The sequence below is a fragment of the Planococcus sp. YIM B11945 genome (assembly GCF_050864155.1).
Taxonomy (GTDB): Bacteria; Bacillota; Bacilli; order Bacillales_A; family Planococcaceae; genus Planococcus.
Map to the genome: position 1 here is coordinate 461,374 of NZ_JBOZWR010000004.1, position 206,329 is coordinate 667,702.

Consider the following 206,329-nt stretch of genomic DNA (forward strand, 5'->3'; position numbering starts at 1 on the left):
GAGTATTCAAACTATTCTGGTTCTGCATAATAAGAAACCTCACATGTTAAGCATACAAAAAAATAAAAAAGCTTATATGAAAAGAAATCTCTTCATACAAGCTCATAAAATTTTCATTCGATTAGTTTTTAGCCCTGCTGGCTTTCAGCCGTTCTTCTTTGTCGGCATTTGCTTTAATCTTTCGTCTCCACCATTCTTCCGCTGTTCCGGAACCGAAGAAGACCCCAGCCACAATCAAGATCAATCCCGTCAAATGGTGAGAGGTCAAAACTTCGCCCAGGAAAAATACGGATCCTAAAAGTCCGAACAACGTATTTAAATTCATAAAGATAGCGGTTTTCGACGGGCCTGCTTCTCCGACCGCATAATTGTAAATCATATGGCCAATCCCAGTAGCAACAACCCCGGATGCCAGAATCAGCAGCCAGAATGCCGAACTCATCTCCCCGAACGCTCTCCATTCCCCTGGCTCCAATACGAGGCTTATCATAAATAAGCCAATTGAGCCGAACATCAGCATGTAGGCAGTTAAAAGCCGAGGATCCAGTGTTTTGGCGGCTTTCGATATAACGATGAAACTCAACACTTGGCTAAGAATCGCAATCAGCACATAGACATCACCAAGCGATACTTTTGCAGGTCCGGTATTGCCCGCCATCACCGTGGCAGCCACACCGAACAAGCCGAGAAACAAACCAAGCCATTGCCATTTGGAAGGAATGGTACGGAGAAGAAGCAAACTGAAAATCGCAGTAAGAATCGGCCCAGTCCCAAGAATCAAACCGGCATTTGTTCCGGTCGTCAGCGATAAGCCGAGCGAGATAAAGCAATGGTGTGCCACCACATTCAGCAAAGAGCCGCCAATAATATAGCCCCACTCTTTTTTCATCGGTTTTCTGACAAGCCCCATCATAAACAAAATTGCAAAGACGGTAACCGCAGCTAGAAAAATGCGCAGCGATGTCATCGTCACTGGCCCCATTTGAGCGGTTAAGTATTTCAAGGCAGGAAGATTCATGCCCCATACAAACATGACAACAACCAAGACCATATACAATTTGAAGCGGCTCATAAAATTCCTTCTTTCTCTTCATCCCAGTTTTTGTTTATATGGAAGATTCAACAGCAAGCGGCGAACAAAAAACAAAAAAAGTTGCCGGCGAGGACAACTTCAAGTTCGTTCTTATCCATCTATCCATTCAGTTGGTTCAGTTATAGTTTTGCCGTCAGCTTTGTGTTCAGCTGCTCTTTTGGCGCCTTTGCTGATGTACGGTTTAGCGCTTTTGGCTTTGTTGGCCCCGACTTTCCACCGATTCCATCCTTTTTTCCCAGTTCCTTGGCCGATTCCACTCTTTACTTTTTTAGCCATCATTATCACTCCATTGTTTTTCCAACCTTGTGCGTTTGGAAATCCCCTCTATCATAACAGGTTTTCGGGTGGAATTAGAACTTTCACTTCTTATTTTCCTCATCAATCATCTATTAGAGCTCCATTAGACTCCCCAATTGTTATTTAAATATAGATAAGCCTTTTATTTTACCCGTATTATTTCATTTTAAACCTCTTGATTTTTGTTAGAAATAGCAAATAAACATTCTAAAAAGAAAATTAATTGATATTTTCATTGGCTTTTATAGGTTCAAAGTATTATAAAATAGAAAGAAATGGATCTCTTAGCCTATTTACGAATCGGCCTTTGTAATAAAATGATACGTAACTGTAATAAAAGTAAGGTTTTTAGATGTTATAATACTATTTGTGAGTTTTCATAAGGAAATGATTTCTACTCAGAAGTTCATTTGGTAAATATAGGAATCTTGTTTCCAGCGTTTTTAATCGATCTATTTTTTTACGAACCCACCTACTTCACAATAGTGTGAAATAAAAGAAACAGTGCCAGCCGGCAAATTTGAAAGGGGAACACGAAATTGAATTTAAAGTCTAAATGGATGTTATCAGGGATTTCTTCTGTATTGGCGTTGACGATTTTATTGCCATCAGGAGCAAATGCAAGCAAATTAAGCGAGCTTGAACAAAAAAAGCAAGAAGCACAGCAACAACAAAACCAGTTAAACTCTGGAATTAACGATAAATCCCAAAAAATCAGCAACAACGCTTCTAAATTAGAGAAGCTTGCTGCTAAAATTGATGAGTTGAACAAAAAGATCGGCGAAACGGAAGCGAAAATTTCCAGTGTCCAAGCTGAAATTGACCAAACAAAAACAGAAATCGATGAGTTGAAAAAATCGATTGAAGAATTGGAACACAAAATTGCAGAACGCGAAGAATTGTTGAAAGAACGTGCACGCGCTATTCAATTAAGCGGCGGTTCTGTTGATTACGTGGACGTACTTCTTGGAGCGAACAGCTTTATCGATTTTATCGACCGTTTTTCTGCAGTGAATACGTTGATCGATGCTGACCGTGAAATCATGCGCGAACAAGCAGCCGACAAAAAATTGCTGGCTGAACAAAAAGCTCAAGTGGAAGAAAAGCTTGCTAAACAAGAAGAACGCCGTGCTGAATTGGTCACATTGAAATCTTCACTTGATGGCCAGAAGAAAGAACAAGCCGGCTTGGTAAAACAATTAAAAGCTGAACAAAACCGTTTGTCAAAAGAAAAATCAAACTTAGAAGGCGAACTTGATGAAACAATGAACCTAAGCGCCGAACTTGAAAAAGAAATTGTAAAAGAACAAGCTCGCCTTTTTGAAATTGCACGCAAAGCGGAAGAAGAACGCCAACGCAAACTAGCAGCTGAAAAAGCGGCAGCCGAAAAAGCAGCCTCTGAAAGAGCAGCGGCTGAAAAAGCGGCAGCACAAGCAGCAGCGAAAGTAAAAAGCAGCGTGAAATCATCAAGTACTAAAAAAGCTGAAAGCACTTATAAAGCACCAACACCAGCTCCAGCTCCTAAAGCAAGTTCAGGATTCATCAATCCAGCTCCGGGCAGATTGACATCAAACTTTGGTGGACGCAATATCGGAGCAGGAAATGAAAACCACCGCGGTGTAGACGTAGCTGTCGGCACGGGCACATCCGTTTCAGCTTCTGCTTCTGGACAAGTATCTTACGCAGGTCCTAGAGGAACATACGGCAACGTCGTCATGATTACGCATTCGATGAATGGTCAAATGTATACCACAGTTTATGCACACTTGAGCCGAATTGATGTATCAGTCGGTCAATCGGTATCTCAAGGCCAGCATATTGCAGCTTCAGGAAGCACAGGACGCTCTACGGGTCCTCACCTTCACTTTGAAATCCATATTGGGCCATGGAACGGCGCGCGTTCAAACGCTGTTAACCCAATGAATTATATTTCTAATTAAAAAAAATCGAACCAGCGGGCGCTTTAAGATGCCCGCTGGTTTTTTCTGTAGATAGCCGTAATATCTGTAGGACTATTTTCTGTACATTTTGATAAAAACTTATTAAAATAATCTTAAATGAACAAGAATTGACTTTCCAACTTCACAACTAAATTTTTTTGGTTAGGTGTTGCAGATCGAAGCGCTGTGAACAAAGCCGGAAAGAATCCTGTCGCTTAGGTCTCTTTTCGGCTTTTCGTCTCTCTACGATATAGATGCTTTATCCACTACCGAGGGAAAGAGGAGTGCATTATGCTGCTTAGATATAAAAAATCAGCTGAAAAAATTGCAATGGGAATGTTGGCTTTCATGCCAGAAGAACGTGATTTGAAAAAGCTGAAACAAACAATGCTTTTGTATCAGGAAAATCCCGATTGGCAGTTATTCCTTTGGAAAGATGAAGAGGATTTTATCGGCTTGGTCGGTGTTGAAGTTGGAGAAGATTCTTTTATGGTCCATCACCTTGCATTATGCCCTTCTTTTAGAGGAGAAGGTGTTGGCCACAAAATGATTGCGAAGATCCAGCAAATTATGGAGCCGCGTGAAATGCGCGGCACTCACGAAACGCAAGCCTTTCTCAATAAGTGCCTGAACATCAAAACCGAAGTCCCGGCCCCCGCAACAAAACATATTTCTTAAAAAAAGAGCGAACTCAGCCTATGAGTTCGCTCTTTTGCTTGCGTATTGATTTATTTTACAACTGTTCTGCTTTCCAACTCGTGTTGAAGGCCCCGTAATTGGGCAAGCGGCACAGGCTTGCTGAAATAATAGCCTTGCAGATAGGATTCGCTTTCACTTTCTGAGAACAGGCATTGCTCGACCGTTTCGACGCCTTCTGTCACGACCTGAATATTCAGCTCCGCCAATGCGCGGTAAATGCCTTTTAGAAGAATGGTATCTTTTTCGCTGGCAGGCACTTGCTGCAAGAAGCTTCGATCGATTTTCACGATGTCTACATTCAGCTTGATTAAATAGAACAATGACGACGTCCCGACGCCAAAATCATCCAAGGCGACTAAAATATTGCGCATCTTTAATTCTTTCGTGAAGTCGGCTATTTCGTCGTCTTCTGCAACGGTGTCGCTTTCGGTTATTTCAATTTGCAGCAATTGTGCAGAAAAGTCATATTCAGCTAATACGCTATCAATTACAGCAAGGAGTTCGGCTTTGTTTTTCAACTGTGCTTTAGAAACGTTTACAGCTACTGTCAGCGTTTCGCCGTGCTCACTGTTCCAGTGCTTGATATGCTTCACTGCGTTGCGTATGACCCATTCCCCAATGCTTCTGATAGCACCAATTTCTTCAGCCAATGGAATAAATTGCAGCGGGCCTATGACGCCATACTGCGGATGGTTCCAGCGAACCAACGCTTCTACCCCGCGCATTCGTCCTCCTGCATTTTCCATGATTGGCTGGTATTCCAGATATAATTGGCCATTATCGGCAGCATTAGCCAAGTCGTTCTTAAGCTTCACGATATGCTTGTATTGTTTCTTGTTGTTCAAGTCCTCGTAAAACACAAAGCTGTTTTTGCCATTCTTTTTGGCTTCGTACATGGCGCTGTCCGCATATTGCAAAAGATCGTCCAAGGTTCCGGCATCTGAAGGGTAGAAAGAGATGCCGACGCTTGTCGATAAAGCAGTGGTCACTTTGCTTAATATGAAATCCTGCCGGAGTGCCTGCATCATTTCCCGAATTTGTTTTTCAAGCTCTATACGTTCCGTGTGAATACTTAATAAAATAAATTCATCTCCGCCTATCCGAAACAATCGGCTTCCTGATTTAGCCGCAATGCCTGTCAGGCGCTCGCCGATTTGCTTCAGCAATTCGTCTCCGCTGCTATGGCCATGCAAATCATTTACTTGTTTAAATCCGTCCAAGTCAAAAAACAAGACGGTAAACGCAGAGTTTCCGGTTTCAATGCGCCGTTCAAATTCCTTATACAAATGAAAGCGGTTCGGCAAACTCGTTAGTTGATCATAAAAAGCCAAATTGGATACTTTTGCATGGGCTTTTTCAAGGCTGTTAAGCATCTCTTGTATCGAATTTTCCAAATCGGTAATTTCATCTTTCGCTGTTTTAGACTTTTGAATTTCCAACGACAGCTGTTTTTCAAAGTTGATGTCTTTCATTTGAAGCGACAAATAGGAAATGCGCGACAGCACGAATAAGTCGAGCAAATAATAAACTAAAAAAACCAGCAGCAGCGTCGCGAGCGATAATACCAAAAACAAATTGTTGATGCTGCTTAACTTTTCTTTATAATATTTTCTGTCTCGTTGTACTTTTATGTCCAAGTCGTTTCTAATTTGGATGGTGCTGACTATTTTATCTTCATTTATTTCTTTTATCTTTGCTCCACTTTCTTCAGCATGAGGAACTACTTTCATATCTAGTGCCAAGTCTTCTTTCATTGCATCAAAAAAAGCATCGTCCAAGATTTTCCCCATGATTAAATAGCCAGCGGCCGGCCCTTCACCTTCACTTGTCAAAACTTCTTCATTTGTAATAAGGAGATGGCCGTATTTTTCATTGTCTAAAATAGCAATGCCGTCCCCTTCGGACGCACGGGAAATCATCACAGGAATTGGTGGAAGGTCTGCCCCAATATCAAGCGGAGTCTCCTCCTTCAAATCGTAGCCTTCTGCAAAAATGATTTTATCGGAGTTATCAATAAACACCATAAAATTAGTTGCGTTGTTTACAAAGGTATCTAACATTAAATTAGATTTAATGTAACCTTCATTTTGGTCTTGCATAAATTGATACGTATCATCCCAAATAGCCCAATCTCGATTGATTTGCTGCAGGTCTACCGATTCGGAATCTATGTAGCTTTCAATGCGGGCACGATCGGTTTTGAGCGATTCTTCATCCATCAATTTCGCATCATCTATTATGAGCGGTCGAATAAACAAGAAAAGCACAATAATGAAGGCTCCCATTGTTATTCCAATCATTCCTGCTGTTTTCATTTTCAGCTTCATCTGGCATCTCCCATACTTCTCGTATCTTAAATAATTCATCACTTCAGTAATTTTAGCAGAGAAAACAACGTTAGCCTATTTCTATTTAGCTAGTGCAGCCATTCTTTTTTCCTTTGCCCTTGATAAAATAATCGGCCGTCCTTACTAGTTAATCGGCATGTTAAGTCAAATTCTTTAGTTAAAAAGTTGTTGAATTTTTCTGAAATAAAAAACTATAATAAGAGGATGGCAAAACGAAAAAGGAGCAGTGTGATGATTCAAAAAGTGGGACAGATCATGTTATACGTAAATGACCAAGACGCAGCAGCAACATTTTGGACCGAAAAATTAGGATTTACTGTTGTTTCCGAAGAAACAAATGGGTCGGGTATGCGCTGGATTGAAATTGCTCCTTCCTTAAACGCAGAAACCTGCATCATCCTGCACGACAAAGCGTTAATCGCCGAAATGTCGCCCGAGCTCAATTTGGGCACGCCGTCTTTAATGTTCTTTGCTGAAAATCTTGAAGAACTTTATCAAGACCTTTCGAACAACCATGTAACAGTCGGTGAAATGGTAACAATGCCCACTGGCAAAGTGTTCAATTTTGCAGATGCTGAGGATAATTATTTTGCTGTCATGGAGAGCCGCTAAGAAAAAGTACCCTTACAACTTATGGCCGCAACTTTTTCGATAATAAACCAAAGTGGCCAAATGATTGAGTTTTTCGTATTTCCCTGTTTTGGAAAAGCCCATTTTTTCATACAAATAGCAGTTTCCCCGCTCCTCAAGCAAAGTCGCGAGTTCCCATGACTTTGCTTGAGGATGCTGTACTTCTGCTTGACGCATCGCTTCTTGGGCAATTCCTTTTCCTTGATATTCAGGAAGGACAAACAAAGGGCCGATCCAAAACCGCTCGTCCTCTTTCCATTTTATATTGATTGCCCCAGCCAGCTTGCCATCTGCCCATATTTTACAAAAAACACCCTCACGATGCGTTATCCTTGATGTCACTCGTTCCAGCGTCTCGGCTGCCGGGCTCGTTTCAACGTCTTTGTATTTTTCAAGCAACGGCCAAAACGCCGCTTTTTGCATTTCGTGCAGCACCGGTGAGTCCGATGCGTCTGCTTTTTCCAACTTTACGTCCATGTTTTCACCTCGATCCTTCCATCCATTCCGGCTTTAATATGCTGAACAGCAACGAATCGCGCCAGCCATCCTTCATTAATATATCTTCTCGCATCAGGCCTTCTTTTTGCATACCGATTTTCTCCAGCACTTTATGAGAAGGCGCGTTCTTGGGATCACATGTGGCGAAAATGCGGTGCATCCCCCGTTCAGCAAAACCGAAGTCGAGCAAAAAGCGGGCCGCTTCCGTGGCGATCCCTTTTCCCCAATATTCTGGATTGACGATATAGCCAATTTCCCCGGTTTTGTTTGTCGCATCGCGGATATTGAATTCTCCCGCTCCGATCGTTTTTCCGGTTGCCTTTAAGACAATGGCAAAGACAAAACGGATTCTTGGCTTGCGCTTAGCTTCCTTAATCACTTCTTCCACAAAAGCTTGAGACTCCTTCTGCGTATTCGGCCCCCACGGCTGGTACTTGGAAACGATTTCCTGCGAGGCATATTCATGAACGTGCCGCCAATCTTCCCCAATCATTTCTCGATAATAAACAGTTTGAGTTTGCATGGTTATTTTCATTGAAACCCTCCGTTCTTTATCTGCCGCATGATTGTCCGGATTTGCCCCCGGTGGTTGATTTCATCTTCCAGCACATGGAACCACAAATAATAGTGGTTATAAGGCGTTCCGTTCGGCCAGGCGCTTTCCTCGTAAAGCCAGCTGTCATCGAACTTGCGAAATTGATTTAACGTAGCCGTTCTCACTTCTCTCAGCTGCTCAACGTAAAAATCAAGATCGTTTCCTTGAATAACGGTTTTTGCCTCTTCACCCAATTCAAGCACAGTCCGCCATTCTGCGTATTCCAGTGGAGTAAAATTCCGCTTTTTAAATGAGATCAGCTGATGGGCTTTTTCGATAGCCGCCATGTGGGAAAGCAGCGCACCGATAGAGTTTCCTCCTGCTTCCCCCGCTGTGTCCAGCGCGTTTCGGCTCAATTTGCTGACTTCCTGCACGGTCACGCTGCGTACATGTTCGAGCATAAAAACCAATTCCCCTATTTTTTCAGTGAATCCTTCTAGTGGCGCCACACGGTAATCAATCATCGTTTCCTCCTTTTGTTGCTTTCTCTAACCTTACCAACTTTCCGGGAAAATAAAAGACTGAAAATTCTTTGCTGTAAGTGGTATAATTGAACTATGCAAAAAAGGCGGATTCTGAAAGAATCCGCCTTTTCGCATTTTATTTATTCTTCTTCCAAACTGCTGATTTCAACCAACATCGCGGTAAAGACGATAAAGATAACCATCATGGACAATAAGGTAATTAACATTCTGCTCAACTCCTACCATGTTTTAAATCCTTCTGCCCCCGGAGGCGCATGGTGAATCATGTCGCTCAGCGGAATTGCATAGGCAATGAAGATTAGTGCGAACGCAATGCCGATCCAAATCCACCAGTTTTCAAGAAACTTCGGCGTGTGGGCTTTACCGCTTTCCGCCATCGGAAATTCAACGATGTCTTTTTCACGGACAGCTTTTGGCGACAAGAACATCGTCATGACCACGATGTAAATGAGCAGCATTGCTGACAGGAACAAAATGCTCCCGCCGATCGCCATCGTTACATGATTGGTCAAGATGCCGTCAAACCATTCCAATGTAGACGGATGATTGTTGTAGCTGGAGTAAGCGGTACGCCGTGGTGCACCGAGAAGGCCCAAGACGTGCTGCGCGGTCGACATCAACAGCATGCCGATCGACCACGTGATGATTTGGACAAATCCTAATCGCTGCATCGCCTTCGTGAATTTGCGGCCGGTCAAATACGGAACGAGCCAAAACGTCAGACCCATGAATGTCATTGCGACTGGCGTCCCGACGGTGATGTGGAAATGGCCGACGATCCAGAGCGTATTGTGGACCACTTCGTTCAACTGGAAACTGGCGTTGATAATTCCACCCGCGCCTCCTGGAATAAAGAACGCCATGGCGATGAAAATGGACGTGAACCGGACGTCTTTCCACGGAAGTTTGGTGAACCAGCCGAACAAGCCTTTTCCACCTTTTTTGCGCCCTGAAATTTCAAATGTCGCAAACATGGAAAATGCGGTCATGAGCGAGGGAATGATGACCATAAAGGTTAAGACGACCTGCAGGAATTTCCAGAAATTCGAGATGCCGGGTTCTGTCAATTGATGATGGAAACCGACGGGAATGGAAAAGAGAATAAACAAGACAAATGATAAACGCGCCAGTGAATCACTGAACACAGTCGTGCCAAGCAGTTTCGGCACAATGACATACCAAGCCATATAGGCAGGCAGCAGCCAGAAATAAACGAGTGGGTGGCCGAAATACCAGAACAGCGAACGGCTCAATTCCACATTGATGGTGTCCGCCCAGCCGAAAGCCCACGGAATAAATTGAATCAATACCGTAGCGACCACCCCTAAACAAGCGATGATCCACAAAATGATGGTCGTCACCGTCATAAAGGCGAACAGCGGGCTTAGCTGGCCTTTGTTTTTCTTCCGCCAGACGAGATAATGGGCAGCCAATGCAAAGCTGCTGATCCACGTCCCAACGACAAACAGCGCCAATCCGACATAATACCAGCCGCTCGCTTTAAGCGGCGCATAAAACGTATACATGACCGATGCTTCGCCTGAAACGATCATCACTGTAGCTAAAACGGTACCGATCAATGTGACGGCGAAGCCGATCCATGAAAACAGCAAGACTTTCGGTCCAAAGTTTCCAAGACTCTTGCTCATGCCAGTTGTAAAAAAGCCAAAAATAAAGAAAGTCGTAAAAATAAGTGCTAATAAAACGCCGTGCGCCGTTAAAATTTGATAATAATCGAGCCATGCTGGCAGCTTGATGGCATCATTGCGGATAAAAACTTGCAGCAGCCCGCATAACGTGCCGATGAGAAAGGCCGTGTAGGCGACGCCGATATTCCATAACGCTAATTTTCGATCTTGTGCAGCAATCATGATCAGTACACCTCAATTTCGTTAAACATCATGTGATGCCCGGATCCGCAGTATTCATTGCAAAGAATCAAGTACTTGCCGGGTTTATCAAACGTATAGGATTTGGTTGTAATCTGGCCTGGAACGACCATCATATTGACTTTCGTGTTATCGATTGTAAAACTGTGGACCACATCGGTGCTGGTCACTTTGAAAATGATTTCTTTGCCGGCGGGCACTTTCATGTCGGGTGCGTTATAGCCAAACGCCATGGCGACAATCGTCACTTGGTACGTATCGTCATCCAATTGCGCAACTCCCGGCTTATCGAACGGTGCCGTTTCGTTCACTTTTTTCGGATCGATTGTCTCCATTCCGCCTGCTGGCGTGTGGTCGTGTGCAAAGGCGCTTATCCCCACCACGCTCAAAAAGATTACGAGCGAAACGATGCCAAAAACAAGCCAAATTTTTTCGTATTTGTGAAAATGCATGATTACCTACTCCTTCTTTTCCATCTTGTCCAAACTCCGTTTATCTTCCGGTGTATAACAAGTACACGGTGACCCACATGACAATGATAATTATGCCAACTGCCATGACACTGACGAGCGTGCCTTTCAAATTCACGTCCGGCGTTTCGTCTTTTCTTTCCATTTTGTTCACCTCTTCTGTTTGTGGTTCTTGTCTTTAGCGTAGTCCATCAGGGCTTTCGACATTGTGACATAAATCACACCTGGCATATTTTTCTTTCCGACTGTCAAATTTCAGACAAAAAGCGTCCAAATAGAAAAAGCCTGCACCGGATTATCCGGTGCAGGCTTGCTGTATAAGGCTTTCAATCAATCTTGCATAACGAAATTGGGCAGTTTTCGCAATTGATTTCAGTTTTCAAATAGGAAAGATCGTGGATGGTCATTTTTCCTTCGGCAAAGGAAATGATGTCCCGTTTTTTCAACTCGCTCAACATGCGGTTGACGACTTCCCGCGTCATGCCGCAAAAATTAGCCAGCTCTTGATTGGTCAAATGCATATCGATTAAAATGCTGTCTTGTTTTGGCACGCCGTAGCTATTGCTCAAGCGGATCAATGTGGAATACAATGCGCCTTTTTTTCCGTGAAGCAGCAGATCGCGGAATTTCGTCTGCGTTTTTTGCTGGTCGATGCCCATCCACTTCATGAAAGCAGCCGCAAGTTTAGCGTTATGCAACAGTTCTTCTTCTAAATCGGTTAAGGCAATCTTGGCACAGGACACCGCTTCAATTGCCTTGGCGTCGAGCATATACTTTACCGGAGCTGAAAAAACGGTAGCTTCTCCGACGAGTTGATTGGCTCCGCAGATTTTCAAGGTCAGTTCGCGGCCATCCGGCGTCACTTTTCCGATTTGAACTTTTCCTTTGCGGACCATGTAAATCCCGTCGATCGCATCGCCTTCCTGAAACAAATAAGCGCCTTTCGGAAAGTCTTTGACAATATGGCGAACGGAAAGCAGCTCTTTCAATTCAGAAGACAAATTTAAGCTTGCCGTTTCTTCATTCAAAATGAGTCATCCTTCCCTAAAATAAATTCTCGTTTCCTTATCCTACAGAGTACCACATTCTTTTCCTTTTAGATGATAATTTTTTTCTGCAGAGTTCATAGATTTTTTTAATATTCAGTAAATAGAAGGAGTGGACCTCTTCTTTATCGAATTAACCATGTATAGGATAAGGAGGAATACGCCATGACATTGAAGTATTCAAACATTATCGTAGCAGTAGATGGCTCTGACCAAGCCGCTGATGCTTTCAAAAAATCGGTTGCGATTGCGGCACGCAATAACGCTACATTGAATTTGGTAAGCATCATTGACAACCGATCTTTTGGATCCATTGAAGCCTATGGACAAGCCTTTGCTACAGAGGCTAAAAAAGCAGCTGAGGATTTAATGAAAATCTATAAAGAATATGCAGCTGATGCTGGTTTGGACCATGTGAACGTCATTGTTGAAACGGGTTCACCTAAGACGAAAATTCCTGTAGAGTTGACAAAACGGTTGAATGCCGACTTGATCGTTTGCGGAGCGACAGGATTGAACTCAGCCGAACGCATTTTGATGGGCAGCGTTTCCGAACGCATTGTCCGCTCCGCCAAATGCGATGTGCTGATTGTCCGAACCTCACCGGATGCCGCTAAAGACACCATCGTATAAACCATAGCGCCTTTCCTTTTCACAAGGGAAAGGCGTTTTGTCTTTTATTCCCTAACAGAAAAATACGACATTTCCCAACCATCTTGTAGAACCGGCCAGGCAAGTTCATAATTAACAGTGATAAAAATTATGGGAGTCCTTAATGATGACAATTGCTGCACACCTTTCCAAACAAATTACCCCGGATTACGATCCATGGGAAGCTTATATGGATATACAAGAACATGGAAAACTAACCTTATCGAGCATTGAATTCACCACGACTTATTTATGCAATATGCGATGTGAACATTGTGCGGTCGGCTATATGCTGGCGCCGAAAGATCCAGAAGCGCTGCCGATCGACTTGCTGCTAGCCCGTTTGGATGAAATTCCGCATCTGCGGACCATCAGCCTGACAGGCGGCGAGCCGATGTTTTCCAAAAAATCGGTTGAACGCTACGTGTTGCCTTTGTTGAAATACGCGCACGAACGCGGCGTACGAACGCAAATGAATTCCAATTTGACGATGCCGCTTGAGCGGTATATGCTCATTGCGCCTTATTTGGACGTACTGCACATCTCGCATAACTGGGGAACGATCGACGACTTTGTCGACGGCGGCTTCGCCAATATGGAACGGCAGCCTTCAAGAGAACGGCGGGCCGAACAATTCCAGCGGATGATCGATAACAGCCGGGCGCTTGCTGAAGCCGGTGTGATGGTGTCAGCGGAAACGATGCTCAACAAACGGACATTGCCGCACCTTGCCAAAATCCATAAACAAATCATCGAAGAAATGAAATGTGCTAGGCACGAGGTGCATCCGATGTACCCGAGCGATTTCGCTTCGCTGCTGGAAGTGCTGTCGCTCGACGAGACGCGGAAAGCCATACACGACTTGCTCGACCACCGCGATGAAAATACATGGATGTTGTTTGGCACCTTGCCGTTTTATCCGTGCAGCTCCAATGAAGAAGATGTGAAATTGCTGCAGCGCATCCGTGCAAGCAAAAACGTGACGGTCCGCAACGATCCAGATGGGCGGTCGCGTTTGAACGTTAATATTTTTACAGGCGATGTAATCGTCACGGATTTCGGCGATACGCCGCCTATGGGCAATATCAAAACCGATTCGCTTCCGGCGATGCTGGACAGCTGGCTCAACCGCCCGCTCGCAAAAACCATCAGCTGCCACTGCCCTGCGGCTTCCTGCCTCGGACCGAATTTGTTGGTCAAAGACGCTTATTACCCGGAACAAGATTTTACAACACGAAAAGCGCATGCCTCGTTCAAATAAAATATTGCAAAAAGCCTTTCCCATTGTTTTGCGGGAAAGGCTTTTCTTTATAGAAAGTTATTTATTTTTAACCGCATTCCAAATCAACGCGCCGACGCTTGCCAACGCGACCGCTGTTAGCATTGGGCGTTTCGTCGCCTGGACGTAATAGCTTTTCCCGCGGACGAGGCCTTTATTGGTTCCGCGTTCATGCATGCCGTAGCCCGCTTTGTATAACGCGCTGTCTTCTTTTGGACGAGAAGGCCGGTTGTCCAATTGCGTCGGATAAATCAAGACTTCCATCAATTTATCGGTAAAGCGAGGCGCTCCGCGGCCAAGCAATGCCGTCATCTTCGCTTGCGAGCCGACGTACATATCCCGCTTCGAATGTTCGGCGCAAAACAAAATAGCATCCGCTACGGCTTCCGGCTTGTAAATCATGCCGATATGCGCCGGCTGCCGTTCCGCATAGCTGTGGGCATGTTCGTTGTATGGCGTATCGATGCGCCCAGGATGAATCAATGAAATGGAAACCGGCGCGTTGTCTTTTTCCATTTCCATCCGGACATTTTCTGTCATGCCGTGAACCGCAAATTTCGCAGACGAATACGTCGACTGCAATACGACGCCCCGGTCTCCGTAGAGGCTTCCGACATTGACGATGGCTCCAGGTTCGCCGCGATCGATGTAATGCTTCGCCGCTGCGCGCATGCCGTAAACAACGCCCCAGAACGTGGTATCAAACATACGGCGCATGTCTTCAATGCTTACTTCCAACATATGGCCGAAAATGGAGACGGCTGCGTTGTTGACCCACGTGTCAAAACGGCCAAACTCCTGGATTGCCGCATTGGCGATTTTGTTGACGTCTTCTTCTTTTCCAACATCCGCCACGACAAACGTCGCTTCATGCCCTTGGCTTCTCAGTTCGTTCACCAATTCCCGCAGCGCTTCTTCATTTCGAGCTGCCGCCACAACTTTGGCGCCTTTTTTGGCTGCCATTCTGGCCGTGGCCAATCCGATTCCACTAGAGGCTCCTGTAACTATAACAACTTGGTCTTTGAGGTTTTTCAATTTTAGGCCCATAATTCCAATGATTCCCTCCTTGAACGCGTTTATTCAGTCTTTACCCGATGGTTTAGGGGCTTAACCGTTTAAACCCGCTGCATTCAAGAATTGTTTGCGCGGGATTGGTGCTTCAGTTGATCGCCATGAAAAACGGTTAATATGAATTCCCGTTCCGGCACTTTTAGTTTTTCATACGACTGTAAAAACTCCTTATTGTCGTATGCGGCTTCTTTTAATTCAACTTTAATTTCTTCTTCAACACTAACGATAGCGTAGGGTGCCAGCGGTTTATGAGTGCAGCCCAATGCACCGGGATTCAGAAAAACGGTTTCCTCATTTTTGAAGAACTGAAGCGGGTGGTGGTGCCCGAAACAGATTAAGTCTTCCGTTCTCCCATTAAACAGTTGCTCCAAATTCGGCAGATTTGGCTCGACAATAACCGCAAACGGATCATTGGCAATGGATACGTGCATTTTTTTGTCTTCAATTTGGTAATGCGTAAATAAAACCTGCTTGTTATTGATTGTTTTCTGTATAACGCGTGGCAATCCGGCCAGTTTCTCCACGAAGGCTGCATCTATTCTTTCCGCAATCCATTGATGATGCTCTTTCACATGCCGATGGCTCAGTGGATGCTCTTGCCCTTTTGCCAATGCCAAAACGGCTTCGTCGTGGTTTCCTGTCATCATTGAGACGTCATCTCGCGCAAACAGCATTTCCAACACCTGGTTCGTATCCGGGCCAATTCCAATCATGTCACCCAAGCAAAAAATATGTTCAATGTCCGCCAGTCCGTCAATTTCCGCCAATACTGCTTTCAGCGCCGGCGCGTTGCCATGAACATCTGTAATTACTGCAAATTTCATATACACCATTCTTTCTGCAGTTAGTTGGAAATCTTGATAACGCCTCCGCAATGTGAAACTGGAGAAAACTCGCACTTGCAAATCTTTTCGAGCATCGCAGCCAGTTCTTCGTAAACAAAATAGAATTCGTCCTCATCCCAATAGCCGATGCTTTTTTGCCGGCATGTCTCTAATTGCTGCCGAGTTCTAAACGCGATGTCCCCGATGTAAATAGTTCCATCCTTTTTTAACAAAGACAGCAGTTCTTTGATGAAGACCACTTTTTGTTCATCTTCTAAATGATGCAATGCGTATGTGCTGATGATGGAATCATAGCTTTTTTCTTTTATGGCTTCAGGCAATCCATTGGTAATGTCCCACTCCATCAAATTAGCAGCTGGCATTTTCACTTGGGCCAACGCAATCATTTCGGCAGAAAAATCTACTCCATCTATATGATGGCCATGATCATAAAGGTTGCTCGTTAAAATACCGGTTCCAAATCCGATGTCGAAAATATACGATTTCTCTTTTTGCATCGTTTCATTGAAAATTAAATTCAAAATTGCTTTATACCCAGCAAACGGGTACAAATTATTTTCTTCACTAATCTGTACCGTTTCGTCATAGTTGTTTGCCCATAAATCAAAGCCTTGCTTGTTTAACATACTGTTCCTCCTGTTTTCTTTTCTTCTCTTCTCTTCTCTTCTTTTGAAAGCAGCCTTATGCATTTCCCGGGAAATATGCAAGCTACTTTGTCTCTTTCTTACTGATAAACGACTTTCTTCCAAGTTGCTTGCCAGTTTTTCCGTTTTTCCCGGTCTTTATAAGTTTGCATGATCTTTTCGTTTTTATAAAAATAAGGAGTCGGCTTTATGGCCATATTCAAGGCATCGTCCAATCCATGAGGCGCCGTTAGCATCAAGGTTCCTTCCCCATCCACTTTCATCCCAAGCGCCGTGGCGGTCTCGGGAAATTTCGAAATGGCGTCAACCGCCGAAGTATAAGGCTCCAATTCGTTTGCAATATGCATCCGTGCTTGGTTTTTCACCGACCAGGGAAGGCCGGGCATTATTCGATGCAGCCTCTCTTCCACGCGTTTTTCCGCATGCTCTGAAAGATTTTCCGGATCGAAATAAATGACATCGATATCGGAAAGCGGAGTTCGTTCGTTAAAGCCATGGAGTGCATCCCATATTTTTGAACGGACAAACCCGGCGCAAATCCACCAATCCGGCAAGTCCAACGACCGGGCAGCAGCCAAGACCGCGAGCATCCATGCATCTTTTTCAACCAATGCCAACACATCTTCTTCTGTTTTCATGGTTTTGCTCCTTAGCTTTTAAAAGTTCTCGACAATGCCTAAAAATTTGGTCGGAAGCTCTGCTTCCTTTATTTCTCCATCAAAAGAAACACGGTACGCCTTAGCATTCGATCGCGAACTGACGATTTCCGTTAATTCCTGATCCACATAGTGAAGCGCAACACCATCATCTGCGGCAATGCCCGCTTGCAGCTTCTGTTCTTCCACAAGACGACGATACGTAGGCCTTCTGTTTTCTTCTCCGTCATAGTGGGGGCAATTGCTGCCTGCTAAAAAACCCAGGGCTTTAATCGGCTCAAGATCTTCGCTAAACGAATCGGTTACGCCTTCTTCAAACCAGCAAATCGATCCCGCACTGATGCCGGCTAAGACCACACCTTGCTCCCAAGCTTTTCGGATGATGCCATCCAGTCCCCATTCCCGCCATAAAGCCAACAAGTTTTTCGTATTGCCGCCGCCTACATAAAGAATGTCTTGCTCCAAAACAAAACGTTCCAAATCCTTCACTGGCGGCTTGAATAATGACAAATGGGTCGGTTCGCAGTTTTGCTGGTTGAAGAACTCATAAAATTGTTCGGTATAACTTTGCGAATCGCCGCTCGCTGTTGGGATAAAGCAAATTTTCGGCAGCTCTTTTAAAGACTGCTTTAAAATATAAAGGTCCAATAACGGATTTTCCGGCTCCATCGAAAATCCACCGCCTCCAAGTGCTATAATCTGTTTCATACTCCACCTTCTCCTCGCTTATTTTCCATAACTACTTCTCACACTTAAAAACAAGCTCCTCTTTTTTCTTCTTTCAACAATCTAAATTTTACAAAATTTCCTTATAATTGTATGTTACCATAAAGAAAAGGCAGGTGTTTTTTTATGGAACGTAGCCGCGTACTCGATTTTATTTTTGAAAAGGACAGCTATAGGGGGGTAAAAATGTCGCTCAGCATTTTATTCATTATCGGTATTTTCGCCATCTCCCGAATGATTTCCTCCCCTCTTTTTGTTTGGTGTGTCATTACTCCTGTATTGCTTTTAACGCTCGCCCACCTCTTGGTAAAACTGCTCTGGTACAACAAGAAAATACAGAAAAAAGGTTCGCCGCTTGATGTTTTCTGGCTGGTTATTTGTGCCGGCTTGCTGGTATGGGCGTGGTTTTCCATTTAGAGCCTAAAAAAGCCGCTAATCCCCATGTGGATTAGCGGCTTTTTCATATAAACTTATTCTTCTATGCTCTCCAGCTTTTGATACAGCCGTTCGATTTCCTCAGGCGGCACCGGACGGTTGAAATAATAGCCTTGCGCTTGGTTGCATTCTCTGAGTTTTAGAAATTCCAGCTGGTCGTTGGTTTCGACCCCTTCTGCGATGACGTTTAAGCCTAGGTTATGAGCCATTTTGATAATCGTGTCGACCAGTGCTGCATCTTTGACGTCGGCATTGATGTTGCGCGTGAAATATTGGTCGATTTTCAACGTATCAATCGGGAACAGCTTCAAGTAGCTGAGCGACGAATATCCAGTGCCGAAATCGTCTATGGACAAATGAATACCCATTTCTTTCAATTCCTGCATCGTGGAGATGGCGGTTTTAGAACCTTGGATGATGCTTTCGGTCAATTCAAGCTCCAAATATTTTGGTTCGAGCCCGGATTCGTCCAAAGCTTCCCTGACAATTTGGCACAAATTGCTTTGTGAAAATTGGCGCGCAGATATATTAATGGCTACGCGGAAAGGGGGAAGCCCTGCTTCTTGCCAATCTTTGTTTTGCTGGCATGCCTGGCGCAGCACTAACTCGCCAATTTGGACAATAATGCCTGTTTCTTCTGCAACCGGAATAAATTCAGCAGGGGACACACTGCCCCATTTTGGATGCGTCCAGCGGAGAAGCGCTTCAACGCCAATGGCTTCTCCTGTTTTTAAATCAATTTGCGGCTGGTAATGGATCGTAAACTCGTCCTGTTCCAACGCTTTGCGCAAGCTGATGGCGATACTCGATTTCCTGGAAACCATTTGGTTCATTTCCTGGGTAAAAAATTGGAAATTGTTTTTCCCTTCTTCTTTTACCCGGTACATCGCAATATCGGCATTTTTCATTAACATTTCCTGATCTTCCCCATCCGAAGGGTACATGCTGATACCGATTGACGGAGTAATAAACATTCCTTCTTTCATAAAGGAAAAAGGTTCGTTTAATACTTGAAGAATGCTTTTGGCACAATCAGCAGCTTTTCCATAATCTGTGTTGGGAAGCAACAAGACGAATTCATCTCCGCCAAAACGCGAAACGGTATCCGATTTGGCGGCACAGCCTTCCAAACGGCTGGCCACTTCTTTCAATAACTGGTCTCCAATATGATGGCCGAACGTATCATTGATCATTTTAAAGTGGTCCAAGTCGATATTCAAAATCGCAAAAATTTGGCCGGCCGCTTTTGCTTGATCCAACGCAGAAGCCAGCCGGTCCGTGAACAATCGCCGGTTCGGCAATCCGGTCAACGGGTCCAAATACACCAAACTGCTTATTTTTTCCTCGCTGTTTTTCCGCTCTGTGATGTCCCGGATGATGCTGCTGAAAAAAGCCCCTTTTTCCGTTTCCCATGAGCCCAATGACATCTCCAGAGGAAATTCGCTGCCGTCTTTACGCCGGCCCGACAATTCAACGGTTTTTCCGAGGACATTCGATGGCTTTTCGGAATAATAATGGTTGATGCCTTTTCGGTGTGCCTCTTTATAGCGGTCCGGCACAATTAAATCGACATCCATGCCCAACACTTCGTCAGACGAATAGCCAAAAATATTTTGGGCTCCTTGGTTCCACTGCAAAATAGCGCCTTCTTTATCGGCCACAATAATGGCATCTGTCGCAGACTCGATGACCGATTGAAATTTTCTTTCCGATTCATCGGATTGCGATTGCAGCCTTCTGTCGGCCCGTATGCTGCTGTAGATTACGACTAATAATACGAGCACCCCAAGCCCGATGGCATATCCCATCAATACATTGTCAGTAGAAGAAGCTGCTGTATGCCCATGGCTATGAACCGGCTCAAAAATAGCCGCTGCCATACCGGTGTAATGCATGCCGGAAACCGCTATACCCATAAGGATAGCGCTGCCCAACTTTCTCCACTGGAATCCTGAAAATTCACGAAGCTGAATGAGCAAATACAAAGCGACCAATGACGTGACAAACGCAATCATCGCTGAAAGCAGCCATAGAATAGGCGAATAACTAATGGCCGTTTCCATCTCCATTGCTTCCATGCCTAAATAATGCATCGATATGATGCCGGTTCCTATAAATACAGCACCTAACACAAGCCGCAGCTTACTAACTGCTTGGCGGCTGATCAAATAAAAAGCAATCCCGCATGAAATCAACGCTGGCAAAATGGATAGTAGAACAACCGGCAAGTTATACGTAACTTTTATGGAGAAATGAAAAGCAAGCATCGCGATAAAATGCATGGCCCAAATGCCCACTCCCATAACAACCGCACCCGATACGATCCATCTGGTCCGGTTTGCTCCTTTTGCAGCAGCAAGCCTGCTGCTGATGTCCAAAGCCACGAATGAAGAAAAAACCGCGACGATGATCGAAAGAAGAATAAGAGGCAAATTATATTCTGTTGTGACATTTTCCATTAGTCCACTACACCTTTGAGGATGGGTTGACACCCAATTTTATATATTTTTATAAATTTCACTAATAGCCCGAATTAGACTAATTACTCATATACAATACCATGGAATCACTCATTAATCAGTATTTTTTCCTATATCCGGCATATATATTCATAGTTTTTTTAAAAAATTGTAAATCGGAATAGGCAATTAAAACCAATCAGACTAGTAAAGATTTATCTCTTCAGTAGTTTATCGGCATAATTAAATTAAATTGAAGTGAAATTTTCGAGTTAAATTGCTATATAAGTTGAACTAATAAGTCCAACTTGTCGATATTCCGCAAAACAGCTGCGAAGATATTGGCCAAAGGTAGTTTGGCCAATATCTTTGCGACGAGCTTGCGCAGGAGCACAAGGGGTTATTGCCGCGGGCTCATGGGCCAAACAGCATTTGGCCCATGCTTTGCGACGAAGCAGCGAAGCGATGCAGGAGCAACGCTCTTTCATGTTTCGAAGCTAGCGATGCGATGCAGAAACAGTATGGGTTTCTCCGCTGTTTTGCTCCATATCTTCTAGCCTGCTAGCAGTAATAGAACAATTCTGCTGGTCATCTCTTCTGCTAGTAAGAAATCTTTTAGCTTCGGCGCGTCCACTGGCGGCAGGCGTAAGCCGACGAAGCAATAAAACGAGTGATCTTCTCGGCTTATTGTGAGAGCCAAGGAGGGACCAAAAACTTGGGGCACCTCCTTGGCGACGAAGTGCAGAGCGCTGCAAGAGCAATATTCTTTGCACTGCTCAAAGCATTCGAAGCGGGTTTTAAAAAAGCACATTCTTTAGTTCAACTTATTATAGATAGTAATAAAAAGGCAGCTGAAGTGAAAACTCTTCACTCCAGCTGCCTTTCATCAATTTTTCAAGAATGTGCCTGTATACGATTGGGGATAGGCCATAATTTCTTCAGGCGTCCCTTCCACTATCAAGTAGCCTCCCGCCGCTCCGCCTTCCGGACCTAAATCGATGACCCAGTCGGAAGCGCGTATGATATCGGTGTTGTGTTCTACAACAATTACCGTATTGTCTGCGTCCACCAGTTTATTGATCAGAAGCAGCAGTTTTTTCACGTCATTTGGATGCAAACCGGTCGACGGTTCATCCAAAATATAAAGCGTATGGCCTTTTACTGTTTTGCTCAGTTCACGCGCCAGCTTTAATCGTTGGCCTTCGCCGCCGGATAACGTCGTCAAGGTTTGTCCCCATTTCAAATACCCAAGCCCGACCTCACAAAGCAACTCGATAATGCCTGTTATTTTTTTGTGGTCGTGAAACAATTGTCTGGTTTCTTCAATGCTCATATCCAAAATAGCTGAAATGGACTGCCCTTTATACGTCACTGCCAAGACTTCCTCTTTGAACCGCTTGCCATGGCATACCGGACATTCCACTTCAAAGTCCGGTAAAAAATACATTTTGGTCAGCACAAACCCAAGCCCTTGGCAGTTTTCACACCTTCCGCCTTCTGTATTAAACGAAAAATGCTTGGCGGTCAAGTTGTTTTCTGCTGAAGCAGGCAGCTTGGCAAACAGCGTCCGAAGCAGCGTGAACACATCCGTATACGTGGCGACATTGGAACGCTGCATGCGGCTTAATGCCGATTGGGTCACCGTAACCATTTTGTCAATCGCCTCAAGCCCAGCAATGTGTCCAAATTCTCCACTGCCGGGAAGCTCTTCATCGCTTGCTGCCAAAATGTCAAACAATAGGGAAGATTTTCCGGAACCCGAAACTCCGGTAACGGTGATGAAACTGCCAAGCGGAAACGCCACAGTAATGTTTTTCAAATTGTTTTTTGTGGCGTTGTGAACGGTAATAAATTGGCCGTTTCCAGCTCTTCTTTTAGCCGGCATTGAAAGCGGTTCTTTCAGGTAAGCACCGGTTATAGAAGCCGGCTGCTCCTGCAGCTGTTCCAAGGTTCCTTCTCCGACAATTTCACCTCCTAAACTTCCGGCTCCCGGACCCAAATCAATAATATGGTCTGCTTGCTCCATAACTGATACATCGTGTTCAATGACCAACACGGTGTTGCCGATATCCCGCAGCTGTTTGATGATTTTCACGAGTCCTGCTGTGTCTTTCGGATGCAGCCCCGCTGTCGGTTCATCCAAAATGTACAAAACACCAGTCAGGCCCGACCCTAGAATTGTTGCCAGCCGCAGCCGCTGTGATTCCCCTCCTGAAAGCGAAATCGCTTCGCGGTCCATGGACAAATAAGAAAGTCCTACATTAATGATACGGGTGATTTTGGTCGTTAAATCTTGGAGAATCATCAGAGTGACGGTTTCTTCCTCTTTCTGTTTCAGCCTTTTTAGCCAATCCACCATTTCTTCAAGAGGCCAGCGGGAAACTTCTGAAATTGAATGGCCCCCTACTGCAACAAGTCGGCTTTCCCGTTTCAGCTTTTCCCCTTTGCATTCGGGGCATGTATGGCTGAAAAAGAATTTCCCTTCACTCGAACTTCCGCCTTTTTCCTGATACCGTCTCCACATGCCAGTAAGGACGCCTTCAAATTTTCCTTTTGAAACGGTTTTGGGCGGTTGATGGGTTGGAAAATGCCGCTTAAATCGCTCGCTTTCCGCTCCGTAATACAAAAAGTCCCGCTGCACTTCGTTGTAGTCTCTCAGCGGCAGCTTTATGTCGAATTTAAAGCCGTAATGCTTTGCTCCTTCTTCAATAATTCTTCCATAGTATTCGTGGACGTTTGTAAACCATATCGCGACAGCTCCGTCCCTTAAACTTAATTCCTGGTTGAATATCAGGTCTGACCGGATGTCGACCGTCTTCCCCAATCCTGAACACGTTGGACATGCGCCTTCTACGGTGTTGAACGAAAAATGCGCTCTTGTTAAATTCGCCAATTGAACACCGCAATGCGGGCATGGCATCGTGGAAGCCGGATCGTCCCCACTCGAAGCCTTTACGGTTTGGAGGCAATTCGGACATGGCCGCTCACCCATTTTTTCGTAAATCGCCCGCACGTACGTGTACATATCGGTGACTGTTCCCACAGTTGAACGGGGATTCCGGTTGGTGACTTGCTGGCCGACGCCAATTGACGGCGACAGACCGGTTACAGAATCCACTTTCGGCTTGTTTACTAAACTGGTGATAATTCCGTTGGCCTCCATATACTGCCTTTGGCTTTCGCGCTGTAGAATATCCAGAGCGAGCGTAGACTTCCCTGAACCGGACGGACCCGTTATGACGACAAAACGATATTTGGGAATGTCGACGGAAACGTTTTTCAAATTGTTTTCTGCAGCCTTGGTGATGCGAATCAATTGATCCAACGTTAACACCTCCTTACTTTCCATCATACAACATTCATGCAAGTGCGAAACTAGCGACTCCTGAGCTGTTTCTTTCTTCATTGATCAAACGGAAACCTTCTCAAGGAGCTTGAATCTTTTTCTTGAAGGTTTGTTTTCGGCCATTAACTTTGTTATAGTAAAAACCCCTAACAACTTCAAAGGAGGAGGCAACCGATGAAGTCTTACAAGCCGATTGAAATTGCCCGAGAACTGAACATCAGCACAAGTGCATTGCGCCATTACGAATCGTGGGGCGTCGTGCCGAAGCCGCTGCGTGCGGAAAACGGCTACCGGCTGTACAGCCCTATTCATTTGGCATATTTTCGCTGCCTGCGCGCTATGTTTCCGGGTTTCGGTTACAAAACGACGTGCGAAGTCTTGATTCAGCTGCAAAAAGGAGAGTTTGACGCTGCCTTTTGGCTTGTCAGCGAAGAACAGGCAAAATTGCAGCACGAAAAAGAAGTGGCGGACCAAACTTTGGTTTTGCTCCAGGATCCCAACTTGCCCTTAATTGCCAATAAAAAATTAAAAAGCCAGCTGACCATCGGTGAAGCGGCCAAATTTACGGATGTTCCCGCTTCAGCCATTCGCCATTGGGAAAAAGAAGGGCTGCTGAATCCGGTGCGCGATCCGGAAAATGGCTACCGGCTTTTTACGCCGCTTCACATCCGCCAAATTTTGCTGATCCGCACATTGCGGAGAACCGTCTACTTTTTGGATAGCATGAGAGAAATTGTCCAAGCAGTCGGAACGCAAAATATCGACAAAGTGCGAAACTTGGCCGAAGACGCTTTGAAAAGCATCCACGAGCGAAACCGCCAGCAATTTATCGGCGTCCACCAGCTTGTTGAACTGTGTGCGGAGCTTGGGTTCATGAAAAAGTAATTATTGAAAAGACAAAAGCCGCTCCAGCAGTTTGTTGCTGAAGCGGCTTTTGTCTTTATCCACGGATCCCTCCGCTTTTCTTATTGTCCAGACTCTAGTGCCTAGCTCTTCGGGACATAAGCCATCCCGGCTGCGTGGCAAAGAACTCCACTTCACCGGCTTGGCTTATGCCTGTCAGAGCTAAACAGGCACTTCAGCTTTTCTTTTTACGATTTCCCGCCATATAGTTGCTGAAGTTCATCTTCTTTCATCGTGAAGCGATGTTCTTCAGCAGGGAAGGCTCCAGATTTTACTTCAGATACGTATTCGGCGATGCCTGCCTTCATAATTTCACCGGTTTCCGCATAAGAGCGGACAAATTTCGGCAAATGATGCGAGCCGTATTTTAATGTGTCATGGTATACCAGCACTTGGCCATCGGTTTCACTGCCGGCGCCGATTCCGATGACCGGAATGGAAACCGCCGCGGTCACTTCTTTCGCGAGCTGATAAGGAATGCATTCAAGCACAAGCATGAATGCGCCAGCCGCTTCGCATGCTTTGGCATCTTCGATGAGTTTTTGTGCAGCGTCTGCTGTTTTCCCTTGGACTTTGAAGCCACCTAGGACTCCAGCGCTTTGCGGCAGCAAGCCCAAGTGCGAGACAACCGGAATTCCCGTGCGTGTCAATATGCGCGTAACATCCAGTACTTCATCGGCCCCTTCCAGTTTCAGCGCTTCTGCCCCTGTTTCCTGAAAAATTTGGATGGCATTCTCCAATGACCGTTCCAAACTTCCGTGGAATGAACCAAACGGCATGTCCACCACCAAAAAGGTATCCGGTGCTCCTCGGCGTGCTGCTTTTCCATGGTGGATCATGTCATTAATTGTGACTTTCACGGTAGAATCGTATCCAAGAACGACCATGCCCAGTGAATCCCCAACTAAAATTACGTCTACTCCTGCTTCTTCAGCGAGCTTTGCCGAAGGAAAATCGTACGCTGTCAGCATCGCGATTTTTTCCCCTTCTGTTTTCATTTTGCGGAATGATGCGGTGTTCTTCATTTTTGCTCCTCCTTTTGAGGAGAAAACCAAACGTAAAAAGCCTTCTGTTCCAAAAGTGGACAGAAGGACAGAATTTTAGGCAGCAGGTTTCCTCCGTCCCTGTCGTATTCAGATCAAGGCAGAAATATTCAATTGCAATTAGATGCAGTGCCGGTGCGGCTCAATTTTGATGCCGCCCTCCCCTTTACTATAGCAGAACTGGAAATATAGTAACAATCTTCAGTTTTCTAACTTACTGACTTATGGATTTTCTATGTATGCACTTATAATTTTTTGATTGACTCGTGTATCGCCAGTTCTTTTTCACTGTCCCAGCTTTTATAGATTTCGAAAGTGCCATCTTCAAAAAATAACGGAAACCGCTGCTTGAACCATGGCTGCATCGGCAGTGCTAACGCTTCTGCAATTGGCACCCAAGCCAGTTCGCCTTCAGGTGGATTTTCCAGCAATGTTCCTTCGAAATCGGTCGCCAAATAGTTAAAGACCATGTACCGATACCGTTCACCCGGGTCCGTATATTCGTCCAAGCCTTTGTAAATCAAATTTTTCACCGTCAATCCGGTTTCTTCCAGCACTTCGCGCGCCGCTCCGTCCGTCAAGCTCTCCGGGAAATCCACTTTGCCGCCGGGGCCGATAAAGCCTGGAAACCCTTTTTCTTCCGGCCGGTTGATCAATAACACCTGATCCCCGTCTTGCACCAAACACATCGTCATAAGTTGTACTTCCACATTTTCCTCCATGTAGTTGAATCCTCTCCTTAGCGCACTTTCTCTTGCCATTCAGGCTTCAACAATGAAAAAATCAAAGCATCATGCGATTGGTGGTTTTGGTATAAATAGCCGCGCAGCCGCCCTTCTTCCACAAAACCGAGCTTTTTCAAGACGCTGCTTGATGCCTTGTTTTCAGGAAACGTTACAGCTCCCATTCGGAATAAATCAAGTTCGTTGAACGCATATGCCAATACGGCTTTGTTGGCTTCCCGAACGATTCGCTTGCCCCAAAAATCCGGATGCAGTTCATACCCGACTTCCGCTTTTTTGCCTTTTACATTTAAATTGTTCAATCCGATGGTGCCGATAAATTCACCGGTTTCTTTCAACACCATTCCCCAGCGGATTCCCCGGTTAAGCTCAAAACCCGTCTGAAACGAATCAATGATTCTCACCGCTTCTTCGGGACTTGCCAAACTGTCCATGCCGTAGTACCGGGTCACTTCATCCCGAGACATAATGTCAAAAAACGGTTTTGCATATTCTTGCCCGATTTGCACCAATCGAAGCCTGTCTGTTTCAAGCGTTGGAAATTCCATGAAGTTCCTCCTGTTCAATTGAATACACGTAAACTTCTCTGCCAGCGAGCAGGATTTCTTCTTCAAGCACCATGCCAATCCGTTCCGCCACTTTTCTGGAAGCTAGATTTCCCGGCTGAATTAATGAGATAAACCGCTCTTTGCCTAAGCGCCGGGTCCCATACTCTTTCAGCGCTTTTGCCGCTTCCGTCGCATAGCCCTGTCCCCAATAGTCTTTTGCAATCCAGTAGCCAATCTCCAATTCCTCGGCACCGTTAATGGTTTGCTTGACCAGTCCGGCATGTCCAACCAATTTCCGGTCTTTTTTGCGCACCAAGACGCGCAGCCCGAGGTTCGGATCGGTTTTGTAAGACCGGTAAATCCAATACAAAAATTCCATCGCCCCTTCCCGGTCTCGCGTTTGGCCATTGCCGATAAAGCGGACGACATCCGGATCTGAAAAAAGGGAGTAGAGAAACTCAAAATCTTCGTCTTTGTATGGCCGCAGTTCAAGCCTGTCCGTTTGAATAATCATCCGCAACATCCTTTCCGCTTTTTCTCAGGGAACTCATTTCTTTTCGCCACTTTTGCGTTGTTTTCCTTCTTATTGCCAGTTTTTTTATAAAAAAAATCCCCGGTATGCGCACAGCATATCGAGGATGATTCTTTTAAATAAAACGTGTTACTTCTTCAATTGGCAAACGGGAAGTCCCAAACGCTGGCGCTGCCGCTTTTCCAATGGCAATCAGTACAATCGGGAAAAGGTGGGCCGGAACATTAAAACGTTCTGCAAACTTCACTTTGTCAAAACCGCCCATTGGAATGGTGTCGTAGCCGCGGTCTTTGGCGATGAGCATTAATTGCATGGAAACAAGACCTGCATCAAAGGCCGCGATGTTCATCCGCGCTTCAACTGGAGCGTTCGGATACACGGCATACGTATTGGCAATTGTCCGTTCTTTGATGGATTCATCCATATGGCCTTCTTCTACGTTTTGCGTATAAATTTTTTCTACGTTTTTATAGGCATCGATATTGCCCAGCACGGCAATAACAGCAGATGACTGTTCGACTTGCGCCTGGTTGTTGGCGATTCCCCGCAATTCTTGTTTTGTTTCCTCGTCTTGGATGACGATAAAGTTCCAAGACTGCAAATTGCTTGATGAAGGAGCGGTCGTGGCAAGCTTCAGCATGTCTTCCAATTCTTCTTTTGAAATGTTAAAATTCGGATCGTAAATTCGAACCGATTTGCGTTCCTGCATTACTTTTGTTACGGGCGATTCTGCTTTGACTGACATGATATGTCCTCCTTGAATGGGCTTACTATTAGTAAGGTAATAAAACCAACTTACCATTCGTAAGTTCAAGTGTCAATGAAGGCGAATCATGCTATGATGAAAAAAAGGAGGAGGTTCAATGAATACCCCTGAAACACATACGCCAGTTTGCAGCAACTTCCACAACACCATTGAATTTATCGGCAGAAGATGGATGGGCATCATCATTTATACCTTGATGTCAGGGCCGATGCGCTTCCATGAGATCGCAGCAAGCATTCCGGGGATTTCCGACCGCCTCTTGACGGAACGGCTGAATGAATTGGTTAAAGAAGGGCTTGCCACTAAAACGCAGCTCGACTCTTCCTCGAAAAAAGTGGAGTATGAATTGACGCCAAAAGGAATGTCGCTGAAGGATGTCGTCGTAGCCATTCGCAAATGGACCGAACAATGCCAGAATCTATAAAAACTGCTTCGCCAGTTAATCTTTTGGATTGATAATCGCCAGCACTTGATGGTCCTCCCATTTGCCATTGATTTGGACATTTTTTACGGCTATGCCTTCCTTGTGAAAGCCTGCTTTTTCAAGCACTCGGATAGACGGAATATTGTTGGGCATGACGCCCGCTTCAATGCGATGCAATTCGAGTTTTCGGAAGGCGTAGTCGACTACTAGTTTAACCGCTTCCGTTGTATACCCTTTATTGGTGTGTGCCTTATCCAGCGCATACCCAAGAAATGCCTTTTGAAGCGCACCGCGCATAATGTGAAAAAGTGAAATGGTTCCAATCAATCGATCATCATCATTCGCAAAAATGCCGAAAGTGTATTCGTTTCCTTCTTCTCGTTGTTCAATGCCAATTTCAATGATTTCTTTTTGGATGATTTCGGTGTAAAAATCCGGATAGCGGGTCATGGATACTTTTTCAAACAATTTCCGATTGTCTTTCTCCAACTCGAGCTTCGCTTTAGCATCACTTGTTTGCAGAGGCCGTAAGTAAATGGATTTTCCTCTCATAGTTGTTCCCTCCTCTCTGCAATTCGCTACTACTTATAATAAATTCCATATTGATGAAACGTATCCCTTCCCACACTCGTATAAAAGATGGAGGTGAACGATTATGTACATACAAATTGACGAACCAAAGCAAAAGATCTCTCCCGATGCTATTCGCGTTTGGCGCATGGTTAACGCCATTATGGAAATTACCGCATTTATGGTGATTAGCGGATTGCTTTTTGCTGGTTATGCCTTTGATTGGAAATCGTGGATCGTTTGGATTTTTTGGGCTCTTCTCGTTTTAAACGTGTGTTCTGCCATCTATTCAATCGGTATCGAGCCGGTATTCATCCAAAAAACGTGGCGGTACGAAATTGATGAAGATCACATCCAATTGCAGCACGGACGATTCGAGAAACATCATACGCTGATTCCGATGGCCAAAGTCGAATATGTGTCAACGAACCAGGGGCCTTTTTTAAGAAAATACGGGCTTTATGACCTGACTATCGGCACCGTGACATCGTCACACAAAATTCCCGCCATTCCGAAAGAAGAAGCGCTCGCTCTTCGTGCCAAAATCGGTTTTCTTGCCAAAATCAAAGACAGCGACGAAGAAATGGATGCGGTGAACGATGGAAACTAACAAACAGCGCTATCCCATCGCTTCTATCTTGTTCCAATTCGTGTCTCTGGTGAAAGGCAGCTTTTTCCCCATCTTGTACTTATTCGTTTTGAGAAACGATACCGGCTCCTATTTTTGGCTGACCATTAAAGTGCTGTTTTCCATATTTTTTGTAGGCGCTACTGTAAAAATGGTCTTGAACTGGTTTTTTAACCAGTACGAGGTTTCAGATAAAAGCATCGCCATATACAACGGTGTTTTTGTTAAAAAACAGCAGAATATCGGGATGGGCCGCATTCAAAACGTGCAGCAAACCACTAATTTCCTGCACCGCCTTTTGAAACTGACATCGCTGACATTGGAAACAGGAACGAGCGGCGATGAAGCTTCAATAAAATTCCCCGTTTTGACTTATCAGGAAGCGGACCGAATAAAAGCGATTGTGGAACAAGCCAAATTGCCAGATTTGCATAGTAAAGAACCAGACGAAAAAACAGAAGCGAAGGAAATCCAAGAACAACCGTCTCCTTTGCGAGTCTATTTTACCCCGACCAATCGGGATCTCATCAAAGCCGCTTTTACGTCTTTTAGCGTTTTGGCCATTTTTCCGATTCTTTTTTCACTCTATTCCCAAGTAGACGATTTTTTCAACTTGGATGAATCCTCGAAATCTATTTTTTCTTATTTGCTGAGCCATATTTGGCTGGTGGTGCCGATCGTTCTGGTTGCTCTGGTTATTTCCGTATTGATTGGCTTGCTCACGACGTATTTAAAATACGGGAAGTTTGAAATTTCCGCGGACAACGACCGGATTTACATTAAGAAAGGGATTTCCACGGAATCCCGTTTTTCCATTCAAAAAAACAAAGTCCAAGCCATCAAACTTGAGCAGTCGATCCTAAAAAAATGGCTCGGCATGGTGGAAGTCAGTTTGCTGAGCGCGGGAAGCGTCGGCGATGAAGACGTTCAAACAAATTCCTTGTTTCCGTTTCTTCCGGTGAAAAAAGCGTATGGGCTGATTGGGGAATTGTTGCCCGACTATGAAATTTCAGAGAACATGAAACCTCTTTCTAAAAATGTTCTTTGGCTCCGCCTTATCCGTCCGTATTATTTCTGGGCCGCAGCGACTGCCGCGCTCCTTTATTTTAAAATTGAATGGGCATGGCTTTCGGGGGTTTTGCTGCTTGTCATCGTTGCAGCGAGAGTGATAGATTTTCATTTTACACGGTATTTTTTCGACGACCGTTTTGTGCAAATTCGAAAAGGCGCGCTTGTCGTCGAAACCTTTGTGACAAAACGCGTGAAGATCCAGGAAATCGAAGTTACGCATGGCTGGCTGCAGCGGAAATTCAATGTGGCAAGTCTGCATTTCCATAATCGCGGCAAACCGCTGATTGTTTCCGAGCTGCGAGACGTCCCGCGTGAAACCGGTGAACAGTTTTATAGCTGGTTTAAAAAGCGAGTAAACATGGTGAAACCGTAAAAGACAAAAAACCGTCCATGAAAAATGGCGGTTTTTTTTCATTCTTCAATTATTTTGCGAAACCCATAAAACGGCCGGAAGCTGTTGGATTCATAGAACGTTTTTGAAGTCTGGCTGGCCAGCAGTTCCATCCGCGCCTTTGGAAAGAGCTCGTGGACATAGTTCAGGAGTTTTTTTCCGACGCCTTGGCCCCGGCAGTGTTGATCGACTATTAGCTCACAGATGTAAAGACTGATAAAACCATCAGTCAGTCCGCGGATGCATCCGACGAATTCTCCGTTCACTTCAGCTACAAACGCAACCGTCGAATTGGCCCACGCCTGTTTCGCATCTTGTTGTTTTTCAACCAAATTGGTCCACGACTCGGCCTGGCTTAACGCGTTGATTTTGGAGAAATCGCCTTCCTCGTAGGGGCGTATGTATATGTCCATTACATGTACTCCTTAAACAAAATCTATAATTTTAATGCCATTCTGACCGTTTTCAATACGTGGCCATCGAAATCATCGTCAAACTCGGAAACTAATTCAAACCCTTTCGCTTGGTAAAAGTTCATGCCGATTTTATTGTCTTTTTCAACTTTGATCAGTATCTTTTCTGCGTTTTCCAATTGTGCAATTCCTGAACGGAGAAGCACTGTGCCTAGCCCTTTCCCTTGAGAGGACGGGTCGAGGTAAATGGCGCCAAGCTCCGCTTCACCGTTTTCTTTGACTGGCGAGAAGTTGGCAAACCCAACAACTTTGCCTTCGACTTCTGCGACCAAAAGAAACGATTGCTCCATTCTTTTTTTCATCATGCTGTCATTATAAGCAGTGGCCAAAAAGCTTTCCTGAATGGCAAATGGGATGATGCCTTCGTATGTCGCGTTCCAGCTTGTTTTTGCCACTTGCTGGACTTGCGGTATGTCTTCGGTTTTCATGTTGCGGATTGTGTAATTCAATGTTATCCCTCTTTCTTTGCGATTGATAAACTTAACGATTTAATCGATATGTCCTTTCTCTTTCATCCTGGCTCCTGACTTTAGCAGCGTGATGATTTCTTGATTTTGCTCGACTTGTTTTTCGGAGTTGATTCGTATTATGCGGAGCCAGCGCAAAACAAGCGCTCCTAAAAGGAATGGAAACAAAACCACTCCGCCTGCTAGTATATCGCCCATTTTAAACCTCCCCGCCAGCATCCAGCTCTTCTTCAAAAACAGGACGCGTTTCCCGTGCTTTTTCATTCAACAGGAAATAAAAAAAAGTCGCAATCGTCAATAAAAAACCTGCGCCTAATAATAAACTTCCCATCAGGAGAAATTTTGTGATTGCTGTTTCCACAATGAGGTCATAAGAGCTCGTATCTCCCATTCCTCCTTGGCTTTGGAGCCAGCTATTGCCCCGTGCAACACCAAAAGAAGTGCTCGTAAAAATCAATACCAATCCTCCAATTGCGGCAAATGCCGCAGTCCAAAACATTCCTATTACGTGTGCTGCCATCAACTTTCTCCCCTTTCTGCTACTGCTCTTCCCGCCACTCTTCCTGAAAACAAACAGCCGCCGAGAAACGTCCCTTCGAGCGAACGATAGCCGTGGACTCCGCCTCCGCCAAATCCGGCTACTTCTCCTGCTGCATACAAGCCTTGAATCGCTTCTCCGGATTCATTCAGCACCCGCGCCGATAAGTCCGTCTGCAAACCGCCCAATGTTTTCCGGCTGACGATATTTAGGCGCACCGCGATAAGCGGCCCTTTTTTTGGATCCAGCAGTTTGTGTGGAGGCGCTACACGGATTAGCCGGTCGCCCCGGTAATTGCGCGCTCCGCGGAGGGCCGTGATTTGCAGGTCTTTCGTGAAGGTGTTGTCGAGCTGCCGGTCACGCGCCTTTACTTGCCGTTCAATATTGGCAAAGTCGAGAAGGTTTTCTCCTGTCAGTTTGTTCATGCCGGCAACCAGTTCTTCGAGTGTCTGTGCAATGACAAAATCCTCGCCTTTGTCCATGAACGCCTGGACAGGCGCTGTTGCCCCGGCACGGACCCGCGACAGCACTTGCGGAATGCTTTTGCCGGTCAAATCAGGATTTTGCTCAGAACCCGACAACGCAAATTCTTTTTCAATGATTTTTTGCGTCAAAATAAACCACGAGTAGCTGAAGCCGGTTTTTTGGATGGCTTCAAGCGTGCCAAGCGTATCGAACCCCGGAAAGTTGGGAGACGGGAACCGGTTGCCTTTGGCATCAAGCCACATCGACGACGGCCCCGGTAAAATGCGGATGCCATGCTTGCTCCATACCGGATTCCAGTTTTTGATGCCTTCGGTATAATGCCACATGCGGTCGCGGTTGACGATGCGCCCGCCAGCTTGTTCCGTGATGGCAAGCATCCGGCCATCGACATGCGCCGGCACACCGGACAGCATCTCTTCCGGCGCTTTTCCGAGGCGGCTTGGCCAGTTTTGCCGGATCAGTTCGTGGTTGCCGCCGATGCCGCCGCTCGTCACTACCACTGCGTTTGCCTCGTAACTAAATTCCCCAATCACTTCCCGGGAACTCGCTTCCCCGCGTTCTGCGTCACTTGGTGCCAAAACAGCACCCATCACTCCAGTTACGGAAGAGTTGTTGCCGATCAAACCGTCTACGCGATGGCGCGGACGGTAGTCGACTAAGCCGTTTTTCATGTGCTCCCGAACACGGCGTTCAAATGGCGCCACGATTCCTGGTCCCGTGCCCCACACAATATGAAAGCGCGGAACGGAATTGCCGTGCCCTTCCGCCAAATAGCCGCCGCGCTCCGCCCAGCCAACTACCGGAAAAAATTTCACGCCCATCGATGACAGCCAAGCCCGTTTTTCTCCCGCAGCAAAATCCACATAGGCTTTGGCCCATTGTTTGCCCCAGTAATCTTCATCATCTTCTTTATCAAAGCCCGCCGCGCCCAGCCAATCCTGCCAAGCAAGCTCTTTGGAATCGTTGATGCCCATGCGCCGCTGTTCAGGCGAATCCACTAAAAACAACCCGCCAAACGACCACCACGCTTGCCCTCCAAACGAAGTTTCCGGTTCCTGATCTAGCAGCAGCACTTTCTTGCCCGCATCTGCGATTTCTGCCGTTGCCACCAGCCCTGCTAGCCCTGCCCCTACTACGATTGCATCAAAACTCATCCCTACATCCCCTTTGCCCGGCTTCTCTCCATCTTTCTTTATCGTAGCAGAAGCAATTGGAATATTATAGGTATTTTTCATTTATTCTGAAAACAGGATTTAAGAATTTTTTAAGACTTTCATTATAGAGAGCTAAGGTTTAACGTATACAATAAGAGCAGTTGATAAGGCGGTGATTGTTTGTCGATAAAAAAGCGGTTGATTATATCCAATATCGCCATGATTGTGGTTCCTGTAGCGGCATTTTTTCTAATTGATATTTTTCTCGGCATCGGGGTATTCGGCCTCAATAGCCCAAATCCCAACCAAAGTGATCTTCAAAATTTCATGAAATGGCGGTTTGGCGGCTTGCTGCTCGTTTTGGCTGTGACGAACGGCTTGTTGACCTACATCGTTTCAAAAAGCTTGATCCAGCCTGTCCAGCAATTAAACAAAGCAGCGCGGGAAATCAGCCAAGGCAATTTAGACCACCCTGTCCGAAAAACAGGCAATGACGAACTCGGCGAACTGTCCGAAACCTTTGAGCGGATGCGCGTCCAATTAAAAAAAGCGGAAGAACTGCAAAAGCAATACGAAGACAACCGGAAAGAATTGATTGCGAGCATTTCCCACGATTTGAAAACACCGATGACCTCCATTCAAGGATACGTCAAAGGGTTGCTTGACGGCGTCGCCAACACACCCGAAAAAACTGCCCGTTATTTGCAGACGATTGGCCAGAAAACGAGTGATCTTGATGCATTGATCGATGAATTGTTTTTGTATTCGAAATTGGATTTGGATCGTGAACCGTTCCACTTTGAAAATGTGGATCTGCATGCCTATTTCAGCGATTATATTGAAGAACGGCGGTTTGATTTGAACAAAGGAGAAATTTCTTTTGAAGCAGATGCCGATGAAAACTACGTAGTTATGGCGGACCGTGAAAAATTGAAACGCGTCATTTCAAATATTGTGGAGAATGCTTTGAAGTACACGGATTGCAGCGACCCTGATATTCGGATTCAGCTTCTTGAACAAGGGGATGCCGTCGCGGTGCAAATCCGCGACAACGGAAGCGGCATCGAGGAAGATGCTCTTCCCCACATTTTCGACAGCTTTTTCCGGACGGACAGTTCCCGAAATTCGAACACTGGCGGCAGTGGATTAGGCCTCGCTATTGCTAAGCGGATTATCGAGGGACATGGCGGAACAATTGAAGCGGAGAGCCAACCAAATGCCGGTACGACCATTCGGTTCACATTAAAAAAACTATAGAAAGGATAGGTCGAGCCATGCAGACAATTTTAATCATTGAAGACGAGCAAAGCATTGCCGAATTGATGCGGGATTACTTGGAGGTAAATGGCTTTAGCAGCGACATTGCAGCTACCGGCACAGAAGGGTTTGAAAAAGCGATGGCAAATCCGTATGACTTGATCTTGCTCGATTTGATGCTTCCAGGCATCGATGGGCTGGAGTTGTGCAAAGCGCTCCGGGAAAAATTAGATATTCCGATTTTGATGGTGACGGCCAGAAAAGAGGATATCGACAAAATACGCGGATTTGACCGAGGCGCCGATGATTACATCGAAAAGCCCTTCAATCCGAACGAATTGGTGGCACGCGTCAAAGCCCATATTGCCCGGTTCAACCGGCTTGTAAACCGTGATCGCCCGTCTTCGGCCATCCGCATAAAAGGGCTGGAAATCGATCCACTTTCACGGCGCGTCACGGTGGAAGGCGTTGAAAAACCGTTGACTGCCAAAGAATTTGACCTGCTGCTGTTTTTAGCATCGCACCCAAACCACGTGTTCACCAAAGAAGATTTGTTCGATAGGCTTTGGGGGATGGAGTCGTTCGGCGATTTGACAACTGTCACCGTCCATATCCGGAAAATCCGCGAAAAAATCGAAACAGTTCCTTCAACTCCTGAATATATCGAAACCATTTGGGGTGTCGGCTATCGGTTTAAGAAATAGTAACAGTGAAAATTCTATGGAAGCTGGAGGGATGATTGTGTCCGCTTCATTTTTTCTTCGCTTTAAGGCATTTTTGCTCGACTATATTCTTATTTTTGCTTATTTGGCGCTGCTGTTAATCGTGAATCTTTTTATCTTTCCATCCTTGCAGCGATTCTTTACCGGCTCGCTCGTTGTTGCCCAGTTTGCTGGATTTTTGATGGTGACGCTGCCAGTTTCGCTTTATTTTATTTTCAGTGACTCCAGGCTTAGCGGACAATCTTTCGGCAAAACGAAAATGGGTATTCGAGTGATCGATCAAGATAGCAAGCCGCTTTCTGTTATGCATGCCGCTTTCCGCACACTTCTAAAGTTTTTGCCATGGGAACTATCCCATTTTCTTGTTTACCGATTAGTCGAAATTGGAGAGGGACAAGTGCCGATTCGTTTCTATTTTTTAGGCGGCCTCATTTATTTGCTCATGGTTGCCTATATTGTGCCTGCTATTTTTACCAAGAAGCATCAGTCTTTATATGATCTCATTACGAATACGTACGTCATAAAAAAATAAAAACCGGCATGCCAAACCGCTGATAAGCGCTGCAATGCCAGTTATTATTCCAAATTATAAAGCAGTTAATTACATACTTTAAAGACACCTTTTATCTGCAATTAGAATAAAAAATTTTATTCTCTAACGCATCATTTCTGCGCAATCAGCACATACAAATGTTCAGTCGGAAAGAATTTTTTCGTAATCCGCAACCCCGCCTCTGTGAATTCTTTTTCCATGCCAGCCATAGAAATTCTTGGAGCTTTTTGAGCCGATTCCCCTTTTGGCTCCAATTCGATGCAGGCCAAGTGTCCGCCCTCTTTTAGCACTCGATTGATTTGATTCAACGCAGCAGCCAACGGATTAATTTCATGCAAAACCAGTGAAGCGACAACAACGTCAACCAATGCGTCGGGCAACGGAATCCCTGTATTGCCTCCATGAATGGCCACAAGATTGGAAATGCGTTCCTCCTGCGCTTTGGAGTTGATGATTTTTAGCATGCTTTCATCAATATCCAGTGCATAAACGGTTCCTGCCACGCGCTTAGCTAAAGGAATTGAAAAATAACCGGTACCTGCGCCAAAGTCCAAAACAGTATCCGTTTCTTTAATTGGCATCATGCCTAATAGCTTCTCTGGCGGCAGTTCCGCTCTTCTTTCGGGGCTTTCCAAGTACGAAATTTTTCCGTGATGGGATCCGTGTAGTTTGTGTTGTTCATGAGGCATTGGTGCATCTCCTTTTCTTTTCAAGTCAGTTTTTTATTTTGAAAATTTTTCTTCGACCCAATCAGCCATAACACCAAATGCTGCCATACTGCCTTCTCCAGCTGCAAGAATCAATTGAGTGGGACCACCAATCAATGTATCTCCGCAAGCGAAAACTCCATCCACGTTCGTCCGTTTTGAAAAATCCGTTTCAACCCCGCCTCTTTCGTTCAAGCTGCAGCCCAACGATAACGCAATGGAAGAGGCTTGTTTCCAGTCCGGCGTGATAAAGCCGCCTTTTCGCAAAACTTGCGTGCCGTCGACAAACTCAATGCGCTCCAGCGATCCATTTTCCCCAAGCAACGACAGAATTTTTTCCTCGTAAACTTTTATTCCGTTGCTTTCCAAGAGCCTTTTTTCACTTTCGGAAAGAATGGGTTTGCCGTTTGTGCAAACGATCAAATCGTCTGTCCAGTTGGACACCAGTTTAACCATATGAAGAGCCCCGGGATTTTCCGAGATGACCGCCAGTGGCCGGTCTCTTAATTCCCAGCCATCACAGAACGGGCAGCTAAACAGGCTTGTTCCGTAAAACTCTCCCACTCGCTCGACGTCGGGCAGAATTTCCTTTAAACCGGTAGCCAAAATTATTTTTTTGGCGCTGAAAATCTCACCAGTTTCGGTTTCAATCTCAAACACATCACTTTCCTTACTTACGCGCACCACCCGCTGTTTTTTAATTGTGACGTCCGGATACTGGCCTATCTCTTCCTGTCCGAGTCGCTTTAATTCTTGAGGATCAATCCCGTCGCGCGTCAAAAATCCATGGGCCTCCGACGTCACCGCGTTTCTCGGTTTGTTGTCATCAAATAGCATCGTTTTTCTTCTTGATCTTCCAAGAACAAGCGACGCATTTAATCCCGCTGGCCCTCCGCCAATTACTGCACAATCCAGTATCATCTCATCATCTCCATCCCTCTTTGATCAGTTTGCTTCTCTCCGATTGTAGCTATCCGCTTTTTTCGCAATATCAATCAGAAGTTTATTGCCAAGCTCTTCTTTCATGTGTTCTTCAGCTTGTCTCATGACATTTTCGATTAAGCAGCCTTCGTGGTGAATGGAACAATCGAATAAATTGGTGTCTCCTTCAATTGCTTTGATGACATCAAAAAAAGAAATGTCGTTTTTGGATCGAGGGCTCTTGTAGCCGCCCTTAACGCCTGGAGTTGATTCAATCAAACCGGCTTTCGTAAGTTTCGTTAAGATTTTCGACAAATACGTTGGCGAAAGCTTTTGCATCTCAGCCAATTCCTGCACGCCAATTGTGCTGCCTTCAGGCAAACGAATTAAATGAATCATTGTATGCAATGCATAGTTCGTTGCGTTTGAATATTTCATGGTGTCCTCCTAAAATTTATTAAAGATATTAAAGACTATATTTATCCTTAATTAAACTTAACATGCTTAAAAAATTAAGTCAATGAGGAGGAACTTCTGAATGCAGATAAATGCACTTGCTAAATGAAAATTATATTCCGGCCATCGCCTCTCAACAAGCAAGACTGCCGAATCCCTTCCGCAGGATTCGGCAGCAAGTGCTCTGATGATCTGGCTTTTAGTGGTGGTGATTTGGCACAGCTGACCCATAAATACCGTAAGAGATTCTCCATTCATGCTAATGATCACTTCGCTGGAACGCATTTCATCTTCCCCTGGCCGATATTTCGTAACGGCCGCTTCTGGATACAGCCGCCTTACTTCTTCCAGTTGATCTGACACAGAGGCTGTTTCTTCTTGTGGCTCAGTGAGGACAACTATAAAAGAGACCAAATATCTTTACAAAAAAAGAGAAATATAAAAATAGTTAATTTAGTATTTTTTCAAAAACAGCCAAGTTCTTTTCCATCAGCGTAAAATACGTTTCTCCTTGCTCGATGTCTTCTTGGGTCAAAACGCTTAAATTGTGCATGTGGACAGCCTCTGCTCCAATTTCGTTTTGAATCACTTCAGCTATTTTAGAAGAAACGTTTTGTTCGAACGCAATATAGTGAATATCTTTTTCTTTCGCCAGTTCCACAATTTGCGTCAATTCTTTTTGAGAAGGTTCATCTTCGCTGTTTAATCCGGCGACTGCCACTTGGTCGAAGCCGTAAGTGTTGGCAATATATCCAAAAGCTTCATGGGAGACAAAAAAAGATTTTTGGTCGGCGTTTTCCGCAACGGTTTTAAATGATTGATCCAGTTCTTCCAGCTCTGCAACCAGCTTCTCATAATTTCCTTCATATTCCGCAGCATGTTCTTCGTCCCGCTCTACCAGCTCGTTTTTTATGGTTTCAGCAAGTTTTTGGCTGAGTACTGGCGAAATCCAAATGTGTGGATCCACAGTATCGTGTGCGTGGCCATGTTCTCCGATCTCTTCTTCGTGTGCGTGACTGTGCTCTTCCGTTTCTTCTGTATGCTCGTGATCATGATTATGTTCTTCTGTTGCCTCTTCTTGCTCATGGTCGTGTTCTTCTGTTTCGTGGCCATGAGAATGCCCTTCTCCTAGGTCACTTTCAGAAATGCTCTCAGATGTTGCAATAAATTCAACATTTTCATTTTTTAAAGTTTCTTTTGCATTATCGACAAAGCCTTCCAGTTCTAATCCTATGTAAAATAATGCATCCGCTTCAGCTAACGCAATCATGTCTTTCTGTGTCGGTTCAAACGTATGTTCATTGGAGCCGGGGGGATAAATCGACTGGACATTTACGTAGTTGCCGCCTATTTCCTCAGTGAAATAGGCAAGTGGATAAACGGTGGTAAACACCTCAAGCTGCTCGGTTGAATCCGCCGTTTGAGCTGCTGATTCTGAAGAGCTGGTTTCTTTATTTCCGCCGCATCCTGCAAGCAACAGCAAAGCAGAAACTGGAATTATTATTTTTTTCATAAAAATCCTCCTCAAACTTTTTTAAACGCAGATATTTCTTAAAGTGTTTACCAACTGGCTTTTCTCACACCTGGCACTTGTCCTTTATGCGCAAATTCCCGAAAAGCAATTCGTGACATATTGAATTTGCGCATATAGCCTCTTGGCCTGCCGGTTACGGCACATCGGCTATTTAAACGGGTCGGGGAAGAATTCCGCGGCAGCTTGTTTAATGACGCATAGTCGCCTTTGTCTTTCAACTCCTGACGCAATGCTGCATAACGTGCTACTAATTGTTGCTGCTTTTGATGTTTTGCCACTTTTGATTTTTTCGCCATTTTAATCCTCCCTTCACAACTGTAATCATTACGTTTTATAAATATGTAAAAATTTTTATTTCGTTTCTCTGTGCAATGTAACTTTCTGGAGTCGGGGACAGTATTTCTTTAATTCAATTCGTTCAGGATTATTGCGCTTGTTTTTTGTAGTTGTATAATTGCGATCGCCTGTTTCGGCGCATGCCAATATAATGTTTATTCGCATTTTTAATTCCTCCTTGTTCAGTTAAATTGCAACTTGAAATGCAGGCAGAGGATCAGGGAATGTTTTCCAATCCTGCACCATTTCTTTTTCTGTCAGTTCACAGCACTCCAATCCCTCCGCAATGGCAAGCTGGTCCATTCCAATACCGATTAAAACAAGTTCCGTCATTTTCTCCCTGTAATCCGTATCCCATTCTCCAGCTTCTTCAATGCTTAAAGACGGACCCGCTTGGGATAAGAGAACAGCGACTTCATCTCTTGTTGAAATCCACAGAAAGCCTTTCGCCCGAATCACTTCGACCGGCCATTCTCTAACCCAATCCATCAAACGCTCCGGATGAAAGGGCCTTTGGCTGCGGTAGACAAAAGAACCAATGCCATATTCTTCTGTTTCAGGTGTATGTTCTTCATTTAACTCTTTGATCCACACAGCGCTTTGGCTGGATTTTTCAAAATCAAACAGCTCGGTATTCAATACTTCCCTTATTTCGAGTTGTGCTTGTTCGGTTCCGATAATCTTCGCATCAGGGTTTAAGCTTTTTAGCAGGGCTTTTAATTGTACGGCTTTTTCTTCAGCAATCAAATCCTGCTTGTTCAAAACCAAAACGTTGGCAAATTCGATTTGGTCAATCAATAAATCTGCAATTTCCCGCTCATCATCGGCTGTTGCCGCTTCCTTCCGTTCGAGCAGCGTTTCTCCTGATGCAAAATCCAGCCAAAACCTAGCAGCGTCAACGACCGTTACCAGCGTATCCAGCCGGCAAAGTTCAGACAAGTTAATCCCTAGACTCTCATCTATATAAGCAAACGTCTGCGCTACAGGAACTGGCTCGCTGATTCCGGAAGATTCGATAACCATGTAATCAATGTCTCCAAACTTGGCCAATTTCTCCACTTCAACGATTAAATCTTCCCGAAGCGTACAACAAATGCAGCCATTTTGCATTTCCACCAATTTTTCTTCAGTTTGGGAAAACCCGCTTTGTTTGACTAAAGAAGCATCAATATTCACTTCGCTCATGTCATTAACAATAACTGCCACTTTCAGTCCTTGCCGGTTATGCAAAATATGGTTTAATAATGTGGTTTTGCCGGAACCCAAATAGCCGCTCAATACGGTTACAGGAATTCTGTTTTCCATTAGCTTGTCCTCCTAAAATAAAAAGTTTTTACAAAACGTAATGATTACGTTTTAAAGCATATAGTTTTCAGAAACAAACTGCAAGCGTTTTTTTGAATCAATTAATTTTTATCAATGAAAAATTTGTCGATCAGATGGCAAGTTTTTTAAAATTTATTCAAATCTCACTAAAAACCATAACGTTCAACTGTAGGGTTTTCCGGTGGTTATGTTACGATATCCGTAACTAAAAAGGAGGCGTGTGCATTGGGAAGGGATTAATGAAAATAGGCGAAGTCGCAAAGTTAAGCGGAGTTTCAACTAGAACCATCGATTACTACACAAATCTCGGGCTGTTGTCTGCGGAGCGATCGGAAGCCAATTACCGGCTTTATCCCCCTGCTTCCCTGCAGACGCTCGAACGGATTCAAATATTGAAAAAACAGCGGATGTCCATGGCAGAAATTCAAGAAGTTCTTGGTTCAGGCGTTCTTCCTGAAACGGAAAAATTGGCTGAAGACATTTACGAAGAATTCGATTGCCTGCAAAAGAAGATTACCCGTTTGGAAGAACAGCTGAAAGATGCGCCCGTTCACGTAAAGGCGCAAATCAGCAAAGCGCTTGAGAGCAAAATGGTCGCCATCGTTTCCTTGCTTGCTTTGCTGTAACTAATTTTGGAGGTGAATCCCTTTTACAGGGAACATAAGTGGAGATAATTACGATACTGAATTTAGCGTTATTGGTCCTATTGCTCGCTTTGACCGCCTTTTTCGTCGGATCGGAGTTCGCAGTCGTCAAAATCCGCATGTCGCGGCTTGATCAATTGATTGCAGAAGGAAACAAAAAAGCAATAACGGCGAAAAAAGTGGCCGGCGACTTGGATTATTACTTGTCGGCCTGCCAGCTTGGGATTACGGTAACGGCACTTGGTCTCGGGGCGCTCGGGAAACCGACCGTTGAACGCTTGATGTACCCCATTTTCGAATTCTTTGCAGTTTCGGATGCGGTTGCATCGGCGGCTTCCTATGCCATTGCCTTCTTGCTCGTCACATACTTGCACGTGGTAGTTGGCGAAATGGCGCCTAAAACATTGGCAATTGAATACGCTGAAAAAATGTCGCTGCTTCTCGCTCCCCCTCTTTACGTCTTTGGCAAAGTCATGAAACCTTTTATATGGGCTTTAAATGGAGCGGCCCGGATTTTGTTGAGAACTTTCGGCGTGCAGCCGGCTGGGCATGAGCAAGCGTATTCAGAAGAAGAACTAAAAATTGTCATGGCGCAAAGTTTTGAAGGCGGAGCCATTAACCAAACCGAATTATCGTTTATGGAAAATGTCTTCACGTTTGACGAACGATCCGCAAAGGACATCATGGTTCCCCGGACGGAACTGTTGACTCTTGATAAAGATATGCCTTTAGAAGAGATCGTCCAAGTATTGGATGAAAATAATTACACGCGCTACCCCGTAACCGAAGAAGGCGACAAAGACCGGATTATCGGTTTTGTCAGCGCAAAAAAAATGCTGCCCCATATTGTAGCGGGACGCCCGTGGCAGCTTCAGGAGTTTGTTCGGGAACTGCCGGTCATCTTTGAAATGACAGGTCTGCAGGATGCTTTGCTGAAAATGCAGCAAGCGCGGGTCCACATCGCCGTAGTGGCGGATGAATACGGCGGAACTGCCGGCATGATCACGTTAGAAGACATCTTGGAAGAAATCGTCGGCGAAATCCGCGATGAATTTGATGCGGACGAAAAGCCGGATATCAGCAAAATGAGTCAAAACCAATATTTAATCAATGGCCGTGTTTTATTAAAAGATTTGGAAGAGCGCTTCGGTTTAACCTTTGACGAAAGCGAAGACATTGATACCATCGGCGGTTGGATCCACTACAAGAGCCTAGGCGAAATTCAAGTCGGCGATACGCTGACGAAGGAAAATACGCTATGGACCGTTACCGAGATGGACCATCAGCAAATCAAACAAGTCATGTTCCACCAAGAACCTTAACCAACAGAAAATAAACAACTAAATGAAACGACTACTAAACGGAGGTGAATCCCCCATTTCGGGGGAACCCATATTGGATGGACAAATAATTATCAACTTACTGCTCGTCGCGTTAATGATCCTTGCGACTGCATTCTTCGTCGGCGCTGAATTTGCCATCTTAAAAGTGCGCATGTCCAGAATCGACCAACTCATTTCAGAAGGCAATAAAAAAGCCATACGCGCTAAAGAAGTGGCGAATGAACTGGATTACTACTTGTCTGCCTGTCAGCTTGGGATTACTGTAACCGCCTTGATTCTCGGGGCATTAGGGGAACCGACAGTGGAAAAGATACTGCATCCGGCATTTGAATATTTTGCCGTACCTGAAGCCGTGGCAACGGCATTATCTTATGCCATTGCCTTGGGCATCGTGACGTTCCTCCACGTGGTAATCGGAGAATTGGCCCCAAAGACCTTGGCAATCCAGTATGCCGAAAAAATGACATTGTGGCTGGCACCCCCGCTCTACTGGTTCGGGAAAGTGATGAATCCGTTTATCTGGCTGATGAACGGTTCTGCCCGCTTGTTCTTAAAACTTTTTAAAGTGGAACCGGCCGGGCATGAGGAAGCTCATTCGGCAGAAGAACTAAAGCTAATCATGGCGGAAAGTTATAAAAGCGGTGAGATCAATCAAACCGAGTTGACGTACTTAAAAAATATTTTTGATTTTGATGAGCGGATCGTTAAAAGCATCATGATTCCTCGAGACAAAATTATTGCCCTGGATAACAACTTAACCCGCACTGAGTTTTTTAATGCGCTTGATGAATACAACTTTACCCGCTATCCTGTCGCTGAAGGCGGGAACAAAGATCGGCTTCTCGGTTTTATTAATACAAAAGAGATGCTGACTAGCATGGCAGTGGGAAGAACGCAGGAGCCAGAGTCGTTCCTCCACAAAATGCCGAGTTTTCCGGAAACCACCCCGATTCAAAAAGTGCTAACCAAAATGCAGCAAAGCCGGATTCACATGGCCATAGTAACTGCACAAGATGGCCAGACAGCGGGCCTTGTCACCATGGAGGATATTTTAGAGGAAATCGTCGGTGAAATCAGCGATGAATCTTTTGAAACAGATCTTACTTAATCGGCAAGTTAATAAAAAGCAAAAGAAGAGAAGCCAAATTTGGCATTCTCTTCTTTTTAAATGGAGGTGATTCTCTTTCCCGGTCACGCTTAACCAAGAAAACTTATTTCATGTAGCGATGCTTTCTCAAGCTGTTCAAACTTGTGATTTCCTGCAATAGCACTTCGCCGATATTCGTTTCTCTTACCTTTTTCCGCTCCAACTCTTCGTCCACCAAGCGTTTGACTGACAATACATCAGTTTCTTTGCTCAAAACGTCTTCCTTTGAATTAAACCGCTGATGGGCAACAAGCTGCATGCCATAGGAATTATATAAGAGCGTGTAGCCGGCGATTCCCGTCGTAGATTGATAGGCTTTTGAGAACCCGCCGTCGATGACGATCATTTTCCCGTTCGCTTTGATCGGATTTTCACCATTAATTTCTTTTACCGGCGTATGTCCATTGATAATACGTCCCGTATCGGGATTCAAATCAAATTCAGCAAGCATTTTGCGGCAGACTTCTTCGTCTTCGCGCAAATAGTAGTAAGGATTTTTCCGTTCTTTGTGTGTTGCTTTATCTTTAATAAAATAACGCTCGAACGTGGTCATTTCCCGTTTTCCAAAAAGGGAAGAATTTTCTCCTGTCCATAAATACCACACCATATCGGTTGCAAAATCATCGGTTTCTTCCGGGTGGGCAAAGGCATAGCGGACGTAGCTTTCAAAAACATCCAGCAGCTCACGGCCGGCATAGTCTTTCCCTTCAATCTCCATTTTTTTCATATCGCCGTTTTCTTCTAGCGGAATGCAGCCATGAATCAGCAAGTTTCCGTTATATTTCAAGTAAAGGCTTCCTTTTTTCATGAGGAAATTCATGTGTCTGGCCAGTTTTTCGGAATGCTGGACCGAAAACAGCAGTTTGTCGATCACTTGCTGTTCTTCTTCCAACAATTCATCCGGCTGATCCGGGTTGATCGTTGCAAAACAAACGTTTTCAAGCGGATAGGTTTTTCCGTGAATGGTCGCTTCGTTTTTATCGTAATCGACTTTCTCCAGCAACAGCCTGTCCTCCATTTTAAAGCACGGGCGCCGTTTGATGATCGGGCTTTCCAGTTTAAATTGGATGACGGAAATGGCTTGGTGAATTTTCGTGATTTGCAGTTGTTCCTGCTCAGTCAGGGTCTCCTCGGAAATTCGTTTCGGGCGGAACACAGGATTGTCGTCATAGTATTTTTCCGCCAAATTCAAAAGCGGACGCAAGTTGATCCCGTAGACGTCTTCAATAATGTCTAAATTATTGTAGCGTGCGCATATCCGGACAATATTTGCCAAACAAACTTTAGATCCGGCAAAAGCACCCAGCCAAAGAACATCATGGTTGCCCCATTGAATGTCGACGGAATGGTAATTGATGAGCGTATCGACAATTTTATGTGGATCGGGTCCACGATCGTAAATATCTCCCACTACATGTACATGGTCCACGACCAATCGCTGCGTAGTGTAGGCAAGCCCGATAATCAGTTTATCGGCTTGGCCAAGCGAAATAAGCCGTTCGCTTATTTTGGCGTAATAGTCCTTCTTGTTTTTAAACTCATCCGTTTTGTAGAGAAGCTCTTCAATGATGTAGACAAATTGTTTTGGCAGCGCTTTCCGCAATTTCGAACGGGTGTATTTTGATGACGCATAAGAGACAAGTTTCAGCATGCGCTCAATCATCTCTATATACCAGTCTTGCAATTCCTTCTTGGTGCTGAACTGGCTTTTGATCAACTTCAATTTTTCTTCTGGATAATAAACCAACGTCGCAAACTCATTGAGTTCTTTTTCCTGCAATTCATTTTTGAACAGGTCGCGAATTTTCACTTTCACATTTCCGGATCCGTTTCGCAGCACGTGTTGAAACGCTTGATACTCGCCATGCAAGTCGCTGACAAAATGTTCCGTTCCTTTAGGCAGATCAAGAATGGCTTCAAGATTAATGATTTCAGTGGCTACTTTTTCTTCGCTGTCGTATTTCTGTGCCAATAAATCCAAATACTTTAAATTCAACATTGTTTATCCCCCTTCATACTGTAACTTCCGATCAAGGAAAGCATTTCAATTGAATGAAACCGCCACACCCCATTCACCAAAAGAAATTTTCTCTATAGCTTTAGTGTATAGCAGATGTCATGGAGGCTCTAGTGAAATTCGACAGTCTCCATGCAAAATTATTAAAAAGTTTGGGGTTATGGATAGGAATTAACCCCTACATGGGGATTATCTAAAGAAATTCAGCCTGCTGTATAAGGAAAATAAACAAAAAAGCTTACTCAGCTGATTTAATCTAACCATCCGCTGAGTAAGCTTTTATTCATTAATTTTTTTGCACTATGCTCGTTAGCAAGCCTTTAAGGTTGCCTTTTCCTGTTGATTTTAATTCATCATGCCACCAATAGGCTTTTTCCGGATTTTTTAGGACGTCTTTGATTTCGCTTGCATGTTCAACAACTGGAGCCGAACCGCGAAGTGATTTACCTGCAGTTTCTTTAACAAACAAGGTAACGACCACAATTCCGAATACGCACATCCCTATCAAGTAATAGGCAGGCATCATAGTATTATTGGTTGCGCTCACCATCCAGGCAACAAGAAGTGGAGTTGTTCCTCCAAAGAGCGACGTCGCCGTGTTATACGTGATGGCCAGGCCGCCATAACGGACTTTTGTATAAAACAGTGAGGGCAGCGTAGCTGGCAAGGACCCTTGCATCGTGGACAAGAGCGCCCCCAGAATCAGCAACCCCAAAAATGTAGAAACGGTATCGCCCGAACGAACCAGCATAAATGCAGGAATGCTCAGCACAATCGTACCGATCAAGCCCGCTTTTAATATACGGTTCCGGCCAAATCGGTCACTCAAACGGCCCATTGTCAACACCATTGGAATCATGGCAATCATTACGAGTACAAGCAGCAAAAGCCCTTTTTCATCGCTATAGCCAAGTTCTTCTGACATATAAGAAGGCATATAGGTTAAGACAGAATAGCTCATGACATTATAAAAAATAACGATAGCCGTACACACCAATAATGCCTTCCAATGCCCTGTAAAAATTTCTTTTAACGACGAATTTTCTTTTCTTTCTTCTATTGTTTGATTCATCGCTTCAAATGCAGGCGTCTCATCCAAATGATTACGGAAATAAAAGCCGATAATCCCTAGTGGCGCAGCAACAAAGAATGGAATTCTCCAGCCCCACGCGGCCATTGTTTCACTTCCAAGCATATATGTAAGAGCAGTTACAAGACCGGCGCCGGCAATAAAGCCGACCAGTGTTCCTACCTCCAAGCCGCTTGTCATGAAGCTGCGTTTTTTATCAGGAGTCGTTTCCGCAAGGTACGTCATCGCGCCTGCATATTCCCCGCCCGTTGAAAAGCCTTGGACGAGCCGAGCTGTCAGCAATAAGATTTGTGCAGTAATCCCGATTGATGCAAAACTCGGAATTAATCCAATGCTGAGCGTAGCAACCGACATCAAAATCATCGTGATGGCCAACACGCTTTTGCGGCCGATGCGGTCTCCGAGCATCCCAAAGAACATTCCGCCGATAGGACGAGCGATAAACGCGACGGCAAAAGTAGCAAAAGCATATATTAATTGAAAAGCTGGATCGATTTCAGGAAAAAAAACTTTTCCGATAATTACGGCAAGGAAAGAATAAATACCAAAATCAAACCATTCCATGGCGTTTCCGACAGATGTCCCAAACATTGATTTTTTAGCGATTGCGCTATCCATCACGGAAACATCTTTTTTCTCAAGTACATCTTGTTGTTTTCCCATTTCTTTCCTCCCACACGGTTTTTCAGGTTAAATATCGCATAATTATTATTTCCCAATTCCATTTCCCCTGAAACATCATTATTCATCTACTGTTTAGAAAGGAATTACCAACAGGAATTTCCCCCTTCTTATGATTGGAGAATAATATTATTCCATAAAAAAAAGTTAGGCTGCCTGACCCCGTCGCCGGGAATCAAGCAGCCTAACTTGCAAGATTTAACTTAACTTTGTTTTGGTTAACTAACCAATTTAACTGTTCACTAAATTTTTGGCAGGTTTTTTGATATCAAACGCTTTCTTGATGTTTAATTTTTCTCCTTCTTTCAGACGCTTCTTGTATTCAGCTGTTGCTGTAAAAAGAACATCTGTTGAAGAGTTAAGCGCTGTTTCAAATGAATCTTGCAACACGCCAATAACGAAGCCAACGCCAACTACTTGCATAGCGACATCAGCTGGAATTCCAAACAAGCTGCACGCTAAAGGAATCAGCAACAGTGAACCGCCCGCAACGCCAGAGGCGCCGCACGCACAGACAGCCGCCAAGACGCTGAGGATAATGGCTGTCGGAATGTCTACTTGGATGCCAAGCGTATTCACTGCAGCAAGTGTCAGAACAGAAATCGTAACTGCCGCTCCCGCCATATTAACGGTTGCGCCCAGTGGAATCGATACCGAATACGTGTCTTTATCCAAACCGAGCTTTTCGCATAACGTCATGTTTACAGGAATATTGGCTGCAGAACTTCGGGTAAAGAATGCTGTTATGCCGCTTTCTCTTAAACACTTAAATACGAGCGGATACGGGTTTTGACGTATGTTTACATAAACGATAAGCGGATTGACGACAAGAGCCACAAAGAGCATACAGCCGATCAACAGAGCCAGCAATTTCCCATAGCTTACCAACGATCCAATTCCATTTGAAGTAATCGACTCAATCACTAGACCCATGATACCGAATGGCGCGAACTTAATGACCCAGCCGACCATTTTGGCAACAGCGTCCGAGAAATTCGTGATCAACACTTTTGTTGAATCAGCCGCGTTTCTTAGTGCCAACCCAAGGACAATCGCCCAAGCCAAAATACCGATGTAGTTGGCATTGTATAAAGCGCTGACCGGATTGTCGACAACGTTTAATACCAAGGTTTTGATCACTTCAATGGCATTCCCAGGAGCCGTCAAATCTTCGGCGCCTGTGGTAAGCGTCATGCTTACCGGGAAAATAAAACTAGCAATAACAGCGATTAATCCAGCCAAAAACGTTCCTAACAAGTAAAGGAAGATGATGGATTTCATATTCGTTTGCTGGCCTTTTTTGTGCTGGGCGATTGACGCCATAACTAAGAACAATACCAATACAGGAGCGATGGCTTTTAATGCGCCTACAAACAAAGAACCAAAAATGGTTAGAGATTTTGCTGCTTCCGGAATTAAAAGAGCCAAGATAATCCCAACGGCCAAGCCGATCATTATTTGCTTAACGAGACTGATCCGGTTCCACTTTTTCAATAGCTTCATATTTATTCCCCCTATTATTTTCCAATAATATTACAAGATAGCCGAGATCCTGCTATTCACTTCTTTTTTGCAATTAGCCTCCTTGAACGGCAGGAATTATTCAATCTAACCCTATTCTATACAAAGAGAAGAAAGAATTAAACAAATTTTTTATAAAATCAAATATTATGCCAGAAGAATGATGTTATCGATTTGCTGCTTCGTCCTTTGTTCCTGCTGTTTTAAGCAGCACCCCCTCCTATTTATCCCCTAAAGTTATTCCTGGAATAATAATACGAGTTAAGCTGCCAAACAGAAACCGACTTTTATTTTCCGTTTAAGGATTTGTTAAGAATTCGCTAACAGTCTGTTTAGAACTCTTTTGTATGCTGTTTTTAAGTTAATTAATTAGGAGGCGTCATTAGTGGAAAAGCAAAAAACGAGAATCCGCATTGGAAGAATCATTTATTTTGTCCTGGCTTGCCTATTTGCTGCATGTGTTCTTGTCCAATTGTTTGTGGCCGGCATGGGGACGTTCGTGAATCCCGCCAACTGGGCAAAGCATGTGCTGTTTATTCATTTGTTTGGCTTGAACTTGCCGCTGTTGCTGCTGGTATCTGCATTGATCGGTTCCATGCCTCGCTGGGCTTACCGGAACATCTTCGCCTTGTTCTTCTTGATCTTTACGATGTATTTTACAGCGAATATGGCTGGCGCCTCTCCTTGGATTGGTGCCTTACATCCTGTCATTGCCGTATTGTTGGCAGCAGTTTCCTGCGCCAACGTCAATAAAGTCAATAAACTCATTTTTAACAAGAAAGGAGTGAATCATTCATGAGAACATGTTTAGCAATCGTCGCTGGATTGATCGGCGGGTTTCTCCTTGGCATTGCCTTATCGAGTTTTATCGGAGTCATTGGCTTGTATGTCTTCCATGAACCGATGGGCATTAAATTCCTGCCTTTTTATACGGCCGCAATCGGCGCCCTCTTGGCGCCCATAATCGACTCCCAAGTCACAAAAAGCTCATAAAAAACCGGCAAAGAAAAGCATCTCTTTTCTTTGCCGGTTTTATATTACGTAGTTATGAGACAGCCCCTTTTGCTAGTTACTGCTGCTTCAACGGGATCCAAATTTCCGAATAATAATCTGCGCTGTAGGCATCGCCCGCTGGATACACTTCCAGTTCTGCAGTCCCTGCCGGTTCGTAAGGGTTTGATGGAAACCATTCGGAAAAAATTTGTTTCCATACTTTCGGCATCGCTTGCGGCATGGCGCCATGGACTTCAAATACGCCCCATTTGGAGGCAGGGATTTCCAACTGCAAAAACTCTTCCGGAACTTCCCCTTGATGTTCTGCCGCAATCCAGTAATCCATCGTCTGTTCACCGCCAAAATCAGCACATACACCAAGCAATGCTTTCAGTTCCCCGTTGTTTAACTTGGCTAATGCATCACTAGTGCCATCCGCATTCGCTTCCATCCACATCTTTGGAATTCCCGGGATGTTTTCTTCGGTCTTCATGGAGAATGCGCGTTTGATCCCTATTACTCGAAATGCATCTTTTTCTACAATTTTGTACTTCATCGGTTCTGCTCCTTTCAAATTTACTTGGATGACCAAGCGGTTGTATGACTGCAGGTTCCCTATATTTTTTCGTGCTTCACTCGGCGTGACCCCGTGCTGCCTGCGAAAAGCTTTTGAAAACGCTTCTGGAGTGTCATAGCCATATTTATACGCCAGGTCAATAATTTTGGTGTCCGTAGTAACCATTTCGTGTGCCGCTAATGTCAATCTTCTGCCTCTCAAATAATCACCAACCGTCATATCTGTCAGGACGGTAAACATCCGTTGAAAATGAAAAACCGACGAATTTGCTTGTTTGGCAATCTCTTCAATAGATACCACCTCCAGTAAATTTTCTTCCATGTAATCAATCGCATGCTGCAACGCTTCTGTCCATCCCATCGACCTCACTCCTTATTTTTATCTTACGGCCTTTACTGACTGATTTCCTGTCTTTTTGTGCTTTACGCAGCCTGTTTATCTCTTTTGTTTTTAAGATAAGTAAATTTTTGGCGTTTAATTTAAAAGTATTACAATTATTCACTTAATTTAGTATGATAAAGTAAGAAAATATTCCTGTTTAAACACAGATTAATATGGCAAATGGAATAGAAAATAAGGAGTTTACAGCTATGGATGTGAAAAAAAGAAATTTGTGTTGGCTTGTTTTTATTCTGATTTATACCATTTTCTACTATAGCTGGCTCCTTTTTTGGCAGGAAAATACTGTCGTTTTAACCTGGGGCGGCAATATTTTTGCAATTCTTGGCTGTTTAGCCGCCACTTGCTGGCTATTGTCAGCCGCTAAAGAAAAGCCGCCAAGCGAAAAGCCTTTTTGGTTTCTTTTGGCGTTCGGCACCATCAGCTATTGTTTTGCCGAAATCATTTGGATGATTTATGAAAGCTTTTTGCGGCTTGAAGTGCCTTTTCCAGGACCCAATGACTTTTTTTACTTAGCCCTTATTGGATTTTATTTGGCTGCGTTCACTTATAGAATTATCAAAGAAAAAAGAAAACACCATCTTATCAAGTTTCTTTTTGACGTTCTGATTATTATGACTGTAGCGTCTACTTTTAGCTGGCACTTTCTGATTCAGCCCATTGTGGCCCAAGGCAATGTTTCCCTTCTCACTTTGCTTGTTTCTGTCGCCTACCCAATTGGCGATCTGGCGCTTTTTCTGGGAGCTGTTACCATTTGTTTTGCACTGCCAGATAACTTCTCCAAAAAAATTAAATTTTTTCTTTTCTTGGGACTGACTACTCAAATTTTTGCGGATTCTGCTTATTTATATTTTATTTCTATTGAACAATACCCTTCTGGAAGTTTAGTAGATCCGTTATTCATTGCAGCCATTTTGTTTGTCGGCTTTACCGGCCTTCTTTCTCAAGAAGCAAGCAAAGAAACGCCCCTTGTACACAATCAAACGATTCCAACTCAGCCATTAAATTTCCTCAAGCTCATTATTCCCTACTTGACCGTCATGTTGCTGTTTGTATTCATGAGTTTACGTTCTACAGGTATGGATGCGGTGACGGTAGGTTCTGGAATTTCTGTTTTGCTTGTTATTATTCGGCAAATTTTAATCCTTCGTGAAAATCAGCGATTGCTTCGCCAATTTCAGGCTCAGCAAGAAAAATTAGCAGTTACGGAACGATGCTACCGGTCAACTTTAAACCCTGCTGGAAAATTAGCGAATGTTGCTGAAAACGGAGGTATTTCCATTCCCGTCTTTTATGGACCGGATAAAAATAAAGAGCGAATCCAATTTTTGGCTTTTCACGATTCGTTGACCGGATTAGCGAATCGTGCCTTATTCAACGATTTGCTTCAGCAAGCTGTCGAAAATGCCGAAAACCATCAACAATCTTTTGCTGTTATGTTCTTGGATATGGATAATTTTAAAGCGATTAACGACACTTTGGGCCATGACGGAGGAGACCAGCTGCTCGTAATGATCGCCAACCGTTTGAAAAAAAACATTCGCCAAAACGATTTGGTAGCCCGCCAAGGCGGAGATGAATTCACTTTTTTAATAAGAGATATTTTCAATAGAGAAGAAGCGATTCAAGTAGCCGAAAATGTGATTCGTTCGTTAGCACAGCCTTATAGCATTTCCGGAAAAGAAGTGAGAAGTTCCCCGAGCATTGGCATTGCACTTTATCCAGACGATGCCAAAACGCCAGCCGATTTGTTGAAAAAAGCGGATACGGCAATGTATCAAGTAAAAGAAAATGGCAAAGGGCATTATCGATTATTTGATCAAGAAAAGCCATCTTTTAACTGATCAAAATCCTTACTAAACCCATGGGATATATGAGTTTTCAGAAAACAACAAGAAGTTGAAATTTTTTATATACATTTTTTTATTTTTGATGTATGCTATCGAAATTACAGGCAATAGAGGTAAAGAAGTTAGTTATTCTACTTGGAAATAGTGTGGAAAAGAATAGCTGTTAGGGGACTTTATCTTTGTAATCTATGCTATTTAGGGGAATAGCAGACTATGGCATCGGTAGTGAGGAATTTCAACCAGAAAAATTTTGAACATGGGAGAGAACAGAAATGGCAACTAATTCTTTATTCAGAACAACCAGCATCCCACAAATGCAGGCAACTGCAGCAAAAAGCAGTGCATTGTCAAAAGAACTCGGAACATTTGATTTAACAATGCTTGGAATCGGGGCCATCATCGGAACAGGGATTTTTGTTTTGACAGGAACCGGCGCATTGACTGCAGGACCAGCACTTACCGTATCTTTCATCATTGCAGCACTTGCTTGTTTCTTTGCCGCTCTATCGTATGCTGAATTTGCATCGACTGTACCAGTTTCCGGATCCGTTTATACCTATACTTACGCCACGCTTGGCGAATTTGTTGCTTTTATCATCGGATGGGATTTAATACTTGAATATTTATTGGCAGTTAGTGCAGTTTCAGTTGGTTGGTCGGGTTACTTCCAATCGCTTTTAGGAGGTTTCGGCATCCATTTCCCTACCTTTTTAACAGCCGCTCCTGGAGCAGTTGAAGGTTCTACTACTTACTTTAATCTTCCGGCCTTTCTTATTATTATGATCATTACTTTCTTGCTGGCACTTGGCATTAAAGAATCGAAACGAGTAAACAACGTAATGGTTGTTTTAAAAGTTTCAGTCGTCCTTATTTTTATCGCCGTTGCCGTTACGTATGTAAAACCTGAGAATTGGCAGCCATTTACACCATTTGGTTTTGATGGCGTATTTGCCGCAGCCGCCCTTGTTTTCTTTGCATTTATCGGGTTTGATGCCGTTGCATCAGCTGCTGAAGAAACCAAAAACCCTAAGCGCGACTTGCCGCGCGGCATTATTTTTTCGCTATTGATTTGTACTTTCCTTTACGTGGTTGTATCCGCCATCATGACCGGCGTTGTTCCTTTTGGCCAATTTGCACAAGCAATCGATCACCCGATTTCTCTCGTGCTACAATTGTCTGGCCAAAACTGGGTTGCCGGAATTATCGACTTGGGCGCTATTTTAGGTATGACAACTGTTATGTTGGTCATGTTGTATGGTCAGACGCGTGTTATGCTTGCCATGTCACGCGACGGGTTAATGCCAAAAGTCTTTTCGAAAGTCAGCATGAAAACTCATACACCATACCAGTCAACTTGGATCTTTGGAATCATTGCAGGTTTGCTTGGCGGATTGATCCGTTTAGACGAACTTGCCAAATTGGTAAACATCGGTACCCTCTCAGCATTTATATTAATTTCAGTTGCTGTTATCGTCCTTCGTGTAAAACAACCGGACTTGCCTCGCGCTTTCCGCTGCCCGGCAGTTCCGCTTGTGCCAATCTTGGCTATTTTGTTCTGCGGCTTCCTGATTTTCCAATTAGGCCAAGCCACAATCATCCGCTTCATCATTTGGCTGTTGATCGGATTTGTCATCTACTTTGCGTATTCGAGAAAACATTCCAACTTGAATCCGGATAAGAAATAATAAACGAATTGAAAGAACGCCGGCGCTGAAATTAGCGCTGGCGTTCTTTTATTTACCAATAAGATATTCACTTTTTAATAAAGAATAAAACGCCAAATCAACAAATTCACCTTTAATAATCATATGCTGGCGAGCAATGCCTTCAAACTTCATCCCCAATTTTTCAAGAACGCGCCGGGATTGAACATTATCCAACATAATCGGTGCTTCTACTTTGTTTAGCTCCATATCACCAAAGCCATAAGCTAAGAGCGCTTTCCCCGCTTCTGCTGTAAAACCGTTTCCCCAGTAGTGATGAGACAGTACATACGCAAGTTCCGCTTTAAAACGCTTTGGCATCCAATTGACAAAATCGATAGTTCCAATCATCTTCCCTTCGCTTTTCAGCTCTATCGCCCACGTCAGTTTTTTCTTTTGTTCATAGGACTGCAAGATAAAAGATAAAAATCCCTTTGTTTCTTCCACTGATTTATGTACTTCCCAGGGCATAAAACGGGATACAGATGCGACAGAAGCATATTCAAACATATCTTTCGCATCCTCCATCTTCAGTTTCCGAAGAATCAACCGTTCGGTTTCCAAAACAGGCAAATTGTTATTTGTTGAGGACGTCTTCAGCATATTTTGTTCCTCCCAAGTTCCATAATTATTTTCTAATATATTCCATGCGCATTGAAATAAATCCTTCAATCACTTACTATTTTCTATATGTTTAGAAAAAGGAGATGGCTTTTATGACTACAATCGGATTGGTTCGGCACGGCATCACCGAGTGGAACTTGCTCGGCATTGCCCAGGGAAATGCTGATATCCCATTAAATGAAACAGGCCGAAAGCAAGCTGAGGCTCTTGCCGAAAGGCTGGCATTTGAAGAGTCTTGGGACATGATTGTTTCGAGCGATTTGGTGCGCGCTAAAGAAACTGCAGAGATTATTGCAGAGCGTTTAACGGTGCCAGTCAGCTTTTTTGACAAGCGGCTCCGTGAAATGAGCGGCGGCCAAATCGAAGGCACCACTGAGGAACAGCGCCTTGAAAAATGGGGAGAAACATGGAGGGAATTGGACCTTGGCATGGAAACCCAAGAATCAGCCGCCAAGCGCGGAGTGGAACTGTTGGAAGATATGCTGTCAAGCTTTCCCGGAAAGCGCATCTTGCTGGTCAGCCACGGAGGATTGATCGGTGTCACTTTTAAAAAACTGCTTCCTGAGCGCTACGAAGAAACCCATATGGGCAACACATCGATCACTATTCTCGAGAATTTAGAAAGTAGATGGAATTGCACGCTTTATAACTGCACAAAACACTTAGTTGCCACTACATAAAACAAGTCATCTGCTAGAGATGACTTGTTTTTTCTATGTGCAAGGTGCATAAAAATCGTTCGCGCCCGGGATATTTTTCTCCTAAGCTTTCAACATCAAATCCTCTTTTTTGATAAAATCCAACTGCTTCTTGATCGGTTTCCGCAAAAATAGAAGTCAAGTTAAACCGTTTGCATACAAACTGAACCATTTGGCTGCCGATTTTCTGGCCCCTTTCTTCAGGAGATACCACTATGTGTTTAATCTCACAGAGGTTTCCACTTATTAACTCAATGCCGATGCAGCCGACTATTTTATTTTCCAGCTTATACGCAAAAAGTTTTCGCTGGTTTAACCCCATGTATTTTTCATATTCTTCATTGCTTTTTTGAGTGACAAAGGACAGCAGTTCTGCCATTTCCTTCAAAATGGTTTTAGCCTGAATTTCTTGCATTTTATATTGCCCCCTTCTAAGGACTCTTTTCCTAATAATAGCTTCATAAAATAGAAAAACAGACTCACTTTTTAGCGAGTCTGTTTCCATCATCTATTAAAAGATAATACAGCTGACAATACGATCAATCCAGTGCCAGCACCTAAAGAATACGTTGCGATTTTGGTTGTAAAGCTGCGTTTCCAATCTCTAAAAGCTACATCTGATTGAACAAGGCCATCCAATTGTTTCATCAAAGCCGGATTTTTAATCGCCATGCACTTTAACGTCTTAAAACCTTGGAAAAACAATTCAAAAAACCCTGTTTTTAGTACCCATATGCCGGCTCCAGCCATTAACGCAATCAGGCCCAGAAGGAATAACAGATTTATATCTTCCACTGATTCAAGGCGAACCCCTTGGAACCAAGCAAAGCAATATACCCCTAAGCACACAGCACCCATCGAATAAACATATTGTTTCAGCATCGGCTTGTCTCCTTTGATTATTCAGCGATCTTTTGAGCAAACCGAAGATCCGGCTGCGTCAACACGTCCAAACGAACCCCTTCAATTTTTTTGCTGATAAGAGCGTTTTGTGCAGAAAACAGAAGTGGAATGACCGGCATTTCTTCCATCAAGACCGTTTCTGCTTCATGCAGCAATTCATATCGTTTTTCTTCATTTTGTTCCACCAATGATGCAGCCAGCAACTTATCAAATTCTTTATTGCTCCAGTTGGTAAAATTGCTTGAACTTTTCGTGTTGTATAAGTTTAATACCGGGTATGGATCAAGAAAGTCTCCTACCCAGCCCATACGCGCCAACTGGAAGTTTTTTTGCTTGAACGTATCAATGTAGGTTTTCCATTCCTGATTTTCGATCTTCACGTCCACGCCAAGGTTTTGTTTGAACATTTCCTGCAGCACTTCCGCTACTTTCTTGTGGTTGCCTTCCGAATTGTACTTCAGTGTGAACTCGGGAAGCTTGTCCCAGCCTTCTTCTTTTAATCCTTCCGCCAATAGCGCCTTCGCTTTTTCAGGATCGAATGCGTAGTATTCTGGCGCTTCATCTCTAAAATCTTTTCCTGAAGGCGCTTCAACTCCATAAGGCAAGTAGCCGTAAGCCGGTTTTTCTCCGCCTTTTAGTACATTTCCAGTCAAAGCTTCCCGGTCAATCGCAAATGACAATGCTCTTCTGATTTTGGCATTTGTAAACGGTTCTTCTTCCACATTAAAAGTGTATGTGTAGACACTAAATGAGGGGAAATTAACGTATTCTTCACTGCTCTTTTCTTGTTCCACAGCTTCTGCCGGCAGTGCGGTCACCATATCCAGCTCGCCGGATTTAAACATTTGGTATTCCGTTGTTGCATCCGCGACCATTTTAAAGTGAACCGCATTCATGGTCACTTTGTCTGCATTCCAAAAACTTTCGCTTTTTTGAATCGTCAATTGCTCGTTATGCTGCCATTCTGAAACTGTGTAAGCTCCGTTGGTAACAATTCCTTCTGCTTCTGCTGCCCATTCTTCATCGGCTTCAGCCACTTTTTGGTTCACCGGCAAGAAACCAGTCCCCAAAAGAACCGTCGGGAAAAATTTCACAGGATTATTTAGTTCAACAACGAGAGTTTTGTCGTCTTTGGCCGTAATAGCCACATCTTCCGCTTTCCCTTTTCCTGTATTGTATTCTTCAGCGCCTTTAATATAATAAAATTGCGAAGGGTCATAAGCTGCTGTTTCCGGATTCAAAATTCGTTTCCATGAATACTCAAAGTCTTTTGCTGTCAAAGGATCTCCATTCGACCATTCCGCTTCTTCACGGATTGTAAACGTGTACGTGGCGCCATCTTCTGAGACGTCGACTTTGCTGGCGGCGCCTTCAACGATTTTGCCTTCTTCATCGTATGTGTACAGGCCTTCATACAAGTGATTGATTACCCAATACGAAGTGGTATCTGAGGCAAAGGCTGGATCCAATGTGTATGGTTCGCCTCCAAGATTCGCAGTAATCTCTTGTTTAATATCTTTTACTGCAGCTCCTCCAGAAGCGTCTTCTTGTTTTCCGCACCCAGCCAGTGCTGTTGCGGCCAATAATAAAAGAACGATAAATGCTAATGACAGTTTTTTCATTTTCTTTCCTCCGTTTTCCACTAATTTTATGAATGCAAATGGCAGGCAACCCAATGATTTTCTTTTACTTCTTTCCAATCAGGCATGGCCACGGCACACCGTTCCATAGCGGACGGGCATCGGGCCTGAAACGGACAGCCAACCGGCGGGTTGATTGGGCTCGGCAAGTCTCCCTCAAGAACAATTCGATCCCGGGTTCTTCTAAATTTTGGTTCCGAAACCGGAATGGCGGAAAGAAGCGCATGCGTATATGGATGCAAAGGATCTTGGAACAGTGTTTCACTATCGGCCAATTCCATCATTTTCCCCAAATACATGACGCCAATCCGGTCGCTGATGTGTTTGACCATAGCCAAATCATGGGCGATAAACAAATAAGTGAGGCCTTCTTCTTTTTGCAGATCTTCCAATAAATTCACTACTTGCGCCTGGATTGAAACATCGAGCGCTGAAATCGGTTCGTCCGCAACAATGAAGGAAGGCTCCACTGCCAACGCTCTTGCTATGCCGATTCTTTGCCTTTGGCCCCCGCTGAATTCATGGGGAAATCGGGTAGCATGATCAGGATTGAGACCCACTCTTTCCAGCAGATGAAACACTCGTTCTTGCTTGGCTTTTCCTTTGGCCAAGCCATAAGCTTCGATCCCTTCTGCTATGATGTCTCCGACGCGCATCCGGGGATTGAGTGAAGCATGGGGATCTTGGAAGATCATTTGCATTTTGCGGTTAAATTCCCGCTTGCCTTTGCGGTCCAGCCCCGAAATATCTTTCCCTTCAAACTCCACCTTTCCCGCAGTTGCTTCATAAAGACCGACAATGGTTCTGCCGATTGTCGATTTTCCGCTTCCGCTTTCTCCTACAATGCCAAGCGTCTCTCCTTTTTTTATGGAAAAAGAAATGCCATCAACTGATTTAACCACTTGGTTTTTCCCTGCGTTAAAATGTTTTTTTAGATCGTGAATCTGTAATACAGTCTCAGACAAGTTGCTCCTCCCTTTCTTTAATGTTCTCTTTGCCTTTTGCCGCCCGTTTGTCATTTAACCAGCATTTGGCCTGGTGAGTCACCGAAAACTGTTCAGCCTCGGGCATGTGGGATACACATACTTCCATGGCAAATGGGCACCTTGCAGCAAATGGACAGCCTGCTGGCGGCGCAAACAAATCAGGCGGTGTCCCATTAATCGGAATAAGGCGTTCTTTTACAAGCGCATCCAATTTAGGAACGGACTTGAGAAGCCCCCATGTATAAGGATGTTTTGGGTTTTCAAAAATTTCTTCAGCCGTCCCGCTTTCAACTATGATTCCGGCATACATCACTGCGACCCGGTCAGCCACTTCAGCTACTACACCCAAATCATGGGTGATTAAAATAATAGAAGCATTGCGTTTTTTCTGGATGTCTTTCAATAAGTCCAATATTTGCGCCTGTATCGTCACATCAAGGGCAGTTGTCGGTTCATCTGCAATAATCAGTTTCGGATCACAAGCAAGTGCAATGGCAATCACCACCCGCTGGCGCATCCCTCCGCTGAATTCATGCGGATACTGCGAATAGCGCTTTTCAGCATCCGGAATGCCCACGAGCTTCAGCATTTCAACCGCTTTTTTCTTAGCTTCATTTTTCGGAAGTTTTTGGTGCTTTATAATGCCTTCTCGAATTTGGCTGCCTACTTTCATCGTCGGATTCAGGGACGTCATCGGGTCTTGAAAAATCATGCCAATTTCAGATCCTCGGACTTGCTGCAGCTTTCCAGGGGAAAGTTTGGAAATATCTCGATTGCCGAATAAGATTTCTCCGTTTTTCACTTTTCCACTCGGCCTAGGGATCATTCCCATGATGGCTTGCGCAGTGACGCTCTTGCCGCATCCGCTTTCTCCAACAATCGCCAACGTTTCCCCTTCTTCAACATGGAAAGAAACGCCTCTTACAGCCTGAATTTCTCCGCCATATGTCCGGAAAGATACTTTTAAATCGTTCACTTCCAATAGCTGGTTCATCAAAACCAAACCTCCTTAATTTTTCGAACGGGGGTCCAACGCGTCCTGCAAGCCATCACCAAACGCATTAAAGGCAAACATCGTCAATGAAATCATAAGACCCGGAAAAAACAGCCTCCACCATTGCCCGCTTAAAATCACACCAAGCGAATCGTTTGCCATTGTTCCCCAGCTTGCGGTCGGCGCTTGCACACCCAATCCCAGGAAACTTAAAAAAGATTCAGCAAAAATAGCTTGAGGAATTGTAAAAGTCAACGTCACGATAATAATCCCCATCATATTCGGCAGCAAATGCTTAACAATGATTTTGCTATGTGAAGTCCCTAACTTTTCAGCTGCTAACACATATTCCTGCTGTTTTAGTTGGAGGATCTGGCCTCGCACAATTCTTGCCATCCCGACCCAGCCGGTGATGGACAACGCAATAATCATCGTAACCAATCCGGGCTCCATGACGACCATGAGCAAAATGACCACCAACAGATAAGGAATGCCGTACAAAACCTCAACGATTCGCATTAAAATGCTGTCAATTCGGTCCCCAAGTTTGCCTCTTCCGGCCATATATCCAGAAACCCCTCCAACGGCTATCCCGATCACCAGGTCGATCAGTGCCGCTGCAATCCCGATCACAAGCGAAATTCTGGCTCCTGCCCATATTCTGGCCCACATATCCCGGCCAAGATCGTCGGTGCCGAACCAATGTTCACTGGACAACGGAAGATTTCCTTCGGTCAATGACTGTTCGCTTGCGCTATACGGCACAAGATAAGGACCGATCACAGACAGCAGACCGATCGCCGCCAGTAAAACAAAGCCGACCACCGCCATTTTGTTTTTCAGTATTTTCAAGACGGCGTCTTTCCAAAAACTTAACGCCGGCCGTGAAATCGCGTTATTGTCGAACTGCGCGGGATCTGCCGGCCGAAACAACGCATCTATTTCCGGTAAAGCATTTGCCATTTTATTCACCTCTGCTTGTAAGTTTGATTCTAGGATCGACGAATCGATAAGCTAGATCGATGATAAACAATGTAAAAATCAAAATTGCGCTATAAAAAATAGTAGTGCCCAAAATCACCGGATAATCCCGATTAAAAATGCTGTCTACAAAGTATTTTCCAATACCGGGGATGGCAAATATTTTTTCGATGACAAAAGTTCCCGTAATGATGGCTGCAAACAAAGGGCCGATAAAAGAAATAACGGGAAGGATCGCATTTCGAATTCCATGATTGACGATAATGGACAAAGTGGACAACCCTTTAGCTTCAGCGGTTTTGATGTAATTCTGATTGTATACTTCGAGCATGCTGGTTCGGACAAACCTCGCAATGATTGCTAATGGTCCAAGCGCTAAAGCGAACGAAGGCAAAATGGTGTGTTGCCACGTTCCCCATGAAGCCACCGGAAGCAGCCCCCATTCAACGCCAAAATATTTGATCAACAACGGTGCTAAAATAAAGCTTGGCACGGAAATGCCGACAATCGCGATAAACATCGACAAATAATCAAGCAAGCGGTTGTGGTTCAAAGCAGCGATGACCCCTAACCCAATTCCTAATACAAGCGCCATTGCCAGCGATTGAATGCCCAGCAACGCGGATGGTCCAAAGCCTTCTGCAATCAGCGTATTTACATCTCTTGTTTTCGATTGGATAGACGGGCCTAAATCGAATTGCGCAAGGTCTTTTAAATACAATAAATATTGTTCCGCTAACGGTTTATCCAAATTGTATTTAGCCCGCATATTCTCTAACACTTCTTCGGGCAGCATTTTTGCATCGCTGGCAAAAGGATCGCCAGGGATAAAATGCATCATGACAAAAGTCAAAGTGGCGATAATCCATAAAGTAACGACCATGGTCAACAAACGTTTGATGATATACACTTACAAGCCTCCATTCAACATTTTCAGCAGATACTCCATTAACCAAACAGAAATAGTAGGTTATCCATATAAATTTTTTTGCCATAACAAAACCCCTCAACTAAGATAAGTTGAGAGGCATATTTAACCGTTAACTTATCTTATCTGCGCAGAGATTTCTGCTGGAATTGGCACAGTATTCTACTAGAGAACCCGCTGCCGAGGTATCAAAGGGCCATGTCCCTCCACCTCTCTGGATAAGATGTGTATTAAATTTTTTATGAAAAAATAAAAAAACCTCTTCTTGAGCACAAGAAGAGGCATTATCTGTCGATACCGACCAGCTCTTCTTATCTCTCAAGCAATTGCTTGATGGAATTGGCACAGTGTTCTGCTAAAGAATCTGCTGCCGAGGTATCAAAGGGCCATGTCCCTCCACCTCTCTGGATAAGAAATACTATTGAGTTAATTTCTGCTAAAGACAACTATATTGCTATAACTAAAATTTGTCAATGAAATTTTTTAATTTTTTTCAAAAGATAATTTTATCCATTGCTCGGCCTTGTCGCTTTTTCTTTAACCACAACTTGCCACGAAACAATCGTCGTACTATCCCGTACGTTGTATTTTTGAATGGTTTCCAGCAGCGACTCCACAGCTGCCGCATGGGGAGCTCTATCAAATGCTCCGGCTAATTGCTCCGGATCCGTAAACGGTTCTCCCGGGCATTCGATTAAGCCATCCGTTGTCACAAACAATTGATTTTTGCCGGTTCTCAATTCCGCCGTGCCGGTGCTAAAACAAGGAACTAGTTGGTCGAAAGTGTTCACTTGACCGACCCATTCGTAAAAATGGCGCTGGTTCAACTCATATTGACCCATTTCTGCCAGTTCTTTATGAAATAAATACAGCAGGCAATCCCCAACCGATAACCACCAGACATATTTGCCTTTTCGCACCACAATCATGCATGCCGTTTCACCTTGGGTCTGCCGGCAAACTTGCAGGAATTCCTCGCTTTGAAAAATGGCAAGCACCTGCTCTTCCAACTTGCGAAAAAAGGCTGAATGAAGCGGTTCATTCAACAGATTTTTCACTTCCGCTCCATATTGTTCAAACTGGCCCACTACTTTCTCAGCGCTTTCAGCTGTATTGTGGGCGTCCAGCACCATGGCGAATTCCCAGTCATTTTCTTCATCCAGCCAAATGAGGCAGCCGTCTTCGTTTTTGGATTGCCCTGCCGACGAATTGCCACCGAAACGTCCTATAACAATGTTATGGATTTGTTGAATATCAGCCTGATCCACAAAAAGCTCTTGGCTTCCCACCCAACTGAATGCTTTTTCGTTTTTTCCCATTTCGGATCTTCTCCCTTAAGAGCTTTTTAAAAATTATAGTTGCCGCTAGCAGGAAATGGAAGCTTTTTCTAAATCTGCGGACTACTTGATAAAAAGCGATGAACTTCCTCCAATTTTCCGCACAAAAAAACTCCCCTTACAGGAGAGTTTTCCACTTTCCATTTAACATTATCGTTTAAAATGCTTTCTTCCAACACAGAAAACTTGTCGCCATAAACTTTGGTAATATGGCCATCGCCCCATGTGCAAAGGGCGTTTAAAATACTTTCCAAACTCACGCCGTACTCGCTTAGCTCATACTCCACTTTCGGTGGCACTTGGCTGTAGACGATGCGATTAATCACGCTGTCATCTTCTAGTTCCCGCAATTGCTGAGTCAACATCTTTTGGGTGATGTCTGGCATTAACCGCTTTAATTCGCTTGTCCGCTTTTTTCCGCGCATCAAATGGCAAAGGATTACGCACTTCCATTTCCCGCCGATCACTTCCAAGGTCGCTTCTACCGATATGTTGTATTTCTTTTGCTTGATCATTGTTTCTCTCCATTCTGATGGGCACTAAAAAGTACCTATAGCACTCTTAGGTATCTATCGCACTTTAAAGTGCGTACTTCTCATTATCAACACTAGGATCCATACTAACATTTATCGGCAGATATGAAACGAAAAGTTTCTTAATTGAGGAGGAGAAAAAAATGACTGCAGATAAAAAAAGAAGCACCTTCGCACTTTTAGCATTGGCACTCAGTGCTTTTGCCATCGGCACCACTGAATTTATCAGTGTTGGGCTATTGCCCATGATTGCTGAAGATTTATCCATTTCCGTAACAACCGCAGGATTGACGGTTTCCTTATACGCTTTAGGAGTAATGTTCGGTGCGCCTATCCTGACATCCTTAACATCCAATATGCCGCGCAAATCTCTGCTGCTTTGGATTATGGTGGTGTTTGTTATCGGCAACACCATTGCAGCGGTGGCTGCTTCGGTTAGCATATTATTGATTGCACGCATCGTTTCTGCACTGGCGCATGGGGTTTTCATGTCCGTCGGCGCGACCATCGCAGCGGACTTGGTGCCTCCTAATAAACGGGCAAGCGCCATTGCGATCATGTTTACCGGTCTTACGGTAGCGACGGTCACAGGCGTCCCGTTTGGCACGTTCTTGGGCCAACTTTTCGGCTGGCGGTTTGCTTTTGCCGCAATTGTGGTAATTGGCATTATAGCTTTTATCGGCAACAGCCTGCTCGTCCCTTCCGATCTTCAAAAAGCGGCTCGCACCACGTTCCGAGATCAGTTTAAATTAGTCTCGAATGGCCGGCTTTTGCTGGTTTTTATCACTACTGCATTAGGGTATGGAGGAACATTCGTTGTCTTTACGTATTTATCTCCGCTGCTTCAAGAAGTGACGGGTTTCCAGGCAGGAACGGTCACCCTCATTTTGCTTGTTTACGGCATTGCAATTGCCATTGGCAACACGATTGGCGGCAAGCTGGCGAACCGCAATCCGATCAATGCCCTGTTTTACATGTTTTTGATCCAAGCCGTAATTTTAGTGGCATTGACATTTACTGCGCCGTTCAAAATTGCCGGTCTGCTTACCATTATTCTGATGGGCCTGTTTGCTTTCATGAACGTTCCCGGTCTGCAAGTTTACGTGGTGATGCTAGCGGAACGTTTTGTTCCAAGTGCGGTGGATGTGGCATCCGCCATCAACATTGCGGCATTTAATGCCGGAATAGCCATCGGAGCGTATCTTGGAGGTGCCGTCGCAGATTCATTTGGTTTTATTCATACCGCCTGGGTAGGTGCCTTGATGGTATTCGGCGCTGTACTGTTAACCGCATGGAGCCGGGCACTTGAACGGAAAGACCCCAAAAGCGGTTCTACCGAATTCTATGCTCAAAACAGCGAAGCGATTTAACAACATAGATTTTTGGCAATTCATTTCTACAAAAACAAGGAGGCGTTGAAAAATGGTGAAAAATTTGCAAGACACAACCACTTTACACAATGGAGTCGAAATGCCGTGGTTCGGATTGGGCGTATTTCGGGTTGAACAAGGTCCGGATGCGGTAAACTCAGTTCGCTGGGCAATCAAGCATGGCTACCGCAGCATTGATACGGCTGCTATTTACGGCAATGAAGTAGCAGTAGGGCAAGGAATCCGGGAAGGATTGGAAGAAACCGGTTTGACGCGGGAAGACTTGTTTATTACGTCAAAAGTCTGGAATTCCGAACTTGCTTTTGATGATGCTCTAGCGGCGTATGATGCCAGTTTGGAGCGCCTCGGCTTGGATTACTTGGACTTGTATTTGGTTCACTGGCCAAAGCCAGGAAAATACAAAGAGGGCTGGAAAGCACTCGAGAAACTATACAAAGACGGCCGGGTAAAATCGATTGGCGTCAGCAATTTCCAGATTCATCATCTTGAAGACGTACTTGAGGACGCTGAAATTGTGCCAATGGTCAACCAAATCGAATACCATCCGTATTTGACGCAAAAAGAGCTCCATGCATTTTGCAACGAACACAATATTCAAGTCGAAGCGTGGTCTCCTTTGATGGCCGGTGAGTTATTGGATCAACCGGTCTTAAAAGAAATTGCTGACCGCCACAACAAATCGATTGCCCAAGTTATTTTGCGCTGGGATCTGCAAAACGGCGTAGTGACGATTCCAAAGTCGATTAAAGAGCATCGTATTATTGAAAACGCCAATATTTACGATTTTGAATTATCGGATGAAGAAGTGCAGCGCATTTTTGATTTAAACCAAAACCGCCGCTGCGGTGCTGATCCGGATAATTTTGATTTTTAAACCAAAACAAGCACCTCCCTCAGATGAGGAAGGTGCTTGTTTTTAGTTGTTGTTAGGTAAGACGTACTCTCTCGCCTCTACCCGGTTTCTTCCGAGCAGTTTTGCTTTGTAAAGCGCCATATCAGCTTCTTCTTTTAAAGCTTCGATTTCATTGGCATTTTCAACTTCTCCTGAAATCACTCCGACACTCACCGTAACAAATTCCGAAACCGGTGAAAACCCATGGGGAATTTGCATGTCGGATACCGATTTGCAAATGCATTTTGCGGCTTTTACGGCTACAGAATTAGGGTGATCGAAAATGGCAATGATAAATTCTTCGCCGCCAAAACGCGACAGAAAGGTATTCGAAGACTCTAAGCAGCCGCCGATTTGCTGGGCTACTGTGCGGAGGACTTTGTCCCCTTCGAAGTGCCCGTAATTGTCGTTAAACAATTTAAAAGCATCGAGATCCAACATGATAAAAGACAACTTCCGCTTGCCGATTGACTCCAACATCATTTCATCAATGTATTGCTGAAGCCCTCTTCGGTTCGGAATTTTGGTTAAGTCGTCTAATACCGTTAATTTTCTTAGCTGTTCATTCGCTTCTTCCAGTTCACGGTTTATTTCTTCGTTCTCTTCAATTTTTCCGGCAAGGTTTTCATTCGTTTCCATCAACAGCAATTTGTTGTAGAAATTTGTTTCATTGATTTGGTACAGCATCCGGGATGCCAGCCAACAGAAAAACAAAAAGACCGAGAGATTGGTGTAATGTCCCATTAATACGTCTTGTGATGGTTGAACGACCGGCAAGCCACCGAACAAGAATGCAATAGGAAGAATGTACAAAAGGAGAATCCGCTTATTGGATGCATGAAACAAAATAGAGACAGACATAAAGTTCACGGCAAAGGCCATAATATGGCCGTATTCTGCCTGATCAATCAGCGTTACTACCGCTCCCCAAATTAGAAAGAAAATCACAAAAGCCATCAATCCTTGATGGAATCGTTTTCCTTGTTGTTCTGTAAGAGTTTCTTCTTTTTCAAATTTGTGCAAAAACAAAAGCATGCCTAAGCTGGCACTTAATAATAGTGCATACATGATCAAATAAATGTTCACTATTACTTGCTGATCCGCCATAATGCCTGAAGCAAGATTGACAATGATGAGAACGGATTCAAAAAGAATGACAATTTCAGCAAACAGCTTGCATCGCTGAACGTTGTCCTTTAATAAATACTGTCGAAACAACTTTTCTTTTTCAAGTGTAGCGGCTGGATTTTTGCTGAGTAGAGAAAGAACTTTCATGGTTAACATCTCATTTCGTATTAACTATAAACAGTATACAAAACAAGACTAAAGTAGTATATAGTTTCCAGATATTATTTCTTGCTTTAGTACAATAATTTTTTTATCTCGTTTTACCTTCGAAGTTCAACTTTTCCACCTTTCCCCGCTACTTGATTAATTCTTTAACCAGTTCTTTATTCCGCTTATTAAATATATCGTTGTGAGAAGATACCATGGCCATGCCATAAGCTTCGGGTTCGATAAACTGCTTTGCCTTGTTGACGGCATTTGCCGCATCCTGAAACGTTCCGGCAATCAAATTCAGTTTACCCGAATGCTGAAGAATATCCCCTGCTGCATATAGTCCTGGAATGGACGATTCACTGGTGGCATTGCCGGCAATATAATAGCCATCAGCAATCTCAACTCGAATGCTGCTTTGTTCAAGCATGGAAATATCGCGTTCATATCCGTGATTGATAATCAATTCATCAATTGGCACCAATAGAGCTTCTCCGCTTTCTTGATGCGTAAGCTCAACAAGTTCAATTGCATTCCGTCCATCCGAAGCGATCAATTTTGTGATGGTTGTATTCAAGTAACAATGGACTGAGCTGTTCATCAGCTGCTTTACTTGCGCTTCATGCCCCGCCAATTCATTTTTCCGGTATGTAATCAGCACTTGTTTGGCAATCGGTTCAAGTTCGTTAGCCCAATCGATGGCAGAATTTCCGCCGCCTGAAATCAAAACGGTTTTGCCTTTAAAGCGCCCCAACGACTTTACGGTGTAATTCAAGTTGGAAACTTCGAAGCGTTCGGCGCCATCGATCTCCAGTTTTTGCGGATTTAAAATTCCACCCCCAACAGCTACAATAACTGCCTTGGATAAGTGCATTTGACCAGATGAACCAAGCAGCTCGAACAGGCCGTCTTCATTTTTGGAAATGCTTTCGACTTTCTCATTTAACACAACTTCTGGATTGAAGGTCAGGCCTTGAGTCACCACTTGTTCAATGAACTTTTCTCCTTGAATCGGCGGCTGACCTCCGACATCCCAAATGATTTTCTCCGGATAAACATGAATTTTTCCGCCTAACTGCGGCTGATATTCAATCAATTTTGTTTTCATTTCCCGAAGCCCGCTGTAAAAAGCCGAATACAATCCAGCTGGTCCTCCACCGATAATCGTTACATCAAATATGTCCATTTCCGCCATAACTCTTCACTCCTTTTATTTTTATTCCGCCGTTGACAATCGAAAAGATTCAACTTATAGTGTTCATTATAGTGAAAATGATAATCATTATCAATTATATTATCAATTAATTTAGGAAGGGCGTGTTACAAATGGTTCGCCTCTTTACAGAAAATCTGGATGTCAGTTACGGCGAACGGTTGATCGTCAAAGATTTAAGCATTGAAATTCCCGATAAGCAAATTACGACGATTATCGGCTCCAATGGCTGTGGTAAATCCACTCTCTTAAAAGCGATGACCCGCATTATTTCCCATGACTCCGGGTCAGTTGTATTGGATGGCGGCAATATCGCGAAAGAAAGCACCAAAGCCTTAGCCAAGAAAATGGCCATCTTGCCGCAAACACCGGAAAGTGCCAGCGGACTGACGGTCGGTGAGCTGGTTTCTTACGGAAGGTTCCCTTACCAAAAAGGGTTTGGGCGCTTGACGCAAAAAGACGTGGAAATTATCAACTGGGCACTTGATGTAACCGGCACGCAATTTTTCAAGTACCACCCAGTCGATGCGTTATCCGGCGGCCAGCGCCAGCGGGTATGGATTGCAATGGCGTTGGCGCAAGAAACCGAAATGATTTTCCTCGATGAGCCAACCACTTATTTGGACATGGCCCATCAATTGGAGATTTTGGAATTGCTTCAGCAATTGAACAAAGAACAAGGCCGTACCATCGTCATGGTGCTTCATGATTTAAACCAAGCCGCCCGTTTTGCCGATCACATCATTGCCATGAAAGACGGCACCGTCATTAAAGCAGGCACTTGCCACGAAGTCATTACCCAACCGGTTTTGAAAAAAGTGTTCCGGATCGATGCCGATATCGGCGTTGACCCAAGAACCCAAAAACCGATGTGCATCACTTATAACTTAATCAAAGGAGCGTAATCCCATGAAAAAATACTTATTGCCGATTCTCTTATTCGCCGTTTTGCTTCTTGCTGCGTGCAACAGTGATTCAACAGAATCCAAAGCCGAGGCCAAAGATACGAAAGCAAAATCCGATACCATTACATATGAATCCGAAAATGGCCCGATTGAAGTCCCTGCCGATCCACAGCGCGTTGTGATGCTAACCGGCAACACAGGAGATTTGTTGTCCCTAGACATTCCTATCATTGGCGTTGACTCTTGGGCGAAAACGAATCCTCGTTTTGAAAAAGAGCTTGCCAATGTGGAAGAAGTAACAGATGAAAGTTTGGAAAAAATCATTGAACTTGAGCCCGACTTGATCATCGGTGCATCGACCAGCAACAATATCGACAAATTAAAAGAAATTGCCCCGACTGTTACGTTCACGTATGGCAAAGTGGATTATTTGACGCAGCACCTGGAAATCGGGAAATTGGTAAACAAAGAAAAAGAAGCACAAGCGTGGATTGATGATTTCAAGCAGCGTTCGAAAGAAGCAGGAGATGAAATCCGTGCCAAAATTGGAGAAGATGCGACCGTTTCTGTCATCGAGAGCTATGATAAACAGATTTCTGTATTCGGAGATAATTGGGGACGCGGAACTGAAATTCTCTATCAGGAAATGAAATTGAAAATGCCGGAAAAAGTGAAAGAAATGGCGTTGGCTGATGGCTATTACACGTTGTCTCAAGAAGTTCTTCCGGAATACATGGGCGATTACGTTATCTTCAGCAAAGACAGTGACCAAGACAACTCGTTCCAAGAAACCGATTTGTACAAAAACACAGAAGCTGTAAAAAACGGCCATGTTTTTGAAGCGAATGCAAAAGAATTCTACTTTAACGATCCGGTAACGCTGGAATACCAGCTGTCGTTCTTTATCGATAAATTTTTAGGCAAATAAAAAAACCGAGAGGAATTCTGATTCGAGAATTCCTCTTTATTCTTACGAAAAAAGAGATGATGGACGGTGTTAAATAAAATTTCAGTTCCCCTTAAATTAACGGCTAGCTTAGTATTGTTAGTTGCTATGTTTTTTGCTTCCATGATTTTGGGAGCAGCAGACATTTCAGTGAAAGACGTCTGGCTTTCCTTGTTTTCTGCCACGGCAGCCAATAGCGCCGATGTGATCCGGGAAATCCGCTTGCCGCGTGAAGCGGCAGCCATTTTTGTCGGAGCGGCTCTCGCTGTAGCCGGAGCAATGATGCAGGGCATGACGCGAAATCCATTGGCCGATCCGGGCTTATTGGGGCTGACCGCTGGGGCTAACGCAGCGTTAGCCTTGACGCTGGCGTTTATTCCTTCAGCCAATTACTTCGGCATTATGATCGCTTGTTTTGTAGGAGCCGCCATTGGGGGTGCTTTGGTCTTCGGGCTGGGCGCTGTGAGAAAAGGCGGGTTCTCCCCTTTTCGCCTTGTATTGGCAGGAGCCGCGGTGACGGCTTTTTTGTCAGCAATCGCGGAAGGAATCGGCCTCTATTTTAATATTTCCAAAAATGTTTCCATGTGGACAGCCGGCGGCTTGATCGGAACTTCGTGGGGGCAGCTGCAAATTGTTGTTCCGTTTATCACTATTGGCTTGTTTGCAGCTCTTTTCTTGTCCAGGCAGCTGACAATCCTCAGCTTGAACGAAGAAGCGGCAGTAGGGCTTGGGCAAAACATTGCACGCGTTAAAGCGATCCTGTTTTTAGCCATCACCATTCTCGCCGGAGCTGCAGTTGCCTTGGCTGGCAATATGGCGTTTCTCGGCTTAATGGTTCCGCATGTAGTTCGCTCGATTGTCGGAACCGATTACCGGGTGGTCATCCCCATGTCCGCCATTTTAGGTGCGGTTTTCATGCTGTTTGCCGATTTGCTGGGACGGACAATCAATGCGCCTTTTGAAACACCGGTTGCAGCGATTGTCGCCATGCTAGGCTTGCCTTTCTTCTTGCTGATTGTCCGTAAAGGAGGCAAAGCATTCGCATGATTCATCCCACTATACTAAAAAAACAGCGGCTCATTTTCAGTTTGCTGCTCGCGTTAATTGCAGCTACCATCATTACAAGCTTAGGGCTGGGTTATTCTCCCCTTTCTTATGACCGCTTGGTTCCAGCATTTCTTGGCCAAGGAACGTTCAAAGAAGAATTTATTTTGTTTTCAGTCCGGCTGCCACGCATTTTAATTACGCTGCTTGCTGGGATGGGGCTTGCGTTATCGGGGGCGATTTTGCAAGGGGTGACGCGCAACGACTTGGCTGATCCGGGCATCATCGGCATCAATTCGGGGGCAGGTGTAGCGATTTCGGTGTTCTTTTTGTTTATGCCGATCCAGGCGGGGGCATTCGTTTACTTGTTGCCAATTGTGGCATTTTTAGGCGCGCTGCTGACCGCGCTTTTGATTTATGCCCTTTCCTATAACCGCAAGACCGGGCTCCAGCCGATCCGCCTCGTGTTAATCGGCATCGGATTTTCGATGGCGTTATCTGGTGTCATGATTGTGTTGATTTCCTCTGCCGAACCGGAGAAAGTGGATTTTATCGCCACTTGGCTTGCCGGCAATATTTGGGGAGCGGATTGGCCGTTTGTCGCCGCACTGTTGCCATGGCTCATTGTCTTGATCCCCTTTACGCTGTACAAAGCGAATCGTTTGAATATGTTGGCATTGAGCGAAACGGCAGCAATCGGGATTGGCGTTTCCATTGAAAAAGAACGTGTGGTTCTGCTGCTTACGGCTGTTGCGTTGGCCGCTTCTGCTGTTTCAGTGACCGGCGGCATCGCGTTTGTCGGCTTGATGGCGCCGCATATTGCAAAAAGCCTGGTAGGGCCGCGCAACCAATTGTTCTTGCCACTGGCAATTTTAATCGGCGGCTGGCTTTTGCTGCTTGCCGATACCATTGGCCGGAATTTGCTGGAACCGAACGGCATTCCCGCAGGCATCATGGTCGCTTTAATCGGCGCTCCGTACTTCATGCATTTGTTATTGAAAAAATAAAACCCGATGCGAATGAATCATTCGCATCGGGTTTTTAGGCTGTCGAGAAAGTATGGTTAGTCTTCTCATTGCGCTTCAGGCGGACGCGTTCCGCTTCATTCGAAGAGAGAGCTGGCTTGTAGTGTTTTGTAAATAAAATAAAAAGGGTGTGCACAAGAGGAGAATGCACTTATGCACACCCTTTTTTCAATTGGATACTAACTAGCTCTACTTGAAGCTATGGAGCTAACCAGCGAAGAAAACCGTACTGTTTCTGCATCGCTACGCTAGCTTCGAAACATGAAAGAACGTTGCTCCTGTCTCTGCATCGCTGCGCTAGCTTCGAGACATGAAAAAGCGTTGCAGTGCTGCGCACTTCGTCGCAAAGTATCGGCCTCACTTCCTTCGGCCAATACTTGCCTGCCTTTTTAAAATGGTTTTTCAACAAGCTGTTCCGTTAATCAGGGCGTTTCATTGAAAATACCTCGCCAAGTTTTGCGTAATTCGTTCCGGCTAACCGGCTGATCGGTTTTAACAGATCGTGGTTGATGCGGCCGTTTTCGTAAATGGATTCGTCTATGTGGAAACGGACCACTTTGCCGATGACCAAGCGGGTTCCGCCAAGTTCTACGATTTGCGCTAATTGGCATTCAAAACGCACCTTCGCTTCTCGCACGCCCGGTATGGCAATAACGTCGCTGTCCGCTAAGGTCAAATCGGTCAAATCCAGCTCGCTTTCTTCCGGAGGCAAGGAAGCGGCAGTTCGGTTGACTTGTTCCACGTTGGATTCGTCCACAATGTGCACAACAAATTCTTTCGTTTCGGCAATATTTCGCGCCGTATCTTTTGGCGTTCCGCTCCGGCTTTGCACGGAAACCGAAACCATCGGCGGATTTGACGACACGATGTTAAAGTAGCTGAAAGGCGCCGCATTCAGCACGCCATTTTCCGATCGGCTAGTCACAAACGCAATCGGCCTTGGAATGACGCTGCCGATCAGCAATTTATAATTTTCACGTTCTGTCAGTTCGTTCGGGTCCAAAGACAACAAAGCCCTTCCTCCTCTTTAGCGTTCTGCTTGTTTGTTGCGCATTTGCATCGATACTTTCACGATCAGTCCAAGCATCACGCCAATTCCTGAAATCATGTAAACAATGGTGAAGATTTTGCCGAAATCGGAACTTGGCTCCAAATTGGCTGAGCCGACCGTGGTCAATGTCGCGACACTGAAGTAAAGCGCATCAATAATCGAAAATCCTTCCACGCTGGAATAAAAAATGGTGCCCGATATCAAAATTACGGCAGTCAAAAAGAAAAGCACTTGAAATTCCTTGTCTTTCATTAGTTGGAAAAAAGCTTTCAGCATCCGCCGCAGCGTTAAAATAAAAGAAATCATGTTGCTCGGTTCATCTCCAATTTCCAAAGTGCATTTCTGCCATTCTTTTATTATAGCGGAATAGTGAAGAAGTTTCGGCTACTCTACTGGCGAAACAGAAACTTTCACTCGCTCTCCGCTTGCAATCGATTCGTAGCAAGCGTCAATCACACGCATATTTTGGATGGAAGATGCACCTGAATAAACCGGCTCCCGATCTTCTAAAACCGCTTTTGAAAAATGCTCTACTTCCATTCGGTAAATGTCTCCGTAGATTTTTTCTTCTCGTTTGAAATGGTCTGTTTGAACCATGATGAGCCCAATTCCACCATTATTGTCTGGACGAAACGCAAATGGCACTTTAATGGAACCTTTCGTACCAATCACTTCGTATTCGTTGCGATCCACCATGTCAAAACTGCAATCAAGAATGGCTTTTGTCCCGTTTTCCAGCTTTAGAAAACTATAGGCAGATAAATCGACTTGTGTTTCTGGGTCGAGTTCCGCATAAGCATAGACTTCCACGGGTTCCGACTGCATGATTGTCCGCAAGGCGTGGATAGAATAGCAGCCGACGTCGTAAATGCTTCCGCCTCCCATTTCTTTTGCCATGCGAATATTTCCTTCCCGGTCTGAGAAGAAAAAAGAATGGCTCGACTTAAATAACATAACGTCTCCAATTTCACCGGACGCAATAATTTCGCGTACCCGCTGATGCTGGGGATGAAATTGGTACATGAACGCTTCCATGAATTTCACGTTGTTTTCCTGGCAAATCCGGACCATCTCCACCGCTTCTTCGGCCGTCAACGAAACCGGCTTTTCGCAAAGCACGTGCTTGCCTTTTCTCGCTGCTTTGAAGACCCACTCCTTATGAAGATGATTGGGCAGCGGCAAGTACACTACATCAATATCCGGGTCATCCAACAGCTCTTCATACGACTCATAAGCTTGTTCAATATCAAACTCTAGAGCCGTTTCATAAACTTTCATTCCTCTGCTGGCAATTGCCGCTAATTCAGCATTTTCTGCCCGTAATATCGCCGGAATCATTTCGGCCCGAGCAATCCCCGCTGTACTGACAATGCCCCATTTGGTTGTTTTCATTTCCATGCCTCCCGCCGGAATGATGAAAATTTTAATATTCAGATAAATTTGGTTATGTAAAGAATATGCCGTCTCTCGGCAATAGTCAATGATGCACGTTAATCGACAAAACAAAAAGCCGGTTGCCCGGCTTTCCTTTACACTGATATTGTTTCAAGCGGCTGAGCGGCTGGCTTGCCGAAGAAATAGCCTTGGAACAGCTCATACCCCTGCTCTTTCAGCCATTCAAAGTCTTCCCGTGTTTCAATGCCTTCAGCTAAGGGAACTGAACCAACTTCTTTGGCTTTTGCGAGGAATTTATGGGCCGTTTTTTGCTTTTCCTGATTCTCTGCCACCCCTTGAACATATTGCATATCCAGCTTCATGTAATGCGGCTTTAAATCGGCCAGCATTTCAATCGTGCTGTAGCCTTCGCCGACATCATCCAATGCATATTGGAAACCTTTTTCTTTATAGAAAGCTAAGATTTTTTTCAAGTGATCCAGATCATCCACTTTTTCCGTTTCCACCACTTCAAAAACAAGCTGCTTTGGATCAACTCCAAGCTTGTCTGCTAAGCTAGTGGTTGAACGCAGGCAAAATTCCGGAGAATAAATCGACGTTGGAATAAAATTGATGAACGCTTTTTTATCTTTTAATGGGACGGCATATCTTACAGCGGTCATGCGGCAAACCCGGTCCAATGCATACAAGCGCCCGCGGGCTTTGGCAGCCGGAAAAATTTCGTTTGGATAAATGGTCGAGCCGTCTTCGTTGTTAAAGCGGGACAGGAGCTCATAAGCAAAAATCTCTTCGGCTGCTGTCATAATCGGCTGGTAATGGCACGTCAATAATTCTTTTTTAATGACTTCGTCAATCCATTGCACGTCAAAAACTTGCTCGATTTCTGCTAACGGCCGCCATTCCTGCTTGTTTACCCGAAAGGTAATGTTCTCTGGCTGCATAAAATGAAGGCAGAAGTCCAAAAATTCTCTTGCACCTGATTCCGGAATGGTAAAATACCGCTCCTTTTGCTGCACTTCAATTTCTCTTCTAACCAAATGATCCACTACTCCTGGAAGCATGGACACGTTTTCTTCGCCTTCTACCTTGATATCAAATTTAAGCTCCTGAACTGAACAGCTAGTGCACTCCATATGTATAATCCTCCTCTTTCTAGTAAGATCAGTCTACTACATTTTACCTAAATTTAATATAATTTGGTTTATGCATTGAATATTTTTTTGCTGCACTTTCTCTTTTTACAGCAAAGGGGCTGTCCCATAACTAAAAAAGATAAAACCGGCAAAGAAAAGGAGTGCTTTTCTTTGCCGGTTTTTTAGCTAGCTGACGGGAATGGAAGCGGCGACTCCTCCGGGATAGCGAAGTGCCGAAATCCACTCGGGCTTTTCGCCCGAGTTAGTTCGGCGCGAGCCCGCGGAAAGCGTCCGCTGGAATGGACGTCAGCCCCTTTTGGGACAGCCCCTTTGAAACTAAACACGATTTTCATTTTCTAGATTCTGGAAGACATTCACTAGAAAGACCAAAGTGGCAATAATGACAAGAATGGCGCCAGGAATTGCCAATGGAAGTGCTATCGCTTCATTTTCGTTTGCAAAAAAGACCATTCCAAGTATTAATGCCAGCGTTCCAATATTATGGAGCCAAAAATGAATTTTGCCTAGTTTACTGTTTCCTGCTCTTGGGAAAAAGTGATAAATCAATCCGAACAATGCCATTGTTGCCCAGCCAAGCAAATTGATATGGGCATGAGGAGCTGTATATTCGAATTTTTCAGCGATTCCCATATAAAGACCTAGGCAAACACCCACCAACAAATAAACAGCGGCCACTTTGATGAAAGCGATTCCCATTTTCATCACTTCTCCTTTTAGAACTCCGTTTCTGGTCCTTTTTGCAGATTTTTGGCTTGCCAGCGCTACTAAACCCCTCATTAGCCCTTTTTCGAAAGATGCTTACATCTATCTCCTCCCTTACGTTTTATATCCGAACTTATTCTTTACACTAACTATTCTTGATTTAATTGCAGTATCCTTCTTCTGCATATAGAAAATGAAGTTAACTTCAGGTTTAAAGCCTCTCAAAAAGAAAGGCTTTAATAGAATTTATTAACTTATGGAAACACCCAATAAACCAGCGATATTTTCCCGGTAGTCCGGATAAAGGATTCCCCGCTCCGTAATAATTGCCGTGATCAAATGGTTTGGTGTGACATCAAAAGCCGGATTGTATACTTTGGTGTTCAACGGTGTTACCGGTGCCCCGTTAATATAGATGATTTCGTCCGGGTGCCGTTCTTCGATTAAGATGTTTTTTCCGTCTTCGATTGACAAATCAAACGTTGAGGCCGGGGCAGCAACATAAAACGGAATTTGATAAGCAGCAGCAAGCAACGCCAAATTCAATGTGCCGATTTTATTGGCTGTATCCCCGTTTGCCGCTATGCGATCTGCCCCCACAATGATTGCTTCCACGCCTTTGACTCCAATGGTATGGGCAGCCATGCTGTCAGTGATTAATGTGACATCCACACCAGACTGCTGGAGTTCCCAAACCGTCAGGCGTGCGCCTTGGAACACCGGCCGGGTTTCACAAGCAAACACTTCAAACTGTTTGCCTCGTTCGCTGCCTAAGTGAAACGGGGCCAACGCAGTTCCGTATTTCGCCGTTGCAATGGAACCGGCGTTGCAAATCGTCATGACTTTTGTCTGTTCTTCTAACAAAGACAATGCATATTCTCCAATGCGGCGGCATGATGCTTCGTCTTCTTTATGAATGCTGATAGCTTCTTTTATTAGCTGCACTTTCGCTTCTTCGACGCTTTTCGCCTGTTGAATAGCTAAAAGCAGACGGTCAAGCGCCCAGACAAGATTGACGGCAGTCGGCCGCGATTCACCCAGATAAGCAGCGTCATTTTTCACGAGCAGTTGAAACGTATTTAAGCTACCCGTTGCATGGTGCTGTGCTGCTTGCGCTAAACCATACGCGGCGGCAATTCCGATAGCTGGCGCCCCGCGTACTTTTAATGTGATAATGGCCTCGTAAACGTCCTCGATGGTTTCCAATTCCACATAGTCGATCAGGTGGGGCAGCTTTTGCTGGTCCAGTATCGTCAATTGCTGGTTTTCCCATTTGATGGATAATGGAATCGTCATTGGCTTTTCTCCTCAAGCAGTGCAAGAACTGCAGAAATTGATAAAAGTTCACTGCGCTGCAAAATCAACGCTTCGCCAATCCTCAATGTTTGTTTTTTTAACTCGATGCGCCGTTCAGCATCTTCAATGCCATCCAAATCTTTTACATGCGCCAACCCGATGGTGCGGCGGATCATCTCACAGCCTGCAAAACCAATGGCATCCCGGAATATTTTCTCCACTACGCACTCCTTATATCCTGCTGTATCTTTAAACGACTGGGCAGCTTGTTCATCCCAAAGCTCTGAAAAACGGTCCACAAACACCGTCCACGTCTGTTTGATATGGTTGAGGATTATGCTTCGCCCTTCACCTTCTCGCGTCACCGATTGAACCATTAAATTCGCCAAAAACAACCCGATATCAAAGCCAATCGGACCATAAAAAGCAAATTCGGGATCGATGACTTTCGTCTCCGTTTCACTGGCGAAAATGCTTCCCGTGTGAAGATCCCCGTGCAAAAGCGCTTCCGCTTCTGTCAAAAAGCTAGTCTTTAATTTTGCGGCTTCCAATTTAAGCGGCCCGTTGTTCCAGATCGCTTCCACTTCTCCTCGAATTTTCGGTTCGAAATCATTGGTCTCATGATCGAAGAAAGGATCGGTAAAAATGAGATCTTCTGTGATTTTGCACAGTTCCGGGTTGGAAAATTCAACGGCCAGCCGCTTTTTGTCAAAAGGGTGCAACGCGAAATCCGAAGTGTGAAACAACGTTTGCGCTAAATATATTCCGATGTCTTTGGCTAGATGTGGATAAGTTTCCCCTTGGATGAGCCCTTCTCGCACAATCGTCAAATGCGACAGATCTTCCATGACAGTGACCGCCAGTTCGTCGTTCGTTGCGTACACAACCGGCACTAATCCCGGCGCCAATTCGCCGTGTTTTGCAAGGGCGTTTGCTTCAATGGCTGCGCGTTTTAACGTCAGCGGCCAACTTTCGCCGACAACTTTGGCATAAGGCAATGCTTGCTTAATGATCAGCCCATTGCCGTTCTCGCTATCGGTAATTTTGAATACGTAATTTAAATTGCCGTCGCCGATTTCCCGGCTTGTTAGTTCGGCTCCTTCTGGAAAAAAGGTTAATTTTTGCGCCAATGCGATTGCGCTTGTATCGGTTAACGCTTTATATGAATTGGTTAATAAAGTGGTCATCGTCATCTCCCTTTCATGGACAAAATAAAAAGCCTCTTTCATAAGAAAGAGGCGCAGAATAAGAGATTCTTTACCTCTTATCTTTCAGAGAATGTCGTCTCTGATGGAATTAGCACCGTGCCTTGCGGGATTTTCATCCCGGCGCAAAAGCGCCCCGTCTCACAACGGTATTACGGTCGGTTGCTGGGCGTCATCGGGCCAATATCCCTCTGCCAGCTCTTGATAAGAGTATGCATTGCATGAATTTTTAGTGGTTATGGTTCGAATTGAATACTAGCACGATTCAAAATAGCGTGTCAACTTCTTTTTTTCTGTAAATAGCCAATTGACAGATTTCCCGATGCGTGGAATAATCGAACTACTTTGTTGCAAGCCAATTGAATATTTTCTTATTTAGAGCAGGTGGAGGGACAAGCCCTATGATGCCCGGCAACCGGTCCAACAGTGGACACGGTGCTAATTCTTGCAGCCAATCGGCTGAGAAATAAGAAGTTGTTAAGTTTTTAACCTCTTCTTATTTGAAGAGGTTTTTATTTTTTTGTAGGAGTGTGAAAGGGATGGGCGGAGCAATTGCTACGTATCAGCTTTATGGGCAAGCAGGATCGTTTGAGAAAAAAGCGGAAGGCATCGCATTAGGTCTCACGGTTGGATCTTGGACCGATTTGCCTTTGCTTGAACAGCAGCAGCTAAGACAACACAAAGGATCCGTCATTTCCGTGGCGGAGTTTGAAAATATCCGGCATCCAGAAAAGCCGGAACAAATGAAAGCCGAAGTGAAGATCGCGTACCCAAGCGCCAATTTTTCTCCAGATATTCCGGCTATTTTAACGACTGTTTTCGGCAAATTGTCGCTTGACGGTGAAGTGAAGCTGCTGGATTTGGAATTTGAGGAAGAGCTTCTCTCCCACTTTCCGGGTCCGCGATTTGGCATTAAAGGCATACGGGGCTTGCTTGGGGTTGAAGGGCGCCCGCTCGTGATGAGCATTTTCAAAGGCGTCATCGGCCGCGACCTCGAGTATTTGTCCACGCAGCTCCGCCAGCAAGCACTCGGCGGCGTCGACCTTGTCAAAGACGATGAAATTCTGTTTGAAAATCTATTGACGCCTTTTGAAAAAAGAATTGCCGCCGGAAAAGAAGTGCTTCGCCAAGTATACGAAGAGACCGGGCACCGCACGCTATACGCTGCCAATTTAACCGGGAGGACTTCCGGTTTGAGAGAAAAAGCCCAAAGAGCGCGCGAACTTGGCGCGGATGCTTTGTTATTTAATGTCCACGCATACGGGTTTGACGTATTGCAGGAGTTGGCCGAAGATGACAGCATCGGCTTGCCGCTTATGGCCCATCCTGCTTTTAGCGGCGCTTTTACTTCATCGCCTTTCTACGGAGTTGCCACACCGCTTGCTCTCGGCAAACTGACGCGTTATGCAGGCGCGGATTTTTCTTTGTTTCCCTCACCTTACGGCAGTGTCGCCTTGGAAAAGTCAGCCGCTTTGTCGCTAGGCCAGGAACTAACAAAAGACAGCAGCGTCAAACGGACATTTCCGGTGCCTTCAGCCGGCATCCATCCGGGTCTTGTGCCATTGCTACTTAACGATTACGGCATTGATAGCGTCATCAACGCAGGCGGCGGCGTCCACGGACATCCTGCAGGTGCTGCAGGCGGCGCGCTTGCTTTTAGGCAGGCCGTTGATGCGGTCTTGAACGGAATCGATTTAGCTGAAGCGGCAGAACACCATCCGGAATTAAAAATGGCACTTGAGTTATGGGGGTAACCACGTTGAAAAAACCAATTATTTTTTGTGATTTTGATGGCACCATCACCAATGGCGACAACATCCATGCCATTATGAGCCGATTTGCCTCAACTGAATGGAATGTCATCAAAGAAGAGATTTTAGATCAAAAACTCTCCATACGTGAGGGTATTGCAAAGATGTTCTCACTCCTGCCAGCCAGCGCAAAAGACGATATTACTTCATTTGTCATGAGCCAAGCGCAGATTCGTGAAGGCTTTGCCGACTTTGTTGCCTATACGAAAAAACACGACATCCCGCTTTACATTGTCAGCGGGGGCATCGACTTTTTCGTCCGCCCAATACTCGAGCCCTTTGGGCCATTCGCCGGAATTTATTGCAACGAAGCGGATTTTTCGGGAGATGCGATCCAGATCCATTATCCGCATGGATGTGACGCTACTTGCACGAGCCAAGGCTGCGGCTGCTGCAAGCCATCTGTCATCCGCACCTTGCAGGCAGAAGGAGCCACCAGCATTGTCATCGGGGACTCCATCTCCGATTTAGAAGCGGCTAAGTATGGAGATCTTGTCATTGCCCGGGATTTTCTCGTTGAAAAATGCCAGGAACTGAAAATCCCATATGAACCGTTTGAGACTTTCCATGACGTTACCGCTATTATCGATGCCAGGCTTGGTGCGAAGATATGACAGCGCTGGAAGAGAAATGGCTGGAACTTGCAGACATTAAAGATGAATTGGCCGTACGCGACTGGTTCATGGGAACGAGCGGAAATTTAGCGATTAAAGTCACCGATGCGCCCCTTGAGTTTTTGGTCACGGCAAGCGGAAAAGACAAAAAGAAACGAACCAAAGAAGACTTTCTTCTCGTCGATGCGTCTGGAAAACCGGCAGAAGAAACTCCTTTAAAGCCTTCAGCTGAAACACTTTTGCACTGCGCCGTCTATTCCGAAACAGCTGCCGGCTGCAGCCTTCACATCCACACGGTCGCAAATAACGTCATCTCGGAATTGTACGGAGACGATGGAAAAATCGATTTTCAAGGCCAAGAGCTTATCAAAGCATTTGATTTGTGGGAAGAAGACGCGCTGCTGTCGATTCCCATTATTCCGAATTACGCCGACATCCCCCGCCTTGCTGAAGAATTCCGGCAGCATTTAAATACAGACAAAGGGGCGGTCCTCATCCGCAACCACGGCATTACCGTATGGGGAAAGGATGGCTTTGAAGCTAAAAAGCTGCTCGAGGCGTGCGAATTTTTGTTTCAATACCAATTAATGCTCAATCAAATCTATTCAAAATAAGAGAGGAAGACTATTAGCCATGGCGATCATTAAAATTCAAGGAACAAACGAAACCATCGAAGCGCAAAACGAAGTAGCGGCATTTTTGGACAAGCAAGAAGTGATTTACGAACATTGGGACATCAATAAACTGCCTGAACCCCTTCGGGAAAAGTTTGACCTTAGCGATGAAGAAAAAGAGGAAATCTTACATGCGTTTAAAGCAGAAATTGGCGACATTTCTGAGCGCCGCGGCTACCAGGCAGCGGATATTATTTCCTTGTCGGACGCGAACCCTAAATTGGATGAGCTTTTGAAAAACTTCCAGCGCAAACACATCCACACAGATGACGAAGTGCGTTACATCGTCAGCGGCCACGGCGTTTTCATCATCCAAGGAAAAGACGAGCGCTTTTTTGAAGTCCACTTGTCTCCTGGCGATTTGATTTCGGTGCCGGAGAACATTACGCATTACTTCACATTGGCAGATGACCGCAAAGTCGTCGCTGTCCGCATATTTGTGACAACTGAAGGCTGGGTTCCGGTTTATCAGGAAGAAGCCGTACAAGGATCCTAACAACACAACACCCCCGGTATATTTTGGTACCGGGGGTGTTGTGTTGTAGCTGTTATTTAGTTTGTCCATTGCCTCTAATAACATATTTAGTGGAAGTCAGCGCAGGCAGCCCCATCGGCCCGCGTGCATGAAGCTTTTGCGTGCTGATGCCGATTTCAGCACCAAAACCGAATTCAAAGCCATCCGTAAAGCGAGTGGAGGCATTGTGGTAAACCGCTGCAGCGTCAACTTCCATAAAAAACTTGTCGACATTTTCCTGTGCTGATGAAACAATCGCCTCCGAATGCTTTGTCCCGTACTGATTAATGTGGGCAATTGCTTCATCTGTGTTTGCAACGATTTTTACCGCGACTTCCAAACCCAAATATTCCGTTCCCCAGTCTTCGATGCTCGCAGGCAGTACCGAACCGTCTTGCTCACATACCGCTGCGTCGCCGTATACTTGCACGCCTTTTTCCTTTAATGCCGCTAGCAATTTTGGGAGATGCGCAGTTGCCCAGCCTTTTTGAACAAGGATGCTCTCGCACGAATTGCAAACAGAAGGACGCTGTGTTTTAGCGTTAATCGCGATGTCAATGGCCATTTGCAAGTCTGCCGCTTCGTCGATATAAACATGGCAGTTTCCCGCCCCGGTTTCCAATACCGGCACGGTCGCATTTTTCACGACGGTTTGGATCAGCTTTGCACCACCACGGGGAATGAGCACGTCCAAGTAAGCGTTCAACTTGAACATTTCCGAGGCGGTCTCACGGCTCGTGTCTTCGATCAGCTGCACCGAATCGGCCGGCAACGCACTTTTTTCAAGCGCCTGGTGTATCACACTAACCAGCGCTTTGTTTGAATGGATGGCGGTGGAACTGCCTCGAAGCAAAACGGCATTCCCCGTTTTCAAGCAAAGGCTGGACGCGTCCACTGTAACATTTGGACGCGCTTCATAAATCATCCCTATCACGCCAAGCGGAACCCGCACCGTAGAAATGGCCAAGCCGTTCGGGCGTTCCCATTCTGCCAGCACTTCTCCAATCGGGTCAGCCAGTTCGGTCAATAAAATTAAGGCGTCAGCCATATCCTTTAAACGGTCTTTGTCCAGATTTAAACGGTCCAGCAACGAATCGCTCATGCCATTGGTTTTGCCAATGGCCAAATCTTTCTCGTTTTCAGCTAAAATAAATTCTTGTTGCGCCAGCAATTCCGCTGAGATGAATGCCAGTGCCTCATTTTTTTGGACGGTTGTCCGTTTTGCCAATATAGAAGCTGCCGCTTTTGCTTTTTGCGCCTTTTCAATCAGTTCATTCGCCTTTGCAATTTCAATTGTTCCGCTCATTTGTTTGCCCCTTTCCTCGTTATAGGGTTGGTGCATTTAGGATGGTGCATCCACCGCATATTCCTTACTCATAACCTGCGGAGAAACGCCAATATAGGTGCCATCGCCTTTTCCTGCAAGTACATCTGTTAATTTTGAATCGCCGCTTCCTGTGCCAATAAACACTTGGGTGCCTGCAATCAACGCCGTACGCGCTGCTTCTATCTTCGATTTCATGCCGCCTGTCCCAACCAATGACCCTTCCGCTGAAGTCGCCTTAACCAATTCATCCGAGATATCCGACAGAAAGTCATATTTTTTCGCTTGAGAATTTGTTCGTGGGTTTTGCCCGTATATTCCGTTAATGTCAGTGAGGATAATCAAAAAGTTTGCGTTTAGGAGTCCGCTTACTAATGCCGATAGCATATCGTTGTCGCCAAAGGTCAACTCTTCTATGGAAACCGAATCGTTTTCATTGATAATCGGCACAACGTCCCGTTTCAATAATTCACATAACGTCGCCTTGGCATTCGAGGATTGGTCTTCACATAAGATGTTTTGTTTTGTCAAAAGCAATTGAGCTGCAACAATGCCATGTTTTTTAAATTTTTCCGTATAGCCTTGCAAAAGCAAACCTTGCCCAACGGCCGCTGCCGCTTGTTTTCCTGCAATGGTTGCTGGCCGTGACAGATAGCCGAGGTCTGTTAAACCTGCCGCAACCGCTCCCGAGGAAATCAAAATCACTTCATGGCCTGCTTGCTTAAGGTGTGCAAGTGCATCCACATGTTCCCGCAATTTCTTCACACAAAGCCCGCCTTCTTCGTTGATCAGCGAGCTGCTTCCTATCTTCACGACGACTCTGCATTTGTCCACGTACCGGTCACCACCCAATTTTTATCACTAACCCAGCCAAATCCCCAACAAATTATTGTATTATTATGCAACATCCAGGTTTTTTAGTCAAATGAAATTAGATAGATTTACGACTTTTAGCCCCATTACGATTTCTCCTTTTAATTGCACATAGAAAACCTGCATATTTATTCACTTCTTTATTCTTTTCATTTCTTCGGCTGACTCAAAATGGCTTGTGTTTTAACTGCAGCGGTTTTGAAGTTCAGTTCGGCCTCTCCTCCTGTTTTCGAAACATATCTTATACTCAACCGTTGAACCGACAGTTAAACGGGAAAAAAGAATGTTGTCTAAAGAATCATTCAAATTTTAGTTTTATACTAACAAGAATATTCTGTATAATTAAAAGCAATAAGGGGGCGCAAATATGCTAACTATCAATCGCGGAAGTGTGCAAGGATACAAAGAAATGGACGTTCCTTTTTTGCGGCTAAGCAAGGAAGAAAACGCAAAAGGTTTGGCGGTTTTATTGCCCGGAGCCGGCTACACAACGACCGCGCCGCTCTTCCATTTTGCAACGGAGGTTTTTTTGAAGCGTTCTTTTGATGTATTGGAAGTGAATTATCAATATAAAAACGAAGCATACGACGATTTTTCAATGGAGGAACTGAGCGAGGCCGTCAAACAAGACGTCAAAACGGTGATGGATTTAGTGCTGACTGACAGTTCTTATGAAACCTTTTATGTCGTCGGCAAATCTCTTGGCACGATTGCCATGTGCACCGAGTTGACACGCCCTGAATTGAAACGGGCGAAAGCAATTTGGCTGACTCCGTTAATCCACCGTGAAGATGTCTTTAACGCCATGGCCAGAAGCCCGCATACCGGCTTGTCTTTTATCGGCGATAAGGATCCCGTCTATGACGAATTCCGCTATACGCAGCTGGAATTCAACCCGAATATTGATTTTAAGCTCATCGCCGGCGTCAACCACAGCATGGAATTCAGTGACAACCCCGTTGGATCGATTGAGGTGCTGAAAGAAATCATCAGTGACATTGAAAAATTTTGACGGTTTAACCCGTGTCATCCGTTACCCAAAAAAGGAGTGGCTCACTTTGGACCGAAACTATTACAATACATTTATTGAAGTAGCAGCAGATTGCCCTGCGTCCAGCGCTTCCGTGCCGCCGGTAAATAAAAAAGGAAAAACAAAAGCAGCTATTGAATATGAACTTTTATCGGCCCATCCTTACGCCTTCACCCAGGAAGATTTACTTTTTGAGGTCCATGCCCGCCACAAAGGAATTCCCGAAGAAGAGTTAATCGGCCAGCGGACCGCTTTTTTCCAAAAGCCTCAACCGTGCTTCCGCTCCTCCATGCTTCCGAAAAAATACGGATGGGGCATTCATTTTAATGAAGCTGGAAAAGCGGCGATGGTGGCGATGGACTCTCCGGGATATGAGAAATTTTTAAACGGCGAAGCCAGTGGCGTAAAACGGGTAAAAGCTATGAGAAACAAACGCGAACAAACGGATGCAAAAAAAAGATGATCAAGCAGACTGCAGCGGCAGTGGCGGTTCATCTTTTTTTTGCACAAGTCCATAGCAGGATTTCCCTTCCCGCTATTGAATGGGGAACAAACAAGTTCGAGCACACTATAGAACGGAGGCAACAGGTGATGGACTCGATTGAAATCGGCCGAAAGCGGCTTGCTAGGCAACGGATAGAAGGAGCGAAATTTGAGCGTGCAGAACAGGTAGTCGAATGGATGGGGGCTATGCAAGCACAAGCTTTTCCGCAAGCGTTATGGGCCGTTGCTAAACGAATGCAAAACGGAACGCAAGAAGACGTGGAGCAAGCCTTATCCGAAGGGAAAATTGTCCGTACTTGGCCCATGCGGGGGACGCTCCATTTTGTTGCACCGGAAGACGCCAAATGGCTGCTCCGCCTTTCTGCTCCTCGCGTCATCGCTTCGAGCAAAGGGCGCCTAAAGCAGCTGGAATTAGACATAGAACTATTAGATCGCTGCATCGGCCTTTTTCACCAGGAACTTGCCGGCGGAAAGCACTTATCGCGGGCGGCTATGATGGACGTTTTAGAACAAAACGGCGTCCTTACTGCCAATCAACGCGGTTATCATATTTTATGGCACGCGGCCCAAACCGGCCAAATTTGTTTGGGCCCGGTCCAAGCTAAACAGCAAACTTTCGTTTTGTTGGATGAGTGGGTGCCTAATGCCCGAAACTTAACCCGGGAAGAATCCCTTCATGAGCTGGCAATGCGCTATTTCCACAGCCATGGCCCGGCGACCGTCCACGATTTTGCCTGGTGGATGGGCTCCACCGTAAAAGATGCCAAGATGGCGCTGGCATTTGCAAAAAGCAACTTGGCTTTGGACACATTCGCCGGCACCGAATATTGGTCAGGTGCGGATTCCGGTGGTTTTTCTGGAGATGCACCTTCTTTCCACTTGCTTCCCGCTTTTGATGAGTTTTTGCTGGGTTATAAAGACCGCTCTGCGGTATTGCCCGAAAAACATACGCAGCAAGTCGTACCAGGCAAAAACGGCATTTTTCTGCCGTTTGTTGCGGAGAACGGCCAAGTGGTCGGCACATGGAAAAAAAGCGTCGGCAAAAAGAAGGTCGAACTTGCCGTTTCCCCTTTTTCCCTTCGCTCGAACTTAGTGGAAAACCTGAAAAAAGAAGCAGAAGCGATTGGCCGTTTTCATCAGTTGCCCGTCGCGATTTCTTTTCAATAAAAAAAGCTGGCTCCATAAAAGGGCCAGCACTCACTTCTATTACACTCTTAACGTCCGCTTCAAGAATTCTCTTGTGCGTTCTTGCACTGGGTTATTGAAGATTTGCTCCGGCGGGCCTTCTTCCACAATAACGCCTTTGTCCATAAAGACAACACGGTCTGCCACTTCTTTAGCAAATTCCATTTCGTGGGTCACAATCAACATGGTGAGACCGCTTTGGGCGAGGTCTTTCATGACTTTCAGCACTTCTCCGACCATTTCAGGATCGAGAGCCGATGTCGGTTCATCAAACAACATAACGTCCGGCTCCATGGAAAGCGCCCGGGCAATGGCCACGCGCTGCTTTTGTCCGCCTGACAGCTGGCGGGCTTTGGCATTGACGTATTGATCCATGCCGACCACTTTCAAGTAGTTCATGGCTACTTTTTGGGCTTCTTCTTTTTTGCGTTTCAGCACTTTCACTTGCCCGACTGTGCAGTTGTTCAACACATCGTGGTTATTGAACAAATTAAATTGCTGGAAAACCATTCCCAGCCTTGTGCGGTAAGCATGAATGTCGTGGCGGTCATCCAAAATGTTTTCGCCGTTGTAAATGATTTGTCCGCCGCTTGGCTTTTCCAACAAGTTGATGCAGCGAAGAAGAGTCGATTTTCCGGATCCTGAAGAGCCGATGACACACACCACTTCTCCTTTGTGCACCGAAAAGTCGATGTCTTTCAATACTTCATGCGTTCCAAAGGATTTGCTTAAATGTTGAATCTCAATTACTTTTTCCATAAGGTCTCCTCTTCCGTTCTCTGAATTTCTATCTTCAGTTTTTGATTTTATGCTCCGTGTCTTCCGGTTTCGCCACTTGCATCGGCAAACCGCCAATCATGCTGTAATTTTCGGGGCCATCCATTCTTCTTTCCAATTTGCGCAATAAAAGCGTGATCGCAAAGGTCATGATGAAATACAGCACACAGGCAACGAAGAATGACTCAAAATAGCGGAAGTTGTTTCCTGATACAGTTCTCGTTTGAAAGAATAATTCCGTCACTCCAATGACGCTCAATACGGCCGTATCTTTGATGTTGATGACAAATTGGTTGCCGGTTGCAGGCAAAATGTTGCGCACCACTTGCGGCAGGACGACATGCATCATCGTCTGAAAATGATTCATGCCGATTGCTTGGGCGGATTCGAATTGCCCTTTGTCGACGGAGACAATTCCGCCTCGGACGATTTCCGACATATACGCACCCGTATTGATGGAAACGATGAAAATCGCTGCAGTGAAAACGTCCATATCGATGCCGAACGCTAAAGCAGAGCCATAGAAAATGACCATGGCTTGCACCATCATCGGCGTTCCGCGGAAAAATTCAATATATGCGGAAAGTAAAAAATTAACGATTTTCAAAAAGAATTTTTTGATGCCACGCTCCGGCATCGGAATGGTATGGATCACTCCGATTAATAACCCAATCACCGCACCAATTATCGTGCCAATGATGGAAATCAAAAGCGTCATACCGGCACCCCGTAAAAACATTGGCCAGTTTTCTGTAATGATGTTGACGATCCATTCGTAACTCATGGTTTTCCTCCTAATTAAAACTTCAATTCCTATATAAGTTGAACTAATGATTGCCACTTATCGATATTTTGCAAAACAGCTCCGCTTACCGTCGGCTCGCGCTGAAGCAATAAGCGTCCGAAGCGACTTATAAAAAGCACTTTATTTAGGTCAACTTACAGAAGTGCTTACTTCAACTCCCGCCAATTCGGGAAAAGATAAAGCCGACTGCATCGCGATGCAGCCGGCACCATCTAAGCGCTATTGCGCAGCTGGTTGGTTCTTGATAGCAGTATCCATAATTTCCTGGCGCTCTTCTTCTGGAATAGACGTTAGCGTTTCGTTAATCTGTTTTGTCAATTCACTGCCTTTTTTAATCCCTACAGCAATAGCGGTATCTTCTTCCGACGTTTGGAAGCCTTCTGTAAATTCAACCATTGCATAATTTTCATTTGCTGCAGAAGCGCTGACCGCTTCTGGGCGTTCAGATACATAGCCATCAATCATTCCTGATTCAAGGGCTACCCGCATCGCCGGGAAACTTTCCATAGCGGTTTGTTTAGAAACTCCTTCAATTTGATCAATTACTGAATAATGGAACGTGTTCAATTGAGCGGTAACTTTTGCTCCTTTAAAGTCAGCAAGAGTTGTTGCCCCTTCGTATTTCCCGCCCTTCTTCACTACCATGACCAAGTCTGACGTATAGTAATGGTCTGAGAAATCGATGGTTTCTTTACGTTCTGCCGTCGGCGACATCCCAGCAACAATGGCATCAATTTTTCCAGAAGCCAGAGCCGGCACAAGGCCGTCCCATTCCGTTTTAACAATTACTAATTCCTTGCCCATATCTTCTGCAATCCGTTTTGCGATTTCCACGTCGTAGCCGCCTGCATATTCTGCGTTGCCATCGAGTTTAACGGCGCCGTTGGAATCATCCGCTTGCGTCCAGTTAAACGGCGGATAGCCTGCTTCCATTCCGACTGTAAACGTGTCTTTGTCTCCGCCTGAAGAGCCGGATCCTTCAGAGCCTCCTGAACCGCAGCCTGCCAACAGCAGCATGGCAGCTAGAAATACAATTGAAAATAACGATAATTTTTTCTTCATGTTCTTTTCCCCCTTCAATTTTCCGTGTTTATGCAAACAAAAAAGGCAACTTGCATAAAAAACGGCCTGAGATGAACTCAAGCCGAACTATGTATAGTTGCCTTAATCCTCTTCCGTCCCAAGTGGAGATAGCACATCTTACCGGCCCGGGATGGCCAATAAGATAGTCCTGCAGTTCTTAACTGCAGACCCAGCAAATAATACAGAGAAATATTATAAACTTCGGCGGTAGTTCCTTCTCCTAAGCATCACTGCTTCTCAAACTCTTCTTAGGACTGTTAACGACCGCGCCTCTACCTCACTTGTAAATAGTGAGGTTAATTCGTTATTTAATTATGTACCATAGTTTACAGTACTGTATTTCACATTGTCAACCAGCTCTGTACTTTTCAAAACATTTTCGATTGAAAAAGAGGATTCTTGCTTTGTTTTTCTCCTTTTACTGGAAAAAGCATGCGCCATCCGATGAAAACAGCGGCCATTAAGAGGACCAAGTAGAAGTAGATTCCATATGTGTAGCCGATGGCAATCCAATGGGCCAGTGCAAGCCCGCCGGTTATAATATTCAGTAACATCAATGTCCCCATTCCCGATTCCTGTGCAAACTCAAACGACTTTGAAAACGGAAACTCTTCGTCATTGATCATTTTGTAGGTAATAAGCGTCTGAACCACTCCCGCCAACAAAACGACTGCTAAATCGACTAAAACAGAAGCACCGAAAATCCACAAAAACGCGGCACTGACCACCAGCAATACAGGCAAATAAAGCTTTGCCAAAAATGCTTTCAAGGCACCGCTGTAGGCAAGGGACACTTGAGGAATGGGCGCTGCTTTGAATAACCAGCTGCCTTTATAGTTCCCTGAAAACTTGAGCATATGAATCACGTGCGGAATCATCAAATTGCAGAAGTAAATATAAAAAAACAAGTTTTCCGAAACCACATCCAGTCCGGTCTCTCCGCTGCCGCCATTGATCAGGAAGATAAACGGAAAGACGAGCGAAATGCCCAAAGTCGGATATACTTTTAACTTGAATTCCCTTTCCTGCTTCATCATCAAAGCGGAAAAAAGGAAAAACAAACGCTCTTCTTTGTTCGGGCACATGAATTTCCCCAACACTTCATCAAAGATGTTGACGCGTTTTTTTCGTTTCCGTGTATCGCTCAATAATTTCTCCAGATTCCGTTCAAAAGCTGGCATCATTCGAACGTATGCCAATATGGACAAAAGTGGAACAAGAATTGCCAACAAAGACAGCAGCAAAATCGGTCTACTCGCATTCCTGTTAAGCAGCCATTCAAACGGGGCCGCGAACCAAATCGGCGGCATGAACAGATGCCACCAGCTGAAAGCGTAGGCGAAATCCAGATCAATCAGGTCAAATGTGCGCGCCAGCAATTGATAGCCAAGAAAAACACCGACCGACAACCCAATCTGGACGTAATTAATAACGTCCTTTAATCGCTCGCCATCGAAAAACCGCAAAACGAACACATACAGCAAAGAAGTCAATACAATAACAAACAGCATAACAAAAATCAATTCGAACAAAAGAATCAAAGCAAAGACCATTCCTTGCTTTAGAAGCCCGGCTAGCAATGGAAGAGCCGAGAAAGCGCCCGTTACAAACACCATATAAATCAGAATGTGGACGATTTTCGCCGCGCTGATGGTTTTGGCATCGATCGGTTTCGTCTGCAGAATGTTTTTGTCCCGCATATCTAAGAGCACGGAAGAAAAATCAGAAATCATCGACGTCAGCAAGATGAAAAAAATCATGCCGAAGACAATGCTCATTTGAAAAATGTAATTGCCCCCGATTAAAATGAACGGCAAAAGAATTAGCCCGTATAATCCATATATCCACAACGACTTTAAAAATTGGTTGCCGTCTTTTTTAACTTTGCCTTCGTTAAAAATCGTCGGCACTCTTCGTTCATCCATCGTCAATTTGATTTGCAGAATTTTTTCCAGGGCCACGTAATCGATGCCCATGGCTGCAATCCCCTTTTTAAATACCGAAAGCACTTGAAGAGATCGGAATTCACGCATCGGCCGGCTCCTTTTGAACAATTGAAACAAATTGTTCTGCCCGTTTGTGATGGTCGGTGAAGCCCGTCAATTGATTGAAAATCTCCGACAACGAACCTTCCGTGCTCATATGCTGCAGTTCTTTAAACGTGCCATTCGCTATAACTTCCCCATTGACGAGCAACACGATGCGGTTGCTGATTTTTTCCACGAGGTCCATGATATGCGACGAATAGAATATGGTTTTGCCTTGGGCAGCCAGCTGGACCAATATTTCTTGGATGACCATCATGCTGTTGGCATCGAGCCCGCTTAACGGTTCATCCCAAAACAGCAAATCCGGATCGTGGAGGAGGCTTGAGATGATCAACACTTTTTGCTTCATGCCTTTTGAAAAAGAAGAAAGCCGCGAGTGAAAATTGGCTTCAAGGTCAAACTCTCTCACGAGCCTCAATGCCTTAGCTTCTGCGATTTGACGGTCCATGCCATACAATTCACCTGTGAAAACCAAATACTCGCTGGCCGTCAAATTATCGTACAGTTCGGCATTCTCGGGGACATAACCGATTCTTTTTTTATACGAAGCATCTCCAGACGCAATGTTCTCTCCGAAAATTTCTACGTCTCCTTGGTAATCATCAATCAAGCCGAGCATGATTTTTACCGTGGTGCTTTTGCCCGCGCCATTCGGTCCGATATAGCCGATGATCTGCCCCGGCGCTACTTCCAAGTTCACACCATTCAACACGCGTTTGCCGCCGTAGTGCATCGTCACGTTTTTTAAAGACAAAATCCGTCCAACCATTTTGCCACCTCACTTAGTAATAGTGTAATAATTCTAACACTTCATGAAGTCGAATTGGGATTATTCCCCTTTTTTATTTTTAAGCTAGGATCATATATAAAAAAGCCGGCCTCATTTAGATGGGCCAGCTTCTCTTTAAACTTCGGTGAAACTAAAACTGAACGTTAAACTGCAGCGCTTCAGCTTGTTTTTGGTCTTTCTCATCAAAGACATCGCTCGTTGTAATGCTTAAGGAATCGATATCCGCATTCTCCACAATATACCCAATGTTGCCTTTTTTCGTTTTGCCCGGCGCAATTTCACCGTTCAACTCTTCCAAATAGATGTCATCTTCCCATAGCTTTGTTTCGCCTCCACTCGTTTCTAGCAAGGCGAGCGGGGCAAAATAAAGCGGCTCATCGGAAGTGTTTTTGATTTCTACAAATAGTTTTGCCACATCAAATTCCATGTCGTGCGTATAGGAATGGTAGAAATCAATTAAGCTATACTCGGGTTTGTATTGAAAAATTTTCGCTTCCCGAACCGTTAGCTCAATCGAACCAATCGTGTACGTTTCACCGACGGGCGCAAACGCCTTTAGCTTCGCTTCGCCTTTGTTGTCCCGCATGGTTTGTCCCGGCTCTTGAATCCAGCGGTCATCGGCTACTTGCGGATTCTTTGTGTACTCTTCGTAATAATCAGGCACATCTGCTGCTTTTATCGTTTGAGCCGATGCCGAAGATTCGCTTTGGGCTGAACAGCCGGCCAACAATAGCATTGCAGCCAAACAGAAAACCAACATTTTTTTCATTGCAGTACCTCCTGGCGGTAAAGTTAATTGTCTTTAATCTTCACGTTGGCCTTCAGCAAATCAAAAATGATTTTGGCGTGGTCGGTGTTGTCCATCTGTCCGGCAAACTTTTGGCTTGATGGTCCGTACGCATAAACCGGAACGTCTTCCCCGGTATGGCCGCCGGTTGTCCAGCCAGTGTAAGAACGCTTGTTGATGATGTTCTCGATGGCATTGTCGATTGCTGTGTAGTCTTTAGCTTCCGCTGCTTTTTTCACGGACTGAAGTTCCTCTTTCGCAAGTTCCAAATCCAGGTATTTAGCCAGTGTTTTTTCAACGGTTTCCCCATCGATGATTTGCTGGGCCATAAAGTCAGGCGTGCGTTTTGCAGCTTTGATCGGATCGGTGAACCAGTTGTAAATGCCGTCGGCGCCGATCGAGAATCCGCCAGTGGAGTGGTCAGCTGTAGCAACGACCAAAGTATTTTTGTCTTTTTTCGCGAAATCGATAGCGGCTTTATACGCTTTTTCAAAATCCTCCATTTCGCTCATCGCCCCGACAATATCGTTGTCGTGTCCCGCCCAGTCCACTTGGCTTCCTTCGACCATTAAGAAGAATCCGTCTTTGTCCTGTTTCAGCCGCTCAATCGCTGATTTTGTCATTTCTTCCAGAGACGGCGTATTGCGGTCGCGGTCAATCATTTTTGGCATGCCCGCTGGCGCAAACAGGCCGAGGACTTGGCCGTCTTTATTGTTGAGAAGCTCTTTGCGGTTTGTGACATAGCTATAGCCATCTTTTTTGAACTCTTTCGTTAAGTTGCGGTCTTTGCGGACGAACAAATCCGTTCCGCCTCCTAAAAGAACATCTACTTTATGCTTCCCTCTGATCAATTCATCAAAATAATCGTCAGCAATAGCATTCATATTTTTTCGGGCAATGTCGTGCGCGCCGAATGAGGCCGGAGTGGCGTGCGTAATTTCAGAAGTGGCGACAAGCCCGGTTGCTTTCCCTTTTTCTTTTGCCGCTTCGAGTACGGTCTTCACTTCCCGTTCGTCGTTATCAACGGCAATCGCGTTATTGTACGTTTTGACTCCAGCTGCCATGGCCGTTGCAGCAGATGCCGAATCGGTAATATTCTGCGCCGGGTCTTCCGGGTAGGTCATTTGCTGGCCCACTAAATAAGGATCGAATGCCGTTTCTTCAACGAACTTTGTTGACGGATCATCTTTCATGGAACGATGAGCAGATGTATAAGATGGGCCCATGCCATCGCCAATTAAGAAAATGACGTTTTTTACTTTGTCCTGATTATGCCCTTTTGCTTCTGCACTTGGCACAGTCATTCCAGCAACAGCAATAACGGATGCTAGCGCAATTGGAACCAGCTTTCTCTTCAAACCTTTTCCAGTCATTTTTTCGCCTCCTAAAGTGTTCTTACAGCCATCAGTATAGATAGTGATTGTAAAGCTGGAATGAAGAAAGAATAAGAATTTTGTAAAGTTGTATTTTTTTAGCTTTTATTCATTTTAAAAAACAGATTCTGCAAATTAAAAAGGCGTTGTTCTCTTATTCAGAGACAACACCTTTCGTTTTGTTTTGCTTATTCGGCTTTAGGCCGCACTGCCTGCTTTGCCAATAAAATATAGCTCACTAACGCGATTAAACACATTGAAAAGATGGTCAGTCCCATCGGCACAGCCGTTTCTTCGCCTGCAATTCCGACAAGCGGCGCCGTGATGGCTCCTAAAACAAACGGCAAGAGCCCGAGTAAAGCAGAGGCGCTGCCCGCCACATGACTTTGCGTTTCCATTGCCAAAGTGAACGAAGATGTACCGACCACACCAATGGATGTCACGAAAAAGAAAATTGGAATGACGACTGCCCATAACGGGCCATCGAGCATGACAACTGCCAGCAACAAGGCACCGGCGACGGTAGCTACATACAACGCCGCTTCCAGAAATTGTTTTTCGGAATAGATATGCGTAAACCGGCCAACGGAATAACTTCCGATAATCAAGCCGATTCCGTTCATGCCAAACAACAAGCTAAAAACTTGGGGCGAAACGCCGTAAATGTTTTGGTAAATAAACGGAGTTCCAGCGACATAGGCAAACACGCCGCCGATCAAAAAGCCTTGGGCTAACGCATAGCCCGTAAACTGGCGGTCTTTTAAAATAGAGGCGAAGTTGCCGAATGTCGATTTCCAATTGCTTGGAACGCGCTTTTCGGGAGGAAGGCTTTCCGCCATCCGAAACGCTGTAATCAAAAGAAGGATAAGGCCCAATACCGATAAAACAAGGAAAATTCCTTTCCAATTCGCGAAAATCAATACCCCGCTTCCAACTGAAGGTGCAAGCAAGGGAACCAAGTTGTTTACGACCATCAACAACGCAAACAAGCGCGTTAATTCAGCACCACTGCTGACATCTCGCACTATTGCCCGGGAAATAACCAGACCGGCCGATGCCGCAAACCCTTGGGCAAACCGCATCGCGATAAAGACTCCGATATTCGGTGCAAACATACATGCCGCTGAAGCAATGACGTAAATAATAAGAGATACTATCAACGGTTTGCGGCGCCCTTGCATATCGCTTAAGGTTCCGGCGACTAACTGCCCAACGGACAGACCCAATAAACAAGCCGTCAAACTGAGCTGGACCGATGAAGCATTTGTTTTAAACACTTCAGCAAGACTCGGAAAGGCTGGCAGATACATATCGATGGTAAAAGGAATAAGGGAGGTAAGCGCTCCTAACAATAGGATAAAACGCGCTCTTTTGAAGCCAGTGAGGTGTTCCATTTGTTCAACAACCTTTCTTCTATGCAGGATCTCTCGATGAGGAGGGCTGATTCGAAAACAGCTGTTGTCTAGGGTATCACAAAATAAAAATTTGTTCCGCTCTAAAGGCTTTCTTTGATTTCTTTTTTTAATTTGATCATAAAAAAGCCTTCATCCTGAAAAATGAAGGCTTTTCTGCTTTAGTGTTAAAGCACAAGCTGCACTATTTTTCTTGCCGGTTTAAAAACTCTCTTATTTTATTCGCAAATGCCTCGGGATCTTCGGTTCCAGGCGTATGCGAACAATTTTCAAATACGTGGAATTCAGAACCGGGCATCAGGCTTGCATAATACTCGGTTGTTTCAGGCGTGGCTTCATCAAAGCGGCCGCACGTAAACAAACTTGGAAGGTCAATTTCCGCCAACCTTTCCGTTGCGTCAAAGTCCTGCAATGTCCCCGTCACTGTAAATTCAGATGCGCCCCACATGTGGTTGTAAATTTGTTGGTTCATTATAGCGAATTCTTCCACCATATCTTCCGGCCACGGATCTAGCCGGCAGACGTGGCGTTTATAAAAAGCGAACATGGCATCTTGGTATTCGGACGCTTCAGTCGTCTGTTCCCGTTCATGGCGCTCGACGATTTCTTGCATGTCTTTCGGAAATTGCTTCAAATAGTTCCGCTGATCCTGTTCCCACGTCCGGGAATTGAGTGCAGGACCGGAAAAAATTATGCTTCGCACTCCTTCGGGCTTTTCGAAAAGGTAGCTTGAAGCGAGCATTGTCCCCCAAGAATGGCCGAGGATATGGACTTCATCCAGCCCTAATGCTTTCCGTACTTGACCAAGTTCTTCGACCGAGCGCTCCACCGTCCATAACGCAAGATCTGTCGGCCGATCGGATTTTCCACAGCCTAATTGGTCATACTGGATGACTGGCCGTTCGTTTCCGAGCCGGCGGAGTGGATCTTTTTCATTGCTCATTCCGCCTGGACCGCCGTGTAAGACAAGCAACGGAACCCCAGGACCGTCTCCCGTTTTGCGGTACCAAACTTTTCCCCCTGTTACTGGAATAAACCCTTCCGTTACATGCTCCATTCTCTTATCCCCTTTTTCGTATTGGCTGCTTTAACGCACCACTTCCACAAAATGATTCAGAATTCTGGCCGTTAGCCCCCAAATCACTTTGTCTTCATAAATGTAAAAATATTCATCGAGTTTTCTCGTTCGCCAATTGTAGTTTTCTCCCCCGACAATCAAGTCGTAAGGAAAACTTTCTTCCGGCTGCACATCAAAATTGATGCGGTAGATTTTTGGCTTGGTTTCAAGAAAATACGCAAGTGGAACCGTGAAAATGCTGTCCACTTCCGGAGGATTCGGGTTAAATTCGACGGCGGAATCAATCACACCCGTGAACGAATAAATCATCATTCCAAAAGGCGACACAATATAATCAAGCGGAAAAACGTCTGAGATATCTGCTTGGCTGATTCCTAGTTCTTCGATTGTTTCCCTTAATGCCGTATCTTTTTCCGTTTTGTCCTGACGATCAATTCTTCCTCCTGGAAAACAAATCTCTCCCGGTTGGCTTCGCAATTCATAGGACCGCACTTCAAACAGAACGTGAAGTTCTCCCTCTTTTTCAATAAGGGGCAACAAAACGGCAAATTTTGAAAACTCCTCATTGCCCAAAACAGAGGGTGTGCGATTTTTGATTTTATTCATAATTGTTTTAGGTTCCATAGCGTCACCTTACGTCAGCTTTCTTCTTTTTTTTACACATGTATGGCACTTTCCAAAGTATTTCGGGCTTCTTTTTCTTGGATCCTTTTAAGTATACCGAACATTCGTCAAAATATTCACTTTTTATTTCCGAACTGTTGCAGAAGGCCCTGAACTCAATACTCCAGGGCAAAGCCGTCTTTTAAGAACCGGACACTTTCTTATTTTATCGCCTCGTAGATGCGCATAGGCGGTATGTTGCGGAAAAAGAATTGATCATGGGCACGCGGAAAATAATCTTCCAAGTAATTCATCAAGTGTGTATCTTTTTGGAAAAACGTTTGATATGGCAAAAATTTCCCGCCTTTTTTGATTGCGTGGCTCGTCCGTTTGACAATCGTCTCACGGGTTTCTTCATCCAGCAGTGAAAATGGGATGCCGGAAATTACGTAATCGACTTTTTCTACTCCATACTGCTTGATAATTCCTAAAATATTTTCAGCGCTGTCATGATGAACTTTTAAACGCGGGTCTTTTACGTTTTTGTCCAAATACTCCACAAAATTGGCGTTCAACTCGATGGCAATGATCAATGAGTCTTTCGTGATGCGCTTGAGCAAATAATTGGTGAAAACGCCTGTTGCAGGCCCATATTCTACGATCACCACTTTTTTGCTCAAATCCATTTTGCTGCACACTTCTCGGACCCCCATTTTTGAAGTTGGGGTAATTGAGGCGATGTTCGGGTCTTTTATCAAATTCTTCACATATTCTTTTGTACTCATGTACTTTGCCCCTTTTCATCATCAGTTTCGTGAAAATCAACATCAAAGTATGTCTTCATGAAAGTATGTGAATCTTTGCAGCCTCTATGGATCTTTTACTTGTTCTTTTTTGTTTTGCTATACCCCTACATCGGGCGCTATAATCAGCAAATAATATTTAACTGCTGAAAATAATGGCCACTTCCGCAAGTATTTCAGGAGCAAAAAGCGAATGCAGAAGTTGATAGCCCATATAAAGGGCCACTCCCCAAACGATGCAGGCAGATATGCGATTCAAATGATTCAAAAAACGACCAGAACGGTCCAGCTTCCCGACCTTTCTTCCGGCAACCGCTAAACTGAAAAACCAGATCCATGAGACTGCGATGCAGGCAAATGTGAACAGCCACTTTGCAGAATCTGTGTAAACCAGCGAACTCGTGCCGATCACTCCGACCGTATCCATGATGGCATGCGGATTCAGCAGGGAAACTGACGCAGCAAAAGCGATTTGCCGCTTTGCCGAAAACTTGGTTGGCTGCTTGTCCGATGCAGCGGCTGTGCTTTTCCACATTGCCCATCCCATATAAGCGAGGAAAAAGAAGCCCACTCCAAACAACAAGTTCTTCAGCCAATCAAAACTAAACACCAGAAGGGAAACCCCGGCAACAGCCGAATAAATCAAAACAGTATCGCATACTCCAGCCGTTATGACCGCTGGCAGTGCCTGTGTAAATTTTTTCTGAATCGCTCCTTGGTTGAAGAGAAAAACATTTTGGACGCCTAAAGGCAAAATCAGCCCAAAAGCTAAAACAATTCCGTGAAGCAACGGTTCCACTCAGCGCCCTCCTTCTTTTTTTATTTAGTTTAACGAAGGATCAAGCATCTGTCTCTAGTTACCTCAGCATTCCGAAAACTTTTTCTTTTAAGCAAGAAAATCTCCGATTAATCATGAAACAACTCCCAGAGCAAAGGATAAAATGCTTGTTTTACAAGCTGGATTTTGCCCAAATTATTTATGTTGACTTTTATAAAAAGCGGAGTAGAATAACGTTCAGAAGCTAACTGCATATCTCGGCCTAATCCCTTTTCAGGGAACGGAGGAACCAATCTATTGGGGCTAATTCTGCGTGTTTGCAGGAAGAATGAGAGCAACTCTTTCGCCATTCTGCCCGTCAGCTAACTTCGTCGGCTAAAGCGAAGGAGGTCTAAAGACCACCTTTATTCAAGGTGTTTTTTTGTTGCGTATTTCGCATGCAAAAAAACAGCCCGAAAAAAAGCGGGTCTTTTTCTTGTGCTTAATTTTATGCAGTTTGCCTATCCTTTATAGAGAGCTGGGATGCGAGTCAAGAGGTTAAAGTAGATTTGGGGGAAGGAAATTCTTCAGCATAATGGCTATATCGCGTTAGATAATTACAATTATTATTAATCAAACTGGATGGTGTACACGATGGTATCTGCAATCAAACGATTTTTAATCGGACGGCCTTTAAAATCGACAATGTTAGGTGAACAAAAGCTTAACAAAACGAAAGCTTTGGCCATCCTTTCTTCCGACGCGCTTTCTTCTGTGGCGTACGGACCGGAGCAAATGTTACTAGTCTTAATCACGGTCAGCAGTGTCGCATTCTGGTACTCTCTGCCGATCGCTCTTTGTGTATTGGTGCTGTTAACGGCGCTAATCTTATCATACCGGCAAATCATTTTCGCTTATCCGCAAGGCGGCGGAGCGTATGTCGTATCCAAAGAAAATCTCGGCATGAATCCCGGCTTGATCGCTGGCGGATCATTGCTGGTGGATTATATTTTAACCGTGGCCGTGAGTGTAAGCGCCGGGACAGATGCCATGACGTCTGCTTTTCCCGAGCTGCATGAACACAATATTGCCATTGCCATCACTTTTGTGGTTTTTATCACTCTTCTGAATTTAAGAGGAGTGACCGAATCGGCTTCCGTTTTGGCGTATCCGGTTTATTTATTTGTTTTCGCTTTGTTCATCTTGATCGTTGCCGGCTTTTACCGGATTGCGACTGGCGCAGTATCTCCCGACTTGCACGCATCCATTGGAACGCCGGTTGCCGGCATCAGTTTGTTTCTCTTGCTTCGTGCCTTTGCCTCTGGAAGTTCCGCTTTGACCGGAGTCGAAGCAATTTCCAATGCCATTCCGAACTTTAAAGCGCCGGCTCCTGTCAATGCCGCCAAAACCTTGACCATTATGGGCGGGCTGTTGGCCGCATTATTTTCCGGCATTGTGTTCATGGCGTATTATTACGGCATCACCCCGAACGCGGAAGTGACCGTGGTTTCACAAATTGCTGAAGAAACTTTCGGACGGAACGCCATGTATTTTTTCATTCAAGGCACAACCGCTTTGATTTTGATCTTGGCAGCTAATACCGGCTATTCCGCATTTCCGTTGCTTGCAGTCAATTTAGCGACCGATAAATTCATTCCGCGGATGTTTATGGCACGTGGCGACCGGTTGGGCTACTCGAACGGCATCATTATTCTTGGGCTTGCTTCCATTATTCTCATTGTGTTGTTTGGGGGACATACCGAACAGCTGATTCCGCTTTATGCGGTCGGCGTTTTTATTCCGTTTACACTGTCCCAAAGCGGCATGATGGTCAAATGGCTCCGTGAAAAGCCAAAAGGATGGCAAACCAAGTTTGCGATCAACACAACCGGTGCGTTGATCAGTTTGTTGGTCACGTTGATTTTCTTTCTTACAAAGTTTGCCCAAGTCTGGCCGGTTTTGGTGTTCTTGCCGTTCATCATTTTCGTTTTCCACCGAATTCACAGCCATTACAAAGCGGTTGCCGATCAATTGCGGATTTCCAAGGCAACGGCGATTCCTGTGGAAGGAAATGTCATGATTATTCCGGTCGCCGGCATCACCCAAGTGGTCGAAACTTCGATCAATTACGCGCGCTCGCTTTCCGTCGATCAAATCATCGCGGTATATGTGACGTTTGACCGCGAAGATGAAAAACGCTTTGAAGAAAAATGGAAAGTGTGGCATCCCGATGTCCGGCTCGTCACGCTGTATTCGCCTTACCGAAGCATTCTTCACCCGCTGATGAAGTTTATCGGTACGGTGGAACACAAAGCAACCGAACTGCATTACCGGGTGACGGTGGTCATCCCGCAATTCATCCCTAAAAAAGGATGGCACAACATTCTTCACAACCAATCCGGTACGTTGATCCGGACTATTTTGCTTTACCGCCGCAATTTAATCGTCGTGACAGTGCCTTACCATTTGAAAAAATAAAAAAGGAGAGGGAGCTGTCCCATAACTAAAAAAGATAAAACCGGCAAAGAAAAGGATTGCTTTTCTTTGCCGGTTTTTAAGCTTGCTGACGGGAATGGAAGCGGCGACTCCTGCGGGATAACGCAGTGTCGAAATCCACTCGGGCATTTAGCCCGAGTTAGTTCGGCGCAAGCCCGCGGAAAGCGTCCGCTGAAATGGACGTCAGCCACTTTTGGGACAGTCCCCTCTCCTATGTTTTTGATTAAGCTTCTGAATTTGCAGCTGCTGCCCGGTTCGCTTTCTTTAAGGCGACCATATCCGAGAAGGCTTGCTTGCTCTTGGTTTCATCAAACTCGCCGACGCTTTTCGCCACGACAAGTGTTGCAATTCCGTTTCCGATCAAGTTGACGATTGCGCGCCCTTCGCTCATGAAGCGGTCAACGCCAAGAAGCAGCGCCAAACCTTCTAGAGGGATAACTTGCAAAGCCGACAACGTGGATGCTAGAACGATAAATCCGCTTCCGGTAACACCGGCAGCGCCTTTTGACGTCAGCATCAAGATTAAGATGATGGTAATTTGCTGGCCGATCGACAAATCGACGCCGAAGACTTGCGCCAGGAAAACAACCGACATCGATAAGTAAATGGACGTTCCATCCAGGTTAAATGAATACCCGGTTGGTATCACTAAGCCTACAACTGATTTAGAAGCACCGTAGCGTTCCATTTTGTCCATCATGCGCGGCAGCACAGATTCCGACGAGCTTGTGCCTAGCACGATCAAAATTTCTTCTTTGATGAATTTCAAGTAATTCCACAAGCTGATGCCGTTCATTTTGCAAATGAGATTTAAAACGATGAAAATGAATAAGAACATGGTGGTGTAAACGGAAAACATTAATTTCCCAAGCGGTACAAGTGACGATAAACCGAAAAAGCCGATTGTATAAGCCATGGCTGCAAATGCCCCAATTGGCGCAGCTTTCATAACGTAGCCGATGATTTTAAAGAACACCAATGACAAGCGGTCCAGGAATTCCGTGATCGGCTTGCCTTTTTCGCCAAGAGCGGCAAGTGCGGTACCGAATAGCACGGAGAAAAACAAAACTTGCAGGATGTCGCCTTTTGCAAAGGCATCCACCATATTCGAAGGAACGATGTGCGTGACAAACTCCAGCCAGTTGATGCCTTGTGCGCCTTGTTCCGTATATTGCGACACATCGCCTTTTTCAAGTTTGCTGAAGTCCAGCCCCGCTCCCGGCTTTAGGACGTTTACGACAACCAAGCCGATGACTAAAGCCAAAGTTGTTACCACTTCAAAATAAATAAACGCTTTTCCGCCGACTTTTCCGACTTTTTTCATATCGCCCATTTTCGCGATGCCAAGAACGATGGTTAAGAAAATAATAGGCGCAATGACCATTTTGACGGCGTTGATAAATGTATCGCCGATCGGCTTCATTTCCTTGCCGACATTCGGCCAAATTAAACCGACCAATACCCCAAGGACGATTGCTGTTAAAACCTGAAAGGTTAAATTTTTGTAGATTTTCTTTTTCATCTTTTCTCCTCCTCAGCTGAATATCGATTCATTTTCTGATTGTTCAAATGATAACGCTTTCAAACGTTCAGGAGAAGGTTATGGTCATAATGGCTATTTTGGTCTTTTTGGTCTTAAAATTTTCCAATTAAAAAACGATGCTAAAAAGTTATTTTCAGCATCGTTTTTTTATGTTTTCTGCAGCAAACGCATTTTAAGATTATTTTTCTCTATTATAAACATAGCGGTTCACCGGCCTGCCGACGCCCCCGTACTGCACATCGAGTGTGATGACACCGCTTTTTTCCAAGTAATCAAGGTAGCGGCGGGCGGTCACCCGAGCGATTCCAATGGCATTCGCCACTTCTTCTGCGGAACGCGGGATTTCTTGAACCCGGATATTTGCTATAATTTCGTTTAACGTAAATTCGTTTAAGCCCTTCGGCAAATAAGCACTGGGTGCCTTTACAGAGGATCCGGAATACAGCAGCGCGTCCAATTGCTCTTGTGAGACGGTTTCCGAGTGATTGAAGTTGCTGCGGTATTGCCGGTACTTTTCTAGCGCCTGCTGGATTCGGTTGAGTTTGAACGGCTTCATGATGTAGTCCATGGCCCCGTTTTGCAGCATCAGTTTGATGGTGTCCGCATCTTTAGCGGCGGAAACCACGATGACGTCCACTTCAATTTTTTGCTTGCGAAGCTCCTGCAATGTTTTCATGCCGTCTTTTTTCGGCATGAAAACATCCAAAATCGCCAAGTCCGGCTGAAATTCTTTGATCAGCGCAATGCCTTCTTCCCCGTTTCCGGCCACCTTGATGACCCGAAAGCCTTCCACACTTTCGATAAATTCTTTATTGACTTCCTGAACCATCGGATCGTCTTCGATCAATATGACTTTGACTTCTTCTCTAGCTGCCATCTACTTTGTCCTCCGCTTCCATCGGGAAAGTGATTATGAAAGAAGTGCCTTTATCCGGTGCCGAGGATACCTGGATTTGTCCTCTCCCTTTGTCCACAATCTGCTTGACCAAATAAAGGCCATAACCTGTTCCGCCGGTTTTGTTTACAGTAAATCCTTTGTCGTATAAGCGCGGCATGTATTCTTCTTGAATGCCCGAACCGTTGTCTTCCACTAAAATGGCGCAAATGCCTTCGGACTGTTCAATGCTGATATCGATCCGTTTATCTTCGCCCTCGACATTTTCAAAGGCCGCAAACGCGTTTTCAATCAAGTTGCCGAGCAAAACGACAAAATCGTGCTGGTCCAATTCACTTGAGAAAATAGAAAAGTAGCTATTCGAATCAAGCACTACTTGAATATCCAGCTCTTTTCCTCTTCTTATTTTGCTCAATAACAGACCCGCAACCGCATCATTTTGAATTTTTTTATTCAAAAAGTTGGTGACGTTCACTTGTTCTGCCGTTATGTGATAGGCCAGATCCAGTGCTTTTTCAGGTTTCCCCAGCTGGATCAACCCTGCAATTGTATGAAGCTTGTTCATGTGCTCATGGCTTTGAACACGGAGCGCCTCGACGAAGTTTTTGACGCCCGTCAATTCTTCCGCAAGCTTCGCCGCTTCTGTCCGATCCTGGAAGATCGCAACTGCTCCGATCAACTCTTCATCCTTTTCGATGGGAATCCGTGTGCTGACAATCACTTTTCCGCTGACTCGTATTTCCTCATTATAGACCGCTTGGTTTTTTTCAACAATTTCTGGAAGGCGGGTGTCCGGAAGCACGTCATGAATTTGCTGCCCGACGAGATCACCGCTGACGTTAAAGACCTTTTTCGCTTTTTCGTTGAATATCGTAATGATATTTTTGCTGTCAATCGCGATGACGCCTTCGTTCATGGCATGAAATGTTGCGGTGCGTTCTTCATGCATGCGTTTGATTTCGTGCGGCTCCAGCTGGAACATCTGCTTTTTGATGTGGTTGGCGAGCATGATAGAACCGATTAATCCGAACAGCAGCGTTAAGACGACCACAAAAAGAATCGCTTTTCCTAAATCGCCCATGATATCGAAAATGTTCGGCAGCTTATTCCCGGCGACAACCACTCCGACTTGGTCCAGTGCTTCGTTTTTGATGGGAACGAATGCACGGACTACAGTGCCGAGCTCTCCTTTAGCTTTTGAAAAATAAATGTGTTCAGCAAAAGCCGCTTCTTCGTCTTCCCCTTTGGAAAGCGTTCCAAGTTTGGCTTGGGAAGGATGCGAATACCGGACCCTCTCCATATTCATCACCACGATATAATCAGCTTCGTTGATGATCCGCAGCTCTTCCACAATCGGGTTGACTGATTCCCAGCCGTTCGCCTGTTCGACGCCGCTTTTTATATCAGGCAATTCAGCGACCGTCCGTGCCGTATTCATGGCCCGGATCCGCAAATCTTGCTCTTCGTTTTGCTGGATATTGGCGACAATGACGATTCCGCCAATCAATAACGAAAAAATCACAACGGCATACGATAAAATCATGATTTTCCACCGGATCGGCAGCTGCTTCATCGTTCCTGCTCCTTTCCCTTTACGAATCGGGCTGTTCTGTTTATGCTTAAGAAAAATCAAGAGGAGGCGGACCTTGAAAAAAACAACTGTTGTTATGCTTTTTGCCGCTGTCGGTCTCGCTCTCGCAGTTTATATAGGATATCACAATCTGTTTCCGCAGGCAGAACCTCCCTATGATGATGACCAAGAAGGATTGTCGGACCAAATTGTCTTCAAGTTCAGCCACGTGGTTGCGGAAAACACACCTAAAGGCCAAGCTGCCGCAAAATTTGCGGAACTGGTCGCTGAAAAATCAAACGGAACCATTCAAATTGTCGTCTTCCCTAACGGAAGCTTATACTCGGATATCGAAGAAATCAATGCCTTAAAAGACGGAGAAGTTCAAATCATTGCTCCGTCCACATCAAAGCTCGGGGCATTGTCGCCAAAATGGGGCATACTCGATCTGCCTTTTGCGTTTTCTGATGATGAAGCGATGCAGCAAGGCATCCACGGGGCAATTGGGGAGAAATTATTGGCGTCGTTGCAAGAAGAAAACATCAAGGGGCTCGCTCATTGGTCGAACGGCTTTAAGCAAATTACGAGCAATACCGGACCCATTATAGAGCCGGAAGACATTAAAAATCAAACGCTCCGCATCATGCCGAGCGACGTCATCCAAGGCCAATTTGATTTACTGGAAGCCAAGACGCTGCAGGAATCGTTCAACTCCACCTTTAATTTGATTGAAGACGGAAAAGTGGATGGCGAAGAAAACACCATTTCCAATATTTATTCCAGAAAGTTTTACCAAGTCCAAAAGCATTTGACGTTGAGCAGCCACGGCTATTTAGGCTATGCCGTCATGATGGACCAAAACGTATGGGACCGGCAAACAGACAACACAAAGCGTATTTTGCAGGAAGCCATGGCGGAAACGACCGCTTGGAATGACCAGAACGCCGTCAGGCTCAACGAAGAACAATTGAAATTGATCAAAGAAAGCTCGGATATCCAAATCCACGAGCTGACGCCTGCAGAAAAGCAGCAATGGCGGAACAAACTCATGCCGTTGTACGCGGAATTCGGTGAAGTAATTGGCAAAGACCTAGTGGAAGATTTGCAGGAGTTGCAGCAACAGCAGTAAAAAAGAAGCTCGGCCAATTTGGCTAAGCTTCTTTTTTACGCTTTTTTCACAAACTCCGATTTTAATTCCATCGGTCCGAACCCATCGATTTTGCAATCAATGTTGTGATCTCCTTCAACTAAGAAAATGTTCTTTACTTTCGTTCCGATCAGTTGATTGCCGTCTTCATACGTATAAGCAGAGCTGCATTTCGGGCAAATTGGCAAATCGCTCATTTGGTGTGCCTCATTTTGTATGAATGAAATGCGTAATAACATCGAAAAATCTAAATTTCGGGGTCATCTCTTAATCGATGACCATTGTTCCTTGGCTATCGTAAATCTTTTTAATGTCTTCATTTACACTTTCCGTAATTAAATAAGTTAATTCGTTGGTCGGGCAGACAATGTGGCTGGAAATCGTATCTAATTTGTCGGGCGTCACCATAGCCAAAATTTCGGTCGAGATAGCAGCCATTTTCCGTTTTACTAACGCTTCGGATAAACTTGGCACGCTAACTCCAGCATTGGAGTCTACTTTATAAATGCCCATGATATACAAGTCGGCTCGCATGGCGTTCAGTGTTTCAACCGTATCAATGCCTAGATTTACCAATGACTGCTTGAACAGCGTGCCTCCCACCATCAGAACTTCCACGTTTTCATGATGGATCAAGGCCATGGCAATAGGTGGACTGTTCGTAATCACCGTTGCTTTTAATGACAATGGCAGCTGGTTTGCTAAATGCAGATTGGTGGTCCCTCCATCAATCAGCAGCACCATGCCGTCTTTAATAAATTCCATCGCTTTTTCTGCCAGTTTGATTTTCATTTCATTTAATACTGTTTGCCGCGTTGAAAAATCCACTACGGGCGGCCCAATTCGCATCGCTCCGCTATGAACTCTTTTAACTAAGCCTTGGAGGTCCAATTCTTTCAAATCTCTTCGGATGGTATCTTCAGAAACGAATAAACGCTTGCTTAAGTCGCTCGCGATCACTTTTCGTTCCTCATTTAAAATTTCTACTATTCGCTGTTGGCGTTCTTCTTTTAGCATATGGGTGGTACTCCTTTTTTATTTCTTTAAGTTTATCATAGAGGGAATATTCAAGACAAAAAGAAACACGCAGAAATTTTAATTAAAAAACGCACAAACATGCTTTACTATCTATTGGAAACGCTTTATACTGATAAAAACCCGCAAATAAGCGCAAAATTGGAGGCATAAACATGCAAAACAAAGAAGTCGTTATCGCACCGTCCATTATGTGTGCAGATTTGTGCAATTTGGAAAAAAGCGTAAGAGAAATCGAAAAAGAAGGTTTGGATACTTTGCATATCGATATAATTGACGGCGCTTTCAGTCCAAGCATGCCACTAGGAATCGATACCGTAAAGCAATTGCGCAAAATCACCGATATGAAGTTCGATGTTCATATTATGGCCAACAATAATGAATTTTTCATACAAGAAATGCTAAATATCGGGGTCGAGCAAATTTCCTTCCATTTGGAAACAAGCACGCATATCGACCGCTATATCCAATTGATCAAAAAAAGCGATACTAAAGTGGGCGTAGCCATCAATCCGGCCACTCCGTTATCAGTACTAGAATATGTTTTGCCGCAAGTCGATACGGTATTGCTTATGCTGATCAATCCTGGATTTGCAACTGATAAAAACGAAAAACAAGTTTCCTATGCTGTAAAAAAAGTGGAAGACTTGAACCGCTTGATAAAAGAAAAAGGCTTGCATACAAAAATTGAAGTTGACGGGCGTGTCTCGTTGGAGACCATTCCCGGTTTAGTAGGAGCAGGCGCGGATATTTTGGTTGCCGGCACTACCAGCTTGTTCATGAAGGGCCAAAGCTTAGCCGAAAACAAAAAAATCGTGGAACAACGCATTTCCGAAGGACTGGAAAAGGAGGAAACCTACCATGGTTCAATTTAATGATATCGCAAAAGAAATCACCAATGAACTTTCCACTACGTTGAACAGCATTGACAACACCGAAGCGGAAAACTTGCTTGCTGCTATAAAAAAAGCGGACAAGGTTTTCTTTGTAGGGGTTGGGCGAGTTTTATTGTCCTTGCAGGCAATCGCGAAGCGTTTGGCCCACCTCGGCATCAAAACTTATGTGGTTGGCCAAATCACCGAACCTGCCATTACGGAAAAGGATTTGTTGATTGTCGGCTCAGGAAGCGGAGAATCCGCTTTCCCGTTGATCATTGCAAAAAAAGCCAAGCAATTTAACGCGACTGTTGCTCATATTGGCGCTAATCCTAACAGTTCCATGCGCGAGCATTCCGATCTTTTTGTGAGAATTCCGGTAAGTACGAAATTGCAATTGCCCGGGGAAATCCCTTCTGTCCAGCCGATGACCAGTTTGTTTGAACAAAGCTTGCTGCTATTGGGCGATACACTTGCATTAACCATCGTAAGAGAACAAACTATCGACATGCATAGCTTATGGGAATACCACGCTAACCTCGAATAGGTGAGAAAGGAGAGAATTCGATGAAAGCTCTGCATTTTGGCGCTGGAAATATTGGAAAAGGCTTTATTGGCTATTTGTTGAACAAAACCGGATATGAAGTGTGCTTTGTCGACGTCAACCAGCAAATGGTAGACAGTTTCAACGAAACAAATCGGTATGTGTTTGAACTACTGGACGATAGCCAGACAGAAATAGCCGTCTCCCCTGTCTCAGCTTTGAATAGCCTCACTCAAGAAGAACAAGTAATAGAGGCGATCGCAAAGGCCGATTTGATCACTACATCTGTAGGAGTCCAAAACCTTTCAAGAATTGCTCCGGTTCTTTCTAAAGGCCTTTTAAAGAGGCAGCGGGAAAACAAGAACAAAATCGATATTCTGGCAAACGAAAATGCCATTAATGCTTCGTCCACGCTAAAACAAGAAATCGCACAACTTGTTTCTGCGAGTGAAATGGAAGAAATTAATGCTTTTGCCGGCTTCCCCAATACAGCGATTGATCGCCTTTCCTTGTCAAAAACGACAGATGACGGGGAAATCGCATTGGTCGAACCTTTTTATGAATGGGTCATCAATAAATCCGAAATGACGAATTTGGACTTGCCGTCCATACAAGATGCTCTGTATGTTGAAGATTTAAAACCGTATATCGAACGAAAACTATATATTTTGAACATGGGCCATGCCACAACTGCTTATATCGGGTTTCTTGCCAACGAAGCAACCATACAAAGTGCTTTGGAAAAACCAGCAATTGAACAGTTTGTCAGAGAAACGCTCGAAGAAGCTTCCCACTATATTCACCACACGTTCGGCATTACACATGAAGAGCTGCATCTTTTTATTGAAAAGATCCTCAAGCGTTTTCAAAATAAAAACATTAGCGACGACGTTTTCCGTGTAGGAAGATCACCTATCCGCAAGCTAAGTTTTAACGAACGATTAACTCAGCCAGCCAGAGAACTGGCAGAACTGGGTCTTCCTGTTGGCCATTTAGCCATAGCAGTGGCGGCTGCCTTTTTGTTTGATAATCCGCAAGACGAAGAATCCGCCGCTTTGCAGGCATATATCCAAGAAAACGGAATTGAAAAAGCCATCCCGCATTTTACCCAGATTGAAAACCAGCAGTTGGTTAAGCGGATCAGTGAAAATTACAATCGATTAAAAAACAGCAGCGCTGACGAATTATTGGCTGTCTTACAAGAGGCAGGAAAGGAGAACTAAAATGTTAAGCGATTATTTGAAAGGCAATACATTATTTTTAGAGGAAGTTTCATCATGGGAGGAATCCATTCAAGCGGCGGCTCAGCCTTTGCTGCAAAAAGGATTTATCACTCCTAAATACATCCAGGACATGATTGACAGCGTAAATGTTAACGGCCCTTATATCGTCCTGGTTCCAGGAATTGCCATGCCTCATGCTAAAAATGAAGGCGGCGTTATTAAAACCGGCATTTCCTTTTTGAAATTAAACAATGCCGTACTTTTCCCAGAAGCAAAAGAAGTGAACATTCTCTTCGTCCTGGCTGCTGAAGACACAACCGGCCATCTCGATTTGATATCCGACTTGTCTTCCCTGCTCATTGATGACGATATTTTAGAGGATTTTAAAAACGCGAAAAACGAAGAAGAAGTCATTCGCTTAATTCAGATGGTTGAATAATCTTTTCTTAATCAAATTTATGCACTGAAAGGGGGGATTTTTGTTCAACAAAACACAACCGGAAGCTTTAAACCAACGCGATCGTTTTTAGTTTTTCCTAACTCCCCTTTTTAATTGAACACTATTACATTTAAAGGAATGATAGAAATGGCGAATGTAGCTGAATCTAAAGCACCAACAACGCGTGCGCGAATCCAAGCATTTGGCGGCTTTTTAACGAATATGGTTTTGCCGAATATCGGCGCTTTTATCGCTTGGGGTATTCTGACTGCGTTATTTATCCCTACCGGTTGGTATCCGAACGAAGATCTCGGGTCAATGGTTGGCCCTACCATCACTTATTTGCTTCCCGTCCTATTAGCAGTTACCGGAGGCCGCATGGTTGCCGGCCAACGCGGCGCCGTCATGGGAGCTATTGGAGCCATCGGATTAATTGTCGGTTCTGAAATCCCTATGTTTTTAGGCGCAATGATTATCGGCCCTCTTGGAGGATGGATTATCAAGAAATTCGATAACGCCATTGAAAACAAAATTCCGGCCGGCTTTGAAATGATCGTCAATAACTTTTCTATTGGTATTTTAGGTTTCCTTTTAATGATCGTCTCTTATTCGTTCATCGGCCCTGTTATTGAAGCGGCAAACGGATTTGTCACGTCTGCGATTCAAGCATTAGTTGCTACCGGCTTCTTGCCATTGCTTTCTTTGATCAATGAACCTGCTAAAGTATTATTTTTGAACAACGTCATTGACCAAGGGATTTACTACCCATTGGGCATGCAGCAAACGCTTGATGCCGGGAAATCCATTTACTTCACTGTAGCGTCCAACCCTGGGCCAGGACTTGGCTTGCTTTTAGCCTTTACGTTCTTTGGCAAAAAAGTTGCAAGACGCACTGCACCAGGAGCAATTATCATTCACTTCTTCGGCGGTATTCATGAATTGTACTTCCCTTATGTTTTAATGAAACCCCTTACAATATTAGGGATGATCGCTGGAGGCATGTCCGGTATTGCCGTATTCAGCCTATTCAATGCAGGTTTGGTTGCCGGTCCTAGCCCTGGTTCCATTTTTGCTTATCTTGCTTTGACGCCTAAAGGCAACTTCTTAGGAATCATTTCAGGTGTTCTCGTAGCAACTGTCGTTTCGTTTATCGTCACTTCTATTATCCTGAAAATGGATAAAAAGACGGACGAGGAGGAAGAAGAAGGATTTACAAGCTCTGTGGAACGTTCACGTTCTATGAAAGCTGAAGGAAAAGAATTATTGGCTCCATCAGCCGATCCTTTAACGAACAGCCTTACTGCTGAGCCTGCAGGTGTCGGGCGCATCAGCAAAATCTCCTTTGCCTGTGATGCAGGTGCAGGAAGCAGCGCTTTAGGAGCGACGACTTTTAGAAAACGGCTTCAAAAGAAAAACATTACAGATATTGAAGTCAAGAACTACCGGATAGAAGATGTTCCGGATGACAGCGATATTATCGTCGTTCATAAAGATTTACTGGAAAGAGCCCGCATGTCCCATAAAGACAAAAAAATCATTACAATCGACAATTACATCAACGATTCCAACCTTGCTCAATTGCTGGATGAGTTAGAAGCAAAATAACAAATCAAAAAGCCGAAGTTCCTAGAGAAAAGGAACTTCGGCTTTTTGATGGTTTTATTGCAAAGCGGTTTTATACAAACTGCTTTTTGCCTATTTTGCTTGGAATTGGAATATGGTCTTTCACTGCTTGAATAGCTTCTTCGATGTTGTGGACTGCCAGCACTTTTTTCTGCGTCGCTGGATACTGTAGCCCCGTATGCTTATAGCGGGCATCGTAGTAATGCTCGAGCAGCAGCCGAACCGCCGAAGAAAAGTCGCACGTTGTCAAATCCGCTTCGATTTGATTGGCAATGTCCTGCGGCATGCGGGTTTTGATCCGAAGGAATGCTTCCATAAATTCGGCTTGGTGGTCCGTCGGGTGATAGTCTTCCAAAATTTCTTTGATGCGCGCTTCCATTGGCATGTCGATGATCAAATGCAGGCTGTGGGTTTTCAGTTCGTTGAACCACGGCGGCGTTGCGGCTTTTCCAATCCGGCTGCCTTCCGCTTCAAACAACACGTATGGCGCGTTCTGCAGCTTCCGCAGTTGGTGGACCAATAGCGAATCAAATTTTTTCTGATTATGCGGTTCGGTGCCGATATGGCCAAAAATCGATCCTTTGTGGTTCGCCATGCCTTCAAGATCTACGACCGGATAGCCTTGCTGTTCCAGTGCTTTTAAGATGGTGGTTTTTCCGGAGCCGGTCAATCCGTTTAACACAAAGGCGTTGGACGGAATTTCGGGTTGGTCCAGCTGGCTGACCACCCATCTCCGGTATTCGCGGATGCCGCCTTCAAGCCGGCTGACATGGACATCCATTAACGACAACAACGTTGCAGTCGTTCTGCTGCGCATGCCGCCGCGCCAGCAAAATACCGTCTTATTGCCATCAATTTTTTTAAATTCCCTGACAAATTCCGGAAGTTTGGCTGAAATGATTTCAAGGCCGCGTTCTTTCGCTGCGTCTACGCTGACTTGTTTATACAAGGTGCCAATTTCTGCCCGTTCGGCATCGTCAAAAAACGGAATGTTGATGCTGCCAGGAATTGAAAAATTTTCATATTCAGATGGCGATCGGACATCGATCAACTTCATTTCACCGTTTTCAAACAATGGAACTAATTCGTCTACTGTGATGTTGCTAAACATGATTTCTCCTCCAAAAGAGTGCGCTTTTTATTCCCTATCTATCAAGTATACACCCGTTCAGAAGCGCAAGCGGCATCAGATGCTTACTGAAAAAGAAGCAGGCTCAATGGCTGCTTTCCTATTTATTTAACGAATAACAAGTTACTAAATATTTCTGCAACGGTTTAGAAACAGGGCATAAAGTGCTGTTATTCCAGCAAAATAGAATTATAATCTAAGAAATGAATTTCCTTAGTTGAGTCGGTTCATCACATTGCAAGGAGGAACTTATATGAAGAAGCCCCCAGTTGTGAAGAGAAAAAAACCGCTATGGATGAAAATTTTAGTTTTGCTAATAGCTTTGGCTTTTCTTTTAGTGCTTTCGGGAATGGCCTTTGAAGCGATTGCCAGCAAAAACTTTCCTCCCGAAGGAAAGCTGGTAGATGCAGGCGGTTTTAAACTCCATCTCCACAAACAAGGCGAAGGAAAACCAACGATCCTCTTTGAAACTGGAAGCGGCATGGCAAGCAGCAGTTGGGGCGATTTGCCAAAAGAACTTTCTCGTTACGGGACAGTTGTAACATATGATCGGGGAGGCTATGCATGGAGTGAAGAACCGACAACAGAACGAACAGGAGATAATATCATCCAAGAGTTTTATACAGCTTTAAAAAACGAGGAAATTGATGGCCCTTATATTTTGGTGGGGCATTCTTTAGGGGGAATGTATGCAAGGCTATTTGCTCAAACCTACCCGGATGAAGTTGAAGGAATTGTTTTACTCGATTCGAGACCTGAAAATTATTCCAAAGAAACCAAGCCTTTCCTCATTGAAGCCGGCTTAGACCCCGTGTTAATAAACAGCCCTTCCGCCACTATGTCGACTTTGCTAAAGCGAGTCGGAGTGATCCGATTAATGAAAAATTCGATTTTACCCGATCTATCGGAAAAAGAGCAGGATTTTGCTTTAAATGTTGAACTGCAGCCAAAATTTTTCCAAGCACAAGAACAAGAATTAAGAAATCGCACCCGCCTAGAAAACAGCATTCGCGGCCAAACTCTCGGAGAGATCCCTTTAACGGTTATCACGCGCGGGATTCCAACTGATACAACCGCTCTTGGAATATCTCCAGAAAATAGCCGCCAGATGGAGGCCATATGGCAAGAACAGCAAAAACAGCAGCTCACTCTTTCAACCGACAGCAAATTGATCGTCGCCGAAAAAAGTGGCCACTTTATAGCCGAGGACGAGCCCGACTTGGTTTTCAACGCCATTAAAGAACAAATTGAAAAGATCGATTGAACTTTAGAATTAAGAAGAGGGAAAGCAAATCACAACTTTGCTTTCCCTCTTCTCAATTAATAGCGAGTTCCTGATACTTCGTTTGAAGGGCTTGCTGCTTCAATTTCTTTTAATTCATCAGGCGTCAGCATAATATCAAGTGCCGCAATGTTTTCTTCTAAATGGCTGATGTGGCGCGTTCCCGGAATGGGCAGCGCTCCGTTTGCCATCACCCAAGCGAGCGCCATTTGAGAAGCAGAAACATTTTTCTTTTCAGCCAGCTCAGTGATTTTATCAACCAATTCGATATTTTTATTGAAATTCTCGCCTTTAAACCGGGGCATGTACTGCCTCATGTCATCTTCGGCAAAGTCTTCAAATCTGCGGATGCTGCCGGAAAGGAAACCGCGGCTCAGCGGGCTATAGGCGACATGCGTGATGTTCAATTCCCTCAGTGCAGGCAGGATTTCCTCTTCAATATCCCGGCTCCACAAGGAATACTCCGTCTGCAGCGCTGCAATTGGATGCACTGTATGTGCCCGTCTGATTTCGTCAGCCGAAGCTTCCGACAACCCAAGCTGGCGTACTTTTCCTTCTTTAATAAGTTCCGCCATGGCGCCGACTGTTTCTTCAATTGGCACACTCGGATCAACGCGGTGCTGGTAGTAAAGGTCAATCGTTTCAATGCCTAATCGGACAAGGCTCGCTTCAACCGAACTTCTGACGTAATCCGGATGTCCCGTAATGCCTTGGAAGTTGGGGCCAAAGCCGAATTTGGTGGCGACAAGCACACTGTCCCGTTTTCCTTTGATCGCTTTTCCGAGCAGTTCCTCATTATGCCCGTTGCCATAAACATCTGCCGTATCGAGCATCGTTACGCCTAATTCCATGGCGCGGTGGATGGTTTTGATCGATTCCGCATCGTCCGCTTGCCCGTATACATGGGACATGCCCATCAATCCAAGCCCCATTGTTGAAGAAATCAATTCGCTGTTGCCTAATGGTTTCATCTTCATTCGACTTATCACTCCATTTCATTTTTTATCTTCTCTTCTATTCCCTATGCGTTCTCCATTAATCCAGGCTGCAAAGGCAAAATTAACAGGAGGAATGGACAAGTTTTTCACTGCATAAACAGTGCTCCCTATTTCCATAAAAAACCGCCGCGAACATTCGGTTCGCGGCGGCCTTTCTCTGCTTTTATTCATTTACATCGAAATTCATCTCTGACCCATCGTCATAGCTGAACTGCCATTCGATGCCAAACTTGTCTTTTATAGCTCCATACGCTGCGCTCCAAAACGTTTTTTCAAGAGGTATTCTCACTTCACCGTCTTTGGCCAATTTTTCAAAATCGGTTTTCATTTTCTCCAAATCGGTTGTTACCACTGTCATGTTGAGGTTGTTCCCGAATGTCACCGGCGAGCCGGGCATTGAATCCGAAAACATGACGTCGCTTCCGTACAGATTGATCCGCGCATGCATGACCAAATTTTTCATTTCTTCCGGCATTTCAAATCCTGGTTCGGACGGGCCCTCACCGAATGTCATAATGTCCGGCGTCGGCACTCCAAAAACGTTCGCATAATATTCTACTGCATCCCGGCAATCTCCATTAAAATTCATGTAGATATTTACTGGCATCACTCTACCCCTTTCAAATGGTTTCTCATCCCTTTTAAAGTATCAGAATTTTCAATGAAAAACAACCTTGTTTTACGCGTTTTCTTTTCTGTATAAATCTCGCGTTTTATAACCTGCTGCCAAAACCTTGATCATTTCTTGGCGCCTTTTTTCTTTTGTCGGTTCTTGTTTGGCACTGTATACATAACGAGCCCAATCTTTCTGGTAGCCGGGTGTCAGCGTTTGATAGAAAGCCAGCACAGCAGGAATTGCCTGTAAATCCTGTTCTACCAAAGGAATCATTTCAATGTAATCATCAACGCGTTGGCTGGAAGCCGATGAAACTTTGCCGCGGTTTTGGGCTGCTTCTTTTAAGCCTACTACCGTAAAGACATCATCGAGTCCAACCATTCGAGCAAATTTAAGGCTGCTAGTCCCGACATAGCCGTCTTCATCTACATTTAACGCTGGAAACAACTCGTCCCGATGGATAAACGTCGGATACACTTTATTTCCTTTTTTAGGATAAGCGAAATAAAGAAAACCGTTTTTCGCCAGTGATTGCTTTTCGATTACACGGTTGACCACTTGTTTCAGCGAGTCCATATCGACGACGAACACGAAGATGAGATTGTAAGCAGACTCATCAAGCACCGTATCATAGGCCTGCAATTCGGAAAGGTAATCCGCTCCTGTTGGCAAATTGAGCACCGCTGCTTTTTCGTATTTATGCAAATTCAGTTTTTCTGCTATCGTTTTGGCCATAAAATCCTTCTTTCTATATGTATCTGGCTGTTCCAAATAAAGACAACAGCCGTCGATTAGTAGCAATTAATGAACAGTCTAAATCACTAGCTACTTTTACATACTTAAATGCTGTACTCCAATTTTCTGCCGTGCACCACTTTGTTTTTCCCGCTTTTCTTTGCATCATAGAGCAGAGCATCTGCTTTGTTAAAGAATTCGCTTTTTGCAAGGTTTGGCTGAAAGTTTTGCAAGCCGACGCTGATGGTCACTTTTCTGCCAAGAAGTCCCGGATGCTCGAGTTCCGCAACGGCTTTCCGCATCTCTTCCATGCACTTCATCGTTTCCTGAAAACTTTTTCCGGTAAATAAGATGGCAAATTCTTCTCCCCCGTAACGGGCCACTACATCATTTCCGGTCGCTTTCTCCAGCAGAGTTTCAGCCACTTTCTTCAACACAACGTCGCCCGCACTATGGCCAAAATCATCGTTTACTTTTTTGAAATTATCAACGTCCAGCACAGCAAGCTGAAGCGGCATATGCGTGGCAGCCGCCTTTTCTACAAATGCATCCATATATTCATGGAAGGTTTTGTGGTTATACAACCCGGTCAATGCGTCGGTTTTTGAAACCCGTTCCATCACTTTGTTTTTAACGAGCAGCTCTTGCTCTTTTTCATTGGCTTCCCGCAACACGTTCAGCACTTCGCTTCCCCGTTCAATGACCGCCAAATACACGATAAATCCGGCACACAAACCAAAAAGATAGGTTGAGTATTCGTAGGGAGAAATGGCATCTCTTACGTCATGGCTAAATAATTGAACAAGCAGCAAGCCGATAAAATTAATGGCAAAGCTGGCGAATAAAATAGTTTTATCCAAATAAATCAACGAGATCGCCATCGGCAATAACAAGGACAATTGCAGGCCAGGCATGTTGGGATTGCTTAAAATGACCACAAGAGACAAAAGCGTTCCTGCGAAGAGCAAGACAATCGGATTGAAAATTTTTAAGAACTTCACCAGAAACTCCCAGACCAACACCACGATCAAAAGAAGGGAGATCGGCAAAACCATTTTTACCGCAATGTATTCGGCTGTATAATCCGGGAAATAGAATAATGTCACAATCAAGCCGACAATTTGTCCGCCGATTAAAATAATTACCAGTAACCAATAGAAATAGAGAATCTTTTTTGACCAAAATGCATAATCCATCTCTTCTTTATCATGCCTGTCCACTCCAGACCTCCTGCCTTGCCCATTCATTTTCCATTCTTAAAAGCAGTTATTATGTCCTAATCCACTTCCAAACACATAGTTCAATTATAGTGTTGAAAACTGTTAAAATATAGAACTTTTTTGCACTTATTTCCGTTTTCTTTTCAGACAGAGTTTCCTTCTTTAAAATCTGCCAAACAAAAAGCCTGTAAGAAAACTCCTTACAGGCTAAAATCTACAGTTCTTTATGTCGCCATTGCAGCAGGAAAGCAAATCGTGACTGTTGTTCCTTTTCCTTTCTCGCTTTGAATGTCAATGGTACCACCAAACTTCTCGACGATATTAAAGCAAATCATCAGCCCAAGGCCGGTCCCTTTGCTTTTTAGTGAATAAAAAGGCGTTCCGGCGGATTTGACTTCTTCTTCAGTCATGCCAAATCCGGTATCAATGATGCGGATTTCGACGAACTTCTTTTTTTCGATTGCCGAAATCACTACACCTTCGCCTTCGCGCGATGCTTCAATGGCATTTTTCACAAGATTGATGATCAATTGCTTGAATTCAATCGTGTTGGCTTGAATATGCAGATTTTCTTGTGCCTGCACTTCGATACGATGCTGATGAAAAACCCCATACGACATCAGCAAATCGGCTACACCATGCAATGTTTTTCTGACGTCTACCGCTTCTGGCATGTGATTTTCATCAGGTTTGGCGATATCCAAAAATTGCGAAATGACATGTTCCGCCGTGTTCAACTCATCGATCATTAACGAAAATTTGCTTTTCATTTCTTTGTTGACGGCATCGTTTTGTTCGTAAAACTGCAAAAAGCCGCTTACCACTGTCAACGGATTACGAATTTCATGGGCGATGGCCGCTGCCAGTTGGCCTGTAGTGGTCAACCTTTCCGCTTGCTGCAATTCTTCGTAATAAATTTGCTGCTTTTTAATCCGATCAGATGTCAGGTGGAAAATCAGAAACAAAATCGCTTGGCTGCCAATAAAATTAATGCAGTTTCCGATGATGTCCAATTTGATATGCGCATAATCAGTGCCTTGGTCGATTAGCATGATGTAACTAAAAGTCAGCAAGATGAGCAGGAAATTAAAGACCAGGGAAAAGTAAAACAGTTTCGCATCAAAAAACAAAATAGACAGTGCGGGAATAAAACAAAGAAAAATAAAAGTGGACCACGTTTCAGGATATAAAAAGAAAATGGCGTAAAAATAAGCAGATGCAAGCACAATAATGAGCCGGCGCCAGAAGGGACGCTCGTGCGTCGGATACACGAAGACCGCAATAGTCAATAATACTGCCAGCGCCAGGTGTATATAAAAGCCTTCTTTGGTTCCATCATATCGCGGATTGACGATAAACAACCCCACAACCATCAAAGCGGTCATAAGCGTTGCTAATATATAATATATTTTTTGGTTTTTGTTTTTATTAAACTGCTTCACAAATCCACACCTTTTGTCCAAAAAAATTCTTTTCTTTCTTTCATTATAAACAGTTTACCAATTAGAACCAGTGCCTATTTTATTTCATCTTTCAAAAAACTCTTGCATCTAGAACCAATCCAATGCACAGCACCCGCAACTAAATAAAAACAAGCCCTTTCTGTTTTCGTGACAGAGAGGGCTTGTTTTTGCGGTATTTCATGCCATTAAAATCTCTCGAATATCCTCTTCCGTCATGGCCTTTAAGGGCTCCTCGCCGGCTTGGATCACTTCGTCGATCAAGTTTTTCTTTTTCATCTGGAGTTCGGTGATTTTTTCTTCGATGGTTCCTTTGGCCACTAGCCGGATAACGTGAACCGTATTTTTCTGGCCCATTCGGTGTGCTCGGTCAGCTGCTTGCTGCTCAACCGCTGGATTCCACCAGAGATCGTATAAAATGACGGTATCGGCACCTGTTAAATTAAGTCCGGTGCCGCCCGCTTTTAAGGAAATGAGAAACAATTCCCCTTCGCCGCCGTTAAAGCGTTCACAAAGTTCCACGCGTTCCATCGGCGGCGTTTGGCCGTCCAAATAAAAATACGGCACGCCTTCTTTCGCCAATTGCCGGCCGATGATGCCGAGCATTTGCGTAAACTGGGAAAAGATCAATACCCGTCTTCCCGACAAGCGACATTCTTCCACCAGCTCCATCAACTGATCAAATTTTGCTGAACCTCCGTCGTATCCTTCCACAAACAGAGACGGGTGGCAGCATAATTGGCGAAGGCGTGTGAGCCCGGCTAAGATCCGGATGCGGTTTTTCTGGAAGCTGTCTTTGTTGAGGTGCTTTAAGGCATCGTGCTTCAGTTCCGCTAAATATGCAGCGTACAATGTTTTCTGCTCTGTCAAAAGCTCGGAGCGCAAGACGGTTTCCACTTTGTCCGGCAGCTCTTTTAGGACATCTTGTTTGACGCGCCGCAAAATGAACGGGCGCACCCGTTTCGTAATCGATTCCCGGCGCATTTCGCTGAACGCTTGCCGCCCCGGCAACAGTTGCGGGAACACCACATTAAAAATGGACCACAGTTCGTCCAAGGAATTTTCGATCGGCGTTCCGGTAAGCGCAAATCGATAATTGGCTTGGATCGTTTTCACTGCTTTCGCCGTTTGCGTGGTCGGGTTTTTAAACGCCTGCGCTTCGTCTAAAAACAAGGTGTGGAATGTTTTGTTCCGGTACAATACTTGATCCATGCGCAGCGACGGGTACGACGTAATAATGACGTCCAGCCCGGAACTGGCGTTTAACAGCCGTGTCCGCTTGTCTTTCGAACCGTCGATAATCTCGGCTTTTATGTCCGGAGCGAATTTTTTCAGCTCGTTCATCCAATTGTACGTAAGCGAAGACGGCGCCACAATCAGCGCAGGCAGTTGGCGCGCCCGAATGTCCGGAAGCACGGACAGAAGAAACGCAATGCTTTGTATCGTTTTCCCGAGGCCCATGTCATCCGCTAAAATGCCGCCAAATTTGTATTTCGCGAGCAGCTTGAACCAGCTAAAGCCAGTTTTTTGGTAATCGCGCAGCACGTCTTTCAACGGCTCCGGCACTTCTTTGCCGGTTGCTTCCGGTTTCTGTAAAGCCGCCATCAGTTCGGCAAATGTTTTTCCGGGATCGGCCAGTCGGCCTTCTTCCAACAACTCCGCTAGCTGCATGCCTTCAATTAACGGCACGCGGATTTCTCTGCCGAAGTTTTCTTCAGTTATTCCGAAATCGTGAATAAAATCGGCCAATGCTAAAAACTCAGGGGTTTCCAATGACATAAGCGTGCCGTTCGGAATCCGGTAATACTTCCGTTTTTCTTCAAGCGCCGCCAAGATTTGCTGGATTTCCGCTTCCGGAATGTTTTTCAGATCAAACTGAAACTCCAGCCAGTCGGTTCGCTCGCCAATTTCCACTTTGACTTTCGGCCCAGCGTACACTTTTTGGATGCGGAGTTTAACCGCCGTGGTGGCATAGACTTGAACCAATTTTTCAAGCTTTGGGACCGTGTGGTAAAGAAAGTCATATTCCGCTTCTTCATCGTGCATGTAATAGCCGCCGTCCGTTTGCGTAAACAGGCTGTCGTGCATCAAATCAAGGACTTCCTGTTCTTTGTCGCACTGCCGCCGGATGCCTGGATAATGGCGAAATCCTTCTTCTGCTTCTTCACTTGGATTGATTACGAGATGTCCATAATGAAACTCCACGCCTGCCAGCAAACGGTGCCGGATGCGGTCCAAAAACAATTTGGCCTGAAGCGGCGTTTCCACGAGCCGCTCTGCCACTGCATCTGAAATCTGGATGTCTCCCAACTGTTCAAGCCCCGGGATGACCGTTTCCATAAAATGGTCCATTTCGGCTGCAGAAAGAAACAGCCGCTTTTCTGACCCGTTCATCAGCCCTTTTAATTGCGCCAAACGCTTCGTGTCTTCCCCGCTCAGTGGGATAAACGTACCATCAGCCATCGCTGTTTCATAAGCCGGCAATACTACAACTTCTTCCAGCCCTTCCACGTCCATTCGAAAGCCGCCAGAAAGTGCTTCGTCAAAGCGAAAAGACAACGGCGCTTTTTCGATTAATCGGAGTTTTTTAGCAGAATCGAGGTTTTTCCCGGCCTTTGCCAATGGAGCTTGCTGCAACAATGGCAATAGCCGTTCCCAATCAGATGCGGAAACAAGCAACGTGTTTTCAGAGGCTTCTGCAAAGCGCCGGCTTTTGATCAAGAAACGAAGCACCGCTTCTGTCTGCTCGTCAAAGCTGCACGTTTCCGGAGAATAACTGAAACGCGAAGATTCGCGGTACACGCCGCCTTCTTCAATTTTCCGAAGGAATTCTTTCATGTTTTTGATTTCTTCCAGCGCTCCCGTTCCCGCTTTTAGGGCAACTCCAAGAACAGGATCTGCATTAGCCGAAAAAATCGGCATGCAAATAAATTCCACGTGCACAAGCTCGCGGTCTTCAAAATATCGCCGCTTGCCTCTTGGTTTGGCAGCCGGCTTTGCAAACAAGCCCAGCATTTCCGCAGCAATCGGTTGTTCCGGTTTTTGCGATTCTTCAATGGCCACCAACACACCGGCGATGTGATGGCAAAAAGTCGCCACAAACCCGACCGGCGGGCAGCTGCACGAAGCGTGGATTTCCCCGTCTGCCGACTCGTTCACGCTGACTTGGAACTCGTTTCGGCCGAGCACCAATGCTTTAACGGACAACTCATCGTCTCTATTCGGCAAAAAGACAATTTTTCCAGCCTGATGCAGCGCCACACCTTTTTTATAAGCGGCCATGCCGCATAATTTATGTATTTTTGACGTGTTTAGTGAAAAGTCCATGCGTCTTTCCTTCCCAAATTGCATCCGTTTACTGTCTATTTAACCAGCATTGTTCCTGTAAAACAACAAAACCCATCATCGCTAAGCGGTGACGGGTTTAATTTTGGTTATGTACACGCTGCCGCTTCATTCATCAAATACGACTGGATTTTAGCGACGGTTTCTTGCGCATGGCTGACATGCGGGTTATGGCCAGTCGCTTCCATTAACATAAACTCGCTGTCCGGAATTTTACTGTGGACGTATTTCCCAACTGCTTCCGGTGCAATCGCGTCTTCACGGGCTTGAAGAATCAAGGTCGGAACCGTAATTTTCTCAAGTTCATTGCGGACATCAGCCAAAAACGTCGCTTCTGCAAAATGGCGGGCCACAAATGGGTCGTTGGTGCACAGCACCCGTTCAAATTCTTCCGCCAGGTGAGGACGCTCTTCGTTTTGCATAACGAGAGGCGCCAAAAATTTTGCCCAATCTTCATAATTGACTTCCATCATTTCGAGCATGCCATCAATTTCCGCTTTTTCAAATCCGCCTTTATATCCTTCTTCATTTAAATAATAAGGCGACGGGCCGATCATGATTAAATTCTCAATCAAATCTGGACGTTCAATCGCGGCCAAGGCACCGATCATGCTGCTGACCGAATGGCCAATGAACACAACGTTTTCCAATTCCAGCGCCTCGCATAAATTCAATAGGTCTTCTTTATAGCCATGAAGCGTGCTGTATTTTTCCGAAGAATACGCTGATTTGTCGCTTTTTCCAGATCCGATATAATCGAAAAGGACGACCCGGTATCTTCCTTCAAATGCCGGCGCCACTTCTTTCCAAACATATTGGTCACAGCCAAATCCATGCGCAAACACCAAAACTTTGTTTCCATAGCCCGACAGCCTGACATTGTATTTTTTTATGGCCTCTTCAGCCGTTTCTGGTTTTCTCATCAAAAGCACCACCTTCAAAAGTAAAACGCGCAACTTATTTATCCATTATACCATGCATAGCGCTGTTTCCCGCCATCAGCTGTTTATGCTTGTCCTATGCTCATCCTTCAAATTCGCTTTTCAGTAAAGAATACATATACAAATCGTCAAATTTCCGCCCGGTAAATTCATAACTTCTCAACAAGCCTTCCTGCATGAAGCCTAGTTTTTCCACTGTTTTAATAGAGGAACTATTGGGCGGTTCGATCAACGCCTGTATTCGCTGCAGTTGCCATTGTTCAAAGCCATACTGTATTACCGCCGCAAGAGCTTCGTGCATCAGCCCTTTTCCCCAATGGCTTTTGGCCAGTTCATAGCCGATATCCGCACGATGGTTTTTAGAGCTGTGATTTAAGAAACCGCAGCTCCCGATCATTTCGTCTTGTCCTTTTAACGTAATGGCCCACCGCATGCCTGTTTGGTCTTTAAATATCGATTGATACCAAACCACTTCACTCAACGCTTCTTCAATGTGTTCAAACGGATCCAAGCCATAGTATTTCATGACTTCCGGGTCTGAAAGATAAACCATCATGCTGCGGGCATCTTCTTCCACCACGGTTCTAAGATACAGTCTTTCGGTTTCCAGCACGGGAAAAATGATTGCTTCTTCTTTCATTTTTTTGCCTCCTTTTTTAAAAATAGGCGCTCCTATTTATATTCTAGCAATTTTAGCCTTTACAAAATAAATAGTTTTACTTTTCAGATATTTATCGTGATAAGATACAAAGAATACAGAATTTAAGCTTTATCAAGGAGGAAATCAAATTATGAGCTCTGTTGTTACCGCGCCTTACGGAAGTTGGAAATCACCGATTACTGGAGATTTGATTTCACAAGACATTCGGCCAATTGAAATTGCTTCTTTTAGCGGTCGAGACATTTACTGGACAGAAGAACTTCCAGCTGAAGACGGGCGCACCACTGTGATGAAAAAATCCAGCGATGGCAGCCTTCAGGAAGTCACGCCTGCTCCTTATAACGTGCGCACACGCGTCCATGAGTACGGCGGCGCTCCTTTTGCCGTTCATCAATCCGAGCTGTACTTTTCCAATTACGAAGACAATTTGCTTTATCGGCTGCACGAACCGGATTCCATTCAACCAATAACGTCCGATTCCAATCACCGATACGCCGATGGTGCAGTCGATGAATTGCGAAGCCGCCTGTATTGGATCCGGGAAGACCACACCAAATCGGCAATTTCTGCGGAAACGGCAATTGTGGCCATGGATTTGGACGGCAGCAATGAAAAAATCATCATTTCCGGCAACGATTTCTATTCGAATCCCCGCATTAGCCCCGATTCGAAGCAGCTGGCTTTTTTGACTTGGAACCATCCGAATATGCCATGGGATGAAACCGAGCTTTGGGTTGCGGATTTAAACCAAGATGGGTCGGTTTCCAACGCCAAACAAATCGCAGGCGGGCCGAATGAATCGATTATACAGCCGGTTTGGTCACCTGATGGCACATTGTACTTTCTGTCCGACCGCACAAACTGGTGGAACCTCATGCGGCTCTCAGGAAATGAAGTGGAAGCGGTTTGCCCAATGGACGTTGAATTCGGTTCGCCCAGCTGGATGTTTGGCAATTCCGATTTCGATTTTGTCGATGAACGGATAATCATTGCGGCCTATACCGAAAACGGCATTCAGCATTTAACAAAAATTGATGTAGAAAATGGGACCTCTTCTCCAGTTGAAACCCGATTCACCTCATTTTCTTCCATTCACTCGAATGGCGAGGCAGTTCTTTTTATCGCTTCGTCTCCGACCGAATTTCCGCGCATCGTCTGGATGGGTGTTCAGGGCGATCAGGAAGAAGAAATCCGCGTTTCTTCCGATTTGGTTGTAGATGAAGACTACTTGTCGTTGCCGGAAGCGGTCGAGTTTCCTACTGAAGGCAGCCAAACGGCACACGCTTTCTATTACCGTCCGAAAAACCCGGACTACAAGGCGGCGTCTGATGAAAAACCGCCTTTAGTGGTGCATGTCCATGGCGGTCCGACCAGTGCACTCAAAGCCGCCCTTGATTTGGCGTCCACTCAGTACTGGACAAGCCGCGGGTTTGCAATCATTGATGTGAATTACGGTGGTTCAACTGGATTTGGCCGCGAATACCGCGAGCGTTTAAGAGGAAATTGGGGAATTGTCGATGTCCAGGATTGCGCAAATGCTGTGCGCTTTTTAATTGACCAAGGAGAAGTGGATAGCAGCCGGATTGCCATAGCCGGCGGCAGCGCAGGCGGCTATACGACATTGGCTTCGCTCGTTTTCACAGACCTCTACAATGCCGGTGCCAGTTATTTTGGGTTAAGCGAACTGGAGAGCTTTGTGGCGGAAACCCATAAATTTGAGGCCAGGTACCTCGACAGCTTACTCGGGCCTTACCCGGAAGCGAAAAACGTTTACTTTGAACGCTCGCCTATCCACTTCACGGATCAATTGTCTTGCCCCGTGATTTTCTTGCACGGACTTGAAGATAAAGTAGTTCCCCCAAATCAAGCCGAAGTGATGGCAGATGCATTGAGATCAAACGGCTTGCCTGTCGCTTTTCTCACTTTCGAAGGCGAAGGCCACGGATTCCGAATGGAGAAAAACATCAAATGCTCCATCGAAGCCGAACTTTACTTTTACGCCAAAGTCTTTGGCTTTCCCCTTGGCGATTCGATTGAACCGATTGAGATTGATAATTTATGAGGAAAACAAAAGGAAGCCCCTGTGTCCTGGCTTCCTTTTTTCCTATTACTGCGCATTCACAGCTAAAATATTCGTTTTCAAGTATTGATAGACCCCGTCTTCGTCGCATGTGAATTCCGTGACGTCGTCCGCCAGCGCCTTGATATGGTCTGCCGCATTTTTCATGGCGACTGCGTGTGTGGCAAATGCGAACATTTTCACGTCGTTGTCGCTGTCACCGATTGCCAGTGTTTCGCAGCCGGTTAAATCGAACCGTTCCAGCATTTGCTGGATGCCGGTCGCTTTGTTGACGTTGGCGACCATCACTTCTGCATTATGCGGAGATGAAGGCGTCATCGTGAATTCCATTTCTTTTTGCAGTTTCTTAAGTTCCACTTTCCAGTTGTTGATGTGTTCTCTGGACCGCGCGAAAAAGTAAAACTTCGAAAAATGAGTGGCGGTAATCGCTTCTTTCCAGGCAATTTCCTCGCGGATCGCTTTTTTGCGGGAAATCCATTCGTTGATTTCTACGCCGTCCGGCTGCGGGTCCTGGACTTCCGCTTCGACATATGCCTTATCTTCAAGCAGCACCATACGCGGCTCGCCGTACGGGAACAATTCGTAGTAAACTTTCTGTTTCCGGGCTTTTTCGATGATCGTGTCGACCAAGTTCCGGGAAAGCGAATGTTCAAATGCCGCTTCTTCCCCCACGTACCCGGCCATGCCGTTGGCGGTGATAATGCCGTCTACGGCAAATCCCTCGGGCAGCATTTCCGCCAATTCAGCTGCTGATCTTCCCGTTGCAATAAACACAAAAATCCCTTCGCTTCGCAGCTCATCGATGATCGTTTTCGTATTCACGCTTACTTGGTTGCGGTGGTTCAAAATCGTGCCGTCCATGTCCAAGAATATGGCTTTTGGTTTTAATGACAATGCGTTTCCTCCTGATTCTTTAAATGAATGTATCTGACTATACATGTTGAACTAAAAAACGATCCTTTTAAATACCGCTCCGGACGCTTTGGGAAGGGCAAAGAATATTGCTCCTGCATCGCTGCGCTGCTTCGTCGCAAAGACATCGACCGAACTACCTTCGGTCAATGTCTTGCCTGCGGGGCAGCGTAGCGACGAAGTGTCGAAATCCACTCGGGCATTCGCCCGAGTTAGTTCGGCGCGAGCCCGCGGAAAGCGCAGCTGTTTTGCGGAATATCGGCCACCTGTTACTATCTAAGTATACGCTCTGTGATTTGCCAACTCAAAGAAAGTCCTTTTTAGCGAATAAAATAAGATTATAATGTACTAATTGGCAATAGTGAATATAATGAAGGGTAGAAGAAGTAAACTGAAACGATGTTCGTCTGTTTGCACAAGCTATTCCGGCGCTTGATGCCGGGTTTGAAAGATGGAGGCTCTTATGAAACAGGTATTGACTATAAAAAAAGTGCTGAACAACAATGTGGTGATCGCTCAGCATGATATATATAAGGAAGTTGTCTTGATCGGCAACGGCCTCGGCTTTAACCGAACGAAAGGCGAGCCCATTTCGTTCGATAAAGCGGATAAAACGTTTTTGCTGAAAGATGAAAAAGAAAAAGAGCAATACGTCAACCTGCTTCCCCATATCGAAGAAAACTTGATCGGGTTTATCCACGAGTTGCTGCTGTTTGTTGAAAGCGAAATGGGCAAGGAACTCAACGAGCACATTCATGTGGCATTGACCGACCATTTGGCATTCGCCATCAGCCGGGCTGAAAAAGACATGAGCTTCTCAAACCCTTTTTTATATGAAATTGAAGCCTTGTATCCAAAAGAATACCGGGTAGCACAAGGCGTCGTGAAACAAGTGGAAGACCGGATGGGTATTGTGTTTCCTGAAGGGGAAATCGGGTTTATCGCCCTGCACATCCACAGTGCTGTCACAGATAAATCGCTGCGCGACATCAACCGCTATAACCGCCTCATCTCCCAACTGGTTGAAATTATTGAAGAAAATCTTTCTCTCAAGCTGGAAAAAGACGATGTCGATTACCACCGGCTGATCCAGCATTTGCATCGCGCCATTGACAGGGTTCACCAAGGAGAGTCTTTAGGCAAAGAAAACAAATTAGAAGAAGTGTTGAAAAAAGAATATCCCGTATGCTATAATCTTGCGTGGAAACTAATAAAAGTTATGCAGAACCAATTGAAAAAGCCAGTCGACGAAGCGGAAGTCCTTTATTTGACGATCCACCTTCAGCGCTTGCTTCATAAATCTTAAAAACCAACCATACGTGTTACTGATTCGATCAGGCATGAGTATGAAACGGTGCAGATTAAATTCAAGGGAGACGAATCCCTTTTTTTAACTGTATCTTTTCTGCTCATGCCTTTTTTGTTGGCTTACGATTTCAACTGGATTGCTGCTTTTATTAAAAATAAGGAGGAATTTTTCATGGCTACGAAATCTTCAACGTCGAGCAATTTGTTCGGCACATTGCAAAAAGTCGGGAAAGCGTTGATGCTTCCGGTTGCGCTCCTGCCTGCAGCTGGTATTTTACTCGCTTTCGGTACGAGCTTTGCGCAAGATTCATTTTTAGAAGCGGTGCCTTTCTTTGGTGCTGATTGGATCCAAAAACTATTGTTCGTCATGGCGGAAGCCGGCGGAGTCGTATTTGATAACTTGCCGCTATTGTTCGCAGTTGGGGTAGCCATCGGGCTTGCCGGCGGGGACGGCGTAGCAGGCCTTGCAGCCATCATCGGCTACTTGATCATGAACGTCACGATGAAGGCATTCGGCAACATTACAGCCGAAATGACGACCGATCCGAAGTATGCAGAAGTGCTCGGTATTCCAACACTTCAAACAGGCGTTTTCGGCGGGATTATCGTCGGGGTATTAGCCGCATTTATGTACAATCGATTCTTCAATATCAAATTGCCGCAGTTTCTTGGATTCTTTGCCGGCAAACGGTTTGTTCCAATTGTTACTGCTTTCTCAGCCGTTTTCCTTGGAATATTGATGTTCCTTGTCTGGCCATTTGCCCAAAACGGTTTGAACACACTTTCACATTTCATGCTAGAAACCAACCGGACTCTGGCTGCATTTGTTTTTGGTACGATTGAACGGGGTTTGATCCCGTTCGGCTTGCACCATATCTTTTATTCGCCGTTCTGGTTTGAGTTCGGCTCTTACACGAATGCCGCAGGCGAAATCATCCGCGGCGACCAGCGCATTTTCTTCTCCCAATTGCAAGACGGCGTTGAGTTCACTTCCGGTACATTTATGGCCGGCAAATTCCCGTTCATGATGTTCGGCCTTCCGGCAGCGGCACTTGCCATTTATCACTGTGCACGCCCTGAGAAGAAAAAACTCATCGGCGGAATCATGGCATCCGGTGCTTTGACATCATTCTTAACTGGTATTACAGAACCACTTGAATTCTCGTTCCTATTTGTTGCACCGGTCCTTTTCGGTATCCATGCCGTTTTCGCTGGATTGTCGTTCATGACGATGCACCTGCTGAATGTTAAGATCGGGATGACCTTCTCAGGCGGTTTAATCGACTTCTTGCTCTTCGGCGTTATGCCAGGCAGAACCGATTGGTGGTGGGTCATCATCGTCGGCTTGGTCTTTGCGGTTATCTACTATTTCGGTTTCCGCTTTGCCATCACGAAATTCAACTTGATGACGCCGGGCCGTGAAGCAGATACAGAAGATGATGAGGAAGATGGCGAAGAAGTCGGCGATCTTCCATATGAAATTCTCGCTGCAATGGGCGGACAGGAAAATATCAAAAACTTGGATGCTTGCATCACCCGCCTTCGCGTCAGCGTAGAAGACAAAAACAATGTCGATAAAAACCGTTTGAAAAAACTTGGCGCTTCCGGCGTTATGGAAGTCGGCAACAACATTCAAGCCATATTCGGTCCTGTTTCAGACAGCTTGCGCGGACAAATGCAAGACATCATCAACGGCAAACGCCCACGCCCGCAAGCAGCTCCAAAAGCGACAGAACAAAATATGGAAGATGCTGCGGTTAAAACCGCAACTCTTGAATTCACAAGCCCGATGACCGGCGAAATCTTGCCAATCACGGAAGTTCCGGACCAAGTATTTGCCGGCAAAATGATCGGCGACGGATTTGCAATCCGCCCTACCGACGGCAAAGTCGTATCACCGGTCAACGGCAAAGTCGTGACTGTATTCCCGACAAAACATGCAATCGGCATCGCTGCAGACAACGGCACCGAAGTGCTGATCCATATCGGAATTGATACAGTCAATTTGAAAGGCGAAGGATTTACGTCTAAGATTGAACAAGGCGACTTCGTTGAACAAGGCCAGCTGTTGATGGAAGTGGACTTGGACTATATTGAAAAGAATGCCTCATCGATCGTGACGCCAATTGTCTTTACCAACTTGGCTGAAGGACAATCGGTGGAAATTCAAAAATCCGGCATGGTAAATGCCAATGAACAACACATTATCGCAATCAAAGATGGAGAACCTGTGGCCATCGGTTAAGTTGAACTTGAAAAATCCGGCCGGCAGCGAAAAATTCGTTTGCAGCCGGATTTTTTATTACATAGGGGGCTTGGAGAATGAAATTACTAACGTTAAACTGCCACTCTTGGCACGAAGAAAACCAGCTCGAAAAAATCGGCTATTTGGCTGAAGCCATCAAGGAAAACGGCTATGATGTGATCGCTTTGCAGGAAGTGAACCAATCGATTGATGCGCCATTGATTGGTGAAATAATCAAAAAAGATAATTTCGCGGTCGTGTTGCTGCAGCAACTGGAAAAGATCGGCGCTGCCGGCTATTCGCTTGTCTGGGATTTTTCTCATTTGGTTTACGGAAAATTTGAAGAAGGTTCGGCGATTTTAACGAAACACCCCGTTACCGCGGAGCATTCCTTTTTTGTCAGCGGCATTGTGGATCCCGAAGTTTGGAAAAGCCGCAAAATTGTCGGCGCCAAAATCGATTATCGCGGCACCCCTGTCTCCGTCTACTCTTGCCACACTGGCTGGTGGGACGACGAAGAAGAGCCGTTCAAGCAGCAGGCAGAAGCTCTTATGAAACAACTCCCGAAAGATGAACCTGTTTTTCTGCTCGGCGACTTTAACAACAACGCGTTTATCTCAGGCGAGGGCTATGAGTATTTGATGAATCAGGGGCTTTACGACACCTACTCACTCGCCAAGGAAAAAGACGAGGGCATTACCGTCAAAGGCAAAATCACCGGCTGGAACAACAACAAAGAAGACTTGCGCATCGATTTGATCTTAATGAACCCGCCGCTGCCAACCGCTTATTCAAAAGTTATTTTCAATAGCAGGAATAAACCCGTCGTCTCGGATCATTTTGGGGTTGAGGCGGAAGTGGAATTGTAATTCAGCACGTTGAAAGGCCCTCTTCGTAAAGAAGAGGGCCTTTTACTGTCCGGAATCAACCAAGTACTGTCCAAACTCCGTCATTTACTTGCCGTTTCATTTTTTCACAAAAAAAGAAGCCAGCTCTATTAAGTGAGCCGGCTTCTTTCATCGATTTATCCTTCGAGCAACTTTATCACGTTTCGGGAAATGTCGTGCGTATTGATCGCCGACTCCACTTGCTTGTTGTTCACGCAGTTGATGAATTCTTTTACTTCATAGTACATCGTGTCAAATTCATGGGGAATTGAAAGGTCTTCCATCTGCCCGTCACGGTATTTGAGTGTCGCGCTTTTCGGGTCGCTGATTCGATCGATTTCGATGGTGCCGTTTTCGCCTTGTATTTCGCTTGGCAGATGAGAATCCGAGATTTTTGAATACATGACAACCGCTTCTACGCCGTTGTAGCGAAGAATCATGCTGCCTTGCCCATCGGCACCGGTAGAAAGCAAATAATCGTTTTTAAGGGCTGCTTCCGGCTCTCCTGCCAAATGGACGATCGGTGCGATGCAATAAACCCCTAAATCCATTTTGGCGCCATTTCCCAGTTCGGGTTTGAAGGCATTTTCGATGATGCCTTCTTTGTATTTATCGTAGCGGGATGAATATTGGTTGTAATGGAAGACAAACCGGCGCAGCGGCCCGATTTTATCCAAATTCTTTTTAACGTTGAGGAACGTCGGCGTTACAGTCGATTTCATTGCTTCCATAAACGTCACATTAAAGCGGTTAGACGCCTTGATCACCCGGTCCATTTCCTCGACGGATGTCACAGCCGGCTTTTCGCAAAGCACGTGGATGCCATTCTCCATCGCCAGCAAACTTTGTTCCACGTGGAACGCATTTGGTGATGCAATGTACACTGCATCAATTTTTCCGCTTTGGAACATTTCCGACATATCCGTATAAACGCTCTCAACGCCGTAGCGGTCCGCAAATTCACGGCCCGTTTCCATTTTGCGCGAATAAACAGCGCCAATGGTGAATTCCGGCAAGTCGCGCATCGCTTTGATCAGCCGATCGGTGATCCAGTTCGTTCCGATAATTCCAAATCTCATGATGATACCCCTTTTCCAGTATATTTTCTAAGCTACCCCAAAAAGTGATTGAACACAAGGCGCTATCTTCTATGTATAAATAAAAAAACACCTCGCCCGAAGGCAAGGTGTTTCTCGAAAATTTGCGGCGTTCCCAGCCACGTTCCACAACGTGCTCCAAAAGGAATGCTGGTCCGTCTTACGCAAACGAGCTCATCGCGTCTTTAACAATAAGGCATAATAAGAACCGCGTCAATATTTTTGTTTTTGGCCAGGCCAATTAAAACTCTTACTTCCACCATTCTGATGAAGGAATGGACAAGCTTCCATCTAGTTGAACGGTTTCACCAATTTGTGGAGTTACGAGATCGACATCATTTTCCTTGGCTGCTTTCGTTGCCCGTTCGACCGGCTCTTTCCAGCCATGCCGAGCTAATGTAAATGCCCCCCAATGCGTCAACACCATATGCTTGCCCTGTACATCGATGCTGGCCTGTACGGATTCTTCCGGAAGCGAATGCGATTCCGGCCAGCGTTTATCGTATTGGCCGCCTTCGATCAACGCAATGTCAAAAGGTCCGTATTTATCGCCGATTTCCTTGAAATGCCCATCGTATCCGCCATCGCCGCTTGTATAAAAGCGAGTCTTTTCTCCAAGAATGGCCCATCCACCCCACAAAGTTGAGTTTCGGTTAAAAACTCCTCTTCCAGAAAAATGTTTGGCTGGTGTTAATGCGATGGTCAATCCTTGGAATTCCGTTTCATCCCACCAATTCAATTCCGTAATGTTTTCTTTTTTAACGCCCCATTGGATCAAGTGGCTGCTTATACCATAAGGAACAAAGAAATGAGCGACCTTGCTCTTCAGCTTTTTAATGGATTGATAATCCAAATGGTCGTAATGATCGTGTGTAATGAAAACCGCATCAATCGGAGGCATCTCTTCTATAATCCCAAGCATATCTCCGCTGTAGCGTTTAGGTCCTATAAATGACACGGGCGAAGCAATGGGTCCAAGCATCGGATCGATCAGGATCTTTTTATTATCCAGGCTCAGAATAAAAGCGGAATGGCCAAGCCAGGTCAAGCTATCTTCTTGGCCGTTGATTTTATTCCAATCAATTTCAGAAACCGGCAATGGACCGGATGGATTCGTTTCTTCGCGTGAGGAATCCGGATCCAGAAGTGTGTGAGGCACCTCCACACTGCCGGCCGGTATTACAGAAGGCTGATTGACAAATTTTCCATCCTTGTAATTATCAAAAGTTTTAAATACTTCTTCTTGCTCCTTGCTTGGATTGCCGCCAAACGTTGGAGAGATATTAATAATCAATGTAACGACCACCCCTAATAAAACGATTACTAACAATAGATAGAGCAGTATTTTCTTTATGATTCCCTTTTTCTTTGATGTTGAAGGTTCTTCAAGATGTGACATGTCATCCCTCGCCTTGTTGTTCTATAAATAATTGCCCTGGAAATGCAGGATGCCCAGCCTTAATTGCCAATTGTTCACCATGCTTTTATAATTAGCTCATATTAATATTTGGTTTGCAACTTGCATGGCTTGCTGCTAATGCCTTTGCAAGATTTGGTGAAAGACAAGTGAACTTATCGATATTCCTGATATGTAAAATGTACGATGAACTCCGGGAATAGGGAAAGTCCCCACTAAACTGACCCCTTCACTTTGTTCGAATTTGACACTTTTAAGTAGGCCAATCCTTTGTTATTGTAATGCTTACATGAGAAAGCAAAAAGGAAGGATTGGGAATATGCAAAAAACATCGACTGCCACTTATTCAAGCACACGCACTTTTGAATTGATCATTGCTGCCATGTCCATCGCCCTCGTCTTTGTCGCTACACTTCTATTGAACATCCGTTTGCCGATTGCGGCGAACGGCGGGTTGGTTCATCTTGGAACCGCCATGCTGTTCATCATCGCGATTTTATTCGGACCGAAAACCGGCGCCATTGCCGGTGCGATCGGCATGGGATTCTTTGACTTGTTTTCCGGCTGGACGCTTTGGGCGCCGATTTCGTTCGTGGCACGCGGGCTGCAGGGCTACCTCGTCGGGAAAATTGCCTGGTCGAACGGCCGCAAAGGCAATAGCATCGGCTTTAACATCCTAGCTTGCATCGTATCGGTGCCGTTTATGCTGGTCATCTATTACATCGGCGAAGCCATCATGTTCAACAGCCTCATTGTACCGGCAGCTTCGATTCCTGGAAATCTTGTGCAAAATGGCGTCGGCCTGCTTGTCGCCATTCCCGTTGCAGTTGCGTTGAAAAAGACACCGTTTTTCAAATAAAAGCTTTACCCGCTCATTCCAAAAAAAAGGCTGGACCAAAGTCAAATCGACTTCAGGTCCAGCCTTTTTTGAATTTATAAGACATCATTCATTTTATGAAGAAGCTGCTGCCGCTGCTGCTTGGTCCGCTTTCACACAGTCGATTGCCACTACAAGCGCCAATACGATGGTTTCCATCTCGTCATCCACGATTTGAATTTTATAGCTGTCGCCCCACGTAAACCATTCTTTGCTTACTTGGCCGACCACTTCCCCGTGCTTCAGCACTTCGAAATTCATGTCCCACCAATTGCCGTTGACGTTAATGCCTTCTGCGTCTATCGTGTAGCGGGCTTTTAAGAAAGTGAATTCCTTCTTAATCGTTAAGACTTCGCGGCCATTTACTTCCACAAAAAACTTCGGCAAAAAGCTGAATACTTTTTTCGTAATAAGCGCAACTTCATCTCCCGCTGCATTCATAATGGTAAACGTCTTCGGGACTTGCATAAAGCTGCCTTGCCCAAAATACACATCATTCTCCCGCTCGTCTTTAACCGTGAATTTGCCGCTCAAGCTAAATACTTTCTGCTTTAAATATAGTTGCCTCATATTCAGCCTCTCCTCCGGTTCATATAAATATGCTCAACTCTTTATATTCCATAAAACGTGAAGAAATCCCTTCTTGAATGCTGCTAGAATCGCTATCTCCTACCAGTTATACTAAAGAAAATTATTCCGTTTCGAAAGGAGCGCTTCAAAATGGAAATCGAGAATTTAGTTCGAGTCAATACACGACAGGCATTTCGGGAGTGGCTTGAGGAATATTCAACGACCGAGAAATTTTGTTGGATTATTGTCAGTATGACCCCACAGCCAGAAGTTTTATTGTATTTAGACGCAGTGGAAGAAGCGTTGTGTTTTGGATGGATCGATGGCACGAAGAAAAAATTATCCGATACTGAAGTTGTGCAACGCTTTTCCCCGCGATCGAAAAAAAGCAACTGGACCGAATTAAATAAAGAACGTGTAAGAAGATTGATCAAACTGGGTCTGATGAAAGAAGAAGGACTGCGAATCCTCCCCGATATGCAGCCCGAATCTTTTGCAATCGATAAAGAAATCGAAGCCCGCCTGAAAGAAGACGAGCAAGTCTATCAAAATTTCCTGAACTTCCCCGAACTATACCGGCGGATCCGCATTGATACGATCCAAAGCTACCGGAATGACCCCGATCTGTTCAATAAACGGCTGGAGAAGTTTATTCAAAACACAAAAGCGAATAAAATGTACGGCTTGTGGAATGATAATGGCCGATTGGTTGATTATGAAAGGAAAATCAATCCCCTACTTAACCCAAAAAGATTTTTAAATCCATAACGAATTGAAAGGCCTGAGACTGTAGACAAAGGTAGGCACGGTTGTGATGTCACTTTGAATTCAAGGCTATCCGTTGAATTATAATGACCCCACACAATCAAAAGGAGAAGTATGTCGCTTCTTATCGTTCCCATACTCAGAATCCGAAGTGTAAGCCGGCGACTCCTGCGGGACAGCGAAGTGGCGAAATCCACTCGGGCAACCGCCCGAGTTAGTTCGGCGCGAGCCCGCGGAAAGCGCCCGGCTGAAGCGCAGGATTCGGGATTTCATTTCGATAAGTATATACAGATTTCATGACTTTAATTAAAAATCTTTTATTTATAAGACAAAGACCCTGCAATCCAAAACGGATCGCAGGGTCTTCCTATTCTTAAAAATCAGCGGCTCACAAAAGTCGGGCTTTTCTGGCTCAAACCAAGCGTTTCAGCTGTATAGGTATGAACTTCTTTCAAAAGCTCCGGATTGTTCATTAACGATTCTCCGTATGAAGGAATCATTTCTTTGATTTTTGGTTCCCATTCCACAATGCGGTCAGGGAAGCATTTTGTTAATACTTCAATCATGACGGGAACGGCTGTCGAAGCACCTGGAGAAGCTCCAAGAAGTGCTGCGATCGAACCGTCTGCTGCGGTAACGACTTCGGTGCCGAACTGAAGTGTTCCTTTGCCGCCCGCTTCTGTGTCTTTAATAACTTGCACACGTTGGCCTGCTACAACTAAATCCCAGTCTTCGCTTTTTGCGTCCGGGATGAATTCGCGAAGCTCGTCCATGCGCTGTTCTTTTGACAGCATCAATTGCTGGATCAAGTATTTTGTCAACGACATCTCTTTTGCGCCTGCCGATAACATCGTTAAGACGTTGTTCGGTTTCACAGAAGTGATCAAATCAAGGTTGGAGCCGGTTTTCAAGAACTTCGGCGTAAAGCCGGCGAACGGTCCGAACAACAACGATTTTTGGTTTTCGATATAACGTGTATCCAAATGCGGAACAGACATTGGCGGAGCGCCAACTTTTGCTTTTCCGTATACTTTTGCGTTGTGCTGTGCGATGACTGCCGGGTTTTTGCAGACCATGAACAGGCCGCTTACCGGGAATCCGCCAATGTGTTTGCCTTCAGGAATGCCGGATTTTTGCAGGATGTGGATGCTTCCCCCGCCGCCGCCGACGAAGACGAATTTCGCTTTGTGGCGTTCGGTTTTGCCGGTTTGAAGGTTTTTCACTTTCAATTCCCACTTGCCGTCTTTCGTGCGTTTAACGTCATTGACGCTGTGCTGGTAGTTGATCTGAACATTTCTGCGCTGCAACTGGTCAAACAGCATGCGCGTCAACGCACCGAAATTGACGTCTGTACCCGAGTCGATTTTGGTTGCTGCGATTGGCTCATTTACTTTACGGTTGTTCATGATTAACGGAATCCATTGTTTCAGTTTTTCCGGGTTGTCGGAAAACTCCATTCCTTTGAATAACGGATTGTTGCTCATCGCTTCATAGCGTTTCTTCAAAAAGCGCGCGTCGTCATTGCCAAGCACCATGCTCATATGCGGCAATGGCATGATGAATTTTTCCGGGTTTTGCAGCAAGTTGTTTTTAACAAGATGCGCCCAAAATTGCATGGACACCTGGAATTGTTCGTTGATTTTAATCGCTTTGCTGATATCGATCGAACCGTCCGGCTTTTCAACCGTATAGTTCAACTCGCAAAGGGCTGCGTGGCCTGTACCGGCGTTGTTCCACTCGTTCGAGCTTTCCTCGCCTGCACTTTCAAGTTTTTCAAATACTTTAATGTTCCACTCTGGAGCCAGCTGCTTCAGGAAAATCCCCAAAGTTGCACTCATAATGCCGGCACCTATTAAAATAACGTCTGTCGTATTTTCTTTATTGCTCATTATGACCTTCCTTTTCTACCCGTATATTCGCAGAAAAGATGTAGGCAATCCTGCGTAGGAATCGTGCGCAGCTTCAGAATACATCGTTTCTGTCTTTATTCTTACTATATCATAGCTGATGGCTGTTATTTATTGAATCAAACATCTCTTATTATAAGTTATTTTCAGGAAAAAGTCCGTCCCTAAGCCTCAAAAAAACAGAAAAAACCAAAGCTTTTCCCCCTAGCTGTAAGGGTTTTCGCTTTGGTTTCCTGCTAATAAAAAATTGCTTCCGGGAATCGTTCCGTTAGTCTTTATTGATCAAATCAGCAGTCTCCGCATAAACCTTCACTCGGTTGCGCCCTTCTTCTTTGGCCTCGTACAGCGCTTTATCCGCTTTGTTTAACAGCTGGTAAACAGTATCCCCAGCCGCCGCTTCTGCCACGCCAAGGCTCAGTGTCACTGTGATTTCGCCCTCCTCGATAGTAAGAGGACGGCTCTCAAGAGCTAAGCGCAGTTGGTTGCCGAGCGCTGCTGCTGCTTGCACGTCAGATTTTAGCGCCAGCACGAATTCTTCGCCGCCGTAGCGGGCAAACAGCTGCCCAGACCCTAATTGGCTTTCGCACACTTTTGCGACGTGGACAAGCACTTGATCGCCGATGTGATGCCCATATGTGTCATTGACCCGTTTAAAATAATCGATGTCCATTAGCAGTGCCGCAAATGGCGCAGATTCTTGCCGGGCTGCTTCAAAATCCATTGTGCATTGCAGTAAAAAAGAGCGCCGATTAGAAACTTGTGTCAATTCGTCAAAATACGCATGGTTTTCTAATTTTCGTTGCAGCGTTGTGACTTCGGTGACATCGGTAAAAATAATCAATATGCCGGTGGTATTTCGCGCTTGCGCAAGCGGCGAAACCCGAATTCGGAAAATCCTCCCGGAATGGTCAAGCGTTAATTGCGTTTCTTGATGGAGTTCAACCGTTTCCAGATTTAACGGAAACGCAGTCCCCGTCAACTCAAGCCATACCTCACTAAACTCCATGCCAAACATGGCTTTAGTCAATTTTGGAAAGTTGGATTGGCTTGCCTGGTTAAACTCGATCAGCTGATAGCCGTCATCAAGCACCATCACGCCGTCATTGATGTTGTTGAAGATTGTGTTTTTGGCAACCGGCATAATAGCGAACAGCTTTGATGAGCTGATGGCCCATAAATACAAAAGCGACGTCAGCCATAACACCATTGGCACCGGATCGATTCCCGGCGGCGTAAAACCGACCAAGTAAAGAAAAGCGGTCAACATCGGAACGAATTGGCCGAACAACAGCGCAAGCAATTGCGGCCGGTACACTTTTGCGGTTTCTTTCCAGTGGGACAGGAGCAGCAAAAACGCGACAAACATTGAAGCGAAAACAGAAATGCCATGGACTGCATACCAGCTTCCGATTTCCTGATGGATATAAGGCGCTCCCAAAATCGGATCGATTTCAAAGACGCGGTAATGCAAATGGTGGAAATCGTTCGTCGCGACCATGAATAGCGAAATGGCTGGAATGGCGAGAAGCGCCATGACGGTTTTTTTCGTTACTTTCATGCCTAAATACTGCATGATGAACAATAAGCCCAAAGGTGCCGAAGCTGGCATGCCGATATACTGGATGACGGTCCAAAACTTCATCTGCCAAAGCGTCGTGGCCGTTAAGCCAAACGCGGCAGCAAAACAATAAACGGCGATGCTCGCTGTATAAAAAGCAAAAAAGTGAGCGATGTTCCGGTAATTATGCCGTTTTCCAAATACGTAGAAACAAAGATACAAATTCAAGACGCCCGAAGTGCAAATAAGCGAAATGTAAGCCGTTAATTGCGAAGTCACAGTTCATTATCCCCATTTAATTCTCTTTTTCCTTTTAATGTAGCATACTTTTTTAGGAAAATGTGAGGATTTTGTTGAACAAAATCGAATTTTCAAATCTTGGTTTGAAGCGCAAGAAAAGACGCTCGCATGGAGCGCCTTTTCAGCTTCTGCTTTACTTTCCGTTCTTTTTCACCGGGAGCCAGATTTCGTATTCCAATGGACCGGTTCGACCAGTTTGATCGCGGACAAATTCGAGCGGTTCCGCTAGTTCATAGCCGGACGAAGGCAGCCACTCAGCGTAAATCCGTTCCCACGTATCCAAGAGCGTCTCCGGCTGCGGGCCGGACGTCTTGAAAACCACCCACGTTGCTGCGGGAATGTGGTACTCGGTAAATTCCGGAGGCGCTTTTTTTGTTGTAGCAGCTGCGATAAAATACTCCCGGCTCGTAGCTGTAATGTTCGCATTGACGTGCAAAATCCCGGGAAAATCTGTGTTTGAAAACCAGCCCAGCTTGTTCATCAGCTCCTCATTCTCCAACTCGCGCCAAATTTCCGGCTCGAACTGCCCGCCTATGGTGTCCACCGTTTCCTTGATTCCCACTACCGTAAATGCTTCTTTTTCGACTAAATGAAAATTCATCTCTGCACCGCCTTTGATGGTTAGTTGGAAGGCCATTGGCGGATATGCTTTGAGTAAACTGCCTTGCTTTTTGGCCAGAGAAGGAGTTATGCCGTGCATTTGGCGGAAAGACCTGGAGAACGATTCCGGCGAAGTGTAGCCGTATTTTAAGGCAACATCAATGACTTTCGCGCCGCCAGACTGCAGTTCCATTGCCGCCAAAGTCAATCGCCGGTTGCGGACATACTCCGCCAAGCCGATTCCGGAAATGAATGAAAACATTCGGTTGAATTGGTGTTCTGAACAGCCTGCAATTCTCGCTGCCTGTTGAAAATCGATGTTGCCGTCTAAATTTGCTTCAATGTACGCCAATGCTTTGCTCAAATTTCGAATCGAATCCACGCGGATGACCTCCCTTCTCTTTCATCATAGCAAGCTGTGCACCACGCGCCTGACATTTCCGGATCAAGTTTTGCAGGGATTGGACCTTGCAGGCGTTCAACGCTTTTTCTTCTAAATCTAGCATAATTGCAGCGAAGAGCGGGATATTCAATGTTGCCTTGCTTTGGACAACAAGGCCCATGCAGGAATCGCCGCCTCTTTTATGGAATCTAAGGGTTGAAAACAAAAAAGGAGGCAGCCATATGCAATTAGGGGCTTTTTCAATCAGTTTAACCGTCAAGGACATTTATGCTTCGAAAGCTTTTTATGAAAAACTTGGGTTCCAAACGTTTGGCGGTGACATTGAGCAAAACTGGCTCATTTTGAAAAACGGCGAGACAATCATCGGCTTGTTCCAAGGCATGTTTGATAAAAACATGCTCACTTTTAATCCGGGATGGGACCAAAATGCTCAGAGCCTGGACACGTTTACAGATGTCCGCGACTTGCAGAAAAAGCTGAAAGCAGACGGCTTGGCATTTTCGAGCGAAGCCGATGAAACAACTCAAGGCCCGGCAAGCTTTGTCATCGAAGATCCTGACGGCAACCCGATTTTGGTCGATCAGCACCGTTAATAAAAAGGACGGTTCACAGGCTGTTTAAAGCCCATGAACCGTCCTCGTTTTATTTTATTTCAGCTGCTGAAGAAGATGAATCGACGATTTAGTCTTCTAGCGGAATCCGTTTGCCCATTCCGAATGCAAAATAGCTGATGATCACAAGCGCTAAGAAAACGATTCCCGCAAGAAGCGAGATCCGCGTTTCATCGTTAAACCACATACCGACCAGCACTACCAATAAAAAAGCAATCGTTACATAGTTGGTGACCGGCGCAAATGGCATTTTGAATGGATGGTTCGCCATTTCTGCTTTGTTTCTTTTGCGGAACTGAACTTGGCTAATCAAAATGACAAACCACGGAATCATGCCCGGCAGCACACTGGCACTGTAAACATAGACAAACAAGTTGTCCGGAGCAATGTAACTGAGCACGACGCCAATCGCTAAACCAAGCATAACGCCAAGCGTACTGAAAATCGGCACGCCGTTTGTGGAGATTTTCGCAAAAAACTTTGGTGCTTGGCCGTTCATGGCCAAAGTATAAAGCATGCGCCCGGCGCTGTAAATGCCGCTGTTGCAGCCGGACATGGCCGCTGTGATGACCACAAAGTTGATGATGCCGGCAGCTGCTGCGATGCCGACTTTTGCAAACGTTGCCACAAATGGACTTCCGATTGAATCCAGCTGATCCCACGGATAAACTGTTACGATAATGAAAATCGCACCGATATAGAAAATCAAAATACGCCAAATGATGCTTTGAATGGCTTTCGTTAAGGTTTTTTTCGGATCTTTTGCTTCGCCGGCTGTAATCCCGATCAATTCGACGCCTTGGTAGGCTCCGATGACAAGTGACAGCGCAAAGAAAAATCCTGTCCAGCCGCCTGTGAAGAAGCCGCCATGTTCCCATAGATTAGACAAGCCAAGGGCATTTCCGCCATTGCCCAAGCCGAAGAAAATGAGGCCAAGCCCAGCGATAATCATCAAGACGATAGTAACAATTTTAATCATGGCAAACCAAAACTCAAATTCGCCGAATGATTTAACGGAAATTAAGTTCGCTGCCCCAAGAATTGCCATCGCAATAAGACCGGGTATCCAAGCCGGAAGATCCGGGAACCAGTAGTTCATGTATGCCCCGACGGCAATAATTTCCGCCATCCCGACGATGACCCATTGGAACCAGTTGCTCCAAGCCGTCATATAGCCTGCGAGCGGATGAATGTATTTATGGCCAAACGTCGCAAACGAACCCGTACTCGGCTCCAAATACAACATTTCCCCCATTGCCCGCATGATTAAAAAGATAAACACGCCTGTAATGGCGTAAGCGAGCATGACCGACGGGCCCGTCCATTTGATGGTGCTGGCAGAACCCATAAACAAGCCGACGCCAATCGTGCCCCCCAGCGCGATCATTTGAATATGGCGCGCTTCCAAGCCTCTTTTCATTTCATTGTTTGCCACTTTAGTTCCTCCCCTAGCTGTGTGTTCGAGCGAGCTGCCCCCGCTTCCATTTGGCACCAGCACGATGCAACGAAGGCTTTTTTTAAAACAGCTCAAACTCATTCTCTTCCCCATTGACCATCCATTTAAATACTTAATTTATAATAGTAAATTTTCAAACAAAACACAAACACATTTAGAGATAAAGCCTTACTTTAAAAGGATTTTTGATTATTTATAACTAATAAGTTATAAATATTTCAATATTTTAGTATAGTTATAATTTTGTGAAAATCACAAGAAAACCCAATTGGCGGAAAAACGTAAGGCTGCCCTGCCATTTCAGCCAGTGACAAGCTTCTCTTCTCCGACTGGCTTTTCCGCATGAAAAAAAGACGCTCCCGGTGGGAAGCGCCTTAATATTTAGAATGAATTTTCGGTTTTTAGGACAATTAAATAAAATTCAGCTAGAGCTGCTCTTAATATTATTAGTATAGATTATTTGAAATTATAAGTCTATATCTTTTCCGGAAAATGTTTTATATTTTCTATACCCATCGGCCGAAAAGGGAAAACAAGAGGAGGATTAGATGAACATGCGTTTATGGAACACCAATTTGAAAGTCCGTTTACTCGGAGAAGCTTTGTTTAACCTGTTCTTTTGGATGTACTTTCCGTTTATAACGGTCTATTTCAGCGAATCGCTGGGCAGTGGAATCGCGGGCATGATGATGATGGTGCCTCCCTTATTCAGCATGATCGGCAGCTTAGCCGGAGGCGCTTTGGCGGATCAATTGGGGCGGCGTCCGGTGATGCTGCTTGGCGCTTTTTTTCAAATCGCAATGTTCGTCATGTTCGCGGTTTCACCGTCTCCCTGGATAGACTACGTTGCGTTTATCGGCATTGGACTGGGAGGCGCTGTTTACCGGCCGGCAAGTTCCGCGATGGTGGCGGATCTCGTTCCTGCAGAAACGCTTCGCCACGTGTTTGCGGCATTTGCAACGGCCAATAACTTGGGGGCGGTTCTTGGGCCGGCACTTGGAGCCATTTTCTTTTTTCATTACCGCCAGGAACTGCTGTGGACATGTGCCGGCGTGCTGCTGATTTACTTTATCGCCATTTATTTTATGGTCCAGGAAACCATGCCGAAAAAATCGAAAAATTCACTGTCCATTGCCCGCACTTTTCAATACCAATGGCAAGGGTATGGCATCATCTTCCGGGATAAGGTGTTTTTAGTTTATATGGCGGCTGGCATTTTTTCGCTGATTCCTATTATGCAGCTGGACTTGTACTTGCCAGTCTATATATTCGATTATGTGCCCGCCCAAGCGTTTTTCGCCTGGAACGACTTTAATTTTACTTTATCCAGCGAAGAAATCTTCGGATGGCTTGTCGGATTTAACGGCCTTTTGTTTGTGTTGTTTATTATTCCGGTTACCAAATGGTTCAACAAATGGAACGAACGAAACATCTTCATTTTGTCGGCGCTGCTCGCAGGATTTGGCACCTTTTTCGTTGGCTTGAGCAGCAATATTTGGTTCTTGTTTTTCGTCACAATCCTCTTCACGTTTGGCGAGATTGTACGCTCTCCCGTGTCCCAAAGCTTTATCAGCCGCTATGCCCCGGAACACGCCCGCGGGCAATACTTGGGCGCTGACAGCCTGCAATACACGATCAGTAAATTTCTGGCGCCGCTGACGGTTTTTCTTTCCGGCTGGATGCGGCCTATGGGAATTTTCAGCATCATATTGGCATTCGCATTGATCAGCATCGTGTTTTACATTTACTTGTTCCGCATGTATGCCCCACAATCGTTAGCAGAAGAATAACAAAGAAAGGCAGCTCGCGCTAAGCTGCCTTTCTCATTTTTGAAATGCTTTCCCTATTTTCGGAATCTCCGCTGCTTCTTTCTGAACAATTTTCAACAGGCTAAAGCCGATCGCAGACCAAATAAACCCGACTGCCAGCATCAAAGCGACCAGTATCGGCGTTGCAGCGGCATCCGTAAAAATTCCCGATACGAATGGAAAGATGCAAAATAAGAGCGTCGCCGCAAACAAGGTTTCAGCCAGCCGACCCAACTGGCGCGGAACACCTTTTGTTCTTTTAAGCTCGACCACCAGAACGAGTGCACCCATCAATAAGAACACCGTGCCGGAAAACATAAACAACAAACCAAAAGGAATGCCGGAGCCAGGAGAATAAATTTCGAAAAAATGAAACAGGCTATTAAACAGCAGTGCCGCAGCAAGTATGATTACGGATTTCCTCGCCGTGTTTTTATACAATGAGTAAAGAACCGCTAAGCCTCCAAAACAAAGCAACGGAAAAACAAATTTGATGTAGTCGGTCATATCACTCGCTACATACCCTCTATTGATCGTTCTTTCTAACACCAGCCAATCGTATAACGGTTTCAGCCCCCACAGCAACCCTCCCACAATACAAAACCAAGCAGCCACCGTTTTCACTTTAGCCCCTCCCCTTTGGCGGAACATTTAATACAGGGGTATTCCACATCTTTCGCAAAATTCCTGTTGGATTTTCAGCCTGAAACCTAAAAAAAACGGCGTCAGGATGGACCTAACGCCGGCTTTCATTTATTGTTCATGAAGTTTTGCTTTTCCAAGTAATTCAAGACCGTCTGCGAAAATTCCATGTGGGATTCTTTCGTATACTTGGCAATGGTATAAATTTGAGCCAGATTTTTTAGGCCGAGCTGTTCGGTCATTTCTTTTAGCCGCGGAACGTTCATGTAGCGGTCCCAGCCTTTTTCGTTTCGTTCTTTGTAGATGTCCAAAATGTCTTCTTCGGAATAATCCTGGTACTGGTCATAATGGACAATCCCATGCTTCGGCAACCGATCCCGCGGCGCCGGATTTTCAGCCGGATAACCCACAGAATAGCCGACAATCGGCACAACGTTCTCCGGCAAATTCAACAGTTCGCCAATTTGGTCGCAATTCGCAAGCGTTGAACCCATGTAGCAAATGCCGAGCCCTGCATTTTCAGCGGCCAGCGCGCAATTTTGCGCCACTAAAGCCGCGTCAATGGCACCGATCATCAAACTCATGAAATTATCGAAATGGACCGGGGCATCGTTCAGCTCAAGCCATTTTCTCATCCGGTTGAAATCCGCGCAAAACGTCAGCAACACCGGTGCGTCGACAACCATCGATTGCTCCATATGCGCATCGTATAATTTTTCCTTCAGTTCTTTATCTTTTGTCACAACAATGGAATACGTCTGCATATTGCCGCTTGACGAAGCCCGAATGCCCGCCTCCAGTATTTCATCGAGCAGCTCTTGGCTGATTTCCTTGTCTTCGTATTCCCTTATCGACCGGTGGCCATTGATTACATCCGTTAATTCCAAAATCATCACTCCTTATAAGAAAACTATATCATTAATAGAAATGTTCTGAAATTAAAGATTTTAATTTTACACTCATATTTTTCAATAGTTCTAGTTGTCCTAATCATAAATGGGATGGCTGTAAACACGGCTCTGTTTGACAAAACCTTACTTTTTAATTAAAATAAATTGAACAATCGATTAATTTTTTGAACGATTAATCAATAATTTCTCGTACAACTTTACTGCCGCTATTTACTTGCCACACCTAAGGAGAAGATCAAGATGTCGATTCCCAGCGATACGAAAAAACGCGCCGTTTCATTGGATTTGGCAAGAGGAGCGATGCTGCTGCTCATAGTGCTCGCACATGCCCCGCTGTATTTGTACGCCTCGGAACCAGGAATTTTGCAGCGAGTGGAAAGCGAAAACCTATTTGACCAAGTGGTGAACCTGTTTGGCATGTTCTTTATTGATAACCGGGCGCGTGGGATGTTTGCGGTATTGCTCGGATATGGGTTTGTCTTGTCTTTTCAAAGCCAAACCGCTAAAGGCAAAAAGGAAAAGGAAGCCGTCAAAATAATACAGCGGCGTTCTTGGTATTTGATTGTATTTGGGATCGTGTTGGCGGTTGTGATTGGCGGGCAAGACATTTTAATGGCTTATGGGTTGGCGGGACTTCTCGTAAGCGGGCTATTGACGCGTGAGATCAAAACGTTAAAATGGGCATTTGCTTTTATCACGTTGTTTTATTGCTTAGTTGTTCCTGTGCTATGGGGGTTCAACTTGCAGGAGATGGGAAGTTACGGATTTGCGCCAGAGGTTTCAGCTGGTGATGCTTATTTACAAACCATGCTATTGACGTTGATTTCGTTTCCGCTCATTCCGCTCCTGATCCATGTGATGTTTCCGATTCTTCCTTCCGTTTTGCTGGGCATGTGGATTGCCCGGCACCAGCTTTTAACAAAGCCCGAAAACCATTTACAGACCCTTTATCTCCTTACGTTCATCGGATTGGCGGTCTCCTTGCTCGGCGCGTTGCCGTTGTCGTTGATCGGAACCATGTGGCACCCGGGATTCTTTACTGCAGGGGTCGTGTCCGGAATCCACATGTTGACGGGGATTGCTGGCGGACTGGCTTATACGGCGCTGTTTGGCATCATCGGGGCCAAATTAAAACAGCCGGGGCGCATGAGCCATTGGTTGATCGCCTTAGGAAAACGCTCGTTGACGTTCTACGTGTGGAATGAAGCGATGCTCGTTCTTCTCCTGTCGCCGGTTGCACTCGATCTCGGCGGGCAAGTGAGCAATGGAATCGCGGCTTTGATTGCCATTGGCGTTTGGGTTGTTTCTGTCGCGTTGGCGAATGGATTGGAAAAAACCAAACGGAATGGTCCGTTGGAGATTTTACTAAGGCGGTTGGTCTATAGCCATAAATAAAAGACAGCGGAGGAATTTTCCTCGGTTGTCTTTTCGGTTTAAGCGTATGGGAAGTTTCAAATTCGAAAGTCGACAGGCGCAATGCTCACACGTTGAGGCGGATTTAAAAGCGTGAGGTCTACGACGAAATAATCGGGATGCCGGACAAGAACTTCGTGTCCCCTCCAGCTTTCATCGTACACCTCTGCCTCTCTATCACAGGGTTGTCAGGACAGTTCTCTCCTTATAATTAAATAAAGAGCAATATGTTCGAGAAGCTAATATAATTAACTTTAAGGTGCAGTCATTGATCTTCACCTATAAGGTACCCGCTATTATGGACGTTTTCAAAGAAATAATATATAAGAAATTAAATTCAAATTTATTTATTATGGGAGTTGGATGGGGAAATGGCAAAAGAAGCCTTGTTGATCGTGGATATGAGCAATGATTTTGTAGCGGACAACGGAACCTTGACGGTTGGGAAGCCAGGGCAGGAAGTTGTTCCTTACATTACGGAGTTGGCAACGAATTTTTTAGAAGAAGAACACGTCGTTGTGGTCGCAATGGACGCCCACCAGCCGGATGATCCGCATTTTGAGCTGTGGCCTCCGCACAATATCGTCGGCACCGAAGGACAAAAACTATACGGCGAGCTGCAGCAGTGGTTCGAGAAAAACGAAAACCGTGAGAACGTGCTTTATATCCCTAAAACAAATTACAACGCATTTTTTAAAACCGATTTGGCTGAAACGTTAAGGGGGCGAGGCGTGGAAAAAGTCCACACGGTCGGCGTATGCACCGATATTTGCGACTTTTTGACGGTTGCGGGCGCAGATGCAGAAGGGTTTAAAACCGCCATCCACAAACAAGGCGTCGCCACATTTACGGATTTGGGAGAAACGTCGATAAACCACATGAAAACGTGCTTCCATACGGAGATTATTGAATAGGGGCGCCACATTATGGAAAAATGAAAATCGTCTATCCCGCTGATGGGTAGACGATTTTGTTTCTCCCGCTTTCTTTTGCCGCATACAGCAGCTTATCCGCTTTTTTCACCAGCTCATTCGGCGCTTCGCCGCCTTGTTTGCAGCTTCCAAAACTCATCGTGATGGAAAAAGGTTCTTCGTTGCAATAAAAAACATGGGAAGCGATGGATTGTTTAATTTCCACTAAGAGCTTGTTCACTTCATTTTGTTTGCTGCTGTAAAGAATGATCGCAAACTCTTCTCCCCCGTAGCGAAACACTTTGCCGCGTTTGGCCGGAATAATGGACGTAAGAATTGCTCCGATTTCCTGCAGCACCCGGTCCCCCATGACGTGTCCATATTGATCGTTAATGGATTTAAATTTATCTATGTCGGCAAGCGTAAGGTAAAAATCCAAGCCATTTTCCAGATCGTTGCGCAAGCATTCTTGAAACGACCGGTGATTGAATAAATTCGTGAGGTAATCGCGATTGGCCGCTTCGACCAGCAAGTTTTTTTCTGAATGGTGTTTTCTTTCCCGGGAGACGATAATGCCGCCCAAACCGCCCATCATCAGCAAAAAGACGGCTTTACTAAAATAAATGATGAAATTATCTAAACTAGAGGCATCGGGAACTTGGATGAAAAAAATGAGGGAATAAACGAAAATAAAGAGAACCGCGGCGATAATTCCACCTAAAAACCTCCAATAGACAGCGATGTGCAGAATAATCAAATACGCTAATGGAAACAGCGGGCTGTCTACTCCTCCAGTCAGCGGCACAAGGGCAGAAAACGCAATAAAGTCAAATAAGGGGCCGCATTTCGTCATGATGGAGTACATCTTTGACCCTTCAGGCGATTTGTGCAAGTAATAATCCGATACCCCCATATAAACCATGCCAAAAACCACTAAAGCAAAGAAGAGGTACAAGTTTGACGGATTGGGGTTTTCATTGGATTGAATGCTGAAAATGCCAATTGAGAGAATTAAAAAAAACCAGCGCAAAGAAGAAAAAATAATTTCAAGAGCATGGTTTGACTGATAAGCATCCTTTAATAATACTTTCATCCTATTCACTTCCTGTGTAATTTATACTACTTTCCATTATAAAGAAAAAAGTAAAGTAATCTACTAAATTCTTCTAAATATTTCGATTTTTTAGAAGCTGAAAAAAAGAAGGTGTCTTCAAAGTTCAACTTTGGAGATACCTTCTCTTATTTCGCAGGATTTATCGAAGCAAGCTTTTGCCGGCTAGCTCCTACTCCAGCAATTCTTCCTCAAGCAGCTTGAATCCTTCAATCATCGTGTCTTCTTCGACTTCAATCAAAATGCAGCGTTTGCCGTCGTAATTGACTTGTTTGACGTATCTCAAGTCTTGCGGGCTGATCTTGATCTCTGCGACTTTCGTGTTGATTTTGATGGATTTAGACGCGTAGCTCGGCACGACGTGGCTTGCTTTCATTTCGTAGGTTTTGTCCTCCACCACTTGCTGGAAGGCTCTTTCCACTTTTTCCATGCTGACGTCTTTGACGCCGCTCGCCTTCAGCACCCGAACAACTTCCACGGTATCCAATGTAGGAGTTTCTTCTTCGTCTTCGCTCTCAGCTTCCACCACCAGCATATGATTGATTTCATCATACAAACCGGCAAGCGTTCTCGAATTGACTTCTTCGCCAATGACCGCTTTAACGATTTCCTCAAACACCGCTTTGTCTTCTTCAGCCGTCATGATTTCATCGCCGTTCAAGACGTTCTCGATAAATTGGAAATCGGGTTTGTTCGTTTTGCTTGCTGCGTACAAAATGTGGTGGATGTCTGCAGCGTTGTCCGTGAAGCTCGGGAACAGAAATCCGCCAATGGGCGATGCCAATTTAATGACGGGATCGACCAGCAAAGTCGACTTGAATTCTTTTTCGGTAAAATCAAACACCAGCGACTGCTTCGGCAATTCGGTTTGGTTCATGCTGCAGAGGATGAACGGGGTGTTGTATACTTCATCCCGCATGTCGATGTCCGTTTCATCGGGCTGGCGTTTCGTCGTTTTAAAATAAGTCCCGCGAATGAATGTGATGACCATGTCTTTTTCGTAAGGCTTGTCTTCAACCACCTTCAAGGCGATGCGCTGCATATTTGTTTGCCAGTCACCGGCATCTTTTGACTCAAGCCCTTCGTAAAGGAGGCGCTGCGTATGGTCTGCTTGTCCCTCTTCCGGGCGCTGAAACTTCACTTCGAAGAGCTTTTCATCCAGTTTCCCTCCGAGCACCTTTTTAAAATTGTTCAGGAACAGTTCTTGCTGCTCCCGGTCCAATAACGAAAACGAGCGGCTCTCCTCATGGAAAATTTCGGTGGTTTCCCCTTTGATGTAGACGTTATAAATATCAGCGATTTTCAGTAGATCCGTATCCAACTTAAATCGTTTGCGAATGTCTGCTATGTCTTTTTTATTCATCTGTCATTCCAACTCCCTGGCTAATAAAATCCGTGTGGTGCACAAAAAAAGAGCATCCAAAGCCAGCAAGCAGCTTTTGACACTCTCTTATTATACCAATAGTTAAGAATTAAAACGCTCGAATGGCATCCACTGCCTGCCGATCCAATCGCTTGCTCACTTCGGTCATCAGCTGGACGGTATGGATGTAATCATCGTAATGAATCATGGACGTAGGGGTATGTGCATAACGGGACGGCATATTGACGAGCAGCACCGGCATCCCATAATTGGCCGTCTGAAATTTCGAAGCGTCTGTTCCGCCATGTTTCATAATCGAAACCTGGTAAGGAATGCCGCATTCCTCTGCCACTTTGACCACAAATTTCAAGAGTTTCCTGTTCGAAATGGTGGAAGAATCCATGACACACAATTCAGGGCCTTTCCCCAAGGAAATCCCTTCCTTTGGCATGCCATGAATATCATCGGCCGTTCCGACATCAACGGAAAATCCAATTTCCGCCTGCGACATCTTGCCTAGCGTGACAGCCCCTCTGCAGCCTACTTCTTCCTGCGCCGATCCCCCGCCAATAAAGACATTGTCATGGCCTTCTCTTTTCAAGTTTTCCATGACCCGCAACGATACCGCGCAGCCAATTCGATTGTCCCACGCTTTGTTGACCAAGTATTTATGATCCTTGCCGAGTGTTTTGAAATTGCCTTCCGGAACAATAAAATCGCCAATCCCAATTCCTAAGTCTTTCACTTCCTGGTCACTTGTACAGCCCACATCCATCACCAAATTTTCAATCTCTGGATATTTTTCATCAAACTGCATGGGGCCCAATGAGCAGACGGCAGGTACAGCGGAAGTATCGGTCAAAATGGTAAAATGCTGCGACAAGACACCCGTCACAAAATAGAACCCGCATCTTGAAAATTTAATATACCCATCCTTGGTAATCGTCCGAACCATAAAACCGACTTCATCCATATGGCCAGCCATTAAAACTTTCGGCCCCGCTGTCCCAAGCGTCGCCATTAACGAACCCATTCCATCCGTTTCGATCTTATCTGCCACAGTGGAGAATTTTTCTTTTAAGTAGCTTCTGACAGCATCTTCATTTCCGGACGTTCCTTGAATATCTGTAATTTCTTTTAAAAAAGCCAATTCTTTTTCATCCATAAATCGTTTCTCCTTAAATTGCTGTATTGGAAAAGATTTGAGTTGGAGTTTGTGCGATATTCTTGTTCTTGGACTTCTAGTGTAAATAATAAACTAGAAGGATCGGTTTTCGTGCGAAAAATCGAAAATATCTTTTTTTTAAAACTTAGATTTTTACTTTGTATTTGACTCATTTGAGGCTCACGAAGTTCACCTTAAAGAGTCTTATTTTCAAAAGATCAGCAATGATGATTTCTAATTAACAACAAAAAAACTATATAAATGAATAAAAGTTTATTGTTTATCAATAAACTTCGTGTTAATATCTAATAAATAATACTTAGGATCTTATAGACAAAATAGTGAAGTATTTATACATCCATAGAAGTGAAATCTCGGATCCTGCGCTTCAGCCGGACGCTTTCCGCGGGCTCGCGCTCCGGATCCTTAGTGTAGAAAGTAGAAAGCAATGTCCAACCGAGCCGGCCAAGGAGACTCCTGTGGGAGCAGTGAAGGAGCAAAGCGACGCAGCGACACGAGCCGCAGACCCTGGAGCGAGTCTTTCTGAGTGAAGCGGCTAAGGCCGTGCCACGGAAAACGGAGGGGCCGGTCCGATTGGGTTTATTCATACCCATCAATTTATACCCGACTTTGTCTGCAGTCTGCTTTGGAGAGGTACTTTCAAAAATCTAAAATCCTTTATTAAAAGATAGTAGTGGTTCTTAGGGTTTTTTAGCTCCTGCTTATGCATCTTTTTAGTATTTGAGTTAGGCAAGGGCAGCAAAATTGCTTCAGAGTTTGAGCAATAACTTGTATGGGGGAAACGCAGGATTTAATAAGACATTTGTTAAGGGAGGGACTATCATGGATCGCAACAATTTAATCATTAAACATATTACGAATCCTCATGAGCTGGAAAGAATGTTTAGAAACGACCCAAAAACCTTTAAAAAGGCATTCTCAGACGCATGGGAACAACATCCGGATTCTCAGGTTCTTGGCATCTGGCATGAAAGATTGCATTTCAAGGAGACGGCACATCCAGAAAAATCTTCCTTTCTTCAAAAACGTTTCGTATTGATGGGCATTTTAGCCATTCTGGCCGGGATAAGCACCCGCATCCTTTTTCATTTTGTCGAACAGGAAGCAATTGCTCCACTCAACCTGGCTTTTGGCATAATTCCCTTCATTGCTGCCTATTTTGTTTACACCAATTCTCCGAAAAAAAGCGTTATTTATTCGCTTGCAGCGTTGCTCCTAATTTCCGGGTTTTATCTTAATATGCTGCCATTAGATTATACAGATAGTATTATTCTGGCTTATTTACACCTTCCCATCTTCTTATGGGTATTGGTGGGGCTCGCATTTACAGGAAATGAGTATTCAAAAGGCAGTGCAAGAATGGCCTATATTAAATTTAATTTGGAATATGGCATTCTCTACGCCAGCATGGCAGTTAGCGGAATGGTGCTAGCGGCATTGACCATGCAGCTATTTAGCTTTATTGGCTTGGATATAGAAGAATTCTATTTTAGTAATGTCGTTTTATTTGGTGCTGCTGCTCTTGCTATTGTAGCGACATACTTGGTATCACTGGATCTGAAACTGGCGAAGAACATTACACCGTATATCGCTAAAATTTTCAGTCCTCTTGTTTTGGCTACCTTGTTGGTCTATCTGATAACGGTTTTATGGGTCGGAAAAAATCCATTCTTGGATCGCAATTTCCTGATAGCCTTCAACGGAATCCTCCTTGGGGTATTGGCCGTCACCATATTTTCGATTACCGAAAGCGACTCGGACGAGAAAAAGAACCTTTCGGATTATATAAATGTTTCCTTGATCGCTCTTGCACTTATCATTGATAGTGTGGCTTTGTCAGCCATCGTTTTCAGACTTTCTTCTTATGGGATTACACCAAACAGGCTTGCTGTTTTAGGCGTCAACCTGCTGATCTGGGGAAATCTTATTTGGATTATGGTCTCGTATATGCGGTTTCTGCAAAACAAGACCGGCCCTTCGCCTATTCAAGACGCGGTCACTAAGTATTTGCCAGTTTACGGACTTTGGGCAGCTTTCGTTACATTTACTTTTCCTTTCTTTTTTAAATAAAAAGGCTCTATTGATGAAACCGGTATTAATCTTCACTATAAAAGCCAAAAACGAAAAAGTTTTACGCTAACTTTTTCGTTTTTGGCTTTTTATTTTTCTAAAAAACTTTATTTATTTATGGCAAGGCTCTCCATCGATAGTCACTCATGATTTTTCGCCCATGCTTCAGCCACTTTTTCTAACTTCTGAATAAATTTTTTTTGCTCTCTTTCGCTGCTCTTTAATAGCTGAACACGAAAAGAACTGTTTAGATATTTTCTAATCTGCAAACTAAAAAGGAAACTGCTCTGATGGCGCTCACACTCATAGAGCTCATTAAACCAATGCAACTTTCCTAACTGCTCAATATGCCGATCGGTTTTTTGCGTATCCAACCTGAATCTTCCGTTAAAAACATTTACAGATGACAATAAACTTATGCCTATTCCGATTAAATAAATAACCGCTAAACCTAACCACCGCATGGACCTTTTCATCGCAAATCTCCTAGCAGCTTATTGGTTTTTTAGGGACTTTATTTATTGACGAAAAAATCAATAGTAGACCTATCCTCGCTCTTCATTCACTAATGACCATTTGCGCTATCTTTATAGTCTGCAGTTCTTTTTGAACAGTAGTTATTGACGTAATACTTTTTCTTGATTGTTGAGCTAATTCATCAGGCAGATCTTGAATCTCCTTTTTAGAAGCATCTAAATCTGTCTCTAAATTTTCTTTTAGATTCCCTCCAATTTCCGAATCCACTTTATTGTCCTTCCAAAACTGAATGGTTTCTAGCGCACTTCCTCCTTGTTCCTGTATGGAACTCAAAAAGGATTTAGCAGTATTTACTGAACTTAAAACGCCAGAAGATAATTCAAAAACTTCATGCGCTTCTACAGTAATATTTCTTAAATCTTCAATCTGATAAATTAAAGTTGAGTTTAACTCTTCTTCAATTTGAAGCAACTGCTCAATATTTTTATCCTTTTGATATTCTTCATATAATAAATTTAACTTCTTATGAGAATCACTCATCTCTTGTTGCATGACTTTTAAGTTCTCCATATCAACTAGCATGCTATCAATTTTATCGAGTTTAATCTGTGCAGAAGCTAACCCAGTACTCGTTTTACTTAGAAGTGGAACATTAACAACTGTGCTGACTCCTCTAACGACAGAAATTGCTGTATCGAATTTGCCTGTTGCATCTCGTATAGGAGCTAAATTTTCGTTTAGCCACTTAATATTTTCACTCATTAAATCTATGTTTTGATTATATCTTTCTAGATCGTCAATTATTTCTGGTATTTCCTTTTCTACTACTTTTAACGAATTATCCCTAGCTTCAGTCATTTGGTTTTTCATCGCATGTATCTCAACTGATTCATTACCACTATTGTTAACAGCAATTCGACTAGCTGTATATCCGATTGAACCTGAAATTAGTATTGACGAAATTATTGTAATTGGAAACAAATATCTTTGAAGCTTTTTTTTCGGACTAGGCTTGATCCTTTTCTTTTCCAGTTCCATCTGCAGCTCTCTCCTCATATATGATACGAATATCCCAATAACTATAGTTAACCCTTAGTTAAGGCCCAAATCAAGATGTAAATACTTGATGACTAAAATTACTAAAATTTTACCCTCGCTTATAGTACGGTTTGTCCTAGAATATTTAAATTTGTTTTTTAAATCAATCGGGAACTGCCTTTCGAAAATAAAAAGGGCTGTCTCATAACTAAAAAAGATAAAACCGGCAAAGAAAAGGAATGCTTTTCTTTGCCGGTTTTTGAGCTAGCTGACGGGAATGGAAGCGGCGACTCCTGCGGGATAGCGCAGTGCCGAAATCCACTCGGGCGTTTAGCCCGAGTTAGTTCGGCGCAAGCCCGCGGAAAGCGTCCGCTGGAATGGACGTCAGCCTCTTTTGGGACAGCCTCATCTATTTTTTACAACGGAGTAGTGTTTGATATTTTTCTTTCCCCATTCGTCCATCATTAACACGATCGGAATTAGGCTTTCCCCTAAATTTGTCAAAGAATATTCCACTCTTGACGGAACTTCGGGAAATACTTTCCGGTGAACAATCCCGTCTTCTTCTAACTCTCTAATTTGATTGGTTAATACCTTATGTGTAATTTTTGGAAGCAATCGTTTAATCTCACTAAATCGTAAAGTACCCTCTGTTTCTAAATAATAAATAATGATGATTTTCCATTTGCCGCTAATAATTGATAAGGTCAGTTCTTTTTCACAATTAAATTCGCCACACTCAATTTCCCTTTTTATTTTTGACCGCAACTCATCCATTAGACTGCCCCTTTCCTTGGGTTTCCTGAAAGTATCCTTTTGGTAACCTTCTCACAAAAAAGTGCGTTCTTCCAATAAAAAGATTTATAATTTAGAATAAATTAAATATATAGAATATTTTAATTCGAAACTAGAAGTTTTAACTCCCTTCTTCGATGCTGTACTGGTGTAATGATTAGAACTCATAGATAGGAGATGACAGGAATGGCAGGAAACCGAGCGGTGGTTTACAGAGGCGCTGGACGTGTAACTGTTGAAGATATTAGCTACCCTGAATTAATTGTTAGAGACGGCCCTGGGGTAAATCCGTTAAATGTAGGGCGCAAATGCGACCACGGCGTGATTGTAAAAATCGTTACAACGAACATTTGCGGAAGTGATCAACACATGGTGCGAGGCCGGACTACAGCTCCTGAAGGGCTTGTACTCGGCCATGAAATTACAGGCGAAGTCATTGAAGTGGGCCGTGACGTTGAATTTATTAAAAAAGGAGACCTCGTGTCTGTACCATTTAATATTGCTTGTGGCCGCTGCCGCAGCTGCAAAGAGCAAGATACGCATATTTGCGAGAACGTAAATCCGGATCGTCCTGGTTCTGCTTATGGTTATGTCGACATGGGCGGATGGGTAGGCGGCCAATCCGAATATGTGATGGTCCCTTACGCCGACTTCCAGTTGCTGAAATTTCCGGATAAAGATCAGGCGATGGAAAAGATACTTGATTTAACGATGCTTTCTGATATTTTTCCAACGGGTTATCATGGTGCCGTGAGTGCCGGTGTAAAACCAGGATCTACTGTATATGTTGCCGGGGCTGGCCCAGTAGGTTTAGCCGCTGCCCACTCTGCCCAACTTCTAGGCGCATCTGTCGTAATTGTCGGCGATTTAATAAATGAACGCCTTGCCCAAGCCAGAAGCTTCGGCTGTGAAACCGTAAACCTGCGGGAACATCCAGATTTGGGAGAGCAAATCGCTGAAATCCTCGGTGTGCCGGAAGTTGATTGCGCCATTGACTGCGTCGGCTTTGAAGCTCACGGACATGGCAAGGGAGCCGGTGAAGCTCCAGCTATTGTCCTAAATTCTATTATGCAGGTTACTCGTGCAGGAGGGCGTCTCGGTATACCAGGACTCTATGTAACCGGTGATCCGGGTGCGGTCGATGAAGATGCAAAAATCGGAACCTTGAAGGTACGCTTAGGACTTGGCTGGGCAAAAGCCCATACGTTTGTTACAGGCCAAACACCCGTTATGAGATACCATCGCGACTTAATGATGTCCATCTTAAGTGGAAAAGCACAAATTGCAAAAGCGGTGAATGCAACGGTCATCTCTTTAGACCAAGCACCGGAAGCCTATGCAGAATTTGATCAAGGAGCTTCCAAGAAGTTTGTCATTGATCCCCATGGAATGTTTACTAAGTAAGATGTTTTCCTATAAGCAAGCAGAAAAACAAGGAGGTTCATTCTTATGAATAAAATCACTTTAGAGTTGGCAAAAGAAGTTATTGCGGGTGCTGAAGAAGAAGCAACGAAGATTGGGGTGGCTATGGTTATTACTGTGGTCGATGATGGCGGAAACCTGGTTGCGATCCACCGGATGGACGATGCATGGCTGGCGAGCATTGACATTGCCCAAAACAAAGCCTGGACATCCGTAGCGCTAAAAATGCCTACAGCGACTCTGGCTGAAGCAACCGTCCCTGCAGCGGAACTTTATGGGTTAAATACAACCAATAATGGGCGCCTTGTCGTTTTTGGCGGAGGAATCCCCCTTGTCGTCGATGATAAAGTAGTGGGGGCAATAGGAGTCAGTGGAAGTTCAGTGCCTCATGATGTTCAAGTTGCAGAAGCCGGCGCAAATACATTTAATCGGAAACTAACGTCGTAACAACCTTTTATATTTCATTTTTTAATGTGAAGAAGAGCCAGGATCATACTCCTGGCTCTTCTTTTTTAGTGCATTAAGCTAGACATGGATATACCATCAGAGGTATATCTGTTTAGCTATTTTTATATTAATATTTCTTTTCTACTTGTAATCATTTTTTGGTCCTTGATCCATCATCACTTCTACCATATTTGAAGACCCAAGCTTAAGTTTTGGCCTGTATTCTGAGTTTGGCTTACTGTAAAGCTCTATTGGATTTATAATAACGCCATCTTGTGTATTTTGAAGGATGCCGGGTACACAAGTGTAAATCCTGTCATTATTATTTGCATTTTTGGAGGATATGGTAACGGAAGTTCCGCTATGATTGTCTATACTCATGGACACCTTGTATCTGTAGAATGAGCCTGTTCCATTTGACTGAGCAGAATACACCACAGGAACCACTGCAAGAATATCATTCGTCAGCCTTAATTTAATGACCTCTGTCTTCACTGATCCACTGTTTCGCCCAACATCCCCCATATGTTCTACTGCGCCGTTGCCAAACCGGCTGAGAGGAGGGGTTCCTTCTGCCCCAAACATAGCTACATCTACCTGCTTGCCATTCTTTGTGTAGACTAAAGCATATATATCGTAATCTGTCCCAGTCTTCCAGGATACTGTAGCCGTAATTTCTGGTGTTTTTTCAATTATGACTGGCTTTTGACCTTTATCGAGATTTATTTTACCCTTTACTTTTTCAAGATTTATCGATGAAAGGGCATTTTGACTGCTTTTATTTTCAGGAACTATTGAGATTTTCTGAGGTTCTTTTGGCGCTTGCTCAACAACTGCTTTAGGCTCAGAAGGCTTTGCGGATTCCGCCGCATCAACCTCGACGCCGTAATTTTCACACAGACCTTCAAGGCCAGAATCAAATCCACGCCAGATAGATTTTGCCTTTGTTTGGCCATTCCTTAAATATAATTCCAATACTACGATTCCATTTTCCTTTGTGAAGGTAGAGGGAGTTAACTGGATACTATTATCATCGGTACGTATCTCTGCCTTCAAGTTTTTTACATTTGAAAAACCCGTGTTGTTATCCTCTGTAAGCGTAATAGCTATTTTAGTAATCTCTTGAGGGAGTTTACTTAGGTCAAAATCAATTTTATGTACTTTTGTATTCCCCACTTGCGCAGATGGCAAAAGACTAGCTGCTCCAGAAGAGCTCTTGGGTTGATTATAAAATATAATTCCGCTATCTCCTTGTACCTTCTCCAGATCAGTTAAAAGGAAAGCCGTTAAGGAAATATCGATTGTATTGGAAATTTCATGGCTAATCGTAACTTGACCTTTTGGAGAATTTAAAGCGGTGTTTGCCCCCATTTGAAGCAATTGACTCATCTAAACCACGCCTTCCTCGTTTATGCTTTAATTAACTAACAACGTTTTTTAAAATAAATTTCTATTTTAATGAATTTCCTTAATCAACCTTGCTTTATTGTATCAAAAATTTACATTTCAATGAAATATATCCATTGATACATAATGATCGAACTTAAATAAAAAGAGGCATTAAGTTTCCTTAATGCCTCTTTTTGCTTCATTAAATTTTCTAAAACCACCAGACTAACATAAAATTAAAAATTTCACTTATTTATGATAAGGTTCACCCTTCATTATCCGAAAAGCTCGGTAAACCTGCTCCACCAAGATCAATTTCATCAACTGGTGCGGAAACGTCATTTTGGAAAACGACAATTTCTCATCCGCCCGCTTCAATACTTCGTCATGCAGCCCGAGTGATCCGCCGATGACAAAGACGATTTTGCTACGGCCGTATGTCATGAGCGATTCTAGATCTTTTGACAGCTGCTCCGATGTTTTCATCTTTCCGTCAATCGCCAGAGCGATGACGTAAGCATCAGCGGAAATCTTTGCCATGATACGGTCGGCTTCTTTCTTTTTGACGATTTCCATGTCTGCTTCGCTCAATTGCTCTGGCGCTTTTTCATCTGCCACTTCTACTTCGCTGACTTTCGCGTAGCTTCCAAGCCGTTTTGTGTATTCTTCGATGCCGGCTTTCAAATATTTCTCTTTCAGCTTGCCGACACTAATAATTGAGATATTCACACCTTATCCCCTTTCGTAAACTTCTTGTAAACAAGTTACCCACAATTGTTATGCACATATCCACAGTTATTTCTATATCTTGTGCCCAATCATGCGTTCGCCACAAGATACGTTGCGAGTTCTTCGCAGTAATCACACGTTGTGGATAACTTTTCTTCGTCTGACAATTCTGTAAGAATTGGATAGCTTTTTGATTCCGCTACAAACATGTCTAAAGCGTGTTCCACGTGGGTTTTGCAGCAATTTATGTTCATTTTTTTCGCTCCTTTTAATTTCCGAATATTCCACACAGTTATGCACATTTTGTTCCTCTTTATCCACAACTCATTTTAACAGAAGAAAAGGATGGCGGAAAGCAAAGCTTTTGAGCTCCTGTGGATAAAGGATAACATTCATTTTCAAAAATAGTTATCCACATGGCGTTTTTTTGCTTTCCCGAACAATGACACTCTAATTTAATAAATCCATAACAAAAATTACAATAATAATTAGAGTGAAAAACTCATCCGTAAACAATAAAATCCGCAAAACCAGGAAATTGGCTTTGCGGATTTTTAGCATTTATTATTAAACTGTCGGAGCTGTTTCGCCGAACGTTGCCCAATCTTCTTTTGTTGGACCATAGAGGCCAGGCACCCTCAAACCAGCTTGGCGCATAAGGACAATCATTTGGCCACGGTGATGGATCTGATGCGAAACAAGCATCGTCAACACTTGCGCCACCGTCCATTGCTCTCCGTACATATCCCGTTCTTCCTTCAATGTTTCATCGGTCCATTGCTCTTCGAAAGCTTTGATCATCGCTTCATTGGACGTCCGGTACGCATCTGCAATTTCCTGTGCTGATGATGGCATCGGCGCATCGGATTTCGTTCCTTCAAATGTTAATCCGGCATGTCCCGCCACTTCAGCCAAGGTCGTCGTTAAATGCCAGCCAAGCCGGCCCAGCGTCCGATGGTCCGCAGTAACCTGCTGGCTAAGCGATTCATCTGTCAGCCCGTCCAGCACCTGCTGCATCATCGCTGACTCCTCTCTCCAATGTGCAAGAAAATCTTCCATCGTTCTGTACATAATCCGCCTCCTTCTAAAATTTGTCTTCGCCTAAGTATTCGGGATAATTTCTTCTTTTCCTGCAAAAAAAAGACCCAAAAGCAATTGGCTTTTGGATCTTACCTCAACTTTTAAATTTCCGAGTTGTCCACAAGCTCCAATTGGAACTCCATTTCTTTCCCGTCGCGATAAGCTTTGACTGTCAGCGTATCGCCAATTTTTTTCTCATTGTATAAATGCTGGCGAAGTTCGATGATATCCCCAACCGGCTTGCCGTCCATTTCCACAATAACGTCGTATTGCTTCATGCCAGCATCCGCCGCTGCCGAATTTTCAACGACTGAATCCACTACAACGCCCGCTTTTACATCTTCCGGAAGATTCAGCGTTTCTTGGCGAGAGCCTTGAGGCACTTGAATCAAATCAACCAACGTCACGCCCATCGCCGGACGAACCATTTCTCCAGTCGACTCAAGCGATTCGATGATCGGCCGTGCGGAATTGATGGGAATCGCGAACCCGATGCCTTCCACAGAAGCCGTTGCGATTTTCATCGAGTTGATGCCAATCAGCTGGCCCGCTAAATTGATCAAGGCGCCCCCGCTGTTTCCGGGATTGATGGCCGCATCTGTCTGCAAAACTTCCGCTTGCCAGTCTTCCTGGCCGTCACCATCCAAGTCAACAGGCACCGCCCGGTCTGTACCTGATACCACACCTGTCGTTACCGAACCGGAAAAATCAAGGCCTAGCGGATTGCCAATCGCAATAACTGTTTCCCCTTGTTTCAACGCTTCCGAATCGCCAAACTTTACGGTGGCTTCAACATCGGCGCCGTCCATTTCAATGACAGCTAGATCAGACCAAATATCGCTTCCCACAATTTCTGCTTCAATTTTGGAGCCATCGGATAACGTAACTTCCAAGTCATTTGCGCCGTCAACCACGTGATGATTCGTCACCGCAAATGCCCGGCCTCCTTCATTTTTATAAATGACGCCCGAGCCGCTTCCAACCGCCTGTTCTTCGCCTTGGCCGTTAGAGCCGCTCCAAAAATCACCCGTTTCTTGAAGATTTGAAATCCCAACGACTGCGTCCGCTGCGATCTCCACTGCTTCTGTCACATCTGTTGTAATTTCTACGGAATTCGAACTGGAAGCTCCTTCTGTTTTCCCGGCAGCTGTTTCTGTTGCTGTATTATTTCCAGGAGCCAAACCCGGAACAGAAGAAAACAACAGCCACACCACAAGCGCCCCGACCACAACTCCTGCAATGCCCGCTAAAAACGTACCGCCCCGTCCCGGCCTTTGGCTTCTAGTAGGTGGTTGATTATAATAGCCCATCCGCTTCCATCCTTTCTGTTTCTATACTTCCTATATATCCGATATAGAAGCGCACTAACCTCTTATGGCATGCTGATAGAGCTCTAAAAGAATGTTTTTGTATCTTCATTCAAAATTTTTTACAAAATTACAATGTAGATTCGAAAGCTTTTTATTGTTGGACTAACTAACCAACTGCTGAATTATATTGCTCTGCTTTTACTCCTATCCACTTAGAAGAAAGAGCGGAAGGCGGCGAAAAGCGTGTGCTTGAAGCGTCTTTTTACTCCTTACTCAAAAGTAAGTCTATAACCACTGGATATGGAGCAAAACAGCGGAGACTCCCGCGGGACAGCGAAGTGCCGAAATCCACTTGGGCGTTCAGCCCAAGTTAGTTCGGCGATCGCCCGCATGAAAGGTATTGACCGAAAGAAGTTCGGGCAATGCCTTTGCGACGAAGCGTGTAACGCTGCAACGCTCTTTCATGTCTCGAAGCTAGCGAAGCGATGCAGAGACAGGAGCACACGGTTTTCGCGGAGCTGTTTTGCGGAATATCTTCTCTTTAACTGCTTATTCATCCAAATAAAAAAACCGGAAGCATATCCGCTTCCGGCTCAAATCTTTATACAATTACCAATGGCGTCGGCACATTTGCGTCCGTATCCAGTAAATCTACGTACTCGCCAACAATAATGCCTTTTGTCTGCAAGGTTTGTTCGACGCTCATGCGCGCCAAATCCTTCATGTTGTTGTCTTTGCTCAAATGCGACAAGTAAATGCGCGTCGGCTTTTCAGCCATTACTTCGCTCATTGCCACCGCCGCATCTTCATTGGACACGTGCCCGACATCGCTCAAAATCCGCCGCTTCACCGACCACGGATAACGCCCCATCTGCAGCATTCCCACGTCGTGGTTGCTTTCAAACACAAACGCATCCGACGCTTGAATGATGCCTTTCATCCGGTCGCTGACATAGCCCGTATCGGTAATGAGCGCCAACTTCCGGCCATTCTCATGGAACACATAAAACATTGGATCCGCCGCATCATGCGATACCGCAAACGACTCAATATCAAGGGAGCCGAACGTCTTCACCGTCTCCATCGGAAAATGGAAGCGCTGCTCAACCGGAATGTTGCCCACAAGGCCATCCATTGCCGCCCACGTCTTCTCATTCGCATATACCGGCACTTTGTATTTGCGCGCCACAATGCCGATTCCTTTAATATGGTCGCTATGCTCATGCGTTACCAAAATGCCGTCCAAATCACTCATTTTTTTGCCGATTGAAGCAAACAGCTCTTCCATTTTCCGGCCGCTTAACCCCACATCGACCAAAAATGAATGCTGGTCATTTTCTATATAAATAGCATTGCCGCTAGAGCCGCTTGCTAATACACTAAAACGCATAATAAAAACTCCTTATTGTGGTGCCTCTGTTTCTTCTTCATCTTTTTGCAATTCAATTACGCCGTCTTTCACTGCATTTATAAAATACTCCTCTTTCGAACCATCTGCAAGTGTTGCGCTTATATGCCAAGTTGGCAGGAACATCCGGTCGTCTTCAGAAACTTGGACGTATACCGTATAACCGATTTCCGCCGAGTCGATTTGCGTATTGGACGGCAAAATGCCTCGCTGGTAAAGCGTAGAAATGGCTGAAATGGCGGGAATTAATTTTTTCGGCTGCTCGCCCAATTGCACATTTTCAAAAATGGTTTGTTCATAATGCGTCACTTCGCCTTTATCATTCCAATACAGCGTCACCTGCGCGTTGTCGCTGTAATAAAGCGTTTTGCCGTTGACGATCTGGAAAAATACCGCCTTGTTTTCTTCGGCATTAATTTCCCATAAGGCATAATCTCCGCCTTGATACGCGTGGTCCGCAACAAACTCCTCTAACAACTTCTCACTTTTGATGTCCTCTATCGGCAACGGTTTCGGGTAGCTGACCGTTAAGAACCGGTCTCCTGCAATGTCCACTTTTTGGTTGCCGCCTGGAACGTCGCTTTTCGTAAAGGTCTTCATCGACGCGTTGATATAAGGTTCGTATTGGTCTTCTTCCGGCAGAGCGGGATACGTGATCTGATCGGCTTTTAATTTCTCATCAACAGAAAGTTCACTGCCGAGAAATTTTGCATTTTCTGCTTCTGTATAACGGTCCAAATACAAATAATACAAAAAGATGTTCAGTATGGAAAAAACAACGATGAAGAGGGTTTTGGTTTTATTCCAATCCAAGATTCCCACCTCCTGCTGCATCTTGTGAAAGCTTTTTCCATGTTCCATCAATTTGATAATACCAAGCTGGCAAGAATGTAATCAATTTCCCGTCTGTTTGGACAAGTTCATAGCCTGGGATGATTTCAGTCACGTTTGCCAACTGCTCTTTTTCCAGCTCGCTAATGGCGGCAAGTGCTTCCGTTCCTGGCTCAAGTTCGGTCGTTTCGGTCTGTGCCGTCGATTCCAATACATAATAAGGGCGGACATAGCGGAAAACTTGCTCTTGTCCATCTCTCATGCCCCAGCGTACTTCAAGTTCCGCTGAAGCAGTAGAACTGAAGACCGGCAAATTGTCCAAAAACAGCCGGTACGAAACTTGCTGGTTTAATGGAGCAAGGCCGAAATAGCGGTAATCATTGGTCCAGCCGCCATGGTCGTTGATAAAGTCGACCGTATTGAAAATCAGCTCGGACGGAATGCTCGGATCCGAAGTTTCCGCCGCTGGCTGCACAAAGCTCATGCTTTTTTGTGCTTCGTCCAATCTCATAATGGCTCCGGTATCATCGGTATACTTTTTGTTTGCCAAGTCTCCAGATGACTCAATATTAGAAGTGCTTTCAAAAAGGGCAGATCTAAAGCTTTCAGGCGTGATTTCTTCCAATAAATACGGATAAATCACTTGCGTCGTTTTTTCTTCCGGTACATAGATTGGCAATTTGCCGATTTTTTCGTCGGTCACATAGACTGGATATTCATCTGCCTTTTCCAAAATATCTTGTTGGAACCGATTGGTTTCATTGACCGCAATCCGGCCTTGATACACCATGCCGGAAATCGTATTGATAAAATAAATCGTCGATTGCGCATTTTCAGGTGTAGCCCATTCGATGGCAATCCGGTCAAAGGAAGCTTCGGGAATGGCACTGTCCGTGATATCCACTAAAGCATCAAATACCGGAAACGGAATATTTCCCGGATAGTACAAAACAAAGCGATTTTTTTCGTGCATATAAGAACTCAGAGTTTTGGGCGAAGCGTTTTCTGCTATTCGCGTTACTTCACGGATTTCCCATTGCTCCATCGAGTTGGTGAACAAGTCGATTTCGTCTTTTTTGGTCGTTCCTTTTACGGTCTCATCTTCTTGATACAACATTTTAATCGGCCGGACCACTTGCTTGATCGTTTTTTTCTCGCCAATCGAAACGTCTACAGCCGGCGACGATTCAATTTTGTCGTAAGAAGGCGTAAAGTTCCAAATCGTAAAGGTCAAGGTGAGGCTGAGAAAAATGAGCAAAAACAATACAACAGATTTAACCTGCTCTACATACTTCAATCCCATTCACCTCCATCGTCGATTTCAAATGGCAGCGTGAAGAAAATGGTCGTTCCTCTTCCGTAAACACTTTCCGCCCAAATGGTTCCGTCATGTGCATTGATCATTTCTTTGGAAATGGCTAAGCCTAGTCCGGTGCCGCCCATTTCTCTGGAGCGGGCGCGGTCAACCCGGTAAAAACGGTCGAAAATGCGGTCGACGTTTTCTTTCGGAATTCCCATTCCTTGGTCGCTGATTTGAATCAGTAACGAGCCTTCTTCGATTGTCATGCTAAACCGGATTTTTCCACCTTCCGGCGAATACTTCAACGCATTTGAAATGATATTATCAATCACTTGCGTCAGTTTATCAGGATCGATTTCGACAAAATACTGCTCTTTCGGCAGTTTCCGTTCAAAATGGACATTTTGCGATTTCGACATTTCAAACCGGTCGATAATTCGATTGAAAAAGCGGTTGAATTCGATAATTTCTTTGGTGAGCTCCGTTTCGCTCGAATCCATTTTTGATAGCTTCAGCAAATCGTTGACGAGCCGGATCATCCGCTCGGTTTCGGTTTGCGTCACATTCAAAAAGTTTGGCGCGAGATCTGGATCTTGCCAAGCACCTTCCGCCAACGCTTCTAAATAACTGCGCATCGTCGTCAAAGGCGTTCGCAATTCATGCGATACGTTTGCCACAAACTCGCGGCGTTCCATATCGATTTTTTCCTGCTCCGTGTTGTCGTGCAATACGGCAATCAAACCGTTGACGAACCCGGTTTCTTTTTGGATTACCGAAAAACTCGTCCGCAGCAATGTCGTTTGCTCGTGCGTGCTGAAATCCAGCGTGACGGTTTCTCTCATGTGAATCAAGTCTTCAAATGTATATTCCGACTCTAATCCAAGCACAGCCGTCAACGGCCGGTTAATGACTGTTTCACGTGTAACATCCAATAAGCGAAGCGCGGGATCGTTGATAAGGATGACCCTTCCTCTTCGGTCAGTCGACAACACGCCATCGGTCATGTTGGAGAGAATCGAAGCCAGCTTGCGCCGTTCGCTTTCCGTCGATTGCTGGGATTCCTGCAATCGGTTCGTCAAATGGTTAAATGCCCGCGCCAGCTGGCCGATTTCATCGTCCCCATAAACGCGTACTTTCCGCGAGAAATTTCCTTTGGCCATTGCTTGCGCTTGTTTCCGCATATCCGATATCGGACGCGAAATCGTTTGGGCGACCAAAATTCCGAGAATGGCCGTAATCAGCAGCGAAATAGCAGTACCGCCGGCTAAGATGGAATTGATGTCATTCATTTGGTCGTAGACGTTCTCGATATCCGCTTGAATGTAAAGAATGCCGAGCAATTCTCCACCGGCTGCTTTGATCGGCTGGGTGCGCACCCATACCCGGTCAAGCTGCGGATTCACATAGGTTTGCGCAGCCACCTCTTCTTCGGCTGTCGACTGCCTGACCAGATCCTGTGTGGAACGCTGGCCGACAAGCGCTTGGTTGTCGGTTTCCGACGTCGCCAAAATACGGTACCGGGCATCGACGACCTGGATTTCATTGATATCGCCAGACTGAAATCCGTTCAACACCGACCGAAGGCTTTGTTCGATCGACAAATCTCCTTCAGCGCGGTTTCGGACCATTTCTTCGCGCACGCTGAATTCAATGATGTCCATCCGGTCTTCAATGGAATTCTTAAAGTTATTGATCAAGGTCTCTTCTAGCTGCTGAACGAAATAAAGGCCGATTATTTGCATCGCTAACACGATTAGCAAAATATAAATCAGCACAAATTTCACATGAATCGATTTAAAAAAACTTACTTTCTGCATTTATTCTACTCCTGTTCAGGGTTTCGCAAATAATACCCTACTCCTCGGCGCGTCACGATCCAGGCAGGATGGCTTGGATTGTCTTCGATTTTTTCACGCAGCCGGCGAATTGTTACATCCACAGTCCGGACATCTCCAAAATAATCATAGCCCCAAACCGTCTGCAATAAATGCTCGCGCGTCATGACTTGGCCGATGTGCTTTCCAAGGTAATGAAGCAGTTCAAACTCGCGATGCGTCAATTCGATCGTTTCTTCACGCTTCAAAACCAAATACGCATCTGGCTGAATCGTTAGTGAGCCGACTTGAATATCGTTCGACTGCGGACCATCTTCTTCAACCGGCGTCACGTTTTGGCGGCGCAAGTTTGCTTTCACGCGGGCAATCAGTTCGCGGGTGGAAAACGGTTTTGTGACATAGTCATCCGCCCCAAGCTCAAGGCCCAATACTTTGTCGATTTCCGAGTCTTTTGCTGTCAGCATGATGATCGGAAAATCGAATTTTTTGCGGATTTCGCGGCATACTTCCATGCCATCGCGGTTCGGCAGCATGATGTCAAGAAGCATCAAATCCGGCTGAAGTTCCCCAGCCAGCTGAATGGCCTCATCTCCGTCATAGGCACACACCACATTGAATCCTTCTTTTTTCAAATTAAACTGCAATATGTCTGCAATCGGCTTTTCATCGTCTACTACTAGAATTGTTTTGCTCATCTTCTTCTCCCCCTTTATATCTTCACTTTTTACGCTCAAATGCCTCTGTTTTTCTGTCCATTCCTCTCCTTACTTTATCACTGTTTGAGTGGTTTCGCATCTCTCACTATTTCCTTGTTATTTCCCGGGAAATAAATCTGGCAATTAAAAAGACCAGCCGCTAATTGCGGCCGGTCTTTCCCTGCTTTATTCATCTGGTGTCATGCCAATTATAATAAGGGAAACTATAGAATTTAATTTGGTAAGCCGCTTCGGACGCTTTGGGCTTCGCCTAGCCCTTGAACGCGCCGAAGCTAAGAGATTTCTCAATACCATATGAGACTAAAAGTAATATCATTGTTTTACTGCTAATTGGCTAAAAGATATGGAGCAAAACAGCTCAATCCCGAGGAAAGCGTTCGACTAGAGAATAGAATCTCGGATTAGTCTACTATGCGTCTATCCTGATTTCATTCGTCATAATAAAAATTCTTTTATCTATAGGACTGTCTAATATGTGCTAAATAGAAAGCCGGCGAAGAAAAAGGAATGATTTCTTTGCCCGCTATTTAATAATGACTAAACTAGCTGATAGGAATGGAGGCGGCGACTCCTGCGGGACCAGCACGAGCTGAAGACCCTGGACTGAGCGCAGCGAGGGAAGCGGCTGAAGCCGTGCCCGCGGAAAGCGTCCGCCGAAATGGACATCAGCGTCTTTTGAGCCAGCCCCTGTTTTGTTTACCTGGCTTAATGCCAGCTAGTTGACTATTATCTCCAAACGCTCGTTACGATATTAGTTTGGTTGCGGTCTGGGCCGACTGAGAAAATTGAAATTTGAACGCCGGTCAATTGAGCAATGCGCTCTAGATAATGGCGGGCATTTTCTGGCAATTCATCAAGTGATTTGCATTTCGTAACGTCTTCTGTCCAGCCTGGAAGCTCTTCGTAAACCGGTTCGCAATCTGCAAGCATGCGCAAGTTTGCCGGGTACTCGGTGATCAATTCACCTTGGTAGCGGTAAGCCGTACAAATTTTCACCGTTTCAAGTCCTGTTAAAACGTCAATCGAGTTGACCGTCAAATCCGTCAATCCGCTGACGCGTCTTGCGTGGCGAACCACAACGCTGTCGAACCAGCCGATGCGGCGAGGACGTCCTGTTGTTGTTCCGTATTCTTTCCCGACTTCACGGATTTGTTGACCCACTTCGTCAAACAATTCCGTTGGGAACGGGCCGTCTCCTACGCGTGATGTGTACGCTTTGCAGACGCCGATAACGTGCTGGATGGCGGTTGGGCCGACACCCGCTCCGATCGTTACGCCGCCCGCTACCGGGTTGGATGATGTAACGAATGGGTAAGTCCCTTGGTCAATATCGAGCATAACGCCTTGAGCGCCTTCGAAAAGAACACGGCGGCCGGCATCAACAGCATCGTTCAATACTTTTGAAGTATCGGTTACATACTTGGCAATTTCTTGGCCGTATTGATAATACTCTTCCATGATTTCTTCAACCGTAAAGCCATCTGTTTCGTAAAATTTCTCGAACATCCGGTTTTTCTCATTCAAATTCATGCGGAGTTTTTCCTCGAACACAACATGGTCCAGAAGATCCGCCATGCGGATGCCGACACGCGCTGCTTTGTCCATATAAGCAGGGCCGATGCCTTTTCCTGTTGTTCCGATTTTGTTTGCTCCGCGTCTTGCTTCTTCCACTTCATCTTGCTTGATATGATATGGCAAAATGACGTGTGCGCGGTTGGAAATGCGCAAATTATCTGTTGTGACGCCGCGTGCCTGCAACGCTTTCAGTTCCGTTACGAGCGCTTTCGGATCCACGACCATGCCATTGCCGATTACTGAAATTTTGTCTTTATAAAAAATTCCTGAAGGAATCAAATGCAATTTATACGTTTCGCCGCCAAAAATAATTGTGTGGCCGGCATTGTTCCCGCCTTGGTAACGCGCAATCACTTCTGCGTGTTCTGATAGAAAATCGGTAATTTTCCCTTTTCCTTCGTCTCCCCATTGCGTTCCTACTACTACGATTGATGTCATCGTCCGCACCTCCGTTAGGCCTTAGCCCTATCTCAAACAGTGTTTATTGTATCAATGAAACCGGCGTTCGTCAATCAAAACCATAAGAAAACACGAACATAAAAATGTGTTTTCACATTTAATGTTCGTGTTTAGTATCCGTCTTGGCCGCCTTCATGCTGGCTCCAATCGATGGTGACAAATTTGTTGTATTCTTTCACAAATGCCAATTTTACCGTTCCGGTCGGACCATTACGCTGTTTGGCGATAATGATTTCAATGACGTTTTGGTCTTCGGTTTCCTTATCGTAATAATCTTCCCGGTAGAGGAAAGAAACGATATCGGCATCTTGCTCAATACTTCCCGACTCCCGCAAATCCGACATCATCGGCCGTTTGTCTTGCCGCTGCTCCACACCACGGGACAGCTGGGACAACGCGATAACGGGAATTTCCAGCTCACGCGCCAATCCTTTTAACGAACGGGAAATATCCGATACTTCCTGCTGGCGGTTCTCGCCGCCCCGCCCTGGCCCTTGGATCAACTGCAAATAATCGATCATGATCATGCCAAGGCCGTGCTCTTGCTTCAAGCGGCGGCATTTCGCCCGGATGTCGTTAACCCGGATGCCCGGCGAATCGTCGATGAAAATGCCGGCATTGGAGAGGCTCCCCATGGCCATCGTCAACTTTCGCCAATCTTCGTTTTGAAGGGCGCCGGTCCGCATCACTTGTGCGTCGATATTGCCTTCCGCACAAAGCATCCGCATGACAAGCTGTTCGGCTCCCATCTCCAGACTGAAGATGGCGACGTTTTCGTTCGCTCGTGTAGCGACGTTTTGCGCCACGTTCAAAGCAAACGCCGTCTTACCCACAGAAGGCCGTGCAGCCACGATAATCAAGTCGTTGCGCTGAAACCCTGCAGTCATCTTATCAAGGTCACGGAAGCCCGTAGGAATCCCCGTAACGTCCCCTTTGCGTGTATGCAACAATTCAATGTTGTCATACGTCTTAACCAATACATCTTTGATGTGGACAAAGTCACCGGCGTTTTTCCGGTTGGACACTTCCATCATTTTCTTTTCTGCTTCTGCCAACAACGCTTCCACTTCGTCTTCGCGTGTAAAGCCATCATCAACAATGGACGTAGCTACGCGAATGAGCCGGCGCAACAGCGCTTTTTCTTCCACGATATGCGCATAATGCGCCACGTTGGCAGCAGTTGGAACTGCGTTGGCGATTTCCGTCAAATAAGATAATCCGCCGACATCTTCCAGTTCTTTTTTGACCGATAGCTCTTCTGTCACCGTTACCACATCAATCGCTTTGCCCTGATCCGACAGCGACAGCATCGTCTGGAAGATTTTTTGATGGGCAATCCGGTAAAAATCTTCCGGCATGACGATTTCAGCGACTGTGATTAACGATTGCGGCTCTAAAAAGATGGCTCCAATCACCGATTGCTCGGCTTCCTGGTTATGCGGAGGGACTCGGTCTATCGTTTCGTTCATCGGTACATCTCCTTACGCTTCTTCAGTTACGTGGACTTTGAGCGTAGCCGTTACATCTTGATGCAGCTTCACAGGGACATTTGTGTAACCTAACGCGCGAATGGCATCGTCTAATTCCATTTTGCGTTTGTCGATTTTAATGCCGTGCTTTTTTTCCAACTCGCTTGCTACTTGTTTGGTTGTGATCGAACCAAACAACCGGCCGCCTTCGCCTGATTTTGCTTTTAATTCAATGGTCAGTGCTTCTAGTTTTTCTTTCAATTGCTTCATTTCCTGCAAAGCTTGTTCTTGTTCTTTTTGGTCTTTTTTCTTTTGGCCATCCAATTGGCTGATGGTCGCTTGGTTGGCTTCAGTCGCCAAGTTGTTTTTCAGCAAATAATTGTGTGCATAGCCGTCTGCGACGTTTTTGATTTCACCTTTTTTGCCTTTGCCTTTAACATCTTTTAAGAATATGACTTTCATTCAGTTTGTCCTCCTTCATATAGTTCCTCAATGACTTCTTTCAATTGATGAATCGCATCTTCAATCGTTATATCTGCCAACTGAGTGGCTGCGTTCGTTAAATGTCCGCCGCCGCCCATGTTTTCCATGATGATTTGCACATTCACTTCTCCAAGCGAGCGGGCGCTGATGCCGACGCCGTTTTCTCCGCGTTCTGCAATGACGAAAGAAGCGTTGACGTCTTTCATCGTCAGCAAAATATCGGCCGTTTGGGCAATCAATACCGGGCTGTATGTACGGCCCACTTCACCTCTTGCAATTGCGATGCCGTTTCCGACAAATTCGACGGTTTCAACGATTCGCGCGCGCTCCATATACGTTTCCAAGTCTTCCTTCAACAAGCGCTGCACAAGCACCGTATCGGCCCCGTTTGCGCGCAAATAGGAAGCCGCTTCAAATGTTCGGGCTCCTGTTCGGAGCGTAAAGCTTTTCGTGTCTACGATAATTCCCGCAAGCATCGCGGTCGCTTCCAGCATCGACAGTTTTTCGTGCTTCGGCTGGTATTCAATCAGCTCCGTCACCAATTCTGCCGTAGAAGACGCATACGGCTCCATGTAAACGAGCATCGTATTGGTAATAAATTCTTCGCCTCTTCGGTGATGGTCAATGATTACCACTCGCTCCATTCGCTGAAGCAAGCGTTCATCAATTACCATAGATGGTTTATGCGTATCCACAATGACGAGCAATGAATTGTCGGTCATTGTCGCCAGTGCTTCTTCCGGGGTAATAAACTGATTGAACAAGTCTGTGTCGGCTTCGATTTCATTCATCAGCCTCATGACGCTGCGGTCATATTCATCAAAATCCAGCACGATGCTGCCTTTGATTTTATTCATCGCAGCCATTTTGGCGACGCCGACAGCTGCGCCGATTGCGTCCATGTCCGGCATTTTATGCCCCATGACAAACACTTGGTCGCTTTCTTGGATCAAATCGCGCAGCGCATGGGAAATAACGCGCGCTCTGACACGCGTCCGTTTTTCAACGGGATTGGTTTTGCCGCCATAAAATTTCACTTTGCCGCTTGGGTGCTTGATCGCCACTTGGTCGCCGCCGCGTCCAAGCACAAGATCGAGCCCCGACTGCGCCATGCTGCCAAGTTCGACGAGCGAAGCCGAGCCCGCACCGACTCCGATGCTTAACGTCAACGCCAAATTGTCTTTTGACGTCACTTCACGAATATCATCCAAAATTGCAAACTTCGATTTTTCCAGATCTTTTAAGATAGATTCATTGAAAACCGCCATAAAACGGTCTGACTGGACGCGTTTCACAAAAATTCCGTGTTTTGCTCCCCAGTCGTTGATCAATGAGGTCACTAGGCTATTTAAATTGCTGCGGGTTTGGTCATCCATCCCCTGCGACAGTTCATCATAGTTGTCGATAAACAAAATCCCAATAACCGTGCGGTCTGCATAATACAAAGTTTCGATTTCCACTTGTTCGGTGATGTCGAATAAATAAAACAAGCGGTCATTCGCTTTGTAATAAACCCGGTATTTGCGTTCTCCAAGTGTTATGGTCGATTCCGTCACTTCGCTGTCATTAACAAGCGGAAGAAACTCATCTGATAACGTAAACAGAGATTCTCCAATCAACGTATCGTATTCCAACGTAGACGTCATGTACGGATTGGCCCATTCAATCTCGTTTGTTTCGTTGACGAGCAAAATCCCGATTGGCATTTCAAGCAATGCTTCTTCTCCGACTTTTTTCATTCGGTAAGACAGCGTTTCAATATGTTTTTCTGTTGCTTCATAGGTTTGCTTCTCTACCAGCCAAGCAGCGATGACTGCTGCACCAAATAGCACAACATAAATGCCGGCTGCCCAATCTGACCAAAATGAAATCAGAATCGCTCCGGCTATGCCAAGCACCAATAGCGCGATTAGCGGATAGCGAAGTCTTCTTTTCCTAAAAAAAGCCGACATTATTCTTCAGCTCCTCATTTTCCTTTAAACTCGTGTGCCCGCTTTACCCATCCCCGGATATCGAATCCAAGATCCACGATTCCGATGATTGTCGTAAAGGATTGCAGCGGTATAGCCAGAATGGTGACAAGCACTGCAACCCATTTTGGCCAGCCTTCCTGCTGGATGTAAAAATGGTAAAACGAAATCCCTTGCAGGAACAGCAGCAATTGAAGCAGGACGTAAGCGTTCATAAAGGTCATATACGCCATTGTCCCAGGCTGCAAATCAGTCAACAGAGAGACAAGCACTACGATTAAATAATACCATAATACACTTTTCGGCAATTTCATATCCCGAAAAGGCGGAAACTTTGGAACTGCGATGCCAAGCCGTTTTAGAATCGGCAAATAAAGCAGAAGCATCAGCCAGACTAAAATGAAAATAGAGGCTACAAGCAATGTCGGCATCAAGGTTTCCAATGAAAACATCATCTGTTTGACGGCTTCATTATAATCTTCCATCTGGACAGCTGTTGCCCCGAAACGTTCTAAGAAATTACCGGTAGTCGCATATGTTTCCTTCATTAGCGTGATGGATTCTTCCAGCACGTTAATGCCAAACAGCACAATCGAAGCTACATACTGCAGCACCGTGGAAATAAGCAGCACGATTCCCGAGCACATGAACATAAACAGTTTGCTTTTCCGATAATAAATGGAAAGCCCGACGGCCAAGCCGAGAGGAATATAGCTCAATGTCAAAGGCAACGATAACGGACCGCCCACAATGAAGGATAAAATCAAAGAAACAACCGCAAAAAGCAAACTTGCTTTCCATGGATATTTCGCGCTGTACCAAGCGATCGGCAACCCTAAAAATAATGTGGTTACCACATTTAAAAGCGGTACGTTCATCGAAATCGCGGTCAGTACAGCAAAAATGGCCGCCATCATCGCGCCTTGCGTTAGTTGTCGTGTTTGTTGATTTTGCATTCGACTGGTTTTCCCCTTCTTTCGGGTTTATTTCATCCTTGTAATTGTAACATGATTCAGGAACCGGAACAAAAAGCCAAATCCTTCATCTTTTAAGAAGAAATGCGAACAAAAAAGAAGACCGGTTTCCCGGTCTTCTTTGTAATAGAAATATAGCTGAAAAGGAGTAGGTTTTGTCCAGACTCCAGCACCCAGATTCTTGGGTCACAAGCCAACCCAGCTGCGTGGCAAGGAACGCCACTTCGCTGGTCTGTCTTATGCCCGGCGAATCTACACGGACGCTTCCGCTTTTCTTATTTATCTTTCTTCCGCTACGAACGGTAGAAGTGCCATGATACGAGCGCGTTTGATTGCAATTGTCAACTTACGTTGCCATTTTGCACTTGTGCCTGTAACACGACGTGGCAAGATTTTTCCTCGTTCAGAAATGAATTTCTTCAACAAGTCAGTGTCTTTGTAGTCGATGAACGTAATGTTGTTTGAAGTGAAATAACAAACCTTTTTACGCTTTTTGCCTCCGCGACGTGGTGCCATATCGAATTACCTCCTTTATAAGTAGAATGTGTGGTTCATCGTTAGCTCAGATTTTCTTAGAACGGCAAATCGTCATCCGATACTTCGATCGGGCCGCTGCCGCTTGAGAATGGATCTTCGTCTACACGAGTATGGTTTTGTTGGCTTGGCGATTGGTTCTGTTGATAGGACGGTTGGCCTTGAGAACGGTCTGCACTAGCATTAGCACCAGAACCTGAGCTTTTCGGCTCAAGAAATTGAACGCTATCTGCCACAACTTCCGTCGTATAAACTCGTTTGCCGTCTTGTCCCTCGTAGCTTCCAGTTTGAATGCGGCCTTCGACACCAGCCAAGCTTCCTTTTTTCAAGAAGTTCGCAGTGTTTTCAGCTTGTTTGCGCCAAACAGTACAATTGATGAAATCCGTTTCTTTTTCCCCCGACGCATTGGAGAATGTCCGGTTTACAGCCAGTGTAAATCGGGCAACTGCCGCTCCGCTTGGAGTGTAACGAAGATCTGGATCTTTTGTTAGTCTTCCGACTAAAACAACTCGGTTAATCATCAGAATTCAACCCCCTTTAAATCAAGATTATGTTCAGGTTCATTCGTCGCTTACGCGTCTTTGCGTACAGCAATATGGCGAATGATGTCTTCGTTAATATTCGCAAGACGTGTGTATTCGTTGATAGCTTCAGAACCAGCGTTTACTTTTACGATTTGGTAGAAACCTTCACGTAAATCGTTGATTTCATAAGCTAAACGACGTTTACCCCACTCTTTCGACTCGATGATTTCAGCACCGTTTGAAGTAAGGATTTCGTTAAAACGCTCTACTAAAGCTTTTTTCGCGTCCTCTTCAATTGCAGGCTGAATAACGTACATTAATTCATACTCTCTCATCGTGTTGTCACCTCCTCATGGACTTGGGCCCTGCTGTTTCCAGCGGGCAAGGAGCAAGCAATTCAAATTATTACTCACATCAATGTATTGTATCACAGACCAACAGGCTCCGCAACTACCGGTTCTAAGGCGAGAACCGTTATACTAGTGGTAAAGAGTTATGGAAGCTCTTACTCTATAAGAAATCCTCTTTTCTATACCGCTTCGGACACTTTGGGCAGGGCAAAGACGATTGCTCCTGCGCAAGTTTGGGCAATGCCTTTGCAATGCAGGCACAAATGGTTTTAACGGAGCTGGTTTGCGGAATATCGACAAATGGGAATCATTTGTTTAGTTATATAGCTACATAACAGAACCAAACGAAAGAAGGGAGCTTATGAAACCGGATCGCGTCATCGAATTGAAACTCGAAGAGATTGCGTTGAAGTTCTTCTGGGCGAACGTGCTGCTTTTGGTTGCTTTTGCAGCCGCCTACCATTTCTTCAACGAACCTTTATCTTTCGCTTTTTCTTGGACCAGCATCCTCTTTTTTATTAGTGGCTATATCGTGTTGATTGTTCTGCACGAACTTTTTCATTTGGTTGGCTTTGTGCTTTTTGGAAAAGTTGCCCTCTCTTCATTAAACTATGGAGTTGATTTGAAGCTTGGCATCGCATATGCCACAACCAGCACCCCTGTTCCAAACCATGCCATGCGAAAAGTGCTTTTGCTGCCTTTTTGGACCACCGCCATTTTTCCTGCGTTCGCAGGTTTTTGGCTGGACAGCCAAGTGCTTGTGTTGCTCGGCGCTTTGCTGGCGGCAGGAGCCTTTGGCGATTTTTGGATGTACAGGGAGCTTTTAAAAGAACGAAAAGAAGCGTGGGTGTTGGATGACCCCGCCCTGCCTCGCCTTCTTATTTTTGAACATCGCCCCAATGAAAAAAGCGCCGAGCTGTAAATCGGCGCTTTTTCTTATGCATGTAATGATTGTGCAGCATCCCAAGTGTCGCTGCTGATTTTTGTTTTCAGCAATTGGGGATCGTTGGCTACGTAAATAACCGCTTCCACTTTCTCTCCGTTCGCTTCAACTAAAATGGTGGTTTTGTCAAAAAGGTCTGTTGCCGCTTCTCCTGCATACCCCTCGAGGTCATCAAGAGCCGGCCACAATTGTTCAGGGATTTCGTACAATTCCCCTTTTACGATTTCCGTTTCCGACATAACAAATGCAGGATACCCTAACCCTGAATCATACAATACGCCATTCACGCTGGCATGTTCAGAAACCAGCGACGCTTCTTCTAAATAACAATGATATTTCCCCCCGCTTTTCAACGAGCCATATACAAACAACTGCATTTTAATCCTCCTATAACGAAAATACCGGATGCACGAAGCATCCGGTACGTTTATTATTTTTTGATGTTTTTTCTTGCATTTTTTAATGCCCTGAATAAAGTATAGGCATTGCCCGATTCATTGCGTTTTTACACGTTAAATCTGAACAACATAACATCGCCGTCTTTAACGATGTATTCTTTGCCTTCTTGGCGGACTTTCCCAGCTTCTTTTGCAGCAGCCATCGTTCCTGCTTCTACAAGATCTTCGTATGCTACAGTTTCGGCCCGGATAAAGCCGCGTTCGAAGTCTGAGTGAATTATACCGGCACATTGTGGTGCTTTCATGCCCTTTTTAAATGTCCAAGCCCGAACTTCCTGTACGCCTGCAGTAAAATAAGTAGCCAGACCAAGCAAGCTGTAAGAAGCTTTGATCAATTGGTCCAAGCCTGATTCTTCAATGCCTAGCTCTTCAAGGAACATTTCTTTTTCCTCGTCTTCCAGCTCAGCCATTTCTTCCTCAATTTTCGCGCAAACCACAATCACGTCTGCGTTGTCTTTAGCGGCAAATTCACGGACTTGTTGAACGTATTCGTTAGTTTCAGCATCAGCAATTTCATCTTCTGATACGTTCGCGACATATAACATCGGCTTTAACGTTAATAAATTCAAGTTTTTTGCAATGTTCAATTCGTCTTCTGTGAAGTCGATTGACCGTGCAAGTTGTCCGTTTTCAAATGCTTCGCGCAGCTTCATCAATACCGGTTCTTCAGCCACTGCATCTTTGTCTCGTTGCTTAACAAGTTTCGCAGCGCGGGCAATGCGTTTTTCAATGCTTTCCATATCCGCCAAAATCAATTCCAGATTAATGACTTCGATGTCAGAAATCGGATCCACTTTGCCGGCTACATGCGTAACGTTATCGTCTGCAAAACAGCGGACAACTTGGCAGATGGCATCGACTTCACGGATATGGGACAAGAATTTATTGCCCAAGCCTTCGCCTTTGCTGGCGCCTTGTACGATTCCTGCAATATCGGTGAATTCAAAAGCAGTTGGAATCGTCTTTTTTGGAACGACCAATTCAGTCAATTTGTTCAAGCGCTCATCGGGAACTTCAACAATTCCGACGTTTGGATCTATTGTACAGAACGGGTAATTCGCCGCTTCAGCGCCCGCTTTTGTAATGGCGTTAAATAATGTGGATTTCCCCACGTTTGGTAATCCTACAATCCCTGCAGTTAATGCCATAGGATTCACAACCTCTCTTTTATATCAGCCTGTTTTTTTCACAACCACTCTATTATAGGAAGGAAACGGCCAATTGTCCATTTTCAATTCTCTTCAGCTTTTACCACTATCTTTTTCAATTTCTTATTGAACTCAACTCTTGGAATCATGACGCTATGCTGGCAGCCTTCGCATTTGATCCGAATGTCTGCCCCCATCCGGATAATCTTCCAGGCATTCGCACCGCAAGGATGCCCTTTTTTCATTTCTACGATATCATTCAATCCAAATTCCTTCATTTCCATCTTGCCCATCTCCTTTTCCTTAGGGGCAATAGCCCCAGAGTTTATTTTGGTGGAGTTTGTTGAGGGCGCTGCATCATAACCATCTGAGGAAGCGGAACTTCTATATTATTCTCGTCTAAAAATTCTTTTAGATCGCGCCTCATTCCCCGCGCTACCGCAAAATGCTGCATAGGCAATGTCTCTGCAACTATTCGCACGACCATTTCCGTCGGCGTCAAACTTTGAACACCAAGAAACTCGGGCGGTTTGATGATTTGTTCGTATTTGTCCTGCAAAGTTCCTAAGAAACCTTGAATAAGCGACTCGACTTTGTTGATATCTGCATTGTATGCAACGTTAACATCGACAACGGCAATGGAATTATTAATTGAAAAGTTAACCACATCCGTTATATTGCCATTCGGGAAAATAAACATTTCTCCCCCAACGCCCTTTACTTTTGTTGTGCGCAAGCCGATTTCTTCAACGGTTCCTTCTGCGACGCCAATCCGGACAAAGTCCCCTACTGAAAACTGATCTTCAAAGATGATAAAGAATCCGGTGATGATATCACGCACTAAGTTCTGTGCACCAAAACCGACCGCAAGGCCCAATACCCCAGCCCCTGCAATCAAACCGGTGACATTAATCGAGAATGCGGAAAGAATCGCAACGATCGCCATAAAGTAAATGACATATGCCGTAATATTTTCCAATAGTTTTGATAAAGTTTGCTGACGCCGCTCATTGTATTTTAACGGCCCTTTGATTCGGACCGAAAAACTTTTGCGGATAATGGCTTTTACCAGCCTTACAACAATTCCCGCAGCAATTGCAATAAGGATGACTTTTATGGATATAACCCCGATATTGACCCACATTGCTTCGTCAAATATAGCGTCTTTCGTCTTTGCAGTTGCCTCTCCAAAATCCTTTGTGACTGATTCTAAATCTTGTTTTTCGGTACTCATATTTTCACCTTCCCAAACTTGCCTTACATTAAGTTGAATTGATAGATCACCGTGACTACAAAACCAACAACTAAGACCCCTGGCAATAAATTAGCAACTCGAATTTTTGTAATGCCCATCATATTTAACCCGATCGCGGCAATCATGACGCCTCCAGTGGCCGTCATTTCTTTAATGAACAAGTCTAAAGCCGCTTCTGGGATAAGCAAACTGATTTGCGTGGCAAACAAGGCGATCATTCCTTCGTAGACAAAAACCGGAACAGCAGACAATAAGACGCCGATGCCTAAAGTAGAGGCTAAGATGATGGAAACAAATCCATCAATGATCCCTTTCGATATCAAAACGCCATGCTCATTGCTCAAACCGCTTTCCAATGCTCCGATAATGCCCATGGCCCCAATCACGTACATAAGCGTAGCCGTGATAAACCCTTGAGCGATGCTTCCCTTGCTTTCTTTGACTGCAAGTTTCAGTTCGATCCAATGCCCAAAATCATTCAGCATTTTATCCAAGTCCATCCATTCGCCAATTACGGCGCCTAAGACCAAACTGATAATAACTATGATGAAATTTCCGCTTTCAAATCCCATTTGCAGACCAAGAACTACGACAGCCAACCCAATTATGTACATGACTGTTTCTCTCATCTTCTCAGGGATGTTGCGCAGGGCTCTACCAATTAATGTTCCCACGACAATTAACACCGCATTGATTAAGGTCCCTAAGAGAATCATTATTTAACCCCTTCCTCAGCCGCTTTAAAATTATCTTGCGATAACAAGGCAAAGCGATGCCAGCAAGAATGTGGCTATGCTGGAATATCGCTCTTTATTAGCCGTTTTCGCTTTTCATTATCTAGACTCCAGTGCCCAGCTCTTTGGAGCACTAGCCAACCCAGCTGTGTGGCAAAGAACGCCACTTCCGCTTTTCCGGCAAAACAGAACCTATTTTCCAAACTTCTGGAAAATAGGCGATTGTCAGTTAAGCAATTCTAAAATCCGTTCCAAATCTTCTTCTGAGAAAAATTCAATTTCGATTTTCCCTTTATTTTTAGACTTCTTTATTTGCACATTGGTTCCAAAACGGTCTCTTAACTCCGACTGTTTTTCTTCCAAAAAGATGTCTTTTTTCTTTTCAATTGTTTCACGTGGAACATCTTCGTTCAAACGCTGCACTAGATTTTCCAATTGGCGCACATTTAAATTTTCTTTCACAACTTTTTCAGCGGTTTCAGAAATCAGCTTTTTATGGCGCAATCCGAGCAGCGTACGGCCATGGCCCATCGACAATTTTTTCTCTGAAATCATCAACCGTACCTCTTCAGGCAAAGACAGCAGACGGACGTGGTTGGCAATATGAGGGCGGCTCTTTCCGAGTCTGAATGCCAATTGTTCTTGCGTCAAATTCAAGGCTTCCATTAATTTTTGGTACGCTTCCGCTTCTTCAATCGGCGTCAAGTCTTCCCGCTGAAGGTTTTCCAAAATGGCAAGCTCCATCATTTGCTGGTCCGTCAAATCTTTGATAATCGCCGGAACTTCTTTTAGCTTTGCTAGCTTAGCAGCGCGAAAGCGGCGTTCCCCTACTACCAACTCAAAATGCTTGCCTGATTTCCGTACAACCACTGGCTGCAATATGCCGTGTTCTTTGATGGAGTCCGATAGTTCCTGCAAGGCGGCATCATCAAAAATTTTGCGGGGCTGAAACGGATTTGGCCGGAGTTGGCTGATGGTGATTTGGCTGACTGACTCTGCTTCTTTTAACGATTCGCCTGGGAACAACGCATTGATGCCTTTTCCTAATCCTTTAGCCATTCTTGATCACTTCCCTTGCCAGATCTAAATAGACTTCAGCGCCTCTGGATTTTGGATCATAGATGATGATTGGTTCACCGTGGCTTGGCGCTTCGCTTAAGCGCACATTACGCGGAATGATGGTGCGGTACACTTTATCTTGAAAATATTTCTTCACTTCTTCAATTACTTGGAGGCCTAAATTTGTCCGGGCATCTAGCATTGTCAACAAAACACCGTCAATCGCAAGATCATGATTCAAGTGTTTTTGGACAAGCCGGACTGTGCTTAACAATTGGCTCAATCCTTCCAACGCATAGTACTCGCATTGCACGGGAATAATAATGGCATCTGAAGCAGTCAATGAGTTGATTGTTAACAAACCTAATGATGGCGGGCAATCAATGATTATGTAATCATACATTTCTTTGACTTCTTGCAGCGCATTTTTTAGCCGCACTTCTCTTGAGATCGTGGAAACCAACTCAATTTCCGCACCTGCTAAAGAGATTGTAGCCGGAACCACGTGTAAATTTTCCACTTTTGTTTCCATAATGGTGTCTTTTATATCGACATCGTCAATTAATACCTCATAAATGCATTGATCTACGTCGCCTTTGTTGACGCCGACTCCGCTCGTTGCATTTCCTTGAGGATCGATATCTATTAAGAGAACTTTCTGGCCCAAATAAGCAAGGCAGGCACTCAAGTTCACAGAAGATGTTGTTTTTCCTACGCCGCCTTTTTGATTGGCGATCGCAATTGTTCTACCCACACTTGCACCAACTTTCTTTTTTACTTCTCTCATTTTACTGCGGGAGCATGTTTTTTGCTATTTTAAGGCGCATCCATTTTCTATTGTAGCAAACTTCTCCCTCTTTTATGATTACATTCCGATTAAAAAAAGCCTTTTCCATAAGCGGAAAAGGCTTTTTTCACTTTTTCTTCGGTATTTTCACGGTAATCTGGTAGTATTCGTCGTATTCTTCTTCTTCCGTTGTAACATCGATGCCACTTTTGGCGACCATATTCAACGATTCTTTGATCGTATTCATCGCAATACGCACATCGCGGCTAACGGCTTTTCGTTGCGGCTTTGTTTTTTTCGGTTCTGTCGACAAGGCCTTTTCCACTTTTTCTTCCAGTTGCTTGACGTTTAAATGCTGCTCAATGGTCTCCTCAAACAACCGCTTTTGAACGTCGCTGTCTTTTAACTGGAGAAGAGCTCTTGCATGCCGTTCGGTCAATTGCCGATTTAACAAAGCCGTTTGAATTTCTTCAGGCAACTTCAGCAATCGCAATTTGTTGGCCACTGTCGATTGCCCTTTGCCAAGCCGCTGAGCCAGCGCTTCTTGGGTAATCTCATGGAGCTCAAGTAAATTTTGATAGGCATTCGCTTCTTCAATTGCCGTCAGTTCTTCCCGCTGCAAGTTTTCAATTAAGGCAATCGAAGCGGTTTCTTTGTCGGTTAATTCGCGGACAATCGCCGGCACTTCTTCCCAGCCAAGCGAACGCATCGCACGAAAGCGCCGCTCCCCTGCGATAATTTCATACGTCCCCTCTTCAGTTGAAGCTCGGACAACAATTGGCTGGATAACGCCGTGCATGTGGATTGTTCGGGCCAATTCTTCTATTTTACTTTCATCAAATACCGTTCTCGGCTGGAATTTATTTGCGCTTATTTTTTCAATTGAAAGTTTGACTACTGCTTCTTCATTTTCTTTTATGATCTCTGCTGTATGGTCGGTTTCATCTTCTTTATCACTGCCCCCAAAGAAACGGGAAAAAGGACTTTTCAACTCAAGCACCACCCTTTAAAAGCTAACGTATATAATTCGCCAAATTTGTATGAATTCCTGCCGGGACAATGTTTCACGTGGAACATTCATTTCCTTGTACTGGGATATCCAAAAAATATTAAAAATATCAATTAATTGGCGTTTTATTTGGAATACCAGGTTTACGAGGATACTTTTTAGGCGTTTCCTTAAACTTGCGGAACACTTGAATATAACGTTCGCTTTCTTCAACTGGCAAAGTAAAAGCATGAACGCTTTCTTTTTTTACGCCGAGTTTTTGCAACGCGTTTTCCGCGTCCTGGAGTTCATCAGCTGCTGAAGCGGCTTTCATAGCCGCAAACAAACCGCCGTTTTTAACAAGCGGCACACAGAGCTCTGCTAGAACCGAAAGCCGCGCCACTGCCCGTGCTGTTACCAGATCATAGCTTGCCCGGTGTTCGGATTGGCCAAAATCTTCAGCGCGTGCGTGAACGAATTGCACGTTCTCCAGTTGCAATTTTTCACTCAAATGCGTTAAAAATTGAATGCGCTTATTCAGCGAATCGACGATGGTTACGTGAATATGGGGGAAACAAATTTTTAAAGGAATGCTTGGGAATCCAGCTCCCGCCCCTACGTCACACACTTTGAGCGGTTGTGTAAAATCCAAATAAAAAGCAGCAGTGATGGAATCATAGAAATGCTTTAAATACACAGACGGTCCATCAGTGATGGCGGTCAAGTTCATTTTTTCGTTCCATTCAACCAATTCGTTGAAATACGTCCGAAACTGCGTGAGCTGCATTTCCGTCAAGTGAATCCCTTTTTCGCTGAGGGCATCTTTGAATTGTTGTTCGTTCAACTGTTTCTTCCTCCCTCTTCCTGATACTTCTTCTATGTTTGTTTGCCGATCGATCAATAAAATCAATTTTCTATGTAAAAATGGGCTGGTGTATGCGCCAGCCCATTTATTTAATTCATTTGAGAGGATTAATCCTCGGATGTTTAGATAACTTTTGCAATTCTTCCTTGTTCAATATACACCAACAAAATGGAAATGTCAGCAGGATTTACGCCGGAAATCCGGGAAGCTTGAGCAATCGAAAGAGGTCTGACTTCCGTCAGTTTCATTCTTGCTTCGGTTGCAAGACCTGAAATTGCATGATAATCAATGTTTTCTGGAATCTTTTTGTTCTCCATTTTTTTCAGCTTTTCTACTTGCTGCAACGATTTTTCGATATAGCCTTCATACTTAATCTGAATTTCGACTTGCTCTTTTACTTCAGCTTCAAGTTCGATATCGGATGCAGTCAACTGAGCAATCATGTCGTAAGTCATTTCCGGACGCTTCAACAGATCCGCTCCGCGAATGCCGTCTTTCAATTCACTGCCGCCTGCATCCCGAATCAATTGTTGGGTAATGTCATTCGGCTTGATCATGATGCCTCTTAAACGCTTAATTTCTTCTTCAATGCGCTCTTTTTTCGCTAGGAATTTCGCATAGCGTTCACCGGTAACCATGCCGATTTTATGGCCAAGTTCCGTTAAACGCATATCCGCATTGTCATGGCGCAGCAACAGACGGTATTCTGCACGAGATGTCAATAAACGATACGGTTCGTTCGTTCCTTTTGTTACCAAATCATCAATCAACACGCCGATGTAGGCATCCGAACGGCTCAGAATCACTTCTTCTTTGCCAAGTACTTTAGCTGCAGCATTGATCCCCGCCATTAACCCTTGGCCAGCCGCTTCTTCATAGCCGGAAGTTCCGTTGATTTGGCCTGCTGTATAAAGATTTTCAACTTGTTTCGTTTCCAGTGTCGGCCATAATTGCGTCGGCACGATCGAATCATACTCGATGGCGTATCCAGCACGCATCATTTCCGCTTTCTCAAGCCCTGGAATCGATTCAAGCAATTGGCGCTGCACATGTTCCGGCAGGCTTGTTGAAAGGCCTTGTACGTAAACCTCGCGCGTATTGCGGCCTTCTGGCTCCAGGAAGATCTGGTGGCGCGGTTTGTCGTTGAAACGCACCACTTTGTCTTCGATGGATGGGCAGTAGCGTGGGCCCGTTCCTTTGATCATTCCCGAATACATCGGAGACAAATGCAAATTGTCATCAATAATTTGATGCGTTTTTTCATTTGTATACGTCAGCCAGCAAGGAAGTTGATCCATGATGAATTCGGTCGTTTCGTAACTGAATGCACGCGGTTCCTCGTCGCCCGGCTGGATTTCGGTTTTGCTGTAGTCGATGGAGTTGCTGTTGACGCGCGGCGGCGTCCCTGTTTTAAAGCGGACGGTTTCAAAACCGAGTTCTTCCAGGTTTTCAGCCAATTTAATAGACGGCTGCTGGTTATTCGGTCCGCTTGAATAGCGAAGATCGCCAATGATGATTTCGCCGCGAAGAAATGTTCCAGTCGTAATAACAACGGATTTTGTGCGGTAAATGCCGCCAACTTGCGTAATTAAGCCTTTAACTACACCGTCTTCAACGATCAATTTTTCCGCAATTCCTTGGTGCAGCGTTAAATTCTCTTGTTCTTCCATCAAACGTTTCATTTCTTGCTGATAAAGCACTTTATCGGCTTGTGCGCGCAGTGCGCGGACAGCCGGCCCTTTAGCAGTATTCAACATTCTCATTTGAATGTGGGTTTTATCGATAACGCGTCCCATGGCTCCGCCAAGTGCGTCAATTTCCCGTACAACAATGCCTTTTGCAGGCCCGCCAATTGACGGGTTGCATGGCATAAATGCGATCATATCCAGATTCATCGTCAACACAAGCGTTTTAGCGCCCATGCGAGCTGATGCAAGAGCAGCTTCCGCTCCTGCATGCCCAGCTCCTACGACGATGACATCGAACGTGCCTGCTTCGTATTGTGGCATGTTCTCATTTCCCTTCGAGTTTTATTTCCCTAAACAGAACTGAGAAAACAATTGGTTCAACAACCCATCATCTGCGGTATCGCCGATGATTTCACCAAGAATTTCCCATGTTCGAGTGACGTCGATTTGAATCATATCAACAGGCACATCCATTTCCGCCGCTTCGATGGCGTCGGTTATAGTTTGGTGCGCCTGGTGAAGCAAGGCAATATGGCGTGCATTCGACACATACGTCATATCGCCCGATTCGATTTCACCTTCAAAAAACAGTTCAGCGATCGAATCTTCCAGCTGGTCGACCCCTTCTTCTTCAATCAAAGAAGTCGTGACGAGCCGTTTATCGCCAGCCAGTTCTTGCACCCGGCCGAGATCGATTTTTTGTGGCAAATCGGTTTTGTTGATGACAACAATATAATCCATATCCTTTACCGCTTCAAACAGCAATTCATCTTCCGTTGAAAGGGTTTCGGAATAATTTAAGACATACAAAATCAAGTCCGCTTCTTTTAATACTTTACGCGAACGTTCAACGCCGATCCGTTCTACGATATCTTCCGTTTCCCGGATGCCCGCTGTATCCACTAAACGAAGCGGCACACCGCGCACATTGACGTATTCTTCTATTATATCACGGGTCGTTCCCGCTATTTCTGTAACAATGGCTTTATTTTCTTGCACTAAACTATTTAATAGAGAGGATTTTCCAACATTCGGGCGGCCGATAATGACCGTTGAAAGCCCTTCTCTTAAAATTTTCCCTTGTGAAGACGTCTGGAGCAGCTTATCGATTTCCGAACGCACCCAAAGTGCTTTCTCGAGCATAATCGGACGCGTCATTTCTTCCACATCGTCATATTCGGGATAGTCAATATTGACTTCCATTTGAGCAATTGATTCAAGCAAAGCTTGGCGCAATGTACCGATCAGCTTAGACAGCTTGCCTTCCATTTGCCCCAAAGCTACATCCATAGCCCGGTCCGTTTTCGAACGGATCAAGTCCATAACGGCTTCTGCCTGCGACAAATCGATGCGTCCATTTAAAAAGGCCCGTTTCGTAAATTCTCCGGGCTCGGCAAGGCGGGCCCCCGCTCGAAGTACAAGCGCAAGCACACGATTAACGGACACAATCCCTCCGTGGCAATTGATTTCAATTACATCTTCACGTGTAAAAGTCTTAGGAGCTTTCATGAACGACACCATGACTTCTTCTACTACTTCCTCCGTCCACGGATTTTGCAAATGGCCATAATGAATCGTATGCGACGCCTGCGCTGCTAATTTTTTTCCGCCTGGCGCTCGGAACAGCCTGTCCGCAATTTCAATCGCTTGTGGACCGCTCAACCGGACGATCGCTATGGCCCCTTCACCGCTGGGTGTGGATATCGCAGCAATTGTATCGAATTCCATGATGTTTCCTCCTTGATGAAAGTTGTCCACATGTGGACAACTAATAAATGCCCGTGGCTTTCTAACGTATTACATTAGCATAGATGGACGAAAACCGAAAGATAAAGAGATCTGTTTCCTGTGATTTTTTCATGAACAGATCGGAAAAGAACAAACAGCTTTTTTAGAAAATAACTTAGGAGTGCTACTTTTTATTTGATCCTCATCCAGCAGATCGATGAAATAGCGAATACAAGTTGACTTAAAGAAGGATCCTTTTACACACCGCTTGGGGCCTGGCTCTACTACTATTACTGCTCTCTATCTTTTATTAATTTATTTTCCAATAAAAAACGACCTGCCCGGAGGCAAGTCGTTTGTTCTTTATCACTTTAACGGTTCGATGACGAGGTAACGGTTCGGATCTTTTCCTTCCGAATACGTTTCAATGTCCAATCGTCTCGATAACGCTTGATGGATTACTTTGCGTTCATAGGAAGGCATCGGTTCAAATTGAACCCTGCCGCCTGTGCGAATCGCTTTATCCGCCATGCGGTCTGCCAGCTGTTCAAGTGTTTCTTGGCGGCGTTCGCGGTAATTTTCTGCATCCAATTCTACAATTAGAAATTGGTTGGAGTATTTATTCGCTACAAGCTGCGCCAATTGTTGAAGGGAATTCAGGGTTTGCCCGCGTTTGCCGATCAACATGGCCACTTTTTCACTTTCTAAATGAAAACTTACGGTTTTGCCTTTTTGGCGATGCGTAATTTTCAAATCATCAATTTTCATGCCTTTGGCAATCGTTTGAATATAATCGCTTGTTTCACGAATCGCCAATTCTTTCAAATCGGCTTTAGATTCTTCTGCGGATTCTGGCTGAATGGCTTCTTTAACCGGCTCTGGTGCTGTCGGTTGTACGATTTCTTCTACTGCCGGTTCCGGAGCGTTTACTGTGACTTCTACTTCCGCCTGTTTAGCGCCAAAGCCCAAAAAACCTTTTTTTTCTGTTTGGATCACCTGAATGGATACTTGTTCTCGTGTAACTTGGAGTTTTTCTAATGCTGCAGATATCGCGTTTTCAACAGTTGGACCCGTCTGCGTAATCTGTTTCACTTTTTAGCCCCTCCTGCTTTCGGTTTAACAGTACTTCCTGTTTTTGCTTTAGGGTTTCCTGTTTTCAATTTTACAGGTTGCTGCACTTCTTTTTTCTCCCACGGGCGGTAAATGACTATGTTTTGAATGAGCGAGATGATGTTCCCAACTACCCAGTAAAGCGTTAACGCTGAAGGAAGAACAACACCAAATCCAATGATCATCACCGGCATAAAGTACATCATGATCTTCATTTGCGGATTGTCCATCGCCGGTCCTGTACGCAATACGATAAATTGCATAAGTCCTGCGATGATCGCTAGTATAATGCTTGGTTCAGCAAGCGGGAAAATCAGAAACGAGCCAAGATTGATTTCCGGCGTGTTGTTCATCCGGCTAATGGCGTGGTAAAAACCAATTAAAACCGGCATTTGAATGATAACCGGCAAACAGCCTGCCATTGGATTGACGCCTTTTTCTTGGAATAGCGCCATCATTTCTTTTTGGTATTTCTGCTGCGTTACTGCATCTTTTGATTTGTACTTTTCTTTTAATTCTTTAAGCGCTGGCTGTGCTTCTTGCATTCTCTTTGAACTTTGCGTCTGTTTGATCATTAGCGGCAGCAATACTAAACGGATGATGATTGTTACAGCAATGATCGCAAACCCATATGTTCCAAGAAGTCCCTTAAAGTACGTAATCGCCGATACGAGCGGCCAAACGATGAATTCGTTCCAGAATCCTTCACTAGAACCGCTGATCGGCTGATCAAATTCAGTACATCCCGCTAGCAGCAATGTCACAGCTACTAAGGAAATGAGCATTAATAATCGCTTATTCAACCTTCTTCCCCCAAACTTCTTTTTCAGTTACTTCTATACTAACATTCTCTTGTGATGGCTTGCTACTTCTTTGGCAAAGCACGCGCAATTTTCAAAACGTGCTCCAAACTTTTCTTGCTTTCATGAAAATCTAATGTGGCCGCCTGTTGCCGGGCGATGATAACGTAATCCGCATTCGGCAGCAAATCTTCTCCCAGTTCCAAAAAGGTTTGCCGTATATACCGTTTGATGCGGTTGCGAGTAACTGCGTTTCCAACTTTTTTGCTGACGGACAATCCAATCCGAAAATTCGGCTGATCGTTTTTCAAGACATAAACGATAAACTGGCGATTTGCGAAAGATTTCCCTTTTTTAAATACCGTTTGAAATTCTTTGTTCTTTTTGATCCGTTGGCTTTTGTTCATTTCTTCACCTGCTTATTGTGGTTCTTTGCCAGTAAAATCCGGCTGAAAAGAAAAAAAAGACCACTGATGCGGTCAGTGGACTTAAGCTGATAATACTTTTCTTCCTTTACGGCGGCGTGCTGCAAGAACTCTACGTCCGTTCTTAGTGCTCATACGTGCTCTGAAGCCGTGTACTTTGCTGTGTTTACGTTTATTTGGTTGGTATGTGCGCAATGTCATATATGACACCTCCTGAATATATGAGAGTTAACTATTTTCTTAAAGACAGTCTCGACTATTATATAGGGGAGTTTCATCAATTGTCAATATCTTATTGTTCATTGCATGTTTTATTCCTTTCTTCCGCTCGCTTTACTTATCCACACCCTCTCCCAAAAACCGCCTATTAAGCTGTGCAGCTTTTTTTCGCAATAAAAAATTATCCACACCCCTTATCGACAGCTTTTTCACATAAGAACCCCCTGTGGACAGTCCAAAAGTGCATAACGCCTGCAATGTGGATAAGTTTAAGAACTGCTTGTAATGTCTCATGTTTTTTGTTAACATTAACTTGTTTTCACTTGTGTATAATTTTATCCCCAAATAACTTATCCACAAATTGTGCATAAGGTGTGGACAGTTATTCAACTGTCTGTTCGCAAATGTTATCCACAAGCTGTGGTTTTGTGTATGATATACTTAAAAAATATTTACATAATAAAGGAGAAGAGCTATTGGAACACTTAGACGAACTTTGGTCAAGTGTCTTAGCCGAAGTTGAAACCAAAATCTCCAAGCCAAGTTTTGAAACATGGTTAAAATCAACAAAACTCTTATCATACAAAGGCGATACAGTGACAATTTCAGCTCCTAATTCATTTGCACGTGATTGGTTGGAAAACCATTACGTGCATTTAATTACTGGAATTCTTTCCGATTCGACCGGTGATGATCTACGGATAAAGTTTGTTGTGCCCAAAGATCAAGATATGGACGATTTTCAACTTCCAGCGCCCCGCATCAAACCCGGACAAGATGAACATCAGGAGTTTTTGCCCGGCATGCTAAACCCGAAATACACGTTTGATACGTTTGTTATCGGATCCGGCAACCGGTTTGCCCATGCTGCTTCGCTCGCTGTAGCCGAAGCGCCGGCAAAAGCATACAATCCGTTGTTTATCTATGGAGGGGTAGGATTAGGCAAGACACATTTAATGCACGCAATCGGACATTACGTCCTTGAACACAATCCGGATGCTAAAGTGGTTTACTTATCATCTGAAAAATTCACCAACGAATTCATCAACTCCATCCGCGACAACCAAACCGTTGATTTTCGCAATAAATACCGCAGCGTCGACATTCTGTTGATCGATGACATTCAATTTTTAGCTGGAAAAGAGCAAACGCAAGAAGAATTTTTCCATACGTTTAATACATTGCATGAAGAATCCAAACAAATTATTATTTCCAGTGACCGGCCGCCAAAAGAAATTCCCACACTTGAAGATCGCTTGCGCTCACGCTTTGAATGGGGTTTGATCACGGATATTACACCGCCTGATTTGGAAACACGAATCGCCATTTTGCGTAAAAAAGCGAAAGCGGACGGCCTCGACATCCCAAATGATGTCATGACGTACATTGCCAATTCCATCGATTCAAATATCCGGGAATTGGAAGGCGCTTTGATCCGCGTTGTCGCGTATTCTTCCTTGATTAACCGTGATATGAGTGCAGAACTTGCAGCTGAGGCATTAAAAGACATCATGCCGAATTCCAAACCGAAAGTCGTCACAATTTTGGACATACAGAACGCTGTTGGAGAACAATTCAACGTTAAATTAGAGGATTTTAAAACAAAACGCCGGACAAAAGACATTGCCTATCCACGACAAGTGGCGATGTATTTGTCGCGCGAAATGACGGATTTTTCTTTACCGAAAATCGGAGAAGAATTTGGGGGGCGTGATCACACGACGGTCATCCATGCCCATGAAAAAATTTCTAAAATGCTAAAAGACAATCAGCAGCTTCAGCAAGACGTTAAAGACATTAAAAGTGCGCTCGGCAAGTCCTAATCACCTGTGGATAAGCCTTGATTTTTCCAACTAGCTTATACACAATCTATCTACATGTGGATAACCCGCTGTAATTCACTAATTTAGGGTTATCCACATATTCACAGCCCCTATTACTACTATTACTTTAAAAGCATTAAATAAAATATATATATAAGCGAGGTCCGAGAATGAAATTCGAGATAAAACGTGAACGGTTAGTCGAAGGTTTAAATGATGTAATGAAAGCAGTCAGTTCAAAAACAACAATTCCGATTTTAACGGGCATTAAAATGGACGTGTCTGCAGAAGGAATGCGGTTGACAGGAAGCGATTCTGACATCACGATCCAAACGTTTATTCCAGCAGAAGAAGACGGGGAACAAATTATCGGTGTTGCCCAAAGCGGAAGCATCGTTCTTCAAGCGAAAGTTTTTGGAGAAATTATTCGTAAATTGCCGACAAATGAAGTAGAAATCGAAATTACAGGGAATTTCCAAACGCATATCCGTTCAGGAAAATCAGAATTCCATTTGATTGGCTTGGATGCCATGGATTATCCACAATTGCCGGATATTCAAGATGATCGTTTGTTTACCATCCCAGCTGATTTATTGAAAACAATCATTCGGGAAACGGTATTTGCAGTTTCAAGTTCAGAAACACGCCCAGTATTGACTGGTGTCCATTGGGAAGTAAAAGATGGGGAATTGGTGTGCGTTGCTACTGACAGCCATCGATTGGCTCGCCGCAAGACCACTTTGGAAACTTTGCCAGAAGGGGAATACAGCGTGGTTATTCCTGGCAAAAGCTTGACTGAACTCAACAAAATTTTAGATGACAATTCTGACGCTGTGGAAATCGTTATGACGAACCAGCAAGTTTTGTTCAAATCGAAGCATATTTTGTTCTTCTCACGTTTATTGGAAGGAAACTATCCGGATACATCCCGTTTGATTCCTTCTGAACACAAAACGACAGTCACAGTAAATGGCCGTTCGCTTCTTCAAGCGATCGACCGTGCTTCTTTACTTGCTCGTGAAGAACGCAACAACGTTGTCCGTCTCTCAGCAACAGCAGGCAGTGATGTGGAAGTTTCTTCAAATTCTCCAGAAGTCGGAAAAGTAGAAGAGCAGCTTCAAGCGCAAAGCATTGAAGGCGAAGAGTTAAAAATTTCATTTAGTGCTAAATTTATGATGGATGCCTTAAAAGCGATCGACGGACAAGATGTTGTTATTCAATTTACAGGTGCCATGCGTCCGTTCATTTTGAAATCCGCTTTGGATGATTCTATTCTGCAATTGATTCTTCCTGTCCGGACATATTAAAACGAAACAACACCCTCAGGATAGCCATATAGGCTATCCTTTTTACTTTTTAGCCCAAATAGAGTAAAATAAAGGGATAGACTACAAATTGAAGGATGAGTGCATTTTGAGAGAAATCGGGATTGAGACAGAATTTATTACCCTTGGCCAGTTATTGAAAATGACCGATACAATTAGTTCGGGTGGAATGGCAAAATGGTTTTTGAGTGAACACGAAGTTTTTGTGAATGGAGAATTAGAAGCTAGAAGAGGCCGCAAACTGCGTCCTGAAGATGTCGTCAGCATTCCTGAAGTCGGTGAATTTGTGATCGTTGTCGCCGAAGGCATGAGTTTCGATGCGGATTGACCGCCTTGAACTGACGAATTACCGGAACTACGAAACGCTCGATTTGTCTTTTTCTCCTGAAATCAACGTATTCATTGGCGAAAACGCACAAGGCAAAACCAATATCATGGAATCGCTTTACGTTTTATCCATGGCCAAGTCCCACCGAGCCAGCAATGATAAAGAATTGATACGTTGGGATGCCGATTATGGTAAAATTAAAGCTGATGTTTACCGCAAGTACGGGAAATTGCCTTTAGAAATAACGCTCTCCAAAAAAGGCAAAAGTGCTAAAGTCAATCATTTGGAACAACGCCGGCTCAGCGACTATATCGGCCAATTAAATGTGGTGATGTTTGCACCGGAAGATTTAAATCTGGTCAAAGGCAGCCCGCAAGTACGCCGGCGATTTATCGACATGGAAATTGGGCAAATTTCGCCTGTTTACTTACATGATTTATTGACCTATCAGAAATTGTTGAAGCAGCGCAACCATTTGTTAAAACAAAATTACGGCAAACAAGCCATCAATGACGTCATGTTTGACGTTTATACCGAGCAATTTGTAGAAGCTGCGGTAAAAATCATCCAAAAGCGTTATCAATTTATGGATCTTCTGCAAAAGTGGGCTGAACCTATCCACCATGGCATCTCCCGAGGGCTGGAACAACTTCAAATCCGCTATCAACCCATCAGCGGGTTAAAGCCTGAGTGGACGTCAGAAGAAATGGCGTCTTTCTTAATGCAAAAATTGGCTGAAGTACGGAAACGGGAATTAGAGCGGGGTTTGACACTTGTCGGGCCTCACCGGGACGAACTCCAATTTTGGGTTAATGGTTACGATGTTCAGACTTACGGCTCACAAGGGCAGCAACGGACAACTGCCTTGTCGTTAAAATTAGCGGAAATCGAATTGATCAAACAAGAAGTGGGCGAAGCGCCGGTCCTTCTATTGGATGATGTGTTATCCGAGTTGGATGATTACCGGCAATCGCATTTGCTGAATACGATAAAAGGATCGGTTCAAACTTTTGTTACGACCACAAGCGTGGAAGGCATACAGCATGAAACGATTCAAAGCGCACGCCTGTTTGAAGTTTCTCAAGGCACCGTCAAGGAGTGATGGCTTCTGTATGTGCAGATTGGAAAAGCACAAACCATCCGAATAACTGAAATCATTGCCGTCATTGATTGGAAAAATGAGGTGCCGGCCGCTTTTTTGCGGCCTTTGGTGCCTGAAAAAGATATTAAATCGTATATTGTAACTGATGATTTTGTTTATGGATCTCCTTACCGGGCGCAAGCCATTATAAAAAAGATAAAAGAACGAAGGTTATAAAAGCACAAGAAACAGAAATGTTGTAAGGAAGAGTAGGTGAACGGAATGGCTATGGAAGAAAAAGATCTTCAATCATCATATGATGCCAATCAGATTCAGGTTCTTGAAGGATTGGAAGCAGTCCGCAAAAGACCGGGAATGTATATTGGTTCTACAGGTTCAAGAGGACTTCACCATTTAGTATGGGAAATTGTCGATAACAGTATCGATGAAGCACTTGCCGGTTATTGCGATGAAATCAAGGTGACGATTGAACAAGGCGATTGGATTCGTGTAGAAGACAACGGACGCGGCATCCCAGTTGGAATACAGGAAAAAATGGGGCGTCCAGCGGTAGAAGTCATTATGACAGTATTGCACGCCGGCGGTAAATTTGGCGGCGGCGGATATAAAGTATCTGGTGGACTTCACGGCGTGGGCGCTTCAGTAGTGAATGCCTTGTCAGAAGTCACGGAAGTTTACGTTAACCTCGATCAAAAAAGACATTATATTAAATTCGAGCGCGGAGCCGTGGCAGAAGAATTGCATGTGATTGGAGAATCCGAACACACAGGAACTACGATTCGATTCAAAGCCGATGCTGAAATTTTCCAAGAAACCACTGTTTACGAATACGATATTCTTGCACACCGGCTGCGGGAACTTGCTTATTTGAACCGCGGTTTGAAAATTATCGTCAAAGACGAACGCGAAGGCAAAGAAAAAGATAACGTCTATCATTACGAAGGCGGAATCAAATCTTATGTCGAGCATTTAAATAAATCCAAAGATCCGCTTCACGAAGAGCCAATTTTTGTCGAGTCTGAAAAAGAAGGCATCTCGGTAGAAGTCGCGATGCAATATAACGGCGGTTATGCGGCAAATATCTTTTCATTTGCCAACAACATCAATACACACGAAGGTGGAACGCATGAATCTGGGTTTAAAACAGCTTTGACGCGTGTCATCAACGATTATGGCCGCAAAAATGGCATGTTGAAAGACCAAGAGGCGAATTTGACGGGCGACGATGTGCGTGAAGGGTTAACAGCCATCATTTCCATTAAGCACCCAGACCCTCAATTTGAAGGCCAAACGAAAACTAAGCTTGGAAACACAGAAGTCAGCACGATCGTTAACAATCTGTTTTCCGCTGGATTTGAACGTTTCCTTCTTGAAAACCCATCCGTTTCACGGAAAATCGTTGATAAAGGCATCATGGCTTCTCATGCACGGATGGCTGCGAAAAAAGCCCGCGAATTTACTCGCCGCAAATCGGTGCTCGAAGTATCAAGTTTGCCAGGAAAATTGGCAGATTGTTCTTCTCGGGACCCGAAAATCAGCGAGATTTACATTGTAGAGGGAGACTCTGCAGGCGGTTCAGCCAAATCTGGCCGCGATCGCCATTTCCAAGCGATTTTGCCTCTTCGCGGAAAAATCCTCAATGTGGAAAAAGCGCGTTTGGATAAAATTCTTTCCAACGCGGAAATCCGGGCCATTATCACTGCTCTAGGCACGGGGATTGGCGAAGAATTTACATTAGAAAAAGCACGCTACCATAAAGTGGTTATCATGACCGATGCCGATGTTGACGGAGCGCACATTCGTACGCTGTTGTTGACGTTCTTCTTCCGGTATATGCGGCCATTGATTGAAGCTGGCTATATTTACATCGCACAGCCGCCATTATTCCAGATCAAACAAGGCAAGCACGTGGAATATGTTTATACCGACGCTCAATTAAAAGAGGCGATGGGCAAACTTTCAAGCAATCCGAAACCGAACATTCAGCGCTATAAAGGTCTTGGCGAGATGAATGCTACGCAATTATGGGACACTACGATGGATCCAGATGTCAGAACGTTATTGCAAGTTACCCTTGAAGACGCGATGACAGCAGATGAAACATTCCATATGCTTATGGGCGACGATGTAGAACCACGCCGCAACTTTATTGAAGAAAATGCACGTTATGTGAAAAACTTAGACGTATAAACACGTTAAGTTGAGAGGAGGCTGCGGATATGGCGGAACGGCCAAGCAGCGGAGTAGAAGAAATCAATATTAGTACGGAGATGCGCACGTCGTTTTTGGATTATGCCATGAGCGTAATCGTATCTCGTGCTTTACCGGATGTCCGGGACGGGTTGAAACCTGTTCATCGGCGCATCCTTTACGCAATGCATGATTTGGGAATCACTTCAGACAAAGCGTATAAAAAATCTGCCCGTATTGTTGGGGACGTTATTGGTAAATACCACCCTCACGGCGACAGTGCAGTTTATGAAACTATGGTCCGGATGGCGCAGGATTTCAGCTACCGCTATATGCTCGTAGACGGCCACGGGAATTTCGGTTCGGTTGATGGGGATGCAGCAGCTGCTATGCGTTATACCGAATCAAGAATGTCAAAAATTGCCATGGAAATGTTGCGTGATTTAAACAAAAATACGATCGATTACAAAGAAAATTACGATGGCCAAGAAAAAGAGCCGGTTGTTTTGCCGAGCCGCTATCCGAATTTATTGGTAAACGGCACTTCAGGCATTGCGGTTGGGATGGCAACAAACATTCCGCCACATCATTTAGGTGAAACCATTGATGCAGTCCTTGCACTAGCTGAGAACCCAGCGATTACAACAGAAGAGTTAATGGAATTCATTCCGGGACCGGATTTTCCAACTGGCGGGATCATTCTTGGCCGGAGCGGTATTCGCAGAGCCTATGAAACTGGAAAAGGATCGATCATGGTGCGTTCGGTCGCTGAGATTGAAACAAAACCAAATGGCAAAGAAGTTATTTTGGTCCACGAATTGCCTTATCAAGTCAACAAAGCGCGGTTGATTGAAAAAATTGCAGAACTTGTCCGCGATAAAAAAATTGATGGCATCACTGATTTGCGCGATGAATCCGACCGCAATGGCATGCGTATTGTCATTGAAGTGCGCAGAGATGCAAGCGCCAATGTCTTATTGAACAATTTATACAAACAAACAGCAATGCAAACAAGTTTTGGAATCAATATGTTGGCGCTTGTAGACGGCCATCCAAAAGTTCTTGGCTTGAAAGAAGTTCTCTACCATTACTTAGAACACCAAAAAGTAGTGATCCGCCGCCGTACACAATTTGATTTGACGAAAGCGGAAGACCGCGCACATATTTTAGAAGGTTTGCGTATTGCCCTCGACCATATTGATGCAATTATTGCATTGATTCGAGGTTCACAAACCACTGAAGAAGCACGCAACGGTTTAATGAGCAATTTCAATCTTACGGAACGCCAATCGCAAGCTATCTTGGACATGCGTCTTCAACGCTTAACGGGCCTCGAGCGCGATAAGATTGAAGAAGAATATCAAGGCTTAGTGAAACTAATCGATGAACTTCGTGAAATCTTGGCGAATGAATACCGCATTCTTGAAATTATTCGTGAAGAATTAACGGAAGTTAAAGAACGTTTCAGCGATGAGCGCAGAACGGAAATCACAACTGGCGGAACGGAAATGTTCGAGGATGAAGATCTAATTCCGAGAGAAGCTTCTGTATTGACATTGACTCATAACGGCTACGTCAAACGGATGCCTGCCAATACTTTCCGCAGCCAAAACCGCGGCGGCCGTGGTGTTCAAGGAATGGGCACGAACGAAGATGATTTCGTTGAACACTTGCTTTACACGTCTACACATGACACGATTTTGTTTTTTACAAACAAAGGGAAAGTTTACCGCAAGAAAGGCTATCACATTCCGGAATACGGACGGACAGCAAAAGGCTTGCCATTGGTAAACTTGCTTGAAGTGGATAAAGAAGAAAAAGTGACAGCGGTTATTCGCGTTGAAGAATTTAAAGAAGATGCATTCTTCTTCTTTACGACACGTGAAGGCGTCAGCAAACGTACGCCGTTGGCAAGCTATGCAAATATCCGTCAAAACGGATTGATCGCCATCAGTTTACGTGAAGAAGATGAATTGATTTCAGTTAAGCTGACCGATGGCAAAAAAGAAATTGTCATCGGAACAAAAGATGGGGCATTGATTCGTTTCCCTGAAACCGATATCCGGGAAATGGGCCGAACAGCAAGCGGAGTCCGCGGCATTCGTTTGCGCGAGGGCGACAAAGTTGTCGGAATGGAAATTTTGGCACCGGAAGACAATGTGCTCGTCATCACTGAAAAAGGCTATGGAAAACAAACAAAAGAATCCGAATACCGGGTTCAATCAAGAGGCGGCATGGGAATTAAAACTTGCCAAATCACCGATAAGAACGGACCGCTTGTTGCAGTTCGTACTGTTAGCGGTACAGAAGACATCATGTTGATTACGGTAAATGGCATTTTGATTCGCATGGACGTAAACGACATCTCGACAACTGGCAGAAGCACGCAAGGTGTTCGCTTGATCAAGTTGGGTGAAGATGAAGTCGTTGCTACTGTTGCGAAAGTGAAAAAAGATATTGAACTTCCAGATGAAGCTGAAGAAGTTGACGAAGAGCTAGAAGATGCGTTGATTGAAGAAAGCGTGGAAGCCGATATTTACGAAGAAGATGAAATCGTGCCTGAAGAAGGCATTGATAATGTCGAGGCAGATCCTGAAGAGGACGAACAATAAAGAAGATTGCACCCGCTGAATCCTTCAGCGGGTTTTTCTTTTTCTTCCGAATGCCTGGCTAATTATGAAGGGGTTTTGCTTCATTGGATGTTTCTTCATTTGAGGCGTTAACTATAAAAGAATACAAAGGGCTGCAGTGGTTTCTTCCAAGTGAAGACCAAATCTTTAAGCATTCATTAATGTTAAGAAATATTTTAAAAGTATTGACTTCCTTAGTTATTCTTGTTATATTAATAAATGCCCTTAAAACGAATCAACAATAACTTTAAACAATATCAAAGGTTTTTGTTGACATAGAGTTCAGGGTGAGATATAGTTATAAAGTTGTCGCAAACGACAGCCTGAAATGATGAACCTTGAAAACTGAACAGCAAAACGTCAACAAAAATTATTGACGCATTCCGAACGCGGCAATAAAATTTCTGCGACGGTCGCCCTTGGGCGATCAGAGCAAAAAAACATACTGATCAGGTTTACCAGATCAAGCGATTCGCGCATCCTTCGGGATGGCGAGCGCCAGCATGAGCAATCAAGCTTCTATAATGGAGAGTTTGATCCTGGCTCAGGACGAACGCTGGCGGCGTGCCTAATACATGCAAGTCGAGCGGAACTTGGGGAGCTTGCTCCCCGAGTTTAGCGGCGGACGGGTGAGTAACACGTGGGCAACCTGCCCTGCAGATCGGGATAACTCCGGGAAACCGGTGCTAATACCGAATAGTTTCAGATCCCTCCTGGGATTTGACGGAAAGACGGTTTCGGCTGTCACTGCAGGATGGGCCCGCGGCGCATTAGCTAGTTGGTGGGGTAACGGCCCACCAAGGCGACGATGCGTAGCCGACCTGAGAGGGTGATCGGCCACA

199 protein-coding genes, 1 rRNA gene, 1 pseudogene and 6 riboswitches are annotated in these 206,329 nt (G+C 44.7%); of the genes and pseudogenes, 64 read left to right on the forward strand and 137 right to left on the reverse strand.

Going from position 1 to position 206,329, the window contains the following annotated elements:
* Nucleotides 1-121: 121 nt before the first annotated feature.
* Nucleotides 122-1,072: a DMT family transporter gene (locus tag ACRRQV_RS10205; protein WP_432530378.1), complete on the reverse strand. Its 951-nt coding sequence runs from the start codon at nt 1,070-1,072 to the stop codon at nt 122-124.
* 111 nt (nt 1,073-1,183) lie between these two features.
* Entirely contained in the window at nt 1,184-1,369 is a 186-nt protein-coding gene (locus tag ACRRQV_RS10210) for a DUF3934 domain-containing protein (protein ID WP_432530380.1), read from the reverse strand.
* 560 nt (nt 1,370-1,929) lie between these two features.
* On the opposite strand from ACRRQV_RS10210, the gene ACRRQV_RS10215 reads away from it, so the two are divergent.
* Together ACRRQV_RS10215 and ACRRQV_RS10220 are read left to right on the forward strand one after the other, a co-directional pair.
* Entirely contained in the window at nt 1,930-3,330 is a 1,401-nt protein-coding gene (locus tag ACRRQV_RS10215; RefSeq protein ID WP_432530382.1) for a murein hydrolase activator EnvC family protein, read from the forward strand.
* A 291-nt stretch (nt 3,331-3,621) separates the two neighbouring features.
* Complete coding sequence (locus ACRRQV_RS10220; protein ID WP_432530384.1) at nt 3,622-4,008, forward strand: GNAT family N-acetyltransferase; 387 nt, start codon at nt 3,622-3,624, stop codon at nt 4,006-4,008.
* Between the two features lie 50 nt (nt 4,009-4,058).
* Here the strand turns inward: ACRRQV_RS10220 and ACRRQV_RS10225 are convergent, their stop codons facing one another.
* Complete coding sequence (locus ACRRQV_RS10225; RefSeq protein WP_432530386.1) at nt 4,059-6,356, reverse strand: bifunctional diguanylate cyclase/phosphodiesterase; 2,298 nt, start codon at nt 6,354-6,356, stop codon at nt 4,059-4,061.
* A gap of 252 nt (nt 6,357-6,608) precedes the next feature.
* Here ACRRQV_RS10225 and ACRRQV_RS10230 point away from each other — a divergent pair, with 252 nt between their 5' ends.
* Nucleotides 6,609-6,989, forward strand: coding sequence for a VOC family protein (locus ACRRQV_RS10230; RefSeq protein ID WP_432530388.1), 381 nt, complete (start codon nt 6,609-6,611; stop codon nt 6,987-6,989).
* Nucleotides 6,990-7,001: 12 nt separating this feature from the next.
* Here ACRRQV_RS10230 and ACRRQV_RS10235 read toward each other — a convergent pair whose 3' ends face one another.
* From ACRRQV_RS10235 to ACRRQV_RS10265, 7 genes are all read right to left on the reverse strand, one after another.
* Complete coding sequence (locus ACRRQV_RS10235) at nt 7,002-7,484, reverse strand: GNAT family N-acetyltransferase (RefSeq protein WP_432530390.1); 483 nt, start codon at nt 7,482-7,484, stop codon at nt 7,002-7,004.
* A 4-nt stretch (nt 7,485-7,488) separates the two neighbouring features.
* Nucleotides 7,489-8,040 (reverse strand): GNAT family N-acetyltransferase, encoded by a 552-nt coding sequence (locus ACRRQV_RS10240; protein ID WP_432530392.1) that lies wholly within the window; start codon nt 8,038-8,040, stop codon nt 7,489-7,491.
* The gene (locus tag ACRRQV_RS10245; RefSeq protein WP_432530394.1) at nt 8,037-8,564 is read right to left on the reverse strand and encodes a DinB family protein; all 528 of its coding nucleotides are present in this window, start codon (nt 8,562-8,564) and stop codon (nt 8,037-8,039) included. The genes ACRRQV_RS10240 and ACRRQV_RS10245 overlap by 4 nt, the downstream gene beginning before the upstream one ends.
* Nucleotides 8,565-8,803: 239 nt before the next feature.
* On the reverse strand, nt 8,804-10,456 hold the full coding sequence (locus ACRRQV_RS10250) for a b(o/a)3-type cytochrome-c oxidase subunit 1 (protein ID WP_432530397.1): 1,653 nt from the start codon (nt 10,454-10,456) through the stop codon (nt 8,804-8,806).
* Between the two features lie 2 nt (nt 10,457-10,458).
* Nucleotides 10,459-10,926: a cytochrome c oxidase subunit II gene (locus ACRRQV_RS10255; RefSeq protein ID WP_432530399.1), complete on the reverse strand. Its 468-nt coding sequence runs from the start codon at nt 10,924-10,926 to the stop codon at nt 10,459-10,461.
* Between the two features lie 40 nt (nt 10,927-10,966).
* Entirely contained in the window at nt 10,967-11,089 is a 123-nt protein-coding gene (locus ACRRQV_RS10260) for a cytochrome C oxidase subunit II (protein WP_432530401.1), read from the reverse strand.
* A 181-nt stretch (nt 11,090-11,270) separates the two neighbouring features.
* Nucleotides 11,271-11,972 carry a Crp/Fnr family transcriptional regulator gene (locus ACRRQV_RS10265; RefSeq protein ID WP_432530403.1) on the reverse strand — a complete coding sequence of 234 codons (702 nt, stop codon included), beginning with the start codon at nt 11,970-11,972 and terminating at the stop codon, nt 11,271-11,273.
* 183 nt (nt 11,973-12,155) lie between these two features.
* On the opposite strand from ACRRQV_RS10265, the gene ACRRQV_RS10270 reads away from it, so the two are divergent.
* Nucleotides 12,156-12,623, forward strand: coding sequence for a universal stress protein (locus ACRRQV_RS10270; RefSeq protein WP_432530405.1), 468 nt, complete (start codon nt 12,156-12,158; stop codon nt 12,621-12,623).
* Nucleotides 12,624-12,768: 145 nt separating this feature from the next.
* A complete protein-coding gene (gene yfkAB, locus ACRRQV_RS10275) occupies nt 12,769-13,902 on the forward strand; it encodes a radical SAM/CxCxxxxC motif protein YfkAB (RefSeq protein WP_432530795.1) in 1,134 nt (377 codons plus the stop codon).
* Between the two features lie 57 nt (nt 13,903-13,959).
* On the opposite strand, the gene ACRRQV_RS10280 is transcribed toward yfkAB, so the two are convergent.
* The 5 genes from ACRRQV_RS10280 to ACRRQV_RS10300 all read right to left on the reverse strand — a co-directional run bounded on the left by ACRRQV_RS10280 (nt 13,960) and on the right by ACRRQV_RS10300 (nt 17,844).
* Complete coding sequence (locus tag ACRRQV_RS10280; protein WP_432530407.1) at nt 13,960-14,967, reverse strand: SDR family oxidoreductase; 1,008 nt, start codon at nt 14,965-14,967, stop codon at nt 13,960-13,962.
* Nucleotides 14,968-15,050: 83 nt separating this feature from the next.
* Nucleotides 15,051-15,815 carry a metallophosphoesterase family protein gene (locus tag ACRRQV_RS10285; protein WP_432530409.1) on the reverse strand — a complete coding sequence of 255 codons (765 nt, stop codon included), beginning with the start codon at nt 15,813-15,815 and terminating at the stop codon, nt 15,051-15,053.
* Nucleotides 15,816-15,835: 20 nt separating this feature from the next.
* Nucleotides 15,836-16,462 carry a class I SAM-dependent methyltransferase gene (locus ACRRQV_RS10290; protein WP_432530411.1) on the reverse strand — a complete coding sequence of 209 codons (627 nt, stop codon included), beginning with the start codon at nt 16,460-16,462 and terminating at the stop codon, nt 15,836-15,838.
* A gap of 98 nt (nt 16,463-16,560) precedes the next feature.
* Entirely contained in the window at nt 16,561-17,118 is a 558-nt protein-coding gene (locus ACRRQV_RS10295; protein ID WP_432530413.1) for a nucleotidyltransferase family protein, read from the reverse strand.
* Nucleotides 17,119-17,136: 18 nt separating this feature from the next.
* The gene (locus ACRRQV_RS10300) at nt 17,137-17,844 is read right to left on the reverse strand and encodes a Type 1 glutamine amidotransferase-like domain-containing protein (RefSeq protein ID WP_432530415.1); all 708 of its coding nucleotides are present in this window, start codon (nt 17,842-17,844) and stop codon (nt 17,137-17,139) included.
* Between the two features lie 144 nt (nt 17,845-17,988).
* Here ACRRQV_RS10300 and ACRRQV_RS10305 point away from each other — a divergent pair, with 144 nt between their 5' ends.
* Entirely contained in the window at nt 17,989-18,279 is a 291-nt protein-coding gene (locus ACRRQV_RS10305) for a hypothetical protein (RefSeq protein WP_432530419.1), read from the forward strand.
* Nucleotides 18,280-18,332: 53 nt separating this feature from the next.
* Here the strand turns inward: ACRRQV_RS10305 and ACRRQV_RS10310 are convergent, their stop codons facing one another.
* Nucleotides 18,333-20,756, reverse strand: coding sequence for an EAL domain-containing protein (locus ACRRQV_RS10310; protein ID WP_432530421.1), 2,424 nt, complete (start codon nt 20,754-20,756; stop codon nt 18,333-18,335).
* 886 nt (nt 20,757-21,642) lie between these two features.
* Nucleotides 21,643-24,081 (reverse strand): excinuclease ABC subunit UvrA, encoded by a 2,439-nt coding sequence (uvrA, locus tag ACRRQV_RS10315; protein ID WP_432530423.1) that lies wholly within the window; start codon nt 24,079-24,081, stop codon nt 21,643-21,645.
* A gap of 195 nt (nt 24,082-24,276) precedes the next feature.
* Here uvrA and ACRRQV_RS10320 point away from each other — a divergent pair, with 195 nt between their 5' ends.
* Nucleotides 24,277-24,987 carry a TioE family transcriptional regulator gene (locus ACRRQV_RS10320; protein ID WP_432530425.1) on the forward strand — a complete coding sequence of 237 codons (711 nt, stop codon included), beginning with the start codon at nt 24,277-24,279 and terminating at the stop codon, nt 24,985-24,987.
* A 206-nt stretch (nt 24,988-25,193) separates the two neighbouring features.
* Here ACRRQV_RS10320 and panB read toward each other — a convergent pair whose 3' ends face one another.
* From panB to ACRRQV_RS10345, 5 genes are all read right to left on the reverse strand, one after another.
* Nucleotides 25,194-26,030: a 3-methyl-2-oxobutanoate hydroxymethyltransferase gene (gene panB, locus ACRRQV_RS10325; RefSeq protein WP_432530427.1), complete on the reverse strand. Its 837-nt coding sequence runs from the start codon at nt 26,028-26,030 to the stop codon at nt 25,194-25,196.
* 263 nt (nt 26,031-26,293) lie between these two features.
* Nucleotides 26,294-26,770 carry an NUDIX domain-containing protein gene (locus ACRRQV_RS10330; protein WP_432530429.1) on the reverse strand — a complete coding sequence of 159 codons (477 nt, stop codon included), beginning with the start codon at nt 26,768-26,770 and terminating at the stop codon, nt 26,294-26,296.
* A gap of 17 nt (nt 26,771-26,787) precedes the next feature.
* Complete coding sequence (locus tag ACRRQV_RS10335) at nt 26,788-27,339, reverse strand: GNAT family N-acetyltransferase (protein ID WP_432530431.1); 552 nt, start codon at nt 27,337-27,339, stop codon at nt 26,788-26,790.
* Entirely contained in the window at nt 27,320-27,853 is a 534-nt protein-coding gene (locus ACRRQV_RS10340) for a GNAT family N-acetyltransferase (RefSeq protein ID WP_432530433.1), read from the reverse strand. The genes ACRRQV_RS10335 and ACRRQV_RS10340 overlap by 20 nt, the downstream gene beginning before the upstream one ends.
* 133 nt (nt 27,854-27,986) lie before the next feature.
* Complete coding sequence (locus tag ACRRQV_RS10345) at nt 27,987-28,616, reverse strand: nitroreductase family protein (RefSeq protein WP_432530435.1); 630 nt, start codon at nt 28,614-28,616, stop codon at nt 27,987-27,989.
* A 118-nt stretch (nt 28,617-28,734) separates the two neighbouring features.
* Between ACRRQV_RS10345 and ACRRQV_RS10350 the strand changes: the two genes are divergently transcribed.
* On the forward strand, nt 28,735-29,061 hold the full coding sequence (locus ACRRQV_RS10350; RefSeq protein WP_432530437.1) for a winged helix-turn-helix transcriptional regulator: 327 nt from the start codon (nt 28,735-28,737) through the stop codon (nt 29,059-29,061).
* A 15-nt stretch (nt 29,062-29,076) separates the two neighbouring features.
* Here the strand turns inward: ACRRQV_RS10350 and ACRRQV_RS10355 are convergent, their stop codons facing one another.
* Complete coding sequence (locus ACRRQV_RS10355; protein WP_432530439.1) at nt 29,077-29,613, reverse strand: GNAT family N-acetyltransferase; 537 nt, start codon at nt 29,611-29,613, stop codon at nt 29,077-29,079.
* A 103-nt stretch (nt 29,614-29,716) separates the two neighbouring features.
* Between ACRRQV_RS10355 and ACRRQV_RS10360 the strand changes: the two genes are divergently transcribed.
* A complete protein-coding gene (locus ACRRQV_RS10360) occupies nt 29,717-30,241 on the forward strand; it encodes a PH domain-containing protein (RefSeq protein ID WP_432530441.1) in 525 nt (174 codons plus the stop codon).
* Complete coding sequence (locus ACRRQV_RS10365; RefSeq protein ID WP_432530443.1) at nt 30,231-31,703, forward strand: PH domain-containing protein; 1,473 nt, start codon at nt 30,231-30,233, stop codon at nt 31,701-31,703. Before ACRRQV_RS10360 ends, ACRRQV_RS10365 begins: the two co-directional genes overlap by 11 nt.
* Nucleotides 31,704-31,741: 38 nt before the next feature.
* Here ACRRQV_RS10365 and ACRRQV_RS10370 read toward each other — a convergent pair whose 3' ends face one another.
* From ACRRQV_RS10370 to ACRRQV_RS10390, 5 genes are read right to left on the reverse strand one after another with little or no spacing between them, the layout of a single operon-like run.
* Nucleotides 31,742-32,134 (reverse strand): GNAT family N-acetyltransferase, encoded by a 393-nt coding sequence (locus ACRRQV_RS10370; protein ID WP_432530445.1) that lies wholly within the window; start codon nt 32,132-32,134, stop codon nt 31,742-31,744.
* Between the two features lie 23 nt (nt 32,135-32,157).
* Nucleotides 32,158-32,643 carry a GNAT family N-acetyltransferase gene (locus tag ACRRQV_RS10375; protein ID WP_432530447.1) on the reverse strand — a complete coding sequence of 162 codons (486 nt, stop codon included), beginning with the start codon at nt 32,641-32,643 and terminating at the stop codon, nt 32,158-32,160.
* A gap of 39 nt (nt 32,644-32,682) precedes the next feature.
* Complete coding sequence (locus tag ACRRQV_RS10380; protein WP_432530449.1) at nt 32,683-32,859, reverse strand: hypothetical protein; 177 nt, start codon at nt 32,857-32,859, stop codon at nt 32,683-32,685.
* Nucleotide 32,860: 1 nt separating this feature from the next.
* Nucleotides 32,861-33,181 (reverse strand): hypothetical protein, encoded by a 321-nt coding sequence (locus ACRRQV_RS10385; protein ID WP_432530451.1) that lies wholly within the window; start codon nt 33,179-33,181, stop codon nt 32,861-32,863.
* Nucleotides 33,181-34,839: an FAD-binding dehydrogenase gene (locus ACRRQV_RS10390; protein WP_432530453.1), complete on the reverse strand. Its 1,659-nt coding sequence runs from the start codon at nt 34,837-34,839 to the stop codon at nt 33,181-33,183. Before ACRRQV_RS10390 ends, ACRRQV_RS10385 begins: the two co-directional genes overlap by 1 nt.
* Nucleotides 34,840-35,019: 180 nt before the next feature.
* Here ACRRQV_RS10390 and ACRRQV_RS10395 point away from each other — a divergent pair, with 180 nt between their 5' ends.
* The 3 genes from ACRRQV_RS10395 to ACRRQV_RS10405 are packed head-to-tail and all read left to right on the forward strand — an operon-like array spanning nt 35,020 to nt 37,350.
* Nucleotides 35,020-36,096, forward strand: a complete 1,077-nt coding sequence (locus ACRRQV_RS10395; protein WP_432530455.1) for a sensor histidine kinase — start codon at nt 35,020-35,022, stop codon at nt 36,094-36,096.
* Nucleotides 36,097-36,113: 17 nt separating this feature from the next.
* Nucleotides 36,114-36,800, forward strand: a complete 687-nt coding sequence (locus ACRRQV_RS10400) for a response regulator transcription factor (protein ID WP_432530457.1) — start codon at nt 36,114-36,116, stop codon at nt 36,798-36,800.
* A gap of 16 nt (nt 36,801-36,816) precedes the next feature.
* Complete coding sequence (locus ACRRQV_RS10405) at nt 36,817-37,350, forward strand: RDD family protein (protein ID WP_432530459.1); 534 nt, start codon at nt 36,817-36,819, stop codon at nt 37,348-37,350.
* A 131-nt stretch (nt 37,351-37,481) separates the two neighbouring features.
* On the opposite strand, the gene ACRRQV_RS10410 is transcribed toward ACRRQV_RS10405, so the two are convergent.
* From ACRRQV_RS10410 to ACRRQV_RS10445, 8 genes are all read right to left on the reverse strand, one after another.
* Entirely contained in the window at nt 37,482-38,060 is a 579-nt protein-coding gene (locus tag ACRRQV_RS10410) for a class I SAM-dependent methyltransferase (protein WP_432530461.1), read from the reverse strand.
* 33 nt (nt 38,061-38,093) lie between these two features.
* A complete protein-coding gene (locus ACRRQV_RS10415) occupies nt 38,094-38,999 on the reverse strand; it encodes an NAD(P)/FAD-dependent oxidoreductase (protein WP_432530463.1) in 906 nt (301 codons plus the stop codon).
* Nucleotides 39,000-39,023: 24 nt separating this feature from the next.
* A complete protein-coding gene (locus tag ACRRQV_RS10420; RefSeq protein WP_432530465.1) occupies nt 39,024-39,437 on the reverse strand; it encodes an Rrf2 family transcriptional regulator in 414 nt (137 codons plus the stop codon).
* 66 nt (nt 39,438-39,503) lie between these two features.
* Nucleotides 39,504-39,818 (reverse strand): hypothetical protein, encoded by a 315-nt coding sequence (locus tag ACRRQV_RS10425; RefSeq protein WP_432530467.1) that lies wholly within the window; start codon nt 39,816-39,818, stop codon nt 39,504-39,506.
* A gap of 85 nt (nt 39,819-39,903) precedes the next feature.
* The gene (locus ACRRQV_RS10430) at nt 39,904-40,968 is read right to left on the reverse strand and encodes a metal ABC transporter solute-binding protein, Zn/Mn family (protein WP_432530469.1); all 1,065 of its coding nucleotides are present in this window, start codon (nt 40,966-40,968) and stop codon (nt 39,904-39,906) included.
* A 47-nt stretch (nt 40,969-41,015) separates the two neighbouring features.
* Nucleotides 41,016-41,285, reverse strand: coding sequence for a 30S ribosomal protein S14 (rpsN, locus tag ACRRQV_RS10435; protein WP_432530471.1), 270 nt, complete (start codon nt 41,283-41,285; stop codon nt 41,016-41,018).
* 55 nt (nt 41,286-41,340) lie between these two features.
* Nucleotides 41,341-41,490 (reverse strand): 50S ribosomal protein L33, encoded by a 150-nt coding sequence (gene rpmG / locus ACRRQV_RS10440; protein ID WP_432530473.1) that lies wholly within the window; start codon nt 41,488-41,490, stop codon nt 41,341-41,343.
* A 21-nt stretch (nt 41,491-41,511) separates the two neighbouring features.
* Nucleotides 41,512-42,630, reverse strand: a complete 1,119-nt coding sequence (locus ACRRQV_RS10445) for a GTP-binding protein (protein WP_432530475.1) — start codon at nt 42,628-42,630, stop codon at nt 41,512-41,514.
* Between the two features lie 260 nt (nt 42,631-42,890).
* Between ACRRQV_RS10445 and ACRRQV_RS10450 the strand changes: the two genes are divergently transcribed.
* From ACRRQV_RS10450 to ACRRQV_RS10460, 3 genes are all read left to right on the forward strand, one after another.
* Nucleotides 42,891-43,277: a MerR family transcriptional regulator gene (locus ACRRQV_RS10450; protein ID WP_432530477.1), complete on the forward strand. Its 387-nt coding sequence runs from the start codon at nt 42,891-42,893 to the stop codon at nt 43,275-43,277.
* Nucleotides 43,278-43,315: 38 nt separating this feature from the next.
* Nucleotides 43,316-44,617, forward strand: a complete 1,302-nt coding sequence (locus tag ACRRQV_RS10455) for a hemolysin family protein (protein WP_432530479.1) — start codon at nt 43,316-43,318, stop codon at nt 44,615-44,617.
* 73 nt (nt 44,618-44,690) lie between these two features.
* Nucleotides 44,691-45,746, forward strand: a complete 1,056-nt coding sequence (locus ACRRQV_RS10460) for a hemolysin family protein (RefSeq protein WP_432530481.1) — start codon at nt 44,691-44,693, stop codon at nt 45,744-45,746.
* 103 nt (nt 45,747-45,849) lie between these two features.
* Here ACRRQV_RS10460 and ACRRQV_RS10465 read toward each other — a convergent pair whose 3' ends face one another.
* The 3 genes from ACRRQV_RS10465 to sstT all read right to left on the reverse strand — a co-directional run bounded on the left by ACRRQV_RS10465 (nt 45,850) and on the right by sstT (nt 51,076).
* Nucleotides 45,850-47,781 carry a fructose-1,6-bisphosphatase gene (locus ACRRQV_RS10465; RefSeq protein ID WP_432530797.1) on the reverse strand — a complete coding sequence of 644 codons (1,932 nt, stop codon included), beginning with the start codon at nt 47,779-47,781 and terminating at the stop codon, nt 45,850-45,852.
* 307 nt (nt 47,782-48,088) lie between these two features.
* On the reverse strand, nt 48,089-49,555 hold the full coding sequence (locus ACRRQV_RS10470) for an MFS transporter (protein ID WP_432530483.1): 1,467 nt from the start codon (nt 49,553-49,555) through the stop codon (nt 48,089-48,091).
* Between the two features lie 249 nt (nt 49,556-49,804).
* The gene (gene sstT, locus ACRRQV_RS10475) at nt 49,805-51,076 is read right to left on the reverse strand and encodes a serine/threonine transporter SstT (protein ID WP_432530485.1); all 1,272 of its coding nucleotides are present in this window, start codon (nt 51,074-51,076) and stop codon (nt 49,805-49,807) included.
* A 403-nt stretch (nt 51,077-51,479) separates the two neighbouring features.
* Between sstT and ACRRQV_RS10480 the strand changes: the two genes are divergently transcribed.
* On the forward strand, nt 51,480-51,893 hold the full coding sequence (locus tag ACRRQV_RS10480) for a DUF6220 domain-containing protein (RefSeq protein WP_432530487.1): 414 nt from the start codon (nt 51,480-51,482) through the stop codon (nt 51,891-51,893).
* Nucleotides 51,890-52,087: a DUF5957 family protein gene (locus tag ACRRQV_RS10485; RefSeq protein ID WP_432530489.1), complete on the forward strand. Its 198-nt coding sequence runs from the start codon at nt 51,890-51,892 to the stop codon at nt 52,085-52,087. The genes ACRRQV_RS10480 and ACRRQV_RS10485 overlap by 4 nt, the downstream gene beginning before the upstream one ends.
* 76 nt (nt 52,088-52,163) lie before the next feature.
* Here the strand turns inward: ACRRQV_RS10485 and ACRRQV_RS10490 are convergent, their stop codons facing one another.
* Nucleotides 52,164-53,024, reverse strand: coding sequence for an effector binding domain-containing protein (locus ACRRQV_RS10490; RefSeq protein WP_432530491.1), 861 nt, complete (start codon nt 53,022-53,024; stop codon nt 52,164-52,166).
* A gap of 230 nt (nt 53,025-53,254) precedes the next feature.
* Here ACRRQV_RS10490 and ACRRQV_RS10495 point away from each other — a divergent pair, with 230 nt between their 5' ends.
* Together ACRRQV_RS10495 and ACRRQV_RS10500 are read left to right on the forward strand one after the other, a co-directional pair.
* Nucleotides 53,255-54,907 carry a DUF4084 domain-containing protein gene (locus ACRRQV_RS10495; protein WP_432530493.1) on the forward strand — a complete coding sequence of 551 codons (1,653 nt, stop codon included), beginning with the start codon at nt 53,255-53,257 and terminating at the stop codon, nt 54,905-54,907.
* A 278-nt stretch (nt 54,908-55,185) separates the two neighbouring features.
* Nucleotides 55,186-56,598, forward strand: coding sequence for an amino acid transporter (locus ACRRQV_RS10500; RefSeq protein WP_432530495.1), 1,413 nt, complete (start codon nt 55,186-55,188; stop codon nt 56,596-56,598).
* A gap of 48 nt (nt 56,599-56,646) precedes the next feature.
* On the opposite strand, the gene ACRRQV_RS10505 is transcribed toward ACRRQV_RS10500, so the two are convergent.
* Nucleotides 56,647-57,219 (reverse strand): GNAT family N-acetyltransferase, encoded by a 573-nt coding sequence (locus tag ACRRQV_RS10505; RefSeq protein WP_432530799.1) that lies wholly within the window; start codon nt 57,217-57,219, stop codon nt 56,647-56,649.
* Between the two features lie 113 nt (nt 57,220-57,332).
* Here ACRRQV_RS10505 and ACRRQV_RS10510 point away from each other — a divergent pair, with 113 nt between their 5' ends.
* A complete protein-coding gene (locus ACRRQV_RS10510) occupies nt 57,333-57,920 on the forward strand; it encodes a histidine phosphatase family protein (RefSeq protein ID WP_432530497.1) in 588 nt (195 codons plus the stop codon).
* A 13-nt stretch (nt 57,921-57,933) separates the two neighbouring features.
* Here the strand turns inward: ACRRQV_RS10510 and ACRRQV_RS10515 are convergent, their stop codons facing one another.
* The 9 genes and pseudogenes from ACRRQV_RS10515 to ACRRQV_RS10555 form a co-directional block, all read right to left on the reverse strand.
* Nucleotides 57,934-58,446 (reverse strand): GNAT family N-acetyltransferase, encoded by a 513-nt coding sequence (locus tag ACRRQV_RS10515; protein ID WP_432530499.1) that lies wholly within the window; start codon nt 58,444-58,446, stop codon nt 57,934-57,936.
* On the reverse strand, nt 58,443-58,820 hold the full coding sequence (locus ACRRQV_RS10520) for a DUF3899 domain-containing protein (RefSeq protein ID WP_432530501.1): 378 nt from the start codon (nt 58,818-58,820) through the stop codon (nt 58,443-58,445). The genes ACRRQV_RS10515 and ACRRQV_RS10520 overlap by 4 nt, the downstream gene beginning before the upstream one ends.
* Nucleotides 58,821-58,837: 17 nt before the next feature.
* Entirely contained in the window at nt 58,838-60,463 is a 1,626-nt protein-coding gene (locus tag ACRRQV_RS10525) for a peptide ABC transporter substrate-binding protein (protein ID WP_432530503.1), read from the reverse strand.
* A 26-nt stretch (nt 60,464-60,489) separates the two neighbouring features.
* Nucleotides 60,490-61,446 (reverse strand): ABC transporter ATP-binding protein, encoded by a 957-nt coding sequence (locus tag ACRRQV_RS10530; protein WP_432530505.1) that lies wholly within the window; start codon nt 61,444-61,446, stop codon nt 60,490-60,492.
* Nucleotides 61,439-62,461 (reverse strand): ABC transporter ATP-binding protein, encoded by a 1,023-nt coding sequence (locus ACRRQV_RS10535; RefSeq protein ID WP_432530801.1) that lies wholly within the window; start codon nt 62,459-62,461, stop codon nt 61,439-61,441. The genes ACRRQV_RS10530 and ACRRQV_RS10535 overlap by 8 nt, the downstream gene beginning before the upstream one ends.
* A 15-nt stretch (nt 62,462-62,476) precedes the next feature.
* Nucleotides 62,477-63,424, reverse strand: a complete 948-nt coding sequence (locus ACRRQV_RS10540; protein WP_432530507.1) for an ABC transporter permease — start codon at nt 63,422-63,424, stop codon at nt 62,477-62,479.
* 1 nt (nt 63,425) lies between these two features.
* Entirely contained in the window at nt 63,426-64,352 is a 927-nt protein-coding gene (locus ACRRQV_RS10545; RefSeq protein ID WP_432530509.1) for an ABC transporter permease, read from the reverse strand.
* Between the two features lie 137 nt (nt 64,353-64,489).
* Nucleotides 64,490-64,595: riboswitch (SAM riboswitch) on the reverse strand.
* An 83-nt stretch (nt 64,596-64,678) separates the two neighbouring features.
* Nucleotides 64,679-64,785: riboswitch (SAM riboswitch) on the reverse strand.
* Nucleotides 64,786-64,876: 91 nt separating this feature from the next.
* Nucleotides 64,877-65,689, reverse strand: coding sequence for a protein phosphatase 2C domain-containing protein (locus ACRRQV_RS10550; protein WP_432530511.1), 813 nt, complete (start codon nt 65,687-65,689; stop codon nt 64,877-64,879).
* A 161-nt stretch (nt 65,690-65,850) separates the two neighbouring features.
* A pseudogene (locus tag ACRRQV_RS10555) lies at nt 65,851-66,219 on the reverse strand (winged helix-turn-helix transcriptional regulator); the annotation flags it as partial.
* 164 nt (nt 66,220-66,383) lie between these two features.
* Between ACRRQV_RS10555 and ACRRQV_RS10560 the strand changes: the two are divergent.
* Both ACRRQV_RS10560 and ACRRQV_RS10565 read left to right on the forward strand, forming a co-directional pair.
* Nucleotides 66,384-67,610, forward strand: a complete 1,227-nt coding sequence (locus tag ACRRQV_RS10560) for an MFS transporter (protein ID WP_432530513.1) — start codon at nt 66,384-66,386, stop codon at nt 67,608-67,610.
* A 52-nt stretch (nt 67,611-67,662) separates the two neighbouring features.
* A complete protein-coding gene (locus ACRRQV_RS10565; protein WP_432530515.1) occupies nt 67,663-68,505 on the forward strand; it encodes an aldo/keto reductase in 843 nt (280 codons plus the stop codon).
* Nucleotides 68,506-68,547: 42 nt separating this feature from the next.
* Here ACRRQV_RS10565 and ACRRQV_RS10570 read toward each other — a convergent pair whose 3' ends face one another.
* Together ACRRQV_RS10570 and ACRRQV_RS10575 are read right to left on the reverse strand one after the other, a co-directional pair.
* A complete protein-coding gene (locus ACRRQV_RS10570) occupies nt 68,548-69,807 on the reverse strand; it encodes a diguanylate cyclase domain-containing protein (RefSeq protein ID WP_432530517.1) in 1,260 nt (419 codons plus the stop codon).
* Between the two features lie 139 nt (nt 69,808-69,946).
* Nucleotides 69,947-70,996, reverse strand: a complete 1,050-nt coding sequence (locus ACRRQV_RS10575) for an NAD(P)/FAD-dependent oxidoreductase (protein ID WP_432530519.1) — start codon at nt 70,994-70,996, stop codon at nt 69,947-69,949.
* A 131-nt stretch (nt 70,997-71,127) separates the two neighbouring features.
* Between ACRRQV_RS10575 and ACRRQV_RS10580 the strand changes: the two genes are divergently transcribed.
* The 4 genes from ACRRQV_RS10580 (at nt 71,128) to ACRRQV_RS10595 (ending at nt 74,916) form a co-directional block, all read left to right on the forward strand.
* Nucleotides 71,128-71,919 carry an ABC transporter ATP-binding protein gene (locus tag ACRRQV_RS10580; protein WP_432530521.1) on the forward strand — a complete coding sequence of 264 codons (792 nt, stop codon included), beginning with the start codon at nt 71,128-71,130 and terminating at the stop codon, nt 71,917-71,919.
* A 4-nt stretch (nt 71,920-71,923) separates the two neighbouring features.
* Nucleotides 71,924-72,847 (forward strand): iron-hydroxamate ABC transporter substrate-binding protein, encoded by a 924-nt coding sequence (locus ACRRQV_RS10585; protein WP_432530523.1) that lies wholly within the window; start codon nt 71,924-71,926, stop codon nt 72,845-72,847.
* A 126-nt stretch (nt 72,848-72,973) separates the two neighbouring features.
* A complete protein-coding gene (locus ACRRQV_RS10590; protein WP_432530803.1) occupies nt 72,974-73,912 on the forward strand; it encodes a FecCD family ABC transporter permease in 939 nt (312 codons plus the stop codon).
* The gene (locus ACRRQV_RS10595; protein ID WP_432530525.1) at nt 73,909-74,916 is read left to right on the forward strand and encodes a FecCD family ABC transporter permease; all 1,008 of its coding nucleotides are present in this window, start codon (nt 73,909-73,911) and stop codon (nt 74,914-74,916) included. Before ACRRQV_RS10590 ends, ACRRQV_RS10595 begins: the two co-directional genes overlap by 4 nt.
* Before the next feature lie 436 nt (nt 74,917-75,352).
* Here ACRRQV_RS10595 and ACRRQV_RS10600 read toward each other — a convergent pair whose 3' ends face one another.
* From ACRRQV_RS10600 to mtnK, 7 genes are all read right to left on the reverse strand, one after another.
* Nucleotides 75,353-75,946, reverse strand: a complete 594-nt coding sequence (locus ACRRQV_RS10600; RefSeq protein ID WP_432530527.1) for a flavin reductase family protein — start codon at nt 75,944-75,946, stop codon at nt 75,353-75,355.
* A 15-nt stretch (nt 75,947-75,961) separates the two neighbouring features.
* Nucleotides 75,962-76,291, reverse strand: a complete 330-nt coding sequence (locus ACRRQV_RS10605; protein WP_432530805.1) for a potassium channel family protein — start codon at nt 76,289-76,291, stop codon at nt 75,962-75,964.
* Nucleotides 76,292-76,369: 78 nt separating this feature from the next.
* Nucleotides 76,370-77,377: a Gfo/Idh/MocA family protein gene (locus ACRRQV_RS10610; RefSeq protein ID WP_432530529.1), complete on the reverse strand. Its 1,008-nt coding sequence runs from the start codon at nt 77,375-77,377 to the stop codon at nt 76,370-76,372.
* A 137-nt stretch (nt 77,378-77,514) separates the two neighbouring features.
* Entirely contained in the window at nt 77,515-78,513 is a 999-nt protein-coding gene (locus tag ACRRQV_RS10615) for an EAL domain-containing protein (RefSeq protein ID WP_432530531.1), read from the reverse strand.
* A gap of 336 nt (nt 78,514-78,849) precedes the next feature.
* Nucleotides 78,850-79,311 carry a cbb3-type cytochrome c oxidase subunit I gene (locus tag ACRRQV_RS10620; protein WP_432530533.1) on the reverse strand — a complete coding sequence of 154 codons (462 nt, stop codon included), beginning with the start codon at nt 79,309-79,311 and terminating at the stop codon, nt 78,850-78,852.
* A gap of 174 nt (nt 79,312-79,485) precedes the next feature.
* Nucleotides 79,486-80,532, reverse strand: coding sequence for an S-methyl-5-thioribose-1-phosphate isomerase (gene mtnA / locus ACRRQV_RS10625; RefSeq protein ID WP_432530535.1), 1,047 nt, complete (start codon nt 80,530-80,532; stop codon nt 79,486-79,488).
* A complete protein-coding gene (gene mtnK / locus ACRRQV_RS10630; protein WP_432530807.1) occupies nt 80,529-81,719 on the reverse strand; it encodes an S-methyl-5-thioribose kinase in 1,191 nt (396 codons plus the stop codon). The genes mtnA and mtnK overlap by 4 nt, the downstream gene beginning before the upstream one ends.
* A gap of 74 nt (nt 81,720-81,793) precedes the next feature.
* Nucleotides 81,794-81,948, reverse strand: a riboswitch (SAM riboswitch).
* 157 nt (nt 81,949-82,105) lie between these two features.
* A riboswitch (SAM riboswitch) is annotated at nt 82,106-82,210 on the forward strand.
* A 66-nt stretch (nt 82,211-82,276) separates the two neighbouring features.
* Between mtnK and mtnW the strand changes: the two genes are divergently transcribed.
* Genes mtnW through ACRRQV_RS10650 form a run of 4 tightly spaced genes read left to right on the forward strand, consistent with a single transcriptional unit; the run spans nt 82,277 to nt 85,332 of the window.
* On the forward strand, nt 82,277-83,491 hold the full coding sequence (gene mtnW, locus ACRRQV_RS10635; RefSeq protein ID WP_432530537.1) for a 2,3-diketo-5-methylthiopentyl-1-phosphate enolase: 1,215 nt from the start codon (nt 82,277-82,279) through the stop codon (nt 83,489-83,491).
* A 5-nt stretch (nt 83,492-83,496) separates the two neighbouring features.
* Nucleotides 83,497-84,162 carry a 2-hydroxy-3-keto-5-methylthiopentenyl-1-phosphate phosphatase gene (locus ACRRQV_RS10640; RefSeq protein ID WP_432530539.1) on the forward strand — a complete coding sequence of 222 codons (666 nt, stop codon included), beginning with the start codon at nt 83,497-83,499 and terminating at the stop codon, nt 84,160-84,162.
* Nucleotides 84,159-84,776 (forward strand): methylthioribulose 1-phosphate dehydratase, encoded by a 618-nt coding sequence (locus tag ACRRQV_RS10645; RefSeq protein ID WP_432530541.1) that lies wholly within the window; start codon nt 84,159-84,161, stop codon nt 84,774-84,776. The genes ACRRQV_RS10640 and ACRRQV_RS10645 overlap by 4 nt, the downstream gene beginning before the upstream one ends.
* 19 nt (nt 84,777-84,795) lie before the next feature.
* Nucleotides 84,796-85,332: a 1,2-dihydroxy-3-keto-5-methylthiopentene dioxygenase gene (locus ACRRQV_RS10650; RefSeq protein WP_432530543.1), complete on the forward strand. Its 537-nt coding sequence runs from the start codon at nt 84,796-84,798 to the stop codon at nt 85,330-85,332.
* 52 nt (nt 85,333-85,384) lie between these two features.
* Here the strand turns inward: ACRRQV_RS10650 and ACRRQV_RS10655 are convergent, their stop codons facing one another.
* Both ACRRQV_RS10655 and proB read right to left on the reverse strand, forming a co-directional pair.
* A complete protein-coding gene (locus tag ACRRQV_RS10655) occupies nt 85,385-86,656 on the reverse strand; it encodes a glutamate-5-semialdehyde dehydrogenase (RefSeq protein ID WP_432530545.1) in 1,272 nt (423 codons plus the stop codon).
* Nucleotides 86,657-86,692: 36 nt separating this feature from the next.
* Complete coding sequence (gene proB / locus ACRRQV_RS10660) at nt 86,693-87,508, reverse strand: glutamate 5-kinase (protein WP_432530547.1); 816 nt, start codon at nt 87,506-87,508, stop codon at nt 86,693-86,695.
* 406 nt (nt 87,509-87,914) lie between these two features.
* Between proB and ACRRQV_RS10665 the strand changes: the two genes are divergently transcribed.
* The 3 genes from ACRRQV_RS10665 to ACRRQV_RS10675 all read left to right on the forward strand — a co-directional run bounded on the left by ACRRQV_RS10665 (nt 87,915) and on the right by ACRRQV_RS10675 (nt 90,248).
* Nucleotides 87,915-88,559, forward strand: a complete 645-nt coding sequence (locus ACRRQV_RS10665; protein WP_432530549.1) for an alpha/beta hydrolase — start codon at nt 87,915-87,917, stop codon at nt 88,557-88,559.
* Nucleotides 88,540-89,040, forward strand: coding sequence for a DUF6157 family protein (locus tag ACRRQV_RS10670; protein WP_432530551.1), 501 nt, complete (start codon nt 88,540-88,542; stop codon nt 89,038-89,040). The genes ACRRQV_RS10665 and ACRRQV_RS10670 overlap by 20 nt, the downstream gene beginning before the upstream one ends.
* A 128-nt stretch (nt 89,041-89,168) precedes the next feature.
* The gene (locus tag ACRRQV_RS10675) at nt 89,169-90,248 is read left to right on the forward strand and encodes a winged helix DNA-binding domain-containing protein (protein WP_432530553.1); all 1,080 of its coding nucleotides are present in this window, start codon (nt 89,169-89,171) and stop codon (nt 90,246-90,248) included.
* A 39-nt stretch (nt 90,249-90,287) separates the two neighbouring features.
* Here ACRRQV_RS10675 and ACRRQV_RS10680 read toward each other — a convergent pair whose 3' ends face one another.
* From ACRRQV_RS10680 to ACRRQV_RS10735, 12 genes are all read right to left on the reverse strand, one after another.
* A complete protein-coding gene (locus tag ACRRQV_RS10680; protein ID WP_432530555.1) occupies nt 90,288-91,025 on the reverse strand; it encodes an amino acid ABC transporter ATP-binding protein in 738 nt (245 codons plus the stop codon).
* A 34-nt stretch (nt 91,026-91,059) separates the two neighbouring features.
* Nucleotides 91,060-91,827 carry an amino acid ABC transporter permease gene (locus ACRRQV_RS10685; protein ID WP_432530557.1) on the reverse strand — a complete coding sequence of 256 codons (768 nt, stop codon included), beginning with the start codon at nt 91,825-91,827 and terminating at the stop codon, nt 91,060-91,062.
* Between the two features lie 240 nt (nt 91,828-92,067).
* Entirely contained in the window at nt 92,068-92,910 is an 843-nt protein-coding gene (locus tag ACRRQV_RS10690; protein WP_432530559.1) for a transporter substrate-binding domain-containing protein, read from the reverse strand.
* A gap of 121 nt (nt 92,911-93,031) precedes the next feature.
* Nucleotides 93,032-93,214, reverse strand: a riboswitch (Lysine riboswitch).
* Between the two features lie 85 nt (nt 93,215-93,299).
* The gene (locus ACRRQV_RS10695; RefSeq protein ID WP_432530561.1) at nt 93,300-94,964 is read right to left on the reverse strand and encodes a hypothetical protein; all 1,665 of its coding nucleotides are present in this window, start codon (nt 94,962-94,964) and stop codon (nt 93,300-93,302) included.
* Nucleotides 94,957-95,748 (reverse strand): ABC transporter ATP-binding protein, encoded by a 792-nt coding sequence (locus ACRRQV_RS10700; RefSeq protein ID WP_432530563.1) that lies wholly within the window; start codon nt 95,746-95,748, stop codon nt 94,957-94,959. The genes ACRRQV_RS10695 and ACRRQV_RS10700 overlap by 8 nt, the downstream gene beginning before the upstream one ends.
* Before the next feature lie 151 nt (nt 95,749-95,899).
* Nucleotides 95,900-96,538 (reverse strand): DUF4352 domain-containing protein, encoded by a 639-nt coding sequence (locus ACRRQV_RS10705; RefSeq protein WP_432530565.1) that lies wholly within the window; start codon nt 96,536-96,538, stop codon nt 95,900-95,902.
* A 23-nt stretch (nt 96,539-96,561) separates the two neighbouring features.
* Entirely contained in the window at nt 96,562-97,929 is a 1,368-nt protein-coding gene (locus tag ACRRQV_RS10710) for an alkaline phosphatase (protein ID WP_432530567.1), read from the reverse strand.
* 188 nt (nt 97,930-98,117) lie between these two features.
* The gene (locus ACRRQV_RS10715; RefSeq protein WP_432530569.1) at nt 98,118-99,323 is read right to left on the reverse strand and encodes a multidrug effflux MFS transporter; all 1,206 of its coding nucleotides are present in this window, start codon (nt 99,321-99,323) and stop codon (nt 98,118-98,120) included.
* Nucleotides 99,324-99,525: 202 nt separating this feature from the next.
* Nucleotides 99,526-100,398 carry a proline iminopeptidase-family hydrolase gene (locus tag ACRRQV_RS10720; RefSeq protein ID WP_432530571.1) on the reverse strand — a complete coding sequence of 291 codons (873 nt, stop codon included), beginning with the start codon at nt 100,396-100,398 and terminating at the stop codon, nt 99,526-99,528.
* 30 nt (nt 100,399-100,428) lie between these two features.
* The gene (locus ACRRQV_RS10725) at nt 100,429-101,043 is read right to left on the reverse strand and encodes an NUDIX hydrolase (RefSeq protein ID WP_432530573.1); all 615 of its coding nucleotides are present in this window, start codon (nt 101,041-101,043) and stop codon (nt 100,429-100,431) included.
* A gap of 200 nt (nt 101,044-101,243) precedes the next feature.
* On the reverse strand, nt 101,244-101,807 hold the full coding sequence (locus ACRRQV_RS10730) for a class I SAM-dependent methyltransferase (RefSeq protein ID WP_432530575.1): 564 nt from the start codon (nt 101,805-101,807) through the stop codon (nt 101,244-101,246).
* Between the two features lie 157 nt (nt 101,808-101,964).
* On the reverse strand, nt 101,965-102,624 hold the full coding sequence (locus ACRRQV_RS10735; RefSeq protein ID WP_432530578.1) for a LysE/ArgO family amino acid transporter: 660 nt from the start codon (nt 102,622-102,624) through the stop codon (nt 101,965-101,967).
* Nucleotides 102,625-102,852: 228 nt separating this feature from the next.
* A riboswitch (cyclic di-AMP (ydaO/yuaA leader) is annotated at nt 102,853-102,995 on the forward strand.
* A gap of 292 nt (nt 102,996-103,287) precedes the next feature.
* On the opposite strand from ACRRQV_RS10735, the gene ACRRQV_RS10740 reads away from it, so the two are divergent.
* Entirely contained in the window at nt 103,288-105,060 is a 1,773-nt protein-coding gene (locus ACRRQV_RS10740; RefSeq protein WP_432530809.1) for an APC family permease, read from the forward strand.
* 241 nt (nt 105,061-105,301) lie between these two features.
* Here ACRRQV_RS10740 and dctP read toward each other — a convergent pair whose 3' ends face one another.
* From dctP to ACRRQV_RS10755, 3 genes are all read right to left on the reverse strand, one after another.
* On the reverse strand, nt 105,302-106,600 hold the full coding sequence (dctP, locus tag ACRRQV_RS10745) for a C4-dicarboxylate transporter DctP (RefSeq protein ID WP_432530580.1): 1,299 nt from the start codon (nt 106,598-106,600) through the stop codon (nt 105,302-105,304).
* Between the two features lie 199 nt (nt 106,601-106,799).
* Entirely contained in the window at nt 106,800-107,498 is a 699-nt protein-coding gene (locus ACRRQV_RS10750) for a response regulator (RefSeq protein WP_432530582.1), read from the reverse strand.
* Nucleotides 107,488-109,089: an ATP-binding protein gene (locus ACRRQV_RS10755; protein WP_432530584.1), complete on the reverse strand. Its 1,602-nt coding sequence runs from the start codon at nt 109,087-109,089 to the stop codon at nt 107,488-107,490. Before ACRRQV_RS10755 ends, ACRRQV_RS10750 begins: the two co-directional genes overlap by 11 nt.
* 73 nt (nt 109,090-109,162) lie before the next feature.
* Between ACRRQV_RS10755 and ACRRQV_RS10760 the strand changes: the two genes are divergently transcribed.
* Nucleotides 109,163-110,215, forward strand: a complete 1,053-nt coding sequence (locus ACRRQV_RS10760; protein ID WP_432530586.1) for a DctP family TRAP transporter solute-binding subunit — start codon at nt 109,163-109,165, stop codon at nt 110,213-110,215.
* A 35-nt stretch (nt 110,216-110,250) separates the two neighbouring features.
* On the opposite strand, the gene ACRRQV_RS10765 is transcribed toward ACRRQV_RS10760, so the two are convergent.
* Together ACRRQV_RS10765 and ACRRQV_RS10770 are read right to left on the reverse strand one after the other, a co-directional pair.
* Nucleotides 110,251-110,430: a PhnA domain-containing protein gene (locus ACRRQV_RS10765; RefSeq protein WP_432530588.1), complete on the reverse strand. Its 180-nt coding sequence runs from the start codon at nt 110,428-110,430 to the stop codon at nt 110,251-110,253.
* A 70-nt stretch (nt 110,431-110,500) separates the two neighbouring features.
* On the reverse strand, nt 110,501-111,250 hold the full coding sequence (locus tag ACRRQV_RS10770) for a DeoR/GlpR family DNA-binding transcription regulator (RefSeq protein WP_432530590.1): 750 nt from the start codon (nt 111,248-111,250) through the stop codon (nt 110,501-110,503).
* Between the two features lie 173 nt (nt 111,251-111,423).
* Between ACRRQV_RS10770 and ACRRQV_RS10775 the strand changes: the two genes are divergently transcribed.
* The 5 genes from ACRRQV_RS10775 to ACRRQV_RS10795 all read left to right on the forward strand — a co-directional run bounded on the left by ACRRQV_RS10775 (nt 111,424) and on the right by ACRRQV_RS10795 (nt 115,954).
* The gene (locus tag ACRRQV_RS10775; protein WP_432530592.1) at nt 111,424-112,143 is read left to right on the forward strand and encodes a ribulose-phosphate 3-epimerase; all 720 of its coding nucleotides are present in this window, start codon (nt 111,424-111,426) and stop codon (nt 112,141-112,143) included.
* The gene (gene hxlB / locus ACRRQV_RS10780) at nt 112,130-112,690 is read left to right on the forward strand and encodes a 6-phospho-3-hexuloisomerase (protein ID WP_432530594.1); all 561 of its coding nucleotides are present in this window, start codon (nt 112,130-112,132) and stop codon (nt 112,688-112,690) included. The genes ACRRQV_RS10775 and hxlB overlap by 14 nt, the downstream gene beginning before the upstream one ends.
* 20 nt (nt 112,691-112,710) lie before the next feature.
* Complete coding sequence (locus tag ACRRQV_RS10785; protein ID WP_432530596.1) at nt 112,711-113,910, forward strand: mannitol-1-phosphate 5-dehydrogenase; 1,200 nt, start codon at nt 112,711-112,713, stop codon at nt 113,908-113,910.
* A 1-nt stretch (nt 113,911) separates the two neighbouring features.
* The gene (locus ACRRQV_RS10790) at nt 113,912-114,349 is read left to right on the forward strand and encodes a PTS sugar transporter subunit IIA (RefSeq protein WP_432530598.1); all 438 of its coding nucleotides are present in this window, start codon (nt 113,912-113,914) and stop codon (nt 114,347-114,349) included.
* A gap of 147 nt (nt 114,350-114,496) precedes the next feature.
* Nucleotides 114,497-115,954 (forward strand): PTS mannitol transporter subunit IICB, encoded by a 1,458-nt coding sequence (locus tag ACRRQV_RS10795; RefSeq protein ID WP_432530600.1) that lies wholly within the window; start codon nt 114,497-114,499, stop codon nt 115,952-115,954.
* A 70-nt stretch (nt 115,955-116,024) separates the two neighbouring features.
* Here ACRRQV_RS10795 and mnmH read toward each other — a convergent pair whose 3' ends face one another.
* The gene (gene mnmH, locus ACRRQV_RS10800; RefSeq protein WP_432530602.1) at nt 116,025-117,083 is read right to left on the reverse strand and encodes a tRNA 2-selenouridine(34) synthase MnmH; all 1,059 of its coding nucleotides are present in this window, start codon (nt 117,081-117,083) and stop codon (nt 116,025-116,027) included.
* Nucleotides 117,084-117,354: 271 nt separating this feature from the next.
* Here mnmH and ACRRQV_RS10805 point away from each other — a divergent pair, with 271 nt between their 5' ends.
* The gene (locus ACRRQV_RS10805) at nt 117,355-118,365 is read left to right on the forward strand and encodes an alpha/beta hydrolase (RefSeq protein WP_432530604.1); all 1,011 of its coding nucleotides are present in this window, start codon (nt 117,355-117,357) and stop codon (nt 118,363-118,365) included.
* Nucleotides 118,366-118,421: 56 nt separating this feature from the next.
* On the opposite strand, the gene ACRRQV_RS10810 is transcribed toward ACRRQV_RS10805, so the two are convergent.
* The 8 genes from ACRRQV_RS10810 to ACRRQV_RS10845 all read right to left on the reverse strand — a co-directional run bounded on the left by ACRRQV_RS10810 (nt 118,422) and on the right by ACRRQV_RS10845 (nt 128,338).
* Nucleotides 118,422-119,360, reverse strand: a complete 939-nt coding sequence (locus ACRRQV_RS10810; RefSeq protein WP_432530606.1) for an aldo/keto reductase — start codon at nt 119,358-119,360, stop codon at nt 118,422-118,424.
* 184 nt (nt 119,361-119,544) lie between these two features.
* On the reverse strand, nt 119,545-119,988 hold the full coding sequence (locus tag ACRRQV_RS10815; RefSeq protein ID WP_432530608.1) for a VOC family protein: 444 nt from the start codon (nt 119,986-119,988) through the stop codon (nt 119,545-119,547).
* Nucleotides 119,989-120,060: 72 nt separating this feature from the next.
* Nucleotides 120,061-120,732 carry a YdeI/OmpD-associated family protein gene (locus ACRRQV_RS10820; RefSeq protein ID WP_432530611.1) on the reverse strand — a complete coding sequence of 224 codons (672 nt, stop codon included), beginning with the start codon at nt 120,730-120,732 and terminating at the stop codon, nt 120,061-120,063.
* Nucleotides 120,733-120,836: 104 nt separating this feature from the next.
* Complete coding sequence (locus ACRRQV_RS10825) at nt 120,837-121,952, reverse strand: diguanylate cyclase (protein ID WP_432530613.1); 1,116 nt, start codon at nt 121,950-121,952, stop codon at nt 120,837-120,839.
* A gap of 224 nt (nt 121,953-122,176) precedes the next feature.
* Nucleotides 122,177-123,337, reverse strand: a complete 1,161-nt coding sequence (locus ACRRQV_RS10830; protein ID WP_432530615.1) for an ATP-binding protein — start codon at nt 123,335-123,337, stop codon at nt 122,177-122,179.
* Nucleotides 123,338-123,592: 255 nt separating this feature from the next.
* Nucleotides 123,593-126,739: an SNF2 helicase associated domain-containing protein gene (locus ACRRQV_RS10835; protein ID WP_432530617.1), complete on the reverse strand. Its 3,147-nt coding sequence runs from the start codon at nt 126,737-126,739 to the stop codon at nt 123,593-123,595.
* Between the two features lie 107 nt (nt 126,740-126,846).
* Nucleotides 126,847-127,680 carry an alpha/beta fold hydrolase gene (locus ACRRQV_RS10840; protein ID WP_432530619.1) on the reverse strand — a complete coding sequence of 278 codons (834 nt, stop codon included), beginning with the start codon at nt 127,678-127,680 and terminating at the stop codon, nt 126,847-126,849.
* A 100-nt stretch (nt 127,681-127,780) separates the two neighbouring features.
* Nucleotides 127,781-128,338, reverse strand: a complete 558-nt coding sequence (locus ACRRQV_RS10845; RefSeq protein WP_432530621.1) for a GNAT family N-acetyltransferase — start codon at nt 128,336-128,338, stop codon at nt 127,781-127,783.
* Between the two features lie 151 nt (nt 128,339-128,489).
* On the opposite strand from ACRRQV_RS10845, the gene ACRRQV_RS10850 reads away from it, so the two are divergent.
* The gene (locus ACRRQV_RS10850; RefSeq protein ID WP_432530623.1) at nt 128,490-130,421 is read left to right on the forward strand and encodes a S9 family peptidase; all 1,932 of its coding nucleotides are present in this window, start codon (nt 128,490-128,492) and stop codon (nt 130,419-130,421) included.
* Between the two features lie 45 nt (nt 130,422-130,466).
* Here the strand turns inward: ACRRQV_RS10850 and ACRRQV_RS10855 are convergent, their stop codons facing one another.
* Nucleotides 130,467-131,333 (reverse strand): HAD family hydrolase, encoded by an 867-nt coding sequence (locus ACRRQV_RS10855; protein WP_432530625.1) that lies wholly within the window; start codon nt 131,331-131,333, stop codon nt 130,467-130,469.
* Nucleotides 131,334-131,814: 481 nt separating this feature from the next.
* On the opposite strand from ACRRQV_RS10855, the gene glcT reads away from it, so the two are divergent.
* The 3 genes from glcT (at nt 131,815) to ACRRQV_RS10870 (ending at nt 135,773) form a co-directional block, all read left to right on the forward strand.
* Nucleotides 131,815-132,657, forward strand: coding sequence for a glucose PTS transporter transcription antiterminator GlcT (gene glcT, locus ACRRQV_RS10860; RefSeq protein WP_432530627.1), 843 nt, complete (start codon nt 131,815-131,817; stop codon nt 132,655-132,657).
* Nucleotides 132,658-132,831: 174 nt separating this feature from the next.
* Complete coding sequence (ptsG, locus tag ACRRQV_RS10865) at nt 132,832-134,904, forward strand: glucose-specific PTS transporter subunit IIBC (RefSeq protein ID WP_432530629.1); 2,073 nt, start codon at nt 132,832-132,834, stop codon at nt 134,902-134,904.
* A 77-nt stretch (nt 134,905-134,981) separates the two neighbouring features.
* Nucleotides 134,982-135,773 (forward strand): endonuclease/exonuclease/phosphatase family protein, encoded by a 792-nt coding sequence (locus tag ACRRQV_RS10870; protein ID WP_432530631.1) that lies wholly within the window; start codon nt 134,982-134,984, stop codon nt 135,771-135,773.
* Nucleotides 135,774-135,928: 155 nt separating this feature from the next.
* Here the strand turns inward: ACRRQV_RS10870 and ACRRQV_RS10875 are convergent, their stop codons facing one another.
* Nucleotides 135,929-136,870, reverse strand: a complete 942-nt coding sequence (locus tag ACRRQV_RS10875; protein ID WP_432530633.1) for a Gfo/Idh/MocA family protein — start codon at nt 136,868-136,870, stop codon at nt 135,929-135,931.
* 268 nt (nt 136,871-137,138) lie between these two features.
* The gene (locus ACRRQV_RS10880) at nt 137,139-138,230 is read right to left on the reverse strand and encodes an MBL fold metallo-hydrolase (RefSeq protein WP_432530812.1); all 1,092 of its coding nucleotides are present in this window, start codon (nt 138,228-138,230) and stop codon (nt 137,139-137,141) included.
* Between the two features lie 394 nt (nt 138,231-138,624).
* Here ACRRQV_RS10880 and ACRRQV_RS10885 point away from each other — a divergent pair, with 394 nt between their 5' ends.
* Nucleotides 138,625-139,164, forward strand: coding sequence for an ECF transporter S component (locus ACRRQV_RS10885; protein ID WP_432530635.1), 540 nt, complete (start codon nt 138,625-138,627; stop codon nt 139,162-139,164).
* A 93-nt stretch (nt 139,165-139,257) separates the two neighbouring features.
* Here the strand turns inward: ACRRQV_RS10885 and ACRRQV_RS10890 are convergent, their stop codons facing one another.
* Nucleotides 139,258-139,752, reverse strand: coding sequence for an LURP-one-related/scramblase family protein (locus ACRRQV_RS10890; protein ID WP_432530637.1), 495 nt, complete (start codon nt 139,750-139,752; stop codon nt 139,258-139,260).
* A gap of 150 nt (nt 139,753-139,902) precedes the next feature.
* On the opposite strand from ACRRQV_RS10890, the gene ACRRQV_RS10895 reads away from it, so the two are divergent.
* Entirely contained in the window at nt 139,903-140,520 is a 618-nt protein-coding gene (locus tag ACRRQV_RS10895; protein ID WP_432530639.1) for a YdeI/OmpD-associated family protein, read from the forward strand.
* A gap of 377 nt (nt 140,521-140,897) precedes the next feature.
* Here ACRRQV_RS10895 and ACRRQV_RS10900 read toward each other — a convergent pair whose 3' ends face one another.
* The 4 genes from ACRRQV_RS10900 to ACRRQV_RS10915 all read right to left on the reverse strand — a co-directional run bounded on the left by ACRRQV_RS10900 (nt 140,898) and on the right by ACRRQV_RS10915 (nt 145,445).
* Nucleotides 140,898-142,406, reverse strand: coding sequence for a malate:quinone oxidoreductase (locus ACRRQV_RS10900; RefSeq protein WP_432530641.1), 1,509 nt, complete (start codon nt 142,404-142,406; stop codon nt 140,898-140,900).
* Between the two features lie 286 nt (nt 142,407-142,692).
* On the reverse strand, nt 142,693-144,261 hold the full coding sequence (locus ACRRQV_RS10905; RefSeq protein ID WP_432530643.1) for a histidine kinase N-terminal 7TM domain-containing diguanylate cyclase: 1,569 nt from the start codon (nt 144,259-144,261) through the stop codon (nt 142,693-142,695).
* A gap of 154 nt (nt 144,262-144,415) precedes the next feature.
* The gene (locus ACRRQV_RS10910; RefSeq protein WP_432530646.1) at nt 144,416-145,264 is read right to left on the reverse strand and encodes an AraC family transcriptional regulator; all 849 of its coding nucleotides are present in this window, start codon (nt 145,262-145,264) and stop codon (nt 144,416-144,418) included.
* Nucleotides 145,221-145,445, reverse strand: a complete 225-nt coding sequence (locus ACRRQV_RS10915; protein WP_432530648.1) for a hypothetical protein — start codon at nt 145,443-145,445, stop codon at nt 145,221-145,223. Before ACRRQV_RS10915 ends, ACRRQV_RS10910 begins: the two co-directional genes overlap by 44 nt.
* Nucleotides 145,446-145,506: 61 nt before the next feature.
* On the opposite strand from ACRRQV_RS10915, the gene ACRRQV_RS10920 reads away from it, so the two are divergent.
* Nucleotides 145,507-145,878, forward strand: coding sequence for a VOC family protein (locus ACRRQV_RS10920; RefSeq protein ID WP_432530650.1), 372 nt, complete (start codon nt 145,507-145,509; stop codon nt 145,876-145,878).
* Nucleotides 145,879-145,966: 88 nt separating this feature from the next.
* Here the strand turns inward: ACRRQV_RS10920 and ACRRQV_RS10925 are convergent, their stop codons facing one another.
* Complete coding sequence (locus ACRRQV_RS10925) at nt 145,967-147,331, reverse strand: amino acid permease (protein WP_432530652.1); 1,365 nt, start codon at nt 147,329-147,331, stop codon at nt 145,967-145,969.
* A 569-nt stretch (nt 147,332-147,900) separates the two neighbouring features.
* Between ACRRQV_RS10925 and ACRRQV_RS10930 the strand changes: the two genes are divergently transcribed.
* Entirely contained in the window at nt 147,901-149,142 is a 1,242-nt protein-coding gene (locus tag ACRRQV_RS10930) for an MDR family MFS transporter (protein WP_432530654.1), read from the forward strand.
* A gap of 33 nt (nt 149,143-149,175) precedes the next feature.
* Here the strand turns inward: ACRRQV_RS10930 and ACRRQV_RS10935 are convergent, their stop codons facing one another.
* Both ACRRQV_RS10935 and ACRRQV_RS10940 read right to left on the reverse strand, forming a co-directional pair.
* Complete coding sequence (locus ACRRQV_RS10935; RefSeq protein ID WP_432530656.1) at nt 149,176-149,784, reverse strand: hypothetical protein; 609 nt, start codon at nt 149,782-149,784, stop codon at nt 149,176-149,178.
* Nucleotides 149,785-149,909: 125 nt separating this feature from the next.
* Nucleotides 149,910-150,689, reverse strand: coding sequence for a nitroreductase family protein (locus tag ACRRQV_RS10940; RefSeq protein WP_432530658.1), 780 nt, complete (start codon nt 150,687-150,689; stop codon nt 149,910-149,912).
* A 264-nt stretch (nt 150,690-150,953) separates the two neighbouring features.
* Here ACRRQV_RS10940 and ACRRQV_RS10945 point away from each other — a divergent pair, with 264 nt between their 5' ends.
* Entirely contained in the window at nt 150,954-152,108 is a 1,155-nt protein-coding gene (locus tag ACRRQV_RS10945; RefSeq protein WP_432530660.1) for a DUF418 domain-containing protein, read from the forward strand.
* Between the two features lie 389 nt (nt 152,109-152,497).
* Nucleotides 152,498-153,040 (forward strand): cysteine hydrolase family protein, encoded by a 543-nt coding sequence (locus tag ACRRQV_RS10950; RefSeq protein WP_432530662.1) that lies wholly within the window; start codon nt 152,498-152,500, stop codon nt 153,038-153,040.
* Between the two features lie 31 nt (nt 153,041-153,071).
* Here ACRRQV_RS10950 and ACRRQV_RS10955 read toward each other — a convergent pair whose 3' ends face one another.
* The 3 genes from ACRRQV_RS10955 to ACRRQV_RS10965 all read right to left on the reverse strand — a co-directional run bounded on the left by ACRRQV_RS10955 (nt 153,072) and on the right by ACRRQV_RS10965 (nt 156,676).
* Complete coding sequence (locus tag ACRRQV_RS10955) at nt 153,072-154,130, reverse strand: GGDEF domain-containing protein (protein ID WP_432530664.1); 1,059 nt, start codon at nt 154,128-154,130, stop codon at nt 153,072-153,074.
* Nucleotides 154,131-154,320: 190 nt separating this feature from the next.
* Nucleotides 154,321-155,511, reverse strand: a complete 1,191-nt coding sequence (locus ACRRQV_RS10960) for a DUF4317 domain-containing protein (RefSeq protein WP_432530666.1) — start codon at nt 155,509-155,511, stop codon at nt 154,321-154,323.
* 109 nt (nt 155,512-155,620) lie between these two features.
* Nucleotides 155,621-156,676 carry a M42 family metallopeptidase gene (locus tag ACRRQV_RS10965; protein ID WP_432530668.1) on the reverse strand — a complete coding sequence of 352 codons (1,056 nt, stop codon included), beginning with the start codon at nt 156,674-156,676 and terminating at the stop codon, nt 155,621-155,623.
* A gap of 843 nt (nt 156,677-157,519) precedes the next feature.
* On the opposite strand from ACRRQV_RS10965, the gene ACRRQV_RS10970 reads away from it, so the two are divergent.
* On the forward strand, nt 157,520-158,767 hold the full coding sequence (locus tag ACRRQV_RS10970; protein ID WP_432530670.1) for a DUF4153 domain-containing protein: 1,248 nt from the start codon (nt 157,520-157,522) through the stop codon (nt 158,765-158,767).
* A 140-nt stretch (nt 158,768-158,907) separates the two neighbouring features.
* On the opposite strand, the gene ACRRQV_RS10975 is transcribed toward ACRRQV_RS10970, so the two are convergent.
* From ACRRQV_RS10975 to ACRRQV_RS10985, 3 genes are all read right to left on the reverse strand, one after another.
* A complete protein-coding gene (locus ACRRQV_RS10975) occupies nt 158,908-159,243 on the reverse strand; it encodes a nitrite reductase (RefSeq protein ID WP_432530672.1) in 336 nt (111 codons plus the stop codon).
* A gap of 82 nt (nt 159,244-159,325) precedes the next feature.
* Nucleotides 159,326-160,282: a hypothetical protein gene (locus ACRRQV_RS10980; RefSeq protein ID WP_432530674.1), complete on the reverse strand. Its 957-nt coding sequence runs from the start codon at nt 160,280-160,282 to the stop codon at nt 159,326-159,328.
* 405 nt (nt 160,283-160,687) lie between these two features.
* The gene (locus tag ACRRQV_RS10985; protein ID WP_432530676.1) at nt 160,688-161,059 is read right to left on the reverse strand and encodes a winged helix-turn-helix transcriptional regulator; all 372 of its coding nucleotides are present in this window, start codon (nt 161,057-161,059) and stop codon (nt 160,688-160,690) included.
* Nucleotides 161,060-161,263: 204 nt separating this feature from the next.
* Between ACRRQV_RS10985 and fdhA the strand changes: the two genes are divergently transcribed.
* Nucleotides 161,264-162,481 carry a formaldehyde dehydrogenase, glutathione-independent gene (fdhA, locus tag ACRRQV_RS10990; RefSeq protein ID WP_432530678.1) on the forward strand — a complete coding sequence of 406 codons (1,218 nt, stop codon included), beginning with the start codon at nt 161,264-161,266 and terminating at the stop codon, nt 162,479-162,481.
* Nucleotides 162,482-162,526: 45 nt separating this feature from the next.
* Entirely contained in the window at nt 162,527-162,946 is a 420-nt protein-coding gene (locus ACRRQV_RS10995) for a GlcG/HbpS family heme-binding protein (RefSeq protein WP_432530680.1), read from the forward strand.
* A gap of 141 nt (nt 162,947-163,087) precedes the next feature.
* On the opposite strand, the gene ACRRQV_RS11000 is transcribed toward ACRRQV_RS10995, so the two are convergent.
* The 18 genes from ACRRQV_RS11000 to rpsF form a co-directional block, all read right to left on the reverse strand.
* Nucleotides 163,088-164,335, reverse strand: a complete 1,248-nt coding sequence (locus tag ACRRQV_RS11000; RefSeq protein ID WP_432530682.1) for a TerD family protein — start codon at nt 164,333-164,335, stop codon at nt 163,088-163,090.
* Between the two features lie 249 nt (nt 164,336-164,584).
* Entirely contained in the window at nt 164,585-165,064 is a 480-nt protein-coding gene (rlmH, locus tag ACRRQV_RS11005) for a 23S rRNA (pseudouridine(1915)-N(3))-methyltransferase RlmH (protein WP_432530684.1), read from the reverse strand.
* A gap of 89 nt (nt 165,065-165,153) precedes the next feature.
* Nucleotides 165,154-165,318, reverse strand: coding sequence for a CxxH/CxxC protein (locus ACRRQV_RS11010; protein ID WP_432530686.1), 165 nt, complete (start codon nt 165,316-165,318; stop codon nt 165,154-165,156).
* A 313-nt stretch (nt 165,319-165,631) separates the two neighbouring features.
* Nucleotides 165,632-166,135: a DinB family protein gene (locus ACRRQV_RS11015; RefSeq protein ID WP_432530688.1), complete on the reverse strand. Its 504-nt coding sequence runs from the start codon at nt 166,133-166,135 to the stop codon at nt 165,632-165,634.
* A 110-nt stretch (nt 166,136-166,245) separates the two neighbouring features.
* Nucleotides 166,246-167,454 (reverse strand): S1C family serine protease, encoded by a 1,209-nt coding sequence (locus ACRRQV_RS11020; RefSeq protein ID WP_432530690.1) that lies wholly within the window; start codon nt 167,452-167,454, stop codon nt 166,246-166,248.
* A 601-nt stretch (nt 167,455-168,055) separates the two neighbouring features.
* Nucleotides 168,056-168,844 (reverse strand): MBL fold metallo-hydrolase, encoded by a 789-nt coding sequence (locus ACRRQV_RS11025; RefSeq protein ID WP_432530692.1) that lies wholly within the window; start codon nt 168,842-168,844, stop codon nt 168,056-168,058.
* Between the two features lie 12 nt (nt 168,845-168,856).
* Entirely contained in the window at nt 168,857-169,675 is an 819-nt protein-coding gene (locus ACRRQV_RS11030; RefSeq protein ID WP_432530694.1) for a two-component system regulatory protein YycI, read from the reverse strand.
* Nucleotides 169,662-170,990, reverse strand: coding sequence for a YycH family regulatory protein (locus tag ACRRQV_RS11035; RefSeq protein ID WP_432530696.1), 1,329 nt, complete (start codon nt 170,988-170,990; stop codon nt 169,662-169,664). The genes ACRRQV_RS11030 and ACRRQV_RS11035 overlap by 14 nt, the downstream gene beginning before the upstream one ends.
* On the reverse strand, nt 170,987-172,810 hold the full coding sequence (gene walK, locus ACRRQV_RS11040; protein WP_432530698.1) for a cell wall metabolism sensor histidine kinase WalK: 1,824 nt from the start codon (nt 172,808-172,810) through the stop codon (nt 170,987-170,989). Before walK ends, ACRRQV_RS11035 begins: the two co-directional genes overlap by 4 nt.
* Before the next feature lie 5 nt (nt 172,811-172,815).
* The gene (gene yycF, locus ACRRQV_RS11045) at nt 172,816-173,523 is read right to left on the reverse strand and encodes a response regulator YycF (RefSeq protein WP_432530700.1); all 708 of its coding nucleotides are present in this window, start codon (nt 173,521-173,523) and stop codon (nt 172,816-172,818) included.
* Nucleotides 173,524-174,270: 747 nt separating this feature from the next.
* The gene (locus tag ACRRQV_RS11050; RefSeq protein ID WP_432530702.1) at nt 174,271-175,557 is read right to left on the reverse strand and encodes an adenylosuccinate synthase; all 1,287 of its coding nucleotides are present in this window, start codon (nt 175,555-175,557) and stop codon (nt 174,271-174,273) included.
* Nucleotides 175,558-175,688: 131 nt separating this feature from the next.
* Nucleotides 175,689-177,047 (reverse strand): replicative DNA helicase, encoded by a 1,359-nt coding sequence (gene dnaB / locus ACRRQV_RS11055; protein WP_432530705.1) that lies wholly within the window; start codon nt 177,045-177,047, stop codon nt 175,689-175,691.
* A gap of 12 nt (nt 177,048-177,059) precedes the next feature.
* A complete protein-coding gene (rplI, locus tag ACRRQV_RS11060) occupies nt 177,060-177,509 on the reverse strand; it encodes a 50S ribosomal protein L9 (RefSeq protein ID WP_432530707.1) in 450 nt (149 codons plus the stop codon).
* Nucleotides 177,506-179,482 carry a DHH family phosphoesterase gene (locus ACRRQV_RS11065; RefSeq protein WP_432530708.1) on the reverse strand — a complete coding sequence of 659 codons (1,977 nt, stop codon included), beginning with the start codon at nt 179,480-179,482 and terminating at the stop codon, nt 177,506-177,508. The genes rplI and ACRRQV_RS11065 overlap by 4 nt, the downstream gene beginning before the upstream one ends.
* A 14-nt stretch (nt 179,483-179,496) precedes the next feature.
* On the reverse strand, nt 179,497-180,456 hold the full coding sequence (locus ACRRQV_RS11070; RefSeq protein ID WP_432530710.1) for a YybS family protein: 960 nt from the start codon (nt 180,454-180,456) through the stop codon (nt 179,497-179,499).
* 297 nt (nt 180,457-180,753) lie between these two features.
* The gene (rpsR, locus tag ACRRQV_RS11075) at nt 180,754-180,990 is read right to left on the reverse strand and encodes a 30S ribosomal protein S18 (protein WP_036810891.1); all 237 of its coding nucleotides are present in this window, start codon (nt 180,988-180,990) and stop codon (nt 180,754-180,756) included.
* A gap of 56 nt (nt 180,991-181,046) precedes the next feature.
* The gene (gene ssb / locus ACRRQV_RS11080; RefSeq protein WP_432530713.1) at nt 181,047-181,529 is read right to left on the reverse strand and encodes a single-stranded DNA-binding protein; all 483 of its coding nucleotides are present in this window, start codon (nt 181,527-181,529) and stop codon (nt 181,047-181,049) included.
* 50 nt (nt 181,530-181,579) lie between these two features.
* Nucleotides 181,580-181,867, reverse strand: a complete 288-nt coding sequence (gene rpsF, locus ACRRQV_RS11085; protein WP_432530715.1) for a 30S ribosomal protein S6 — start codon at nt 181,865-181,867, stop codon at nt 181,580-181,582.
* Between the two features lie 376 nt (nt 181,868-182,243).
* Between rpsF and ACRRQV_RS11090 the strand changes: the two genes are divergently transcribed.
* Nucleotides 182,244-182,804, forward strand: coding sequence for a DUF3267 domain-containing protein (locus ACRRQV_RS11090; RefSeq protein WP_432530717.1), 561 nt, complete (start codon nt 182,244-182,246; stop codon nt 182,802-182,804).
* A 14-nt stretch (nt 182,805-182,818) separates the two neighbouring features.
* Here the strand turns inward: ACRRQV_RS11090 and ACRRQV_RS11095 are convergent, their stop codons facing one another.
* From ACRRQV_RS11095 to rpmH, 15 genes are all read right to left on the reverse strand, one after another.
* The gene (locus ACRRQV_RS11095) at nt 182,819-183,202 is read right to left on the reverse strand and encodes a gamma-glutamylcyclotransferase family protein (RefSeq protein ID WP_432530719.1); all 384 of its coding nucleotides are present in this window, start codon (nt 183,200-183,202) and stop codon (nt 182,819-182,821) included.
* A 128-nt stretch (nt 183,203-183,330) separates the two neighbouring features.
* Nucleotides 183,331-184,431, reverse strand: coding sequence for a redox-regulated ATPase YchF (ychF, locus tag ACRRQV_RS11100; RefSeq protein WP_432530721.1), 1,101 nt, complete (start codon nt 184,429-184,431; stop codon nt 183,331-183,333).
* An 83-nt stretch (nt 184,432-184,514) separates the two neighbouring features.
* The gene (locus ACRRQV_RS11105; RefSeq protein WP_432530814.1) at nt 184,515-184,715 is read right to left on the reverse strand and encodes a DUF951 domain-containing protein; all 201 of its coding nucleotides are present in this window, start codon (nt 184,713-184,715) and stop codon (nt 184,515-184,517) included.
* A 41-nt stretch (nt 184,716-184,756) separates the two neighbouring features.
* Nucleotides 184,757-185,665, reverse strand: a complete 909-nt coding sequence (locus ACRRQV_RS11110; RefSeq protein WP_432530723.1) for a mechanosensitive ion channel family protein — start codon at nt 185,663-185,665, stop codon at nt 184,757-184,759.
* 23 nt (nt 185,666-185,688) lie between these two features.
* A complete protein-coding gene (locus ACRRQV_RS11115) occupies nt 185,689-186,402 on the reverse strand; it encodes a DUF554 domain-containing protein (protein ID WP_432530725.1) in 714 nt (237 codons plus the stop codon).
* Nucleotides 186,403-186,645: 243 nt separating this feature from the next.
* Nucleotides 186,646-187,479: a ParB/RepB/Spo0J family partition protein gene (locus ACRRQV_RS11120; RefSeq protein WP_432530727.1), complete on the reverse strand. Its 834-nt coding sequence runs from the start codon at nt 187,477-187,479 to the stop codon at nt 186,646-186,648.
* Nucleotides 187,472-188,233, reverse strand: a complete 762-nt coding sequence (locus ACRRQV_RS11125) for a ParA family protein (protein ID WP_432530729.1) — start codon at nt 188,231-188,233, stop codon at nt 187,472-187,474. Before ACRRQV_RS11125 ends, ACRRQV_RS11120 begins: the two co-directional genes overlap by 8 nt.
* A gap of 160 nt (nt 188,234-188,393) precedes the next feature.
* Nucleotides 188,394-189,257 (reverse strand): nucleoid occlusion protein, encoded by an 864-nt coding sequence (gene noc, locus ACRRQV_RS11130; RefSeq protein ID WP_432530731.1) that lies wholly within the window; start codon nt 189,255-189,257, stop codon nt 188,394-188,396.
* 127 nt (nt 189,258-189,384) lie between these two features.
* Nucleotides 189,385-190,098 carry a 16S rRNA (guanine(527)-N(7))-methyltransferase RsmG gene (rsmG, locus tag ACRRQV_RS11135; protein WP_432530733.1) on the reverse strand — a complete coding sequence of 238 codons (714 nt, stop codon included), beginning with the start codon at nt 190,096-190,098 and terminating at the stop codon, nt 189,385-189,387.
* Nucleotides 190,099-190,241: 143 nt separating this feature from the next.
* Nucleotides 190,242-192,128 carry a tRNA uridine-5-carboxymethylaminomethyl(34) synthesis enzyme MnmG gene (mnmG, locus tag ACRRQV_RS11140; RefSeq protein WP_432530735.1) on the reverse strand — a complete coding sequence of 629 codons (1,887 nt, stop codon included), beginning with the start codon at nt 192,126-192,128 and terminating at the stop codon, nt 190,242-190,244.
* A gap of 21 nt (nt 192,129-192,149) precedes the next feature.
* Entirely contained in the window at nt 192,150-193,535 is a 1,386-nt protein-coding gene (gene mnmE, locus ACRRQV_RS11145) for a tRNA uridine-5-carboxymethylaminomethyl(34) synthesis GTPase MnmE (RefSeq protein ID WP_432530738.1), read from the reverse strand.
* 366 nt (nt 193,536-193,901) lie between these two features.
* Nucleotides 193,902-194,627 (reverse strand): RNA-binding cell elongation regulator Jag/EloR, encoded by a 726-nt coding sequence (gene jag, locus ACRRQV_RS11150; protein WP_432530740.1) that lies wholly within the window; start codon nt 194,625-194,627, stop codon nt 193,902-193,904.
* Nucleotides 194,624-195,448: a membrane protein insertase YidC gene (gene yidC / locus ACRRQV_RS11155; protein ID WP_432530742.1), complete on the reverse strand. Its 825-nt coding sequence runs from the start codon at nt 195,446-195,448 to the stop codon at nt 194,624-194,626. The genes jag and yidC overlap by 4 nt, the downstream gene beginning before the upstream one ends.
* A gap of 62 nt (nt 195,449-195,510) precedes the next feature.
* Nucleotides 195,511-195,852, reverse strand: a complete 342-nt coding sequence (gene rnpA / locus ACRRQV_RS11160) for a ribonuclease P protein component (protein ID WP_432530744.1) — start codon at nt 195,850-195,852, stop codon at nt 195,511-195,513.
* A gap of 81 nt (nt 195,853-195,933) precedes the next feature.
* Entirely contained in the window at nt 195,934-196,071 is a 138-nt protein-coding gene (rpmH, locus tag ACRRQV_RS11165) for a 50S ribosomal protein L34 (RefSeq protein WP_106533324.1), read from the reverse strand.
* 494 nt (nt 196,072-196,565) lie between these two features.
* Here rpmH and dnaA point away from each other — a divergent pair, with 494 nt between their 5' ends.
* The 8 genes from dnaA to ACRRQV_RS11205 form a co-directional block, all read left to right on the forward strand.
* Nucleotides 196,566-197,912 carry a chromosomal replication initiator protein DnaA gene (gene dnaA, locus ACRRQV_RS11170; RefSeq protein ID WP_432530747.1) on the forward strand — a complete coding sequence of 449 codons (1,347 nt, stop codon included), beginning with the start codon at nt 196,566-196,568 and terminating at the stop codon, nt 197,910-197,912.
* A 170-nt stretch (nt 197,913-198,082) separates the two neighbouring features.
* On the forward strand, nt 198,083-199,219 hold the full coding sequence (gene dnaN, locus ACRRQV_RS11175) for a DNA polymerase III subunit beta (protein ID WP_432530749.1): 1,137 nt from the start codon (nt 198,083-198,085) through the stop codon (nt 199,217-199,219).
* Between the two features lie 106 nt (nt 199,220-199,325).
* Nucleotides 199,326-199,565, forward strand: a complete 240-nt coding sequence (gene yaaA / locus ACRRQV_RS11180; RefSeq protein WP_432530751.1) for a S4 domain-containing protein YaaA — start codon at nt 199,326-199,328, stop codon at nt 199,563-199,565.
* The gene (recF, locus tag ACRRQV_RS11185; protein WP_432530753.1) at nt 199,555-200,667 is read left to right on the forward strand and encodes a DNA replication/repair protein RecF; all 1,113 of its coding nucleotides are present in this window, start codon (nt 199,555-199,557) and stop codon (nt 200,665-200,667) included. The genes yaaA and recF overlap by 11 nt, the downstream gene beginning before the upstream one ends.
* 12 nt (nt 200,668-200,679) lie before the next feature.
* Nucleotides 200,680-200,883 carry a hypothetical protein gene (locus ACRRQV_RS11190; protein WP_432530755.1) on the forward strand — a complete coding sequence of 68 codons (204 nt, stop codon included), beginning with the start codon at nt 200,680-200,682 and terminating at the stop codon, nt 200,881-200,883.
* Nucleotides 200,884-200,928: 45 nt separating this feature from the next.
* The gene (gene gyrB, locus ACRRQV_RS11195; protein WP_432530757.1) at nt 200,929-202,857 is read left to right on the forward strand and encodes a DNA topoisomerase (ATP-hydrolyzing) subunit B; all 1,929 of its coding nucleotides are present in this window, start codon (nt 200,929-200,931) and stop codon (nt 202,855-202,857) included.
* Between the two features lie 29 nt (nt 202,858-202,886).
* Nucleotides 202,887-205,469, forward strand: a complete 2,583-nt coding sequence (gene gyrA, locus ACRRQV_RS11200; RefSeq protein WP_432530759.1) for a DNA gyrase subunit A — start codon at nt 202,887-202,889, stop codon at nt 205,467-205,469.
* A gap of 539 nt (nt 205,470-206,008) precedes the next feature.
* Nucleotides 206,009-206,329 (forward strand): 16S ribosomal RNA (locus tag ACRRQV_RS11205); the annotation flags it as partial.

Excerpts from the sequence above, each read along its gene's own strand:
- ACRRQV_RS10930 (WP_432530654.1), top strand. The coding sequence starts at position 147,901 with ATGAACATGCGTTTATGGAACACCAATTTGAAAGTCCGTTTACTCGGA.
- ACRRQV_RS10400 (WP_432530457.1), top strand. The coding sequence starts at position 36,114 with ATGCAGACAATTTTAATCATTGAAGACGAGCAAAGCATTGCCGAATTG.
- mtnA (WP_432530535.1), bottom strand. The coding sequence starts at position 80,532 with ATGACGATTCCATTATCCATCAAATGGGAAAACCAGCAATTGACGATA.
- ACRRQV_RS10430 (WP_432530469.1), bottom strand. The coding sequence starts at position 40,968 with ATGAAAAAAATAATAATTCCAGTTTCTGCTTTGCTGTTGCTTGCAGGA.
- ACRRQV_RS10525 (WP_432530503.1), bottom strand. The coding sequence starts at position 60,463 with ATGAAAAAACTGTCATTAGCATTTATCGTTCTTTTATTATTGGCCGCA.
- ACRRQV_RS10785 (WP_432530596.1), top strand. The coding sequence starts at position 112,711 with ATGAAAGCTCTGCATTTTGGCGCTGGAAATATTGGAAAAGGCTTTATT.
- ACRRQV_RS11025 (WP_432530692.1), bottom strand. The coding sequence starts at position 168,844 with ATGCGTTTTAGTGTATTAGCAAGCGGCTCTAGCGGCAATGCTATTTAT.
- ACRRQV_RS10675 (WP_432530553.1), top strand. The coding sequence starts at position 89,169 with ATGGACTCGATTGAAATCGGCCGAAAGCGGCTTGCTAGGCAACGGATA.
- ACRRQV_RS10590 (WP_432530803.1), top strand. The coding sequence starts at position 72,974 with ATGTTTTTTGCTTCCATGATTTTGGGAGCAGCAGACATTTCAGTGAAA.
- ACRRQV_RS10685 (WP_432530557.1), bottom strand. The coding sequence starts at position 91,827 with ATGAGTTACGAATGGATCGTCAACATCATTACAGAAAACTGGCCAATG.
- ACRRQV_RS10980 (WP_432530674.1), bottom strand. The coding sequence starts at position 160,282 with ATGGAACTGGAAAAGAAAAGGATCAAGCCTAGTCCGAAAAAAAAGCTT.
- ACRRQV_RS11090 (WP_432530717.1), top strand. The coding sequence starts at position 182,244 with ATGAAACCGGATCGCGTCATCGAATTGAAACTCGAAGAGATTGCGTTG.
- ACRRQV_RS10370 (WP_432530445.1), bottom strand. The coding sequence starts at position 32,134 with ATGGACATATACATACGCCCCTACGAGGAAGGCGATTTCTCCAAAATC.
- ACRRQV_RS10655 (WP_432530545.1), bottom strand. The coding sequence starts at position 86,656 with ATGAGCGGAACAATTGAAATTGCAAAGGCGAATGAACTGATTGAAAAG.
- ACRRQV_RS10220 (WP_432530384.1), top strand. The coding sequence starts at position 3,622 with ATGCTGCTTAGATATAAAAAATCAGCTGAAAAAATTGCAATGGGAATG.
- rpsF (WP_432530715.1), bottom strand. The coding sequence starts at position 181,867 with ATGAGAGAGTATGAATTAATGTACGTTATTCAGCCTGCAATTGAAGAG.
- ACRRQV_RS10725 (WP_432530573.1), bottom strand. The coding sequence starts at position 101,043 with ATGGAACCTAAAACAATTATGAATAAAATCAAAAATCGCACACCCTCT.
- ACRRQV_RS10815 (WP_432530608.1), bottom strand. The coding sequence starts at position 119,988 with ATGCCAGTAAATATCTACATGAATTTTAATGGAGATTGCCGGGATGCA.
- ACRRQV_RS10330 (WP_432530429.1), bottom strand. The coding sequence starts at position 26,770 with ATGGAGGAAAATGTGGAAGTACAACTTATGACGATGTGTTTGGTGCAA.
- ACRRQV_RS10420 (WP_432530465.1), bottom strand. The coding sequence starts at position 39,437 with ATGAAATATTCAAACGCAACGAACTATGCATTGCATACAATGATTCAT.
- ACRRQV_RS10260 (WP_432530401.1), bottom strand. The coding sequence starts at position 11,089 with ATGGAAAGAAAAGACGAAACGCCGGACGTGAATTTGAAAGGCACGCTC.
- gyrA (WP_432530759.1), top strand. The coding sequence starts at position 202,887 with ATGGCGGAACGGCCAAGCAGCGGAGTAGAAGAAATCAATATTAGTACG.
- hxlB (WP_432530594.1), top strand. The coding sequence starts at position 112,130 with ATGGTTCAATTTAATGATATCGCAAAAGAAATCACCAATGAACTTTCC.
- ACRRQV_RS10320 (WP_432530425.1), top strand. The coding sequence starts at position 24,277 with ATGAAGTCTTACAAGCCGATTGAAATTGCCCGAGAACTGAACATCAGC.
- ACRRQV_RS10845 (WP_432530621.1), bottom strand. The coding sequence starts at position 128,338 with ATGAAAGAAGAAGCAATCATTTTTCCCGTGCTGGAAACCGAAAGACTG.
- ACRRQV_RS10245 (WP_432530394.1), bottom strand. The coding sequence starts at position 8,564 with ATGATTGATTACCGTGTGGCGCCACTAGAAGGATTCACTGAAAAAATA.
- ACRRQV_RS10470 (WP_432530483.1), bottom strand. The coding sequence starts at position 49,555 with ATGGGAAAACAACAAGATGTACTTGAGAAAAAAGATGTTTCCGTGATG.
- ACRRQV_RS10775 (WP_432530592.1), top strand. The coding sequence starts at position 111,424 with ATGCAAAACAAAGAAGTCGTTATCGCACCGTCCATTATGTGTGCAGAT.
- ACRRQV_RS10750 (WP_432530582.1), bottom strand. The coding sequence starts at position 107,498 with ATGGCAGCTAGAGAAGAAGTCAAAGTCATATTGATCGAAGACGATCCG.
- ACRRQV_RS10790 (WP_432530598.1), top strand. The coding sequence starts at position 113,912 with ATGTTAAGCGATTATTTGAAAGGCAATACATTATTTTTAGAGGAAGTT.
- rpsN (WP_432530471.1), bottom strand. The coding sequence starts at position 41,285 with ATGGCGAAAAAATCAAAAGTGGCAAAACATCAAAAGCAGCAACAATTA.
- ACRRQV_RS10345 (WP_432530435.1), bottom strand. The coding sequence starts at position 28,616 with ATGTCAGTCAAAGCAGAATCGCCCGTAACAAAAGTAATGCAGGAACGC.
- ACRRQV_RS10840 (WP_432530619.1), bottom strand. The coding sequence starts at position 127,680 with ATGAGAAAACCAGAAACGGCTGAAGAGGCCATAAAAAAATACAATGTC.
- fdhA (WP_432530678.1), top strand. The coding sequence starts at position 161,264 with ATGGCAGGAAACCGAGCGGTGGTTTACAGAGGCGCTGGACGTGTAACT.
- ACRRQV_RS10225 (WP_432530386.1), bottom strand. The coding sequence starts at position 6,356 with ATGAAGCTGAAAATGAAAACAGCAGGAATGATTGGAATAACAATGGGA.
- ACRRQV_RS10615 (WP_432530531.1), bottom strand. The coding sequence starts at position 78,513 with ATGGAGTGCACTAGCTGTTCAGTTCAGGAGCTTAAATTTGATATCAAG.
- ACRRQV_RS10715 (WP_432530569.1), bottom strand. The coding sequence starts at position 99,323 with ATGGAACACCTCACTGGCTTCAAAAGAGCGCGTTTTATCCTATTGTTA.
- ACRRQV_RS10915 (WP_432530648.1), bottom strand. The coding sequence starts at position 145,445 with ATGGGCCTTGTTGTCCAAAGCAAGGCAACATTGAATATCCCGCTCTTC.
- ACRRQV_RS10295 (WP_432530413.1), bottom strand. The coding sequence starts at position 17,118 with ATGAAAACAGAAGAAGATGTGTTGGCATTGGTTGAAAAAGATGCATGG.
- ACRRQV_RS10995 (WP_432530680.1), top strand. The coding sequence starts at position 162,527 with ATGAATAAAATCACTTTAGAGTTGGCAAAAGAAGTTATTGCGGGTGCT.
- ACRRQV_RS10585 (WP_432530523.1), top strand. The coding sequence starts at position 71,924 with ATGAAAAAATACTTATTGCCGATTCTCTTATTCGCCGTTTTGCTTCTT.
- gyrB (WP_432530757.1), top strand. The coding sequence starts at position 200,929 with ATGGCTATGGAAGAAAAAGATCTTCAATCATCATATGATGCCAATCAG.
- ACRRQV_RS10360 (WP_432530441.1), top strand. The coding sequence starts at position 29,717 with ATGTACATACAAATTGACGAACCAAAGCAAAAGATCTCTCCCGATGCT.
- ACRRQV_RS10580 (WP_432530521.1), top strand. The coding sequence starts at position 71,128 with ATGGTTCGCCTCTTTACAGAAAATCTGGATGTCAGTTACGGCGAACGG.
- ACRRQV_RS10730 (WP_432530575.1), bottom strand. The coding sequence starts at position 101,807 with ATGAGTACAAAAGAATATGTGAAGAATTTGATAAAAGACCCGAACATC.
- ACRRQV_RS10405 (WP_432530459.1), top strand. The coding sequence starts at position 36,817 with ATGGAAGCTGGAGGGATGATTGTGTCCGCTTCATTTTTTCTTCGCTTT.
- ACRRQV_RS10895 (WP_432530639.1), top strand. The coding sequence starts at position 139,903 with ATGGAAATCGAGAATTTAGTTCGAGTCAATACACGACAGGCATTTCGG.
- ACRRQV_RS10205 (WP_432530378.1), bottom strand. The coding sequence starts at position 1,072 with ATGAGCCGCTTCAAATTGTATATGGTCTTGGTTGTTGTCATGTTTGTA.
- ACRRQV_RS10335 (WP_432530431.1), bottom strand. The coding sequence starts at position 27,339 with ATGGAATTTCCAACGCTTGAAACAGACAGGCTTCGATTGGTGCAAATC.
- ACRRQV_RS10560 (WP_432530513.1), top strand. The coding sequence starts at position 66,384 with ATGACTGCAGATAAAAAAAGAAGCACCTTCGCACTTTTAGCATTGGCA.
- ACRRQV_RS10570 (WP_432530517.1), bottom strand. The coding sequence starts at position 69,807 with ATGTTAACCATGAAAGTTCTTTCTCTACTCAGCAAAAATCCAGCCGCT.
- ACRRQV_RS10605 (WP_432530805.1), bottom strand. The coding sequence starts at position 76,291 with ATGATTTCTTTTATTTTAACGCTGCGGCGGATGCTGAAAGCTTTTTTC.
- ACRRQV_RS10945 (WP_432530660.1), top strand. The coding sequence starts at position 150,954 with ATGTCGATTCCCAGCGATACGAAAAAACGCGCCGTTTCATTGGATTTG.
- ACRRQV_RS10960 (WP_432530666.1), bottom strand. The coding sequence starts at position 155,511 with ATGAATAAAAAAGACATAGCAGACATTCGCAAACGATTTAAGTTGGAT.
- ACRRQV_RS10985 (WP_432530676.1), bottom strand. The coding sequence starts at position 161,059 with ATGGATGAGTTGCGGTCAAAAATAAAAAGGGAAATTGAGTGTGGCGAA.
- ACRRQV_RS10710 (WP_432530567.1), bottom strand. The coding sequence starts at position 97,929 with ATGACTGGAAAAGGTTTGAAGAGAAAGCTGGTTCCAATTGCGCTAGCA.
- ACRRQV_RS10515 (WP_432530499.1), bottom strand. The coding sequence starts at position 58,446 with ATGATGGAAACAGACTCGCTAAAAAGTGAGTCTGTTTTTCTATTTTAT.
- ACRRQV_RS10280 (WP_432530407.1), bottom strand. The coding sequence starts at position 14,967 with ATGGGCCTAAAATTGAAAAACCTCAAAGACCAAGTTGTTATAGTTACA.
- rpmG (WP_432530473.1), bottom strand. The coding sequence starts at position 41,490 with ATGCGAATAAACATTATATTGGCATGCGCCGAAACAGGCGATCGCAAT.
- ACRRQV_RS10690 (WP_432530559.1), bottom strand. The coding sequence starts at position 92,910 with ATGAAGAAAAAATTATCGTTATTTTCAATTGTATTTCTAGCTGCCATG.
- ssb (WP_432530713.1), bottom strand. The coding sequence starts at position 181,529 with ATGATTAACCGAGTTGTTTTAGTCGGAAGACTAACAAAAGATCCAGAT.
- ACRRQV_RS10835 (WP_432530617.1), bottom strand. The coding sequence starts at position 126,739 with ATGGACTTTTCACTAAACACGTCAAAAATACATAAATTATGCGGCATG.
- ACRRQV_RS10695 (WP_432530561.1), bottom strand. The coding sequence starts at position 94,964 with ATGCGTGAATTCCGATCTCTTCAAGTGCTTTCGGTATTTAAAAAGGGG.
- ACRRQV_RS10565 (WP_432530515.1), top strand. The coding sequence starts at position 67,663 with ATGGTGAAAAATTTGCAAGACACAACCACTTTACACAATGGAGTCGAA.
- ACRRQV_RS10700 (WP_432530563.1), bottom strand. The coding sequence starts at position 95,748 with ATGGTTGGACGGATTTTGTCTTTAAAAAACGTGACGATGCACTACGGC.
- ACRRQV_RS10285 (WP_432530409.1), bottom strand. The coding sequence starts at position 15,815 with ATGAAATTTGCAGTAATTACAGATGTTCATGGCAACGCGCCGGCGCTG.
- ACRRQV_RS10445 (WP_432530475.1), bottom strand. The coding sequence starts at position 42,630 with ATGGAAAACAGAATTCCTGTAACCGTATTGAGCGGCTATTTGGGTTCC.
- ACRRQV_RS10975 (WP_432530672.1), bottom strand. The coding sequence starts at position 159,243 with ATGAAAAGGTCCATGCGGTGGTTAGGTTTAGCGGTTATTTATTTAATC.
- ACRRQV_RS10270 (WP_432530405.1), top strand. The coding sequence starts at position 12,156 with ATGACATTGAAGTATTCAAACATTATCGTAGCAGTAGATGGCTCTGAC.
- ACRRQV_RS10620 (WP_432530533.1), bottom strand. The coding sequence starts at position 79,311 with ATGAGGGGTTTAGTAGCGCTGGCAAGCCAAAAATCTGCAAAAAGGACC.
- ACRRQV_RS10850 (WP_432530623.1), top strand. The coding sequence starts at position 128,490 with ATGAGCTCTGTTGTTACCGCGCCTTACGGAAGTTGGAAATCACCGATT.
- ACRRQV_RS10305 (WP_432530419.1), top strand. The coding sequence starts at position 17,989 with ATGGAACGTAGCCGCGTACTCGATTTTATTTTTGAAAAGGACAGCTAT.
- rpmH (WP_106533324.1), bottom strand. The coding sequence starts at position 196,071 with ATGACATTGCGCACATACCAACCAAATAAACGTAAACACAGCAAAGTA.
- ACRRQV_RS10340 (WP_432530433.1), bottom strand. The coding sequence starts at position 27,853 with ATGATTATTCAAACGGACAGGCTTGAACTGCGGCCATACAAAGACGAA.
- ACRRQV_RS11015 (WP_432530688.1), bottom strand. The coding sequence starts at position 166,135 with ATGTACAGAACGATGGAAGATTTTCTTGCACATTGGAGAGAGGAGTCA.
- dnaB (WP_432530705.1), bottom strand. The coding sequence starts at position 177,047 with ATGAACGAAACGATAGACCGAGTCCCTCCGCATAACCAGGAAGCCGAG.
- ACRRQV_RS10310 (WP_432530421.1), bottom strand. The coding sequence starts at position 20,756 with ATGGAAAATGTCACAACAGAATATAATTTGCCTCTTATTCTTCTTTCG.
- ACRRQV_RS10485 (WP_432530489.1), top strand. The coding sequence starts at position 51,890 with ATGAGAACATGTTTAGCAATCGTCGCTGGATTGATCGGCGGGTTTCTC.
- ACRRQV_RS11065 (WP_432530708.1), bottom strand. The coding sequence starts at position 179,482 with ATGTCGGCTTTTTTTAGGAAAAGAAGACTTCGCTATCCGCTAATCGCG.
- ACRRQV_RS10920 (WP_432530650.1), top strand. The coding sequence starts at position 145,507 with ATGCAATTAGGGGCTTTTTCAATCAGTTTAACCGTCAAGGACATTTAT.
- ACRRQV_RS10210 (WP_432530380.1), bottom strand. The coding sequence starts at position 1,369 with ATGGCTAAAAAAGTAAAGAGTGGAATCGGCCAAGGAACTGGGAAAAAA.
- ACRRQV_RS11120 (WP_432530727.1), bottom strand. The coding sequence starts at position 187,479 with ATGGCTAAAGGATTAGGAAAAGGCATCAATGCGTTGTTCCCAGGCGAA.
- ACRRQV_RS10830 (WP_432530615.1), bottom strand. The coding sequence starts at position 123,337 with ATGACCGCTTTGATGGTTGTGGGGTTGTTTATCGTCAATCCGCGATAT.
- ACRRQV_RS10705 (WP_432530565.1), bottom strand. The coding sequence starts at position 96,538 with ATGAAAAAAATGTTGGTTTTCTGTTTGGCTGCAATGCTATTGTTGGCC.
- ACRRQV_RS10805 (WP_432530604.1), top strand. The coding sequence starts at position 117,355 with ATGAAGAAGCCCCCAGTTGTGAAGAGAAAAAAACCGCTATGGATGAAA.
- ACRRQV_RS10610 (WP_432530529.1), bottom strand. The coding sequence starts at position 77,377 with ATGAAAACAACCAAATGGGGCATTGTCAGTACAGCGGGGATTGCTCGG.
- ACRRQV_RS10535 (WP_432530801.1), bottom strand. The coding sequence starts at position 62,461 with ATGAACCAGCTATTGGAAGTGAACGATTTAAAAGTATCTTTCCGGACA.
- ACRRQV_RS10355 (WP_432530439.1), bottom strand. The coding sequence starts at position 29,613 with ATGAGAGGAAAATCCATTTACTTACGGCCTCTGCAAACAAGTGATGCT.
- ACRRQV_RS10510 (WP_432530497.1), top strand. The coding sequence starts at position 57,333 with ATGACTACAATCGGATTGGTTCGGCACGGCATCACCGAGTGGAACTTG.
- glcT (WP_432530627.1), top strand. The coding sequence starts at position 131,815 with ATGAAACAGGTATTGACTATAAAAAAAGTGCTGAACAACAATGTGGTG.
- ACRRQV_RS10250 (WP_432530397.1), bottom strand. The coding sequence starts at position 10,456 with ATGATTGCTGCACAAGATCGAAAATTAGCGTTATGGAATATCGGCGTC.
- ACRRQV_RS10965 (WP_432530668.1), bottom strand. The coding sequence starts at position 156,676 with ATGGATGAAAAAGAATTGGCTTTTTTAAAAGAAATTACAGATATTCAA.
- ACRRQV_RS10645 (WP_432530541.1), top strand. The coding sequence starts at position 84,159 with ATGACAGCGCTGGAAGAGAAATGGCTGGAACTTGCAGACATTAAAGAT.
- ACRRQV_RS10950 (WP_432530662.1), top strand. The coding sequence starts at position 152,498 with ATGGCAAAAGAAGCCTTGTTGATCGTGGATATGAGCAATGATTTTGTA.
- ACRRQV_RS10970 (WP_432530670.1), top strand. The coding sequence starts at position 157,520 with ATGGATCGCAACAATTTAATCATTAAACATATTACGAATCCTCATGAG.
- mnmE (WP_432530738.1), bottom strand. The coding sequence starts at position 193,535 with ATGGAATTCGATACAATTGCTGCGATATCCACACCCAGCGGTGAAGGG.
- ychF (WP_432530721.1), bottom strand. The coding sequence starts at position 184,431 with ATGGCATTAACTGCAGGGATTGTAGGATTACCAAACGTGGGGAAATCC.
- ACRRQV_RS11010 (WP_432530686.1), bottom strand. The coding sequence starts at position 165,318 with ATGAACATAAATTGCTGCAAAACCCACGTGGAACACGCTTTAGACATG.
- ACRRQV_RS10875 (WP_432530633.1), bottom strand. The coding sequence starts at position 136,870 with ATGAGATTTGGAATTATCGGAACGAACTGGATCACCGATCGGCTGATC.
- ACRRQV_RS10505 (WP_432530799.1), bottom strand. The coding sequence starts at position 57,219 with ATGCTGAAGACGTCCTCAACAAATAACAATTTGCCTGTTTTGGAAACC.
- ACRRQV_RS10680 (WP_432530555.1), bottom strand. The coding sequence starts at position 91,025 with ATGGAAAAAGTAATTGAGATTCAACATTTAAGCAAATCCTTTGGAACG.
- panB (WP_432530427.1), bottom strand. The coding sequence starts at position 26,030 with ATGAAGAACACCGCATCATTCCGCAAAATGAAAACAGAAGGGGAAAAA.
- ACRRQV_RS10650 (WP_432530543.1), top strand. The coding sequence starts at position 84,796 with ATGGCGATCATTAAAATTCAAGGAACAAACGAAACCATCGAAGCGCAA.
- ACRRQV_RS10365 (WP_432530443.1), top strand. The coding sequence starts at position 30,231 with ATGGAAACTAACAAACAGCGCTATCCCATCGCTTCTATCTTGTTCCAA.
- mtnW (WP_432530537.1), top strand. The coding sequence starts at position 82,277 with ATGGGCGGAGCAATTGCTACGTATCAGCTTTATGGGCAAGCAGGATCG.
- ACRRQV_RS11020 (WP_432530690.1), bottom strand. The coding sequence starts at position 167,454 with ATGGGCTATTATAATCAACCACCTACTAGAAGCCAAAGGCCGGGACGG.
- ACRRQV_RS10300 (WP_432530415.1), bottom strand. The coding sequence starts at position 17,844 with ATGAAACAGATTATAGCACTTGGAGGCGGTGGATTTTCGATGGAGCCG.
- ACRRQV_RS10595 (WP_432530525.1), top strand. The coding sequence starts at position 73,909 with ATGATTCATCCCACTATACTAAAAAAACAGCGGCTCATTTTCAGTTTG.
- ACRRQV_RS10810 (WP_432530606.1), bottom strand. The coding sequence starts at position 119,360 with ATGAAGATGAAACCATTAGGCAACAGCGAATTGATTTCTTCAACAATG.
- rplI (WP_432530707.1), bottom strand. The coding sequence starts at position 177,509 with ATGAAAGTCATATTCTTAAAAGATGTTAAAGGCAAAGGCAAAAAAGGT.
- ACRRQV_RS10240 (WP_432530392.1), bottom strand. The coding sequence starts at position 8,040 with ATGAAAATAACCATGCAAACTCAAACTGTTTATTATCGAGAAATGATT.
- ACRRQV_RS10235 (WP_432530390.1), bottom strand. The coding sequence starts at position 7,484 with ATGGACGTAAAGTTGGAAAAAGCAGACGCATCGGACTCACCGGTGCTG.
- ACRRQV_RS10885 (WP_432530635.1), top strand. The coding sequence starts at position 138,625 with ATGCAAAAAACATCGACTGCCACTTATTCAAGCACACGCACTTTTGAA.
- ACRRQV_RS10955 (WP_432530664.1), bottom strand. The coding sequence starts at position 154,130 with ATGAAAGTATTATTAAAGGATGCTTATCAGTCAAACCATGCTCTTGAA.
- rpsR (WP_036810891.1), bottom strand. The coding sequence starts at position 180,990 with ATGGCACCACGTCGCGGAGGCAAAAAGCGTAAAAAGGTTTGTTATTTC.
- walK (WP_432530698.1), bottom strand. The coding sequence starts at position 172,810 with ATGCAGAAAGTAAGTTTTTTTAAATCGATTCATGTGAAATTTGTGCTG.
- ACRRQV_RS10665 (WP_432530549.1), top strand. The coding sequence starts at position 87,915 with ATGCTAACTATCAATCGCGGAAGTGTGCAAGGATACAAAGAAATGGAC.
- mnmH (WP_432530602.1), bottom strand. The coding sequence starts at position 117,083 with ATGTTTAGCAACATCACAGTAGACGAATTAGTTCCATTGTTTGAAAAC.
- ACRRQV_RS10230 (WP_432530388.1), top strand. The coding sequence starts at position 6,609 with ATGATTCAAAAAGTGGGACAGATCATGTTATACGTAAATGACCAAGAC.
- ACRRQV_RS10540 (WP_432530507.1), bottom strand. The coding sequence starts at position 63,424 with ATGGCAAATGCTTTACCGGAAATAGATGCGTTGTTTCGGCCGGCAGAT.
- ACRRQV_RS10500 (WP_432530495.1), top strand. The coding sequence starts at position 55,186 with ATGGCAACTAATTCTTTATTCAGAACAACCAGCATCCCACAAATGCAG.
- yfkAB (WP_432530795.1), top strand. The coding sequence starts at position 12,769 with ATGACAATTGCTGCACACCTTTCCAAACAAATTACCCCGGATTACGAT.
- ACRRQV_RS11050 (WP_432530702.1), bottom strand. The coding sequence starts at position 175,557 with ATGACATCAATCGTAGTAGTAGGAACGCAATGGGGAGACGAAGGAAAA.
- ACRRQV_RS10870 (WP_432530631.1), top strand. The coding sequence starts at position 134,982 with ATGAAATTACTAACGTTAAACTGCCACTCTTGGCACGAAGAAAACCAG.
- ACRRQV_RS10410 (WP_432530461.1), bottom strand. The coding sequence starts at position 38,060 with ATGCCTCATGAACAACACAAACTACACGGATCCCATCACGGAAAAATT.
- ACRRQV_RS10350 (WP_432530437.1), top strand. The coding sequence starts at position 28,735 with ATGAATACCCCTGAAACACATACGCCAGTTTGCAGCAACTTCCACAAC.
- ACRRQV_RS10255 (WP_432530399.1), bottom strand. The coding sequence starts at position 10,926 with ATGCATTTTCACAAATACGAAAAAATTTGGCTTGTTTTTGGCATCGTT.
- ACRRQV_RS10795 (WP_432530600.1), top strand. The coding sequence starts at position 114,497 with ATGGCGAATGTAGCTGAATCTAAAGCACCAACAACGCGTGCGCGAATC.
- ACRRQV_RS10765 (WP_432530588.1), bottom strand. The coding sequence starts at position 110,430 with ATGAGCGATTTGCCAATTTGCCCGAAATGCAGCTCTGCTTATACGTAT.
- ptsG (WP_432530629.1), top strand. The coding sequence starts at position 132,832 with ATGGCTACGAAATCTTCAACGTCGAGCAATTTGTTCGGCACATTGCAA.
- ACRRQV_RS11070 (WP_432530710.1), bottom strand. The coding sequence starts at position 180,456 with ATGCAAAATCAACAAACACGACAACTAACGCAAGGCGCGATGATGGCG.
- mtnK (WP_432530807.1), bottom strand. The coding sequence starts at position 81,719 with ATGACCACTTTATTAACCAATTCATATAAAGCGTTAACCGATACAAGC.
- ACRRQV_RS10770 (WP_432530590.1), bottom strand. The coding sequence starts at position 111,250 with ATGCTAAAAGAAGAACGCCAACAGCGAATAGTAGAAATTTTAAATGAG.
- ACRRQV_RS10740 (WP_432530809.1), top strand. The coding sequence starts at position 103,288 with ATGTTAGGTGAACAAAAGCTTAACAAAACGAAAGCTTTGGCCATCCTT.
- ACRRQV_RS10380 (WP_432530449.1), bottom strand. The coding sequence starts at position 32,859 with ATGGGCGATATACTAGCAGGCGGAGTGGTTTTGTTTCCATTCCTTTTA.
- ACRRQV_RS10820 (WP_432530611.1), bottom strand. The coding sequence starts at position 120,732 with ATGGCCAAAACGATAGCAGAAAAACTGAATTTGCATAAATACGAAAAA.
- ACRRQV_RS10390 (WP_432530453.1), bottom strand. The coding sequence starts at position 34,839 with ATGAGTTTTGATGCAATCGTAGTAGGGGCAGGGCTAGCAGGGCTGGTG.
- ACRRQV_RS10720 (WP_432530571.1), bottom strand. The coding sequence starts at position 100,398 with ATGGAGCATGTAACGGAAGGGTTTATTCCAGTAACAGGGGGAAAAGTT.
- ACRRQV_RS10575 (WP_432530519.1), bottom strand. The coding sequence starts at position 70,996 with ATGGCGGAAATGGACATATTTGATGTAACGATTATCGGTGGAGGACCA.
- ACRRQV_RS10450 (WP_432530477.1), top strand. The coding sequence starts at position 42,891 with ATGAAAATAGGCGAAGTCGCAAAGTTAAGCGGAGTTTCAACTAGAACC.
- mnmG (WP_432530735.1), bottom strand. The coding sequence starts at position 192,128 with ATGCCACAATACGAAGCAGGCACGTTCGATGTCATCGTCGTAGGAGCT.
- ACRRQV_RS11000 (WP_432530682.1), bottom strand. The coding sequence starts at position 164,335 with ATGAGTCAATTGCTTCAAATGGGGGCAAACACCGCTTTAAATTCTCCA.
- ACRRQV_RS10495 (WP_432530493.1), top strand. The coding sequence starts at position 53,255 with ATGGATGTGAAAAAAAGAAATTTGTGTTGGCTTGTTTTTATTCTGATT.
- ACRRQV_RS10415 (WP_432530463.1), bottom strand. The coding sequence starts at position 38,999 with ATGATACTGGATTGTGCAGTAATTGGCGGAGGGCCAGCGGGATTAAAT.
- ACRRQV_RS10900 (WP_432530641.1), bottom strand. The coding sequence starts at position 142,406 with ATGAGCAATAAAGAAAATACGACAGACGTTATTTTAATAGGTGCCGGC.
- rnpA (WP_432530744.1), bottom strand. The coding sequence starts at position 195,852 with ATGAACAAAAGCCAACGGATCAAAAAGAACAAAGAATTTCAAACGGTA.
- ACRRQV_RS11115 (WP_432530725.1), bottom strand. The coding sequence starts at position 186,402 with ATGATTCTCTTAGGGACCTTAATCAATGCGGTGTTAATTGTCGTGGGA.
- ACRRQV_RS11110 (WP_432530723.1), bottom strand. The coding sequence starts at position 185,665 with ATGAGTACCGAAAAACAAGATTTAGAATCAGTCACAAAGGATTTTGGA.
- ACRRQV_RS11095 (WP_432530719.1), bottom strand. The coding sequence starts at position 183,202 with ATGCAGTTGTTTGTATATGGCTCGTTGAAAAGCGGGGGGAAATATCAT.
- ACRRQV_RS10290 (WP_432530411.1), bottom strand. The coding sequence starts at position 16,462 with ATGTTAAACAAGCAAGGCTTTGATTTATGGGCAAACAACTATGACGAA.
- ACRRQV_RS11105 (WP_432530814.1), bottom strand. The coding sequence starts at position 184,715 with ATGGAAATGAAGGAATTTGGATTGAATGATATCGTAGAAATGAAAAAA.
- dctP (WP_432530580.1), bottom strand. The coding sequence starts at position 106,600 with ATGAAAAAGAAAATCTACAAAAATTTAACCTTTCAGGTTTTAACAGCA.
- dnaN (WP_432530749.1), top strand. The coding sequence starts at position 198,083 with ATGAAATTCGAGATAAAACGTGAACGGTTAGTCGAAGGTTTAAATGAT.
- recF (WP_432530753.1), top strand. The coding sequence starts at position 199,555 with ATGCGGATTGACCGCCTTGAACTGACGAATTACCGGAACTACGAAACG.
- ACRRQV_RS10385 (WP_432530451.1), bottom strand. The coding sequence starts at position 33,181 with ATGGCAGCACACGTAATAGGAATGTTTTGGACTGCGGCATTTGCCGCA.
- ACRRQV_RS10490 (WP_432530491.1), bottom strand. The coding sequence starts at position 53,024 with ATGGGATGGACAGAAGCGTTGCAGCATGCGATTGATTACATGGAAGAA.
- ACRRQV_RS10890 (WP_432530637.1), bottom strand. The coding sequence starts at position 139,752 with ATGAGGCAACTATATTTAAAGCAGAAAGTATTTAGCTTGAGCGGCAAA.
- sstT (WP_432530485.1), bottom strand. The coding sequence starts at position 51,076 with ATGAAGCTATTGAAAAAGTGGAACCGGATCAGTCTCGTTAAGCAAATA.
- ACRRQV_RS10520 (WP_432530501.1), bottom strand. The coding sequence starts at position 58,820 with ATGCTGAAACAATATGTTTATTCGATGGGTGCTGTGTGCTTAGGGGTA.
- yycF (WP_432530700.1), bottom strand. The coding sequence starts at position 173,523 with ATGAGCAAAACAATTCTAGTAGTAGACGATGAAAAGCCGATTGCAGAC.
- ACRRQV_RS10755 (WP_432530584.1), bottom strand. The coding sequence starts at position 109,089 with ATGAAGCAGCTGCCGATCCGGTGGAAAATCATGATTTTATCGTATGCC.
- ACRRQV_RS10550 (WP_432530511.1), bottom strand. The coding sequence starts at position 65,689 with ATGGGAAAAAACGAAAAAGCATTCAGTTGGGTGGGAAGCCAAGAGCTT.